At 72.9% G+C, this 230,686-nt stretch carries 176 protein-coding genes and 4 pseudogenes (2 of these 180 running past the window's edge); 90 read left to right on the forward strand and 90 right to left on the reverse strand.

The features are described from left to right. On the forward strand, positions 1 to 84 hold the end of the coding sequence (locus PV364_RS00495) for a carboxymuconolactone decarboxylase family protein (RefSeq protein WP_319657512.1). It extends 390 nt beyond the left edge of the window; the window shows 84 of its 474 coding nt (coding positions 391–474); the start codon falls outside the window, past its left edge; the stop codon is at positions 82 to 84. Positions 85 to 189: 105 nt separating this feature from the next. On the opposite strand, the gene PV364_RS00500 is transcribed toward PV364_RS00495, so the two are convergent. Genes PV364_RS00500 through PV364_RS00515 form a run of 4 tightly spaced genes read right to left on the reverse strand, consistent with a single transcriptional unit; the run spans position 190 to position 4,174 of the window. Beyond that, a complete protein-coding gene (locus tag PV364_RS00500; protein ID WP_319657513.1) occupies positions 190 to 1,218 on the reverse strand; it encodes a LacI family DNA-binding transcriptional regulator in 1,029 nt (342 codons plus the stop codon). Positions 1,219 to 1,266: 48 nt separating this feature from the next. Beyond that, complete coding sequence (locus PV364_RS00505; protein WP_319657514.1) at positions 1,267 to 2,175, reverse strand: ATP-binding cassette domain-containing protein; 909 nt, start codon at positions 2,173 to 2,175, stop codon at positions 1,267 to 1,269. Further along, complete coding sequence (locus tag PV364_RS00510; RefSeq protein WP_319657515.1) at positions 2,172 to 3,167, reverse strand: ABC transporter permease; 996 nt, start codon at positions 3,165 to 3,167, stop codon at positions 2,172 to 2,174. The genes PV364_RS00505 and PV364_RS00510 overlap by 4 nt, the downstream gene beginning before the upstream one ends. Positions 3,168 to 3,172: 5 nt before the next feature. Further along, complete coding sequence (locus PV364_RS00515; RefSeq protein WP_319657516.1) at positions 3,173 to 4,174, reverse strand: sugar ABC transporter substrate-binding protein; 1,002 nt, start codon at positions 4,172 to 4,174, stop codon at positions 3,173 to 3,175. A gap of 261 nt (positions 4,175 to 4,435) precedes the next feature. Here PV364_RS00515 and PV364_RS00520 point away from each other — a divergent pair, with 261 nt between their 5' ends. From PV364_RS00520 to PV364_RS00555, 8 genes are all read left to right on the forward strand, one after another. After that, a complete protein-coding gene (locus tag PV364_RS00520; protein WP_319657517.1) occupies positions 4,436 to 5,482 on the forward strand; it encodes a carbohydrate kinase in 1,047 nt (348 codons plus the stop codon). A gap of 101 nt (positions 5,483 to 5,583) precedes the next feature. Then, complete coding sequence (locus PV364_RS00525; RefSeq protein WP_319657518.1) at positions 5,584 to 8,043, forward strand: glycoside hydrolase family 32 protein; 2,460 nt, start codon at positions 5,584 to 5,586, stop codon at positions 8,041 to 8,043. Between the two features lie 484 nt (positions 8,044 to 8,527). Next, positions 8,528 to 11,749, forward strand: a complete 3,222-nt coding sequence (locus PV364_RS00530) for a LamG-like jellyroll fold domain-containing protein (protein ID WP_319657519.1) — start codon at positions 8,528 to 8,530, stop codon at positions 11,747 to 11,749. Positions 11,750 to 11,865: 116 nt separating this feature from the next. Next, the gene (locus PV364_RS00535; protein WP_319657520.1) at positions 11,866 to 12,954 is read left to right on the forward strand and encodes an ABC transporter substrate-binding protein; all 1,089 of its coding nucleotides are present in this window, start codon (positions 11,866 to 11,868) and stop codon (positions 12,952 to 12,954) included. Between the two features lie 86 nt (positions 12,955 to 13,040). After that, on the forward strand, positions 13,041 to 14,657 hold the full coding sequence (locus PV364_RS00540) for a sugar ABC transporter ATP-binding protein (protein WP_319657521.1): 1,617 nt from the start codon (positions 13,041 to 13,043) through the stop codon (positions 14,655 to 14,657). Beyond that, positions 14,650 to 15,618: an ABC transporter permease gene (locus tag PV364_RS00545; RefSeq protein WP_319657522.1), complete on the forward strand. Its 969-nt coding sequence runs from the start codon at positions 14,650 to 14,652 to the stop codon at positions 15,616 to 15,618. Before PV364_RS00540 ends, PV364_RS00545 begins: the two co-directional genes overlap by 8 nt. Further along, on the forward strand, positions 15,615 to 16,643 hold the full coding sequence (locus PV364_RS00550) for an ABC transporter permease (RefSeq protein ID WP_319657523.1): 1,029 nt from the start codon (positions 15,615 to 15,617) through the stop codon (positions 16,641 to 16,643). The genes PV364_RS00545 and PV364_RS00550 overlap by 4 nt, the downstream gene beginning before the upstream one ends. A 63-nt stretch (positions 16,644 to 16,706) precedes the next feature. Continuing rightward, positions 16,707 to 17,723, forward strand: coding sequence for a LacI family DNA-binding transcriptional regulator (locus tag PV364_RS00555; RefSeq protein ID WP_319657524.1), 1,017 nt, complete (start codon positions 16,707 to 16,709; stop codon positions 17,721 to 17,723). Positions 17,724 to 17,763: 40 nt separating this feature from the next. On the opposite strand, the gene PV364_RS00560 is transcribed toward PV364_RS00555, so the two are convergent. Continuing rightward, a complete protein-coding gene (locus tag PV364_RS00560) occupies positions 17,764 to 18,606 on the reverse strand; it encodes an SDR family NAD(P)-dependent oxidoreductase (protein WP_319657525.1) in 843 nt (280 codons plus the stop codon). A gap of 128 nt (positions 18,607 to 18,734) precedes the next feature. On the opposite strand from PV364_RS00560, the gene PV364_RS00565 reads away from it, so the two are divergent. Next, positions 18,735 to 19,244, forward strand: a complete 510-nt coding sequence (locus tag PV364_RS00565) for a helix-turn-helix domain-containing protein (RefSeq protein ID WP_319657526.1) — start codon at positions 18,735 to 18,737, stop codon at positions 19,242 to 19,244. A gap of 63 nt (positions 19,245 to 19,307) precedes the next feature. Here PV364_RS00565 and PV364_RS00570 read toward each other — a convergent pair whose 3' ends face one another. From PV364_RS00570 to PV364_RS00595, 6 genes are all read right to left on the reverse strand, one after another. Continuing rightward, positions 19,308 to 19,763 (reverse strand): GNAT family N-acetyltransferase, encoded by a 456-nt coding sequence (locus tag PV364_RS00570; RefSeq protein WP_319657527.1) that lies wholly within the window; start codon positions 19,761 to 19,763, stop codon positions 19,308 to 19,310. 143 nt (positions 19,764 to 19,906) lie between these two features. Further along, positions 19,907 to 20,335: a TIGR03668 family PPOX class F420-dependent oxidoreductase gene (locus tag PV364_RS00575; RefSeq protein WP_319657528.1), complete on the reverse strand. Its 429-nt coding sequence runs from the start codon at positions 20,333 to 20,335 to the stop codon at positions 19,907 to 19,909. A gap of 31 nt (positions 20,336 to 20,366) precedes the next feature. Continuing rightward, positions 20,367 to 21,191 carry an LLM class F420-dependent oxidoreductase gene (locus tag PV364_RS00580; protein ID WP_319657529.1) on the reverse strand — a complete coding sequence of 275 codons (825 nt, stop codon included), beginning with the start codon at positions 21,189 to 21,191 and terminating at the stop codon, positions 20,367 to 20,369. Between the two features lie 170 nt (positions 21,192 to 21,361). After that, positions 21,362 to 22,456: a PP2C family protein-serine/threonine phosphatase gene (locus PV364_RS00585; RefSeq protein ID WP_319657530.1), complete on the reverse strand. Its 1,095-nt coding sequence runs from the start codon at positions 22,454 to 22,456 to the stop codon at positions 21,362 to 21,364. Between the two features lie 129 nt (positions 22,457 to 22,585). Then, positions 22,586 to 23,605: an acetamidase/formamidase family protein gene (locus PV364_RS00590; RefSeq protein WP_319657531.1), complete on the reverse strand. Its 1,020-nt coding sequence runs from the start codon at positions 23,603 to 23,605 to the stop codon at positions 22,586 to 22,588. Then, positions 23,602 to 25,014, reverse strand: a complete 1,413-nt coding sequence (locus tag PV364_RS00595) for an APC family permease (RefSeq protein WP_319657532.1) — start codon at positions 25,012 to 25,014, stop codon at positions 23,602 to 23,604. Before PV364_RS00595 ends, PV364_RS00590 begins: the two co-directional genes overlap by 4 nt. Before the next feature lie 358 nt (positions 25,015 to 25,372). Here PV364_RS00595 and PV364_RS00600 point away from each other — a divergent pair, with 358 nt between their 5' ends. The 4 genes from PV364_RS00600 to PV364_RS00615 all read left to right on the forward strand — a co-directional run bounded on the left by PV364_RS00600 (position 25,373) and on the right by PV364_RS00615 (position 29,953). After that, positions 25,373 to 28,261 (forward strand): SpoIIE family protein phosphatase, encoded by a 2,889-nt coding sequence (locus PV364_RS00600; RefSeq protein WP_319657843.1) that lies wholly within the window; start codon positions 25,373 to 25,375, stop codon positions 28,259 to 28,261. Between the two features lie 71 nt (positions 28,262 to 28,332). Next, on the forward strand, positions 28,333 to 29,004 hold the full coding sequence (gene nthB, locus PV364_RS00605) for a nitrile hydratase subunit beta (RefSeq protein WP_319657533.1): 672 nt from the start codon (positions 28,333 to 28,335) through the stop codon (positions 29,002 to 29,004). Then, positions 29,001 to 29,597 (forward strand): nitrile hydratase subunit alpha, encoded by a 597-nt coding sequence (nthA, locus tag PV364_RS00610; protein ID WP_319657534.1) that lies wholly within the window; start codon positions 29,001 to 29,003, stop codon positions 29,595 to 29,597. Before nthB ends, nthA begins: the two co-directional genes overlap by 4 nt. Then, positions 29,594 to 29,953 carry a nitrile hydratase accessory protein gene (locus PV364_RS00615; protein WP_319657535.1) on the forward strand — a complete coding sequence of 120 codons (360 nt, stop codon included), beginning with the start codon at positions 29,594 to 29,596 and terminating at the stop codon, positions 29,951 to 29,953. Before nthA ends, PV364_RS00615 begins: the two co-directional genes overlap by 4 nt. Before the next feature lie 158 nt (positions 29,954 to 30,111). Here the strand turns inward: PV364_RS00615 and PV364_RS00620 are convergent, their stop codons facing one another. Continuing rightward, entirely contained in the window at positions 30,112 to 30,519 is a 408-nt protein-coding gene (locus PV364_RS00620; protein WP_319657536.1) for a helix-turn-helix domain-containing protein, read from the reverse strand. Between the two features lie 111 nt (positions 30,520 to 30,630). Between PV364_RS00620 and PV364_RS00625 the strand changes: the two genes are divergently transcribed. Next, positions 30,631 to 31,284, forward strand: coding sequence for an FMN-dependent NADH-azoreductase (locus tag PV364_RS00625; RefSeq protein WP_319657537.1), 654 nt, complete (start codon positions 30,631 to 30,633; stop codon positions 31,282 to 31,284). Between the two features lie 78 nt (positions 31,285 to 31,362). Next, positions 31,363 to 31,626 (forward strand): hypothetical protein, encoded by a 264-nt coding sequence (locus tag PV364_RS00630; protein ID WP_319657538.1) that lies wholly within the window; start codon positions 31,363 to 31,365, stop codon positions 31,624 to 31,626. Between the two features lie 88 nt (positions 31,627 to 31,714). On the opposite strand, the gene PV364_RS00635 is transcribed toward PV364_RS00630, so the two are convergent. Then, the gene (locus PV364_RS00635) at positions 31,715 to 33,022 is read right to left on the reverse strand and encodes an FAD-binding oxidoreductase (RefSeq protein WP_319657539.1); all 1,308 of its coding nucleotides are present in this window, start codon (positions 33,020 to 33,022) and stop codon (positions 31,715 to 31,717) included. After that, positions 33,019 to 33,915, reverse strand: a complete 897-nt coding sequence (locus tag PV364_RS00640) for an LLM class flavin-dependent oxidoreductase (protein ID WP_319657540.1) — start codon at positions 33,913 to 33,915, stop codon at positions 33,019 to 33,021. The genes PV364_RS00635 and PV364_RS00640 overlap by 4 nt, the downstream gene beginning before the upstream one ends. A gap of 228 nt (positions 33,916 to 34,143) precedes the next feature. Between PV364_RS00640 and PV364_RS00645 the strand changes: the two genes are divergently transcribed. Beyond that, positions 34,144 to 34,863: a hypothetical protein gene (locus PV364_RS00645; RefSeq protein ID WP_319657541.1), complete on the forward strand. Its 720-nt coding sequence runs from the start codon at positions 34,144 to 34,146 to the stop codon at positions 34,861 to 34,863. A gap of 110 nt (positions 34,864 to 34,973) precedes the next feature. Here the strand turns inward: PV364_RS00645 and PV364_RS00650 are convergent, their stop codons facing one another. The 3 genes from PV364_RS00650 to PV364_RS00660 form a co-directional block, all read right to left on the reverse strand. After that, entirely contained in the window at positions 34,974 to 35,462 is a 489-nt protein-coding gene (locus PV364_RS00650; RefSeq protein ID WP_319657542.1) for a TetR/AcrR family transcriptional regulator, read from the reverse strand. Between the two features lie 121 nt (positions 35,463 to 35,583). Beyond that, complete coding sequence (locus PV364_RS00655) at positions 35,584 to 35,934, reverse strand: helix-turn-helix domain-containing protein (protein WP_319657543.1); 351 nt, start codon at positions 35,932 to 35,934, stop codon at positions 35,584 to 35,586. A 34-nt stretch (positions 35,935 to 35,968) separates the two neighbouring features. Further along, positions 35,969 to 36,580 (reverse strand): MEKHLA domain-containing protein, encoded by a 612-nt coding sequence (locus PV364_RS00660; RefSeq protein WP_319657544.1) that lies wholly within the window; start codon positions 36,578 to 36,580, stop codon positions 35,969 to 35,971. Between the two features lie 349 nt (positions 36,581 to 36,929). Here PV364_RS00660 and PV364_RS00665 point away from each other — a divergent pair, with 349 nt between their 5' ends. Further along, positions 36,930 to 37,412, forward strand: coding sequence for a universal stress protein (locus PV364_RS00665; protein ID WP_319657545.1), 483 nt, complete (start codon positions 36,930 to 36,932; stop codon positions 37,410 to 37,412). Positions 37,413 to 37,595: 183 nt separating this feature from the next. On the opposite strand, the gene PV364_RS00670 is transcribed toward PV364_RS00665, so the two are convergent. The 15 genes from PV364_RS00670 to PV364_RS00740 all read right to left on the reverse strand — a co-directional run bounded on the left by PV364_RS00670 (position 37,596) and on the right by PV364_RS00740 (position 57,458). After that, positions 37,596 to 38,675, reverse strand: coding sequence for a sugar phosphate isomerase/epimerase (locus tag PV364_RS00670; protein WP_319657546.1), 1,080 nt, complete (start codon positions 38,673 to 38,675; stop codon positions 37,596 to 37,598). Positions 38,676 to 38,727: 52 nt separating this feature from the next. Next, positions 38,728 to 40,116: an alkaline phosphatase family protein gene (locus PV364_RS00675; protein ID WP_319657547.1), complete on the reverse strand. Its 1,389-nt coding sequence runs from the start codon at positions 40,114 to 40,116 to the stop codon at positions 38,728 to 38,730. After that, on the reverse strand, positions 40,113 to 41,282 hold the full coding sequence (eboE, locus tag PV364_RS00680) for a metabolite traffic protein EboE (protein ID WP_319657548.1): 1,170 nt from the start codon (positions 41,280 to 41,282) through the stop codon (positions 40,113 to 40,115). Before eboE ends, PV364_RS00675 begins: the two co-directional genes overlap by 4 nt. Positions 41,283 to 41,295: 13 nt before the next feature. Continuing rightward, positions 41,296 to 42,144: a TatD family hydrolase gene (locus PV364_RS00685; protein WP_319657549.1), complete on the reverse strand. Its 849-nt coding sequence runs from the start codon at positions 42,142 to 42,144 to the stop codon at positions 41,296 to 41,298. Continuing rightward, the gene (locus tag PV364_RS00690; RefSeq protein ID WP_319657550.1) at positions 42,144 to 42,776 is read right to left on the reverse strand and encodes an EboA domain-containing protein; all 633 of its coding nucleotides are present in this window, start codon (positions 42,774 to 42,776) and stop codon (positions 42,144 to 42,146) included. Before PV364_RS00690 ends, PV364_RS00685 begins: the two co-directional genes overlap by 1 nt. Further along, complete coding sequence (locus PV364_RS00695; RefSeq protein WP_319657551.1) at positions 42,773 to 43,630, reverse strand: sugar phosphate isomerase/epimerase family protein; 858 nt, start codon at positions 43,628 to 43,630, stop codon at positions 42,773 to 42,775. The genes PV364_RS00690 and PV364_RS00695 overlap by 4 nt, the downstream gene beginning before the upstream one ends. Next, a complete protein-coding gene (locus tag PV364_RS00700; protein WP_415924512.1) occupies positions 43,627 to 44,760 on the reverse strand; it encodes an SCO3242 family prenyltransferase in 1,134 nt (377 codons plus the stop codon). The genes PV364_RS00695 and PV364_RS00700 overlap by 4 nt, the downstream gene beginning before the upstream one ends. Continuing rightward, entirely contained in the window at positions 44,757 to 45,926 is a 1,170-nt protein-coding gene (locus tag PV364_RS00705; RefSeq protein WP_415924517.1) for an inositol-3-phosphate synthase, read from the reverse strand. The genes PV364_RS00700 and PV364_RS00705 overlap by 4 nt, the downstream gene beginning before the upstream one ends. Positions 45,927 to 46,001: 75 nt before the next feature. Then, positions 46,002 to 49,619 (reverse strand): ThuA domain-containing protein, encoded by a 3,618-nt coding sequence (locus tag PV364_RS00710; protein ID WP_415924513.1) that lies wholly within the window; start codon positions 49,617 to 49,619, stop codon positions 46,002 to 46,004. Between the two features lie 407 nt (positions 49,620 to 50,026). Further along, the gene (locus PV364_RS00715; protein ID WP_319657554.1) at positions 50,027 to 51,031 is read right to left on the reverse strand and encodes a sugar phosphate isomerase/epimerase family protein; all 1,005 of its coding nucleotides are present in this window, start codon (positions 51,029 to 51,031) and stop codon (positions 50,027 to 50,029) included. 30 nt (positions 51,032 to 51,061) lie between these two features. Continuing rightward, positions 51,062 to 52,279 carry a Gfo/Idh/MocA family oxidoreductase gene (locus PV364_RS00720; protein ID WP_319657555.1) on the reverse strand — a complete coding sequence of 406 codons (1,218 nt, stop codon included), beginning with the start codon at positions 52,277 to 52,279 and terminating at the stop codon, positions 51,062 to 51,064. A 48-nt stretch (positions 52,280 to 52,327) separates the two neighbouring features. Beyond that, positions 52,328 to 53,374 (reverse strand): substrate-binding domain-containing protein, encoded by a 1,047-nt coding sequence (locus PV364_RS00725; RefSeq protein WP_319657556.1) that lies wholly within the window; start codon positions 53,372 to 53,374, stop codon positions 52,328 to 52,330. 186 nt (positions 53,375 to 53,560) lie between these two features. Next, positions 53,561 to 54,595, reverse strand: coding sequence for an ABC transporter permease (locus PV364_RS00730; protein ID WP_319657557.1), 1,035 nt, complete (start codon positions 54,593 to 54,595; stop codon positions 53,561 to 53,563). After that, positions 54,595 to 56,136 (reverse strand): sugar ABC transporter ATP-binding protein, encoded by a 1,542-nt coding sequence (locus tag PV364_RS00735; protein ID WP_319657558.1) that lies wholly within the window; start codon positions 56,134 to 56,136, stop codon positions 54,595 to 54,597. The genes PV364_RS00730 and PV364_RS00735 overlap by 1 nt, the downstream gene beginning before the upstream one ends. 140 nt (positions 56,137 to 56,276) lie before the next feature. Beyond that, complete coding sequence (locus tag PV364_RS00740; protein WP_319657559.1) at positions 56,277 to 57,458, reverse strand: ROK family transcriptional regulator; 1,182 nt, start codon at positions 57,456 to 57,458, stop codon at positions 56,277 to 56,279. A 273-nt stretch (positions 57,459 to 57,731) separates the two neighbouring features. Here PV364_RS00740 and PV364_RS00745 point away from each other — a divergent pair, with 273 nt between their 5' ends. Then, positions 57,732 to 59,048: an acyltransferase gene (locus PV364_RS00745; RefSeq protein ID WP_319657560.1), complete on the forward strand. Its 1,317-nt coding sequence runs from the start codon at positions 57,732 to 57,734 to the stop codon at positions 59,046 to 59,048. Between the two features lie 151 nt (positions 59,049 to 59,199). On the opposite strand, the gene fabV is transcribed toward PV364_RS00745, so the two are convergent. From fabV to PV364_RS00760, 3 genes are all read right to left on the reverse strand, one after another. Continuing rightward, on the reverse strand, positions 59,200 to 60,459 hold the full coding sequence (fabV, locus tag PV364_RS00750; protein ID WP_319657561.1) for an enoyl-[acyl-carrier-protein] reductase FabV: 1,260 nt from the start codon (positions 60,457 to 60,459) through the stop codon (positions 59,200 to 59,202). 182 nt (positions 60,460 to 60,641) lie between these two features. After that, positions 60,642 to 61,538 (reverse strand): alpha/beta hydrolase, encoded by an 897-nt coding sequence (locus tag PV364_RS00755; protein WP_319657562.1) that lies wholly within the window; start codon positions 61,536 to 61,538, stop codon positions 60,642 to 60,644. A gap of 82 nt (positions 61,539 to 61,620) precedes the next feature. After that, a complete protein-coding gene (locus tag PV364_RS00760; RefSeq protein ID WP_319657563.1) occupies positions 61,621 to 61,890 on the reverse strand; it encodes a hypothetical protein in 270 nt (89 codons plus the stop codon). Between the two features lie 504 nt (positions 61,891 to 62,394). On the opposite strand from PV364_RS00760, the gene PV364_RS00765 reads away from it, so the two are divergent. Then, a complete protein-coding gene (locus PV364_RS00765; RefSeq protein ID WP_319657564.1) occupies positions 62,395 to 62,682 on the forward strand; it encodes a hypothetical protein in 288 nt (95 codons plus the stop codon). Between the two features lie 68 nt (positions 62,683 to 62,750). After that, complete coding sequence (locus tag PV364_RS00770) at positions 62,751 to 63,305, forward strand: GNAT family N-acetyltransferase (protein ID WP_319657565.1); 555 nt, start codon at positions 62,751 to 62,753, stop codon at positions 63,303 to 63,305. 51 nt (positions 63,306 to 63,356) lie between these two features. On the opposite strand, the gene PV364_RS00775 is transcribed toward PV364_RS00770, so the two are convergent. Then, the gene (locus tag PV364_RS00775) at positions 63,357 to 64,028 is read right to left on the reverse strand and encodes a hypothetical protein (RefSeq protein WP_319657566.1); all 672 of its coding nucleotides are present in this window, start codon (positions 64,026 to 64,028) and stop codon (positions 63,357 to 63,359) included. 173 nt (positions 64,029 to 64,201) lie between these two features. Here PV364_RS00775 and PV364_RS00780 point away from each other — a divergent pair, with 173 nt between their 5' ends. The 3 genes from PV364_RS00780 to PV364_RS00790 all read left to right on the forward strand — a co-directional run bounded on the left by PV364_RS00780 (position 64,202) and on the right by PV364_RS00790 (position 68,620). Then, complete coding sequence (locus PV364_RS00780; protein WP_319657567.1) at positions 64,202 to 65,410, forward strand: HupE/UreJ family protein; 1,209 nt, start codon at positions 64,202 to 64,204, stop codon at positions 65,408 to 65,410. A gap of 129 nt (positions 65,411 to 65,539) precedes the next feature. Continuing rightward, complete coding sequence (locus tag PV364_RS00785; RefSeq protein ID WP_319657568.1) at positions 65,540 to 67,465, forward strand: metallophosphoesterase family protein; 1,926 nt, start codon at positions 65,540 to 65,542, stop codon at positions 67,463 to 67,465. 75 nt (positions 67,466 to 67,540) lie between these two features. Further along, a complete protein-coding gene (locus PV364_RS00790; protein WP_319657570.1) occupies positions 67,541 to 68,620 on the forward strand; it encodes a WxL protein peptidoglycan domain-containing protein in 1,080 nt (359 codons plus the stop codon). Between the two features lie 237 nt (positions 68,621 to 68,857). Here the strand turns inward: PV364_RS00790 and PV364_RS00795 are convergent, their stop codons facing one another. After that, the gene (locus tag PV364_RS00795; RefSeq protein ID WP_319657571.1) at positions 68,858 to 69,787 is read right to left on the reverse strand and encodes an alpha/beta hydrolase; all 930 of its coding nucleotides are present in this window, start codon (positions 69,785 to 69,787) and stop codon (positions 68,858 to 68,860) included. A 155-nt stretch (positions 69,788 to 69,942) separates the two neighbouring features. On the opposite strand from PV364_RS00795, the gene PV364_RS00800 reads away from it, so the two are divergent. The 5 genes from PV364_RS00800 to PV364_RS00820 all read left to right on the forward strand — a co-directional run bounded on the left by PV364_RS00800 (position 69,943) and on the right by PV364_RS00820 (position 74,437). Further along, positions 69,943 to 70,743 carry a GNAT family N-acetyltransferase gene (locus PV364_RS00800; RefSeq protein WP_319657572.1) on the forward strand — a complete coding sequence of 267 codons (801 nt, stop codon included), beginning with the start codon at positions 69,943 to 69,945 and terminating at the stop codon, positions 70,741 to 70,743. 217 nt (positions 70,744 to 70,960) lie between these two features. Further along, a complete protein-coding gene (locus PV364_RS00805) occupies positions 70,961 to 71,563 on the forward strand; it encodes a TetR/AcrR family transcriptional regulator (protein WP_319657573.1) in 603 nt (200 codons plus the stop codon). Between the two features lie 293 nt (positions 71,564 to 71,856). Continuing rightward, a complete protein-coding gene (locus PV364_RS00810; RefSeq protein WP_319657574.1) occupies positions 71,857 to 72,606 on the forward strand; it encodes a glucose 1-dehydrogenase in 750 nt (249 codons plus the stop codon). A 90-nt stretch (positions 72,607 to 72,696) separates the two neighbouring features. Beyond that, positions 72,697 to 73,554, forward strand: a complete 858-nt coding sequence (locus PV364_RS00815) for a TIGR03620 family F420-dependent LLM class oxidoreductase (protein WP_319657575.1) — start codon at positions 72,697 to 72,699, stop codon at positions 73,552 to 73,554. A 130-nt stretch (positions 73,555 to 73,684) separates the two neighbouring features. Then, positions 73,685 to 74,437 carry a glucose 1-dehydrogenase gene (locus PV364_RS00820; RefSeq protein ID WP_319657576.1) on the forward strand — a complete coding sequence of 251 codons (753 nt, stop codon included), beginning with the start codon at positions 73,685 to 73,687 and terminating at the stop codon, positions 74,435 to 74,437. Positions 74,438 to 74,515: 78 nt separating this feature from the next. On the opposite strand, the gene PV364_RS00825 is transcribed toward PV364_RS00820, so the two are convergent. Together PV364_RS00825 and PV364_RS00830 are read right to left on the reverse strand one after the other, a co-directional pair. After that, positions 74,516 to 74,875, reverse strand: a complete 360-nt coding sequence (locus PV364_RS00825) for a DUF805 domain-containing protein (RefSeq protein WP_319657845.1) — start codon at positions 74,873 to 74,875, stop codon at positions 74,516 to 74,518. A 508-nt stretch (positions 74,876 to 75,383) separates the two neighbouring features. Next, the gene (locus PV364_RS00830; protein ID WP_319657577.1) at positions 75,384 to 77,906 is read right to left on the reverse strand and encodes a CehA/McbA family metallohydrolase; all 2,523 of its coding nucleotides are present in this window, start codon (positions 77,904 to 77,906) and stop codon (positions 75,384 to 75,386) included. Between the two features lie 619 nt (positions 77,907 to 78,525). On the opposite strand from PV364_RS00830, the gene mdlC reads away from it, so the two are divergent. Beyond that, a complete protein-coding gene (gene mdlC, locus PV364_RS00835; RefSeq protein WP_319657578.1) occupies positions 78,526 to 80,097 on the forward strand; it encodes a benzoylformate decarboxylase in 1,572 nt (523 codons plus the stop codon). 522 nt (positions 80,098 to 80,619) lie between these two features. Here the strand turns inward: mdlC and PV364_RS00840 are convergent. Together PV364_RS00840 and PV364_RS00845 are read right to left on the reverse strand one after the other, a co-directional pair. Then, positions 80,620 to 80,841, reverse strand: a pseudogene (locus tag PV364_RS00840) (hypothetical protein); the annotation flags it as partial. Further along, positions 80,816 to 82,132, reverse strand: coding sequence for an MFS transporter (locus tag PV364_RS00845; protein ID WP_319657579.1), 1,317 nt, complete (start codon positions 82,130 to 82,132; stop codon positions 80,816 to 80,818). The pseudogene PV364_RS00840 and the gene PV364_RS00845, both read right to left, overlap by 26 nt. 406 nt (positions 82,133 to 82,538) lie before the next feature. Here PV364_RS00845 and PV364_RS00850 point away from each other — a divergent pair. Together PV364_RS00850 and PV364_RS00855 are read left to right on the forward strand one after the other, a co-directional pair. Next, positions 82,539 to 83,132, forward strand: a pseudogene (locus PV364_RS00850) (DinB family protein). A gap of 152 nt (positions 83,133 to 83,284) precedes the next feature. Continuing rightward, positions 83,285 to 87,802, forward strand: coding sequence for a S8 family peptidase (locus PV364_RS00855; protein ID WP_319657580.1), 4,518 nt, complete (start codon positions 83,285 to 83,287; stop codon positions 87,800 to 87,802). 109 nt (positions 87,803 to 87,911) lie between these two features. Here PV364_RS00855 and PV364_RS00860 read toward each other — a convergent pair whose 3' ends face one another. After that, on the reverse strand, positions 87,912 to 89,126 hold the full coding sequence (locus tag PV364_RS00860) for a PP2C family protein-serine/threonine phosphatase (RefSeq protein ID WP_319657581.1): 1,215 nt from the start codon (positions 89,124 to 89,126) through the stop codon (positions 87,912 to 87,914). Positions 89,127 to 89,568: 442 nt separating this feature from the next. On the opposite strand from PV364_RS00860, the gene PV364_RS00865 reads away from it, so the two are divergent. From PV364_RS00865 to lexA, 4 genes and pseudogenes are all read left to right on the forward strand, one after another. Further along, positions 89,569 to 89,964 (forward strand): DUF2267 domain-containing protein, encoded by a 396-nt coding sequence (locus tag PV364_RS00865; protein ID WP_319657582.1) that lies wholly within the window; start codon positions 89,569 to 89,571, stop codon positions 89,962 to 89,964. A gap of 188 nt (positions 89,965 to 90,152) precedes the next feature. Beyond that, the gene (locus PV364_RS00870; protein WP_319657846.1) at positions 90,153 to 91,277 is read left to right on the forward strand and encodes an MFS transporter; all 1,125 of its coding nucleotides are present in this window, start codon (positions 90,153 to 90,155) and stop codon (positions 91,275 to 91,277) included. Positions 91,278 to 91,397: 120 nt separating this feature from the next. Then, positions 91,398 to 92,412, forward strand: a pseudogene (locus PV364_RS00875) (questin oxidase family protein). A gap of 166 nt (positions 92,413 to 92,578) precedes the next feature. Next, positions 92,579 to 93,262 (forward strand): transcriptional repressor LexA, encoded by a 684-nt coding sequence (gene lexA / locus PV364_RS00880; protein ID WP_319657583.1) that lies wholly within the window; start codon positions 92,579 to 92,581, stop codon positions 93,260 to 93,262. A gap of 13 nt (positions 93,263 to 93,275) precedes the next feature. On the opposite strand, the gene PV364_RS00885 is transcribed toward lexA, so the two are convergent. Next, entirely contained in the window at positions 93,276 to 94,079 is an 804-nt protein-coding gene (locus PV364_RS00885; RefSeq protein WP_319657584.1) for a DUF427 domain-containing protein, read from the reverse strand. A gap of 187 nt (positions 94,080 to 94,266) precedes the next feature. Between PV364_RS00885 and PV364_RS00890 the strand changes: the two genes are divergently transcribed. After that, a complete protein-coding gene (locus PV364_RS00890) occupies positions 94,267 to 95,094 on the forward strand; it encodes an aldo/keto reductase (RefSeq protein ID WP_319657585.1) in 828 nt (275 codons plus the stop codon). A gap of 479 nt (positions 95,095 to 95,573) precedes the next feature. On the opposite strand, the gene PV364_RS00895 is transcribed toward PV364_RS00890, so the two are convergent. Then, positions 95,574 to 96,320, reverse strand: coding sequence for a PP2C family protein-serine/threonine phosphatase (locus tag PV364_RS00895; RefSeq protein WP_319657586.1), 747 nt, complete (start codon positions 96,318 to 96,320; stop codon positions 95,574 to 95,576). 774 nt (positions 96,321 to 97,094) lie between these two features. Between PV364_RS00895 and PV364_RS00900 the strand changes: the two genes are divergently transcribed. Further along, complete coding sequence (locus tag PV364_RS00900) at positions 97,095 to 98,636, forward strand: GMC family oxidoreductase (protein ID WP_319657587.1); 1,542 nt, start codon at positions 97,095 to 97,097, stop codon at positions 98,634 to 98,636. Positions 98,637 to 98,691: 55 nt separating this feature from the next. Beyond that, complete coding sequence (aroQ, locus tag PV364_RS00905; protein ID WP_319657588.1) at positions 98,692 to 99,282, forward strand: gamma subclass chorismate mutase AroQ; 591 nt, start codon at positions 98,692 to 98,694, stop codon at positions 99,280 to 99,282. Positions 99,283 to 99,318: 36 nt separating this feature from the next. Here aroQ and PV364_RS00910 read toward each other — a convergent pair whose 3' ends face one another. Further along, the gene (locus tag PV364_RS00910) at positions 99,319 to 99,903 is read right to left on the reverse strand and encodes a TetR/AcrR family transcriptional regulator (protein ID WP_319657589.1); all 585 of its coding nucleotides are present in this window, start codon (positions 99,901 to 99,903) and stop codon (positions 99,319 to 99,321) included. 83 nt (positions 99,904 to 99,986) lie between these two features. Then, entirely contained in the window at positions 99,987 to 100,457 is a 471-nt protein-coding gene (locus PV364_RS00915) for a lipocalin-like domain-containing protein (RefSeq protein ID WP_319657590.1), read from the reverse strand. Positions 100,458 to 100,631: 174 nt separating this feature from the next. Here PV364_RS00915 and PV364_RS00920 point away from each other — a divergent pair, with 174 nt between their 5' ends. The 4 genes from PV364_RS00920 (at position 100,632) to PV364_RS00935 (ending at position 104,569) form a co-directional block, all read left to right on the forward strand. Beyond that, positions 100,632 to 101,270, forward strand: a complete 639-nt coding sequence (locus PV364_RS00920) for an isochorismatase family cysteine hydrolase (RefSeq protein WP_319657591.1) — start codon at positions 100,632 to 100,634, stop codon at positions 101,268 to 101,270. Then, a complete protein-coding gene (locus PV364_RS00925) occupies positions 101,263 to 102,849 on the forward strand; it encodes an aldehyde dehydrogenase (NADP(+)) (protein WP_319657592.1) in 1,587 nt (528 codons plus the stop codon). Before PV364_RS00920 ends, PV364_RS00925 begins: the two co-directional genes overlap by 8 nt. Before the next feature lie 98 nt (positions 102,850 to 102,947). Next, positions 102,948 to 103,712: a MerR family transcriptional regulator gene (locus tag PV364_RS00930; protein WP_319657593.1), complete on the forward strand. Its 765-nt coding sequence runs from the start codon at positions 102,948 to 102,950 to the stop codon at positions 103,710 to 103,712. Positions 103,713 to 103,825: 113 nt separating this feature from the next. After that, positions 103,826 to 104,569 carry a hypothetical protein gene (locus PV364_RS00935; protein WP_319657594.1) on the forward strand — a complete coding sequence of 248 codons (744 nt, stop codon included), beginning with the start codon at positions 103,826 to 103,828 and terminating at the stop codon, positions 104,567 to 104,569. On the opposite strand, the gene PV364_RS00940 is transcribed toward PV364_RS00935, so the two are convergent. The 5 genes from PV364_RS00940 to PV364_RS00960 form a co-directional block, all read right to left on the reverse strand. After that, positions 104,559 to 105,179 (reverse strand): hypothetical protein, encoded by a 621-nt coding sequence (locus PV364_RS00940; RefSeq protein WP_319657595.1) that lies wholly within the window; start codon positions 105,177 to 105,179, stop codon positions 104,559 to 104,561. The two genes, PV364_RS00935 and PV364_RS00940, sit on opposite strands and share 11 nt — an antisense overlap. Positions 105,180 to 105,283: 104 nt before the next feature. Continuing rightward, positions 105,284 to 105,475: a HEAT repeat domain-containing protein gene (locus tag PV364_RS00945; RefSeq protein WP_319657596.1), complete on the reverse strand. Its 192-nt coding sequence runs from the start codon at positions 105,473 to 105,475 to the stop codon at positions 105,284 to 105,286. Positions 105,476 to 105,692: 217 nt separating this feature from the next. After that, on the reverse strand, positions 105,693 to 106,085 hold the full coding sequence (locus tag PV364_RS00950) for a hypothetical protein (RefSeq protein WP_319657597.1): 393 nt from the start codon (positions 106,083 to 106,085) through the stop codon (positions 105,693 to 105,695). Positions 106,086 to 106,169: 84 nt separating this feature from the next. Continuing rightward, on the reverse strand, positions 106,170 to 106,763 hold the full coding sequence (locus PV364_RS00955; protein ID WP_319657598.1) for a DinB family protein: 594 nt from the start codon (positions 106,761 to 106,763) through the stop codon (positions 106,170 to 106,172). A 35-nt stretch (positions 106,764 to 106,798) separates the two neighbouring features. Next, positions 106,799 to 107,629: a helix-turn-helix transcriptional regulator gene (locus PV364_RS00960; protein WP_319657599.1), complete on the reverse strand. Its 831-nt coding sequence runs from the start codon at positions 107,627 to 107,629 to the stop codon at positions 106,799 to 106,801. Positions 107,630 to 107,914: 285 nt separating this feature from the next. Between PV364_RS00960 and PV364_RS00965 the strand changes: the two genes are divergently transcribed. Further along, positions 107,915 to 108,214, forward strand: coding sequence for a hypothetical protein (locus PV364_RS00965; protein ID WP_319657601.1), 300 nt, complete (start codon positions 107,915 to 107,917; stop codon positions 108,212 to 108,214). Positions 108,215 to 108,350: 136 nt separating this feature from the next. Beyond that, positions 108,351 to 109,097 (forward strand): SDR family oxidoreductase, encoded by a 747-nt coding sequence (locus PV364_RS00970; RefSeq protein WP_319657602.1) that lies wholly within the window; start codon positions 108,351 to 108,353, stop codon positions 109,095 to 109,097. Positions 109,098 to 109,104: 7 nt separating this feature from the next. Here PV364_RS00970 and PV364_RS00975 read toward each other — a convergent pair whose 3' ends face one another. Further along, entirely contained in the window at positions 109,105 to 109,713 is a 609-nt protein-coding gene (locus tag PV364_RS00975) for an HD domain-containing protein (protein ID WP_319657603.1), read from the reverse strand. 402 nt (positions 109,714 to 110,115) lie between these two features. Here PV364_RS00975 and PV364_RS00980 point away from each other — a divergent pair, with 402 nt between their 5' ends. Then, positions 110,116 to 111,864 carry a SpoIIE family protein phosphatase gene (locus PV364_RS00980; protein WP_319657604.1) on the forward strand — a complete coding sequence of 583 codons (1,749 nt, stop codon included), beginning with the start codon at positions 110,116 to 110,118 and terminating at the stop codon, positions 111,862 to 111,864. Positions 111,865 to 111,918: 54 nt separating this feature from the next. Here PV364_RS00980 and PV364_RS00985 read toward each other — a convergent pair whose 3' ends face one another. Continuing rightward, positions 111,919 to 113,541, reverse strand: coding sequence for a flavin monoamine oxidase family protein (locus PV364_RS00985; protein ID WP_319657605.1), 1,623 nt, complete (start codon positions 113,539 to 113,541; stop codon positions 111,919 to 111,921). A 474-nt stretch (positions 113,542 to 114,015) separates the two neighbouring features. After that, positions 114,016 to 114,396, reverse strand: a complete 381-nt coding sequence (locus PV364_RS00990) for a hypothetical protein (protein ID WP_319657606.1) — start codon at positions 114,394 to 114,396, stop codon at positions 114,016 to 114,018. A gap of 567 nt (positions 114,397 to 114,963) precedes the next feature. Between PV364_RS00990 and PV364_RS00995 the strand changes: the two genes are divergently transcribed. From PV364_RS00995 to PV364_RS01025, 7 genes and pseudogenes are all read left to right on the forward strand, one after another. After that, the gene (locus tag PV364_RS00995; protein ID WP_319657607.1) at positions 114,964 to 115,608 is read left to right on the forward strand and encodes a dihydrofolate reductase family protein; all 645 of its coding nucleotides are present in this window, start codon (positions 114,964 to 114,966) and stop codon (positions 115,606 to 115,608) included. Between the two features lie 95 nt (positions 115,609 to 115,703). Continuing rightward, complete coding sequence (locus tag PV364_RS01000) at positions 115,704 to 116,042, forward strand: hypothetical protein (protein ID WP_319657608.1); 339 nt, start codon at positions 115,704 to 115,706, stop codon at positions 116,040 to 116,042. Positions 116,043 to 116,073: 31 nt separating this feature from the next. Continuing rightward, a pseudogene (locus PV364_RS01005) lies at positions 116,074 to 116,409 on the forward strand (TetR-like C-terminal domain-containing protein); the annotation flags it as partial. 479 nt (positions 116,410 to 116,888) lie between these two features. Then, positions 116,889 to 118,382, forward strand: a complete 1,494-nt coding sequence (locus PV364_RS01010) for an IMP dehydrogenase (RefSeq protein ID WP_319657609.1) — start codon at positions 116,889 to 116,891, stop codon at positions 118,380 to 118,382. An 856-nt stretch (positions 118,383 to 119,238) separates the two neighbouring features. After that, positions 119,239 to 119,934 (forward strand): helix-turn-helix domain-containing protein, encoded by a 696-nt coding sequence (locus PV364_RS01015; RefSeq protein WP_319657610.1) that lies wholly within the window; start codon positions 119,239 to 119,241, stop codon positions 119,932 to 119,934. 57 nt (positions 119,935 to 119,991) lie between these two features. Next, the gene (locus tag PV364_RS01020) at positions 119,992 to 121,203 is read left to right on the forward strand and encodes a cytochrome P450 (RefSeq protein WP_319657611.1); all 1,212 of its coding nucleotides are present in this window, start codon (positions 119,992 to 119,994) and stop codon (positions 121,201 to 121,203) included. A 49-nt stretch (positions 121,204 to 121,252) separates the two neighbouring features. Further along, entirely contained in the window at positions 121,253 to 121,474 is a 222-nt protein-coding gene (locus PV364_RS01025) for a ferredoxin (RefSeq protein WP_319657612.1), read from the forward strand. Between the two features lie 142 nt (positions 121,475 to 121,616). Here PV364_RS01025 and PV364_RS01030 read toward each other — a convergent pair whose 3' ends face one another. The 6 genes from PV364_RS01030 to PV364_RS01055 form a co-directional block, all read right to left on the reverse strand. Continuing rightward, positions 121,617 to 122,135 carry an HAD domain-containing protein gene (locus PV364_RS01030; protein WP_319657613.1) on the reverse strand — a complete coding sequence of 173 codons (519 nt, stop codon included), beginning with the start codon at positions 122,133 to 122,135 and terminating at the stop codon, positions 121,617 to 121,619. An 85-nt stretch (positions 122,136 to 122,220) separates the two neighbouring features. Beyond that, positions 122,221 to 122,742, reverse strand: coding sequence for a hypothetical protein (locus PV364_RS01035; protein WP_319657614.1), 522 nt, complete (start codon positions 122,740 to 122,742; stop codon positions 122,221 to 122,223). Positions 122,743 to 122,872: 130 nt separating this feature from the next. Next, positions 122,873 to 123,169 (reverse strand): hypothetical protein, encoded by a 297-nt coding sequence (locus tag PV364_RS01040; protein WP_319657615.1) that lies wholly within the window; start codon positions 123,167 to 123,169, stop codon positions 122,873 to 122,875. A gap of 140 nt (positions 123,170 to 123,309) precedes the next feature. Next, positions 123,310 to 125,688: a SpoIIE family protein phosphatase gene (locus tag PV364_RS01045; RefSeq protein WP_319657847.1), complete on the reverse strand. Its 2,379-nt coding sequence runs from the start codon at positions 125,686 to 125,688 to the stop codon at positions 123,310 to 123,312. Between the two features lie 94 nt (positions 125,689 to 125,782). Then, a complete protein-coding gene (locus tag PV364_RS01050; protein ID WP_319657616.1) occupies positions 125,783 to 129,778 on the reverse strand; it encodes a HAMP domain-containing protein in 3,996 nt (1,331 codons plus the stop codon). A 256-nt stretch (positions 129,779 to 130,034) separates the two neighbouring features. After that, entirely contained in the window at positions 130,035 to 130,505 is a 471-nt protein-coding gene (locus PV364_RS01055) for an SPW repeat protein (RefSeq protein ID WP_319657617.1), read from the reverse strand. Positions 130,506 to 130,846: 341 nt separating this feature from the next. Here PV364_RS01055 and PV364_RS01060 point away from each other — a divergent pair, with 341 nt between their 5' ends. Next, complete coding sequence (locus PV364_RS01060) at positions 130,847 to 131,413, forward strand: DJ-1/PfpI/YhbO family deglycase/protease (RefSeq protein WP_319657849.1); 567 nt, start codon at positions 130,847 to 130,849, stop codon at positions 131,411 to 131,413. Positions 131,414 to 131,496: 83 nt separating this feature from the next. Continuing rightward, entirely contained in the window at positions 131,497 to 132,168 is a 672-nt protein-coding gene (locus tag PV364_RS01065; RefSeq protein ID WP_319657618.1) for a maltokinase N-terminal cap-like domain-containing protein, read from the forward strand. 167 nt (positions 132,169 to 132,335) lie between these two features. Here the strand turns inward: PV364_RS01065 and PV364_RS01070 are convergent, their stop codons facing one another. Then, on the reverse strand, positions 132,336 to 133,973 hold the full coding sequence (locus PV364_RS01070) for a carboxylesterase/lipase family protein (protein WP_319657619.1): 1,638 nt from the start codon (positions 133,971 to 133,973) through the stop codon (positions 132,336 to 132,338). A 200-nt stretch (positions 133,974 to 134,173) separates the two neighbouring features. Here PV364_RS01070 and PV364_RS01075 point away from each other — a divergent pair, with 200 nt between their 5' ends. The 14 genes from PV364_RS01075 to PV364_RS41185 all read left to right on the forward strand — a co-directional run bounded on the left by PV364_RS01075 (position 134,174) and on the right by PV364_RS41185 (position 147,188). Continuing rightward, positions 134,174 to 135,238, forward strand: coding sequence for a MerR family transcriptional regulator (locus tag PV364_RS01075; RefSeq protein ID WP_319657620.1), 1,065 nt, complete (start codon positions 134,174 to 134,176; stop codon positions 135,236 to 135,238). Positions 135,239 to 135,347: 109 nt separating this feature from the next. After that, the gene (locus tag PV364_RS01080; RefSeq protein ID WP_319657621.1) at positions 135,348 to 135,806 is read left to right on the forward strand and encodes a hypothetical protein; all 459 of its coding nucleotides are present in this window, start codon (positions 135,348 to 135,350) and stop codon (positions 135,804 to 135,806) included. 168 nt (positions 135,807 to 135,974) lie between these two features. Continuing rightward, positions 135,975 to 137,141: a glycogen synthase gene (gene glgA / locus PV364_RS01085; protein WP_319657622.1), complete on the forward strand. Its 1,167-nt coding sequence runs from the start codon at positions 135,975 to 135,977 to the stop codon at positions 137,139 to 137,141. Between the two features lie 53 nt (positions 137,142 to 137,194). Further along, the gene (gene glgC / locus PV364_RS01090) at positions 137,195 to 138,412 is read left to right on the forward strand and encodes a glucose-1-phosphate adenylyltransferase (protein ID WP_319657623.1); all 1,218 of its coding nucleotides are present in this window, start codon (positions 137,195 to 137,197) and stop codon (positions 138,410 to 138,412) included. Between the two features lie 128 nt (positions 138,413 to 138,540). Continuing rightward, positions 138,541 to 139,446, forward strand: coding sequence for a DMT family transporter (locus tag PV364_RS01095; RefSeq protein ID WP_319657624.1), 906 nt, complete (start codon positions 138,541 to 138,543; stop codon positions 139,444 to 139,446). Between the two features lie 95 nt (positions 139,447 to 139,541). Further along, positions 139,542 to 140,048: a hypothetical protein gene (locus tag PV364_RS01100; protein ID WP_319657625.1), complete on the forward strand. Its 507-nt coding sequence runs from the start codon at positions 139,542 to 139,544 to the stop codon at positions 140,046 to 140,048. Between the two features lie 153 nt (positions 140,049 to 140,201). Beyond that, positions 140,202 to 140,678 (forward strand): ATP-binding protein, encoded by a 477-nt coding sequence (locus PV364_RS01105; protein WP_319657626.1) that lies wholly within the window; start codon positions 140,202 to 140,204, stop codon positions 140,676 to 140,678. Between the two features lie 222 nt (positions 140,679 to 140,900). Further along, positions 140,901 to 143,006, forward strand: coding sequence for a SpoIIE family protein phosphatase (locus PV364_RS01110; RefSeq protein WP_319657627.1), 2,106 nt, complete (start codon positions 140,901 to 140,903; stop codon positions 143,004 to 143,006). Positions 143,007 to 143,179: 173 nt separating this feature from the next. Continuing rightward, entirely contained in the window at positions 143,180 to 143,554 is a 375-nt protein-coding gene (locus tag PV364_RS01115) for a hypothetical protein (protein WP_319657628.1), read from the forward strand. A gap of 416 nt (positions 143,555 to 143,970) precedes the next feature. Continuing rightward, complete coding sequence (locus PV364_RS01120) at positions 143,971 to 144,309, forward strand: STAS domain-containing protein (RefSeq protein WP_319657629.1); 339 nt, start codon at positions 143,971 to 143,973, stop codon at positions 144,307 to 144,309. Between the two features lie 83 nt (positions 144,310 to 144,392). Continuing rightward, entirely contained in the window at positions 144,393 to 144,785 is a 393-nt protein-coding gene (locus tag PV364_RS01125) for a hemerythrin domain-containing protein (RefSeq protein WP_319657630.1), read from the forward strand. 236 nt (positions 144,786 to 145,021) lie between these two features. Further along, a complete protein-coding gene (locus PV364_RS01130; RefSeq protein WP_401975895.1) occupies positions 145,022 to 145,642 on the forward strand; it encodes an HAD-IIIA family hydrolase in 621 nt (206 codons plus the stop codon). Positions 145,643 to 145,713: 71 nt separating this feature from the next. After that, the gene (locus tag PV364_RS01135; protein ID WP_319657631.1) at positions 145,714 to 146,958 is read left to right on the forward strand and encodes a glycosyltransferase; all 1,245 of its coding nucleotides are present in this window, start codon (positions 145,714 to 145,716) and stop codon (positions 146,956 to 146,958) included. Positions 146,959 to 147,041: 83 nt separating this feature from the next. Further along, the gene (locus tag PV364_RS41185) at positions 147,042 to 147,188 is read left to right on the forward strand and encodes a 4-hydroxyphenylacetate 3-hydroxylase C-terminal domain-containing protein (protein WP_415924518.1); all 147 of its coding nucleotides are present in this window, start codon (positions 147,042 to 147,044) and stop codon (positions 147,186 to 147,188) included. Positions 147,189 to 147,210: 22 nt separating this feature from the next. Here PV364_RS41185 and PV364_RS01140 read toward each other — a convergent pair whose 3' ends face one another. From PV364_RS01140 to PV364_RS01150, 3 genes are all read right to left on the reverse strand, one after another. Next, on the reverse strand, positions 147,211 to 148,083 hold the full coding sequence (locus tag PV364_RS01140) for an NAD(P)-dependent oxidoreductase (RefSeq protein ID WP_319657632.1): 873 nt from the start codon (positions 148,081 to 148,083) through the stop codon (positions 147,211 to 147,213). A 145-nt stretch (positions 148,084 to 148,228) separates the two neighbouring features. After that, positions 148,229 to 149,083, reverse strand: coding sequence for an MIP/aquaporin family protein (locus PV364_RS01145; RefSeq protein WP_319657633.1), 855 nt, complete (start codon positions 149,081 to 149,083; stop codon positions 148,229 to 148,231). A gap of 68 nt (positions 149,084 to 149,151) precedes the next feature. After that, a complete protein-coding gene (locus tag PV364_RS01150) occupies positions 149,152 to 149,652 on the reverse strand; it encodes a carboxymuconolactone decarboxylase family protein (protein WP_319657634.1) in 501 nt (166 codons plus the stop codon). Positions 149,653 to 149,723: 71 nt separating this feature from the next. Here PV364_RS01150 and PV364_RS01155 point away from each other — a divergent pair, with 71 nt between their 5' ends. Both PV364_RS01155 and PV364_RS01160 read left to right on the forward strand, forming a co-directional pair. Next, on the forward strand, positions 149,724 to 151,145 hold the full coding sequence (locus tag PV364_RS01155; RefSeq protein ID WP_319657851.1) for a PLP-dependent aminotransferase family protein: 1,422 nt from the start codon (positions 149,724 to 149,726) through the stop codon (positions 151,143 to 151,145). Between the two features lie 442 nt (positions 151,146 to 151,587). Further along, entirely contained in the window at positions 151,588 to 152,097 is a 510-nt protein-coding gene (locus PV364_RS01160) for a hypothetical protein (RefSeq protein ID WP_319657635.1), read from the forward strand. Positions 152,098 to 152,163: 66 nt separating this feature from the next. Here the strand turns inward: PV364_RS01160 and PV364_RS01165 are convergent, their stop codons facing one another. The 3 genes from PV364_RS01165 to PV364_RS01175 form a co-directional block, all read right to left on the reverse strand. Next, positions 152,164 to 152,715, reverse strand: coding sequence for a TIGR00730 family Rossman fold protein (locus PV364_RS01165; protein ID WP_319657852.1), 552 nt, complete (start codon positions 152,713 to 152,715; stop codon positions 152,164 to 152,166). Positions 152,716 to 152,887: 172 nt separating this feature from the next. Then, positions 152,888 to 156,640 (reverse strand): kelch repeat-containing protein, encoded by a 3,753-nt coding sequence (locus PV364_RS01170; RefSeq protein WP_319657636.1) that lies wholly within the window; start codon positions 156,638 to 156,640, stop codon positions 152,888 to 152,890. 204 nt (positions 156,641 to 156,844) lie between these two features. Next, positions 156,845 to 157,432, reverse strand: coding sequence for an RNA polymerase sigma factor (locus PV364_RS01175; protein WP_401975886.1), 588 nt, complete (start codon positions 157,430 to 157,432; stop codon positions 156,845 to 156,847). A gap of 9 nt (positions 157,433 to 157,441) precedes the next feature. On the opposite strand from PV364_RS01175, the gene PV364_RS01180 reads away from it, so the two are divergent. Both PV364_RS01180 and PV364_RS01185 read left to right on the forward strand, forming a co-directional pair. Then, entirely contained in the window at positions 157,442 to 158,839 is a 1,398-nt protein-coding gene (locus tag PV364_RS01180) for a serine/threonine-protein kinase (RefSeq protein ID WP_319657638.1), read from the forward strand. Between the two features lie 154 nt (positions 158,840 to 158,993). Then, positions 158,994 to 159,782 carry a DUF4232 domain-containing protein gene (locus PV364_RS01185; protein WP_319657639.1) on the forward strand — a complete coding sequence of 263 codons (789 nt, stop codon included), beginning with the start codon at positions 158,994 to 158,996 and terminating at the stop codon, positions 159,780 to 159,782. 37 nt (positions 159,783 to 159,819) lie between these two features. Here PV364_RS01185 and PV364_RS01190 read toward each other — a convergent pair whose 3' ends face one another. Continuing rightward, complete coding sequence (locus PV364_RS01190; RefSeq protein ID WP_319657640.1) at positions 159,820 to 160,287, reverse strand: SRPBCC domain-containing protein; 468 nt, start codon at positions 160,285 to 160,287, stop codon at positions 159,820 to 159,822. Between the two features lie 410 nt (positions 160,288 to 160,697). Between PV364_RS01190 and PV364_RS01195 the strand changes: the two genes are divergently transcribed. Next, the gene (locus PV364_RS01195; RefSeq protein ID WP_319657641.1) at positions 160,698 to 163,406 is read left to right on the forward strand and encodes a PQQ-binding-like beta-propeller repeat protein; all 2,709 of its coding nucleotides are present in this window, start codon (positions 160,698 to 160,700) and stop codon (positions 163,404 to 163,406) included. 108 nt (positions 163,407 to 163,514) lie between these two features. Here PV364_RS01195 and PV364_RS01200 read toward each other — a convergent pair whose 3' ends face one another. After that, positions 163,515 to 164,447 carry a helix-turn-helix domain-containing protein gene (locus PV364_RS01200; protein ID WP_319657642.1) on the reverse strand — a complete coding sequence of 311 codons (933 nt, stop codon included), beginning with the start codon at positions 164,445 to 164,447 and terminating at the stop codon, positions 163,515 to 163,517. Positions 164,448 to 164,867: 420 nt separating this feature from the next. On the opposite strand from PV364_RS01200, the gene PV364_RS01205 reads away from it, so the two are divergent. Then, positions 164,868 to 165,725 carry an LLM class flavin-dependent oxidoreductase gene (locus tag PV364_RS01205; protein WP_319657643.1) on the forward strand — a complete coding sequence of 286 codons (858 nt, stop codon included), beginning with the start codon at positions 164,868 to 164,870 and terminating at the stop codon, positions 165,723 to 165,725. A gap of 58 nt (positions 165,726 to 165,783) precedes the next feature. Here the strand turns inward: PV364_RS01205 and PV364_RS01210 are convergent, their stop codons facing one another. Together PV364_RS01210 and PV364_RS01215 are read right to left on the reverse strand one after the other, a co-directional pair. Further along, the gene (locus PV364_RS01210) at positions 165,784 to 166,203 is read right to left on the reverse strand and encodes a PPOX class F420-dependent oxidoreductase (protein WP_319657644.1); all 420 of its coding nucleotides are present in this window, start codon (positions 166,201 to 166,203) and stop codon (positions 165,784 to 165,786) included. Between the two features lie 131 nt (positions 166,204 to 166,334). Then, a complete protein-coding gene (locus tag PV364_RS01215; RefSeq protein ID WP_319657645.1) occupies positions 166,335 to 166,673 on the reverse strand; it encodes a hypothetical protein in 339 nt (112 codons plus the stop codon). A gap of 282 nt (positions 166,674 to 166,955) precedes the next feature. On the opposite strand from PV364_RS01215, the gene PV364_RS01220 reads away from it, so the two are divergent. After that, positions 166,956 to 169,091 carry a SpoIIE family protein phosphatase gene (locus PV364_RS01220; RefSeq protein WP_415924514.1) on the forward strand — a complete coding sequence of 712 codons (2,136 nt, stop codon included), beginning with the start codon at positions 166,956 to 166,958 and terminating at the stop codon, positions 169,089 to 169,091. Positions 169,092 to 169,167: 76 nt separating this feature from the next. Here PV364_RS01220 and PV364_RS01225 read toward each other — a convergent pair whose 3' ends face one another. Then, positions 169,168 to 170,544 carry a lysine N(6)-hydroxylase/L-ornithine N(5)-oxygenase family protein gene (locus PV364_RS01225; RefSeq protein ID WP_319657646.1) on the reverse strand — a complete coding sequence of 459 codons (1,377 nt, stop codon included), beginning with the start codon at positions 170,542 to 170,544 and terminating at the stop codon, positions 169,168 to 169,170. 53 nt (positions 170,545 to 170,597) lie between these two features. Here PV364_RS01225 and PV364_RS01230 point away from each other — a divergent pair, with 53 nt between their 5' ends. Together PV364_RS01230 and argB are read left to right on the forward strand one after the other, a co-directional pair. Next, a complete protein-coding gene (locus PV364_RS01230) occupies positions 170,598 to 171,545 on the forward strand; it encodes a methionyl-tRNA formyltransferase (RefSeq protein WP_319657647.1) in 948 nt (315 codons plus the stop codon). Beyond that, positions 171,542 to 172,552, forward strand: a complete 1,011-nt coding sequence (argB, locus tag PV364_RS01235; RefSeq protein ID WP_319657648.1) for an acetylglutamate kinase — start codon at positions 171,542 to 171,544, stop codon at positions 172,550 to 172,552. Before PV364_RS01230 ends, argB begins: the two co-directional genes overlap by 4 nt. Positions 172,553 to 173,138: 586 nt before the next feature. On the opposite strand, the gene PV364_RS01240 is transcribed toward argB, so the two are convergent. Genes PV364_RS01240 through PV364_RS01250 form a run of 3 tightly spaced genes read right to left on the reverse strand, consistent with a single transcriptional unit; the run spans position 173,139 to position 176,078 of the window. Then, positions 173,139 to 173,984: an ABC transporter ATP-binding protein gene (locus PV364_RS01240; RefSeq protein ID WP_319657649.1), complete on the reverse strand. Its 846-nt coding sequence runs from the start codon at positions 173,982 to 173,984 to the stop codon at positions 173,139 to 173,141. A 4-nt stretch (positions 173,985 to 173,988) separates the two neighbouring features. Then, a complete protein-coding gene (locus PV364_RS01245) occupies positions 173,989 to 175,050 on the reverse strand; it encodes a FecCD family ABC transporter permease (protein WP_319657650.1) in 1,062 nt (353 codons plus the stop codon). Between the two features lie 2 nt (positions 175,051 to 175,052). Continuing rightward, a complete protein-coding gene (locus PV364_RS01250) occupies positions 175,053 to 176,078 on the reverse strand; it encodes an iron ABC transporter permease (protein WP_319657651.1) in 1,026 nt (341 codons plus the stop codon). 177 nt (positions 176,079 to 176,255) lie between these two features. Here PV364_RS01250 and PV364_RS01255 point away from each other — a divergent pair, with 177 nt between their 5' ends. From PV364_RS01255 to PV364_RS01275, 5 genes are all read left to right on the forward strand, one after another. After that, complete coding sequence (locus PV364_RS01255) at positions 176,256 to 198,176, forward strand: non-ribosomal peptide synthase/polyketide synthase (RefSeq protein ID WP_319657652.1); 21,921 nt, start codon at positions 176,256 to 176,258, stop codon at positions 198,174 to 198,176. Further along, entirely contained in the window at positions 198,173 to 198,379 is a 207-nt protein-coding gene (locus tag PV364_RS01260; RefSeq protein WP_319657653.1) for an MbtH family protein, read from the forward strand. The genes PV364_RS01255 and PV364_RS01260 overlap by 4 nt, the downstream gene beginning before the upstream one ends. Before the next feature lie 130 nt (positions 198,380 to 198,509). Continuing rightward, positions 198,510 to 200,372, forward strand: a complete 1,863-nt coding sequence (locus tag PV364_RS01265) for a hypothetical protein (protein ID WP_319657654.1) — start codon at positions 198,510 to 198,512, stop codon at positions 200,370 to 200,372. Between the two features lie 126 nt (positions 200,373 to 200,498). After that, positions 200,499 to 201,020: a class I SAM-dependent methyltransferase gene (locus tag PV364_RS01270; RefSeq protein WP_319657655.1), complete on the forward strand. Its 522-nt coding sequence runs from the start codon at positions 200,499 to 200,501 to the stop codon at positions 201,018 to 201,020. 763 nt (positions 201,021 to 201,783) lie between these two features. Beyond that, positions 201,784 to 202,332, forward strand: a complete 549-nt coding sequence (locus PV364_RS01275; protein ID WP_319657656.1) for a DUF1062 domain-containing protein — start codon at positions 201,784 to 201,786, stop codon at positions 202,330 to 202,332. A 62-nt stretch (positions 202,333 to 202,394) separates the two neighbouring features. Here the strand turns inward: PV364_RS01275 and PV364_RS01280 are convergent, their stop codons facing one another. The 4 genes from PV364_RS01280 to PV364_RS01295 all read right to left on the reverse strand — a co-directional run bounded on the left by PV364_RS01280 (position 202,395) and on the right by PV364_RS01295 (position 208,232). Further along, a complete protein-coding gene (locus PV364_RS01280; protein WP_319657657.1) occupies positions 202,395 to 203,471 on the reverse strand; it encodes an ABC transporter substrate-binding protein in 1,077 nt (358 codons plus the stop codon). A gap of 103 nt (positions 203,472 to 203,574) precedes the next feature. Then, positions 203,575 to 205,353 (reverse strand): ABC transporter ATP-binding protein, encoded by a 1,779-nt coding sequence (locus PV364_RS01285; RefSeq protein WP_319657658.1) that lies wholly within the window; start codon positions 205,351 to 205,353, stop codon positions 203,575 to 203,577. Continuing rightward, on the reverse strand, positions 205,350 to 207,032 hold the full coding sequence (locus PV364_RS01290) for an ABC transporter ATP-binding protein (RefSeq protein ID WP_319657659.1): 1,683 nt from the start codon (positions 207,030 to 207,032) through the stop codon (positions 205,350 to 205,352). The genes PV364_RS01285 and PV364_RS01290 overlap by 4 nt, the downstream gene beginning before the upstream one ends. 135 nt (positions 207,033 to 207,167) lie before the next feature. Beyond that, positions 207,168 to 208,232: a biotin/lipoate A/B protein ligase family protein gene (locus PV364_RS01295; RefSeq protein WP_319657660.1), complete on the reverse strand. Its 1,065-nt coding sequence runs from the start codon at positions 208,230 to 208,232 to the stop codon at positions 207,168 to 207,170. A gap of 264 nt (positions 208,233 to 208,496) precedes the next feature. On the opposite strand from PV364_RS01295, the gene PV364_RS01300 reads away from it, so the two are divergent. Further along, positions 208,497 to 208,871 (forward strand): helix-turn-helix domain-containing protein, encoded by a 375-nt coding sequence (locus PV364_RS01300; protein ID WP_319657661.1) that lies wholly within the window; start codon positions 208,497 to 208,499, stop codon positions 208,869 to 208,871. 595 nt (positions 208,872 to 209,466) lie between these two features. Here PV364_RS01300 and PV364_RS01305 read toward each other — a convergent pair. Beyond that, positions 209,467 to 210,525: a helix-turn-helix transcriptional regulator gene (locus PV364_RS01305; protein ID WP_319657662.1), complete on the reverse strand. Its 1,059-nt coding sequence runs from the start codon at positions 210,523 to 210,525 to the stop codon at positions 209,467 to 209,469. Positions 210,526 to 210,775: 250 nt separating this feature from the next. On the opposite strand from PV364_RS01305, the gene PV364_RS01310 reads away from it, so the two are divergent. The 3 genes from PV364_RS01310 to PV364_RS01320 all read left to right on the forward strand — a co-directional run bounded on the left by PV364_RS01310 (position 210,776) and on the right by PV364_RS01320 (position 217,800). Then, a complete protein-coding gene (locus PV364_RS01310; RefSeq protein WP_319657663.1) occupies positions 210,776 to 214,738 on the forward strand; it encodes a S8 family serine peptidase in 3,963 nt (1,320 codons plus the stop codon). Positions 214,739 to 215,319: 581 nt separating this feature from the next. Next, positions 215,320 to 216,390 (forward strand): methyltransferase, encoded by a 1,071-nt coding sequence (locus PV364_RS01315; protein ID WP_319657664.1) that lies wholly within the window; start codon positions 215,320 to 215,322, stop codon positions 216,388 to 216,390. Positions 216,391 to 216,645: 255 nt separating this feature from the next. Continuing rightward, positions 216,646 to 217,800, forward strand: coding sequence for a lectin (locus PV364_RS01320; RefSeq protein ID WP_319657665.1), 1,155 nt, complete (start codon positions 216,646 to 216,648; stop codon positions 217,798 to 217,800). Between the two features lie 75 nt (positions 217,801 to 217,875). On the opposite strand, the gene PV364_RS01325 is transcribed toward PV364_RS01320, so the two are convergent. Together PV364_RS01325 and PV364_RS01330 are read right to left on the reverse strand one after the other, a co-directional pair. Next, complete coding sequence (locus tag PV364_RS01325; protein ID WP_319657666.1) at positions 217,876 to 218,904, reverse strand: LLM class flavin-dependent oxidoreductase; 1,029 nt, start codon at positions 218,902 to 218,904, stop codon at positions 217,876 to 217,878. A 93-nt stretch (positions 218,905 to 218,997) separates the two neighbouring features. Further along, a complete protein-coding gene (locus tag PV364_RS01330) occupies positions 218,998 to 219,504 on the reverse strand; it encodes a molybdenum cofactor biosysynthesis protein (protein ID WP_319657667.1) in 507 nt (168 codons plus the stop codon). A 163-nt stretch (positions 219,505 to 219,667) separates the two neighbouring features. Between PV364_RS01330 and PV364_RS01335 the strand changes: the two genes are divergently transcribed. Further along, complete coding sequence (locus PV364_RS01335; protein ID WP_319657668.1) at positions 219,668 to 220,429, forward strand: polysaccharide lyase family 7 protein; 762 nt, start codon at positions 219,668 to 219,670, stop codon at positions 220,427 to 220,429. A 43-nt stretch (positions 220,430 to 220,472) separates the two neighbouring features. Here PV364_RS01335 and PV364_RS01340 read toward each other — a convergent pair whose 3' ends face one another. The 3 genes from PV364_RS01340 to PV364_RS01355 all read right to left on the reverse strand — a co-directional run bounded on the left by PV364_RS01340 (position 220,473) and on the right by PV364_RS01355 (position 222,872). Continuing rightward, on the reverse strand, positions 220,473 to 221,141 hold the full coding sequence (locus PV364_RS01340) for a maleylpyruvate isomerase family mycothiol-dependent enzyme (RefSeq protein WP_319657669.1): 669 nt from the start codon (positions 221,139 to 221,141) through the stop codon (positions 220,473 to 220,475). 361 nt (positions 221,142 to 221,502) lie between these two features. Further along, positions 221,503 to 221,955: a MarR family transcriptional regulator gene (locus PV364_RS01345; protein ID WP_319657854.1), complete on the reverse strand. Its 453-nt coding sequence runs from the start codon at positions 221,953 to 221,955 to the stop codon at positions 221,503 to 221,505. Positions 221,956 to 222,410: 455 nt separating this feature from the next. After that, positions 222,411 to 222,872 carry a GNAT family N-acetyltransferase gene (locus tag PV364_RS01355; RefSeq protein WP_319657670.1) on the reverse strand — a complete coding sequence of 154 codons (462 nt, stop codon included), beginning with the start codon at positions 222,870 to 222,872 and terminating at the stop codon, positions 222,411 to 222,413. Positions 222,873 to 223,330: 458 nt separating this feature from the next. Between PV364_RS01355 and PV364_RS01360 the strand changes: the two genes are divergently transcribed. Continuing rightward, on the forward strand, positions 223,331 to 225,130 hold the full coding sequence (locus tag PV364_RS01360) for a hypothetical protein (RefSeq protein WP_319657671.1): 1,800 nt from the start codon (positions 223,331 to 223,333) through the stop codon (positions 225,128 to 225,130). A 78-nt stretch (positions 225,131 to 225,208) separates the two neighbouring features. On the opposite strand, the gene PV364_RS01365 is transcribed toward PV364_RS01360, so the two are convergent. Then, complete coding sequence (locus PV364_RS01365) at positions 225,209 to 225,829, reverse strand: TetR/AcrR family transcriptional regulator (protein ID WP_319657672.1); 621 nt, start codon at positions 225,827 to 225,829, stop codon at positions 225,209 to 225,211. A gap of 55 nt (positions 225,830 to 225,884) precedes the next feature. Next, positions 225,885 to 226,373 carry a carboxymuconolactone decarboxylase family protein gene (locus tag PV364_RS01370; protein ID WP_319657673.1) on the reverse strand — a complete coding sequence of 163 codons (489 nt, stop codon included), beginning with the start codon at positions 226,371 to 226,373 and terminating at the stop codon, positions 225,885 to 225,887. 91 nt (positions 226,374 to 226,464) lie between these two features. Between PV364_RS01370 and PV364_RS01375 the strand changes: the two genes are divergently transcribed. Beyond that, positions 226,465 to 227,460 carry a pirin family protein gene (locus tag PV364_RS01375; protein WP_319657674.1) on the forward strand — a complete coding sequence of 332 codons (996 nt, stop codon included), beginning with the start codon at positions 226,465 to 226,467 and terminating at the stop codon, positions 227,458 to 227,460. A 45-nt stretch (positions 227,461 to 227,505) separates the two neighbouring features. Here the strand turns inward: PV364_RS01375 and PV364_RS01380 are convergent, their stop codons facing one another. The 3 genes from PV364_RS01380 to PV364_RS01390 all read right to left on the reverse strand — a co-directional run. Next, entirely contained in the window at positions 227,506 to 228,717 is a 1,212-nt protein-coding gene (locus PV364_RS01380) for a (Fe-S)-binding protein (RefSeq protein ID WP_319657675.1), read from the reverse strand. After that, a complete protein-coding gene (locus tag PV364_RS01385) occupies positions 228,639 to 230,387 on the reverse strand; it encodes an FAD-linked oxidase C-terminal domain-containing protein (protein ID WP_319657676.1) in 1,749 nt (582 codons plus the stop codon). Before PV364_RS01385 ends, PV364_RS01380 begins: the two co-directional genes overlap by 79 nt. 61 nt (positions 230,388 to 230,448) lie before the next feature. Beyond that, positions 230,449 to 230,686 carry the final stretch of an anhydro-N-acetylmuramic acid kinase gene (locus tag PV364_RS01390; RefSeq protein WP_319657677.1) on the reverse strand. 947 nt of this gene lie beyond the right edge of the window, so 238 of the gene's 1,185 nt are visible here — the last part of the coding sequence; its start codon lies off the right edge, out of view — the gene reads right to left on this strand; its stop codon occupies positions 230,449 to 230,451.

A 230,686-nucleotide genomic window follows, 5' to 3' on the forward strand; every position in this document is an offset into this window, starting at 1 on the left:
ATCGCGGTCATCAACGCCTACAACCGCATCAACGTCATCAACCAGCAGCCCGCCGGGGACTACAAGCCCGGCATGTTCGGCTGATCACCCGGCTCCGCCCCGCGGGGCGGAACGTCCGTCTCCGGGCCATACCCCCGACTGTGGCCCGGAGACGGACGGACAACGAACCCTCCATGCGCGCGCCCGTGTTCACTCCGGGCGGCGCGGCGCGGGAAGCTCGCCGGAGCCGCGGGGCACGAGGCGGGTCTCGACCATGATCGTACGGGCGCGGGAGCGGTCGCCCTCCAGCCGCTCGACGGCGGTGGCACCCGCCACCTCCCCCATCGCCACGGGGTTCTGCGCGACGACGGTGAGCGCGGGTTCGAGGATCGCGGCCATGGGGACGTCGTCGAAGGCGACGACGGCGACGTCCTTGCGGCGGCTGCGCGAGAGCTCGACCATGACCCCGATGGTCATGACGTTGTTGCCGGACAGCAGCGCCGTGGGCGGATCGGGCAGCGCGAGCAGCCGGGCCGTCGCCTCGGCCGCGCCCGACGGGTCGTGGGCGTCGACGACCAGGGCACGGTCGTACGGCAGACCCGCTTCCATGAGCGCCGCGCGGTAACCGGCGAGCCGTTCGCGGCGGGTGTAGAGCCGGGCAGGCAGGTCGCCGATGAAGCCGATCCTGCGGTGGCCACGGGCGATCAGATGGGCCACTCCTCCCTGTGTGCCCGAGCGGTTGGAGCTGACGACCGTGTCGGCGGTGAGGCCGTTTCCGGGCCGGTCGAGGAAGACGATGGGCATGCCGCCGGACCGCTGCGCCTTGAGGTAGGCGTGGTCGGCACCGACGGCGGGAGCCACCATCAGTACGCTCACCCGGCGGGCCAGGAACGTCTGGACCAGGGCGAGTTCACGTTCCGGGTCGTCGTCGGAGGAGCCCATGAGCAGGGTCAGCCCACGGCTGTGCACGGCGTCCTCGATGCCGCCCGCCACCGCTCCGAAGAACGGGTTGCCGACGTCCGGCACCACCAGGCCCACCGTGGTGTCCGGACCGCCGACCCGGATGCTCCTGGCCATCAGGTTGGGCTGGAAACCGAGTTTGGCGACGGCCTCCAGTACCCGCTTCCTGGTCTCCGCGGAACTGGGGCCGTCCTCGTTGAGGACCCGGGAGACCGTCTTGGCGCTCACGCCCACCTCGCGGGCCACATCGGCGAGGGTCGGTCTGCGGGTCGCTGCCATAAACCACCTTCTTTGTGGACGTCGCTCCGGTGGATACCGGAACCGCGGTCAGCTCCCCCGCACCCCGGCTGCCGAGGCCGCGTCGCTGTCCGTCACGACCGTACCCCCGTCGGCCCGCACGCTCAGCGCCCCGGTCATGATGGCCACCACTTCGGCCATGGAGTAGTCGGCCGGCTTGATCACCGCCTCTCGCCTGCCGAGCCGGTGGACGTGGACGCGATCGGCGATCTCGAAGACGTGCGGGATGTTGTGGCTGATGAGGATCACCGGGATGCCCTTGTCCCGGACCCTGCGGATGAGGTCGAGGACCTGCCCCGACTCCTTCACGCCCAGGGCGGCGGTCGGCTCGTCCATCACCACCACGCTGCGGGCCCAGGCCGCCGCGCGCGCCACCGCCACGGCTTGCCGCTGACCCCCGGAGAGGGTCTCCACTGGCTGCGAGAGCGAGCCGACGCCCACCTTGAGGGCGGCCATGTGCGCCGCGGCCTCGCGGCGCATGGCCTTCTTGTCGAGCATGCGGAACACCGAGCCGAGCACGCCGGCGCGGCGGATCTCGCGGCCCAGGAACATGTTGGAGGCGATGTCCATGGACGCGGCGACGGCGAGGTCCTGGTACACGGTCTCGATGCCGTGGGTCCGCGCGTCCTGGGGGCCGCCGAACCTGATCGGCTCGCCGTGCAGCCGGATCTCGCCGGCGTCCGGCACCAGGGCACCGGTGAGTGCCTTGATCAGGCTGGTCTTTCCTGCGCCGTTGTCGCCGATGACGGCCAGGACCTCGCCGGGCATGAGGTCGAAGTCTGCGCCGTCGATCGCCGTGACGTGCCCGTAGCGCTTGACCAGTCCGCGTGCGCTGAGGACCGGCTCCGGACCGCCGCCGGGCGCGGGGTCGGCCGGCGGGGACCCGGCGGAGGCCGGTGCCGCCTGCGCCGGTTCGTGGGAGGGGGCCGGGCCGGTCATCGGGTGCCCTTTCGCGAGAGCTGGTCGACGGTCACCGCGAGGATGACGAGGACGCCGGTCACCAGCGTCTGGTAGACGGACGAGACGCCCATCAGCTGGAGGCCGTTGCGGAAGACACCGACGATCAGGACGCCCACGAAGGTGCCGAGCACCGTGCCGCGGCCGCCGAACAGGCTGGTCCCGCCGAGCACGACCGCGGTGATGCTGTCGAGGTTGTCGGTCTGGCCGGCCTGGGGGTCGCCGACACCGGTCCGCGACACCAGCAGCAGGGCCGCGATGCCGTAGACCAGGCCGGCCACCGCGTAGACGCCGACGGTGAGCCGGGAGACCCGGATGCCGCTCAGGCGGGCGCTCTCCGCGCTGTTGCCGAGGGCGTAGACGTGGCGGCCCCAGGCCGTGCTGCTCAGCGCGTAGGCGAAGCCGAGGAACAGGGCGACGGTGACCAGCGACCCGTAGGTGACGTCGGTCCGGCCGAGCGGGAAGGTCTTGCCGAGCACGGTCAGCGGGCCGGGCAGGCCCGTGACCGTCTGCTCGGCGGAGTAGATGTGGGTCAGGGCGAAGGCGACGTTCAGCATGCCGAGCGTCACGATGAACGGCGGCAGCGGCACGGCCCGGACCAGGAGTCCGTTGACGAGTCCGAAGACGCCGCAGGCCAGGATGCCGATCCCGATGGCGAGCACCGGCGGCAGCGGTCCCTGGACGGCCAGCTTGGCGATCAGGATGCCCCCGAAGGCCATCACGGCGCCGCAGGACAGGTCGATGCCGGCGGTGAGGATGATGAGCGTCTGCCCGATGGCGAGCGTGCCCACCACCATGACCTGCTGGAGGATCAGCGAGAAGTTGCCGCCGGACAGGAACTGGTCGGTCGAGATCGAGAAGAACACCGACGCGATGACGAGGGCCGCGAACGGGCCCGCCGCGGGCGCCGTGAGCAGCCGCCGCAGTGCGGTCGACTCGCCGGCGCCCACGGGCAGTGTGGTGGAGGTGGTCAACGTGCTCAGCCCCAGCAGTTCTCGAGGCCGAAGGCGGTGTCCTTGGCGTCCGCGCCGGCCTGCGGCTTGTCGGTGATCAGGGTGACACCGGTGTCGGTGTAACCGCTGGTCTTCTTCCCGTCCTTGGCGAAGGCCGAGATCGCCTTGACGCCGTCGGCGGCCATCTTCAGCGGGTACTGCTGCGAGGTGGCGGCGATCTTGCCGTCCTTGACCGCCTGGACGCCGGTGCAGCCGCCGTCGATCGCGACGATCATGACGTCCTTCTCACGGCCCTTGGCCTTGATGGCCGTGTACGCGCCGAGCGCGGCGGGCTCGTTGATCGCGTAGACGAGGTTGATGTCCGGCGCCTTCTGCAGGCAGTTCTCCATGGCGGTCTGGCCCTTGGCCTGGTCACCGCCGGTGTCCTGGGAGCAGACGATCGAGGGGTCGGAGGCGTCGATGCCGAAGCCCTTCACGAACCCCTCGTGGCGCTGCACGCCGACCGACACGCCGGGGGCGAGGTCCAAAGTGGCGATCTTCACCGGCTTGCCGGACATCGCGGCCTTGGCGTACGCGCCGATCAGTTCGCCGGCCTTCACGTTGTCGGTGGCGAACAGCGCGTCGGCGGCGTCCTGCGGCTCCGGCGGGGTGTCCAGCGCGATGACCAGGACGCCCTTGGCGCGCGCCTTGGCGATGGCGGGGACGATGGCCTTGGAGTCGTTGGGGGTGATGAGCACGCCCTTGACCCCGGCGGCGACCATGTTCTCCAGCGCGGTGACCTGGCTCGCGTTGTCGCCGTCGAACTTGCCGGCCGCGGTGGTCAGTTCGACGTTCTCGCTCTTGGCGGCCTGCTCGGCGCCCTGCTTCATCTTCACGAAGTACGGATTCGTGTCGGTCTTCGTGATCAGTCCGACCTTCACCTTGCCCCCGGACGGGGCGCTGCCGCCGGAACCGGACCCGCACGCCGCGAGGGACAGGGCGAGGCCGGCGGCGCCGATGACGAGAACCGGACGGGCTCTACGGGACATGTGTGACTCCTACGGGAAGCGTGAGCGGGGGACGTCCATGTGTGCCGGACGTCGGCGAAAAGCGACGCCGGGGCAGTGCCATCGTTGACATATGTCATCGTTGACACTGCCTGCGGAGGATGATGGACTCCCGGTCCGGCAACGTCAATGCCCTCTGCAGGACACGAGTTGGCAACAGTCGGACCGCAGCGACCGGAGACCGCCCGGCACTCAGGGGTGGCTCCGGTCGCCGGTTCCGCACCCCACCTGGAGGAATTCCGTATGCAGCCGCGTCAGGTCACCGTGCTGGGAGAGTGCGTCGCCGATGTCTTCGCGGACGCCCGGCCCGGGCCGCCGCCCACCGATGGGCGCGATCCCGCGGACGTCCCCACCCAGGGCCTGCACCTGCACGCCCTGCCCGGCGGCGGGCCGGCCAACACCGCGGTGGGGCTGGCCAGGCTCGGCACGCCCACCCGGCTGCTGGCGCGGCTGTCCGGCGACGTCTTCGGGCGCTTGTTCCGTTCCCATCTCCTGGACTCCGGCGTCGATCTGACGGACGCCCCGGCCGCCGCGGAGCCCAGCACGCTCGCGGTCGCCGACATCGACGCCGGCGGTCAGGCCGCGTACACCTTCCACGCCGAGGGCACCGCGGACTGGCAGTGGACGCGGAACGAACTGGACCGGGCCGGCCAGGGCGACCCGGCCTGCGTGCACACCGGCTCGCTCGCACTGGTCCGCGAACCCGGGGGCTCGCTGCTGGAGGAGTTCCTCAGCAGGGCTCGGCCGCGGGCCACGGTGAGCATCGATCCCAACGTCCGTCCCGCGCTGGTCGATCCGGCGGTCTACCGGCGCCGGTTGCCGAGCTGGTGCGCGGTGGCGGACATCCTGCGGCTGAGCGAGGACGACCTGCGCGTCCTGGTCCCGGGCACCGGGGTGGAGGCGGCGTGCGACGGTCTCCACGCGGCGGGGGTGCGGCTGGTGGTGATCACGCGTGGTGCGCACGGCGCCTTCGCGTCGCTCGACGGCCGGACCGTCTCCGTGCCCGGCGTGCCCACGCAGGTCGTCGACACCGTCGGGGCGGGAGACTCGTTCACCGCGGGACTGCTCCACCACCTCGGCGAGCAGGACCTCCTGGGCGGCCGGCTGGAGGGCCTGCGGCTGGCCGATGTCGCGGCGGCCTGTGCGTTCGCGGTCCGCGTAGCGGCGCTGACCTGCGCCGTAGCGGGTCCCAACCCGCCGTGGGCCCATCAGATCACGCTGCTCCAGGGCGAGAAGGACACGGCCGCCGCACGTGCCGGGGACCGCAACCTTTCTCGTCCGGGGCGTTGACGAGCCCCCACCCGGGGCCCATCATCTGTCATCGATCGGATGTCAGCGATGACATGTGTCAACGATGACACTCACAAGCGACGTCGAGAGAGCTGGTTCACATGCGTCGAAGAGTCGGGGCCCTGCTGGTCGCCCCGCTGGTCGCCCTGATCGCGGGCCTGGTCGCACTCCTGCCGAACACACCCGCGGTCGCCGGGACCGTCTCGGACTACCCCGAGTTCCCCTATCCGCCGACCACGTACAGCGAGCCCTTCCGCGGCCAGTTCCACTTCAGCTCGCAGTCGGGCTGGATGAACGACCCTAACGGCCTGGTGTACGCGAATGGCCTCTACCACTTCTTCTACCAGCACAATCCGCACGGTCTGGCCTGGGACACCATGCACTGGGGCCACGCCACCAGCCCCGACCTGGTCCACTGGACGCAGAAGCCGATCGCCCTGGAGCCCGGTGTGCACCCCGGAACGCTCTTCTCCGGGGGCGGCGTCGTCGACAAGGACAACACCTCGGGGCTGAAGACCGGCGCGCTCGACCCGATCGTGGTGTTCTCCAACACCGACGGCGTGAGCATCTTCTACAGCAACGACAACGGCCAGACCTTCCAGGCCTACGACAAGGGCCGCAAGCAGATCGAGATCCCCGACGAGAGCCGCGACCCGAAGGTGATCTGGGACGCGGCGCGCCACCGCTGGACCATGGTCGTCTGGTCCAACCAGGGCGGCAACGGCGTGAACATCTACACCTCGCCGAACCTCCTGAAGTGGACCCTGGCCAGCCGCTACCAGGCGCCCTGGCTCTTCGAGTGCCCCGACTTCTACCCGCTGCCGCTGGACGGCAAGAGCGACCAGCAGCGGTGGGTGATGACCTCCGCGTCCAGCCAGTACGTCGTCGGCAGCTTCGACGGCACGACCTTCCGCACCGACTGGAGCCAGCCGGCGCAGATGGACCTGGGCACCACGTACGCGGGCGGCTCCTTCTACGCCGCCGAGACGTTCACCAACACCCCCGACGGGCGCACGGTGCAGATGGCCTGGCAGGGCGGCAACCGCGGCAGCACGTGGACCGGCAACGCGACCTTCCCGGTGACCCTGGGCCTGGTCAGCACCCCGGACGGGCCCCGGATCACCCGTACACCGGTCACCGAGCTGTCCTCGCTCGCCTCGCAGACCGAGACCTGGAAGAACGACACGGTCAAGGCACCCAAGGAGCCCAAGCCGGGCAAGGAGCCCAAGGCCGCCGACAACCCCTTCGAGGACATCAAGGCCGACACCTACGAGATCACCGCCCAGTTCGACGTGAAGAACTCCACCGCGACCCGGTTCGGCTTCGACCTGCACAGCCGCAGTGACGGGACCGCCGACCGCAGCGTGGTCTACGACACCGAGAAGCAGACCCTGCAGGGCAAGCCGCTGAAGCCGAGGGACGGCAAGGTCACCATGCGGCTCCTGGTGGACCGGGGCCAGCTGGAGATCTTCGCCGACGGCGGCCTGTACTCGCTGTCCGACAACGTCGACTTCGACTCCGCGGCCGACAGCCAGGGCATCCGGCTCTTCGCCGTCGGCGGCAAGGCGAAACTGGACAACGCGACCTTCACCCGCCTGAACACCAGCTGGGGGACGGCCCAGTCCACCCTCCTGAGCAATCTGAAGGGCCCCTGGCACGCCGCGGGCGGCGCCTGGACCGACGTCAGCAGCGGCAAGCGGGTCTCCACCAGCGGTGACGGCTTCTACATGAGCGCGAGCGGCGGCGCCGACGCGGTCTACCAGGGCGACATCACCCTGGACACCGCACGCGCCGGCGGCCTGACCTTCCGCGCGAACGCCTCGGGCGCCGGGTACACGGCGACGCTCGACACCAGCGGTGTGGTGAAGCTGTGGCGCCCTGGCAAGGACATCGCCGTCCGCGCGCTGCCGGTCAGCGGGGGCCGCACCTACCACCTGAAGGTGCAGACGGACGGCGCCCGCATCCGCGTCTGGGTGGACAACGCCGCGGACCCCGTCATCGACGCCACCGACACCACCTACGCCTCCGGCCTGTTCGGGGTGAACACCTTCGACGGAACCGCGACGGTGCAGAACCTCACCACCGGACAGGGCGGTTTCTCCGCCTTCCCCACCGGGCGGTGGACACCGCGCGGCGGCACATGGACGGTCACCCCGGCCGGGCTGCGCGGCAGCGCGCCACAGAACGGCTTCTACCTCAGCGACCGCACGGGCGGCGACTTCACCTACGAGGGCGACCTGTCCGTCACCAACGGGCAGGCGACCGGCCTGACCTTCCGGGCCGGAAGTGACGGCGCCGGCTACACGGCGAACATCGACACCAGTGCCGGTGTGGTCAAACTGTGGCGCCCGGGCCGGGACATCGCGACCTACGCCACGGCGATCACCGAGGGCCGTACCTACCACCTGAAGGTGCGGACCGACGGCAACCGCATCCGCGTCTGGTTCGGGAACGGCGCCGATCCCGTCATCGACGCCACCGACGACGCCTACGCGAGCGGCCTGTTCGGGGTGAACTCCTTCGCGGCGAACACCCTCGCGCAGAACCTCACCGTGAGCTGACGGAGCATCACCCGTGCGAGGAATCCGGGGCCGGCCCGCGGGCCGGCCCCGGGTTCCTCCATGCCCGGCCCCGCGCGTGCGCGGATTTCCCACGTTGGAAAACGCTCCGCGCACAACCGGGCCCGCCCCGGTGCCGGCGCCGACCCACGCACTCCGATCTACGAATTCACCCCCATGGGGCGGGTGTTGGCCGCACCACGCGCCCCAGGAGATTCTCTGACACCACCTCGACGCGAGGTCTGGACACGGCGGCACGGCGCTGCTTTCATTCTCACCGCGTCCAGAATTTCCAACGTTGTACAAGCGCGCAACCGACCCGCATCCCTTCTTCGCACCAGGCGCCACACCCCCTTTGACCAGCACTTCCCTCCAGGCGTGGACGACGCCCCCCACGGAAGGTGCACGCGTGATTCCTGGCAGACGACGTACCACTCGGCTCGGGCGCTTTGCCGCCCTGCTTTCGCTCCTCCTCGGGGCGGCGCTGATGGCGCCGTCCCCCGCGACGGCCCGGCCGGCCGATTCGGTCGCCGCGCCCGCCGCCTCCGCCGACAACGGCCTGCGCGGCGACTACTACCGCATGTCCAACGGCACGGCGCTGGACTTCGCCCAGTACACGGGCACGCGGATCGACAGCTCGCTCCACGTCGACGACCTGCTGCCCGCCCTGCGGGCCTACGCGGGGACCACCACCAACGTCGCGGTGCGCTGGACGGGCCGGCTGGAAGTGCCGGCCGACGGCAGCTACACCTTCTACATCAAGGGCGACAACGGCTTCCGCCTCTCCCTCGACGGCGCGAGCGTGATCGACCACTGGACGACCGACTGGGACGTGCAGACCACCTCGGAGCCGATCACCCTCACCGCCGGCCTGCACGAGGTCGCGGTGGACTACAACCAGGGCAACGGCGGCGCCTACCTGCACACCGAGTGGTCCGGGCCGGGCTTCGACCGCCGGCCCGTGCCCGACACCGCCCTGCACCTGCCCGCGGACTTCGCTCCGGCCGACGCGGAGGCGTCCGTCGACAAGACCGGCCGCATCGCCTCCATCGACCTGGGCTCCCGTGTGACCGGTCTCCCCGCCGACGCCGCCTCGCACCTGGCGCTGCTGTCCGGCGGCACCCGGTGGTCGGCCACGGTGTCGAGGGACCCCAAGCACGCCTCGCGGCTGCTGCTGCGTCCGGGCACGTCCGACTCCCCGGTCGCCCTGAAGGCCGACGTACGGGTCAGCTACGACGGCAGGGGCGGTATCACCACCGCGGCCGGCGCCCCCGGCCCCTTCTCGGTCGCCGCGAGCAACGACTCCACCTGGTACTTCGCCACGAAGTGGGCCAAGGACGTCTCCCGGTCCCACCCCCTGCCGGACTACCCGCGGCCGCAGTTGACCCGCAAGGAGTGGAAGAACCTCAACGGGACCTGGCAGTTCCAGCCGACCGAGCAGGACGCGGCACTCCCCCAGGGCCCGCTGAGCGACAGCATCGTGGTCCCCTACCCCATGGAGTCGGGCCTGTCCGGCGTCGCCCGGCACCACGACTGGTCGCTGTACCAGCGCACCTTCACCGTGCCGGACGACTGGCGGGTCGGCTCGGGCAACCGGCTGAACCTCAATTTCGGCGCGGTGGACTACGAGGCCTGGGTGTACGTCAACGGCCACGAGGTGGCCCACCACACCGGCGGCTACCAGGCGTTCACCGCCGACGTCACCGACGCCCTGGCCGGGCGCGGGACGCAGGAGCTCACGGTCAAGGTCCGCGACACCACCGACGACCGCTACGCCCTCGGCAAGCAGTCCCGCGACCCCAGCGGCATCTGGTACACGCCGAGTTCGGGCATCTGGCAGACGGTCTGGATGGAGCCCGTCCCCGAGGCGGCCGTGGACTCGCTGGTGCTGACCCCGGACCTCGCGGACTCCTCGCTCTCGGTCACCGTACGGCCGGGTGCCGGCACCTCACCGGACGCCAAGGTCACCGCCACCGCCTACACCAGGAGCGGGCGCAAGGCCGGTACGGTCACCGGCCCGGCGGGCACCGCGCTGCGGCTGCCGGTCGAGCACGCCCGGCTGTGGAGCCCGGACGACCCGTACCTGTACGACCTCGACGTCACGCTCACCGACGGCCGGAGCAAGGACCGCGTCGGCTCCTACTTCGGGATGCGGTCGATCGAGGTGGCCCCGGCGGGCGGCACCAACCGGATCAAGCTCAACGGCAAGCCGGTCTTCGTGCTCGCCACCCTCGACCAGGGGTTCTGGCCGGACGGCCTCTACACCGCCCCGACCGACGAGGCGCTCAAGTACGACCTCAAGGAGCACAAGAAGCTCGGCTTCAACGCGGTCCGCAAGCACATCAAGGTCGAGCCCGCCCGCTGGTACTACTGGGCGGACCAGCTGGGCCTGATGGTCTGGCAGGACATGCCCAGCCGGGGCACGGCCGCGGCCGGCACCCCGGAGACCGCGGCCTTCGTCGACCAGGTGCACCAGATCGTCGACCAGCACATCAGCACTCCGTCCGTCGTGATGTGGACGCTGATGAACGAGGGCTGGGGCGAGTGGAGCAAGGAGGCCACCGGCGACCTCGCCGACTCGGTGAAGCGGCAGGACCCCTCACGCCTGGTCGACGCCCATTCCGGGGTCAACTGCTGTGCCTCCAGGGGCGATTCGGGTCGCGGTGATCTGATCGACTTCCACGACTACCACGGCCCGGCCACCCCGGCCCCGGACGCCGGCCGCGCCGCGGTCGACGGCGAGCACGGCGGCTACTCGTACCTGGTGCCCGGGCACATCCTGGGCGTCGCGGGCGGCCAGGACTACGGCGACGCCGCGCACAGCAAGGAGGAGCTGACCGCGACCTACGTGGAGAACACCCGCAAACTGCTCCGACCGGCCGCCTGCGGCCTGTCCGGATCGGTCTACACCGAGATCACCGACGTGGAGGGCGAGCTCAACGGCCTGATCACCTACGACCGGGCGGTGGTGAAGGTGGACCCGAAACAGGTGCGGGACATCAACCGCCAGGTCATCGCGGCCGGGGCCGCCGCCGGCGGGGTCGACGTCCCGCCGGGCACACCCGGGCAGCAGGGCGTCTCCTGGTGGCCGCTGCACGAGGGGTCCGGCACAGTGGCGAAGGACGCCGCCGGATCCCACGACGGGACGCTGAACGGCGGGACGAGCTGGACCACCGGCCCCAACGGGGGCGCCCTGCAACTGGACGGCCGTACCGGCTTCGTGGACACCGGCGCGCCGGTGCTGGACACCGACGGGGCCGACTACTCGGTCGCCGCCTGGGTCCGGCTGGACGACAAGGGGCACTTCAGCACCGCGGTCTCCCTCGACGGGACCTCCAACAGTGCCTTCTACCTGCAGTACTCGCAGGCCGACCGGCGGTTCGCGTTCAGCTTCGCGGGCAGCCGGGCGCTGGCGAACACCATCGGGGAGCCGGTGGCCGGCCGCTGGTACCACCTGGTCGGCAGCTACAGCCACGGTGACGGCCAGTTGCGGGTCTACGTCGACGGCAGTCAGGCCGGTTCGGCCCGGGCCTGCAACGCCGAGGGACCCTCGGGCCACCTGGTGATCGGCCGCGGCAAGTTCGGCGGCAACCTCGTCGACTACTGGGGCGGCGCGATCGCCGACGTGCACGCCTACGACCGCGCGCTGAGCGCGGCCGAGGTCGCGTCGCTGGCGGCCGGCGAACCCGCGGCGCCGACGAACCGCTGACCACCGGCGGCCCGCCCCGTTTCAACGGGGGCGGGGCGGGCCGCCTCCCGGGCTCCTGCGGAGCCCCGCACTCCCCTGATCAGGTCGCACACCGCTCTACGAGGAGTTGAACGTACATGAGCACCTCCCGTACCACCCGCATGCTCGCCGTCGCGTGCCTCACCGCCGCCGCCGCCCTGACCGCCACCTCGTGTGCCAAGCAGGAGGACTCCGGCGCCGCCTCCCCCAGCTCCTCCGAAGGCGCCCAGGTGGTGCAGTCGCCGACCGCGAGTGCCGCCGCCGGCGACGGCTGCACGCTGCAGTCCTACGGCGCCACCAAGCTCGACCTGAAGAACACGGTCGTCGGCTTCTCGCAGTCCGAGAAGGAGGCGAACCCGTTCCGCATCGCCGAGACGCAGTCCATCAAGGACGAGGCGGCCAAGCTCGGGGTGAAGAAGCTCCTCACCACCAACGCCCAGTCGCAGCTGCCCAAGCAGATCAGCGACATCCAGGACATGCTCGCCCAGGGCGCGCAGTTGCTGATCGTCGCCCCGCTGAACTCCGACGGCCTGGAGCCCGCGCTGCAGGCGGCGGCCGCCAAGCACGTCCCCGTGATCACCATCGACCGCAAGATCAACGCGACCGCGTGCAAGGACTACGTGGCCTTCCTCGGCTCGGACTTCGTGGAGCAGGGCAAGCGCGCCGCGGACCAGATGATCGACGTCACCGGCGGCAAGGGCAAGGTCGCCATCCTGCTCGGCGCCTCCGGCAACAACGTCACCACGGACCGCACCAAGGGCTTCGTCGACCAGCTGGCGGCCAAGGCTCCCGGACTGAAGATCGTGGCGCAGCAGACCGGCGAGTTCGCCCGTGACAAGGGCCAGCAGGTGATGGAGCAGCTGATCCAGTCCAACCCCGGCATCACCGCGGTGTACGCGGAGAACGACGAGATGGGCCTCGGCGCCGTCACCGCGCTCAAGGCGGCCGGGAAGAAGCCCGGCAAGGACGTCAAGATCGTTTCCATCGACGGCACCCGCAACGCGGTGCAGGCCCTGGCCAACGGGCAGTACAACGGCGTCATCGAGTCCAACCCGCGCTTCGGGCCGCTGGCCTTCGCCACCGCGCAGAAGTTCTTCGGCGGGGAGGCCATTCCGGAGGACGTGATCATCTCCGACCGGTCCTACGACGCCTCCAACGCGAAGGACTCGCTGGCCGGGGCGTACTGAGCCCGCGACCGGGGCCGCCCGGCCGGACACGGCAGGGCGGCCGCTCTTCCCCGACCCACCGCATCGCGAATCCTGGAAGGCCCCCTATGGCACCCCCCGAAGCGGCAGCCGCCGCACCGCCCCCGGAGCCGGGCAGTCCCACCGCCCCCGCGGTGCTGGAGGCGCTCGGTGTCGGCAAGCGCTTCCCCGGCGTCGTGGCGCTCGACGACGTGTCCCTCACCCTGCGCCGCGGCGAGATCCACGCGCTGGTCGGCGAGAACGGCGCCGGCAAGTCCACCCTGATCAAGGTCCTCACCGGAGTGCACCGCCCGGACAGCGGCGAACTGCGCCTGGACGGGCAGCCCGTCGCGTTCGCCCGGCCCGTCGACGCCCAGCGGGCCGGCGTCACCACGATCTACCAGGAGGTCAACCTCGTCCCGCTGATGAGCGTGGCGCGCAACATCTTCCTGGGCCGTGAGCCGAAGAACCCCTTCGGCCTGATCGACTTCCCGCGCATGCACCGGGAGGCCGCCGCGCTCATGGCGGGCTTCGGTGTCACCGCCGATGTCCGCCGGCCGCTCGACAGCCTCGGCGTCGGCACCCAGCAGATGGTGGCTCTGGCCCGCGCGGTGTCGGTGCGGGCCAAGGTCGTGGTGATGGACGAACCCACCTCCGCGCTCGAACCCCGCGAGGTGGAGACGCTCTTCCGGGTCGTCGAGGACCTGCACAGCCGCGACATCGCCATCCTCTACGTCAGCCACCGGATCGAGGAGCTGTACCGGATCTGCGACCGGGTCACCGTCCTGCGCGACGGACGTCTGGTGCACACCGGCGATCTGGCGGGCCTGGACCGGATGCAGTTGGTCGCCATGATGCTCGGCCGTGAGGTCGCCGAGGTGCGCCGGCACGGCCGGACCGGCTTCGGCGAGGCCCACCGCCCGGACCGCGAACCGGTGCTCACCGCCGAGGGACTGACCAGTCGTCACGTGCTGGACGACGTGTCCCTGGAGTTGCACCCCGGCGAGGTGCTGGGCCTGGGCGGACTGCTCGGCTCCGGGCGCAGCGAGACCGCCAAGGCACTGGCCGGGGCACTGCCGCTGGACTCCGGCTCCGTCACCGTGGCCGGCCGGCGGCTGGGGCGTCCCTCGCCCGCCGCCGCGATCCGCGCGGGCGTCAGCCTGCTGCCGGAGGACCGCAAGGCGGAGGGAGTGATCCCCGGCCTGTCGGTGCGGGAGAACATCGTGCTCGCCGCCATGCCGCGGCTGTCCCGGGCGGGGGTGGTGTCCCGGGCCCGGCAGGACCGCGTGGTCGACGTCTTCATGAAACGGCTGCGGATCAAGGCGTCGAGCCCCGAGCAGAAGGTGGGCGAGCTCTCCGGCGGCAATCAGCAGAAGGTGCTGCTGGCCCGGTGGCTGTGCCTGGAGCCGAAGGTGCTGCTGCTGGACGAGCCCACCCGGGGCATCGACGTCGGCGCCAAGGCCGAGGTGCAGGCGCTGGTCGACGAACTGGCGCAGGAAGGGCTCGCGGTACTGCTGATCTCCTCCGACATCGAGGAGCTGGTGGAGGGCGCCGACCGTCTGGTGGTGCTGCGCAGCGGCGCGGTGGCCGGGGAACTGACGGGCGAGCAGGTGGGCGAGGGAGAACTGCTGGAGGTGCTGGCGGCGCACGGCCCGGCCGCGAAGGACGCCTCCGGCACCGGTGACGAGGAGGAGCGCGATGACTGAGCTCTCCCCGGCCGTGCGGCGGGGCGCGCTCCGGCTCCCCACCCCGGCCTGGTTCCAGACGTACGGCGTGTACGCGGCGGTGGCGGTGCTCGTGCTGTTCAACGCCGTCTTCACCGACCACTTCCTGACCGCCGGCAATCTGCGGACCCAACTGGTTCAGGTGGCCCCGGTGGTGATCGTGGCGCTGGGCATGGCGCTCGTGATCGGGACCGAGGGCGTGGACCTGTCGGTGGGCTCGGTGATGGCCCTGGCCACAGCCCTGCTGCCGTTGTACCTGGGGTACGGACTGCTGCCGGCGCTGCTGGTGGCGCTGGCCGCCGGAGCCGCGGTGGGCGCGGTCAACGGCACGCTGGTGGCGGTGGTGGGGCTGCAGCCCATCGTCGCCACTCTGGCGCTCTTCGTGGGCGGCCGCGGGCTCGCCCTGGTCCTCGCCGACGGCCGGCTGAAGCAGATCGCCAACCCGGCCCTGCTGGGCCTCGGCACCGACGACGTGCTCGGCGTCCCCGTGGGGGTGCTGATCGCCGGTGTGCTGGCCGTGGTCGTCGCCGGCCTGGTGCACCGCACCACCTTCGGCCGCCAGCTGGTCGCCGTCGGCGGCAACCGGGCCGCCGCCGGGCTGGCCGGGCTGCCGGTCAAGCGGGTACTGATCGGTGTCTACGTCCTGTGCGGGACGCTGGCGGCGCTGGCCGGGGTGCTCGCCACCGCACGGCTGACGGCCAGTGACCCGTCCACGCTGGGCACCTTGATGGAGCTGTCCGCGATCACCGCGGTGGTGGTCGGCGGCACGCCGCTGACCGGCGGCTCGGTACGCGTCCTGGGCACTGTCTTCGGCGCCCTGCTGATGCAGCTGCTGCGCGCGACACTCGTCAAGCACGATCTGCCCGACTCCACCGCGCAGATGGCCCAGGCGGTCATCATCCTCGTCGCCGTCTACATCGCCCGGGAGCGTCGATCCCGATGAAGTCACTCACCACGCCCCGCTCCGCGCAGGCGTTCCCCGAACCGCCCGCGCCCGCGGCGGCCCGTTCCTTCGACCGGCGGCGGCTCGCCGTGCTCGTGCAGCGGCAGGGTGTCCTCGCCGTGCTGCTGGCCGTCGTCATCGTCTCCTCCTTCGTCTTCCCGTCGTTCGGCACGCGAGCCAACGCGCAGAACATCACCGTGCAGGCGTCGTTCCTCGCGGTGGTGGCGCTCGGCATGACACTGGTCATCATCACCGGCGGCATCGACCTGTCGGTGGGCTCGGTGTTCGCGCTCGGCGGCGTCCTGGCCGCCTGGGCTTCGCAGTACGGGCTGCTGCCGGCACTGCTGGTGCCGCTCGCGGTGTGCGGCCTGCTCGGCACGGTGCACGGCCTGCTGATCGCCCGGGCCGGCATGGCGCCGTTCATCGTCACGCTGGCCGGACTGCTGGCCGCGCGCGGGCTGCTGCTCGCCCTGACCGACGAGGGCGCCACCACCTATCTGGTGCCGCGCGACTCGGTCTTCGCCACGCTGGGACAGGGCACCGTCGGGGGCTTCGGCTACCCGGTGCTGATCGCGCTGGTGCTCTTCGCCGTCGGCGGACTGGTCCTCCAGCGCACCTCGTTCGGCCAGTCGCTGTTCGCCGTGGGCGGCAGCCCCGACGCGGCCACGCTGATGGGCCTGCCGGTGGCCAGGACCCGGGTGCTGGTCTACGCCGTCAGCGGGCTGCTGGCGGGCTTCGCCGGAGCGCTGAACGCCGCCCGCCTGTCGTCGGGGGTGACCATCATCGGCGTCGGCATGGAGCTGGACGCCATCGCGGCGGTGGTCATCGGCGGCACGCTGCTGATCGGCGGCTCGGGGTCGGTCAGTGGCACCCTGTGGGGTGTGCTCATGCTGGCCGTGATCCAGAACCTCATCAACCAGATCGGCTCCCTCAACTCGTCCTACCAATCGGTGGTCAGCGGCGGGTTCCTGATCGTGGTCGTCGTGGCCCAGCGGTACCTCGCGCGGGGACCGCGCACCACATGATCGCGCCGGTGCCGCGGGGCCGGACGCGGCCCGGCGGCACCGGCCCCAACCGGAGGGAACGCCGTGGGCGTCAGCCTCAAGGACGTCGCGCTGCGTGCGGGAGTGTCCATCAAGACCGTGTCCAACGTCGTGAACGGCTATGCCCACGTCACCCCCGCGATGCGGGCGCGGGTGCAGCAGGCGATCGACGAACTGGGATACCGGCCCAACCTCACCGCGCGACATCTCCGCAAGGGACGTACGGGCATCATCGCCCTGGCCCTTCCGGAACTCGGCAACCCGTACTTCGCCGAGCTGGCCGGCGCCGTCATCGACGCCGCAGCGCGCCACGACTACACCGTGCTGCTGGACCACACCTCCGGCGAGCGCAGGAAGGAGATCCTGGTCAGCCAGGGGTTCCGGGCCCATGTCATCGACGGCCTGATCCTCTCGCCGATCGAGCTGGAGGCCGCGGACCTGCTCGCCCGCACCGACAGCGCCCCCCTGGTGCTCCTCGGGGAACGGGAGTACGACGCCCCGCACGACCACATCGTCATCGACAACGTGGCCGCGGCCCGCAGCGCGGTGCGCCACCTGACCGGCATGGGCCGGCAGCGGATCGCCTTCCTCGGCGCCCGCCGCGAGAGCGCCAGGCAACCCGCCCACCTGCGGCTGCGCGGCTGGCGCGAGGAACTGGCCGACTCCGGGCTCCCGCACGGCGACGACCTGGTGGCCACCGCCTCCGGCTACGGCCGGGCCGACGGCGCGCAGGCCATGGCCGACCTGCTGGACCGCGGTTCGCGCCCTGACGCGGTCTTCGCGTACAACGACCTGCAGGCCATCGGCGCCCTGCGGGTGCTGACCACGCGGGGGTTGCGGGTGCCGGAGGACATCGCCCTCGTCGGCTTCGACGACATCGAGGAGGGCCGCTACAGCGGCGTCACCCTGACCACGATCTCCCCCGACAAGAAGGCCATCGCGCGCCAGGCCGTGGAATGCCTCGTCCAGCGCCTCACCGGGGCTCCGGACACCCCACCGCGCCGTGTGCGGGCCGGCTTCGACCTCGTCGTCCGCGAGTCCACCCTCGGCCACCGCCGCTGACGCCGGCGGCGACCGGTCGTGGCCGCACGCACCGGCCGGCTCACTGCCCGGGCGGGAAGTCCGCGCCGCGGGAGACGGCTTCATGGGCGCGCAACTCGTCGAGCATGCCCTCCAGCCGGGAGACCACGGCCTCGTAGCCGTCGGCTCCCAGGACCAGGCGGTGCGGGGGGGTGTCGGCCTCGAGCGCGGCGACGACGGCGCGCACCCCCCGGTAGGGGTCACCGGCCTGCCGGCCGTCCTGGCCGACCATGAACGTGCGCACCGACTCGATCACGGGGAGGTAGGCGTCCACCGTCTCCTCGACGGACTCGTCGGCGAACCCCGCGTAGGCGCGGGTGCGGAAGGCACCGGGTTCGACGGCGAGCACCTTGATGCCGAACGGGGCCACCTCCTCGCGCAGTACCTCGGTGAGTCCCTCGACGGCGAACTTGACGGCGCTGTAGTAACCGAATCCTGTCACGCCCCGCAGGCCCGCCACCGAGGACATGTTGACGACCGCCCCGCTGCGGCGGGCGCGCATGCCGGGCAGCACGGCACGCAGGACCTCGGCGACGGCGAAGAAGTTGAGCTCGAAGGTCTTCCTGACCTCCGCGTCCGCCATGCCCTCCACCGATCCGTACCAGCCCCGGCCCGCGTTGTTGACCAGGACGTCGATTCCCCCGAAGCGTTCCTCGGCGGCCGCGACGGCGGAGCGGATCTGCCCGGCGTCGGTGACGTCGAGCGGCAGGACGAGCACCTTGTCGCCGTGCTTGCGGGCCCACTCCTCCAGCAGCTCCGGGCGGCGGGCGGTGAGCACGACGTTGCCGCCGTCCTCCAGTGCGACGTCCGCGTAGGTCATGCCGAAGCCGCCGGGGGTACCGCCGGTGATGAACCAGGTCTTCACGGTTGTTCCTCTCACGCGGGGCGGCGGGGCTCGTCCCGCGCAGGGCGCAGCCCACCGCGCCCCAAGTCACTGCTAAAATGGAAGCACGTAACTTTCACTTTAGCAGTGACTTGGGAGGGTGTGTCGCCATGGCAAGCCGGATCCGGCTGGAGGACCGCGAGTGTCCGCTGTCGACGACGGTGCAGCACGTCGGGGAGTGGTGGACGCTGCTGATCCTCCACGACGCCTTCGACGGCTACACGCGCTTCGACCAGTTCCAGAAGAGCCTGAACATCTCCACCAGCATGCTCACCACCCGCCTGAAGACGCTGGTGACCGACGGTCTGCTGGAGCGGCGCCCGTACCAGACCAATCCCGTGCGCCACGAGTACGTGCTGACCGAGCGCGGCCGGACCCTGCGGCCCGTGGTCGTGGCGCTGGCCGCCTGGGGCAACCAGCACCTCGCGCCGGAGGAGCGCAGCATGATCCTGGTCGACGCGGAGACGGGCGAGGAGGCCGAGCCGGTGGTGGTGGACGCCAGGACCGGCCGCAGGCTCGACGACAGCGAGGCCTTCGTGTTCGCCGCCGGCCCGGCTGCCGGCGAGCTGATGCGCGCGCGGTACACCGAACTGGAGCGGCAGCGCCGGGCGGACTTCTGAGCGCGGCCAGGCAGGTCCGAGCCGCGGACCGGCCGGCGGGCGGGCGGGGTGGGGCGAATCGCGCTACGCAGGACGCCCGAGCAGGAGGTACTCGCCGTCCCGGCCCGTGGGCCGGTAGCCGCGGCTCTCGTACAGGTGGACGGCGGGATTGCCGTCGAAGACCCCGAGGGTCAGTACGTCGTGATCCGCCGCCCGCGCCTGCTCGGCGAAGGCGTCGAGCAGAAGGCCGCCGAACCCGCGACGCCGGTGCCCGGGCGCGACGTGTATGCCCACCAGGAGTGCGTCCGTACCCGAGGGCATCCACATCATGGAGCCGCAGGCCTCGCCGTCCACTTCCAGGATCAGGGTCCGTTCCAGGCAGGACAGCCACAGTTCCAAGTGGCGGTCGATGGCCTCCGTCCACTGCGCCTCGTTCGCGGGCTCGACGGAACGCATGTAGAGCCGTTCCCACAGGAAGATGCGCGGCAGATCCGACGGCCGGGCGCAGCGGGTACGAACGGACGCCGACCGATGGGTCACCGCTGGTACGGAACCGTCGTGCATGCGCAGCCGCCAACGCTCGGAAGTCGAATCACGCCAGCATACGACGCAGGCGCGGGCCCGCCCCCACACGGTCGGCCGGACCGCTCGGCGCATCGGACGGCCGTGCGCGTGACCGCATGTCACACGGCGCGCCAGCCCGTCCAGCGCCGCACCGAGACCACGACGACCGGCCCGCCGGGTGTGCGGCCTGCGTACTGGCCGTACCTGGCCGTCAGCAGGGCGACCCGGTGGGCCGCCTCCGGCGAGGCGTCGGGCGGTGGGAGGACCCGGGCCTCGCCGTCGGCGCGCACCCACCACAGCAGGTCCCAGTCCTCGTCGTAGTGGTCGACGAGCAGGCAGACCGCCGGGTTGACCGCGATGTTGGCAAGGCGCTTCAGCCGCGTCGTCCGCTTGGGCTTGTGGTCCACCGCCAAGGTCACCGAGTCACCGTCGACGGCGAACACCACCGGCACCAGGTGCGGACGGCCCGTCGCGTCGGCCGTCGCCAGGCGGGCCACGCGCGCCGCGGTGAACCGCTCTTGCGCCTGCGTACCCGTCAGGTCGGGCACCCCGTCCCCCTTCCGCCGGTTCCCCCGGCGCTCAGCGGTAGCGGCCCGCCAGCTCCGCGAGCCGGTCCAAGTACGCGAGCGTCTCCTGTTCGGGCATGGTGGGCAGGTAGAACAGCACCCGTTCCACACCCAGGCCGAGGTAGCCCTCGACCTGCGCGGGGTCGTCGGCAGCGGCGTACACCGTCACCGGTACCTCCCGCCCCGCGACGGAGCGCATGCGCTCGATGAGCGGACCGAGTTCGTCCGGTGGCATGCCGTCGGCGAGCCACGCGTCACCGAGTTCGGCGACACGGTGGAAGCCGCCCGGGCCACCGCCCACGTAGATCGGCGGAAAAGGGCGCTGGACGGGCTTGGGCCAGGCGTAGGAAGGGTCGAAGTCCACGAACTCGCCGTGGAACTCGGCCTTCTCCTGCGTCCACAACTCACGCATGGCGCGCAGTCGTTCGTCGGTGAGCCGGCCTCGCGTCGCGGGATCGGTGCCGTGGTCCCGCATCTCCTCGCGGTTCCATCCGACGCCGACGCCGAAGACCACCCTGCCGTCGGAGACCAGGTCCAGCGAGGCGACCTCCTTCGCCGTGTGGATGGGGTCGCGCTGCGGGATCAGCGCGATGCCGGTACCCAGCAGCAGCCGCTCGGTGACGGTCGCGATCACGGCGAGGGCGACGAAGGGGTCGAGCGTGCGGTAGTACATCTCCGGCAGTTCGCCGCCGTCCGGGTAGGGGGACTCGCGCTTCGCCGGGATGTGGCTGTGCTCGGCGATGAACAGCGAGTCGAACGCGCGGTCCTCCAGGGCGGTTCCCAGTGGGGCCGGCCGGACACCCCGATCGGTGATGAAGGTGGACACTCCGAATTTCACGACGGCTCCGTCCGATCGGGGCAGCACGGGTGGCGGTCACCACCGAACTGCTGACTACCCGCCCACGAGGACACCGTGCGCGCCGCCACCCGACAGGACCATCGTCGTTCGCCCACCCGGACGGCTGCCGCCCTGCCCGGCCCGGCCGATCCGGCGCCGGCCGGCGGTCGTCACCCGTCGGAGGTGACGGCGAGCATGGCCATGTCGTCGTCCCGCGGTCCGCCGGCGTGCCGGTGCACATCGGAGACCAGCACGCCCAGCAGTTCGGCCGGCCCGCTGAAGCCGACCCCGGCCAGGCGGGTCACCGGGTCGTACAGGCCGCCGTGGGTGTCGCGGGCCTCCGTGACGCCGTCCGTGCACAGCAGGAGGGTCGAGCCGGCCGGGAACGGCACCCGGTCGACCACCACGGGACCCCTCTCCAGTCCCACGCCCAAAGGCATCGCGTACCGCGAGGGATCGGTGGTCCGCACCGCGCCGGCCCTCAGGACGAGGGGAGCGGGATGGCCCAGGTTGACCAGCAGCACCTCCCCCGCGTCCCGGGGGAACTCGGCCAGCACGGCGGTGGCGAACCACTCCAGCACGTCCGCCTGCCCCCGCCGGCCGACCTCCCGGCACAGCGCGCGGTGCATCCGCGCGGCCACCGCCTCCAGCGTCGCCTCCTCGCCGGCGGCCATCCGGAACATTCCCAGCACCATCGTCGCGGCCTCGACCGCGTCCAGGCCCTTGCCGCGGACGTCACCGACGACGCAGCGCAGTCCGCGCGGGCCGTCCTGCACCGCGTAGAGGTCTCCCCCGATCCCGGCCTCCTGCTCCGCGGCCTCGTAGCGCGCGGCGATCCGCAGGGCGCCCGCGCGGGCGGGCGGTGCCGGCAGGACCGCCCGCTGCACGGTCGCGGCGATGGAACGGGCGGAGCTCAGCCGTGCCTCCCGCGCGTACAGCACGCGGTTGATCCACACCGCGACCACGGTGACCACCGCGACGGACAGCAACTCGCTCATCGCGGCGAGCGTGGCCAGGTAGCGGTAGCGGGCGACGATCGCCAGGTCCGCGGCGATCGCGCCCAGTCCCACCAGCATCGTCCCGTTCAGCGACAGCACCAGTGCGGCGAGCATCGGGGCGACGGAGTAGAACGCCGTACCGGTGTACTGGGCGGGGGTGAGGTAGTCCGTGACGCCGCCGAGGACCAGGAGCAGCACGGGGAGCGCGCGGATGTACCGGGGCACGTCCGCGCGGCTGTCGGGGCCCCACAGGTCCGGCCGCCCCACGCGTCCTCCCAGGGTCCGTCCCGCCGCTGTCACCCCAGATTCCCCGGCGGCCGCCCGGTCAGCCACCCCGGGCCGCCCCCGGGGTGAACCGCGCACTCCTCGGGGGAGACCGAGGGCCCTTCCGGGGGCTCAGCGCCGGCGGAGGTATTCCAGGCCCTTCTCGCGCAGGGCGCGGTGCAGGCCGTCATAGGCGGGCGCGCCGCCCAGGACGGTCTTGGGGAGCTTGGCCACCACGGTGTAGTTGGTGTCCACCACGTTGCCGATCGGCGCCAGTCCGGCCTGGCTGACCAACTGGTACGCGTCGAGCCGGTGCAGGCCGGTGAGCGAGGCCGTCCAGCCGATCAGGTCGTGCTGGCTGATCCGGTAGGCGTCCTCCAGCGGGCGCACCGAGCCGGTCGACATCAGGAAACGATCGTCCTCCAGCCGCGGCCAGGCGGGCGCCCCGCCCTTGATCAGGTCGATCACGACCACGGTGTGCATGGCGGCCTCCACGGCGGTGCCGCAGACCTCGCCCTCGCCCTGCCGGGCGTGGCCGTCGCCGATCGCCAGCTGCGCCCCGGGCACGTTGACGCCCAGGTAGAGCGTGGTGCCGGCGCGCATCTCCGGGGTGTCCATGTTCCCGCCGTGCGCGCCCGGGGTGATGCTCATGATGACCTCGCCGGCCGCCGGTGCGACCCCGACGGTGCCGTGCATCGGGTCCAGCGGCAGGTCGACGGTGTGCTCGGAGAAACGGGCCTGGAACCGGCAGCTGTTGCGATCGGGGTCGATGCCGTATCGCCAGACCACCTCGTCGAGCGGGTCGTGCAGCATGGCCGTGGAGTGGGTCGTGGTCAGCGCGCCGAAGTGCGGGAAGGTGGTGGACACCGCCCAGTCACGGGCGGGCGCGATGTCGACGAAGTGCACGGCCAGCGTGTCGCCGGGCTCGGCGCCCTCGACGTGGATGGGCCCCGTGACGGGGTTGAGGTACGGGAATTCGCACACCTCGCTCGGGAGGTCCTCCGTCCCGCGGACCCGGCCGCCGAAGCAGTCCTCGGTGAACAGCTCCACGATGGTCCCCGGACGGACCCGCAGCAGCGGCTCGCGGCCTCCGAAGGTGTAGGCGTACTGCTCGGGGGACGGGTGGAGTGTCACGACGTCGATGTCACTCATGCGTGTCCGGCCTCCTCGGCCGTGGAGTTCTCGTTGGGCAGTTCGGGGCGTCGGCCCGCGACCAGCAGGCCGATGAGCAGGACCACGCCGATCGCCAGCCAGAGGAAGCCGAGCCGCTGCGCGGCGACCTTGGCGTTGATCACGACGTAGGTGAGGATCGCGAAGCCGATCAGCGGTGCGATCAGATGGCGCCACCAGTCGCGGCTGCCGCCGCGGACGACGTAGTGGACGACAACGGAGACGTGGAGGACGAGGAAGGCCGTCATCGCCCCGAAGTTGACCAGAGAGCCGAGCAGAGTGATGCCGTCCGTGCGGGAGTTCATGTACAGGCCCAGCCCCAGCGATACCACCGCGACGAGGAAGGTGGCGTTGGCCGGGACCTTGCTGCGGGAGTCGATCCTGGCCAGGAAATGGGGCAGTTGCCGGTCGCGGGCCATCGCGAACAGCAGCCGTGAGGTGGCCGCCTGGGCCACCAGGGAGTTGGCGAAGCCCCAGGCGATGGCGGTGGCCAGCGCGCTCAGCGTCCCCAGCCACGCGCCTCCGGCGACGCGCGCGGCGTCGTAGAAGGCGGTGCCGTCCGGGTCGCCGTCGCTGATCAGCGTCTGCGGATGCGGCACGAGCATCGCCGCGAGCCACGTCTGCACGATGAACAGCACGCCGGCGAGCAGCAGCGCGGCGACCATCGAGCGGCCGATCGCCCTGGCGGAGTCGCGGTTCTCCTCGGCCAGGGTGGAGATCCCGTCGAAGCCCAGGAAGCTGAGTACGGCGATCGACACCGCCCCGAAAACCAGGGACCACGAGAAGGTGTGGGCGTCGTAGAAGGCGTGGAAGCTGAAGCCGTTGCCCTTGCCCTGGGCGACCGCGACGGCGCCCACGACCAGGAAGATCGCGAGGACGACCAGTTCGGCCGCGAGCATGATCTTGTTGATCCTGGCCGTCATCTCGATGCCGAGCCAGTTCACGACGGTGTTCAGGACCACGAAGCCGATCAGCCAGAGCCACACCGGCACCGAGGCGACCAGCGAGTTCATCGCCACGGCGGCGACCAGGTAGAGCAGCGCCGGCACCAGGATGTAGTCGAGCAGGATCATCCAGCCGGACAGGAAGCCGAACGGCGCGCCGATACCCCGCCCCGCGTAGGAGTACACCGACCCGGCCATCGGGAAGGCACGCGACATCTGCGCGTAGGAGTGCGCGGTGAACATCATCGCCAGCATACCGACGGCATAGGCGAGGGCGACCATGCCGCCCGCGCCCTGGAAGACCCCGCCGAAGATGCCGAACGGCGCGATCGGAACCATGAAGACCAGGCCGTAGACCACCAGGTCCCGAAAGCCCAGCGATCTCGCCAACTGCTGGGTGTAGCCGTACGTCTCGAGTCTTTCCCCACGCGGTGCGCTGTCGCTCACGTCGCCTCCCCGGCGGCCGCGGTCCCGTGACTGGCGGGGTGATCTTAGGGGGCGCGACGGGGACAGGGGAACGCCTGTGACACAGGATTCCCGGCGCCGTGGTGCGGCCCCGCAAGCGGAGTGCGGCGTGCCGCCGCCGGATCGGCCGGCCCGGTCGGCGGGCACGGCGTACGGCAACTGCGCCGCGAGCCATTCCTCCGTGTCGTCCCGGGACCAGCCGCGGTCGGCCACGGGGGCCGGCGCAGGTCCCGCGGGCGCTCACGGCCCGGATACGGCACAAGGCCCCGCGCACCTGGTCCGGCAGGCGGTGACCCCGCCCTCACCTGCCAGGCTTCCGCCACAAATGTACATTTACATGGTGGAAGACCGATTGGCACTGCTCTCCGCCGTGGAAAAGGGCATTACGGAAGGCGAGGTGCTCCGGCTCGCGATCCAGCAGGCGGTGGCCGGGCTGGACGGGCTGGGCGGAACGGTCCACCTGTGCGGACCCATGTCCGCGCTGCGCCTGGTCTCCACCGTCGGGCTGTCCCCGGCCCTCGTGCGGAACTGGGAGATCATCGATCAGGACAGCGCGGCCGTGCCGGCCCGCGTCCTGGACCGGGAGGGCGGTCTGTGGGTCCCGCACGGGACCGCCGGGAGCGCGCAGCCGCCGGGAACGAAGCCGTGGCCCGGCACGGGGCTGGCGGCCGTGCCCCTGTCGGACGGGGAGATCCCGGTCGGATCGCTCACCGTCGTCACCGGTGCCGAGGGGGAGCCCACCCGGGCGCAGTGGGATTTCCTGGCGGCGGTGGCAGCGTGGGCGCAGGAGCGCATGGGCCAGGCCCCGCCCCCTGCCCGCCCCACCCTCGAGGACCCCAACGGCACCGGGCTGCGCCAGGCGCTCAAGGCGGTCGAGGTAGGCACCTGGGACTGGAACATCCGCACCGGCGAACTGGGCTGGGACGACGCGGCCATGGCCGTCTACGGCACCGACCCCGCCGACTTCGTGCCCCGGGTCGAGAGCTGGATGAAGGTCGTCCACCCCGACGACCTGCCGTGGACGCTCGCCGCCGCCGAGACGGCCATCCGCAACCGGGCGGTGTTCGAGGCGGAGTATCGCGTACGACGTCCCGACGGGGGCTACGCGTGGACCGAGACCCGCGCCAAGGTGATCCTCGACGACGCCGGCGAGCCCTACCGGATGATCGGCACGGCGTGGGAGAGCAGCGACTCCCGCTCGGCCCGAGCCGCCCTCAGCCGCGCCCTGCGGCACATGAGCGACGGTTTCCTCTCGGTGGACGGCGACTGGCGCATCACGTTCGTCAACCTCAAGGCGGAGGAGATGCTGGGCTCCCCGGAGGAGGAGCTCTTCGACCGCGTGCTGTGGACACTGCCGTCGTTGCGCCAGATACCCGGCCTGGAGGCCTGCTGCCGGGAGGCGGCCGCCAAGGCGGTGCCCACGAGCTTCGACATGGGCATACCGGCCACGGGGTCGTGCCTCCACCTGCGGCTCGTGCCGGTGCCCGACGGCGTCACCCTGTACTTCACCGACGTCACCGACAACAGGCGGCGCGAAGCTGAGCGGGTCGCCTCCGAACAGGCCTCCGCCGAGCGCTCGGCCCGGATCGGGGAACTGACCGCGGCGCTCGCCGCGGCGACCACGTCGCGCGACGTGGTGGAAGCGGTGGCCCAGCGGGTGCTGCCGCCGTTCGGCGCCACCGGTCTGCTGGTCCAGGCGATCGAGGGCGACCGCGTCTACACCGTGGGCTCCGTCGGCTATCCGCAGGCCTTCCTCGACAGCATCGAGGCCCGCCCGCGGGCCGCGCAGGACCCGGGGTGGCAGTCGCTCTCCACCAACGAGCCGCTGTTCGTCTCCTCGGTCGAGGAGTACGCGGAGCGGTACCCCGACATGGCCGACCGGCCGCGCGTGATCGGGAAGCAGTCGTGGGCCTTCCTGCCGCTGATCGCCTCCGGGCAGACCTTCGGGATCTGCGTGGTCGCCTTCGACGGACCGCGCCGCCTCACGGACGAGGAGCGCACCCTGCTGAGCACCATCAGCGCCCTCGTGGCCCACGCCCTGGAACGCGCGCGGCTCTACGATGCCGAGCACACCCGGTCCCGGGAGCTGCAGAGCGCCCTGCTCCCCCAGCAGCTGCCCGCTCTGCCGTCGTGCTCGCTCGCCGCCCGCTACCTGCCGACTGAACAGGGCGTGGACGTCGGGGGCGACTGGTACGACGTCATCCCGCTCTCCGCCGGCCGGGTCGCGCTCGTGATCGGCGACGTGATGGGCCACGGTCTGTCCGAGGCCGTGACCATGGGCCGGCTGCGCACGGCCGTCCACACGCTCGCCGGACTCGAACTGCCTCCCGACGAGATCATGAACCATCTCAACGACATCGTCAGCGGGCTCGGCGAGGACTCGTACGCCACCTGCCTGTACGTCCTCTACGACTCCACCACCGGGACCTGCAGCGTCACCCGCGCCGGACATCCACCACCGGCCGTCGTCCATCCCGACGGCACGGTCTACTTCCCCAAGGCGGCCCCGAACCCTCCGCTGGGAGCGGCGGAGCCGCCGTTCGAGACCGTCGAGCTGGAGATCCCGCGGGAGAGTCTCCTGGTGCTGTTCACCGACGGTCTGGTCGAGTCGTCCGAGCGGGAGATCGACCAGGGCCTGTCCGACCTCGCCCACCTGCTGCGCAGCTCGGACGGCGAGGACCTGGACCGGCTGTGCGACACGGTCATCACGAACCTGCTCCCCGCCGGGCGGACCACCACCGACGACATCGCCCTCCTGATCGCGCGCATGCACGCCCTCCCGCCGGACCGGATGGCCTCCTGGCCGCTCCCCCAGGACCCGCAGGCGGCCGCGCTGGCCCGCGGCCTGGTGCGGGAGCAGCTGTCGGAGTGGGACCTCGACGAACTGACGGCCACGACGGAACTGCTCGCCAGCGAGCTGGTCGGCAACGTCGTCCGGCACGCGAAGGGGCCGATGCGGCTGCGGCTGCTGCGGGACACCGAGCTGATCTGCGAGGTCGCCGACGGCAGCCTGACCATGCCCCGGATCCGGCATCCGTCCGAGACGGACGAGGGCGGCCGGGGGCTGCAGCTCGTCGCGTCGCTCTCGCAGCGATGGGGCACCCGTTACACCGCGAACGGCAAGTGCATCTGGACGGCACAGCAGATGCCGGGCTCCGGCAGCCCCGCGTCGTCACCCCGGTCGCCCCTGGAGGAGTTCGACATGGACGCCGTGCCGCCCCTCGCCTGAGCGCCCGGGACGCCACAGAATAGATTTTGTACGCATATGTCTGTTGCTGCAGAGGCGCGAGAGGTGGTGCCATGGAAGGGATCGCCGACATGGGCGGCACTGACGGCTGGGGCCGTGTGCGTCCACCACGCGGCGACGAACCGGTCTTCGCGGAGCCCTGGCAGGCGCGTGCGTTCGCGCTGACGATCCTCTCCGGTCGGGTCGCATGGGGCGACACCAACACGGACGCCTTCCGGCACGCGCTCGAGCGCCTGGACCGGGCGGCCTACCTGGACGAGGGCTACTACGGGCGCTGGCTCAACGGCGCGGAGCTGATGCTCACCGACAGCGCCTTCCTCGCGCCGGGCGCGATCGACGCCCGTGCCCGCAATCTGCGCGGCGAGCACGTGGCGGAGCCGCCGATCCCGGAACCCGCCAGGCCCGACTACGCGCCGACCGCCGAGGGTTCGCTGCGCACCGTGGAGGCCGCACCGGCCTTCGCCGTCGGCGAGCAGGTCCGCGCCAAGGACATGTCGCCGCCCGGGCACACGAGGCTGCCGGGCTATGTGCGCGGACACACCGGCATCGTCGAGGTCGTCCAGCCCGCCGCGCTGCTGCCCGACACCAATGCCCACTTCAAGGGTGAGCATCCGCAGCACGTCTACTCGGTCCGTTTCGACTCCCGGGAGTTGTGGGGTGCCGGGTCCGAGCCCTTCGCGGTCACCGCGGAGTTGTACGAGAGCTACCTGGAGACACCTTCATGACCGACGGCGGACAGGGCGGGCGCCCACCCGCGGCGCTGCGCGCCGAGGCCCTCGAGCAACTCCTCACCGAGCGGGGCCTGATCGACCCCAAGGTGATGGACGGCCTCATCACCGACTACGAGACCAACATCGGCCCGCTGAACGGCGCCAAGGTCGTCGCCAGGGCGTGGACCGACCCGGAGTACCGGCGCCGGCTGCTCGACGACGGCACCGCCGCCATCAGGGAGCTGGGCTTCTCGGGCCGGCAGGGTGAGCACATCGTCGTGGTCGAGAACACCCCGACCACCCACAACGTCATCGTGTGCACGCTGTGTTCGTGCTACCCGTGGCCGGTGCTGGGCCTCCCGCCGAGCTGGTACAAGGACCCGGCCTATCGTGCGCGCGTGGTCAAGGAGCCGCGCGTGGTGCTGTCCGAGATGGGCCTCGACCTCGATGACGACGTGCGGATCACCGTGCGCGACTCCACCAGCGAGGTCCGCTGGCTGGTGCTGCCGGAACGCCCGGCCGGCACGGAGCACCTGACGGAGGAGCAGCTCGTGCCACTGGTGACCCGGGACGCCATGGTCGGCGTGGCCAAGGCGAGGACGCCGTGACCGCCCCGCTCGACGCCGAGGGCCCGGCGGCCCCGCCGCGCTCCAACGGGGAGCTGACGTTCGCCGAGCCATGGGAGAGCCGCGCCTTCGGCATGGCCGTCGCCCTCTACGAGGCGGGCGCCTTCACCTGGCCGCGTTTCCAGGCGGCGCTGATCACCCGGATCGCGGTCTGGGACGCCGGGCACGACCACGACGACGAACCGTGGAACTACTACCAGCACTGGCTGGGCGCCTTGGAGGACGTGCTCGCCGGGGAAGGCACCGTGTCCGCCGACGAGGTCACCGCCCGGGCCCAAGCCCTGGACCGGCGCCCGCCGGGCCACGACCACCGCGACGGGCACGACCACCCGCGCTGACCCTCACCCGGTCCGGTGAGCGCGGCGTGCGAGACCGCCGGACAGCGCCGTACCAGGGTTCGCACGCGGCGCGGGCGCGCGCCGCCGTGGCATCGGGGAACCTGGTCGCAGGAGCCCCCGCCAGGGTCCGCGTCGGGGCCGCGTCCATCGGCCGGCCGTCACCCGGCGCCGCCCGGCGGCACGCCGCGGCGCCGGACCGGCGCCTCGTCCACGCGGCCGAGGCGCCGGGCGCTCCACATGGCCAGGGGTTGCAGGGCCTCCACGAGCGTCCGGCCCTCCGGGGCGAGGGTGTAGCGGATCTGCACGGGCGTGGTCGGCACCACCGTGCGCTCGATCAGCCCCTCGGCCTCCAGCTCCTTCAGACGCTGCGCGAGCAGGCGGTCGGAGATGCCGCTGACCATGGCCCGGTACTCGCCGAAGCGCCGGGCCCCGTGCGACGCCGCCTCCAGGATCCCGCCCGTCCAGCGGCGCCCTACGAGTTCCAGGGCGCCCTGGAGGTTCGGGCAGCTGCTGTCGTTGATGCCGCGGACGTCGCGCGGCCGGGGTGACGGGGTACTCGCTTCCACTTACCCAAGATTAGCACCTAATCCTTCCTTTGTTCCGGGGTGAACCCCTGGCGGACCGTGGACCCACGACCGGTCGTGCAAGAACCGCCCCTCCACCCCCCGGAAGACACCATGGCAACCCTGCTCCACCTCGACTCCTCCCTCCACCCCGGCGCGGACTCCGCTTCCCGCACCGTGGCCCGCACCTTCCGCGACGCCTGGCGGGAGCAGCATCCCGACGGCACCGTGGTCCACCGCGACCTCGCCGCGGCCCCGCTCCCCCACCTCGACGTCCACGCGTTCACCGCGGCCCTGGTGGACGCCACATCCCGCACCCCCGACCAGGCGGCGGCTTTCGCCAGGCGCCTGGACCTGATCGAGGAACTGGAGCAAGCCGACGCCGTCCTCATCGGCGCCCCGATGTACAACTTCACGATCCCCTCGACGCTCAAGAGCTGGATCGACCATGTGCTCGTGGTCGGCCGCACGACGGGGGACGCCTCCAGCGTGAAGGACCTGCCGGTCACCGTCGTCGCCAGCCGCGGCGGCTCCTACGCACCGGGCACCCCCCGGGCCTCGTCCGAGTACGTGCAGAACTACCTGCGGGCCATCCTCGGCGAGTACATGGGCCTGGACGTCGACTTCATCGTCCCCGAACTGACCGCGGCGGCGTCCAACCCGGCCATGAGCGAACTCGTGCCCCTGGCCGAGGCCTCCTGGACCAGGGCCCTGGAGGACGCCGCGGCCAAGGGCAAGGACACCGCACGGCGCGTCGCCGCACGCTGACCCGACGCGGCCGCGCCCGGCACCCCACGGTGCCGGGCGCGGCCTGCTGCACACACGGGGCCCGAACGAAGGAGCACCATGACCGTCCACCGCACGATCCGCGACAGCGCCGGCCCCGTGAGCGCCCAGGACGCCGCCACCGAGGACCTGGCACGCCTCGTGGAGGCCATCGCACGTTCCACGGACACCGCACCGGACAAGGTCCTGGCCGGGATGTCGGACGACGTCCTGGCCGGCGTCTTCCTCGTGTTCCTCGTGCGTGCGCACCGCCTCCGCGACGCCCGGCCGGCCCGGCCGCGGAGGAGCGCGACCGCCCCGGAGGCGGACCCGCGACGGCCGTAGGGAGAGGACGCGACCGCAAGCGACGACGACGGCGCTTGTGTCCGGAACCGGTTCCGGACACAAGCGCCGTCGTCGTCGGCCGTCCCGGTCAGAGGGCCCGTGGGCGCAGGACGCCGTCGGGGTCGTAGCGCCGCCGCAGTTCGGTGACGCGCGCGCCGGTCCCTCCCGGGTAGGCGCGGGCGAAGGTCTCCTCGTCGGGACGGCTCTCGAAATTCACGTAGGCGCCGTCGGTGCGCGGAAGCAGCGGCTTCCACGCGGCCGACAGCGTCTCGCCGTCCCCGGGAGGAAAGGCCGTGGCGGTGACGAGGGTCCGCTGGTGGCGGTGCGGGTAGGCAGTCGCGGCAGGGTCCATGTCGTTGACCGCGCCGCCCAGCGACCGCATCTGGACCAGGACGGGCTCGGGGGCGGTGACCGCCGCGACGAGTGACCTGGCCGCCTCCGGGGTCATCCGTGTGAGCAGCCCGTTGGTGGTCACGACCGGCATCTGTCCGTTGTGCCCGTGCAGTTGCGCCGTGGAGAGCAACTGCGGGTACGGCAGGACGTACGCCTGGTGGAGGACGGTGTCCCCCAGGCCCGCGAGCGGTTCCAGGGCGCCCCGGATGACGGACTCGCTGTCGGAGGCGACGATCGCGGTGACGGAGGCGACCGCGAAGGATCCCTGGCCGGAGAGGTTCACGGCGGTCGACAGCTCCCTGGGCGCCGCGGCCATCAGGGCGGCCCAGCGGCGCAGGGCCGTGCCCGCGGAGTCCACCACGACGGTGGCCTCGGCGTACCCGATCATGCCGAGTTCGACCGCCTCGATCTCGAAGGCGGTCGCGATCGCGGTGCCCGATCCGGCTCCGCGCATGGCCCACAGCAGGTCGGGCTCGTGCTCGGCGTCGGCGCGGACCAGCGAGCCGTCGGCCAGCACCACCTCGACGGCGCGCACGTGGTCGATGGTCAGCCCGTAGGAGCGCACCAGCCAGCCGATGCCTCCGCCGGTGGCCAGCCCGCCCACGCCGACATTGCCGTGGTCGCCGGAGCTGATGGCGAGCCCGTGCGGAGCAAGCGCCCGCGCGACCTCCGCCCAGCGGGCACCGGCCTCCACCCGCACGAGGCGCGCCCCGCGGTCCAGGACCCGCACACCGCGCATCGCGCTCAGGTCGATGACCAGCCCCCCGTCGTTGGTGGCGGCGCCCGACAGGCCGTGACCACCGCTGCGGACCGAGACGCGCAACCGCTGGTCCGCGGCGAGGGCCAGGGCGCTCGCCACGTCGCTCGGGGATTCCGGCAACGCGACCAGGGCGGGGCTGCCCGCGCGGGTGTAGGTGGAGCGGAGCGCGCCGTAGCGGCGGTCCCCGGGTGTGACGAGCTTGCCCGCGAGCCCCGGGGGAACCGGGCGCGGGACGGCGGTCATCGGGCGCTCCGCAGACGTGCGACGCGCTCGCGCACCGCCGGGACCACCTCTTCGGCGAACACCGCGAGCTGGCTCTCCGGCTCGGCGGCGGGCCAGAAGACGAAGGTGTCGAAGCCCAGTCCGACCGCCCACTCGCTGAGGGTGTCCACCCAGCGCCGGGCGTCCCCGACGAGCCCCGGGCCAGGCTGCCGGCCGATCACCCCGATGACGTTGTAGACGCGGCGGATCGACGCCGGTGCGCGCCCCGCGGCCTCGGCCGCCTCGTCGATGAGACGCTGGGTGCCGGGCACCCGCTCGGGGGGCACGTAGATGTTCAGCGGGGAGATCCAGCCGTCGGCGGCCCGGCCGGTCAGCGCGAGCATCCTGGGCTTCTGCGCGCCGAGCCACACGCCGGCCGGCGCGGGGGGTACCGGTCCCGCCCGGTAGCCCTCGACGGTGTGATGCGCGCTGCGGAGCCGCACCGGCCCGCCGGCGAGTGCGCCGCGCAGCAGGCTCACGGCCCCCTCGGTGAAGTCGACCATCGCCGCGCCGCTGCGGGGCACACCGCCCATCGAGGCGATCGCCTCCGGGAAGGCTCCGCCGCCGACCCCGAGCTGCACGCGCCCGCCGGTGAGCACGCTCAGCGAGGCGGCGGCCTTGGCCAGCATGGTCGGCGGTCGCAGTTGGAGATCGGCGACATCGGTGAGGAAGGAGATCCGTTGTGTCATCCCGGACAGGTGGCCGATCAGGGTCCACGCATCGAGGTGGCCGGGCTGGTAGGGGTGGTCCTGGACGGCGAGGTAGTCAAGGCCCCGCGCCTCGGCCTGCTGGGCGAGTGCCCTCGTCCGGGTCGGCGTCGCGGCATCGGGGTCCAGGCTCAGCCCGAACGAGAGGGGGTGTCCGTAGTCATTCATGACTCCACGTTGCGGACCGTGCCCGCCCGGACAAAGTGGAAGGTGAGCTACTAATCCCCAGTAAGTGGCGACGGCCGCGGATGCGCGACGTTTTCGCTTTGTGGGCCTCACGCGGGCCTGGGAAAATCGACGGCAAGGCCCGTACCGGGCGGACGTCCGGATCGGCACCACCCCCACCCGGAACGACCCCGCCGGGGTCGGCAGGGACCGGCGAACGGACACCGTGCTGTGGACCAATTACTGGCACAGATCCTCCAGGCGCACGGCGGCAGCGATCGCTACGCGCAGTTCTCCGAGCTCCGCGCGACGATCGTCACCGGGGGCGGTCTGTGGGCGATCAAGGGCGTGCCGCAGGATCCGGACCCGCGGGAGATGACCGTGCGGCTCCACGAGGAATGGGCGTCGGTCCGGCCCTACGGCGCACCCGACCAGCGGACCGCGTTCTCCCCCGGCCGGGTGGCGATCGAGCGGAGCGACGGGACCGTGGTCACGGAACGCCTGGACCCGCGGGCGTCCTTCGAGGGACACGAGTTCACCACGCCCTGGGACGCCCTGCACAGGGCCTACTTCAACGGGTACGCGCTGTGGACCTATCTGACCACTCCCTTCCTGCTCGCCATGCCGGGAGTCACGGTCACCGCCGTCGCCGACGTGCACGAGAACGGCGAACGGTGGCGTGGCCTGCGGGCCACCTTCCCCGACGGCATCGCCGGCCACAGCCGGGAGCAGGAGTTCTACTTCGGGGACGACCTCCTGCTGCGCCGGCACGACTACCGCGTCGACGTGGCGGGCGGGTTCCCGGCGGCCCAGTACCTCCACGACTACATCGAGGCCCAGGGTCTGCGCATGCCGTCCAGGCGCCGCGCCTACCGCTGCGGGGACGACGGCAGTGCCCTGCCCGACGCGTTGATGGTCGCGATCGACATCAGCGACCTGAGGTACAGCTGACCCGGGGCCCTCGCCGCCTCAGCCGAGTACGGACAGGGCGGCCTCCGCGGCCGCCATCAGCGAGGCCCGGTCCGGGTTGACGCCACCCATCACTTTCAGGCCCTGCATCGTCACCAGGAGGAACCTGGCCAGGTCGCGGGGATCACGGGCCGAGGACAGCAGCCCGTCCTCCTGCGCCTCGGCGTGACGTCGCGCAGCGCGTCCTCCAGCGAGGTGGTCGTCGAGCGCACGTGCGCGGCCACGTCGGCGTCGTGGGATACCCGCTCGGTGGTGGCGCCGACGATCAGACAGGCCTGCCGGCCGCCGTCGCGCACGATCCCGTCCACGGTCGCCACCATGACCTCGCGCAACAGCTCCCGCGCAGGTGCGCCACCGTGCAGCAGCTCGACCAGCGGCAGGGCGTACCGCTCGCGGTAGCGGTCCATGGCGGCCAGGTAGAGGCCCTCCTTGCTGCCGAAGGCCGCGTACAACGAGCCCCGGCCCACGCCCGTGGCGTCGACCAGGTCCTGCACCGAGGTGCCTTCGTAGCCCTTGCGGCGGAAGGCGTTCATCGCGGCATCCACAGCCGTCTCGGTGTCGAACTCCCTCACACGTGCCATGCCGCGGAGCATACACCCGACAGGAACGATCGATACAGATTTCCCGCGCGATACGGGTTCACGCGGGCGAGGAGAAATTGACCCTTCGTTCCGGATAAGGCCCGCCGCCCGGCCGGATGCGCTACGTCCCGGGGTAGTGCTCGTCGGCCCAGCGGGCCAGCGCGGTCAGGGCGGGACGCAGGGCGGCGCCCGCTTCGGTCACCTCGTAGCGGACGCGCAGCGGGGGCCCGGGGTCGACGTCCCGGACCACGAGTCCGGCGTCCACCAGCTCGGCGAGACGCTCCGAGAGCATGCGTTCGCTGATCCCGGGGACGGCTCGGCGCAGCTGGGCGTAGTACGTCGGCGACTCGGTGAGTACGGCCAGGACGAGACCGGTCCACCGCTTGCCGAACAGCCCGAAGACGCGCGCCAGGGTGGCGTCCACCTCGCGGCACGGCTCGTCGGGGCCGTCCGGCTCCGGCACACCGCTCATCGCGGCACCGGGAATGCCGCGGCGGCCGTCTGCCTCACGTCCGCGCCCCGGAAGCGGCGTCCGCCGCGTCCCCGATGTCCGGGTCGGTCGCGGCCGGGGAGGCCGGCGACGCCGGCGACCACGAGCCGAAGACCGCGGCCTGACCGTGCCGCTCGCCGTCGGCGTCCACCAGGTTCCACATGCAGACGTCCTCGATCCAGAAGTTCCGGCCGTCCTTGTGGAGGCGCAGTCCCCGGTAACCGTCGGCGTAGCCGCGGTCGTCGACCGCCGCCAGGAAGGCGTCCCGGTCCTCCTGGTCGCCGGGGCCGGCCGACAGGCGCGACGGCAGGCCGACGAATTCCTCCCAGGAGTAGCCGAAGCAGCGCTGCGCCGTGCGATTGGCGTAGACGAACCGCGGGTCGGCCGAGGTGTCGTGCACGAGCAGCCCGAACGGCGCGTCCTCGTAGAGCCATGCGGCGGCCTCGGCTTCAGAGGACCAGACCGGCGGGCAGAGCCCGACACCCACCAGGCGGCGGTGGCTGTCCAGGAGCAGGGACGCGAACCGGGAGCTCCGCACCGGGTCGGTGGACGCCGGTCCGGCCGCGGGTGCGGGTACCGGGGAAAGCTCGGACACGTCGGTCCCCGCCCCGCTGTTCGGCTCGGTCACGGACATCCTCCACTGGGTTGGCGGCACGGCACGGGCACGCCATCGTGACAGGGCCCTCGGTGATTCTAGGTCGCGTGAACCCGGGGTGAGCAGGCACGCGGGGGTGGCAGGCTGTCCCCGTACCCCTGCCCGGTGCCGGCCGCTCCACGTTCACGCCGTCGTACCCGGGGCGTCATCCGCGCCGCGGCAAGGCGACCGGTGGCGGGTGGTGGAACGCCAAGACGCGGCACGGACCCCCCATCCCGTCAACCGGGGATTCCCGCGACGAGCGGTGGTGATAGATGTACTGGGCCGGTATTCGCATGAACGGCTGCTTTTTCCAGAAGCTCTGTACGGAGATGAAGACGCAATGTTCCAGCGCATCATGGTCGCCATCGACCCCACCGCCGCCCGCCACACCGCCCTGCGCACGGCCCACGGCCTCGCCCGGCTCTCCGGCGCCCGGGTCCACGTCCTGCACGTCGCCACCTCCGCTGTGGCGTACAACGCGGTCATGCCTCTGGAGGACGACGCCGAGGCCAAGGCGATCCTGGCCGAGGCGCTCGCCGAGGTCCGCAAGGACGGGGTCGAGGCCGACGGCGCGCTCGCGACCGGCCTGGTCCAGCAGGTCCCCGAGACCATCACCGAGGAGGCCGAGAAGTTCGGGGCCGACCTGCTCGTCCTCAGCCCCCACCACCGCGGTTCCCTCGCGGCGCTGTTCAACCCCCGTATCAGCGACGCGATCGCGCACCGCGTGGGCATAGCCGTGCTCCTCGCCCCCGAGGACCCCGAGGCGGCCGAGAGCACCGAGAACGGCGGGAGCGCCGGGGCTGCCGCGGGCGACGCCGGCTGATCGTGCGCGCAGGCCGGTCGGCGAACCGGTCGTGAGGGCGGCAGGCCCGTGGGCATGCGCAGGCGCACTCCCCCGGGTCCGCGGCTCTTCCGCCGGCGCCTGGCAGAAACGCCCGTGCCGCCGCGCCCCGGTCGACGGGGTGCGGCGGCACCGGCGTTTCGGCGAGTGCCCGCGGAAGGACCGTCAGCAGTCCTTCTCGCGCAGCGAGTGCAGGTACGCGCTCGACCGGCGGGCGAAGGACAGGGAGTCGGCCGGGGCGTCGTGCTCGGTCTGCCAGTGGTGGGACGGGCGGTCGCCGTGGGTGCGCGTCACGGCCGAGATGAACCGCTGGTAGTCGATGTCCCCGTCGCCGACGTCGACCATGCGGTAGCCGTCGCCGGAGGTGTCGTCGCGCTCGCCGTCCTTGACATGGAAGAGCGGGTAGCGGTCGGGCTGCTTGAGGACGTAGCGCAGCGGGTCGAAGGGGGCGGGGGTGCCGTCGGCGCGCTGGGAGAAGCGGTGCTGCCCGACGAACGCCCAGTAGATGTCCATCTCCAGGTACACCAGGCGCGGATCGGTCTCGGCGAGGAGCACGTCGTACAGCCGGACGTTCGGGCGGTCGGTGGCGAAGGAGAACTCGTCGGCGTGGTTGTGCTGGTAGAACTTCATGCCGCGGGCCCTGGCGGCGGCGCCGAACACGTTGAACTCCTCGGCGCAGCGCTTCCAGCCGTCGACGGTGCTGCCGTAGCGCCAGGGGCCGGATGCGGTGCCGATGTGCTTCAGGCCCAGGGCCTCGGCGTCGTCGAGGACCTTGGTGAGGTTCTGGGCGAAGGTGTACGCGCCGGGGTCGCCGTCGTCGTAGTAGCCGACGTGGCTGCCGATGGCCTTCAGTCCGTGGTCGCGGGCGAGCCCGCGCAGCTGGGCGAGGGTGATCGCGCCGGCCGAACCCTGGGTGTAGCCGGCGTACTCCACCTCGTCGTAGCCGTACTTCTCGAGCTCTGCGAAGACGGGGGCGAAGCCGAGGGCGGCGACCTTGTCGCGCAGCGAGTAGAGCTGGATGCCGAGGCGGCCGGGAGGCAGCACGGGACGTCCGTGGCCGCCCTCGCCGTGGTTCTTGTGGTGGTCCTGGTCATGGCCCCTGCCGTGGGCGGCGGCGGAGGGGGCGGTGGCGCCGAGGAGGGCGGCCGCGGAGGCGCCGGCGGCGACACCGAGCATGCCGCGTCTGCTGAGCTTGCGGCTGAGCTCCGGGTCAGGGGTGCTGTTTGTACGACTGTTGCCGCTCATTGTGGATAACTCCGAGTTGTCGGTGGGGTCTGGTTCAGTTGGATCAGTGAGGTCAGTGCAGTCCTGCCAACCGCAGGAGCAGGGACTTCACATCGGTGGCCGCGACGCGGCCGCTGAGGGCACGGGGGACGGAGCAGAGAATGAGGGGACCTTCGTCGTCGCTCGCCGGCAGGCGGCCATGGCTGCCGCGAATAGGCGAGGGATCGAGCGGTACGACCGCCATGCGGTAGCGCATGCCGAGCTTCTTGCGGGCGAGGGCCGTCGCCGCCTTGACACGGACGTAGGGGTCGGCGGGGTCCATGAACAGCTCGACGGGGTCGTAGCCGGGTTTGCGGTGGATCTCGACGAGCTGCGCGAAGTCCGGCGCGCGGTCGTCGTCGAGCCAGTAGTAGTACGTGAACCACGCGTCGGGGTCGGCGACGGCCACGAGTTCGCCGGAGCGGTGGTGGTCGAGACCGTGCCGCTTCTTGCCCTCGTCGTCGAGGAGTTCGGCGATCCCCGGCAACACGGCGAGGGTCGCACGGGTGGCCTCGAGGTCCTCGGGGCGGCGCACGTACACATGGGCGATCTGGTGGTCGGCGACCGCGAAGGCACGGGAGGCCATCGGGTCGAGGTACTCCATGCCGTCCTGCGTGTGGACCTCGAGCAGGCCGGCGCGGCGCAGCGCCCGGTTGATGTCGATGGGACGGCTCACCGGGGTGATGGCGTACTCGGACAGGACGATCACGGTGCGCCCTTCGCGCCGCGCGTCGTCGAGGAGCGGGGCCATCGCCGTGTCCAGGTCCGCGGCGGCCCGGCGGGAGCGGGGGTCGTCCGGTCCGTGGCGCTGCAGGTCGTAGTCGAGGTGCGGGAGGTAGCAGAGGGCGAGGTCGGGGGTGCGGGTGCGCAGGATGTGCCGGGTGGCGTCGACGATCCAGCGGCTGGAGACGATGTCGGCGCCCGGACCCCAGAAGTGGAAGAGGGGGAAGGTGCCGTACGCCTCGGTGAGTTCGTCGTGGAGCTCCGGCGGGCGGGTGTAGCAGTCGGGTTCCTTGCGGCCGTCGGCGTAGTAGACGGGGCGCGGGGTGACCGTGATGTCGGTGTCGGCGCCCATCGCGTACCACCAGCAGATGTTGGCGACGGTGTAGCCGGGGTGGGCGCGTCGGGCGGCGTCCCAGAGCTTGTCGCCGGCGACCAGCCAGTTGTGCTGGCGCCACAGCAGGACGTCGCCGAGCTCGCGGAAGTACCAGCCGTTGCCGACGATGCCGTGTTCGGAGGGAAGGGAGCCGGTGAGGAAGGTGGACTGCGCGGCGCAGGTGACGGCCGGGAGGACGGTGCCGAGCGGGGCCCGGGAGCCCCCGTCGGCGAATCGCCTCAGGTGCGGCATGTGCTCGAGCAGCCGCGGCGTGAGGCCGACGACGTCCAGGACCAGGAGCGGGGTCGGCCCGGGGGTGGCGTTCATGGCAGTTCCTTGAGGCCGAGGTCGTGAAGGAGGTCGCGGGCGAGGCCGAGTTCGGCCGCGATCCCGTCGGCGAGCTGGGCGCGGGTGCGCGGGCGCAGCTCGGCGGGGAGCGCCTGCCAGGTGTAGGTCTCGACCTCCAGGTGGTGGGTGAGCGGTACGGGACCGCCGACGAGGCGGCCGAGGGCGTCCTTCAGGACGCCGAGGGTGGAGGTGAGGGGTGGTGCCGGTGGCGCGTGCAGGGGCACGTGGAAGTGCGAGCGCCAGGGGGCGTCCGTGGGAAGGGCGTCCGGGGTGAGTGCCTCGTGGAGGTCGTCGGTGCTGTGGAGGCCGTCGTCGGTGCGGGTGCGGGTCTGGTGCAGGAAGCGGGGTTCGGCGAAGGCGGCCAGTGCGTCGCGTACGCCGGGGAGATCGGGGTGTTCGGCGTGCAGGGCGGCGGAGAGCTGGACCTTGGGGATGGCGATGCCGGCGGCGGTGAGCGCGTTCAGCGCCGCGACGGGTTCTTCGAAGGAGGTGGCGAGATGGCAGGTGTCGACGCAGATGCCGATGCGGGGGTGCGCGACGGCCGTCAGGGGTCCGATCGCGTCGGCGGTGGTCTCGATGGTGCAGCCCGGCTCGGGTTCCAGGGCGATCCTGATGGACTTCCCGGTGAGCTCGGCGAGGGCGTCGAGATGTTCGGCCAGGGTGGTGAGGGCGGTGCGGGCGGTCGCGGCGGCGCGCTCGTCGAACCGGGTGCGCCAGGCGAGCGGGAGGGTGGAGACGGACCCCTCCGTGACGTCGTCCGGGAGCAGGGCGGCGAGCAGGTCGGCGAGGACGCTGGTGTAGGCGAGGCGTTCGGGTTCGGTCCAGTCGGGCCGGTAGACGCGGTACTTGACCTCGTTCGCGCCGAACCCCTCGTACGGGAAGCCGTTGAGGGTGACGACCTCCAGACCGCGCCGGTCGAGGGCGGAGCGCAGTCCGCGCAGGGACGCCGGATCGGTGTGCAGGGCGCGCGCGGCGTCCTTGGCGAGCCACAGGCCGATGCCGAGGCGGTCGCGGCCCAGGCGCCTGCGGACGGGTTCGCAGTGGTCGCGGAGCTGGGCCAGGACCCCGTCGAGCGTCTCCGCGGGGTGCACGTTGGTGCAGTACGACAGGTGGACGACGGAACCGTCGGGATGGCGGAAGCGCATGGTTGCCGTCCCCTCATTCCCCGCCGCGGAGCACGGAGTTGCCCTCGTGCAGGGCCCCGGTGGCGGGGGCCTCCAGATGGAGCCTGCCGCTGCGGCCGTAGAAGGCCACGGGATTGCGCCACAGGACCTGGTCGACGTCGTCGTCGCCGAAGCCGGCGGCCAGCATCGCGTCGGCGGTGCGCCGGGTCTTGAGGGGGTCGCTCTTGCCCCAGTCGGCGGCGGAGTTGACGAGGATCTTCTCCGTGCCGTGGGCCTTCAGTACGGCGACCATGCGGTCCTCGTCCATCTTCGTGTCGGGGTAGACGGAGAACCCGAGCCAGCAGCCGCTGTCGGCGGCCTCCTTGACGGTGGTCTCGTTGAGGTGGTCCAGGAGGACGTGTTCGGGGTCGAGCGACGACTCGCGGACGACGTCGATGGTGCGGCGCATCCCGGCGAGCTTGTCCCGGTGCGGGGTGTGCACGAGGGCGGGCAGTCCGTGGTCCGCGGCGAGCTGGAGCTGGGCGGCCAACGCGGTGTCCTCGGCCGGCGTCATGGAGTCGTAGCCGATCTCCCCGACGGCGACGACGTTGTCCTTGACCAGGTAGCGGGGCAGGGCGTCCAGGACGGGAGTGCAGCGCGGGTCGTTGGCCTCCTTGGGGTTCAGGGCGATGGTGCAGTGGTGGGCGATGCCGTACTGCGCCGCGCGGAAGGGTTCCCAGCCGAGGAGGGAGTCGAAGTAGTCGAAGAACGACTCGGGCGAGGTACGGGGCTGTCCGAGCCAGAAGGAGGGTTCGACCAGGGCGCGCACACCGGCGTCGTGCATGGCCTGGTAGTCGTCGGTGGTGCGGGAGGTCATGTGGATGTGGGGGTCGAAGATGCGCATCAGGGCTGCTCCGTGGGGGAGGTCAGGGCGAGGAGGCGGTGGAGGTCGACGGGGACGGGCCGGCCCGCGGCGGTGCGCTCGGCGGCGTAGTCGCCGAGCATGCGGGCCAGTTCGGCGTCGCCTCGGGCGCGGTCCTCGAGCCGGTCTGCCGCGTCCACGGGGACGCCCGTGAACAGGCACTTCAGAAGGGCCTGCCGCCAGGCGTGCGGGTCGAGGTGCTCGGCGGCGTAGGGGCCGACGGCGGCGGCCACCAGCCGGGTGTCGTTGGTGCGCAGCGCGTCCTCGACGAGGGGCAGACCGTCCGCGGGCTCGGGTGTCAGGTGCGGAAGGACGAGGAGGACCGCGCGGCGTTCCGCGGCGGTGCCCTGCCGGTACAGCCGCGTCAGGGTGCGGGCGTCGGGGCGTGCCTCGCGGAGCAGAAGGACGCGCACGGCGTCGGCCTGGTCCTGCCCGCAGTGGCGGCCGGCGGAGGCGAAGCTCAGCTCCCAGGGGGCTACGGTGCGTCTGCGGCCCGGGGCGTCGTCCCGGGCCGCGGTGGCGCTGCGGGCGGCGTCGGCGAGGGCTGTGTCGAGCCAGGTGCGGGCGTCGTCGCCGAGCCGGTTGCGGAGGTCCTCACGGGTGGGTGGGGTCATGCCGTTGCTCCGATCGTGGGGGCGTGGGAGCGCAGGAAGTCGAGGGAGGTGCGCGCGAGTTCGGGTCCCGCGTGGGAGTGGCGGGGCAGTTCGACGACGGTCAGGCCCTGGTAGCCGGTGTCAGCGAGGGCCTGGAGCACGGGCGGGAAGTCGATCTCGCCGTCACCGAAGGGGAGGTGTTCGTGGACGCCGCGGCGCATGTCCTCGATCTGGACGTGCCGGAGCCAGGGTGCGGCCCGCGTGACGCACTCGGCCGGGGCGTCGGGTTCCAGGCATTGGCAGTGGCCGATGTCGAGCGTGAGGCCGAGCGGGCCGGGGTCGCCGAGGAGTGCGCGCAGGTGGTGGAAGTCCTCCAGGCGCGCGAGGAGATGGCCCGGTTCGGGTTCGACGGCGAGCGGGACGCCGGCGGTGGCGGCGGCGTCCAGGACGGGGGTGAGGGCGGACTGAAGGCGGTCCCAGGCGACGGCGGGCGAGGTGCCGTCGGGGGTGATGCCGCTGAAGCAGTGCACGGCGTGTGCGCCGAGGTCCGCGGCGACCTGCACGGCCCGCACCAGCAGCCCGGCGCGGCCGGCGCGGGCGTCGGGGTCCGGGTCGAGGAGGGAGGGGCCGTGCTTGCGCCGCGGGTCGAGGACGTAGCGGGCACCGGTCTCGACGGTGACCTGGAGGCCGAGCCGGTCCAGGCGCCCCGCGAGGCGCCGGGTGCGGCCGGCGAGATCGGGCGCGAGGGGGTCCAGATGCATGTGGTCGAGGGTGAGTCCGACGCCGTCGTAGCCGAGGTCGGCGAGGAGGGCGAGCGCGTCGTCGAGACGGAGGTCGGTGAGGCCGTTGGTTCCGTAGCCGAGGCGCAGGGTCATGTGGGGCTCACCTTCCGGGCCAGCCGCCGGGCCAGGGGGCCGAGCGCGAGGACCGCCAGCGCGGTGGTGCCGGCGCCGGAGCGGGCCGCCAGGGCCGCCTGCAGCGGGATCATGGCGCGGATTCCGGCGCCGACTCCCCGTTGGGTCAGCGGCGGTGAGGGATTGAGAGCGGCGTGCAGGAAAGGGGTGAGGGCGGTACGGGCGTAGGAGGCCGCCGCCAGGGCGGCGACGACCCGGGGCGGGTTCACCGGTCGCCGGGCCGCGCGTGCGCGGACCCCGGCGCGGCGGCCGGCGGACGCCGGGAGAGCCGCGTCACCCGGGGACCGCCGGGAGGCGCGGAGCGAGCGGAGTGCGTCGGCACCGCCGGCGGTGAGGGTGGCGATGCCCGCGGTCACGGCCACCGCCGCCAGCGGAGCCGCCGTGGAACGGCCCTGCGTCTCGTGCCGGGACACCGATGTCACGGCGTAGGTGTGCGCGCCGAGCACTCCCGCATGGGGCAGGGCTGCGGCGAATGCGCCTGGGCGGGTGGCCGTCGCGCCGAGGAGGAGGTCGAGCGCGCGGGCCGAGGCCATGGCCGCCGGCCCGGCCGAGGTGTGTTTCAGCGCCAGGTCGTAGGACCAGACCGTCGCCGCCAGGGCCGTGGCGGCGACCAGCGGGGCGCGCCCCGCGCGGCGGGCGAGCGCCAGCCCCGCCACGGTGAGCGCCCCGGCTGCCGTCAGGGCCGCCGCGGGGGTGATCCGGCCCGACGGGATGGGGCGGTGCGGGCGGTCGACGGCGTCCTCGTCACGGTCGGCGTAGTCATTGAGGGCCATGCCCGCGTGGTAGAGGCACAGTGACGTCCCGACGGCGAGGAACGTGCCGCGGTGCGGGCGCCTCCCGGCGGCCGCCGCGCCCGCGAGGGCGTCACCGGGCACAGTGAACAGGGCGGAGATGCGCAGCAGTTCGGCCCACGCCCAGAACCGCGCGGCCGGTACCGGCGCGTCGGGCGCCGGAGCGCCGTCCGCCTGCCGGGCGGCGCCGTCGCAGGCTCTCCCGTGCCGACCCGGGGCACACGGGCACGGCTCCCCCGCCGTCGGGACCCGGCCCTCCGCGGCGACGGCGGAGGTCTGCGGGACCGGTGGGGGCGTCACCGTGACTCCCCCAGCCTGGCGGCGAGGGTGAGCAACGCGGCGTACTGGTCGGCCAGCGAGGCGGGGGCACCCGGGTCGGGGTCCTTGAAGTAGAAGGCGAGCTCGGGCAGCGGGCCGGTCAGTCCGGCCTCGTGGGCGCGTGCGACCAGCCGGGCGAGGTCGAGGACGAGGGGCGCCGCCAGGGCGGAGTCGCACCCCTGCCATGTGGTCTGCAGGACCATGCGGGTGCCGAGGAAGCCGTCGAAGGCGATGTGGTCCCAGGCGGTCTTCCAGTCGCCGAGAGCCGGGACGTCGTCGATGTGCACCTCGCCCTCGGGTGCGCCGCCGAGGATGTCGGCGAGGACGCGCTCCTTCCCGGCGTTCTTGGCCGCGGCCGCCGCGGGGTCCGCGAGCGCCGCCCCGTCGCCGCCGCCGAGCAGGTTGCTGCCGGACCACGCCCGCACCGCCAGCGCGCGCTGCACGAACATCGGGGCGAGGACGGAGCGGAGCAGGGTCTGCCCGGTCTTCCCGTCCCGGCCGGCGTACGGCAGCCCTCGTGCGGCGGCCGCGTCGGCGAGGGCTGCGGTCCGTATCCCGGTGGACGGGGTGAAGTTCACGTAGGAGCAGCCCGCATCGACCGCCGCGGCGGCGTAGAGGGAGCTCGCCGGCAGGCGGGTGCTGCCGGGTTCCGGCACGGCTTCGGTGGAGGCGACGTTGACGACCACCGTCCGGCGCAGGGCGTGGCGCCGGGTGAAGGAGGTGATGTCCGCGGCGAACGCCGCGATCAGTTCCTCGTCGCCGCGGGTGTCGCCCGGAAGGGGGCCGCCGGTGCGGATCTCCTGGTCGGCGGCGGCGAGTTCGGTGTGCAGCGCGGACGGCAGGCCGTGCGGCAGGACGCCGCCCTCCGCGAGGAGTTCGGCCCGCTTGCCCAGGGGGCAGGCAGCCGTGTCGTGTCCGCCGAAGACCAGGGACGACAGCGCCGGAAGACCGGCCTCGGCGAAGGGCGGGGTCTCGGTCACCATGCCTGTCGCCGGGCGGAGCCCGGCGGTGACCGCCGCGCATCCGGCGACGGCCGTGGTGGCGACAGAGCCGCGGGCTCCGATGAGCCACACTCCGGTGCGGTCGGGCGACGGGCGGTCTGGTTCCTGGGCGTGCGGATGCGTCACGGCTGCCTCTCCCTGCTCCATGGGGGTGGGGGCGGCGGGCGGGGGCACGGCGTCTCCCCGCCCGCCGCCGGCTCGTGGGTGCCGGCAGGGACTGCCCTACGAGGAGGGCAGCTCCTTGATCTGGACGTTGCGGAAGGACACCTGGTCGTCGGCCCCGTGGTTCTGCAGGCCGATGTAGCCGTCCTTCAGGCTGCGGGCGGGGTCGGTGTTGGTGAAGTCGTTGATCTTGACTCCGTTGAGGAAGACCTGGAGCCGCTCGCCTTGGACCTTGATCTCGTAGCTGTTCCACTGGCCCGGAGGCCGCAGCACCTGGTCGCGGGCCTTGAGGTTGGCCGACTTGAAGGTGTAGACGGCGCCGGTGGTGCGGTCCGGGGCGTCGGTGGCGTCGATCTGGACCTCGTAGCCCTTGTCCACCGCGGACCAGGGATCGTCGGAGGCCGGGAAGCCCACGAAGACACCGGAGTTGTCGTCGCCGTCCATCTTCCAGTCGAGCTTCAGCGAGTACGAGCCGAACTGCTTGGCCTGGTACCACAGCAGGCCCATACCGCCCTCGGTGCGCAGTTCACCGTCGACGACGTTGAACGTACCGGGGCCCGCCTGCTTCCAGCCCTCCAGGGTGTGCCCGTTGAACAGGTCCCGGTAGCCCGTCTGCGGCTTGCAGTCGGCCTTGGCCTGCCCGACGGCGTAGCGCAGACCGCCCAGGAGGTGCTGGCGGAAGGCCGGCTCGGCGTAGGACTCCTTGGTGTGCCCGAGACCGGTGTAGAAGGAGCGGCCGGACTCATAGGTCTGGCACCACGCGATCGGGTGGTCGCCCTTCATCGTGCCGCCCTGGTAGGTGGTCTCGTCCAGGGTGGCGAGGACGTGAACCTGGCCGCGCGGGTTGGTGCGGTAGTTGTACAGCTCGTCGGTGTGCTCCCAGCCGGCCTCGTCGAGGTGCGCGGTGGCCGGGTGGACGTGGTCCTCGGTGCGGACGGTGGCCTTCTGGATCTGCGGGTGCCCTTGGAAGTAGGCACCGACGAGGCCGCCGTAGAAGGGCCAGTCGTACTCGGTGTCGGCGGCGGCGTGGACGCCCATGTAGCCGCCCCCGCCCTTGACGTAGTTCTCGAACGCCTGCTGCTGCTCGGCGTTGAGCACGTCACCGGTGGTCGACAGGAACACCACGGCGTCGTAGCGGGCCAGGTTGTTCGTGGTGAACTGCTTCGGCTCCTCGGTCGAGTCGACGGTGATGTTGGCGGAGGCTCCGAGCTCCTTCAGCGCGGCGATGCCGGTCGGGATGGCGTCGTGGCGGAAGCCGGCGGTCCTGGAGAAGACCAGGACGCGCTTGGCGGCGCGGTCGGCCGGAACGTCGGAGAGCTCGAAGTCGTCCAGGTCGTACAGCGCCCCGGAGCCGCCCTTGAAGACCAGGAAGAGCTCGGTGGTCTTCTTCGGCACGGCCCGCAGCGGCACGTCGATCTCCTGGAAGGTCTCCCAACTGCCGGTGACCGGGACGGGCGCGGAGCCCAGGATCGGGCCGGTGGCCGAGCCGGTGCGCACCTCGAGGAAGCCGCCGGAGCCGCCGGAGGAGACCCGGGCGGTCAGCCGGACGGAGCCGGCGAGGTTGTACGGCTTGAAGGAGATCCAGTCGCTGTCGTCGATGTTGCCGACGGTGCGGCCGCCGTGGGCCTCGGCCTTGTCGAAGAGGTCGACGCCGGACGAGGAGGTGAAGTGCTCGGCCTGCCGGTGGCGCGGCTGGAGCTGCGCCTGGTCGTGGCCGGCGAGCGCCTCCTGGCCGCCGCCCCCGCCGTCGGTGTACTCGGCGTCGATGACGCCGAAGATGTTGGCGTTGGGGTCGTGGCCGCCGTCGGCGGAGGTCTTGATGGTGCCGGAGCAGCCGTTGACGGAGGTCACCGGGTGGCCGTGGCTGTCGTGGCCGAGGATGTAGGTGACCTTGACCTTGGAGCAGTCGACGGTCCCGTCCTCGGGGTCGGTGACGGTCACATCGAAGGGGATCTCGTCGCCGAAGCTGAACAGGGCGCCTTCGGCGGGCAGGTTCAGGGTCACCTTGGGCGCGGTGTTGCCGACCACCACCTGGACGCTCGCGGACGCGGTGCGGCCGGTCGGGTCCTTGACGGTGAGGTTGGCGGTGTACGTGCCGTTCGTGCGGTAGGTGTGCGCGGGGTCGGCCGCGGTGGAGGTGCCGCCGTCACCGAAGTCCCAGGCGTAGGTGAGGGCGTCGCCGTCGGGGTCGGTGGTGCCGGCCGAGGAGAAGGTCACCTTCAGCGGGGCGGTGCCGGAGGTCTTGTTCGCGGAGGCCTCGGCACTCGGGGAGCGGCCGTCGGTGGCGTTCTCGATCCGGTACAGGGCGGAGTGCTCGTCGCCGCCGAACCAGGCGGTGCCGTAGTCGAGGACGTAGAGCGCGCCGTCCGGGCCGAAGGCCATGTCCATGATCTGCGTCCCGGTCCAGGGAACGTCGTTGATGGACTGGACGGTGCCGTTGTCGTCCTGGTCGATGCGCTTGATCCAGCGGCGCCCGAACTCACCGGCGAAGAAGTCGCCGTCGTACGCCTCGGGGAACTTCACCGGGGAGTCCAGTTCGGGGTCGTACCGGTAGACCGGGCCGCCCATCGGGGACTCCGAGCCGCTGCCGAACTCCGGCACGGAACCGCCGTCGTAGGGGATCCACGCCGCCTGCGCGGGCGGCAGGTCGGTCAGGCCGGTGTTGTACGGCGAGTCGTTCTTCGGCGCGGCGCAGTCGAAGGTCGCTCCGGACTGCCCGGTCGCGAAGTCGTAGTCGACGTAGGGGTCGTTCTTCCCGGTGCAGAAGGGCCAGCCGAAGTTGCCGGCCTTCGTCACCCGGGCGAATTCGACCTGGCCGCCGGGACCGCGACTGGGGTCGGCCGCGCCGGCGTCCGGCCCGTAGTCGCCGACGTAGGCGATGCCGGTCTTCTTGTCCACGCTGAAGCGGAACGGGTTGCGGAAGCCCATGGCGTAGATCTCGGGCCGGGTCTTGTCGGTTCCCGGGGCGAAGAGGTTGCCCTCGGGGATCGTGTACGACCCGTCGGCCGCGACCTTGATGCGCAGCAGCTTGCCGCGCAGGTCGTTGGTGTTGCCCGAGGTCCGCCGGGCGTCGTAGGCGGGGTTGCGGCCCGGCCGGTCGTCGATGGGTGCGAATCCGTCGGAGGCGAACGGGTTGGAGTCGTCGCCGGTCGACAGGTACAGGTTGCCCTGGGCGTCGAAGTCGATGTCGCCGCCGACGTGGCAGCAGATGCCGCGGGTCGTCGCGACGTCGAGGACCTTCTTCTCGCTGGCGTTGTCGAGGGTCCAGTCCGCCTTGAGGGTGAAGCGCGAGAGCCGGTTGACGCCGTCGAACTTCGCGAAGTCGGCCGCCGTGCCCTGGTCGGGCGCGTCGCCGGCGGGGGTGTCGAGCGGGGGCGCGTAGTAGAGGTAGATCGCCCGGTTCTGGCTGAAGGCCGGGTCGATGCCGACGCCCTGAAGGCCCTCCTCGTCGTGGGTGTAGACGGGGACGGTGCCGATCACCGTGGTGGTGCCGGCGGCGTCGGTCCTGCGCAGCTCGCCGTCGCGCGAGGTGTGCAGCACGCTGCGGTCGGGCAGGACCGCGAGCGACATGGGCTCGCCGGTCTCGGTCTCCCCCTTGGCGAGGGTGACCTGCTGGAACTGCTCGGCCGCCGCCGCGGCGGCGGGCTCCGTGTCGAGCGGGCTGGCCGATGCCCCCATCGGGGCCGCGACGACGAGGGAGGTCGCCGCGAGGAGGCTGCCGGTGAGGAGCGCTAATCCCTGTCGGATACGGGAACGGTGTGCTCCGGGCCGTTGTCTGTGCACGTGTGTCCTCCGGAGGAACGGTCGTACGGGCGGATGGTGCTGCCGTGCGGTATTTCCCGGGGACCGGCGTGCGCCGTCACGCTGGTCGGGTCACTCGAGCAGGACCGGCCTCATGTTTCAGGCCCATGTCCTGTACACCTCAGGGACGGTAGCCGGGTTCGTCCGGGACCGAAAGCCCTTGAGTGGCAGATAAGTTGAACTTTCTCCCGCGTCAGGACAAAGCCGTGCCCGGGCAGCCCGACAGGCCCGGCGGCACTGCCGCCGGGCTGCGGGCTGCTGACTTCCTGACCTGGGGAAAGCGTCTAGTCGCTGCCTCCGAAGGCCGCGTCGAAGGACGCCGACGGCGGGTCGAAGTCGTACCGCTTCAGCAGGGAGAGCGCCTCCGGGGCGCCGGCGAGGCGGTCCATCCCGGCGTCCTCCCACTCCACCGAGACCGGGCCGTCGTATCCGATCGAGCGGAGCATCCGGAACACGTCCTCCCACGGCACGTCGCCGTGCCCGGCCGACACGAAGTCCCAGCCGCGCCGCGGGTCGCCCCACGGCAGATGGGAGCCGAGCCGTCCGTTGCGGCCGTCGAGCCGCTTGCGGGCCTCCTTGCAGTCGACGTGGTAGATGCGGTCCTTGAAGTCCCACAGGAACCCGACCGGGTCGAGGTCCTGCCACACGAAGTGGCTCGGGTCGAAGTTCAGCCCGAACGCCGGCCGGTGGCCGACCGCCTCCATCGCGCGGTGCGTGGTCCAGTAGTCGTAGGCGATCTCGGCGGGGTGGACCTCGTGGGCGAAGCGGACCCCTTCGGCGTCGAAGACGTCCAGGATCGGATTCCACCGCTCGGCGAAGTCCTCGTAGCCGCGCTCGATCATCCGCTCGGGAACCGGCGGGAACATGGCGACCAGGTGCCAGATCGACGAGCCGGTGAAACCGATGACGGTCCGCACGCCGAAGGCCGCCGCGGCGCGCGCGGTGTCGGCCAGCTCGCGGGCCGCCCGCTGCCGGACGCCCTCGGGCTCACCGTCGCCCCAGATCCTGGCGGGCAGGATCGCCTGGTGGCGCTCGTCGATCGGGTTGTCGCAGACGGCCTGGCCGACCAGATGGTTGGAGACCGCCCAGCACTTGAGTCCGTACTTGTCGAGCAGCGCCCGCCGCCCGTCCAGGTACCCGGGGTCGGCGAGGGCCTTGTCGACTTCGAAATGGTCGCCCCAGCAGGCGAGTTCGAGCCCGTCGTAACCGAAGTCGCGAGCGAGCCGGCAGACCTCCTCCAGGGGCAGGTCGGCCCATTGGCCGGTGAAGAGGGTGAAGGGACGTGGCACGGCGAGGACCTCCTCGAAACGGTGGTGCGGTCAGGCGGGGACAGGGGTGTACACGGAGTTCTTCTCGGCGCTCTCCTCCACGGCCGCCAGCACCCGCTGCACCTGCAGCCCGTCGGCGAACGTCGGCTGGGGCGTCGTGCCCTCCGCCACGGCCAGCACCAGGTCGCGCGCCTGGTGCGTGAAGGTGTGCTCGTAGCCCAGGGCGTGGCCCGGCGGCCACCACGCCTCCAGGTACGGATGGTCCGGCTCGGTCACCAGGATCCGGCGGAAGCCGGACGTGGAGGCGGGCTCGGTGTGGTCGTGGAAGAACAGCTCGTTCAGGCGCTCCAGGTCGAAGGCGAGCGAACCCCGTTCGCCGTTGATCTCCAGCCGCAGGGCGTTCTTGCGGCCCGAGGCCATCCGCGTGGCCTCGAAGTTGGCGAGCGCCCCGGAGGCGAGGCGCCCGGTGAACAGTGCGGCGTCGTCGACGGTGACCGGCCCCCGCTCGGAGCCGCCGCCGGAGCCCGACAGGCCCGACGACGTCCCGGCGAGCAGCGGCCGATCCCGCACGAAGGTCTCGGTGAGCGCCGAGACACCGACCAGCGGCTCGCCCACGAGGTACTGCGCGAGGTCCACGGCGTGCGCGCCGAGGTCGCCGAGGGCGCCGGAGCCGGCGTACTCCCGCTTGAGCCGCCACGTCAGCGGGAAGTCCGGGTCGACGAGCCAGTCCTGCAGGTAGGTGACCCGCACATGGCGGATCGTGCCGAGCCGGCCCTCGGCGACCAGCCGGCGGGCGTACGCCGCCGCCGGCAGGCGCCGGTAGTTGAAGCCGACCATGGCCACCTGGCCGCGCCCGGCCGCCCGGTCGGCCGCCGCGACCATCGCCTCGGCCTCCGCCACCGAATTGGCGAGCGGCTTCTCGCACAGCACGTGCTTGCCCGCCTCCAGCGCCGCGATGGCGATCTCGGCGTGGCTGTCCCCCGGGGTGCACACGTCCACGAGCTGGACGTCGTCCCGGGTGATCAGGTCACGCCAGTCCGTCTCCGCGGCGGCCCAGCCGTGCCGGGCCGCCGCGGCCCGTACCGCCGCCGCGTCCCGGCCGCCGATGGCGGCCAGGACCGGCCGCACCGGCAGGTCGAAGACGCGGCCCACGGTGCGCCACGCCTGGGAATGGGCAGCGCCCATGAACGCGTAGCCGACCATCCCGATGCCGAGGGCCGGCGCAGCGCCCTCCGCTCCACGGGTCTCGTTATCGGCCGTACCAGCCATGCCTTGCTCCTCGTCGGTTGCTCGGTTCGGACGGGCGGGCGCTGCCTGTCAGTTGAAGCCCGTCGGCAGGTACTGGTCGACGTTCGCCTTGGTGACCACGGCCGAGTAGAGGGTGATCGAGGCGGGGATCTCCAGTTCGGCGAGCCCGCCGATGCCCTTCTTCTGGCCGAGGGTGCGGGCCAGGTCGATGGCGGAGGCGGCCATCGTCGGCGGGTAGAGCACGGTGGCCTTCAGCACGCCGTTGTCGGCCTTGATGGCGTCCATGGCCGACTTGGCGCCCGCACCGCCGACCATGAGGAAGTCGTCGCGACCGGCCTGCGCGATGGCGCGCAGGGCGCCGACGCCCTGGTCGTCGTCGTGGTTCCACACCGCGTCGAACTGCTTCTGCGCCTGGAGCAGCTGGGCCATCTTGGCCTGGCCGGACTCCACCGTGAACTCGGCCGCCTGCCGGGCGACCTTCCTGATGTTGGGGTAGTTCTTCAGGGCGTCGTCGAAGCCCTGGGTGCGCTGGCGGGTCAGTTCCAGGTTGTCCAGTCCGGCGAGCTCGATCACCTTGGCGTCGGACTTGTCCTTGAGCTGCTCGCCGATGTAGTTGCCGGCGTTGAGGCCCATGCCGTAGTTGTCGCCGCCGATCCAGCAGCGGTACGCCTGCGGGGAGGCGAAGATCCGGTCCAGGTTGATCACCGGGATACCGGCCTTCATGGCCTGCAGCCCCACCTGGGTCAGGGCCTTGCCGTCGGCCGGCAGGATCACCAGCACGTCGACCTTCTTGTTGATCAGCGTCTGCACCTGGCCGATCTGGGCGGCGGTGTCGTTGGAGCCCTCGGTGATCTCCAGCGTCACGTCCGAGTACGTCGCCGCGCGGTCCTTGGCGTTCTGGTTGATGGCGTTGAGCCAGCCGTGGTCGGCCTGGGGGCCGGCGAAGCCGATGGTGACGGGCGTGCCGGGCTGGTCGCCGGAGGAGGGCACGTTGGTCGCGGCCGTCTCCTGCTTCTTCGGCTCGTTGCTGGTGCAGGCGGTGAGGGCGGCGCCGACGGAGACGGCGGCGGCACCGAAGAGCAGGCCTCTGCGGCTGGTGAGCGGGTTTTCTGGCATGGCGGTGAAACCCTCCTGGGTTGGTGCGCACGGGGCGGGTGCGTTGCGGTGAGGTGAGGTGACGTGAGGTGAGTGGGGTGAGGTGCAGTGGGCCGGGACGGGAGACGGGACGGCTGCGGGAGCCGGCGCGACGATCGGTACCGGTGGGGGTGGCGGGTACGTGGGGAGGTGGCGGGTTCGCCCGCGTCAGCTGTCGCCGCCGCGCGCGGTGCCGCGCTGGACCAGGACGGCGGCCACGATGATCGCTCCCTTGGCGATCTCCTGGACGGCGCTCTCCAGGTTGTTCAGGGCGAAGATGTTGGTGATGGTGGTGAAGACCAGGACGCCCAGGACGGATCCGACGATGGTGCCGCGGCCGCCGCTGAGCAGCGTGCCGCCGATGATCGCGGCGGCGATGGCGTCGAGTTCGTAGAGGTTGCCGTTGGTGTTCTGACCCGACCCGGCCAGGATGATCAGCAGGAAGGCGGCGATCCCGCAGCACAGCCCGGACAGCAGGTAGAGGTACAGCCGCTGCCGGCGGACGTCGATGCCGGCGAGCCGGGCGGCCTCGGCGTTGCCGCCGACGGCGACGGTGCGGCGCCCGAAGGTGGTGCGGTTCAGCACCAGCCAGCCGATGACGGTGACCGCCGCGAAGACCAGCACCAGCGGCGGGATACCGAGGATGTAGGAGTCGGGAACGCCCAGGTCGAGCACCGACTTCTCGGTGACGATCTGCGTCTTGCCGTCCGTGAGCTGGAGGGCCAGTCCGCGGGCCGACGCCAGCATCGCCAGGGTCGCGATGAACGGGACCATCCCGCCGTACGCGATGAGGACGCCGTTGACCAGCCCGCAGCCGAGGCCCACGAGCACCGCGGTGAAGAGGATGCCCGCGAAGCCGTACTCCTGGGTGGCGACCGTCGTCGCCCACACCGAGGCCAGGGCGACGATGGCGCCGACGGACAGGTCGATGCCGCCGCTGGTGATGACGAAGGTCATGCCGACGGTGACCACACCGATGACGGACGCCTGGGTCAGCACCAGTTGGAGGTTGGAGACGTCGAGGAACGCGTCGGGCTGCGTGATGCCGCCGACGGCGACGAGCACGGCGAGGACGCCGAGCAGGGAGAGGTTGCGCACGTCGGCACGGAGTCCGAGCGCCGGACGCCGGCCGCCCTTGACGGCGGAGGGCGCCTCCGCGGACGGCAGCGGTGCCTGCGGGGCCTGGGAAGCGGGCTGCGTCATCAGCTCGGGCTCCCTTCCATGACGAGGTCGAGTACACGGTGTTCGTCCAGCTCCTGCGCGGGCGCCGTGTGCACGACGCGCCCCTCGCGGAGCACCAGTACGCGGTCGGCGAGGCCCAGCACCTCGGGCACCTCGCTGGAGACGAGGAGAACGGCGAGCCCTTCGTCGGCGAGCCGGCGGATGACCGCGTAGAGCTCCGCGCGGGCGCCCACGTCCACGCCGCGGGTCGGCTCGTCGAGCAGCAGGACGCGGCAGCCGCGCAGCAGCCAGCGCGCGAGCACGGCCTTCTGCTGGTTGCCGCCGGACAGGGTGCGGATCCGGGCGTCCGGGTTGTCGGGGCGCAGCGACAGCGACCGGGTGGCCTTCTGCGCGGCCAGGCGCTCCTCGCGACGGTCCAGCCAGCCGCCGCGCGAGAAGCGGGAGAGCGAGGACACCGACACATTGCGGGTGACCGACTCCAGCATGAGCAGGGCCTGGGCCTTGCGCTCCTCGGGGGCCATGCCCAGTCCCGCCCGGACCGCCGAGCGGACGCTGCCGGGCTTGAGCGGGCGGCCGTCGACGGTGACGCGGCCCGCGGTGGGCCTGCGCGCGCCGTAGACGGTCTCCAGGATCTCCGAGCGCCCGGAGCCGACGAGGCCGGCGAGACCGACGATCTCGCCGGGCCGGATGTCGAGGTCGACGGGGGCGAACTCCCCGTCGCGGGCGAGCCCTTCGACGCGCAGCACCGGTGCGCCCTCGCGCGGGCCCGCCGGGCGTTCGGGGAAGACGTACTCCACGTCGCGGCCCGTCATGAGGGCCACGATGTCCCTGGTCGGCATCGACTTGGCGGGCAGTCCGCCGGCGACCGCCCGGCCGTCCTTGAGGACGGTGACGCGGTCGCCGATGCGGCGGATCTCCTCCAGCCGGTGGGAGATGTAGACGACGGCGACGCCCTCGGCGGTGAGTTGGGCGACGATGCGGAGCAGGTTGTCGGTCTCCTCCGGGTCCAGTGCGGCGGACGGCTCGTCCATCACGATGAGCCGCACGTCGTGGGAGAGCGCCCGGGCCATCGAGACGATCTGCTGCTGGGCGGCCGACAGGTCGCCGACCTGCCGGGCGGGGTCGATCTCGGGGTGGCCCAGGCGGCGGAGCAGGACCTCGGCCTCGCGACGGGCCTGACGGCCGCGCACCACGAACCCGGCGGTGGTGGGTTCGTGGCCGAGGAAGACGTTCTCGGCGACGGACAGGCCCTCCACCAGGTCGAGTTCCTGGTAGATGGTGGCGATGCCGAGGCGCATGGCGGCGATGGGCGACCTCAGCGAGACGGGTTCGCCACGCCAGATGATCTCCCCGTCGTCGGGCTGGTGGGCGCCGGCGAGCACCTTGATGAGCGTGGACTTCCCGGCGCCGTTCTGGCCCAGGAGGCAGTGCACCTCGCCGGCCTGGACGTCCAGGTCGACGCCGTCGAGGGCGCGGACGCCGGGGAAGGACTTGGTGATGCCGGACATCGTGAGCAACGAGGCCGCGGACGGCGGTGGCGGGGCCGGTGGTACTGGTGCCATGACGGATCCCCTCGGCGGGTGCGGGTACACGTGCGCGTGCGGAGCGTGCGAGTGGAGCCAGTGGTGCCGTGGTGCCGATGTTCAGTGGTGCCGGTGGAACCTGTGGTGCGGGTCGTCGTGCCGGGCGGCCGGTGGGTCGGTCAGGCCGGCGAGAAGACGTGGTCGCTGATGAGCCGGGCCGCGCCGATCACACCGGCGGTGGGGCCCAGTTCGCCCAGGACGATGGGCAGGTTGCCGGTCGCCAGGGGCAGCGACTGGCGGTAGACCTGGCTGCGGATGCTGGCCAGCAGGGTGTGGCCGAGCCCGGTGACGCCGCCGCCGATCACGACGAGTCCGGGGTTGAAGAAGCTGACGAGTCCCGCGATGACCTGCCCGACGCGGTTGCCGCCCTCGCGGATGAGTTCCAGCGCGGTCGCGTCACCGGTCGAGGCCGCGACGGCGACGTCGGCCGCGGACAGCCGACCGGCTGCCTCCAACCGGGCCGCGAGCGCCGGTGAACGCCCCGAGGTGGCGGCCTCCTTGGCGTCCAGGACGAGTGCGGCCCCGCTGAAGTGGGCCTCCAGGCAGCCGGTGTTCCCGCAGGCGCAGGGTCGCCCGCCGTCCACGACCTGGATGTGGCCGATGTCGCCGGCGCTGCCCGTCGCCCCGCGGTAGACCTCGCCGCCCACGACGATGCCGCAGCCGATGCCCGTACCGATCTTGACGCAGAGGAAGTCCGCGGCGGAACGGGCGACTCCCGCGTGCTGCTCCCCCATGGCCATCAGGTTCACGTCGTTGTCGACCATGACGGGGCAGCCCAGTTCCTGGCTGAGCGCCTCGCGGACCGGGAAGCCGTCCCATCCGGGCATGATGGGCGGCGCGACCGGGACGCCCTCGGGATAGCGGACCGGGCCCGGCACTCCGATGCCCGCGCCGTCGAATCCCTCGGCGAGACCGGCGGCCTGGAGTTTGGCGGCCATCGCGAGGATCCGCTCGAAGACGGCGACCGGGCCCTCGCGGACGTCCATGGGATGGTTGAGGTGGCCGAGTACCTCCAGTTCGGCGTTGGTCACCGCGACGTCGACGGAGGTGGCGCCGATGTCGACGCCAAGGAAGCGCAGGCTCGGGGCGAGCCGTACGTTGTGCGAGCGCCGGCCGCCGCGCGAGGCGGCGAGACCGTCGGAGACCACCAGGCCCGTCTCCAGCAGCCGGTCGACCTCGACCGCCAGCTTGGAGCGCGACAACCCGATCAGGTCCCCCATCTGGGCGCGGGAGCTGGGCCCGCCGTCACGGAGCAACCGCAGAAGCCGCACCTGGTGCGCATTGGCGGGTCGAGCCGTCATACGTCTCACGCGCCCCTCCCCTCCCCTGCCCCGTGGCGCGGGGATGTGCGGCCGGCGACCGGCCGGCCCTGTCCGTGTGGCTTTCGAGGGGAACGTAGCAGCGGCTGCCCGAAGGGGGAAGAAGTTGCGCAGGAATCCGCTCTCTCTTTTTCCGATCCCGGGACAAAGTCCGGTCGCGGTACCGGCGGCGGTGATGTCGCGCCGGGCACGGATTGGTTGCGGCATGGGTTCCCCGTACTCGATCCACCAGCGGCGGGGGCAGCATGACGGAGCATGAGCAGAGACCGTTACGTCGACTTCCTGCGTGCGTGGGCGATCGTCCTCGTGGTGCTCGGCCACTGGCTGATCACCGGACTGGTCCGGGAACCCGACGGAGCCATCACCGCACCGGAACTGCTGGCGGTCGTTCCCTGGACCCAGTGGCTGACGCTCGGCTTCCAGATCATGCCCCTGTTCTTCCTCGCCGGGGGCCGGTCGGCGGGCGACTCGTGGTCGCGCGCCCGCGCCGCGGGAGGTACGGCCGCCGGGTGGACGGGACGGCGCGCCCTGCGGCTGCTGCTCCCGACGGCCGTCTACAGCGGTCTGGTGCTCGTCGCCGTGGGGATCTGCGCGGCGGCCGGCGTGGACTCCGGCACGCTCGCCCTGGTGGGCTGGGCGATGGGCATGCAGTTCTGGTTCCTCCCCGTGTACCTGGTCCTCGGCGCCCTGACACCCGCGCTGTACGCGGCCCATCGGCGCTGGGGACTGCGCGCCCCGCTGGCCATGGCGGCGGCCGCCACCGTGGCCGACGTCCTGGTGGTGGCCGCCCACGCGCCGTATCTGGGCCTGCTCGACTACGTCCTGGTGTGGGGCGTCGCCTATCAACTCGGCTTCTGCTGGCGGGACGGGCTGCTGACCCGGCACCGCGCGACTCCCTTCGCGCTGGCCGCGGGCGGCACGGTGGCCTTCGCCGCACTGGTCGGGCCCGGGCCGTTCCCGGTCAGCCTGATCCTGGTGACCGGGCAGACCCCCAGCAACACCGACCCCCCGTCGGTGGCCATGCTGGCCTGGGCCGTGGCCCAGGTGGGTCTGTGCGTGCTCGTCGCCCCCGTGGTGCGGCGGTGGCTGGAGCGCGACAGGGTCTGGCGGCTGGTGCGTCCCCTCGGCGGTGCCAGCATGACCCTCTACCTCTGGCACATGGTGCCCGTGCTGGTCGTCGCCGCCGCGTTCTACCTCACGGGGCTGGCCCCGGAGCCCGCCTTCGGCTCGGCGCCGTGGTGGGCGCTGCGCGTGCCGTGGCTGCTGGTGCTCGGCCTCGTGCTGACCGGCGTGGTCCGGCTGCTGCGGCCGGTGGACCGCGGGCTGGCGGCGCTGTTCGAGCGGACCCGTCCCGACGCCGCCCCGCGCCATGGGTGGCTGCTGTGGCTCGGGCCGGCCGCCGCCGTCCCCGCGCTCGCCCGCTTCGCGGTGGAGGGCTTCGCGCCCGACGGCCGCCTCCCCGTCCTGCCGGCGGTGGGCCTGGCCCTGGGCACCGCCCTCGTCGTGCTCCCGCGGGTCGTGACCCGTCGCGGCACACCGGAACCCAAGGACGCCCTCGAACAAGCGGCCTGACGAGCCCTCACCCTGACGCCGGGTCCGTCCGGCCCCGCTCCGCCCTCGCCCGGCCTGCCCGCCTCGGCGGATCACGGCAGGCCGGGGAGGGGAGTCCGCCCGGTCGTCCTCGCGCGCCGACCGGGCGGAGCCGTCGGCAGCGGAGCCCCGCCTACGTGGTGACCGTCGCGGCCGGGGCGTGGACACCGCCCCCGGGGCCGGCGGGGTCCGGCCAGTCGACGGCGGTCTCGACGGGACGGTCGTAGTCGACACCGTCCACATCGAAGCCGTACAGGCGGCGCACTTCGGCGCCGAACCAGTCGAGGTCGGCGAGAGCGGCGATGCCGGCGGTGGTGGCCCTGTCCCAGCGGTCGGCGACGGCGGCCTGGACGTCGTCACCGAGTTCCCAGGTGTCCAGGCGTACGCGGCCCTCGTCGTCGAGGCGCAGTCCGGCGGCCCCGGTGAGACCGTCCCACAACTCGGTGAGCTGCGCGGCCGGAGGGACCACGCGGTCGCCGAGGACGCCCCGCAGCAGACCCACGTACAAGGCGATACCGGGGATGGCGGTCGAGGACTGCGTGACGGCGGCGCCGTTGACGGACGTGAGGGCGCGGCCGCCGACGGACGCGCCCAGGCGCTCGTCGAGGCGTCGGGCGGTGGCCTCCAAGTGGGCCTTGGCCGCGCCGATGGTGCCCTGCCGGTAGATCGCGGCGGTGAGCGGGGACCCGATGTACGACAGCGCGACGGTGGTGAAGCCGCCGGCCAGGAGGCCGCGGCCCGCGAGCCGTTCGATCCATCGTTCCCAGTCCGCACCGCCCATGACGGCGACGGTCTGCTCGATGTCGTCGCCCTCGGCGGGCCCGGTCTCGACCTCGCGGATCTCGGGTGTGCCGTCGGCGCCGAAGACCAGGGTCTTGGTGCGGTGGGGCGCGCCGATCGGCTTGAGCACCGACGCGAAGGTGGTTCCGCTGTCGGGGTCGGTGCGCCGAGGCGCGGCCACCGAGTAGATCAGGTGGTCGAGACGCCCGCCGAACCGCTCCGTGAGCAGGTGGGCGACCTGGTCCTTCATCGCGTCACCGAAGGCGTCGCCGTTGAGGAACACCATGTCGCTGCCGGCTTCGCGGGCGAGGCGTGCGGTGGCGGCGGTGCGGTACCAGCCGGCTGTCGCGGTGCGCCGCTCGGTCGGGCCCTTCTCGAAGCAGACTCCGATGCCCCGGATACCGGCCCGCTTGAGCCCGGCGACGGTGGCGGCGAGCCCGTATCCGGCGGACGAGCCGATCACGAGCGCCACCGGCCGGTCCCCGGCCGATGCGGCCTCCGGGGCACCGGCGACGGACGACCACATGTCCTCGACGGCTCGTTCGCATCCGGCGGGGTGCGCGTCGAGGAAGAGGAAGCCGCGGCTGCGAGGGGTGATGGTGCGCTGGGTCACGTGAGGTCCCTTTCGAAGGGTGGCTGCCGGGAACGGCGAGGGCGGGCCGGCGGCACGTGCTGTCAGTCTCCGGTTCCGAGGCCCCGGATCCGGCTCTCACTGCGTACAACAATCGCCGGACGATCTTGGAGCGTTCCCACGGTGTCGGACGGGGCGGGACCCGCAGGAACGACCTCGCCGTACTACGCCAGGAACCCGGCGACGGCCGTCACGAACCGCTCGCCGTCGTCGAGCCACGGGTGGTGCCCGGCCCGGGGCTGGACCACGAGCCCGGCCGCGGGGAACAGCCCGGCGAACTCGGCCACGGTTCGGGGCGGAGCCCCCGGGTCGACCTCGCCGGCCAGCAGGAGCACCGGTGGCGCGAAGCGGCCGAGCGCGGCACGCGTGGCGTCCGGGTCGAAGGCGCCGCCGGCGCCGAAGGCGGCCATGACCTCCTGGTCCACCCGCTCCTCCGCGGCGGCGTGATGGGCGCGAGCGGGTTCGTCCCAGCGGCCGTAGGAGAACGGTGCGACGGCCCGCCACTGGTCCTCGCCGCCGCGGCCCGCCGCGATGGCCTCCAACGCCGCGAACGCGGCGGGGAACCAGGGCTCGTCACGCCGGAGCCGCGCGGTGGCGAGCCGCAGGTCCCCGGCGATCGGGATGCCGACGGCCCTGACGCTGGGGGTGACCAGCACCAGCCTGCGGACGCGTTCGGGCCGGCGGACGGCGTACTGGACGGCCAGGTTCGCCCCGGCGCAGTGGGCGAGCAGGTCCGGGCGTTCGAGCCCGAGGTGCTCGCGCAGGGCTTCCACGTCCTCGACGAGCCGGTCGCACCGGCAGGAGGCGAGGTCCTCCGGAACCTGCGACCGGCCGGTGCCCCGCAGGTCGAGCCTGATCAGGCGGCGGTGAGCGGACAGACCGCCGAGGTCGCCGAGGTACGCGGAGTCCGTCGGCCCTCCGGGCAGGCAGATCACGGGATCGCCGTCGCCGGCGACGTGGTAGGCGAGCCGGGTCCCGTCGTACGCGGAGAAGGAGAACTCGGAGAACTCCGAGGGCACTGAGGGCACTGAGGGCACTGAGGGCACTGAGGGCACAGCCATGGCAGAGATCCTTTCGGTGGATGCTCAGAACAAGTGCCGCCCCCGCGGGGCGGCTTGGGCAGATGCGGATCAGCCGGGCACATCAGCCGCGCGCATGCGGGGCGCCGGAACCGGGGGCGGGTCGCCGCGGGAAGAACCGCTGCGAGTTCTCCGGCACGCGCAGTTCGTGCCTTCCGCTCCGGGGGCGGGCCCCACGTCCGGGCGCGTCGAGCACGGCCACGGAGGAACCGCGGGCGGTCACGAGGCGGCGGGACCGGTGCACCGTGCCGGGCGCTTTCCGCTGCCGGCCGCCGTTGCGGCCGAAGAGCCGTTCCGTGACGCCGTGGGAGGTGGTGCCTGCGGTGAAACGCATGAAGGGATGGCCTTTCGGGATGCCTACGGGCACTCCCAGGGCCGCCTACATCAGGCGAACCGCACAGCCACGCGGGAGGAGAGCACCCAGCCTGCAACAGCGTTGATGGGTCTCACCTCCTTGGTCCGTGGCGAACGCGGTGACGTTATCAGGTGCGGCCGCCCGCCGGGGCGGATCGCCGGAGGGCCGCCGGCAGCCGCGCACGGTGCCCTTGACGCTCAGGATGTTCAGCATCATCCTGGAGCGAACGGCGACAGTGCAGCGATTCATCACGCATACCCATTCAACGACCACCCGGCGTGACAGCCCTTCGGCGCGGGAACGTGGGCAGGCCCACAGCTATCGTCACTGTCTTGACTGGTGATGCAGTCTGTGCGAGCGTCGACACCGAGCACGACCGGTCCACCGCGCCCCTGGTGGTCGGGGCAGGGTCGCCCTCGCTTGTGGCTGCGTTGCCGCAGGTCGCAGATCGCCGAATCGGCCCGGAAGAAAGGGATGCGGCTCATGTCGAAGACCGCCCGGAAACTCACCAAGGCGCGCGAAGCCACGACTGCCACTGCCATTGACACTGCCGCCGCCACCCCCGCGGTCGCCGCGATCCCGCCGGTCACCGTCGTCACCACGGCTGTCACGGCTGCCGATGCCGACGCGGCAGCCCGCCGTGCCAGGTTCGGGGCGCTCCCCGAGCGCGTGCGGCCCGAGGAGACGACCGAGGTGATCCCCCTCATAGCGAAGTACCCGTCGCAGGACCACTACGACCACGAGAAGTGGCTCACCTGCCGGTGGGTGTAGGCAGCGGTCCCGCTCCGGGGGGCACATATTCGATCGACCCCCGCGCCCGGCACGGCTAGGTTGGCGCGATGGCCGAGTTGCACACCGATCGTCTCCTGCTCCGCGAATGGCGGGACTCCGACCGCGCCCCCTGGGCCGCGTTGAATGCCGATCCGCGGGTGCGCGAGTACTTTCCCGGGGTGCTCACGCGGGAGCAGAGCGACGCGTCCGCGGCCCGCTTCCAGGCCGACCTCGAACGGCGCGGCTGGGGATGGTGGGCGGTCGAGGTCAGGGCCACCGGCGACTTCATCGGATTCACGGGGCTCGATCCGGTGGACGAGGGAATGCCGTTCACCGGGGTGGAGGCCGGCTGGCGCCTGGCCCGCCCGGCGTGGGGACATGGTTACGCCACCGAAGCGGCTCTGGCCGTGGTGGCCTTCGGCTTCGAGCACGTCGGCCTCGACGAGATCCTCGCGGTCACGACCGCGACCAATCTCCCTTCGCAGGCCGTGATGCGCCGCATCGGCATGACCCGTGACCCGGCCGACGACTTCGACGACCCCGAGGTGCCGGACGGCCCCCTGCGCCGCAGCGTGGTGTACCGCCTCCGAGCCCATGACGTCGCCGGAGCGTCGCGCCCCTGACGCGGCCCTGCGCCCGCACGACGGTTCGCGGCCGCTCGGGAAGCGGGTCGGTCAGACCTTGTCCAGCCAGAGCACGATGCCGGTCGTGCCACGCAGCACCGCCGCGGCACCCGCCCTGATGGCGGCCTCACAGCGCGCGGTGGTGAACGATGCGGGGTCGTAGGTGGAGGACATGCCGAGCCCCTCACCGCGGAACGAGGCACCGGACCAGTCGACCGCGGTCACGTTGTGCGTGGGCTCGGCCAGTTCCGCACCCACGACGAGGAACTGCTGCGACAAGTGGTTCGGGGTGACCATCGCCAGGGGGTCGATCAGATCGTTGCCCGCGCTGACGATGAGGTCGGCGCCCGCCTTCAGGGCCCTGACGGCCGCCGGGACATAGTCCGACGGGCCGTCGGCGGTCACCGTCCTCAGGTCCACGTGCTCCGCCTCGGCCCACTCCTGGACCGCCTTCACCAGCGACTTGGTCGGAGCGTCGTCGCCGGCGGTGAGCAGGACGACGCGGTAGCCCCGCGACGGGTGGACCCCGTTCCACGAGCCGGGCCGCGGGGTCGCGGTGGCCTCCGGAGCCGGCGGGTGTGCGGGGTCGACGAACCCGGGACCGGGCGTGCCGACGGCGGTCGGCTCGGGGTGCGGCCGAGACCAGTCGTCGCCGGAGCCGCATCCGGTGACCAGCGCGACGGCCACGGCGAGCGTGGCGAGGGCGCGAAACGGGGCGCGCAAGGTGATCGTCCTCCGAGTGGTGAAGGGTGGTGCGCCCCCCATCCTGCTATCCCGTTCCCGGCCGTGGTCCTTCGCGGACGTCGTTCTCGATGTTGTTGTTCGACGGTTCGCCGACAGGGCGCATCCCGTTCACCTGCGGCATGCACCGTGCACTGGCAACCTGAAGGAGCCACATGTCACAACGTGTCCGCCGCGCCATCGTCGGGATCACCGCGGCGGTGATCGCTGTCCTGGGCCTCGCGCAACCGGCGCTGGCCCACGGGTTCTCGTCGACCGTGTACGTCAACGTCGCCTCGGGCGACGAGGGTCGGATACGCACGACGCTGCAACTCGAGTACGACCTCTTCGTCGTCTCCACCGCCGACTACGAGAAGGACGACTCCCTCTTCAAGGCGGGAACCGCCGCGTTCGACGCCGGCGACAAGGACGCGCAGGAGGCGGCGCTCGACGCCCACAAGGCGTCGGCCGTGAGCTATGTCACCAAGCGCTTCTCCGTCGCCTCCGGAGGCAAGGCCTGCAGCCCGGCGCAGGTCGGCGCCTTCGCGATGACGCAGCGGGAGGGTGTGCCGTACGCCGGTCTGACGCTCGACTGGACGTGCGCCGAGGGGGACGACGACCACACGGTGCGCGGCGGGCTCTTCCCCGACGCGGAGGGATACGTCAAGGGCACCAAGACCATCGTCACCTACGACGTCGACGGCCGCTCGGGCAGCGCAGCGCTCGACGCGGAGCACCCGTCCTTCTCGATCAGCCAGACCTGGTACGAGCGGTTCTGGGAGTTCTTCCGCCTGGGCGCCGAACACCTGCTGACCGGCATCGACCACATCCTGTTCCTGCTCGCACTGATCGCCGGGTCCCGGCGGCCGCGCGAGATCGTGCTCGCGGCCACGAGCTTCACCCTCGCCCACTCGGTGACGTTCATGCTCGCCGCGCTCGGCGTGGTCGACGTGCCGTCACGGGTCGTGGAGCCCGTCATCGCGCTGTCGATCGCCGTGGTGGCGGGCTGGTACCTGTGGCGGATCTGGCGGCGCCGCGGTCACGCGACCGACATCGAAACGTCGGGGGACAGCCACTTCAGCCTCGACCGCGCCGGGTGGACGCGCCTGGGCGTGGTGTTCTGCTTCGGCCTGGTCCACGGTCTGGGCTTCGCGGGCGCTTTGGGGATCGACGCGGCATGGTCGTGGACCCTGCTGTGGTCGCTGCTGGTGTTCAACGTGGGTATCGAGGCTGTACAACTGGCCATCATCGCCCTCGTCTTCCCCTTGCTCATCGTGCTCCGCCGCCGCTCTCCGGCGGCCGGACTGTGGGCGACGGGCGCGATCTCCGCGGGTGTGGCCGCGATGGGAATGGTGTGGTTCGTGCAGCGGGCGTTCGGACTCTGAGACCAGCACAAGTCTCGCATGTTGTTCAGACAACTCAAAGATCGCATTTATCTTCCCTTTACCTGCGGCAGAGAGTTTGTTGATCTCCATTCCATGCACACACATCGTGCACAAGAGGAACGAAAACTCATGAGATCGAGCAACTCCTCGCAGGCCTCCGGGCCTGTGCGGCGTCGTGTGGCCACTGGCGCCACCGCGGCATTTCTCGGCCTGTCCGTGGCCCTCGGCAGTGGCCTGGCGACCCCCGCCAACGCCGCCGACACCTCCACGATCACCGGCATCGTCCTCGGCGTGGGCTCGAACGAGTCGCAGCGCACCGTCACGTGGTACTCCTCCGCGGACACGGCCCAGAAGGTCCAGGTCGTCCCGACCGCGCAGCTCGTGAACGGCGAGTTCCCGGCCGACGCGGCCACCTTCGACGCCATCGGCGCGGCGAACATCGCGACCAGCGGCGGCTTCAACCGCCACGCGACGATCACCGGCCTGAAGGAGAACACGGCGTACTCCTACCGTGTCGGCACCGAGGGCAGCTGGTCCACGGCGTACTCCTTCAAGACGCAGGACTTCGAGGGCGACTACGACTTCCTGTTCTACGGCGACCCGCAGATCGGTTCGTCCGGCAACCTGGCGAGCGACCAGGCCGGCTGGCAGGACACGGTCGACGTCTCGCTGAGGGCCAACCCCAACGCCGAGCTCCTGGTGTCGGGCGGTGACCAGGTCGAGTCGGCCAACAACGAGTCCCATTGGAACTCCTTCCTCGCGCCGGACCAGCTGCGCCAGTACCCGTGGGCCGCCACCATCGGCAACCACGACGTCGGCGGCAAGGCCTACGAGCAGCACTTCACCACCCCGAACACCGACCGCTCGGCCCCGTACTACGACAACGGGAACCCGGCGGGCACCAAGTCGGGCGGTGACTACTGGTACATCTACAAGGACGTGCTGTTCATCGACCTGAACAGCAACAGCTACAACTCCGCCAACGGCGGCGGCGACGCGGCGCACGTCAGCTACGTCACCGACGTCATCAACAAGCACGGCAACGAGGCCAAGTGGAAGGTCCTCGTCTACCACCACTCCATCTACTCGCCCGCTGACCACGCCAAGGACAGCGACAACAAGGCGCGTCGTGTGGACTTCCCGACGACGTTCTCCAAGCTCGGCGTCGACCTGGTCCTCCAGGGCCACGACCACAGCTACTCGCGCAGCTACCTGATCAAGAACGGCGAGAAGGAGAACCCGGCCGAGAAGCCGGGTGCCGCCGACGTGTACCCGGGTCCCGGCGGCGTCCTCTACGTGACGGCCAACTCCGCCTCGGGCTCGAAGTACTACGACATCACCAAGCCCGACAGCAGTGGCACGAGCGGCGCCGGCAACGGCGCGGACCCGCTCAACCCGAACAACTACTGGTACAACTCGGTTCAGAACCAGGAGCACGTCCGGACCTACGTCAAGGTCCAGGTGCGCAACGACAAGCTCGTGGTCGAGAACATCCGCAGCGCCGCCAACGGCGCCGACCAGCCGGTCGGTTCGCACGTGGACGACGTCACGGTGCACCCGTACCACGGTGACAGCCAGGACCTCCAGGTCAACGTCCCGAACCCGGCTCCGGGCGAGTTCGGCTGGACGATCGACGGCTACAACGGCCTGGTGGACCTCGGCACCGCCGAGGAGAAGAACGGCGACCACTTCGAGGCGGACGGCCGGCTCAACCCGATCGTCGTCTCGGACAGCCGCCGCTCGCTCGCCCCGTGGTCGATCTCGGCCAGCGTGAGCGCGTTCAAGGACGCCGACAAGACGTTCGCCAGCTCCTTCCTCGGCTGGACGCCGCGCGTCCTGGTCGCCGGCGCGGGTGCCACGGCCAACGCGTCGGTGGCCTCGGGCTACGACGACCAGGGCCAGGGCCTCGCGATCTCGCGCGGCCTCGCCTCGGCCGAGCAGGGCCACGCCCGCGGTTCGGCCAAGGTGGGCGCCGACCTGGATCTGAAGATCCCGGACAGCGTCCAGAAGGGTGACTACCGCGCCACCCTGACGATCACCGCACTCAGCAGCTGATCGGACCCGTTCCACCTGGCGGGGCGGGCACCGTCCGGTGCCCGCCCCGCCTCCCCGTTCCAGGAGAATCCAGAGATGCACGTACCCGTAACGCGCCGGACGGCCACCGTCCTCGCGCTCGTCCGCCCCGCCGCCCTGACCCTGCTCCTGGCCTTCGCGATCACCGGCCTGAGCGGCGGCCCCGCGCGGGCAGCCGGCGGCGACGTCACCTGGACGGTCAGGACGGCCGCGAACGGGTACGGCGACGACCGCTCCAGCTACAGCTACGACGTGAACCCCGGCAACCAGGTCAAGGACGCCATGGTCGTCGCCAACCACGGCAAGTCCCCGCTCCGGCTGGCGCTCTACGCCGCCGACGGCTACACCACCGAGACCGGCCAGCTCGACCTGCTCACCAAGGGCCAGAAGTCCGTCGGGATCGGCGCCTGGGTCCACGCCGACCGCGACAGCGTCGTGATCGAGCCCGGCAAGACCGCGCAGATCCCCTTCACCGTCTCCGTCCCGTCCAACGCGACACCCGGCGACCACGTGGGCGGCATCCTCACGTCCCTGAAGCAGTCGGACGACGCCGCGGGCATCAACGTGGACCGGCGCCTCGGCATCCGCGTCTCGCTGCGGGTCAGCGGCGCGCTCAAGCCGCGGTTCGCGATCGAGGACCTGAAGGTCGGCTACTCCGGTTCGGGCAACCCGTTCGCCAAGGGCGACGCCACCGTCAGCTACACCGTGCACAACACCGGCAACGCCACCTTGTCGGGAAGCCAGGCGGTCTCCGTCACCGGCCCGTTCGGCTGGCTGCGCACCGAGGCCGGCCGCATCGCCGCCCCGCCGCAACTGCTCCCCGGAGAGAGCTGGAAGGTCAAGGTGCTCGTCCGCGGCGTCGCCCCCGCCGTCAACCTGGCCGCGAACGTGACCCTCACCCCGCTCCTCACCGACGCCTCGGGCACCACCACCCCGCTCCAGCCGGTCCGGGCCACGGCCCACGGATGGGCCGTCCCGTGGACGCTGCTCGTGCTGGTGGTCGTGGTGATCGCGGCCGTCGTCGGCGGGCTGCTCCTCGCGCGCCGCGCCCGCGCACGCCGCAAGACGCAAGAGGACGCCCGCGTCCAGAGCGCCGTCGAGAAGGCGCTGCGCGACCGCACGACGCGGGAGAGCTGAGCGGCCGAAGCGCGGCGCGCGTCCCCGGCCCCGGCGGCCAGGAGGGCGTGCGCCGCGCGGGCGTGACGTGGGGGATTGCCGTCGGGGCGGGAGCAAGGATGCGCGGCGCGGGCGGAATTACCCCAGGGAGATCACCACATCCACCCGCGCCTCCACCGAAACCCTCTGCCCCGGTGGTGCTTTGCACCCCAAACCAGGACGTTCCGGCAGACTCACCCGGTGTCCAGGACACTCAGGTCATCGTGACGTGTCGTAGGTGTCGTAGGCGGCCACGACGAACGCGACGACGTCGCGCTCCAACGCGCCGCCGCGGGGCCCGCGCCGGATCATGTCCGTCCCGTGGTAGCCGCTCCGGTCGATGACGAGCCGCTTCTGCGTCGCCGCCGACGCCGCGTAGACCTCGCGGACCTGCTTCTCCACCGCGCCGTTCATGTCCCCCGGCGACACGGCGAACAGGGACGGGGCGTCGATCTTCCGTACCGCCGCGACCGCGTCCGCACCGCCGCAACGGGCGGGTGAGGACATCATGAGCAGCCCCACCAGCGGGAGTTCGCCGTCGGCCCCGGCGACGGCCGCCGTCGTGCCGCCGCACGAGGCACCGCCGAGGAAGACCCGCTCGGCGCCGAGGCGCTCGAGCTCGGCGAGCCCCGCCCGCGCGTCGCGGTCGATGTGCTCGTTGTCCGCGACGTGCTCTGAGGCACCGTGGTTGCGGTATTCCGGGATCACCACGCGGTAGCCGCGCGAGGCGAGTTGCTTCCCGATGTCGATGAACGAGCAGATGTTGTATCCCTGTTCGTGGTCGAGGAGCACACCGTCGGGGCCGTCCCCCAGTTCGAGGGCGGACAGATGGACGCCGTCACTGGTGGTCAGCGTCGTGACCCTGTCACGGAGCGAGGCGGGCACGCAGGTGTCGACGAGGTACCCGGCCTTGGTGCGGGCGGTCCGGTCGGGCCAACTGGGGGTGTAGTCCACGGGCGGATGCGGGCTGGGCCGGTTCGCGCCGGGCGGGTTCGTACGGGGCCGCTGCGCGGGCGCGCCGGCCGACGGAAGCCGCACCGACGCCCTGGTGGGCTCCGGCGCGCCGGCCGCCCCGGGGGCGGAGGAGCAGGCCGACAGCCCCCAGAGGCACAGCAGCGCGACCGGGAGCGCCGAGCGAAGTGTTGTCACGTTCGTCCTTGTGTGTGGGTGCCTGGGAGCGCCGGTGCGACGGTCCCTTCGCTCTGACAGACGCGCGACTCCTGCGCGCGTTGCGGGTGGCTCCCGAGTTCCTGGCGGCAGGGCCGGAAGCCGCACGTGTCACACGGTTGTCTACGATCGGTGGCATGAACCCACGCACCAACGCCGCTTTCCACGCGGACGGCGCCGCGCGAGCCTGGGGCGCGGCGTTCCGGTGTATCGCCGGCGCAGAGCCCGGTATGAGGCAGCACGCCGGCCGGGACGAGACCCACATGATCTTCACCGGCAGCGAGGCCCCCAGCGTCAACGGCGTGTACTCCTTCGCGCCCACACCATCGGCGGAGCAGATCGAATCGCTCGCCTCCCTTGCGGCGCAGACCGCCGGGGAATTCCCGCGGCCGGTCCCGTGGTGCATCCAAGTACGGTCGCGCCCGGGCGAGTCGGTGCTGCGCACGGCCGCGCGGTACGGCCTGACCCAGCAGTCCTGGGAACCTCTCATGGTGCGGGACCTGAGCACTCCTCCGGGCATCCCCGGGGCCGCGCCGGACCTTCGGGTGCGCGCAATCTCGGGAGCCGAGTCCGGGCGTTATGCCACCGCCATGGGTGCGGGTTTCCAGGCACCCACGGAGATCTTCGCGGCCCTGGCCACCCCGGCGGTGCTGGACGCGCCGGCCATCACGGCCTATGTGGGCGAGGCCGACGGCGAGGTGGTCGCCACGGCCATGGGCATCGTCACCGACGGGCATGTCGGGGTCTTCAACGTCTCGACGGTCCCCGCACACCGCAAGCGCGGTTACGGGCGGCGGCTGACCGAGCACGTCGTGGCCGAGGGCCACCGGCACGGCGCACGGACCGCCTATCTGCGTGCCAGTGACATGGGGCTGTCGCTCTACACGTCCCTCGGCTTCGAGGTCGCCGAGCACTGGACGTATCTGACCGCTCCCTGAGACTGCCTCGATCGACAGGGCCCGTCGTGCCGGGACCGGACCGGGGACCGCAGACGGGGCGACCGGCGCCGCCGTCGCGAGCGCGTCATGGGCCACCAGGAATCGACAGGCACCATGGAGGCGCCGACCGCGTGCGCGGCGCTCGCCGCGTCCGGTCCCGGTGCGGGCGCAGTATCTTAGCAGTGACTAAAATTCCCGTCCCGGACCGGAGGCGACCATGGCTGGGGGCCGACCGCGCACCTTCGACAGCGACACGGCCCTCGACCGCGCGCTGGAGGTGTTCTGGCGCCAGGGCTACGAGGGCACCGGGATCTCCGACCTCACCAAGGCGATGGGCATCAACAACGCGCCCAGCCTCTACAACGCCTTCGGGAACAAGGAACAGCTGTTCCGCAAGGTGCTGGACCGGTACGCCGACGGCCCCGCCCGCTACATCCGCGAGGCGTTCGCGGAGCCCACGGCCCGTGCGGCAGTGGAAGCCCTCCTGCACGGCGCCGCCGACGCGACGACCGATCCCGGCCATCCGCGCGGCTGCATCACGGTGCAGGCCGCCCTGGCGTGCTCGCCGGGCGCGGAGGCCGCACGCGACGAGCTGACGGCGCGCAGGGCCGCCGGCGAGGCGGCCCTGCGGGAACGGCTCCAGCAGGCGGCCAGGAACGGCGAACTCCCGGAGGACAGCGATCCGGAGGGCCTCGCGCGCTACTTCTCCACCATCTACCAAGGCGTGGCAGTCCAGGCGGCCGGTGGCGCCACCCGGGAGCAACTCCACCAGATCGTGGACATGGCCATGACTGTCTGGCCGCCGCGGCCGGGCGCCTGACGCGCGGACTCCGCCGCCTGCGTGCGGCGGGGCGCGGTCACCTCCGCGCGGGGCCGGCGCGGCGCAGCGCCATTCTCTGACCCCACGACCCCACGCCCCAGGCACCCGCCGCCGTCCGGCATGCCGTCGCGGCCGCGTGATCCCCCCTTCGATTGACACGCGCTCCCGGCCGGTCTAGTTTTTTAGTACTCGCTAAAAAATGCTGGGCGCACACGCCGCGGCCCGACCGCCGCTCTCCAGGGAGGGGCCCTGCCGTACCGCGTGTGCGCCCACGGACATCAAGGAGCACCACCATGGGACAACTCGACGGCAAGACGGCCATCGTGACCGGCGGCACCAGCGGAATCGGCCTGGCCACCGCGGAGCGCTTCGCGGCGGAGGGCGCGCACGTCTTCGTCACGGGCCGCCGCCAGGACGCGCTGGACGCGGCCGTGGCCAGGATCGGCCACCACGCGACCGGCGTCCGGGGCGACGTCGCCGATCTGGCCGACCTCGACCGCCTCTATGCGGCCGTCGCCGAGCATAACCGGCGCATCGACGTGCTCTACGCCAACGCGGGCGGCGGCGAGTTCGCCACCTTGGAACAGGTCACGGAGAAGCACTTCGACCAGACCTTCGGCATCAACGCCAAGGGCATGCTCTTCACCGTCCAGAAGGCACTGCCGCTGCTGAACGAAGGCGCCTCTATCATCCTGACGTCCTCCAACGCCGGCACCCTCGGGAACGAGGCGTTCGGCGTCTACGCGGCTTCCAAGGCCGCGGTGCGGTCCTTCGCCCGTACCTGGGCCGCCGAACTCAAGGGCCGCTCGATCCGCGTCAACACCGTCAGCCCCGGCACGATCGACACCCCCGGCATCGACGGCCTCGCTCCCGACCAGGAGCAGGCGGACCAGCTCAAGTCCTTCATGGCCGGCACGATCCCGATGGGCCGCATCGGCCGTCCCGAGGAGGTGGCGGCCGCTGTCCTCTTCCTCGCCTCGGACCAGAGCAGCTTCGTCACCGGTATCGAGCTCTTCGTCGACGGCGGCCGCAACCAGATCTAGCACCGGCACCGGTCACGGGCCCGGCCGCAGGCGCGGGCCGCCCGGCGAACTGCTCCGCCGGACCGTACTTCCACAGAGGGGACAGAAGACATGCGATGGGGTCCGACAGGGATCTGGAGTATCGAATTGCGGGCGGCCGATCCGCGTGAGATCGCCGACGCCGCCGCCGAACTCGACGAACTGGGCTGGGACGCCTTGTGGATACCGGGTCTGGGGGGCGGCGACGTCCTCGGCGACTCGGAGCGCCTGCTGCGGGCCACCCGCAGGGCGAAAGTGGCTGTCGGGGTCGCGAGCATCTGGCGGCACCAGCCGGCCGAGACGGCGGCGGGACACGCGCGCCTTCAGAACGCCTACGGCCGGCGGCACCTGCTGGGCCTCGGTGTCAGCGACCCGGCGGCCGCCCGGAGCGCGGGACACCCGTACCGGCCCGTCGCGGACATGGCCGCCTATCTGGACAGGCTCGAGCAGGCACCCGCACCGGTGCCCGCGGCCGAGCGCGTCATGGCGGCACTCGGCCCCAGGATGACGGAGCTGGCCGGTCGACGCACCGCCGGTGTGCATCCGTTCATGGTCACCCCCGAGTACTCGGCCGCGGCACGGGAGCAGTTGGGCGAAGGGCCTCTCATCGCGCCGTACCAGGCCGTCGTCCTCGAGGAGGATCCCGGTAAGGCCCGCAACGCGGCACGCGAGTTCCTGGGCGCGTTCCTCGGCATGGACCACTACGCGCGGAGCCTTCTCCGACAGGGGTTCACCGAGGAGGACCTCGCCCGCGGCGGCAGCGACCGACTCATCGACAGCGTCGTGGCCTGGGGAGACGTGGAAGCCATCGGTACGCGGGTCCGCGCTCATCGTCAGGCGGGCGCCGACCATGTCTGCCTGCACGTCGTGGGCGCGGGCCCCGCGATGCCCCTGCCCCAGTGGCGGGAGCTGGCACCGCTCGCCTCCTGAGGGCCGCGCGGCCATCTGCGGTCCGCGCATGCGCCGGTCCGGGGCCTCCCCAGGGTTTGGACTTGCGGGTCCAATTTCTGCGACGCAAGGTGGACCGCGTTCCGTCCGCACCCAGAGGGGCAGCACGATCATGTCCGCACGCCTGCAGCACAAGACCGCCCTGGTCACCGGGGCCACCAGCAACATCGGCCGGGCCATCGCCGTGGCCTTCGCCGCGGAGGGGGCACACGTGGCCGTCTCGGGGCGCAGCAAGGAGCGCGGGGAGGAGGTGGTGGCGGAGATCCGCGCCCTGGGCGGGACCGCCACATTCGTTCCCGCGGACCTGGACGGCAGCGCAGCCGCCTCCCGGCAGCTGGCGGAGGAGGCCGGCCGCGCACTGGGCGGCCGCATCGACATCCTGGTGAACAACGCGGGCATCTACCCGAGCCCCACGACTCCCGACACCGACGAGGAGACCTTCGACCGTGTGGTCGCCGTCAACATGAAGGCGCCCTTCTTCCTCACGGCCGCCGTCGCACCGGCCATGGCCTCCTCCGGAGGCGGCGCGATCATCAACCTCGGGTCGTGGATCGCCCGGCTGGGCATATCGCGAGGCGCGCTCTACAGCTCCACCAAGGGCGCGGTGGAGACGTTCACTCGGGCCTGGGCCGCCGAGTTCGGGCCGGGCGGGGTGAGGGTCAACGCCATCTCCCCCGGAGTGGTCCAGGTCCCCGGCCACGCTTCCGAGGCCATGATGGCGGGCACCCCCGCGGGAACCGTGGGCTCCCCCGAGGACATCGCCCAGGCCGCGGTGTACCTCGCCTCGGACGAGGCGCGGTTCGTCCACGGAATCACCCTCGACGTGGACGGTGGCCGCACGACCGCGGCCGTGATCGCCGCCTGACGCGCGGGGAGCGCCGTACAGCGGGGCGGTCCCGGACGCCGTCGTCCGGGACCGCTCCGCTGTACGGCGTCGGGAACGTCAGACGGCCGGACCGGCGACGAGCTTCGGGTTCGGGCCGTGCTCGTTGTCGCCGGGCTGGCTGTCGCCGATCCAGAAGACCAGCAGGACGATCCAGCCGATGCACGGGATCAGCCAGAGCAGGGTCAGCCAGCCGGTACGGCCCGTGTCGTGCAGGCGACGGGCGGAGACAGCGATCGTGGGCAGGAGGACCGCGAGCGAGTACAGGGACGACAGCAGCGGGAAGCCGATCACGCGCCCGATGAAGTACACCACAAAGGAGGCGATCAGGTTGAACAGTGTGAACATCCAGAATTCGGTGCGCCGCGCGCGCCCGTTGAAGACCGCGTACTTCTTGAGCACGTCGAGGTACCAGTTCATTGCGATTGCCCCCAAGGCCATGGTGTGAGGCTCGTCTTGAAAAGATCGAGCACGCGGAAGTTATGAGCCTTGTACTGCGCAGGTCAAGACACGTTTCGATAACCGGCTCCGCGCACGGCGCGCACACCCGCGCGGCACGTCTTTTCGGGCGCCATCGACTGCGCGCACACGCGCGTTCGCCCGCCCGACGCCGTACGGCAATCCCCGCGCCACCGGCCTCCGTTTCGATGCGGACAAGGCATCAGCCGGCCCTTTTGGACAACCCCAGGAATTTCCGTGCTCCGCGATCTCGTCGTCCGCTCCGTCCTCGGCGTGCTCAAGGCGGTGGGCTGTGCGTACTGGTATCTCTGGCGCCGGCGCACCTACGTCCCGTACCACGACGTGCGGAACATCGAGTACCACGGTGTGACTCGACACGGCGAGACACCGCAGGGCACACCGCTGCCGCGGCCGTCCGGCCCCGGTGACGGCGGTCGCCGTACGCCTCCGGAGCCGGACGGGGACGGGCTCAGGCCAGCCGGGTCCGGTAGATCTGCTGGGTGACGTCCCGTTGGGTGCGGGTCGCACCGCGGTCGGTGGTGAACACGACCGTGCCGCCGTGCAGGGCGGGCCAGGTGTTGTTGCCGAGCGTGGTGACCTGCCGGGCGTCCGACCAGGTGCCGGTGGCGTCGAGGGTGGCGGTGAGGACCTTCCAACGCCAGTCGGCGGACCGGGAGTCGTACCAGACCGCGCGTATGCGGCCGTCGGGGTCCTGGGCGACCCGGGCGCGCTGGCTCATCGCGTCCGGGTCGTGGGCGACCTGCCGGTACGGGCTCCAGGTGGCGCCGCCGTCGGTGGAAGTGCTCGTCCGCACCTGGAGGTTGGCGCCCGAGCTCTGCAGGGCGCCGGACTCCCAGATCGCCACGAGCGTGCCGTGCGCGTCGACCGCGACGCTCGGGTGCCGGTCGGCGCGGTCGGTGACCGCGCTCACCGCGACCGGGGTGCCCCAGGACCGGCCCGGTGCGGTCCGGACCGCTGCGAGGATCTGCCAGCTGTCGGGATCGGTGCCGCCGCCGGCCGGCTGACCGGCCGGCGGGGTGTGCCCGGTCCACAGCGGGTCCGGGTCGTTCCGGTCGTCCTGCCAGGTCACGACGGCGTGCTTGCCGCCGGTGACGGTGACGGCCGGGAAGAGCGAGGCGGGGTAGCGCGGTGACCGGGCGTCGGCGGGAGTGCCGGGGCTGGTGGCCTTGCCCGCCGCGGAGATGTTCACCGCCGCCTTGTCGACACCGACGATCTGCGCGTACACGTCGAAGGCGCCGCCGCTGTTGTCGGACCAGACGACCAGCGGGTGCTTGTCCTCGATCAGGGCCAGCGCGGGGTTGACGGCCCTGCCCTTGCCCTTGCTGACCTTCTGCGGGGACTTGAAGGAGGAACCGCCGTTGCCGCTGGTCGCCATGAGGACCGCCGGCCGGTGCGGCTGCTCCTTGCCGCGTTCGTCCTGCCACACCACCCACACGTCGTCGCCGTGGGCGGCGATCCGCGGGAAGCGGGCGGTCGTCGAATCACCGGACAGGGTACGGGCCTTGCCGGGCCTGCCCTTGCGGTCCAGCCGGACGTGGACGATCCGGGTCGCCTGGCCCTCGTGCACTTCGGCGACGACGTGGGTGACGTCTCCGGCCACCGCCACGTCGGCGAAGCCGGTGAAACCGCCCTGCTCGCCGATGACCAGGGCCCCGTGGTCGGCGGTGGTGTCGGCGTCCGGCAGCGGGATCTCCGACAGCGGTTCGGCGGGCGCTCCCACGGACAGGAAGACCGGCGAGGTCGCGGCGCGCAGCTGGTCCGGGAGGGTCGGGTCGGCCTCCGAGCCCGACGCGCTGCCGGGCGAGCGGACCTCGACCCGGTACCAGGTGTGGTCGCCGCCCTTCATGTCGAGCGGCAGATCGTACGTCTCGTTGCCCGTACGCGGCACGAACGTCGCGACCGGCCCGGCGGAGCGGCCCGGTGCGGCGTACACGTGCACGGTGGTGCCCTTGCCGGACCGCACCTTCACCCGCAGGCCCGCCTTCCGGGGGAGCTTGCGTCCGGTGACCACGACCTCGTCGCCGCCGATCGCCTCGTAGACGCCGTCGCCGTCCGCGTCGGCCTCCAGGGTGACGAAGGGACCGGTGATGTTCTGCGACACAGTGGTGCGGCCGGCCCGGAAGCCGTCGAGGATGCCGCGGACCGAACGCTCCGCGGCGAAGACCCGGGTGGTGGGCTCACCGGGGCTGTCGACGTCCCACAGCTCGCGGAAGTGGCAGTCGCTGGCGGCAGCCACGCCGAAGCGGAAGCCGCGGTTCCAGCGGTTCTCGGCGTACTCCATCTCCACGTCGGGGTCGCTCGCGACGTTCAGCACCTCGACCAGGTCGCTGCCCAGCACGCTGGCGTTGGCGTTGACGCCGCCGGCCCGGGTGTACTCGCCGTCGTCGGGGTGGGCCTGCGACCACACGGCGTTCTGGGCGTGGACGTCCCACACCGACTGCTGGACGTGCCGGTAGGCCGCCGAGCCGGGCGGGTTGGCCCCGTCCACCACCACGTCGACGTTGCCGAGCACGATGGCGTGCGGCGAGCCGTTGGCCTCCTCACCGGGCAGGAGGAGCAGCTTCGAGGACGTCCACTGCGGGTCCCACACCTGGTCGTAGGTGCGGTGGTCGGTCAGCGGCATGAAGTCCAGGCCGACCTTCTCCCCCTGGGCGATCTGGTCGCCGACCGGGAGGTTGCCCGGGAGGGTCTGCTTCGAGGTCTGGCGCGGACCGCTGCCGTCGGAGGAGTGGTCGTCGTGCACATGAGTGTCGCCCGCAAGCCACCGGCCCTTGGGGGCCTTCGCTCGCCTGGCGGGCACGGCCGCCGGGGCGGGCCGCCCGGGGCGGCCGGTGACCGTCGCGGCGTCGGCGACGCCTGCGCCTATGGTCGCGGCCGCGACCGCCGCACCTGCCGCGACCAGCAGCTTCCTTCGGGGCAGGTGGCCGCCCAGCGGCTGGTTCGGGACGCCTGTTCGTGTCGGGGCATGCATCGGGGCAACCGCCTTTCAGTCCACTGCGCCGGGGAAGGGGCAGTACGCTCACGACGCTAGAAAGATGCATGCGCAAATACATGAATTCGCCGCGACGCGACCCTTCCGGTCAGCGGAACACCACGGGCGACGGCGGCGAGAGCCGCCGCCTCGCGGTCGACGCCGGATGTGCCACGGCTCGCGGGCCGCGCCCGATCTCCCGCGTCAGGCCGTTCGCTTCGCCGGCGGCGCTGCCGGCCCCGTGGCCGGGCGTCTCGAACGAGGTCCGCACCCGCCCGTCTCGGACCGGAGGAAGCGGTCGCGGACCCGGCCGTTGAAGGACCCGCGCCGGCGGACGTACCCCTCCGTGAAGTCCCCGTGCGTCCGCGTCGGTTCACCCAGCCCGGCACACCTCCCCCGCGGCTCGGCGCTCACCGGGCGGAGCACCTCCTGCGGCGGGACCCCCCGCACCGCCCCCGATGGGTCGGCGTTCGCCGGGGCGCCGGGACCACCCGGCCCGCGCGCCGCACCCGCCCGTCGCATCGATCACCGGAGAAGGGAAACGCACCGATTTGCCGCTGCCGGTCGGCGCTCCTACGGTCGTGGGACGGGCTCGATCACTCTGGGCAAGGGGCCGCTCATGGCGACCGTCAGCGATGCCTTCTACCGCGTCCTGCGCCATCACGGCGTGAGCGCCGTCTTCGGCAATCCCGGGTCCAACGAGCTGTCGTTCCTCACCGGCCTGCCCGAGGACATCCCCTACTACCTGGTCCTCCAGGAGGGCGCCGCCATCGCCATGGCGGACGGCTACGCCCAGGCCACGGACACCACGGGGTTCTTGAACCTGCACGCCGCGTCCGGCACCGGCAACGCGATGGGCTGCCTGACCAACACCGCCGCCTGCCACACGCCGATGGTCGTCATGGCGGGTCAGCAGGCGCGCCGCTACGTCCCGGTGGGGGCGATGCTCACCAACGTCGACCCGACCAAGCTGTGCGACCCGCTGGTGAAGTGGTCCGGAGAGCCGTTGCGCCCGCAGGACGGGCCCGCGCTGGTCTCCAAGGCCCTGATGCTCGCCGACTCCGCGCCCCGCGGCGTGGCCTACCTGTCGGTCCCACTGGACGACTGGACCGAGCCCGCTGAGCAGAGCGCCCTGACCCACCTCCTGGAGCGGGTGGTGGACGGCGCCCCGGTACTGGCCCCGCCAACGCTCACCATGCTGGTCGAGGCCCTGGACCGGGCGACGTCACCGGCGCTGGTCCTGGGGCCCGGCGCCGACACCGAGGCGGGATACCGGGCCGCGGTTGCCCTCGCCGAGCGGGCCCGCCTGCCGGTGTGGGTGGCACCCAGCCCGCCACGGGCCCCGTTCCCGACCCGGCACCGCTGCTACCAGGGCCAGCTGCCGTCCGCCGTCGGCGCGGTCGCCGACACCCTCGCCGGGTACGACGTGGTCCTCTGCGTCGGAGCACCGGTCTTCCGCTACCACGCGCCCAGCGGCAGTGACTTCCTGCCGCCGGGCGTCCGCCTGTACGGGGTCACCGACGACCCCGACGAAGCCGCGCGTGCCCCGGTCGGGCGCATCGGCGTCGGTGATCCGTCCGACGCGCTGGTCCGCCTCGCCGACGCCGTCGCGCCGAGCGACCGGCCCTGGCCCCCTGAGCGGACCCTCCCCGAGGCGGACACCACCGGGCCGGCGTTCACCGCGGAGGCCATCCTCGACGCGATCGACGCCGGGAAGAACGACGACACCGTCGTCGCGCTGGAGTGGACCTCGGCGGACATGATCCGCGACCGGCTCACCCTCACCCGGCCCAAGTCGCTGTTCTACCCGGCCGCCGGCGGCCTCGGCTGGGGCCTGCCCGCCGCGATCGGGCTGCGACTGGGCCGCCCCGAGCGCCCCGTCGTCGCCCTGATCGGCGACGGCGCGACGCAGTACACCACCTCCGCCCTGTGGAGTGCCGCCCGCTACCGGGTGCCGGTGACATACGTGGTCTGCACCAACCACCGATACCGGGCCCTGGAGGAATTCTCCGAGATCCTGCACGTCCCCAAGGGCGACTACCTCGACATCTCCGGGATCGACGTCCTGGACCTCGCCCGCGGCTACGGCCTGGAGACGCACCGCGCGGAGTCCCTCGCGGACCTCACGGACTTCGTGCGCCAGGGCATGACGTCCGAGGTCCCCCGCCTGGTCGAGATCCTCCAGCGCTGAGACGCGGCGCGCCCTCCCGGTCCCCGCGCGGGCCCTACTCGGGGGGTGTCCGGACTCCGGCGCCTGTGCGGCGAGGGCCGCGTCGAGGAGCGCGGCGGCGGCCGCCTTGGCCGCGGCCGCCGCCTCGGCGTCACCGTCCATCCGGACGGACACCGCGGCCCCGTCGTAGAGCAGCTGCAGTCTGCGCCCGAGCGCCTCGGCGTCCGCGACGCCCGCCTGCCGGGCGAGGTCCGTCAGCAATCCCCGCACCCACGCCCGGTAGTCGGCCGACGCCTGTTCCGTGCCGCTGCCGGACTTGGCCTCCGCGCCCGCCGCGATGAACGCACACCCCCGGTAGCCGGGACCCGCGAACGCCTCCGTCTGGGCGTCGAAGAATCCGAGCAGCCGGTCGCGCGGGGTCTCGTGGCGGTCGACCGCGGCACGGACGCGACGGGCGGTGGCGGCGTGCCTCGCCTGCAGGTAGGCATGGACCAACTCGTCCTTGCTGCCGAAGGTGTTGTAGAGGGACGCCTTCGCCACACCGGCCCGTTCGATGACCCGGTCGATGCCGACGGTCTGCACACCCTCGGCGTAGAAGAGCTCATTGGCCGCGGTCAGCAGGCGTTCGCGCGCGGAAGGCCTGGCCGCGTGGCGCTCGGCGGGTGAACCGGTGGTCTTGGCTGCCATCGCCGCTCCCTCCCCTTCCGTGTATTTTGCGGACTGCCGGCCCGCATCCACCCTAGTGCCGGACAGCGGCGCCGACATCGCGCTTCTCCGTCACCAGTCCGACCAGCGCCAGCAGGGCGAGGACGATGATCGCGGCCCCGTACTCCTTCGCCGTGGTGATCAGACCGCCCGCATGGACCACCAGGTATCCGGCGATGACCGCCGGCAGACCCATGCCCAGGTAGGACACGACGTACAGCAGGGACAGCACGCCGGACCGCTCGTGCGCCGCGGTCAGCGGCATCACGCTGCGGATACCGCCCTGGAAGCCGCTGCCGAAGCCGACACCGGCGATGGCGCTGCCGACGAAGAAGAACGAGGGCGAGCCGGCCTGGATGGCGACCAGTGTCAGGGCGACACCGGCGACGAGGGTGCCGATGCCGGTGAACATGACGCCGCGCGGCGGGGCGGTGCGCAGGACGAGGGTCGCCACGGCGGCCACTCCTGCCAGGACGAAGAGGGCCAGTCCGCCGTAGACCATGGACGTGGAGTGGGTGAGCGTCCGCACCAGCGCAGGGCCCAGCGAACCGTAGAAGCCGGCGAGCGCCCAGACGGCTATCAGGACCGGGGCGGCGTTGAGGACGGCGCGCCGCACCGTACGCGGCAGCTTGATGTCCGGGACCAGGGTGCCCAGCGCACCGGGGGTGGGGGTCAGCGTCTCCCGCATGAGGTACACGCCCACGGCCTGCACGGCGAAGACCGCCACCAGCGCCAGGTAGACCAGGTGCGTCGGCGCCGGCAGGAACTGGACGAGGAAGGCGGAGATCAGGGAGCCGCTCGCGGTGCCGAGTCCGGGGGCGAAGGAGTTGGCGACGGTGCCCCGCCGCTTGTCGATGTCCAGCATTCCGGCGCCGACGGCGCCGAGCGCGGCACCGGTGGACAGTCCCTGGATCACCCGGCCGATCATCAGCTCCGGCACGCCGTGCGCCGTCGCGAAGACGACCATCGCGGCCGCCTGCGCGGCGAGCGCCACCAGCAGGACCGGTCGCCTGCCCAGATGGTCCGACAGGCGTCCCAGGGTGAGGAGCGACACGAGCACCGCGATCGCGTACACGCCGAAGACCAGGGTGGTCGTGACCGGGGAGAATCCCCACTCCTGCTGGTAGACCGCGTACAGGGGGGTCGGCGCACTGGATGCGGCCAGGAACGACACGATGATCGAGGCCAGCAGGTAGAGCGCCGCCCGCTGAGGCAGCACCCCCGCGGCGGATCGGCTCCGCGACGCGGAGGGGACGGCGGGAGCCGCCACGCCCACGTCTTCCGCGACGCCTGCCTCCGCCGTCAGCGTGGCGGTCACGCTGTGGTCGTGTGAGGTGCACTGCTCGGGCATGCCACCGTCCTGTGGGTGAGGAGATCGGTCGTTCTCCTGTTGAGTAGACCGGTCTGTCTAACCAGGGCAGATCGGGATTGCTTCCCGCTCCGCGAAAAAAAGTGGAAGGCATTCGTCCGGGGGCCCCGAACGGAGTGCGGCGGGCGTACCGCGACAGGGAGGGCAAGCCGGCGGCATCGCGTCCCGCCACGGGAAGGCGGGCACGACGGTCCGGGACGAGGTGGCTGCCGTCCGCCGCACTCGCCCGCACCCGGCTCGGCCGGTCGGCGGCGAGAAGGAGTTCTTCGAGCCGGCACTCCCCCTGCGTTCGCCGTCCCGGTTGCCGTCGGCCGCCTGAAGCGGCCCCGGCGGGTCGCGGCCGGGGGGAGGTCGACCGGGCCCGCGGGCCGGGTGGCAGACTCCCGGAATGATCGAATCGAAGCAGAAGGCGGACCTCGCCCGTTACCTGCAGTCGGCGCGCGACGCCCTCCTCTGGAAGCTCGACGGGCTCTCGGAGTACGACATACGCCGCCCGCTGACGCCGACCGGCACCAATCTCCTCGGCCTGGTGAAGCACGCCGCCGGTGTGGAGGCGGGGTACTTCGGCGACACCTTCGGGCGCCCCCTCGGCGAGGCGCTGCCGTGGCTCACCGAGGACGCCGAACCCAACGCGGACCTGTGGGCCACCGCGAACGAGTCGCGCGAGCAGATCGTCACCCTGTACCGGAGGGTGTGGCAGCACGCGGACGCCACGATCACCGACCTCGCCCTGGACGCGGCCGGCCGCGTGCCGTGGTGGGGCGAGGGCCGGTAGGAAGTGACACTGCATCAGATCCTGGTGCACGTGACCGCCGAGACGCACCGGCACGCGGGCCATGCCGACATCGTCCGGGAACTCGTGGACGGCGCGGTGGGGATGGGTCAGGGCAACGACAACATGCCCGAGGGGGACCGGTCGTGGTGGAAGAGCCACCGGGACCGCCTGGAGCGCGCGGCACGGGAGGCCGCCCGGCGCCACTGAATACGGCGTCCGGCTGGCCCCTTGTGGCCACTGTCCGGTATCGGAAACACCAACTCTTGGTCATCGGTGGATCATCCCGCTAGAACTTGTGTGCGCCCGCACGGCGTTCTCTACGCCGGGATGCCCGGCCATCCACCGAAGAAGGAGTCCTGGTGGCCCCTGCACCTCCGCCTGCCCGTCCCCCGGTAAAGCGGCGGTCCGTCGCCGCCGCCGCCGTCGCGGTCGCCGGCCTGCTGTTCCCCCTGGCCGTGGCCCAGTCCCCCGCCGTCGCGGCCCCGCCCCCGGCGTCGTCGCCGGCCGGCGCGCGCTCCGCGACGGGGCAGCCACCCACCGGTGGGCGGTACATCGTCACCCTGCGGGAGCCCGCCGCCGCGACGTACACCGGCGGTGTGGCGGGCAGGGAGCGCACCGCGCCACGCGCAGGCGAGGGCCTGAAGAGCGACTCCGCTCCGGTCCGCGCCTACCGCGACCATCTGCGGAAGGGCCAGCGGGACGCGGCCACTGCGGTCGGCGCGCGGGTCATCTCGTCGTACTCCGCAGCGCTCAACGGCTTCACGGCCGAACTCGATCCGGAGCAGGTCGAGCGGCTGCGCACCGACCCGACGGTGGTGTCGGTGGTCAAGGACGACCTGCGCAAGCCGCTGGCCGCCACGACCTCCACGGACTACCTCGGCCTGAGCGGCGACCACGGCGTGTGGGCCGCCAACGGCGGCGTCGGGAAGGCCGGCCAGGGCATCGTGGTCGGCGTCGTCGACACGGGCATCGCCCCAGAGAACCCGTCGTTCGCCGGCGCCCCGCTCGGCAGGGAGCCGGGCCAGGAGCCCTACCTCGACGGCACGGCCATCAGGTACCGCAAGGCCGACGGCGGTACGTTCAGCGGCGTGTGCACGCCTGGTGTGCAGTTCACGGCAGCGGACTGCACCACCAAGCTCGTGTCGGCACGGTACTTCGTCGACAACTTCGGCGCCGGGCACATCGGCGGCACCGCGATCGGCGAGTACCTGTCGCCGCGCGACGGCGAGGCACACGGTTCGCACACGGCCAGTACGGCGGCAGGCGACAACGGTGTCGACGCCGACCTCGGCGGTGTCCCGGTGGGCAAGATCTCCGGTGTCTCACCGGCCGCCAAGATCGCCGCCTACAAGGCCTGCTGGAGCGGGCCCGACGCCAGCAGCCCCGAGGACGACGGGTGCGCCACCGGCGACCTGCTCGCCGCGATCGACGCGGCCGTGGCCGACAACGTCGACGTGATCAACTACTCGATCGGTTCGGCGGGCGGCGCCCAGAGCACCGACTCGGTCGTCGACGAGGCGTTCCGCAACGCGGCCGCGAGCGGCATCTTCGTCGCCACCGCCGGCGGCAACGCGGGCCCCGACGCCAGTACGGTCGACAACGCCTCGCCCTGGATCACGACCGCCGCGGCGAGCACCATCCCGGCCCGCGAGGCCACGGCCGAACTGGGCGACGGGGTGAACCTGCTCGGCGCCTCGGTGACGATGCCGGCGGGCGGCCGCACCGTCACCGGTCCGCTGGTGGCGGCGTCCGCCGCCGGTACCGACGTCGCCACGCAGTCCAAGCTCTGCGGACCGCAGACCCTGGACCCCGCCAAGGTGACCGGCAGGATCGTCCTGTGCGAGCGGGGCACCGTCGACCGGGTGGCCAAGTCCGCCGAGGTGAAGCGCGCGGGCGGGATCGGGATGATCCTGGTGAACCCGTCGCCCGACTCGGTGGACCTCGACGCGCACACCGTCCCCACCGTTCACATCGACGCCGACGGCTACGACACGCTCCTCGCGTACGCCGCCACCGAGGCACCGACGGTCACGCTGGTCGACGGCAATCCGCACCACCTGGCGTCCGCCGCCGCCCCTCAGATCGCCGGGTTCTCCTCCCGGGGACCCCTGACGGCCGACGGCGGCGACCTGATCAAGCCCGACCTCGCGGCGCCCGGCGTCGGCATCCTGGCCGACGGCGCCAACGCGGCGGGCGGGCGGCCCGGGTTCACCTTCATGTCGGGCACCTCGATGGCGTCCCCGCACGTGGCCGGTCTCGCCGCGCTGTACCTGGGAGTCCATCCGCAGGCGACCCCCGCGGAGATCAAGTCCGCCCTGATGACCACCACTTCCCCCACCGTCACGGCTGACGGGAAGGCGTCCGGGGACGTGTTCGCGCAGGGCAACGGCCAGATCGACCCGACCCGGTACCTGCACCCCGGTCTGCTCTACCTCAACGGTCCGGCCGACTGGGCGCAGTACGTCGCGGGCCTGGGTGGCGACCCCTCCGCGCCCGCCGCGTCCGATCTCAACCTGGCCTCGATCGGCGTCGGTTCGCTCGCCGGTCGGCAGACCGTGACCCGGACGGTGACCTCGACCGCGGCCGGGACCTTCACCGCCGACGCGGTGCGCATACCGGGCGTGGAGACCGTCGTCGAGCCGGCGACGCTGACGTTCACGGCGCCTGGCCAGTCCAAGAGCTTCCGGGTGACCTTCACCCGGACCACCGCGCCGCTGGACGAGTACGCCACCGGCTACCTGACCTGGCGCAACGGCGACCAGAGTGTGCGCAGCGCGCTCGCGGTGCGCCCGGTGGCCCTGGTCGCGCCGGCGGAGCTCGCGGCCTCGGGTAGTTCGGGCCGTGCCACCGCGACCCTGCGCGGCGGTGACGTCCGCGAGGTGCCGGTGACGGTGAGCGGCCTGTCCCGGGGCCTGCGGGTCCAGGGCTCCGGGACCGTCGGCAGCCCGGCGCAGTCCCACATCGTGCAGGTCCCGGCCGGCACGACCCACGCGCGGTTCGAACTCGACGCCGCCGACAACTCCGCCGACCTCGACCTGTCGGTCTACCGGCTGAACGACTACGGCGACAAAACGCTGTTCGCCCGTGCGGCCACCGACTCCGCCGACGAACACCTCGACGTGGACGACCTGCCCGCCGGCCTTTACCAGGTCGAGGTCGACTTCTTCGCCGGGACCGGACCCCTCGGGTTCACCGTGACCAGCTTCGTCCTGAACGCCAAGGGAGCCGAGGGCACCTTCACCGCCCGTCCCACCACGGCGAGCCTGACGGTCGGCAGCGCCACCGCGGTCACCCTGGCCTGGAACGGCCTGCGCGACGGCGGGGTCTACCTGGGCCGGGTCACGTACGGCGACACCGGCCGGAGCACCTACGTCACCATCGCGAGCGATCCCCGTACCGGCCCGCCGACCGGCACGCCCGGAGCCCGGCCGGTGGTCACCGTCAAGCCCGACTACGCCGTGCCGGGCCAGTCCGTGATCGTCGTGGCGACCGGCCTGACCCCGGCCGTGGACTTCCAGATCCGGATCAAGGGCTCGGGGCAGGTGCTGGCGAGCGGACGCACCAGCGACGACGGCGGCGTGGCCCGCTCGGTCACCCTGCCGGCCGGTCTCGCAGCCGGGCAGCGGACCATGGAGGTCCGGTACGCCGGGCGGACCGCCGGTGACTCCTTCACCGTCAGCCCCCTGGTCCTGCGCGACATCGACCACGTCGACCAACAGGCTTTCGACGGGAACCCCTTGGTCGCGCTGGAAGGCGGGGTCCAGGGCAAGGGCAAGGTGCACGTCGTCATCCGGGGCACCTGGAGCGTCTACCTGGACCGGATCGTCCCGGTCGACTCCACCGGCTGGCCCTGGCTCAGCTGGAAGTCGGACCTGGTCGAGACCAGGGCGGAGAAGCTGACGGCGACCCTCTCCGTGGTCCAGGGCAACGGCCGCACCGGGCAGAGCAAGTCGGTGACCTGGAAGGCGGCCGCGTCGTCCCCGAGCTCCGCGTCGCTGGCCAAGGACCCGAAGTCCGCGCACGCCGCGAAGCTGACCTACACCAACCGCACGGACCGCACCGCCTTCCCGACCCTGCGTTACAAGCTGACCGGCGGGGACGTGATCTTCACGACTCTGATGATCGACCCCGGCGTCACGTTCACCCGCTCCTACGACACGACCGGCGTCGACCATCTCGACCTGGTGCTCGACGGAGCGGCCGTCGCGACCTACCGGAATGGGCAGCAGAGCAGGCTGACCGGCCGTCCGGCCATGGTGGAGCCCTTCTACGCGACGTTCCAGCGCGGAAAGGCGCGGCGCGAGGGCGATCCCGTGGCGATGACCCTCACCAACCGGCCCGCGGCGTACAGCGCCGAGTTCTTCCTCACGGCCGGTGAGGGCACCGAGGTCTACGCGGGAACGAGCTTCTTCCACAACGAGAAGATCCCCGTCCCCCGCAGCACGCAGGAAGGAGCGCCGGTCTCCCGGACCCTCTCCGTGGCCTCCGGCCGGCCGCTGTGGGCGACGGCGGGCTTCGAGGTCCACAGCCCGATCCTCTCGTACGTCGCGGACCGCTATCTGCTGATGACGCCGATGAGCGCGGCCGACCTCCAACCGGTGCCGGCACGGCACTCCGGCACGCCGTTCGTGGTCGGCGTCTCGCCGCGGCAGGCGGCCGAGGACACGACCGTGTCGGTGACGGCGGCCGGCCTGGCCGCGCGCGAGGCCTATGTCGTGCGGCTCGGCGGCCGGGTCGTCGGGACCGGCAAGGCCACCGCGGCGGGCTTCGTCCACGCCTTCGTACGGGTCCCGTCCGGTCACGGACGGACCGTGCCGGTCCGGGTCACGGGCAGCCGGCCGGACCGGTCCGGCGGGACGGAACTGACACGGGGGTGAGCCGGTAGCCCACCGCCGCGGGACCGCCGGCCGACATCGCGTCGGCCGGCGGTCCCGCACTCGGTCGCCGCACCACCGGGATCGCCCGCCGCCACGTCGCGGGACGGGCTCAGAGACGGACGACGACCACGGCGGTGTCGTCGGTGGAGGCGCTGAGGGTCATGAGCCCGTCCGCGAGGTCCTCGACGTCGTCTTCGTGGTGGCGGGTCAGGCGCTCGGAGAGCCGGGCGAGGCCCTGGTCGATGTCCTCGCCACGGCGCTCGACGAGTCCGTCGGTGTAGAGGACGAGAACGGCGCCCTCGGGGTAGGCGCGTGTCGCCTGCGGACGGAGGGTGTGCTCGGGCGCGGCCCCCAGGGGCGGGTCGGTGGCCCGGTCCAGGAAGTCCACGGTCCCGTCCGGATCGACCAGCGCCGGAGGCGGATGGCCGGCGCTGCTGTAGACGAGGCGGCGCTCGGCCCATTCCACGACGATCTGCACCGCGGTCGTGGACACCGCGCCCTCGACGCAGCGCGCGTACAGGTCGAGGCCGTCCAGCGCCGCCGCGGGCCCGTCCACGACACGGACCGCGGCGCTCAGCGCGCTGCGCAACTGCCCCATGACACCGGCCGCCGTCAGGCCGTGGCCGACGACGTCACCGACCGCGAGGGCGTACTTCCCGCCCGGCAGCCGTGCCACGTCGTACCAGTCGCCGCAGACGTTGAGGCTGTTCTCCGCCGGACGGTAGCGCACGGCGAAGGCGTGCCGGCCGAGCGGCTGGAGCGCCGGCATCATCGCCTGCTGGAGGGCGAGCGCCACGTGCCGCTCCTGGGCGTTGGCGCGCCGCAGCCGTTCGTTGACCTGCTGCAACTGGCGGGAACGGGAGTACAGCTCCAGTTCGATCTGCCGGTGGCGCTCGTCCGTGGCGGGGCCGCCGTCACGGATCAGATCGGTGATCTCCGCCAGGCGGTGCACGATCAGCGCCACCTCGCCGTCCGCGTCCAGGACGGGGGCGTTGACCGGGCTCCAGTACCGCTGTGTGTACACACCAGGGCGGTCGGGTTCCTCCACGTCGTGGCGGTAGGGGCCGGCGACGTCCTGCGCGCCGGTCTCCAGCACCCGCCGCAGCGACGCGCGCAGGGCCTTGAGCCCGCCTCCTTCCGGATCGCCGGGGTTGTCGGGGTAGACGTCGAAGACGTACCTGCCGACCAGCTGGTCCCGGCCGCGGCCGAGCAGGTCCCGGTACGCCGCGTTCGCGTCCAGGATCACGAGCCCCGGGGTGAGCAGCAGCAGCGCGCTGGGCGACGCCTCGAAGACGGCCGCGTAGTCGGTGTCCACGGCACTCACCCGGCCTCCCGCGCACGACACGGTGGCCGGGGATCCTTCCCGGCCCCGCTTTCTCAGTATGCGCGCCCGGCCCCGGGACGCCCCGTGGGTGGACGGCGCCGGCCCCGTCGTAGTCCGTTCGGGTGAACTGTGCCGAGGGCCAGGAGACACCCGCCGATACGGCAATTGCCAAGGGCGCGGACGCCGGTGCCGCCCGTGTCGGCTGACATCCCGCCGTTCGACACCGGTTTGTAACGCGGCGTTACCCGCCCGTGCCGTGTGCGGGGAACGATGGGGGGACGAGGCCGTCGCGTGACGTTTTTCCACCGAATGCGGCAAGGCCGTCATACTCGCCGGGATCGGGGGTAGACGCGCGCCGGACGGCCGGACACCGGCCCACGATCGACCGCCGCGGAGGTTCCTGATGTTCCCCCAGCCTCAAACGGGACGGCCCGCTGTGGCCATGACGTTCCACCAGATGCTGGAACGGGTGCGCTACGACGGCGCCCACCCCACGCTGGACCGGGCAGAGGACGCCGTACGCACCGTGCTCGCCGCGCTCGGCCGGCAGGTGACCGGTGAAGAACGCGTCGACCTGGCCGCCTGCCTGCCCGTCGAGGCCGCCCTCGTCCTCACCGCCGAGATCCCCGCGACCGTTCCGCTCCCCGGGGACGGCTTCGTCCGCGACCTGGCGGAACGCACCGGCGGCACGCCCGCGACCGCGCGGTGGAACGCCTGCACCGTGCTCGCCGTCGTCGCCCGGCTGGCCGGGGCCGCCCTGGTCACCCGCATCCTCGAACAGCTCCCCGACGGCTACGCCTTGCTGTTCGGCCGGACCGAGCTCGCCCCGGCGGCCTGACCGCGCTCGCCGGCGCCGCGTCCCGCGACGTCGCCGCCGCCCCGCCCGGCACGACGACCGGCGCGCCCGCGGCCCACGGGCGGCCGGGCGGGGCGCGCGGCTAGATTGGTGGCGTGATCACGCAAGTCGCCGGGGCACGTCGTGGGCGGGGCTCGTACGTCGCGGCCGCGGGGGTGTTCGCGGTCGGCATGGCGGGGACCACGCTGCCCACGCCGCTGTACGGGCTCTACCGGGAGCGGATCGGGTTCTCCGAGCTGGTCGTCACGGTGGTCTTCGCGGTCTACGCCATCGGCGTCATCGCCGCGCTCCTGATCGCCGGCGACTTCTCGGACATCCTGGGCCGGCGGCCCGTGCTGCTGTCCGCGCTGGGGCTGTCGCTGCTGAGCGCGGTGTGCTTCCTGTTCCAGAACGGGCTGCCGCTGCTGTTCGCCGGACGGCTGCTCTCGGGATTCTCCGCCGGGCTGCTCAGTGGCTGCGCCACGGCCGCCGTCCTGGAGTTGGCGCCTCCCGCCCGGCGGGCCCGCGCGGCCTTCGCGGCCACCGCCGCGAACATGGGCGGCCTGGGGTGCGGGCCGCTCCTGTCGGGGATCCTCGCCGAGTACGCGCCGTGGCCGCTCCGGCTGCCCTTCCTCGTGCACATCGCCCTCCTGCTGGCCGCCTTGGCCGTCACGAGCGCGCTGCCCGAGACAGTGGCGCGTCGCACTCCGCGACCCCGGCTGCGCCCGCAGGGCATGGTCGTTCCGCCGCAGGCGCGTGCGGCATTCGTACCGGCCGCGCTGGCCGCGTTCGCGGGCTTCTCCATGCTCGGACTGTTCACCGCGGTGGCGCCGAGCTTCCTGGAGCAGACGCTGGGCGAGCACAACCTGGCCGTCATCGCGGCGGTCGTCTTCTCCGTGTTCGGCGCCTCCACCGCCGGGCAACTGCTGACGGGCCTGTGGGGCGCGCGGCGCACGCTGCCTGCGGGATGCCTGGTGCTGACCGCGGGGATGGCCGTCGTGGCGTCCTCGCTGTGGACCGAGTCCCTGCCGGTGCTCGTGGTCGGCGCCATGGTGGCCGGCCTGGGCCAGGGCATGTCCTTCCGGGCCGGCCTCGCCGGGGTGAGCGCGGCCGCTCCGGACGAGCACCGGGGCGCGACGATCTCGGCCTTCTTCGTGGTGGCCTATGTCGGAATCTCGGTGCCCGTGGTCGGAGTCGGCGCCCTCGCCGTCGCTCTGGGTCTGCGGGACGCGGGCATGCTCTTCTCGCTGTACGTGGTCCTGATGTCGGCCGCCGTGGGCCTCTTCCTGCTGCGCAGGTCGTCGCGCAGCGCCTGACGAGGCCACAACGCCGCCCGGCCGCCGTCCACTTGTGCGGCGGCCCCTCGGGGCGGGGTCCTCGGACCTAGGACCTGCGCCGGTTACGCCGCGCGGGCGCACGCCGTAGCGTCTCCGTCCGTGGACGGGACAGGAATACTCGACGAAGCACTCGAACGGCTGCACCGCACCGGGCCCGAGCGCCTGGGACGGCTCAGCAACCACGCGCCGATGGCGGTCGAGGCACTGGCCGCGCACGGACAGGCGGGCGGTGTGCACCGCTGGCTCGACCGGTACTCCGCGAAGTTGGAGGAATTCCCCTCCGGGACGGCACCCGTGACGGCCGCCGACTGGCGGGAGGCCCTGGGCGACCCGCACCGGCTGGCCGACTGGATCGCCTTCTTCGGGCGGGAGGTCGCCGAACGCCCGTGGCGGGACGTGCTCGGCCAGTGGTGGCCGCGCCTGCTGCCCGGGATGTACGGCGGGTCGACGCATCCGGTGATCCGGGTCGGGCACGCCGTGCGGACGCTGCTCGGAGGGGTGGAGACCGCGCCGCGGCTCGGCGAACTCGCCCACGGCCTGGGCTACTGGGCCGCACGCCACCGGCCCGTCACGGGTCTCGGAGTGCTGCCCGTCCGGGCGGACACCGCGGACGGCGCGAACAGCGCCGACACCGCCCACACGGCCCTGGACGCGGTGCTTCCCCGACCGGCTGGCCCGCGTGACGGCCGTGCCCGTGTGGGCCGACGACGTCCGCGACCCGCACGTCGCGCGGCAGCGGCTCGCCGAACTCGTGCGCGCCGCCACCCACCGGTACGCCACCCACGGGCACGGCGAGGAGACGATGCTCGTCCACGCGGCCACCGCGCCCAACGCCGTCCTGCGGACCCTGCCCGCGCTGCCCGCGACCCTGTGGCTGCCGAGCCTGCGCGCCGCCTGGGTGGCCTCGGCGGCGGTGACCGCGATGTACGCGCCCGACGCACCCGTCCCGTGGTCCCCGCCCGGCGGCATCGCGCCGCAGGAGATCGTGCGGCTGGCCCTGGTCCACGGGGACGAGCACGTCATCAAGCTCACCGACACCGCGATGGACGTCGGCGACGAGCGGGCCATGGCGGCCGCCCTGCGCTGCGTCGAGCTGAGGGAGCCGCTGTCGTGACCCCGGTGCCGGACCCCGTGGCGGGCCGTACCGGGCCGTGTGCGGCCGTGTCGTGGCGTCCCGTGCCGCCGCCCGGGGGCAAATCCCCGCACCCCGTTCCGTCCCGGCAGGTCAGCGGGGTACGGTGGCACAACGGTCAAGATCGGCACACGTGGGAGGAACCGGCATGGACGCGACCAGCGGAGCGGGGCCTGGCCGCCCGCCCGGCGACAGAGTGCGCCCGGACGGCCTGACCACCCGCCAGGCCCGCATCGTCGAGGCCGTCCTTCAGTCGGTGGCCCAGCGCGGCTACCCGCCGTCGATGCGGGAGATCGGCCAGGCCGTGGGGCTCGCGAGCACCTCGTCCGTCGCCCACCAGGTGGGCGCGCTGCAGCGCAAGGGCGTGCTGGAGCAGGACCCGCACCGCCCGCGGGCGTACCGGGTGCGGTCCGCCTCCCCCGAGGTACGCGACGGCACGGAACCCGCGGAGCTGCCCGAGGCGGCGTACGTGCCGGTGGTCGGGCGGATCGCCGCGGGCGCGCCGATCCTGGCCGAGGAGGTCGTCGAGGACGTCTTCGCCCTGCCGCGGGAAGTGGTCGGCGAGGGCGAGCTGTTCGCGCTGGAGGTGGCGGGCGACTCGATGCTCGGCGCCGCGATCTGCGACGGCGACTGGGTGACCGTACGGCGGCAGCCGACCGCGGAGAACGGCGACATCGTCGCCGCGATGCTCGACGGCGAGGCGACCGTCAAACGCCTCAAGCAGGAGGGCGGCCATGTCTGGCTGCTCCCCGAGAATCCCGCGTACGAGCCGATCCCCGGGGAGGACGCGACGATCCTGGGCAAGGTCGTCGCCGTGCTGCGGACCTTGTGAAGCGCCCGCCCGTTCAAGCCTCGTGGGCGCGCTTCCAGGCGTCGCGCGAGACCGGGACGGGCCGCGGCACGAGGGAGCCGTCGACGTAGAGGTCGACGTGCTCGTTGTAGAAGGCGACCATCCCGGCGATCGACGCCACCTGCGGCGTGGGGAAGTCGTAGGCCCAGGCGACGTCGGTGTGGGTGGCGGTCGGCGAGGTGAACGACCAGTACCCCGTGGTCGTGCCCTTGTAGGGGCAGGCCGTCACGGTGGCCGTGGGGCGCAGCCCGGTCCAGTCGACGTAGGGGCGTTCCACGTAGTAGCGGGTCGGCAGGCCGGTCTCGAACAGGAGCACCGCGTGCGGCGCGTCCGCCAGGACCACGCCGTCGACCTCCACGCGGACGCTGCTGGAGGACCGCAGGGCGTCGACGCGGGTGTAGGGGCTGCGCGGGTGCACGAAGACCTGCTCGTCCTCCTCGTACCAGGCGTCGATCGCGTCCCAGCGGAAGCGGGCGGTGCCGAGCAGCCGTTCGGGGGCTCCCTCCTCCCACACCCACGCGGCCCCTTCGCGGACCTGTGCCCCGGCGCGGAGCGCGTGCCGTCGCGCGGGCCCGGGGCTGAGCTTTCCGGTGCGGCCCTCGTCGGTCAGGGCGCCCTCGGTGACGTCCCGCAACGGGATGCTGTACTGCGGGTAGCCGGGCCACTCCCACACGTACAGCGCACGCGTGGTGTCGAGGACCGTCCGGCCGTCGACCGTGCCGCGGATGCGCCGCGGGACCGGCTCCACGTGTCCGACCGGGACGATGAGCCCCGGGTGGTTCGCTCGCGCTTCCGACATGGACGTCCTCCTCGGCCGGTCGTGCCTCTCTCCCAGCATGGGCCGCGGACCGCGATGCCGCCGCACGCGCCCCGGCGTCGAGTTGCATCAGCCCGTCGGCGGTGGTGGCCTGAGGGTGGCAGGGCGCGCACGGGCGGGGCGCCGGCGGCCGGTGTGCCGTACTCGACGCGGGAACGGGGGCAGGGACATGCGGACCGTTCGGTTCCCCTGCCGGGACGTCCCGGCGCTCGGGCAGGGCACCTGGTACCTGGGGGACGACCCGGACCGCCGGGACGAGGAGATCGCCGCACTGCGGCTGGGCCTGGACCTGGGCATGACGCTGGTGGACACGGCGGAGATGTACGGCGACGGCGCCGCCGAGGAACTGGTCGGGCAGGCCATCGCCGGACGCCGCGAGGAGGTCTTCCTGGTCGGCAAGGTGCTGCCCTCCCACGCCGACCGCCGCGGCACCGTCGCGGCCTGCGAGGCGAGTCTGCGCCGGCTCGGCACGGACGTCCTGGACCTGTACCTGCTGCACTGGCGCGGCCGCCGTCCCCTGGCCGAGACCGTCGCCGGCTTCGCCGACCTGATGTCCGCGGGCAAGATCCGCTCCTGGGGCGTGAGCAACCTCGGCGTCGGCGACATGACCGAACTGGCCGAACTGCCCGGCGGCGACGCGGTCTCGGCCGACCAGGTGCTCTACAACCTCGCGCGCCGCGGTATCGAAGCGGACCTGCTCCCTTGGTGCCGGCGCGGCGGAGTGGCCGTCATGGCCTACTCCCCGCTCGAGCAGGGCCGGTTGCTGCGGTCCGCGCCGCTGCGCGCCGTCGCCCGTGAACTGGGCGCCACACCCGCCCAGGTGGCGCTGGCCTGGCTGCTGGAACAGGACGTCGCGGTCATTCCCCGAACCGGCCGTCCGGCACACGTCCGGGACAACCGGGCCGCCGCGGACCTGCGGCTGCCCGAGGACGTGCTCGCCCTGCTGGACGAGGCGTTCCCGCCGCCGAGCGGGCCCGTACCGCTGGAAGTCCTCTGAGGCCGCGGCCGCAACCCCCGCGGGGAGCGGGCCCGTTCGCCACGGCGGTGGTCGGCCGGTGTCGCCGCCGGTCAGGGACGGGCAGGGGGATCGGCCGCGAGAGTCCTGCCGCCCGCCCCGGCACGCGGAACACCGCCGACCGCCACCACGCGGATGCCGAAGACGCGGTCGTGACCGGTCCATCCGTCGGCGTGGCCGCGACCATTGCTGATCTGCACGCGCTTCCCGGCCGGGTCGAGGACACCACGCGGTGCAGGTACAGCGTCCCCGCGACCCGGGCGAGGACGAAGTCCCCGACCTCCGCTTCGTCGGGTCGACCGGAGCCACGACGCCTGCTGACGACTGCGGGTCAACGGCCCCGGCGAGGAGCCTCCGGGCCGGAACTCCACGGTGGCCCCACCGGCGACCGCGCGGGCAAACCGCGTTCGATGCACCCATGGGACGATCGTGTCGCCTCCGGCCGGGCGACCGGTACCGGTTCACGTACCCCCGGCGGGGGATGGGGCCGCACGTGTGTCACCGGGGATCGGGACACCGGCCGCTGCGGCGGCGAGGTCCTGCCGGTCCGGGGAGGCGCCGAGCCATTCGCAGAACAACACCGTTGCGTCGTCGCGCAGTTCGCCCGCCTGGTGGTCCGCGACGCCGTGCATGAGACGGCACAGGGTCTCCGGGACGGGCAGACGGTCGGCATGGCGCCGGACGAGGAGGTCGACGAGTCCGGTGAGGCCGAACTCGTCCCCCGCGGCCGACCGGGCCTCGGTGATGCCGTCGGTGTACAGCACCAGGCGGTCGCCGGGCTCCAGCCGGGCCCGGCACGCGTCGGGCGCCACGCCCAGGCCCGTGCCCATGGGGTCACCCGGAGCGCAGGCGAGTTCCGCCGCCCAGCGGCCGCCCCTGATGAGCACCGGCGGGTGGTGGCCGCGGTTGACCCACTCCAGGACTCCGGTGCGGGTGTCCGGGCACGCCAGGATGCCCGTGGCGTAACGCGCTCCGTCGAACTGCTCGATGAGCGCCCTCTCGATCTCCTCGGTCGCCCGGACCAGGCCCGCCTGCCGGCGGCGGGCGTTGCGGCCAGCGCCCATCGCGAGTCCCGCGGTCACGCCGGCCGCGGTGTCGTGCCCCATCGCGTCGAAGATCGACAGGTGGACGAGGGGGCCGTCCAGGGCGTAGTCGAAGGCGTCCCCGCCGACCCGGTAGGCCGGCTCCAGCGCCGCGGCGATGACCACCCGGGCCGTCCGCGTACGAGCGCGGCGGCAGTCGCCACTGCATCTCGGCAGCCACGTTCATCGTGTCCGTGCGCACGCGACGGGCGTGCAGATCGCTGGAGTCGCGCTTGGCGACCACGATGAGCGCCACCGCGTCGGCGAGCATCTGCACGTCCTCACGCGTCCGCTCGTCGCCGGCCTCCGTGGTGGCGCGCAGCAGGCCCAGCCGCTCCGTGCCGCCGAGCAGGGGCACCCACCACCGGAATCCGCCGCCGGGGCACGCGGAGGCGGCCGACAGGAGCCTGCCGTACTGGTAGGCCCGGCCGGGGACACTGCCCTCGATCCGCATCTCGGCGCTGGGGTTCCGGTTCCCGGGGCAACCCCGGCCGGTGTCGGCGAGGTTGCGCAGCACGTGCCGCTGGAGGTCGGCGAGATGGACCGCCACGTGGGCGAGCCCCGCGGCCTCCGCGTACTCGGCCGCCTTGGCGGGCAGTTGCTCGAGGGCCATCAAGTGGCTGTCGGCCAGCAGGCCTGCCACCATCCGGCAGGCGCGCCGGTCCCTGTCCTGGAGCCGGTCCCTGTCCGCGGCTGTCACCCCTGCCCCTCACGGCCCGCCCGCGCCGCTCGGCATCGCAGCCTGCCCGCTTTTCTCATGCTACGTGGCCCCTGCGACGCGACCGCGTGCCACAGGAAGGGCACGCACGGTGGTGAGGACGTGCCCTCGGGCAGGTCCGGACCAGGCGACCGGGTTTCGTCCTGGTTCCGACCCGTATACGGTGACGTGGGAGGTCTGCGATGACGGAATACGACCACATCGTCGTCGGCGGGGGAACCGCCGGATGCGTCCTGGCGGCCCGGTTGTCCGAGAACCCCCACGCCCGAGTGCTGCTCCTCGAGGCCGGTCCCGCGCAGGGGCCCGACGCCGTCGCGGAACCCGCGCACTGGATGCACCTGATCGGCGGCGACGTGGACTGGGGACACTCCACCACCCTCGTGGGCCACGACGGCGAACGGACCGTGATCCCCTACCCCCGCGGGAAGACGCTCGGGGGGTCGAGCAGCATCAACGGGATGATCCACCTGCGCGGGCACCCGGCCGGCTACGACGCCTGGGAGGAGGCGGGCGCCACCGGCTGGAACCACCGGAGCCTGCTGCCGTACCTGCGGCGCAGCGAACGCACCGAGGGCCGCGATCCGGAGTACCGCGGCACCCAGGGCCCCATGCGCGTGGCTCCGGCACCCCTCGCGCACCCCCTCTCCGCCGCCTGCCTCGGCGCACTCCAGTCCGCCGGCCACCTCCTCACGACCGACATCAACGGCCGCCATCAACTGGGCGGCGGATGGCTGGACCTCAACATCGTCGACGGCGTACGGCAGAGCGCCGCGGACGGCTACCTGCGGCCCGTGCTGGACCGGGCCAACCTGACCGTGCGCGCCGAGGCGCTCGTCCGCAGGCTCCTGTTCGACCGGGGACGCTGCACGGGTGTCGAGTACGACCGGGAGGGCCGCACCCGACGGGCGTCCGCCGGCGAGGTCGTGCTCGCCGCGGGGGCCGTCGGCTCCCCCCAGTTGCTCATGCTGTCCGGGGTCGGACCGGCCGACGACCTGCGGCGCCTGGGCATCGACGTCACGGCGGACTCCCCGGGGGTGGGGGCGAACCTGCACGACCACCCCATCAGCGTCGTCAACTTCCGTGCGGCAAGGACGCTCTCCGCGCCCACCGGCCCCGCTTTCGACGCCGCCGCGACCCTGTGCAGCGACCGCTCGTCGACCGTCCCCGACCTGCAGATCCTCTTCTTCAGCCGGTCGTACGCGCCTCCCCCGCTGACCGCGGCGGAAGGCGGCTTCAGCTTCGTCGTGGGCCTGATGGCACCCGACAGCCGCGGATCGGTACGGCTCTCGGGTCCCGACCCCCGCGACGCCCCCGTCGTCGACCCCGGCCTCCTGACCGAGCGCCCGGACGTCGACCGGCTGGCCGAGGGCATCGAGCTGGCGCGGGACATCGGGCGGCAGCGGTCCCTGGACGCCTGGCGCGGGGAGGAGGCCCTGCCCGGCGGCGACGTGCGGGACCAGGCCGGGCGGCGCGCGTACGTGCGGCACAGTGTGGGCAGCTACTACCACCCCGTGGGCACCTGCCGCATGGGCTCCGACGACCACGCCGTCACCGACCCGCAGCTGAGGGTCCGCGGCGTCGACGGTCTGCGCGTCGCCGACGCCTCCGTCATGCCGTCCATCGTGTCCGCCAATCCCCATGCGACCGTGCTGGCCGTGGCGGAACGGGCGGCCAACCTCATCCGGAACCCGCAACCGCGCGAAGGAGGGACCACCGGGCCATGAGTCCGTTCCTCCGGGAAGGCACCGCCATGACCCGCACCCTCTGGAGCGGGCGTCCGTGAGCGCGCGTGTCGCGGCCCTGGGCCCCGCCGTGGTGGCGGGACTGGTCCTGGCCCTCGTCGCGCCCGGCTCCCCCGACGCGGCCGCGGCCCCGCCCGCCTGGCCCGGGACACTCGTGCGGCTCTACGCCGAGCGGCTGGCGGCGGCGGACACCGTGGCGGCGGCCAAGTGGGGCACGGACCAGCCCGTCGACGATCCGGCCCGCGAGCGCCGGATCCTCGCCGGGGCGGCGGAACGGGCCAGGGCCCTCGGCGTGAGCCCGGCGCTCGCCATGCGGGTCCTCGCCGATCAGATCGAGGCGGGCAAGCTGGTGCAGCGCGGTCTGTACGGGTTCTGGGCACGCCATCCCGCGCAGCGCCCCCGCACGCGGCCCGATCTGGCCCGGACGGTCCGGCCGCGACTGGACCGCGTCGACGCCGAACTGCTGCGCGCTTTCGTGACCGCCGGACCCGGTCCCGCCGGTGAGCGGTGCGCGACCCTGATGGCCCGCGCCGCTGCCGCCCGGGCGGCAGCGGACCGGCTGGACGCGCTGCACCGGCTGGGCCTGGCGCGCGCCTGGGAGCACACCTGCGCGGGCGCCGCCGGCTGACCGTGCGGCCCGGCCCGGGCGGGATGCCCGGGTCGGTCAGACCGCCGTCGCGGCCGGGTGCTTGAGCCGCTCCGCGACCGTCCTCAGGAGTTCGTCGGAGAACTGCGGGTCCGCGACCGCCCGCGACATCAGGATGGCGCCGACCATGGCGCTCAGCGTGAGCATCGCGTCGGCCCGGGTCTCCTCGGGGTCGTCGCCCTGCGCGGCCTCGCCGATCAGCTCCAGGTAGCCGTGCACCTGCTTCTCGTACGCCTCCTTCATCTCCACCACGCCGCGGCCCGCCGCGGCGCCGAGGGTCACCAGGGCGCAGCCTGTACCGGGGGCGTCACGGTGGCGGGTGCTGAGATAGGCGTCGATCAGGCCGGTGCGCGGCTCCTCGGGGTCGCGGCGCGCGGCATCGGCCATTTTGGCCTCGCCGTCCTCCAGGGCCAGGGTCGCGGCCTGGACCATCAGTTCGTCGCGGGACGCGAAGTGCTTGTAGAACCCGCCGTGGGTGAGACCTGCCTCTTTCATCAGGTCCGCGACACCCGGGGCGGTCATGCCCTCCTCGCGGATACGACGGGCGGCGATCCGGAGGACGCGCTCGCGCGATTCCGCCTTGGCTGCCTGGGAGTGACCCATCTGAAGACCTCCCGTATGTCGTTCAGGCTGCACCGGTCAAGCGTGGATGATGGGCATCATACACCCCGGGTGCGGGCCGGGGCTCAGGCAGGGGCGCCGCCGCTGCCCGGCACGCGCTCCCAGACGAGGACGCCGTCGCGCAGCGCACCCCAGATGGGAGCGGGCTCACGCAGCGCCAGACGGAGCCTCGGACCCTCCCAGCCGACGGCCCTGACCTGGGGGACGCCCACCCAGTTGGGGAAGAGACTGAGCTCCACGTGATGGACCACGACATCGTCCTCGGGCACGTCATAGGTCCCTCCGTAGGCCAGGTAGCCGAGGGCCGCCGCCGACAGCTCCTCGGGCCGGCCCCGCTCCAGGCGCCCCTCGCGAAAGGCGGGGCGGCCCGGGCGCATGATCTGGGCCGACATGTGACCGCTGGGGGTGTACACGATCAGCCCTTGGGGCCGGGACCCGAAGGGCTCGACGACGTCGCCGTCGTCGACCGCGGTCGCCTTGTAGGACACCAGGCGCCATGCGCCGATCAGGGCCTTGCGCAGTTCCTCGGGATTCATGTCGTTCCTCCTCGGTCGGCCGACCCGCTCGGCCCTCGGGCGACTCGGGTGCAATGTGGATGATGGACATCATACAGAATTGCGCTCCCGGCACCCCGAGCTTGACGATCTGGATGACGCGAGTAATCCTGACTGTGGATGACAGAGATCCTCCACAATTTTGGAGTCACGCCCATGACCACCCCGTACGCCCCCACCCGCACCGCCGTCCTCCTCGTCGACCCCTACAACGACTTCCTCGCCGACGGCGGCAAGGTCTGGCCCCTCCTGGAACCCGTGGCCACCGAGGTCGGCCTGCTGGACAACCTCCGCGCCGTCGTCGCCGCCGGCCGCCGGGCGGAGCTTCCGGTCTTCTTCGTCCCGCACCGCCGCTGGCAGGAGGGCGACTACGAGGACTGGGACCACCCCAACCCCACCCAGCGGATCGTGCAGGAACGCCGCACCTTCGCGCTGGGGACCTGGGGCGGGGAGTTCCACCCTGACTTCCGGCCCGCGGAAGGTGACGTCGTCGTCCAGGAGCACTGGGCGCAGAGCGGCTTCGCCAACACCGATCTGGACTTCCGGCTCAAGCAGCGCGGTATCACCCATGTCGTCGTGATCGGCCTGCTCGCCAACACCTGCATCGAGTCCACGGGCCGCTACGCCATGGAACTCGGCTACCACGTCACCCTCGTCCGCGACGCCACCGCGGCCTTCCTGCCGGAGATGATGCACGCCGCCCACGAGCTGAACGGCCCCACGTTCGCCCACTCCATCACCACCACCCAGGACCTGGTCCTGGCCCTCGAGGACGGAGCCCACCGACATGGCTGACATGGCACTGACCGGAGACATGCTGATCGGCTCGTCCTCCGTGCCGGCGACCGGCGCGACGATGCGGGCGCTGAACCCCGCGACAGGGCGTGAGATCGAGCCCCCCTTCGCGCTCGGCGGCGCGGCGGAGGTGGACCGTGCCGCGCGGCTGGCCGACGAGGCCTTCGACAGCTACAACCGCACCGGCCTGCGCGAGCGCGCCGCGTTCCTGGAGCTGATCGCGGACCGGCTGGACGCCGTCAACGCCGAACTGGCCGGGCGGACCGCACTGGAGACCGGCCTGCCCGCCGCGCAGCTCTCCGCGGAGGCGACCAAGGCCGCCGGGCAGTTCCGGCAGTTCGCCGAGGTCGTGCGGCAGGGCCGCTTCCGGCACGCCACGGTCGACCCGGCGCAGCCCGACCGGCAGCCGCGGCCGCGCGCGGACCACCGCATGCAGAAGATCGCGATCGGCCCGGTCGCCGTCTTCGGCGCGAGCAACTTCCCCATCTCGTACTCCGTCGCCGGCGGTGACACCGCCTCCGCGCTGGCCGCGGGCGCCCCGGTGATCCTCAAGGCCCACAACGCGCACCCGGGCTCCTCCGAGATCCAGGCCCGTGCCATCCGCGGCGCCGTCGCCGACAGCGGACTGCACGAAGGCGTCTTCTCCATGGTCCGCGGCGCGGGCAACGAGATCGGTGAGGCCCTGGTGGACCACCCGCTGATCAAGGCGGTCACCTTCACCGGCTCCGAGGCCGGCGGCATGGCGCTGTACCGGCGGGCCCAGCTGCGCCCCGAACCGATCCCGGTCTTCGCGGAGATGACCAGCGTCAACCCGACCTTCGTCCTGCCGTCGGCACTCGCCGCCCGCGGCGCCGAGGTCGGCGACGGCTTCGCCGAGCGCATGCTCGTCAACGTCGGCCAGGCGTGCCTGAAGCCGGCCCTCCTGCTCGCGATCGACGGCCCGGGCTACGCCGCGATGCGCGACGCCGCCGTCGCGCGCGTGGGCGCGATGCACGCGCGCACCATGCTGACGCCGGGCATCCACGACGCCTACGAGCGGGGCGGCCGGCGGCTGCGCGACGCCGGTGCCACGACGCTGGTGGAGGGCCCGGAGCCGCAGGGCGCCTGGGAGGGCCGCTCCCAGTTGCTCGAGGTCGACGGCGACCGCTTCCTCGCCGAATCCGGTCTGGCCGAAGAGGTCTTCGGGCCGTCGGCGCTGGTGGTCCGGCTGACGGGCATGGACCAGCTCCTGGAGGTGGCCCGGAGCCTGCGCGGCCAGCTCTCGGCGGCGATGCACATCGACGAGCCCGACCACGCGGCCGCCGCGCGCCTGCTGCCGGTCCTCGAGCGGCGCACCGGCCGGATCGTCGTGAACGCCTTCGCCCATCCGCAGGAGGTCGCTCACGCCACCGTCCACGGCGGCCCGTTCCCGGCCACGACCGACAGCCGCTTCACCTCGGTCGGCATGACCGCGATCGACCGCTTCCTGCGGCCGGTCACCTACCAGGGCTTCCCGGACGCCCTGCTGCCCGAGGCGCTGGGCGCCGGCAACCCCCTGGGCCTGTGGCGGCTGACCGACGGGCAACTGGCCCGCGGCTGACCCCACGACCCTGCGGCGGGGCCCTCCTCCGGGAGGGCCCCGCGGTCGTGTCCCGAGGGCTTGCCCCTCCCGTGGCGGGAGGTCGTAGCGTTGCGGACGTGATCGGGAACGACACCACCGGACTCCGGTGGAGCATCGGCGAGCTGGCCAGGGCCGGCGGCGTCACCGTGCGGACGCTGCACCACTACGACGAGATCGGCCTGGTGCGGGCGAGCGAGCGCACCGCCTCGGGGCACCGCCGCTACACCGAGGGCGACCTGCACCGCCTGTACCGCGTAAGGGCGCTGCGGACGTTGGGCCTGTCCCTGGAGGAGATCGGGGACGTGGTGGACGGCGCGCCGGACGACCTCCCGGCGATGCGCGCGGTGCTGGGCGCCCAGTTGGAGGAGCTGCGACGGCAGGGCGAGCGGATCGGCCGGATCACCCAGCAGGTCCGCGGCCTTCTGCGGCAGTTCGACGGGGAGTCGATTCCCGATCCGGACCAGTTCATGACGACCTTGGAGATGATCTCTGTGCTGGACGGGTACTTCACGCAGGAGCAGCAGGACCAACTGGCGCGGCGCCGGGCGGAGCTCGGCCCGCAGGCCGTCGACGCGGCGCGGACCCGGTGGTCCGGCCTCGTCGAGGAACTGCTCGCCCACGTCGACGCCGGCACCGCGCTGGACGACCCTGGGGTGCGGCGGCTCGTCAGGGAATGGGACGAGCTGGGGTCCGCCTTCCACACCGGCGGGCAGGGCACCGAGGAGGCCGCGCGGCGGATGTGGCAGGACCACGGCACCGACCTCGGCCGGGGGCTGCCCTGGTCCGCGGAGCGGATGGCCGGGCTGGTCGGCTACCTGGAGCGGGCCCGGCGGGCGCACTGAACGGCGATGCCGCGTGTCCGCACGTCGTCGCACGTCGTCGCACGTCGCGGGCGTCCGCCGGCTCCAGGGGTGTCCGCCGCGGCTTTCCGTCGTGACGGGCCCACACTGGCTCCGTGAACGATGAGTTGAGGGCCGTGCACGAGCGGCTGGCGCGGATCGAGGAACTGCTCACGAATGCCCCGGAGGGGACCGCCGGCGAGCCGGCCTGGCGCCGCCGCACGCGAGTGGAGGGGCGGGGGGCGGTGTCGGTTGCCGTACTGGTCGCCATCGTCCTCCAGTTGGTGCTGCCGGACCGCCTGGCCATCCATCCGCGGTGGCTCCTGCCCGGGCTCGAGCTCCTGCTGCTGGTGGCCCTGTTGCCGGCCACCCCGTCCCGCGCCCGGGAGATGGGCCCGCTCCTGCGTGCCGGGGGGCTGTCCCTGGCCTGCGCGGTCAGCGTGGCCAACGGCTGGTCGGCGGTGCGGCTGATCCAGCACCTGGTGCGCGGGACCGAGGAGAGCGACGCGCAAGCGCTGCTGCTGGGCGCGGCGTCCATCTGGATCACCAACATCATCGTCTTCGCGCTGTGGTACTGGGAGTGGGACCGCGGCGGACCGGTCGCCCGTGCCGCGGGAGCCAGCGACACCCCGGACTTCCTCTTCCCGCAGATGCAGAGCCCGGATCCGGTGCACCACGAGTGGGAGCCGGCCTTCGCCGACTACCTGTACGTGTCGTTCACCGACGCGACCGCCTTCAGCCCCACCGACACGATGCCGATGACCCGTTGGGCCAAGCTGCTGATGGCTTTTCAGTCGATCGTGTCGCTGCTGACCCTGGCCCTGGTGGTCGCCCGGTCGGTGAACATCCTCAAGGCGTGAACCGCAGGCGTACGGCTTCGCACCACCGTCGCGGGCCGTGCGCCGCGGCGGGACGGGCGGCGGGAGCAAGGCCCTTGAGGACCGCGGTGGCGACCAGTGCGTACGCGACGTGCGGGACGATGTCGGCGGCCCAGTCCGACGCGGACCAGGTGCGGGGGTCGGTCACGCGCAGCACGGTCATGGGGCCGTTGGTGCCGATCAGGCACAGGACTCCCGCCGTCGCGGTGAGTACGGCGGTGCCCGGCCGCCAGCCGGCGGCGGTGGCCAGTCCCAGCGTGGCGCCCATTCCGACGCCTGCGGCGATACCGGTGAGCGGGCCCAGGCCGGCGATGCGGTTCTCCCGGACGTCGGGCGTCCCGGGGACCGGGACGTGCACCACCTGCGAGAGCCGCTCGACCGTCACCGCAGGGGTGCTGCTGGCGCCCCGGCCCCGTACGACCATGTCCAGGTAGCCGACCGTGTCCAGGGCCGTGCACCCGGCGGCCCCCGCGGCCGCTCCCCGCAGCACGCCGCGCAGGAGCCCGACGGCGGCCGGGACCGCGGCCGCGCCCTGCCGCCCGCACGATCCGTACGTGCGGCGGACGAGGAACAGGGGGCAGGTGACACGCATGTCATCCAGTAGGGCACCGAACGGTGGCGTACGCCACCGGAACCGGGCGGGGGCCGTGGACGTTCCGCACCCGGCCCTCGACCGGGACGGGAGCCGTCCGCGGCTCAATCGTCGTCCGTGACCCCCTCCACGGCCTCGCGGACCTCCGGGTCCGGGTCGTCCGCGAGAGCGCCCAGCAGCTCGGCGACCCCGGGGGTGGTCCAGTGGGCGACCGCCCGCACCAGGTCCTGCCGCACACCGGGGTCGGGGTGCGCGGCAAGTCGGCGCACCTGGGCGAGCGGACCCCGCCGGCGCATCCCGAACCAGTGCAGCGCTTCCCGGAGGACGACCGGGTCACCGGGGTCTCCGGCCGCCGCGACCCGGGCCGGCAGGACAGGGACCGGCGGCGCCGGGCCGTCCAGCGGATGCGGAGCCGTTCCGGCAGGTGCCGCGACCCGTACTCGCCGCGCACCCGGCAGCCGGAACAGGTGCAGGGGCGTGTCCCGTGCGCGCCGGGCCGGTAGCGCCGGCCCGTCACCTGGGGCGCGGTGCGCGTGCGGTGCACTTCGCGCGGGTGGACCGCCCGCGGCACGAACACCTCCAGCCCCGCGGGTCCGGCAGCGCGGCGACCCGCCGCACCGCCTCCACCGCGGTGACGGAGTCCTCCGCACCCCGCGCCCGGTCCGCGGAGTGCCCGACGAGCACCGGCTGGTCGTCGGGCAGGCGGACGTGGACGGCCTCCATTCCTCCCCGGGTCCCGAACCGGGCCGGTCCCCGCAGCCATTGATGGGCGAGGGTGCAGGAGGTCAGCACCGGGAAGCAGTGGACCCCGCGCGCACCACCCCGGCCGCCGCCGCTCGCGCGGATCCCGGACCGGCGGATGCGGGGCGCGTACGCCGCCGAGGTCAGATGCACGAACATCGCCATGCCGGGCAGGGCAGTGCGCCGCGCACGACGACCACGGTGCGGGGCGCCGCCGGAACCGGGCGACGGCCCGCGCCCGTGCACCGGCTACGCCGTGCCCGATGCCTGCCGGGCGATCCGCTCCAGCCGGGCGCGGTGGTCCCGCCACCACTGCTCGTCGCCCTGGGCCATGCTGTCGTTGCCCTCGTTCATTCCCACGGCGCCGTCGATGAGTTCCCGGACGATGTCGGCGTGCCCGGCGTGCCGGTGGGTGTCGGCGATCACCCGCACCAGGACGTGGAGCAGCGTCACCTCGTCGCGGCCCGGCGGCCACCACGGCACCCTGCCGGTCGCGTCCAGGGCCAGCGCGTCCACGGTGGCGTCGGCGTGCGCCCACGCCCGGCGGTAGCCCTCGACGATCCGCTCACGGGACTCGTCGGCGCCGGCCCACATGTCCGCGTTGGCCTCGGCGTCCTCCTCCAGCCACGGCGCGGGCCCGCCGGACGGCCGCCCGAAGGTGTCGCCGAGATAGCCCCGCTCGATGGCGGTCACGTGCTTGACCAGGCCGAGGAGATTGGTGCCGGTCGGTGTCAGCGGCCTGCGGATGTCGTACTCGGAGAGCCCTTCCAGCTTCCACAGCAGGGCGTCACGGGCGAGTTGCAGGTACAGGCGGAGGTCAGCCTTGGGATCCGACGTGGTCATCGCACCAGTCTGCCGTTCCCGCGCCGCCGCGCCGGTCAGTCGGCGCCGGTCATGGAGGCGAGGTACGCGAGGGCCTGCGCACTGCGGCTGCCCGGTTCGGGGCTCCCGACGAGCAGTTGCTGGCCCGGGGCGTCGCGGACGTCGAAGGTCTGGTAGGTGAGTTCCACGCGGCCCGCGTCGGGATGGACGAACACCTTGTAGGCACGGGTGAGGCCCGCGGCCATCTGGTCGTTCCACAGCGCCGCGAACTCCTCCGAGCGGACGAGGAGTTCCGAGACGAGGTCGCCGATGTCGGCGTCGTGCGGGAAGCGGGCGGCGTTCAGGCGCAGCGCGTGCACGGTCGCTCCGGCGACCAGCGGCCATTCCACGAACACCGTGCGGGCCGCGGGGTGGGTGAACAGGATCCTGGGCATGTTGGTCTCCGCCCCGAAGGGGGCCAGGAGTGCGCGGGCGAGCGTGTTCGCGGCCAGGACGTCGAAGGCGGGGCCCAGCACGTAGGCGGCGGCCGAGGGAAAGGAGTCGAGCAGGCGCAGCAGGTCCGGGTGGACCCGGTGCCGGGTGCGGTCGGCGGGATGGCCGGGAACGAGCCCGGCGAGAAGGAAGAGGTGGCCGCGGGCGTCCGGGTTCAGCCGCAGGGCACGCCCGAGGGCCTCGATCACCTGGGCGGAGGGGCGGCGTTCACGGCCCTGCTCCAGACGTGTGTAGTAGTCCGCGCTCACGCCCGTCAGGACGGCGACCTCCTCGCGGCGCAGTCCGGCGACCCGGCGGCGTCCGCCGCCGGCCGGCAGGCCCACGTCGGACGGCTCCAGACGGGACCGCGCGGCCCGCAGAAAGGCGCCCAGGTCGTTGTCGGACGGATCGGGCATACGGCTCATGCTACCGCCGCCGCGATCAACGGCCGGGGGACGGGCCGGGGCGTACGGGTCCATGGCTCTCCTCGGCGGAAGGGCGCGGCGGGCGCCGGCGATGTTCCAGTCTGCCGGGGCGACGGCGTCCGGTGCAGGCCGCCGTGGTCCTGGGTGTGCCGCACCCAGGTACCCCGCACCCGGCCCGGCACGGCCTTCCCGCGTCGCTCCCGCGGGCCGAGCATGACGGGGCGGCGCCGCGTCCGCACCCGCCGCACCCACCCCCTCGCCGAAAGGACCTCCGCCTTGGACCACGTACTGGAGATCACGACCTTCGCCCCGGCGCCCGGCCGCACGGCCGCCGACTTCGTGGCCGCCGGTCAGGACATCGACGCCTACCTGGCCCGCCGGCCGGGGTTCCGGGGGCGGACCGTCGCGGTCCGCGAGGACGGCACCGTCGTCGACATCGTGGCCTGCGACACCACCGGGCAGGCGATGGCCTCGGCCCGCGGGATCACCACGGAGATGGGCGGCTCCCCCGTCCACGCCACCATCGACCAGCGGACCGTCTACTGGCAGGTGGCCCGGGTGGCGCACACGACCTGAGCGCCGCCGATCGGACGGTCAGCCGGTCGACGGACCGCGGCCCCGGCGGGCCGGCCCCGGTCCGCCCCCCGTCTTCCTTCTTCCTCGCCTCCTTCCTGCCTTGCCTCCCTTTCCTTCCATCCGTTCGGAGACCGTCGTGCAGCACCCCACCCCTTCCCCTCGCCCCAAGACCGTCCTGGTGACCGGCGCGTCCAGCGGCATCGGCGAGGCCACCGCCCGCCATCTGGCCGCGGCCGGCCACCACGTCGTCCTCGGTGCCCGGCGTGTGGACCGCCTGGCCCGGCTGGTCGCGGAGCTGACCGCCGCCGGCCACAGCGCCGAGTACACGGAACTGGACGTCACCGACGCGGACAGCGTCAACGCCTTCGTCACCGGCGCGCTCACCCGTCACGGACGCGTGGACGTCCTCGTGAACAACGCGGGCGTGATGGCCCTCTCCCCCGTCGCGGCCCTGCGCGTCGACGAGTGGGACCGGATGATCGACGTCAACCTGCGCGGTGTGCTGCACGGCGTCGCCGCCGTCCTGCCCTCCATGCGCGAGGCCCGGTCGGGGCACGTCATCACCGTCGCCTCGACCGCCGCGCTCCGCGTGGACGCGACCGCCGCCGTGTACTGCGCGACGAAGTACGCGGTACGGGCCCTGTCGGAAGGGTTGCGGCAGGAGAACTCCGACATCCGCGTCACGGTCGTCAGCCCCGGCTTCACCCGTTCCGAACTCACCCTCACCGGTGGTGACCCCGAGGCACAGGGCGCGGCCCGGGCCGCCACGGAGATGATCGGCCTCCCGGCGTCCGCCGTCGCGGAGGCCGTCGGTTACGCGATCGCCCAGCCGGCCGGGGTCGACGTCAACGAGATCGTCGTACGTCCCACCGCGCAGAACTGACGGAGCATCAACTCTGCTCCACCCAGGTGTCTCCGTGGGCCGACGCGAGCGCGCCGAGATCGGGTTCGCCGAACTCGGCGCGCAGGGCGTGGAAGGCGGCGACCTTGTCCTCACCGAACCGGCCGGCCTGTTCCGCGTAGGCGGGGAAGGAGAGGAAGCGCGGCGGCGACGCCTTGGTGTGGAACTTGTCCGCGTACATCACCAGCCTCTCCTCGCGCGTCACCGGCACGTAGTCGGCCGGGGGCAGCGGCAGACCCTGTCGCAGCACGTCGGCCGCGGTGAGGCCGACGCCGGTGTGGCAGGAGCAGAACCGGCACAGCGCCTCGGAAAAGCCCTCGGCGGCGAGGAGTTCGTGGCCGAGGAGGCCGTGGCGCACGTATTTCGCGTGGTCCAGACCGCCGCCGTCGTCGAAGAGCCGGTAGACGCCGATGTCGTGCAGGAGGCATCCCGCGCGCACCAGCTCCTCGTCGACGGCACCGACGCCCGACGCGGGCATCAGCTGTTCGGCGATGCTCCACACGATCTCGCAGTGCGTGAACACCAGGTCGAAGGCTTCGGCGCTGGGCGCGTACTTCTCGTGCAGCGCACGGATCCGCGCCGTGGTGGGGATCGGCATTCCCGGAAGCCTAGGCCCTGTCGTCGCCTTCCCTCCCCCGGCCGTCGGCCCGGGGGAGTCGCCGAACCGTCCGGGTGGCCCCCTGCAAGGACGACTCTCCGCCGGGCGGTCCACCGCACCTGGGGCACTCATCGGCGGCCCGCGGGGCCCGCCCTCCGGGCGGCCGCCCATGTGACGACCGGGCCTGTCTACCCGCCGGCCGGTCGTGAGCCCGGCGGGCCCGCGACCGGCCGGGCAGCCGGGCCAACGGGCGCCGGTGCGGTCGGAGTCGGTCCTGCGACCGGGATCACCGGACCTCGCGGGTGGCGGGAAATCGCCGTTCGCGGTGGGCCCGCCGTGCGGGCGCGTGTGATGCTGGTGAGGCAGGTACGACACGGATTTGCGACCGGACCGAGGAAGGGCATGGCAGCCGCAGCATCCCCGGCAGATGTCCCGCCCGTGATCGGGCCGCACACGCCAGGCGGTACCCCGGCCACGGCGCCGGGCGCCGCCCCGGCCCTCGACCTCGAGAGCGTCCGGGCGTCCGCCCTCGTGGTCGACGACGAGGGGCGGATCGTCGCGGCCAACGCCGGGGCCCGGCGGTTGTTCCGGACGTCCGCGGAGGAACTCGCCGGCCAGGACGCCCACGACCTGCTGCACCGGGACAGCGACGGGCATCCCCTTCCCCGCTCCCGCTGCCGGATGAGGGAAGCGCTCCTCACCGAGACCACCGCGCAGAGCGACCTGGGGTGGTTCGCCCGCGGCGACGGCACGCTGCTCGGCTTGTCCTGGCTCATCACGCCCTGCGCGCTCACGCCGGGGACCACCGGGGCGCTGGTCCTGCTGCACGAGGTACGGCAGCCGGCCACCATGCCACCCGGCGCCGGGACCGCACCCCCGCCGCTGTCCGAACTCGATCGCCTCACGCTGCTGGCGGAGACGACCACCGGGCTCACCTCGACCCTCGACGTCGACGAGGCCCTACGACGGCTGGCGGCGCTCACCGTGCCCCGCCTCGCGGACTGGGCCGTCGTGGACCTGCTGACGGAGGGCGACGAGGTGCGGCGCGCACTGGTCGTGCAGCACGACAACGGCGTGCTCATCGAGCGCACCGATCTGCAGGGGCCCATGCCGCCCGTCCCGCAGGAATCGCCGATGCCGCTGTCGCGCGCGCTGCGCGGCGTCGCGTCGGCCCTGGCGGGCCCCTCGACCTACCAGGGCCCGCCGGATTCCGGTATCGCGGTCGAGCAGCAGCGGCTGTTCACCGCGACGGGCATGCACTCGGCGGCCATCGCGCCCGTCCGCGGGCTCCGGGACGTGCTCGGCGCCCTGACGCTGGGGCGCTCACTGCGACCGGACGCCTTCACCGCGGCCGACCTCCCCCTGCTGGAGGACCTGACCCGCCGGGCCGGTCTGGCCCTGGACAATGCCCGCCTGTACCAGCGGCAGCGCAAGGTGGCCGAGACCATGCAGCGCCATCTGCTGCCGCAGATGCCGACCGTGCCGGGGCTGGAGATGAAGGCGCGCTACGTGCCCGCTCCGGACGCCTCGCAGGTGGGTGGCGACTGGTACGACGCGTTCCCGCTCGCCGACGGGGCGACGGCCCTGGCCATCGGCGACGTCGTCGGTCACGACCTGGAGGCCGCCGGCGGCATGGCACAGCTGCGCAACATGCTGCGTGCTTTCGCCTGGTCGCGACCGGAGAGCCCCAGCGGCGTCGTCACCCAGCTCGACCAGGCCGTCATGCACATCGCCGAGGTCCCCATGGCCACGCTGCTGCTCGCCCGGCTGACCTGCGAGGACGGACTGTGGCGGCTGCACTGGACGAATGCGGGCCACCCGCCGCCCCTGCTGATCACCCACGACGGCCGGACCCGCTACCTCACCGACGCGCACGGCATCCTCCTCGGCACCGGCAGCACCAAGCCGCGCCTCGACGCCGTCGTCACACTGCCGCCCCGGTCCACGCTGATGCTCTACACCGACGGACTCATCGAATCCCCCAGCCATTCGCTGGACCACGGTCTGGACCTGCTCGGCAAACACGCCGCTGCGCTGGCCCGCCGTCCCCTGGACTCCTTCAGCGACACGCTCCTGGAACAGGTCCGCCCCGCGGACAACGACGACGACGTCGCCTTCCTCGCCGTCCGCACGCCCGACGCGGCCCGATGACCGGGCGTGGTGCGAGGGCGATCGAGGCGCCCCCGCACCGCGGACGTCGGAGCGTCAGGCCTTCAGGGCCCGGCTGTGGAGCGCCGTCACGGCCTTGCGTGCCGAGAGGATGGCGCCGTGCTGCCAGGCGTCCATGTAGGACAGCCAGTCGCCGGCGAACAGCACCCGCCCGGCGGGCTCGTTGAGCGGCTTGTAGACGGCGGCGTCCGGGCCGCCGGGGATGCTGTGCCAGGCACCCTCCAGGTGGCGCACGCGCTTCCATGCGATGGAGAAGGAACTGGCCAGTTCGGTCCGGTACTTCTCACCATGGATCTTCACCCCCTGCAGGACGGCACGGGCCTCGCGCTCGGCGGGGGCAAGGGCCGCGTAGGCGTCGGCATTGGCACCGGTGTTGTAGTAGCCGACGATGACGCCGCGTCGGCCGTGGTGGCCGTAGGACGGGTACCAGATGTGGGAGAGGTCCAGATCGGTCTCGGTGATGCCGCCGTAGATCCGGTGATCGGTCTCCCACCACCTGCTGCGGTACTCCAGGCCGATCTTGCCGGCCGAGGAGGGGCGGATCGTGGTGAGCGCGGTCTGCACGTCGGGGCCGAGGTTGTGCGGCAGCTTGGCGAGCAGGTGCGGCGGCATGGCCGCGACGCAGTAGTCCGCCTCCACTTGCCGCGGGCGGCCGTGCGGGTCCGTGTAGCCGACGGTCACGCCCTTCGCCGACTGCACGAGCGAGGTGGCCTGGCACCCGTACCGGAACCGGTGCGATCCGATGGCCCGGGCGAAGGCCTCGGGTATCTGGTCCATGCCTCCCACCGGCTGGAACATCAGCATCGCCTGGTCGAACTCGAACTCGAAGGCGAAGTGCCGTCCGACGCCGGAAGCGAAGACGTCCGAGGCGCTGGGCAGGTCGCCGAGCAGGGCTCCGGGAGTGCCGGCGGCGCCGGGCCAGGTGGTGTAGCCGCGGTTGGCGCCCCCGGCGTACGCCCAGCCCTCGCTCCGGCCGCCGATCTCGCCGAAGCCCTCCAGGAAGGACAGCAGCCGCTCCTTGTCGTCGGCGGTGAGCTCCTTGTCGAGCGCGCCCTGATCGGTGGCCTTGGCGAGCAGTTCGCTGACGTATCCGTAGGTGTCCGCCTTGGCGGTGCGGTAGCGCACCGGCCGGCCCGGCTGCATGCCGGCCGACTCGTGGTAGATGTACGCGTCGGCATTGGCGTTGGTGAAGACCTCGATGGGAACGCCGAGTTCACGGCAGTAGTCGAGGGTGATCATCCACTGGGCCAGCCGGGCCGGGCCGGCGTTGAGGTACTGGCCCTCGGAGAAGCGCGCCGTCTGGGTACGGCCGTCGAGGTCGGTGTGGGAGTCCCCGCCGCGCACCGTGTAGTTCCGCCCGCCGGGCCGGTCGCGCGGCTCGAGGATCGTACAGTCGTACCCGGCCTTGCCCAGCTCGTACGCGGTCGTCAGACCGGCCAGTCCCCCACCCAGGACGACTACCTTGCCCGCGGAACGTCCGGTGAGGTGGAAGTCGGAGGCGCGCGGCGCCCTGAAGTCGGTGCCGCGGCCCGCCGCCTCCGCGGTGGGCGCCAGCCCCATCGCGCCCATGGTGGCGAACATCGCGCCCGCCCCGCCGGTGATGCCGACGGCACGCAGAAATCCCCTGCGGTCGAGTCCTGTTGGCTGCCCCTGCGTCATGAGTCGCCCTCTCTCGATCTGCCGGTGTGCATGCCGATCTTTGAGGCAGCCTGTTACGGGCGTCGTGGCCGAGGCGTCACGGGGCGATTTCGGCGGCCGTGCGCGTGTGAACGGGCGGAAAACGCCTTGCCGTGGCACGAGTTGAGGCGGGACGAACCGGTCCGACGTGGCAAACCCACACGGAGCACGGGCACGGCCGGCTCCGGCACCTCGGGCACCTTGGGCACCTCTTCGAGATCCGACCAGGCGATCAGGCCCGGCTCGGTCGCTCAGGGGGCCGGCCTGCTCGTCGTGCCACAGGTAGAACGTCGCCACGGCATCGAAGCCCGTCTCGCGGACGCGCGGCCGTATCCCTTCGGCGGTCCGCTCGAAGGCTCCGACCACCCGGGACGCGCGATCCACGTGAACAGCGTCCCGGAAGCTTCGCCGCCTGACGCGGACACAGAACCGCCACAGGAAGCGACGTCCGGGACCTCAGGCGTCGAAGCGGTGGGCGAACGGGAGCCCGGGGCACGTACGGCACTCGAAGAAGTACACGCCGCCCAGGTCGCCGAGCACCAGGCCGGGCCCCTCCGATCGGACACCGCGGTCCTCGACCGGAGTCCACGCCTGCCGGGAATCGGACTCCTCCGCGCTCTCCACCGTCAGCAGGTGATCCATAGGCGTCCCGCAGTCCCGGCAGTCCGGCCACCGCGGATCCTGGCACCAGCCGGGGTAGCCGCCCAGCTTGATGCCCGGCGCGGTGGACAGGTGGTCCTGGTACTCCCAGCCCGTCTCTTTCCCGACCTGTTCGAAGCGTGCGTCCAGGGCTTCCCAGAGCTCGTCCGGCAGATCCCAACTCGGGTACTCCGCCACCCGCTCCGGATGCACGACACACGGCCGCGGCACGCGCCCGTACGCGGCCTCCGTCGGTGGCGGCGGCGCTTGCCGCACCGCCTCCCCCACCGCCCCGGCAGACCAGCGGGACGACCCACTGGTGCTCGTGACGCCGCGGACACCAGAGCACCTGGAGGAGATCGCACCCGTCCGGGAAGGGCACGATGTCCGGTACGTCGCGGCGGTGGACCTGGACGACCGGCACCATCGGCGACCCCGGATGCTCGGAGCACTGGGGCCAGGACTCCCGCGCCGGCCACAGCAGCGGACCGCCCACCGAACTGTCGCGGCATGTCGGCTCGCCCGCACGCGGATGCAGCCGCACGGCGTCCCTGCGGAAGGGGACGACCTCCGGAAACAGTGCTTCGACGTTCAGGGGGCGCGACGGGGTTCGACGGGTCACCCGCGGACGCTATCCCTGACCACGGCCCCGGCGCACCGGGGATTCGGCCGACGCCCGGAGCCGGATGCCGTCGCGGCGATGAGTCCCACCGCGCTCACAGGTCTACCTGCCGAGCGGAACAACCAATGCACCGGGAGCACGGCATGGGACTCATCCACATCGAACTGTTCACGACCCTCGACCTCGTCGGGCAGGCGCCCGGCGGCCCCGACGAGGACCCGGTCGGCTTCCCGTTCGGGGGCTGGCAGGCGCCGCTGATGGACGAGGTCGCCGGGGCGCAGGTCGGTGCCGCGTACGAGGGCACGGACGCCCTCCTGCTCGGCCGGCGGACGTACGACATCTTCGCCGCGTACTGGCCGCACCAGAAGGACGGCGAGGACAGCGGGATCGCCACGCTCTTCAACAGCGTCCCGAAGTACGTGGCGTCCCGCGGCAGGCCCGACCTGTCCTGGGCCGGGTCCACGCGGATCGGCCCGGATCTGGCATCCGAGGTGCGCGCGATCCGTGACCGGCACGAGCACGTGAAGGTCGTCGGAAGCCTGAACCTGGTGCAGACCCTCCTGCGCGAGAAGCTCTTCGACCGTCTCGACCTGTGGGTGCACCCGATCATGCTCGGCGTCGGCAAGAAGGTGTTCGACGGTGGCGTGGTGCCCACGAACATCACACTCCTCGAACCGCCGGTGGCCGGCGGGAAGGGCACCGTGTACCTGCGCTACGGGCTCGCCGGCGGTACGCCGGGAACAGGAGACATGAGCGCACCCGATCGCGGGCTCGGGCACGACGACTGAGGCCGCGGGACCGGGCCGAACGCGGTTGTCCACCCGTGCCGGGTCGTGGAAGGGTCAGGGGTCGAGAACCTGGGGCAAGCGGGACGGAGGAAACGGTGAAGACCCGCAACTGGGCCGTCGCGGCGGGGATATCCCTCCTCCTCGCAACTCTGACCTGGGGATACGGCGCCTGGCACATGGTCGCGCTGGACATGGAGGAGTCCTGCACGCTGATCCACCACCAGCGTTACGACCCGGACTACGCCCTCGGCAGCGAGCAGATCTTCCCGCTCACGCAGAAGTGCAACGCGTCGTACGACATGGTGCCCGGCTTCGTGAATCCGTCCATCGTCCTCTTCCTGGGACTGACGGTCCTGTGCGCCGGGGCCGGCGTCGGCGCGGCCGTACGGTGCCGGTGCCGGCGCCGGGCGGCGGGAACCGGCGCGGTCCGCTGATCGTCCTGCGGGCGTGCCCACCGCTCTCATCCTCGGGTACGCGGGCCGCGACGCCCTGGCGGCCGCGGCGCGCTCCTTCCGCGCCTTCGTCCTGGAACATCCCGGCCGGTACGGCGCGACGATCGGCCTGGAACCGGCCGGCCCGGACGATCCGCCGGCCGGCGCGGGTCAGCGGTCGCTCGGCCCGTTCAGAGCGGTCCTGCGCGGCTACGACATCGCGGAGCCCGACGTGGACCACGCCCTGCGCATGCTCCGCAGCCTCTTCCACGGCTTCGCGACGTTGCAGGCGTCCAACAGCTTCCAGTGGAGCGCCGACATCGACGAGAGCTTCGAGTGGCTGATCACCTTCACCGACCGGGGCCTGCGCGCCACGGCGGAAAGTAAAGGGGCGTCAGGTCGTCACTGGAACCCGGCAGAGCGGGACGTCCCAGCCGGTGGGCGGCCACGCGGACGCCCACCCGTGCGCACCGATCAGCACGGCGCCGGTCGCCCCGACCTCGCGGCGCGGCGCCGTACGAGGGCCGGGGAGGCCCCGCCCCCCGCGATCCCCGGGCCCCACCTCAACGCGCCAGGCCGAGCTGGGGAAACGCCGGACGCGCGATGCGATACGGTGCGTCATGGCGTGATGGAAGTCAGCGCCTGTGCAGCACCGCGCGGACTCGGGCCTGCGTGTTCGTTGCCGATCCGGCCGCGCGTGCGAGCACCGCTCCGCCGGGCGCGCCCGCTCTGAGGATGTCAGAGCGTGTTCTTCCGACAGTGCGCGACCGGCCGGCGTCGATCCGCACTGCCCGTACGAGCCTCGCCGATCCGTCATCGACCGGGCGCAGGCCTCTTGTTGGAGACGACATGAAAATTCTCCCCGAGATCTCCCGCACGCTGAGTGAGTTCCTGCTCATTCCGGGCCTGACCACGGAGGACTGCACCCCCGACGCGGTCGATCTCGGGGCGCCCCTGGTGCGCCACCGGGTCGGTGAGGAACCGGGGATCCGGGTGGCCACCCCGATGGTGAGCGCCATCATGCAGGCGGTGTCGTCCCCGACGCTGGCGGTGGCGCTGGCGCAGGTCGGCGGCCTGGCGTTCATCCACCAGAACCAGCGGATCGAGGACCAGGCCGCGGACGTGCTGAAGGTGAAGCGGCACAAGGCCGGTTTCCGGACCGGCGACGTCACCGTGGCTCCGCAGACGCCGCTCGGTGAGGTGGCCCGGCAACTGGCGGGCACCGAGCAGGGCGTGGCCGTGGTCACGGAGAGCGGGGACCCGGACGGCGAGTTCCTGGGGATCATCGGCCTCGACGACTTCCATCTGGAACGTCACGGCGCGTCAGAGGCCGCCGGCAACCGGATGCGGGCCCGGGACGGGCTGGTCACCGCGCCGGCCTCGGTGTCGCTGTCCGAGGCGAACGAGCTGATCTGGCGCCACCACGTGGACGTTCTGCCGGTGCTGGAGGACGGGCGGCTCGCCTCCCTGGTCCTCAGGAGCGACTATCAGGCCCACAAGACGTACCACCGTGCGAGTGTCGACGCCGACAAGCGTCTGCGTGTGGGCGCCGGCCTCAATTCCCGTGACTTCAAGGACCGTATCCCGGCACTGGTGGAGGCCGGTGCGGACGTGCTGTGTCTGGACTCCTCCGACGGCTACTCCGTGTACCAGGCCAGGACCCTCGAATTCGCCCGGGACGCGTACGGCGACGACGTTCTCGTCGGTGCGGGGAATGTCGTCGACGGCCGGGCCTTCCGCTATCTGGCCGACGCGGGCGCGGCGTTCGTGAAGATCGGGATCGGCGGCGGGGCGATCTGCACCACCCGGGCGCAGAAGGGCATCGGCCGAGGGCAGGCCTCCGCGCTGCTCGATGTGGTCGAGGCGCGCGACGCCTATGCCCAGGAGACCGGCGTGTACGTGCCGTTGTGCTGCGACGGGGGCCTGCTCAACGACTCGCACATGGCGATGGCGCTGGCGATGGGTGCGGACTTCATCATGCTCGGCCGCTACTTCGCCCGGCTCGACGAGAGCCCGTCGCGGAAGATCCAGATCGGCGGCCAGTGGTACAAGGAGTACTGGGGTGAGGGTTCGCTGCGCGCGCAGAACGAGGCCCGCTACGGTCAGCGCGGCCGGATGGCCTTCGAGGAGGGCGTCGACGGCTACGTGCCCTACGCCGGGAGCCTGTACGACAACGTGGAGCGGACCCGGGCCAAGCTCATCTCCACGATGATCAGTTGCGGGTCGACGAACCTGCGGGACTTCCACCGCGACGCGGTGATCGTTCCGGTCTCCGCGGAGTCGTTCAAGCAGAACGGCGCCGAGGTGCAGTTGCGCAGGCCCGCCATCGACTCCGCGGAGTGAACTGGCCGCTCCGTGTCCCGATCCCCACCGGGGTCGGGACACGGGGCGCGAAGCCGGTTGCGCACGGGGCCGCCAGGCCTGCTGCCGGCGACGGGACGTGCGGACGAACCGCATTGCGTCACCGGACAGGTGCGGGCTCAATCCGGTCGTGGTGCCCGGAGAACACTTGGACGCCCGTTCGTCGGGCGGTCGAGACGGAGGACGCGGAGTGCGGACCCGGAGTCGGCGTATCCCGCCGGGCACACGCCGGCTCGCACTGGGCGAGTACCACGGCCGCGGACCCGCGAATCGGCGCCGCAGGCGTCGACGGCTCGCTCGCACCGGCACCGGCACCCGCACCGGCACCGGTGGCGATCCGAGCGGCGGCGGCCACCTCCCAGGGCGGCCGAGAGGGCCGCCCGGTCATCCCGGGTGCGGACCAGGGGAGCGCGCCGCTCGTGGCCGCGCGAGCGGGGATCCCCATGCCCGGCACGACGGGCGCTGTTGCTCACGCGGGAGAGCCCGGCGCCCGGGGAGGCGTCCGCAGCACGGCATGTCGAGGCGGAAGGCCTTGACGACGGCCGTAGACGTAGGCCTCGGGGGTCGTCCGCCGCGCCCCAGCTGCGGGAGGAGCGGACGGGCCATGGGCAGCGCGGCCCGGTGGATCGCGCGGCGGCGCCCGCGTCGGAGGCCTGCCCGGGGGCCCTGGAAGGCGTGGCCGACCGCCTGGGTCACGTCCGGCGGACGCGCGGCGCGGCTCGCAGTCCCGGCGCCTGCCGTCGCGCTCGGCGAGGCCTTGGGCAGCGGGCCCTCGGAGTGGTCCTCGATCGGAGCTGCACAAAATGTCAAGACTTGCGGCATTTTGTAGGCTTGTCCCATGGAGCGCCGCAAGCAGGCCGCCGCCCGGTCCACGACCGCCCTGGACACAGCGCGTCCGGCCGGCCGCGGACCACGGGCGAGCCTGCGCCAGCAGCAGCGGGACCTCACCCGCAACCGGGTGCTGGACGGGGCGGTCGCCGTCTTCGGCAGGACGTCGTTCGTGCACGCCACGATGGAGGACATCGCCGCGGCGAGCGGCGTCACCAGGGCCACGGTGTACGCGCACTTCGGCGGCAAGGCCGCGATCATCGCCGCGCTGTCCGACCGGGTGTACGACGTCGCCGACGCGCTGTACGCGGATCTCGCCGCCGTCCCGGAGTGGACCCGTGGCGCCGTCCGCGCGTGGCTGGACCGCGCGGCGGCGGACTGGCGGACGCTGGCCCCGACGATCCGGGTGCTCTTCGCCGCCACGCCGTCGGCGGCCGGTGACGACAGCAGCGTCCGGGACCGCTATGTGGCCGCGCACGAACGCTACGTGGATCTGCTGACGCACGACGCCCGGCGCTGGCGGGGCGTCTCCCCCGAGGAAGCCCGGCAGCGGGCGCTGATGGCCGCCCTCCAGACGGGGTCGTTCCTGACCACATGGATCGCGGGCGGTCTGCCGCTGCGCACCGCCGACCCGCTGGACCTGCTCGCCGACGACCTCTGCCACCTGCTCGGGCCCGCGCTGCACCCGCTGCCCGGGCCGCCGTGAGGGCGCCGCAGCACGCCCGCCGAACCCCTCAGCCGTACCGCCTCCGCAGGAGTCTCCATGGCCGTCACCGAACCGAGGACCTTCCCCTTCACCGCAGCCGACCGGCTGACCGTGGACCCGGTGTTCGCCGAACTGCGCGACAACGAGCCGATGTGCCGGGTGCGCTTTCCCTACGGCGAGACCGCCTGGCTCGTCACGCGGTACGAGGACGTCAAGACCGTCCTCGGTGATCCGCGGTTCAGCCGGGCCGAGGCCGCCCGCCGCGACGAACCTCGTCTGCGGCCCGGCCGGGGTCTCCCCGGCAGCATCCTGGAGCTCGACCCTCCCGACCACACCCGGGTGCGCCGGGTCGTCGCGAAGGCGTTCACCGCTCGCCGCATCGAACAGCTGCGGCCCCGCACCGAGCAGATCGCCGCCGGGCTCCTCGACGCGATGGTCGCCAAGGGCGCTCCGGCCGACCTCGTGGCGGACTTCGCCCTGCCGCTGCCGGTCACCGTCATCTGCGAACTGCTGGGGGTGCCCTACGAGGACCGCGCCGCGTTCCGGAGGTGGTCGGACGCGCTGCTGTCCACGACCAAGTTCACCGCCGAGCAGGTCGAGGACTGCACGCGGCAGCTCGTGGAGTACATGGCCGGTCTGATCGACCAGCGCCGCGGCGCGCCCGCACCCGCGGACGACCTGCTCAGCTCGCTCGTCGCGGCCCGGGACGAGGAGGACCGGCTCTCGGAGCAGGAGTTGGTGGTCCTGGCCATCGCGCTGCTCGTCGCGGGCCACGAGACGACGGCCACGCAGATCCCCAACTTTGTCTACACCCTCCTGACCCACCCCCGGGAACTGGAGGCGCTGCGCGCGGATCCCGGCCTGGTGCCGCAGGCCGTCGACGAGCTGATGCGCTTCGTCCCCCTGGGCAACGGCGCCGGCATGCCGCGTTACGCGACGGAGGACGTCGAGTTGAGCGGCGGCACCGTGCGGGCCGGGGAAGCGGTCGTGGCCGCCGCGGCCGCCGCCAACCGCGACCCGTCGGTGTACACCGACCCCGACCGGCTCGACCTCCGGCGCGAGGAGGCCTCGCACGTCGGCTTCGGGCACGGGCCCCACCATTGCCTCGGCGCCCAACTGGCCCGGATGGAACTGCAGGTGGCCCTGACGTCCCTGCTGGGGCGGCTGCCGGGTCTGCGGTTCGCGGACGGGGAGGAGTCCGTCGTGTGGAAGTCGGGCGTGGCCCTGCGCGGTCCGGAGCGCATGCCCGTCACCTGGGACGGTCCCTGACCCGCCCCCATCCTGCCGCCCTCACCCCGTACCGACCGAGGACACCACCATGACCTGGCAGATCAACGTGGACGAACACACCTGCATGGGCACCGGTGCCTGCGCCGGCATCGCCCCCGAGCACTTCGAGCTCCGCAACGGGGTCTCGCACCCCCGGCACGCGCAGGCCGAACCGGCGGATGTCCTCGTCGACGCGGCCGAGTCCTGCCCCGTCGAGGCGATCATGATCCGGGACGCCGGCACGGGCGAGGTCGTCGCGCCCGAGGAGTAGCGGCTCACGCTGTCCCCCTGGCCGGCGTACGGGAGACTGCCGGCACGACGACGACCGGGCCGGGCGCGAGGCCGACACGGGGGCGGCGACGTGCCCGAACCGCTGGGGCCGTCGATCACATGACCGCCCTCGGTCCGAGCGCTCATGGGATCGACGGCGCCGCTCCTGACAGCCAGGCGGCCAGCACCGCGAAGTCCCGTTCCGTGAGGCCCTGCCGCGGGTCGACGCCGTGCAGCAGGGCGAGTGCGCCCTGGGCGGCGACCCAGTCGCGGTCGGCGCCGGTGGTCTCGTCGTCGACCCAGGCGAAGGGGCGCCCGGCCGCTCGGCGCAGCAGCGTCCGCGTCTTCCAGTGCAGGCCCGCCCGCTCGTCGCGCGCGTCGTCCGCGGAAGGTTCCGGCCAGGTCACCGCCGGCAGGGCCGGGAGGCCGAGTCGGGGTGCCACCGATGCGTTGGCGTCCTCTGCCGTCCAGGACGTCGCCCAGACCAGTTCGCAGGGCAGCGCCGCCAACGTCGGGCCGAGCGCGGGATCGATCCGGTCCAGCAGCGGGTTCGCGAGCCGCCCCGGGGACGGACGTACCGCGGGGAACGCGGGCCGGCCGGCCGGGGAGCCGAAGGGGATCAGGGGTCCGTCGATGTCGAGGAAGAGCAGCGGGCGGGGCATCCGGGCAGGGTAGCGTTGGCTCCCCGGCCTGTCCGCCCGTCGGCCCGTCGCCCGTCGGCCCGTCGCGGGTCAGCCCGTCAGCCCGTCATGAGCACCCGGTCCCGAGTGGGGTGATGGTGAGCCGGTCGCCCCTGTCGGTGTTCGTGGCGGTGTCGTACGTGGCCGCGTCCACCCGGTACCAGACGTCGTCGAGGCGTACGCACCAGCGCTCGGCGCGCACGACGCGCTGGTACGTCTCGGTGCCGCGCCGCACCTTGCGGCAGTCCTGGTAGTGCTCGGTGGTGTACCGGCTCCGGGTGGTCGTGCGCTTGCCGGAGTGACGGGAGGACGTGTGCCGCACGCGGCGTGTGCGGTCGGTGCACGCGTCGGCCATGCGGGGCCGCGTCGCGGGGACCGTCTTCGGGGGGTCGTGGCGGTAGGTGCCGAGTACGCCGGCGACGGTGTCGTCCGGTGCCTTCGCGGTTTCGCCGGAGCCGCCACGGGCGGCCACCGGACCGGAGGAGACCGGGGCGCCGGATCCCGAGGGAGTACCGGCGCACGCGCTCAGCAGGGCGGCCAGGAGGAGGGCCGCCACGGCGGTGGCGGCGGGTCGGAGACGTCCGTGCACGGGTGTTCGCGTGTCCTCTGCGTGATGGGTGCCGCCCGGCTCGGGCGGCACCGTCATCTGTACACCCTGTGCGGATCACTACCTGCACCGGCCGGGCGGTGACGGGACGTCACCGCGGTGGAGGAGGCGGTCAGTGGTCGTCCCAGTGCCCCTCGTGGGCCGCGTGGCGGTGGCCGTCGTGGACGAAGTCCGTGTGGTCGCCGTGCCGTACGGCGGCGTGGCCGCAGTCTTCGCCGTGTTGGTGGGCGTGTTCCCCGTGCACGACGTGGGCGGTCGCGTCGCACTCGTCGACGTGGTCCTCGTGGGAGCGGTGGACGTGCCCGTCGTGGGCGTAGTCGGTGTGGTCGCCGTGCGGGAAGGCGACGTGGCCGCAGTTCTCGCCGTGGACGTGCTCGTGGCTGTCGTGGGGCTGGTGCGGGCTGACCATGGGGGGGCTCCTGACTCCTCGTTGCCGTCCGCCGGCCGGGCGGCGGACCGCGATCCGGCGGCGACATTAACGTGTCCGACTTCATGCCGTTATGTCCGACACGGCCTCCGTGCCGACCGGATGGCACGCCGGACGGCCCGTCAGATCACACGGATGCCGATGACGCAGGCGTCGTCGTCGGTGTCGGAGCGACTGCCGGCGAGGAGCCGGTCGAGGCGGTGCTCCAGGGAGGACGGGGCGGCGTCGCGAGCGGTCGCCAACAGGTGGGCCACCGAGTCGGTCATGGAACTGTCCCGGCGCTCGACCAGGCCGTCGGTGTACATCAGCAGCGTGTCCCCGGGCCGCAGGCCGACCTCCTGTTCCTCGTACGCGGTCTCGGGAACCGCGCCGAGCAGCATGCCCTGCCCCGGCGGCAGGGTGGTCGCCTCCTCCCCCCGCAACAGGGCCGGAGGAAGGTGGCCGGCCCTCGCCCAGCGGAGGGTGCGCGTCGCGGGGAGGTAGAGGCCGCAGACGACGGTGGCCGTGAGGCGGTCGGTCAGGTGGTACGCCACGACGTTGAGCCAGGACAGCAGCTGCCCGGGATCCGCGCCGGTGACGGCGAGCCCGCGCAGGGCGTTGCGCAGGACGACCATGCTCGTCGCGGCCTCGATCCCGTGCCCCGCCACATCGCCGACGCACAGCAGGACGTGGCCCGACGGCAGCACGACGGCGTCGTACCAGTCCCCTCCGACCAGGGACTCCGTCTCCGCCGGCCGGTACCGGACGGCCACCTCCAGGCCGGGGGCGTCCAGCGGCCCGTGTGTGGGGGGCATGATGGCGTGCTGCAACTGCAGGGCCAGCCGGTCGCGTTCGGCGGCCTGCTCCTCGGAGTGGGCGAGCCGGTCCTGTGTCGCGGCGAGCGCCACCTCCGTCCAGTGCTGGGAGGAGACGTCCTGGTAGGCCCCGCGTACGGCGAGCAGCCGGCCGTCGGCGTCCAGCACCGGTTCGGCGACGACGCGGATGTGCCGGGTGACCCCGTCGGGGCGCCGCAGCCGGAAGGCCACGGAGGCGGGCCGGTGGTGGCGCGAGACGGTGCGCAGGAAGCGGCCGATGGCCGCGGAGTCGTCGGCGTGCGCGTGCAGGCGCAGATCCTCCAGGGGCACCGGGGCGGAGTGCTCGTTCCTGCCGTAGAGGGCGAACAGCTCGCTGTTCCAGGTGATGTCGCCGGTGCGCACGTTCTCCTCGAAGCCGCCCAGCCCGCCGAGGCGCTGGGCGTGCTGCAGAAGGCCGGCCAGCCGGGCCGTCTCGTCCTCGACACGCCAGATCAGCAGCAGGTGCGGGCCGTGCCGACTGATGCCGACCTCGGCGACGACGGTCAGCGCGACGTGCTCGACGAGCGAGCCCAAGGCCATCTGCTCGGCGTGGAAGGGTTCGCCGGTCGCGTGGACCCGCACGGCCTTGTCGAAGAGGTGTCCGTCGCCCGCGGCGGAGGGGTAGGCCTCCAGGAGGGTCGCTCCGGTGACGGCGCCTCGGGGGCGTCCGGCGGGGTCCACGAAGTGCCCGTTGGTGTGACGGATGCGGAAGTCGGTCACGCGGCCGTCGGCGCCGGTGAGCGGCGTCAGGACCAGCGCGGGGTCGTGGATGGCGTCGCAGATGTCGATGAGTTCGTCGACGGGCAGCGGGCCCTGCGCCGCAGGGGCGGCGACCAGGGTGTGGACGCAGAGTTCGGCCAGGGCGTCGAGCTGGCGCAGCAACGCCGGGGACAGTGCGGGCGGCTGCTCCGGCCAGCAGATCTCCAGGACGACGTCGACACGCCCGCCCGCGCCCGCGGGCACCGCGATGCGGCCGCCCGCGCCGCACTCCGGCCGGATCGAGGGCACGTCCCCTTCCGGAGCCGGGGCAGCCGCGGCAGCCCGGTCAACCGGGGCAGCGGAGGATGCGGGGAAGGAGCGCGCCCCGCGCTCGTCCACGGCCCGCCGGGCGACGGTCGCCACGGTGGGCGGCACATACCGCCAGCGCCGCGCCTCGGCCTCGGTGTAGCCGGCGTGGCCGGCCAGCGTGAGGGAGGCGTCGGGTCCGGCCGCCCAGATCGCCACCGCGCAGGCGCCGAGCGGCGCCAGGGCGTGCTCCAGCAGTGATGCCGCGACGCTCTGGCTGTCCGTGGCGGCCAGGGCGCCGCTCTCCGCGGTGCGCAGGCGGACCCCGGGCGGGGACCCGCCGCTGTCCGCCGCGTCCGCGTCCGGATCGCGCGCCGCGACGTCGCCGACGGCGTCGGTGATGCCGTCGTGCGCAGCGTCGTTGACCACCTCCGCCGCCAGCTCCAGGCGTGAGACGCCTGCCGCGTCGGCGAGCCGGGCCAGTTGCCGGGCCGCCTCGGCGGGGCCGCAGCCCAGCCGTGCCACGAGCACTCCTTTGGCCAGTTCGACCAGGGCGCGGCCGTCGGCCTCGGCCTGCGCCTCCTGGAGTTGCTGCCGCAGGCGCTCCACGGTGACGGCGAGCCGCCCGGCGGCGGCCGCGGACGGTGTCGCGTCCGGCGGCATGCTCGGCGGCGTGGTCGGTGGGTCCTGGCGGGCCGGCTCCGGGGTGTCGGGGGCGGTCACGGCGGCGGGGGTCCCTCGGACGGTGCGGACGGTGTCATGGGGTCAGCCAGTAGCGCACCCGGGCGATCAGGTCGTCGGCGTCGAAGGGTTTGGTGACGTAGTCACTGGCCCCGGCGGCCAGGTTCTTCTCGCGGTCGCCCGGCATCGCCTTGGCGGTGACCGCGATGATGGGCAGTCCGGCGTACTCGGGCCTGCCGCGGATCGCGGCGGTGGCCGCGTAGCCGTCCATCTCCGGCATCATCACGTCCATCAGCACGAGGTCGACCTCGGGGTGCGCGAGGAGCGTCTCGATGCCGCTGCGCCCGTTGTCCGCGCGCAGGACGTGGATGCCCTGCAGTTCCAGGATGCCGGTGATGGCGAACATGTTGCGGGCGTCGTCGTCCACCACCAGGACCGTCCGCCCGGCCAGGGAGGGCGGGGCGGGTTCGTCGCTCTCCGCCTGCCGCGGCGAGTCCTGCGGCCGGGGCGCGCGCGTCGCGTCCTGCGGCCGCCGGGCGGCCAGGTGCCCGGCGATGCGTTCGCGCAGGGCGTCCAGACCGGTCAGCAGCTCCACCCGCTGTGCGCCGGCCCGGGCCCGCACCACCTCGTCCGGCTCGGCGTCGCCCGCGCCGGCGCGGTAGGCCAGCACGGGAACGGACGCCAGCGCGGCGTCCTGCCGCAGGTCCCGCACGACGCGGGCGGCCTCGCCGTGCGGCAGTCCGAGGTCGAGCACGACGCACTCGACGAGCCCGGCGGGTTGGGCCTTGAGCACGGCGGCCGCCTCCGGCGCGCCCACGGCCGTGACGATGCCGACGGCCTCCTCGGGCCGCGGCGCACCGGGGCCGGTGACCAGGTCGGCGAGGGCGCTCTCGGCGACCAGCGACAGCAGACCGCGGGGGCGCGCCTCGACCACCAGGAGCAGGCGTCCGAACCGTGTCGTCGCGGCTTCTTCGACCGGGCCGCCGGTGGCGTCGGCGGTCGCGCCGTCGTCGCAGCAGGGCTCCATGGCGGCGGCACGGCCGAGGGCCGGCTCCGGTTCCGGTTCCCGCACGGCGCGCGCCGTGCGGGTGACGGGCAGGTAGAGGGTGAAGGTGCTGCCGCTGCCGAGGGTGCTCCGGGCCGTGACGGCGCCGCCCAGCAGATGGGCGATCTCACGGCTGATGGACAGCCCGAGGCCGGTGCCGCCGTACTTGCGGCTGGTGGTGCCGTCGGCCTGCTGGAAGGCGCCGAAGATCGTCTCCAACTGCCGGTCGGCGATGCCGATGCCGGTGTCCGTGACGCGGAACGCGATGGCCCCGTCCCGGGCGTCCACGTCGGGGGGCAGTTCACCGGCCGTCGCCTGTTCCACACGCAGCCGCACCTGCCCCTCCTCGGTGAACTTGACCGCGTTGGAGAGCAGGTTGCGCAGGACCTGGCGCAGCCGGGCCTCGTCGGTACTGAGCTCGCCCGGGACGCCGGACCCCGCGACGACGTCGAACCCGAGTCCCTTCTCGGTGGTCATCGGCCGGAAGGTCGCCTCGATGTACTCCACGATCCGCCGCAGCGGGATCGGTTCGACGTTGACGTCCATCTTCCCGGCCTCGATCTTGGACAGGTCGAGGATGTCGTTGATCAGCTGGAGCAGGTCCGAGCCGGCCGAGTGGATGATGCCGGCGTACTCGACCTGTTTGGGCGTGAGGTTGCGGGTCGCGTTCTGCGCCAGCAACTGGGCGAGGACCAGGAGGCTGTTGAGCGGCGTGCGCAGCTCGTGGCTCATGTTGGCCAGGAACTCCGACTTGTACGTCGAGGCGAGGTCCAGCTCGCGGGCCCGGGTCTCCAGTTCCTGGCGCGCCTGCTCGATCTCCAGGTTCTTGGTCTCGATGTCGCGGTTCTGGGCGGCCAGGAGCGTGGCCTTCTCCTCCAGCTCGGCGTTGGAGCGCTGCAACTCGTCCTGCTGCACCTGCAGTTCCTCGGAGCGGGCGCGCAGTTCCCCGGCGAGCCGCTGGGACTCCTCCAGCAGTTCGTCGGTGCGGGCGTTGGCCAGGATGGTGCTGACGTTGACGCCGATGGTCTCCCTCAGCCGCTCCAGGAAGTCGCGGTGCACGGCCGTGAAGCCCGAGAAGGAGGCCAGCTCGATCACGCTGAGCACCTGCTCCTCGACCACGACCGGCAGCACGATGAGCCCGGCGGGGGTCGCCGCCCCCAGACCCGAGGAGATGACGTAGCCCGCCGGGACCTGGTCGACGGCGATCGTGCGGCGGCTGCGCGCGACCTGGCCGACCAGGGACTCGCCCCGTGCGAAGCGCTCCCCCGCGCGGGACCCGGCGGGCGGTCCGTAGGAGCCCACCAGCCGCAGGACGGTGCCGTCCTCGGTCTCCTCGGCGAGGTAGAAGGCGCCGTACTGGGCGTTGACGAGGGGGGTCAGCTCGTCCATGACGAGTTCCGCCACCACGTCCAGTTCCCGGTGGCCCTGGAGCAGACCGGAGATACGGGCCAGGTTCGACTTCAGCCAGTCCTGCTCGCGGTTGGCGCGGGTGCTCTCGCGTAGGGAGCCGACCATGGCGTTGATGTTGTCCTTGAGCTCCGCGACCTCCCCGGAGGCGTCCACGGTGATCGAGCGGGTGAGGTCGCCCTCGGCGACCGCACTGGCGACCTCGGCGATCGCCCGGACCTGCCGGGTCAGGTTGCCCGCGAGTTCGTTGACGTTCTCGGTGAGGCGCTTCCATGTGCCGGACACGCCCTCCACCTCGGCCTGGCCGCCGAGCCGGCCCTCGCTGCCGACCTCGCGGGCGACCCGGGTGACCTCCGCGGCGAAGGCGGAGAGCTGGTCGACCATGGTGTTGATGGTGGTCTTGAGCTCCAGGATCTCGCCGCGGGCGTCGACATCGATCTTCCGCGACAGGTCGCCGCCCGCGACCGCGGTGGTGACCTGGGCGATGTTCCGCACCTGACCGGTCAGGTTGTTGGCCATGGAGTTGACGTTGTCGGTGAGGTCCTTCCAGGTGCCGGCCACGTTGGGCACGCGGGCCTGGCCGCCGAGCCGGCCCTCGGTCCCGACCTCGCGGGCCACGCGGGTCACCTCGCCGGCGAACGCGGAGAGCGTGTCGACCATGGTGTTGATGACCCCGGCCAGCGCGGCCACCTCGCCCTTCGCCTCGACCGTGATCTTCTGCGAGAGGTCGCCGCGGGCCACCGCGGTGGCCACCTGGGCAATGGAGCGGACCTGACCGGTCAGGTTGGAGGCCATCACGTTGACGTTGTCGGTGAGGTCCTTCCACGTGCCGGACACGCCGCGCACGGTGGCCTGCCCGCCGAGGTTGCCCTCGGTGCCGACCTCCCGGGCCACGCGGGTCACCTCGTCCGCGAAGGCCGACAACTGGTCGACCATCGTGTTGACCGTCTCCTTCAGCTCCAGGATCTCGCCCCGCGCGTCCACTCTGATCTTCTGGGACAGATCGCCCCCGGCGACCGCGGTGGCGACCTGGGCGATGTTCCTGACCTGGGCGGTCAGATTGCCCGCCATGGAGTTCACGGAGTCCGTCAAGTCCCGCCAGGTACCGGACACGCCCTGTACGTCGGCCTGGCCGCCGAGGTTGCCCTCGGTCCCGACCTCCCGGGCCATCCGCGTCACCTCGTCCGCGAACGAGGAGAGCTGGTCGACCATCGTGTTGACGGTCTCCTTCAGCTCCAGGATCTCGCCGCGCGCGTCGACGTCGATCTTCTGGGAGAGGTCGCCCCTGGCGACCGCGGTGGTGACCTGCGCGATGTTCCTGACCTGGGCGGTCAGATTGCCGGCCATCGCGTTGACGGAGTCCGTCAGGTCCGCCCACGTCCCCGACACGGCGGGCACGTCCGCCTGGCCGCCGAGGGCGCCTTCGGTGCCGACCTCCCGGGCCACACGGGTCACCTCGGAGGTGAAGAGCGACAGCTGGTCGACCATGCCGTTGAACACGGTGGCGATCTCGGCCAGCAGGCCGTCCCCGCCGCCGGGCAGGCGGGTGCCGAAGTCGCCGTCGCGCACCGCGGTCAGACCCGCGAGCAATTGCCGCAGTTCCGGCTCCTCCACCGACATGCCGCCCTCGTTCCCGTCGCCTGCTGGGTGCGTGTGGCACATGAGTGGCTCTCGAGGTCGCCGCCCCGCCCGGTCGGTGCGGGGCGGACGTCGGCGAGGCCACTTCCCAGTAGACCGCCGGGAGGGCGCGAGTGCTACGTCAGTCCCGGAGAGAGGCGACAACGCGGAGGGCGGCACCGACGAGCGGTGCCGCCCTCCGCCGTTCCCCGTCCCGGTGGTCCAGAAAACCGCCGGTGGAGGTTGCGCGGGGTGCCGCTCAGACGCGCCGGCCCGGTGTGGGGTTGTCGGGCATCTCGCGCCGCATGCGGCTTGCGCCGGGGCGCATCGTCGCCGCCGCCAGCGCGAGAACGAGCATGATGACGCCGACGACCACGTTGTTGATGATCGTACGAGTCGTGGCGACGTCTCCCGCGATGCACCACGGCGAGATGATCGTCCACAGACCGATGATCGCCGCCGCCCACGCCATGGAGTGCGTGCGCTCGAACGCCCGCCCCACGCCGCCCATCAGCATGGCGTACGCGACACCGGCGATCAGATTGGCGACCGCTATCGTCGACAGGCCGTTGAAGCCGACGATCCATGGAGACGCGGCCAGGTAGGTGCCTGTGACCAGGCCCATGGCCTCGATCGCCTGCCCCCGGTTGGTCGCCGTCGTCCGCTCGTACTCGGCGCGGAGCTCAAGAAGGTCCGGGTGCTCCTCGATGCTCGGTCGCGTGTAGGCCATCGAAACCATCTCCGCTCATTTCGGGCTTTTCGACCATCAAATACCCCTGTTGGGGCAATTGAGTCGTCCGAATCGACACGGATTGGCGTGGGCACGGCGGCGCGCGGCCAAGCGGGGGTCAACGATCACGAGGCATGGGGACGCGGTCACGCACGGTGACGGATCCCGGCGCGGACGGCGCGGACGGCGCGGACGTCGGCCGCACCCCGAGGCGGCCCGGCATATGCCAATGAATGGCACATTCATCGCAAAGGGTTCATCATGCACGTTTCCGGTACGGAGGGTCGGGCATGCGCCGTCTGTCCAGCAGCCGCACCGCGGCACTCGTGAAAGGCAGCACCATGGCCGACAAGCCACTCAGCGGTCACCGCGTCCTGGCGATCGCCACCAACTACGGAGTGGAGCAGGACGAACTCGTCGTCCCCACCGAGCACGTACGCGACGAAGGCGCCGACGTCGCCATCGCCGCGGCCGCCGACGAGCCCATCGTGACCCTGGTCGGGGACAAGGACCCGGGCAGGACGGTGCGGCCGACCACCACCTTCGACAAGGTGGACCCGACCGACTTCGACCTGCTCCTCATCCCCGGCGGCACGATCAACGCCGACGCGCTCCGCCAGAACGAGGACGCGATCGGCATCGTCCGGTCGTTCGTCTCCTCCGGCCGGCCCGTCGCCGCGATCTGCCACGGTCCCTGGGCGCTGGTGGAGGCAGACGCCGTACGGGGCAAGACCCTCACCTCGTACGCCTCCCTGCGGACAGACATCGGCAACGCGGGCGCCGCGTCCTGGGTGGACGAGCCGGTGGTCAGCGACAGGACGGGCGGCTGGACCCTCGTCACCTCCCGCACGCCGGACGACCTCGACGCCTTCGTCACCGAGGTCGACAAGGCGCTCACCGGCGGCTGAACCGGCGACCTTCCCTCTCCGGCCCTCGGCACGGATGACACGATGGGCGCACCGCGTCCGCCGAGGGGAAGGCTTCACAGGCGATGTCCTTGATTCACCGCACCACGCTGTCGCCCACCAAACTGGAACTGCTCACCGAGTGGCTCCCCCGGCAGCCGTGGTACGCGGGCGCGGGCGGGCGGCCGGAACTGACCAAGGCGGGCGGCTTCCGTCTGGACGACCCCCAGGGCGAGGTCGGCCTGGAGTTCATGGTGGTCACCGACGCGGACGCGGCGGCCTACCACGTGCCCCTCACCTACCGCGCGGCCCCTCTGGCCGCGGCCGAACACGCCCTGATCGGCACGACGGAGCACGGCGTGCTGGGCACGCGCTGGGTGTACGACGGCACCCACGACCCGGTGCTCGTGGGCCAGTTGGCGGCCTTCGTCCGCGGTGAGGCACAGGCGCAGGCGCAGAGTGTGAGCGACACCCCCGATCCCACCGTCGGCCGCTCCTGGACCGGGCCCGCGCAGGCCCCGGCCCCCGGCTCCGGCACCGTGGCGGACGGCCCCGACGGCACCACGGACGTCGTCCTGGGCTCCGGCCCGGCGGAGCGGCTGGTCCTGCGGGTGGTCCGCGCCCTGCGCCCCGGCGCGGGCACCGACGCGCCGGGCGGCGGTCGGCTCGGGCACGTCGACGCCCGCTGGCAGCTGCCCGACGGCGCCGAGGCGCGCGCCGTCTTCGTCACCGTCCACGACGGGACGCCGGGCGCCTGACACTCCGGCCGGGAAGGTCCGCCGGGTCGCCGGCTGGGGGGTCGGCCTCGGTGACCGCCTCGACTTCGGCGGCGCCGTCGTCAGGACCGGCGTGGCGGGCGTCGCCGTCGCCGACGGGACCGATCGGCCTCTGCGCCGTGGCGCCCGGGTCCGCTGGGCGCGGAGGCTCACCGGGGCAGGCGGTCCCAGAGCGAGCAGTGGTGGGCGGAATGCGCATCGACGGGGTGGATTCCGCCTGGTCCGGGAGCCAACGACTGCACCGACTGCGCGAGAGGTGACGAAGGGCGCAGGACAGGCCAGCGCGGGGCGCCGGGGGTGTCCGGAGTGCCGGTGTGCGCGAAGTTCGCCCAGTAGTCGACCATCCGGTCCGACAGGGAGCGCTGGGCGCCGGTCAGCGGTTGTTCGGTGGGGAAGGAGGAGAACAGGAACGGCATCTCGAAGCCGTGCGCCGCACCGTAGGGGAAGCCCGGGTTCGCCGGCAGACCGGTGAGGACAGGCGCGTCCGGATCGCTGAACTCATAGCCGTAGAGAGGGAGGCCGGGAGCATGAGCGGCGATGGCCCGGCCGGCGGCCAGTGTGGTGCAGGTGAGGGATCGATCGGTCAGCACCGCGGCCCAGGCAAGTGCGGGCGTGGGGTGCTGTGCGAGCGGATACTCCGCCTCGACGGCCGGGGCCGCAAGCCCGAAGGTGTCCACCAGACGGGCTCGGTAGTCGCTCTCGGTGCGGATCGGGAACGCGGCGAGCGACAGGCCGACGAACATCCGCATCTCGTCATGGTTGGTGCCCTGCATGACCGGCACTCGGTGGAAGCGTCCCGACACCAACGCCCTGTCCGGCGCCACGGGCAGCAGCCCGTTACCGAAGGCGGGCCGGTTGAAGGCCTGCATCAGCTGCGCCGTGGCGAGGCGGTCCGTGCTCTGTGCCCGCAGGCACGCCAGCGCCTCGTCCCCGCCACCCGCTGAGCAGCCCAGTTGCCGTGCGGCTTCCGCACCCGCCGTCTGGACATCGCGCTGTGAGGCAAACGGCTCGTACGCCGGTGTCCCGGGTCCGAGAGCGCCGCGTGGGAAGGACATCAGGCAGGAACCGCTCTGGAGTACAGCCCGCTGGAAGAGTCCGGCGGCCGTCGGCGAAGTGAGGTGCGCACAGATGCCGAGGGCGCCCGCGGACTCACCGAACAGCGTGACCCTGCCCGGATCGCCGCCGAAGCGCTCGGCGTTCGCCTGCACCCAGCGCAGGGCGGCCTGCTGGTCCGCCAGGCCGAACGGTGGGGCGGAGCCCAACCCGGGGTGGCCGAAGTAACCGAAGATCCCCAACCGGTAGTTGACCGTGACGACGACCGTGTCGCCCCGGACCGCCAGTTGTGCGGTGTCGTAGTCGCTGCCGGAACCGCCCAGGAACGCACCGCCGTGCATCCATACCAGCACGGGCCGCTTCTGCCCGGCCGGCTCTGCCGTCGGCACCGTGACGTTGAGGTAGAGGCAGTCCTCGGACCCGAGAACCCCGCCCGCACCTGGTGCCGGCATCTGCACACAGCGTTGGGCCGCCGTCGTCGCGTCCCGGACACCGTGCCACGTGGCGGCGGCCACCGGGGCGTGCCAACGCAGGGGTCCGGTCGGCGGCGCGGCGTAGGGAACTCCGTCGAAGGTGGTGTGCGAGCCGTGCGACACCCCGCGTACCAGGCCGTGGTCGGTCCGTACGACGGTGCCGCTCGGCCCCGCGGAGTGCTGGGAACGGGGTGGTGCGCCGGTCGCCGGCACGGCGGTGCCCGCGAGGAGTGCCACCGCGCAGAGCAGGGGGAAGAGCACCGCACGGAGCTTGTCTCTTCGGCCTGGACGCGGTGCTGTCATGGTCGGGGACATACGTGTCCACCCTTCGTGGTCGTACGGGATCGGGCGGGATCGGACGGGACCGACGGAACCGACGGAACCGTCGGCCGAGGACGCACCAGGCAGGTCGGGCAGGCCGCAACGAGGCCTGAGCAGTGGGGAAAACGGCGCGGACCGGCGTGGCCGGCGATCTGTACGCTAGGACCTCCCGTGCACTGGAGGTTCAAGAGCCTGTGACGCAGGACACGTGGAGCATCGGTGAGCTCGCGGCCGGAACGGGGGTCCCGGTGAAGACCCTCCGCTACTACTCCGACAGCGGTCTGCTGCCCGTGGCCGGCCGTAGCGCCGGTGGTCATCGGCGGTACGGTCCTGAGGCGTGGGAACGGATCCGTCTCATCAGACGCTTACGGGCGCTGAACACTCCGATCGCGACCATCACGCGGGTGGTCACCGGTGAGCGCTCCCTCGGCGAACTGGTGGCAACCGAGCTCGAAGCGGTGCAGGAGCGACTGACCGAACTGCGGTGGCGCCAGGCCACACTCAAGTCCCTGGACGAGGCCCCGAGCGAGGAACGGCTCCGGCGTCTGGAGATCCTCTCCCGCGTGCAGCGGCTCCCGCAGGCGCATCGCACCCTCACCGACCACTGGTATCGCGAGCTGTCCGCGGCCATGCCCAAGCGACGGCTCGACATCATGATCGCCATGCTCTGCCCGGACCCGCCGCAGGACCCCGATCCCGCGACGGTCCTGGCCTACGCCGAGCTTCATCTGCTCATCTCCACACCCAGTTTTACCCGCTGGACCCAGGACCACGACGAAGAGATGAGGGACGGCCCGGCCTTCTACGGGGAGATCGACGAGGCCGCCGCCGCGACGGCCGCCGCTTTGGCCGAGGGCCTGCCGCCCGGCGCCGGGGATGCGGTGAACGCCTTCGTGTCCGCCCACGCGCGAGCCAGGCGGGAGTCGGACACCCCCGCCTTCCGCGCACACCTGCACGGGCTGGTGTCGAGGTCGTCGGGCTTCGACCCCCGCCTGGAACGCTACTGGGCTCTGGTCGGCACCGTCACCGGCGGGCGGGTGCTGAACATGACGGTGGCTCACAGGTGGCTGACCGAGGGGCTGTCGATCTCGATCGCCGACGGTGCGCGTTCGGCCTCGGCCGGCCCGGCCGCCGGAAAAGCCGCGAACGGCACGGAAACCGAGGAACACGGTACTGAACGGCACCCTTGGCGCGTCACGCCGTGACCACAGGAGCCGATCCCACCTGGTTCCCACCGAACCTACGCCTCCCACGCCGGCCAGAGTGTCGGCCCACCCCACCGGGAGGTCGGCGAGCGCGCGGCATCCGACGCGGGTGACCGAGACCGGCCGGCCGAAGACCTCGGCCGCCTCCAGGCAGGTGCGTCTGCCGCTGTGCGAGAGGTCAACCGACGTCGTGTTCTGCTGCACCGCTGCCACCGGCCCGGTCGTGCGCCGCGCGCGGCTCGCGCCCGGCACGCACGTCAGCTCCGTCGGCGGCTCCCACGGCCCGGAACTCGACGCCGACACCGTGCGGGAGGGGACGCCCTTCGCCGAGCGGCCCGCCGCCGCCTCCCCTCCCCCGGCCGGCGCCCACGAGTTGCGGCACCTCCCGCCCGGCCGCCCCGTGGTCCTGCTCGGCTCCGTCCTGTCCGGCGGCCACCCCGGGCGCGGCGACAGTGCCGGCCTGACCGTCCTCAAGTCCACCGGCCACGCCGCCCTCGACGTCGCGGCGGCCGACGTCGTCCACGCCGTGGCGCGCCGCGAGGGACGGGGCACGACCGTGGACCTGTGATCCGCGGCCGGCGGTCCGGCACGGTTTCCGCGGACGACGGCGGGCCGCACGGCGGCCGAAGTGGGTGCGGCCCCTCCACAGATCGACGGCGGCGGCGCACAATGCGGGTCGAACGACGTTCCGCGGGGCAGGGATGTCCCGACACGGCGACGCAATTGGGAGGCGCCCGTGAAGGTGGCCCTGCTCACTCGTGAATACCCGCCGGACGTCTACGGCGGTGCCGGCGTCCATGTCGAGTTCCTCGCCCGTGAGCTACGGGCCCTGACGGATCTTCAGGTCCACTGCTGGGCCGGTGCGGAGGCGGACGACCCGGCAGGGGTGTTCCGGCACGCCGCGGACGGCGGCCTCACCGGGGCCAACGAGGCGCTGCGGAGCCTGTCGGTCGACCTGTCCATGGCCGCCGCCCTCACGGGGCGCGACCTGGTCCACTCGCACACCTGGTACGCCAATCTCGGCGGCCATCTGGGCAAGCTCCTGCACGGCATCCCCCACGTGATGACCGCCCACTCGCTCGAACCCCTGCGCCCCTGGAAGGCCGAGCAACTGGGCGGCGGCTACGCCCTGTCCGGCTGGGCGGAACGCACCGCGATCGAGGCGGCCGACGCCGTCGTCGCCGTCTCGCACGGCATGCGCGCCGACATCCTCGAGTCCTACCCGGACCTGGACCCGTCCCGCGTGCACGTGGTGCACAACGGCATCGACACGCGGCTGTACCGGCCCGACCCGGACGACTCCGTCCTGCACGCGCAGGGCATCGACCCCGGCCGCCCCTACGCCCTGTTCGTCGGGCGGATCACCCGGCAGAAGGGCGTCCCCCATCTGCTGCGCGCCGCCCGCCGTCTGCACCCCGACATCCAGCTCGTCCTGGCCGCAGGGGCCCCGGACACACCCGCGATCGACGCGGAGTTCCGCGACCTGGTGGAACAACTGGGTCAGGCGCGCAGCGGCGTGATCTGGATCCCCGGCATGCTGCCCCGCCCGGAAGTGGTGCAACTCCTCACCCACGCGGCGGTGTTCGTGTGCCCGTCGGTGTACGAGCCGCTGGGCATCGTCAACCTGGAGGCGATGGCGTGCGGCACCGCGGTCGTCGCCTCGGCCGTCGGCGGCATCCCCGAGGTGGTGAGGGACGGCGTCACCGGGGTACTCGTGCCGTACGAGGAGAAGGACCCGGCCGCCTTCGAGGAGGGCCTGGCGGCCGCCGTCAACGCCGTTGTGGGCGACCCCGCAACGGCCGCCCGCATGGGTGCGGCGGGCCGGGAGCGCGCGGTGGCCGAGTTCGGGTGGGACGCGGTGGCCCGCCGCACAGTGGACGTGTACGAGCGGACTCTCGGGTGAGCGGTTGCGCGAAGGACCCGGGAACAGCGACGGACCAGGGGTAGGGGGAAGCGATGCGCGGCGGACCTTCAGTGCTCGGAATCGTTCTCGCGGGCGGGGAGGGGAAGCGGCTCATGCCGCTCACCGCCGACCGCGCCAAACCGGCCGTGCCCTTCGGCGGTGCCTACCGGCTGGTGGACTTCGTCCTGTCCAATCTCGTCAACGGCGACATCATGCGCATCTGCGTGCTGACGCAGTACAAGTCGCACTCCCTGGACCGGCACATCACCACCACCTGGCGGATGTCCAATCTGCTGGGCAACTACGTCACCCCGGTCCCGGCGCAGCAGCGCCTGGGCCCGCGGTGGTTCCTCGGCAGCGCGGACGCCATCTTCCAGTCGCTGAACCTCGTGTACGACGAGCAGCCGGACTACATCGTCGTGTTCGGCGCCGACCACGTGTACCGGATGGATCCACGTCAGATGCTGCGCCAGCACATCGAGAACGGCGCCGGCGCCACCGTCGCGGGGATACGCGTCCCGCGCGACCAGGCGTCGTCCTTCGGCATCATCACCCCGGCCGCGGATGGTATCCGCGTCGAGGCGTTCCTGGAGAAGCCGGCCGACCCGCCCGGCCTGCCGGGCGACCCCGACCACGTCTACGCCTCCATGGGCAACTACGTCTTCACCACGAAGGTGCTGCTGGACGCCCTCCACCAGGACGCCGAGGACGACGACTCGGTCCACGACATGGGCGGCAGCATCATTCCCCTGCTCACCGGGAAGGGCCAGGTCCAGGTCTACGACTTCGACGACAACCACGTCCCCGGCGAGACGGCCCGCGACCACGGCTACTGGCGGGACGTCGGGACCCTGGACGCCTACTACGACTCCCATCTGGACCTGATCTCGATCAACCCGGTCTTCAACCTCTACAACGACCAGTGGCCGCTGTACACGCACTCCCTGCGCCTGCCGCCCGCCAAGTTCGTGGCCGGGGGCATCGCCAGTGAGTCCATGGTCAGCCCAGGCTGCATCATCTCCGGCCAGGTCACCCAGTCCGTGCTGTCGCCGGGCGTCGTGGTCGAGGAGGGCGCCGTCGTGCAGGGGTCGGTCCTGCACAACAACGTCCGCATAGGCCGCGGCGCGGTCGTGCGCCGGGCCATCCTGGACAAGAACATCACCGTCCCGCCGGGGGCCACCATCGGTGTCAACCCCGACCGGGACCGCGAGCTCTACCACGCCTCGGCCAACGGCATCATCGCCCTCGGCAAGGGCCAGCGCGTGTTCTGACCGTGCTCCGGCCGGATCCGGCCGTGCCCGGATCCGCGTGCGGCGGCCGACGCGTCGCGCGCGTGCCGAACGGACGTCACCGATTAGTTTGGGATCAACGTGGGAGGTGAGGCAAAGGAGATCCCCCGGTGCAGACCATCCTTGCCGTGCTGTTCGCCCTCCTCGCGGCGCTCAGCAACGCGCTGGCCACCGTACTGCAGCGCTACGCCGCCCGTACGGTGCCGCTCTCGGAGGGGCTGCGGCTCGCCCTCATCGGGGAACTGCTGCGCAAGCCCGTGTGGCTCGTCGGCTTCGGTGCGGTGATCGCCGCGGCCGCCTTCCAGGCGCTGGCCCTGCTCAACGGCGAGCTGACCCTTGTCCAGCCGCTCTTCGTCCTGGAACTGCCGTTCGCGCTGTTCCTCGCCGGAGTCGTACTGCACCGGCGGCTGCCGCCGCGCGGGTGGACCGCCGTCGGCTGCATGGTCGTCGGGCTGGGCATGGGGCTGTGGGCCGCGTCGCCCAGCGGCGGGGTGAACAGGCCGCATGCGGCCCTGTGGGCCGCGGCCCTGCCGGCCTGCGCCGCCGCCGTCCTGCTCCTCATCGCGGTCGCCGTCCGCCGTCCGGCGGGGCGGGTGCGCGCCGGCTGTTTCGGGGCCGGCGCGGCCATCTGCTACGCGCTGACCGCGGGGTTGCTGAAGGACGCAACGCAGGCCTGGAACGACGACGGCGCCGCGGCGTTCTTCACCGCCTGGCAGACCTACGGCTTCGCCCTGGTCGGCGTCGCCGCGGTCTTCCTGCTGGAGAACGCCATGCAGTCGGGGCCCCTGGTCGCCTCGCAGCCCGCGCTCACCCTCGGGGACGCGACGGTGAGCCTCGCGCTGGGCGTCACCGTCTTCGAGGAACGGCTGCGGGGCGGCTGGTACATCGTGCCGATGCTGCTCGGCGCGCTGCTCGTGGTGTGCGGCGCGCTGGTCCTCGTCCGCGTCCCGCTCATCCACACGCTCGTCGGACCGGAGGCGGCGGACGGCGCGGAGGACAGCGCGGGCGCCCGCTGACAGCCGACAGGACGTTCCGGTCACGGTGCACGAAAATGGGACAGACGCCCATACCCCCGCCGGTCGCCCCCGGGCGGCGCGCAGGAGGGAGCACCATGTCCGTGGCGAACCGTCCCCCGGTCCGGCCCCTGGTGGAGCCGCACTACGACGCATCGATGATCGACATCCGCGACTCGCTGCTCACCGTGCCACTGCTGCTGATCGGCGGATGGCTCTTCGCGGCGGGCTGGCCCCTGGCCTACCCCAACACACCCATCGCCAACGGCGCGCGCATGGTGGATCTGGTCTTCGCCACCGTCGTGATCCTCAACGGCTGCTCCCGCGTGACGAGGACACGCAGCGAGGCCAGCGACATCCTGACCGTCTTCTGCGGCGCCTGCCTGGTCGCCGCACCCTTCGCGTTCGGGTACTTCGGCGAGGACTCGGGAGCCGGGCTCGCGTATCTGAGCCAGATCGTGACCGGCGTCGCCCTCATGATCCTCGGCCTCGCCAGCATGGCCCTCTTCCGGCGCGGCAAGGCCGTGGCCCGGCGCGCCGCGGCGGACGCGGCGGACACGGCGCGCACCGGCGACCGGCCCGTGGCCCGGACCCGGACCCGCTGAGACCTGACCGTCCGTGAACCAGCCGTGACCAGGGCAGGTGACCGCCGGGCGGGTCCCGGAACGGCACCGGACATCGCGAGGTGTGATCCTGCCCTGTCGGGGGCACACGCATCGGAGCAGGTGTGGAAGCGGCACGAAGGCAAGGCGGACTGGATGTACGAGGCTGTACGAGGTGGGGACCGGACGTATCCGGACACGCGACCGATTGCGGTGACCGCCGCATACGAGGGCAGCGAGCAGATCGCCGAGGCCCGCGACCTCGCGCGCGACTTCCTCGCCGATGTGCAGGCGGTGCACGGTCTGCCGGTCTCGGACCGGGTGATGGTCACGGTGCAACTGGTGGTCAGCGAGCTGGTGACCAACGCCCGCAAGTACGCCCCCGGGCCGTGCCTGCTGACACTGCAGATCAGCGACGGCACGGTGGAGGTCACCGTGTGGGACAGCGACACGACGCTTCCGGTGGCCCGGGCCGCGGACGCCGACCGGGTCGGCCAGCACGGCCTGGAGATCATCATGGCCGTCTGCCAGAGCTTCGAGGTCCACCGGCAGCCGGTCGGCAAGCGCATCACCGCCCGCGTCGTCCTGGCCGACGACCCTGACGGCGACGTGGCGGGCCGCCACCCCGCCTGAGGACCGGGAGGCTCGGCGCCCACCGGGGACGGAACGCCTCCGGCGCGTAAATGACTCAGCCGGACGGCCCGCGGGTAGGCGAGCCGGAGAGGTCATCGGCAGGTACGCCGCCGCGCACCCCGGATCGGGGCGCATCCCCGCGGGGCGGCGGGCGGCCGCCGGATGACAGCTGACTGCGGCCTGCGGCCACCGCTCCGGGTGGGGCTGAAAGGAGAGCCCGCGATGAGCGAAGTGGATCACCAGCCACTCGACGCGGGCCGGCCCGAGGGCATGGCGCCGGGGCCGAGCGGGCTGATGGACATCCTCGGTGTCGCGGCCGTCCTGCTGGATGCCGACGGCCGCATCGACATGTGGAGCCCGCAGGCCGAGGAGCTGTTCGGCTACCCGGCGGATGAGGCCGTCGGCCAGTACGCCGCCGTGCTGCTCGTGGACTCCGCGCACCTGGATGCGGCGATCCGGCTGTTCGATGACGTGATGACGACCGGCAGGAGCTGGGCCGGCGCCTTCCCGATCCGGTGCAAGGACGGCCGCACGCGCCTGGTGGAGTTCCGCAACGTACGGCTGACGGACAGCCTCGGCGGCTGTCACGCGCTCGGGCTGGCCACCGACCGGTCGCGGCTGCAGACGATGGAGCGGGGCCTGGCGCTGGCCTACCAATTGGTCGCGCAGTCGCCGATCGGCCTGGCGGTCATGGACACCAACCTGCGGTACCTGTCCGTGAACCCGGCGCTGGCCCGGATGCACGGCCTCCCGGAGGACGACCACATCGGCCGCCCGTTCCGCGAGGTGCTGCCGCGGCCCGAGTTCCGCCAGGCGGAGGAGACGCTGTGGGAGGTCCTGGGCACCGGCGTCCCCGTCGTCGACCGGTACGTCGTCGGCCGCACCGCCGCGGACCCGGACAGCGACCACGCCTGGGCGGTCTCGTTCTACCGGCTGGAGGACCAGAACGGAGTCGTGCTGGGCGTGGCGTGCTCCGTGGTCGACGTCACCGACCGGCACAGCGCCTCACTGGAGGCGGACCGGGCCCGCCGGCGCCTGGCCCTGATCGCGGACGGCTCAGCCCGTCTCGGTACCTCCCTGGACGTGGAGCGGACCGCGCGGGAACTGGCGGACGTCGTCGTACCGGAACCGGCCGACATGGCCGCGGTGGACGTCCTCGACGACGTGCTGGAGGAGGACGGCACCGAGCCCGCGGAGGACACCGCCGTCTTCCGGGCCCTGGCCTGCAAGACCACCCACCCCACGCGGGCGGCGCGGGTGGCCACCGGACCGGAGGTCGTCGTGGCGTATCCGCCCGGCCACCTGGCGGCACTCTGCGTGCGCACCGGCCGTCCGCAGTTGATCGCGCACGCCGGTACCCCGGACCTGCTGCGCATCGCCCGCGACGCGGACGCGGCGGCGGACCTCGCCGAGGCCGGGGTGCACACCGCGATGGCGGTGCCGCTCATCGCCCGCGGCCGCATCCTCGGAGTCCTCGGGCTCGGCCGGGCGCGCGACCCCCAGCCCTTCGACGAGGACGACGTGACCGTCGCCTGGGAGCTGGCCTCCCGCGCCGCGGTGTGCATCGACAACGCCCGCCTGCACCAGCGCCTGCGCAGCACCGCGGAGACCCTGCAGCGCAGCCTCCTCCCGCAGCTGCGCCCCTGCCACCCCTGTCTGGAAGTCGCCGCCCGCTACCGTCCGGCGCAGTCCAGCAGTGAGGTCGGCGGCGACTGGTACGACGTCATCGCGCTGGACGACGGGAAGGCGGTCCTTGTCGTGGGGGACGTCATGGGCAGCGGGGTCCCGGCGGCCACGACGATGGGCAGGCTCCGGACCGCGGCCTCGACCCTCGCCGCCCTCAACCTCGAACCGGCGCAGATCCTGGGCGAGTTGGACAAGATCATCCAGGGCCGGGAACACGCCGACCACTCCATCGCCACCTGTGTCCTGGCGGTCTACGACCCGGATCGCGGCGAGTGCCGCGTCGCCAACGCCGGCCACCTCCCGCCGATCGTCGTACGCGGCGGCGAACGGCCCGAACTCCTCGACCTGCCGACCGGCACTCCCCTGGGCGTGGGTGGTGTGCCGTTCCAGAACACCGTGGTCCGTCTGGGCCTCGGCGACGCGCTCGTCCTGTACACCGACGGGCTCGTCGAGACGCGCGACCAGCCCATCGACGAACGCCTCGCCGTGCTGGTCGACCTCCTGCACGCCCAGGACCGCTCGGTGGAGGAGACCTGCGACCGTCTGCTGACCGCACTGCGCCTGCCCGGCTGCCGCGACGACGTCGCCCTGCTCATCGCGCGCTCCCGGCCCCGCCTGCTGACCGCGACGCAGACGGGCTGAGGACGGCGCCGCGGGCCGGACGACCGGGGCCGGGAAACGGGGGACGGGGCGGCCCGCTGACGGCGTGATCCGGTCAATCGCGCCGCCGGCCCGTTCACCGGGCGGTCCCGGGGTAGGAGCGAGCCGGGTGGCCGGACGGCCCGGACCCCGTTGCACCCGCCGTGGAGGCGTCGATGCGGGAGGACTGCGCGCTCAGCGTCGAGGAAGTCCGCGCACTGAACGGGATCGAGGGCCTGCTGCGGCGCGACCGCGCACTCGCCCGGCGGCTGCGGACGATGCGGCCGTACAGCCTGCGGCGGGACGCGGCGGCGCGCTTCGCCCGCTGGCCGCGCGCTCTTCTCGTGTCCTTCCTGGGCGGGTGCAGTCTCGCCCTGCTCCTGGCGGCCGCGATGACCAAGGACGGTCCGCTCCTGTGGGCCTTCGCCGTCGCGTGGGGGGCCACCCTGCTCTCCGCGGCGTGGCCTGCCACCGCCTGGTGGCGCCGGTGGGCGCGGCCGCGTGCGTCGCGTCAGCCGTACGGGATGCGGGGCGGGATACGGCGCGCCTGACGGTCCGCGCACCGGGATCCCGGAGTCCGTCGCCGGCCGACCGACCCGAGTTGCGGGCACGGCGTGGTGGGAACGTGCGGGACATGTGCCCATTGGCCGGAGCAGGCGCGACGTCCGGCGCCCCCTGCTGCCGGTGAACCCGCAGGCGGGGGGTGTGCGGGCGGGCCGTCCCCGGGCGTGGGGCCGGCGGTTCGCGAGGATCGCGGCCCTGGCCTGCGCGTTCCCGTTGTGGGACGGTGAGTGGACATCAGCCTGGTTTGGTACACGTTCCGCGCCGTCCTCCCGGCCGCCCCGCGGCCGGCGGAAAGGTACGGGCCACTTACTGGACTCCGCGTGCGCAGGTATGCGCGCGGATGGCGGCAGTCGACCCCGACAGATGCCGCGATGGGCTCCGGCTCCCCGAAGGAGCAGGAACCATGACCACTGCCCTGACCGTGGCACCCGAGCGTCACGCCGATCGCCTCACCCTCAGCCTGACCGGCGAGATGGACATCGACAACTGCTCGCGCGTCAACGAAGCACTCGACCTCGACGGCTGCACGTCCGTCGTCCTGGATCTGGCCGGACTGACCTTCATGGACTCCTCCGGCGTCAACCTCGTCCTCCGTCTGCGGCACCGGCTCGCGCCCGAGGGCGTCCACCTGGCCCTCCACGGCGTCCAGGGCCAACCGCGCCGCGTCGTGACCCTCGTCGGCCTGCAGGACGTCGTCGAGGTCGACCCCCCGCCCCTGCCCGCTCCCACCGCGACGCGCTAGACCTCCCTCCGGCTGCCGCGATCCCAGGGCCGGGGCGTGCGCACTCCAGGACCGGGCAGCCGTCCGTGTACGGATCATCGGCCGTGTACCCGGCCGTCCGCGAGCACGTGCCCGGCGGGCACACGCCGGACGACAAGGAGATCCAGGAGCACGCGGAGATGGAGCGCGACCTCGAGAAACGGGAGAACGCCGAGGTCGGCAGCCCCCGCTTCGACCACCTCACGCGGAAGCCGATCGCCGATGTCACCGAGCACGTGCGGGAGGAGGAGCAGCGGTTGTTCCCCGCCCTCGCGCAGGCGTGCACCCCCGATGGGCTGTTCGCGCTCGGTGAGAAGGTCCGCCGGGCCGAGCATGTCGCGCCGGCGCGTCCGCACCCGCGCGCTCCGGACACTGCTCCGGCCGACAGGATCCTGGACCCCGGCCTCGGCCTCGTGGACCGCGTCCGCGACTTCGTCACCGGTCGCGGGCGGTCCTGAGGCGCGGAGCCGCTGCCCGGGGCCACCGCCGATGACGTTCACCCGATCGGCGTACGCGGAGGTGCCCCCGGGCGGGACGGACCGGATCGTGTGGAGAGGCTTCCGCCACGTGTGACCGGTATCCGCCCGACGGGAGGAGATCGAATGACACGCCCTTCCCCGTTCCCCGGCGACCACGCTCCCGTCGCGCCGGGCGCCGATGGTCTCGCCCCTCCCCGTCCGCGGACGGTCCGCCCGTGACCAGCCGCTTCGGCCCGTGGAACACCCAGGGACCGCCGCTCCCCTGTCCGGGGCCGTGGCTGTTCCCCGGGGTCGTGCCCGCGGAACCGCCCATGGGCTTCCCGCAGGCGGTGCTCTTCGACCGTGACGGCACGCTCGTCGTGGACGTTCCCTACAACGGCGACCCGGCCCGGGTGGTCCCCATGCCGTCCGCCCGGGAGGCCGTGGAGGCCGTACGCGCCCAGGGGATACCGGTGGGCGTGGTGAGCGACCAGTCCGGGGTGGGGCGCGGCGTACTGACGTGGCGTCAGGTCGTCGCGGTGCAGCGGCGGGTGGAGGATCTGCTCGGACCGTTCGCGCTGTGGGCGGTCTGCCCGCACTGGGACGAGGTCTGCGACTGCCGCAAGCCCGCGCCGGGTCTGGTGCTCGCCGCATGCGACTGGCTCGGCGTGGCCCCCACGCAGGCCGCGGTCATCGGCGACATCGGCGCCGACACCGCCGCCGCCCGCGCCGCCGGCGCGAGCGCGGTGCTGGTCCCCACCCCGGTCACCCTGCCCGAGGAGGTCCGGGAGGCCGAGGTCCTCGCCTCCGACCTGCTGGAGGCGGTTCGCCTGGTGCTGCCGGAGCCCGCGCGGTGAGCCCGCCCGGACACCACGGGCCCGAACGCTTCCCGCACGACCGGGGGCGCCCGACGACGGGAGGTGCGCCGATGAGCCGCCGCAGCACAGCCGACTCCATGGCGATCGCGCTCGTCTCCGAGCACGCGAGCCCCCTGACACCGCCGGGCGGACCGGACGGCGACGGACCCCATGTCCACGTCGTGCGGCTGGCCGTCGCGCTGGCCGAACGGGGCCACCGGGTGACCGTCCACATCCGGCGCGACGCACCCGGTCTGCCGGACGTGGTACCGCTGTGCGAAGGCGTGGAGGTCCACCACGTAGCCGCCGGGCCGGCGTGCCCACTGACGGACGAGGAACTGCTGCCCCACATGCCGGAGTTCGGGCGGCACCTGACGCGGGTCTGGCGCATCCGGCAACCGGACATCGTGCACACGCACTTCTGGATGACGGGTCTGGCCTCCCTGCGTGCCGCCGGTCTCCTGGGGATTCCGCTGGTGCACACCTTCCACGTACTCGGCACGGTCACCCGGCGGTACGAGGCGACGTTCGGCGGCCGTCCGGCCGACCGCGTCGTCCGGGAGACCGAAGTGGCCCTGGCCTGCGACCGGGTGATCGCCGTCTGCCGTGACGAGGTCGGGGAACTGGCGCTGATGGGCGTTCCGGCACACAAGATCAGCGTCGTCCCCCGGGGCGTGGACACCGAGCGGTTCACCCCGCTCGGCCTCGCCGCGCAGCGCGGCCCGGCACCGTACCGGCTGCTCCAGGTGGGCGCGATGGCACCGCGCAAGGGCATCGCGGTCTCGGTCGCCGCGCTGACCCGGCTGCCCGACACGGAACTCGTCGTCGTGGGCGGTCCGGCGGCGAGCCGCCTCGGGGACGACCCGGAAGTGCGCCGACTGCTCGACCTCGCGCGGGACATGGGAGTCGCCGACCGCGTCCGGTTCACCGGAGCGGTGCCCGGTGCCGCGGTGGCACCGCTGATCCGCAGCGCGGACGTCGTGGTGGCTCCCGCCGACTACGAGCCGTTCGGCAGTGTGCCGTTGGAGGCCATGGCCTGCGGCAGGCCCGTGGTGGCCAGCGCGGTGGGCGGGCACCTGGACACGGTGGCCGACCCCGGTACGGGGCGCCTGGTCGCGCCGCACTCCCACGCCGCCCTCGCCCACGCGGTCGGCGGGCTGCTCGCCGCCCCCGGCACCCGCAGGGTCTGCGGGATCAACGGGCGCCGCCGCGCGCTGACCCGCTTCGCCTGGCCCCGCGTGGCGGCGATGACCGAGCAGGTCTACCAGGGCGTCCTGGTCCCCGACGAGGTGGCACTGGCCGTGACCCTCGTCTGAACGGCGGGGACCGGCACCACCGGTCCCCGCACGGACAGAGCGGGCGCTCTGTCCGTGGGGGGCCGCCACTCGGCAGCGGACCGATCCACCTCGCCTCGCAGGCGGCCGAGTTCGGGAACCCCGGCGTCCGCACCCGCCTCGACCGCTACCTGCACGGCTCTAAGGGCCGCGGCGCCAGGAACCGAGCCAAGGACATGAAGCTGCTGCGGGACGCCGTCGGTGGCGCCTGATCCCCGGGCACCGGGCGCGCGGTCAGGCGTCCTGAGCCGCGAAGCCGGTGCGCCATGTCGCGTACTCCGGCCGCCACCCACGGGCGCGGGCCAGCCGGTTGGAGGCGCCCCGCGCCCAGCCCTCCCGCCCGGAACCGGCCTTCGGCGCGGGCACGCCGAGGGCGGTGGCCAGGACCGGCAGCCACTCGCGGGCCTGCGCGGGCTCGTCGTCCACGATGTTGACCGGCCCGGCCGGCCATCCGAGAGCGGCGACGGCGGCCCGCGCGGCATCGGCGACGTGGAGGAACGAACTCACCGACAGATCGGCCTCGATGCTCCCCAGGAACCGCGCGGACGGGTCGCCGGACAGGGCCGCGGCGACGGCGCCTCCCGGCGCGTACCAGGTACCGGGGCCGTACAGGACGCCGTACCGCAGCACTACCGCCGTGTCCATCTCGGCCGCCGTGTCCTCCAGTGCCCGCAGCCCGTCGACCAGCGCTCCGCGCGGCTGCGCCGCCCCGATGTCGAGCGGCACGGACTCGTCGGCCGGTCCCTCTCCGGGCTCGTAGGCCCAGGAGATCGACTGGGCCACCATCCTCGTGACGCCCGCGGCCCTGGCCGCGTCCACCAGATGGCGCGTGCCCTCCCGGCGGAGCCGATTGGTCGCCTCCCCGTCCGCGCCGGACAGGTCGGTGAGCTGATGGACCACCACGTCGGGTGCGGCCGCCGAGACGACCTCCATCAGGCCGTCCCGGTCGAACACATCGGCCCGAACGGCCGACGCGCCTTGGCGCCGTACGCGCTCGGCTCCTTCCGGCGTGCGGGAGATCCCGGTGACCTGGTGCCCCGCGTCCAGCAGCAGCGGTACGAGCAGCCGGCCCACCGCGCCGGTGGCACCCGCGACGAAGACATGCATGGCGGATCAGTCCTTCGCGCGTCGAGGGAGTCCGCCTTGTGACGGACAGGGGCGAGGGTAGCAGGACATGGTACAAACCTCTCCAAACTGGTCTTAATGACGCTACGGACACGCGACCGTGCCGGCCGCGTGGCGCGGCCTGTTGTCACTGCCGGACGAGCGGGTCGTGCGGCACCTCGGCCGCGAGCGTCTCTGACGGGGTCCCCGCCGGGCCGGGCGGGCCGGCCGGCCGGCGCGTGCGGAGCCGCCGGACGAACAGGCGGTGGACCCGGGCCCCGAGTGCCGCTCCGAGCACCGGCGCCACCAGGTAGATCCACAGATCGGTGGTCTGCCCGGAGAGTGCGGCGGGGCCGAACTGGCGGGCGGGGTTGATCGAGCCCCCGCTGCGGGGACCGAGCAGGGCGATCACCAGCGCGACGGACAGTCCGATGGCACAGGGCACCGCGCGGACACGGCTGGGACGGGCCATGAAGAATCCGACGACGAGGATCAGGACGGCCATGCTGCCCGCCTCGGCGAGGAAGACCTCCGCCGGGTGCCACGCCGGGGCGGGCCTGATCGCGGCGTGGGCGACCGAGGGGAACGACACCGCACGCCCCCAGACCAGGCGCGCGAGGCCGGTCCCCACCGCGGAGCCGGCGAGCTGGGCGAGCGCGTAGGGCAGGACGCCGCGCCCGGGGAACGCGTCCATCAACCACAGCGCGACCGTCACCGCCGGATTGGTGTGTCCCCCGCTGCGCCGGCCGGGCGGGCTGAGGATCAGTCCGGTGAGGATGATCCCGCTGACGGCGCCGATCACGGCGAGCGCGACGTCCAGGTCGGCGATGTACAGGGCCGAGCCCGGATCGCGCAGCCACCGGACGACGGTCACCGCGAGGAACAGCAGGGCGGTGGTGAGCGCGAACTCGTCGGCGGCCCGCGCCAGGGGCAGCCGGCGGGGCGGGACACAGGCAGTGGTCGGTGTGGTCGGTGTGGTCGGTGTGGTCGGTGTGGTCACCATGGTCTCCTGGGGTCGGCCGGGCGGAGGGGGCCGGTCGCCGTCCCCGCCTCCGCCCGGATCACCGGGTCTCAGACGCCGGGCGTGTAGTGACCGGGGACCAGCCGGGTGGAGACCCCGAAGCGGTTCCACGCGTTGATCGTGGTGATCGCGACGATGAGGCGCGCCAGCTCGGTCTCGTCGAAGGCGTTCGCGGCCCTGGCGTACACCTCGTCCGGGACGGACCCGTCGGTGAGCACGGTGATCGCCTCGGTCAGCTCGAGCGCGGCGACCTCCTTCGCCGTGTAGAAGTGCTTCGACTCCCTCCACGCGTCGAGCTGGATGACGCGCTCCGCCGACTCGCCGGCCGCGAGCGCGTCCTTGCTGTGCATGTCCAGGCAGAAGGCGCAGTGGTTGACCTGGGACGCGCGGATCTTGACCAGGTTGAGCAGGGCCGGCTCGACGCCCTGCCGCGCGGCGGTGTCGAGACGGATCATGGCCTTGTAGGCCTCGGGGGCCAGCTTCGCCCAGTCCATGCGGGGTGCGTGCTCGGGAAGACGTGCGTCGGTCGTGTGTGCGTCGGTCGTTGTCATACCTGCCACGCTACGTACGCAGTGGTACTGGAGTACGGTCCATTTCCATGACGGATCACCGGACCAATTCCATGGCCGAGACGCCTTCCGCGGTCGGTGCGGACCTGCACCTGGAGCTGCGCGGACCCGGACTGCGCGCCGGGCTGGCGGACGCTCTGCGGGAGGCCGTCCGCACGGGGCGGCTGGCGCCCGGAAGCCGGTTGCCGGCATCGCGCTCGCTCGCCGCGGACCTCGGCGTCTCCCGCAACACGGTGACCGAGGCGTACGCCGAGCTGGTCGCCGAGGGCTGGCTGACCGCCCGGCAGGGCTCCGGGACCCGGGTGGCCGACCGGCCCGAGCAGCCCCCCGCCGCCGGCGCGACGCCGAGCCGGGCCCGACCACGTGCCCGTCCCCGGTACGGCCTGCTGCCCGGGGCCCCGAACCTGGCGGACTTTCCCCGTGCGCAGTGGCTCGCCGCGGCCCGCCGTGCGCTGTCCGCGGCGCCCTACGACGCCCTCGGCTACGGCGACGCCCGCGGCCGGGTGGAGCTGCGGACCGCCCTGGCGGACTATCTGGCGCGGGCCCGCGGCGTGTACGCCGAGCCGGAGCGAATCGTCATCTGTTCCGGCTTCCATCACGGCCTGATGCTGATGGCGCGGGCGCTCCGGACCCGAGGGGTGTCGGCGGTGGCCGTCGAGGCGTACGGTCTCGACCTCTATCGCGATCTGCTGACCGACGCCGGACTGCGCACCCCGCCGCTGTGCGTCGACGAACACGGCGCGCGCACGGACGACTTGGCGGGCCTGCGCGGCGTCGGCGCGGTGCTGATGACACCGGCGCACCAGTACCCGACGGGAGTCGCCCTGCGCCCGGACCGGCGCACGGCGGCCGTCGACTGGGCGCGGGCCACCGGCGGGCTGATCCTGGAGGACGACTACGACGGGGAGTTCCGGTACGACCGTCAGCCGGTCGGCGCCCTCCAGGGCCTCGATCCCGAGCGGGTCGTGTACTTCGGCTCGGCGAGCAAGTCCCTGGCGCCGGGGGTGCGGATCGGCTGGATGGTGCTGCCGGCGGGGCTGGTCCCGGAGATCGTCACGGCCAAGGGGTACGGCGACTACATGTCGAGCGCGCTGGAGCAGCTGACGTTCGCCGAGTTCATCTCCTCGGGCGCCTACGACCGCCATGTGCGCGCCATGCGGCTGCTCTACCGGCGCCGTCGCGACCAGTTGGTCGCGGCGCTGGCGCGCAGGGCCCCGGCCGTCCGCGTGACGGGCATGGCCGCCGGGTTGCAGGCGGTCCTCGAACTCCCTCGCGGGACGGAGCGTCCGGTCGTCCAGGCCGCGGCGCGGCAGGGCCTGGCGGTCAGCGGGCTGACGGAGTTCCGCTACGAGGTCGCCGATTCGCCGGTGCGGTCGCCCGCGCGGGACGGACTGGTCGTCAACTACGCGGCGCCTCCGGAGAGCGCGTGGGCGGGTGCGCTGGACGCGCTCTGCGCGGTGCTGCCTCAGAGATGATCTGATCCGGCCGGGCAGGCCGTCGACCGCGACACGGGCTGCTGAGCGGCTGTGCCGGACGAGCCGTGGGAGCGTCGTGGCGCCCCTGGGCCGCGGATGGCAGCGGCTGCCCCGGGAGGCCTCGACCGGCCCCGTTGCGCACGTCGGTGAACATCCTGGTTCTGGGAAGGGCCTGACAGGTCCGGATCCTGGCGCCACGTCACAGCCGCGAGCCGTTGCGGGCAGGGCGCGCCCCGGACGCCCGCCGGCCGGCTCGGGACGGGGTCGTCGCCGACGCCCGGGGGCAGCCCCGCCCGCCCCGGGCCGGCGGACGTCCGCGCCGCGCCTGGCCTGGTTGCGAAATGCCTTCGATTCCGCCGTTCCCGTTCCGCGGGGACCCCGGGGTGGGCACGCTGAAGTGGTCCGGGGTCCAAACCGGGTTCGGCGTCGGGACGGGGGCGCGATGACGCGGAAGTGGTGTGTCTTCCTGGGAGGGTTCGGCATCGCCGTGCTCGCGGCGTTGACCGGCTGCTCCCCGCTGGGCGTCGGGGTCACGGGCATCACGGTGGCCGAGGACGGGACGCCGGTCGGGGTGATGCTCGTCTGCCACGATCACATCGACGGCGCTTCGCTCTACGACGTGGACGCCGACGAAGCGGACGAAATCGGCTCATGGAGCCGTCGCAAGCCGGCCACGGGATTCAGCGTCTGGTCACTGAGGACCGGCGGCAGGGGCTGGCGGGCCGGCACGCCCCTGGCCGCCCTCGACCCGCACCACACGTACACCCTGCGCGGGTGGACCGACAACCACTCCGCGATGACGTTCGAGGTGACCTTCACCGCGGCGCAGCTCGCACGCCTCGAACCCGGCCAGGTCCGCTACCTGAAAGGCGAGGGGCCGGGTACCGACCGGGACGGCTACGCGACCGTGTCGATGGACGCCTTCCGTGCGGACGCGTGCCGTGACGTGTGACGGGACCGACGCGCACCCTCCTCGACCGGTATGCGGGCTCCGCGTCCACCGGCGTGGGCCGGCAGGTCACGCCACGGCCCGGAGCCCGGCGCCGAGGCGTTCCAGGTGGGCGAGCGCGCCGGCGGCGTCGTCGGTGAGCAGGACCAGCTCGGCCAGGGGCATCGGCAGGAACCCCTCCTCCTCCATCCGCCGCAGCTGGAGGGTCAGCCCGTCGTAGAAGCCGCCCGTGTTCAGCAGGACCACCGGCTTGCCGTGCAGTCCGTGCTTCCTCAGCTCCAGGACCTCGGACACCTCGTCCAGCGTTCCCAGGCCGCCGGGCAGCACCACCACCGCGTCCGACCGGGCGAGCAGCAGCGCCTTCCGTTCGGCGAGATCCGCGGCGATCACCATCTCGTCGGCGTCCTTCCTGGCCCACTGGCGGAGGAGGCCGACCGAGATCCCGACGAGCCGGCCCCCGGACTCGCGCACCGCGTCGGCGACGGCCTTCATCAGCCCGGTGTCGGACCCTCCCCACACCAGCGTGTGGCCGCCCCTGCCGAGCAGTTCAGCGAACTCACGGGCCGGCCGGGTCCATCGCTCGTCGAGGTCGGCGGCGGACAGGAAGACACAGATGTTCAGGGCGGGGGGAACGGTCGACGTCATGGTGCCGACCGTACGGGCGCGGCGGCGCGCCGATGCGGTCCATTTCCGCGACGGAGGACCGGACCAATTCGCCCACCCCGGAACGGCGGGGCCCCTCGGGCAGGTCGGGTGACCTGCCCGAGGGGCCCGGTGCCGCGGGACGACCGCGTCAGTGGCCGGACTTCCTGACGTGCAGGGCGACCGGGATCGGCGGGACCCAGTACGGCGTGCCGGTGCGCAGGATCACCGACGCCGTCCAGTCGCCCGGAGTCCGGAGGCCGCGGGCGTCGAGCGTGACCGTGAACGTCGCGCTCGCGCCCGGGCGCAGCGTCAGGCGCCCGGGGTTCTCCGACAGCCAGGACACGTCGGTCTCCGTCTGGTCCCAGCCCGGCAGCTGCCGGGCGGTGGCCACCGGGACCGGGAAGCGGCTCTGGTTGCTGCCGCCGACCTGGTACATCCCCGGGGCCCCGCCGCCGCGGTAGAGCGCGGTGGGGGCGTCCGGCAGCCGGGTCCAGGTGTCGGTGCCCGGGTCGTAGGCGTAACCCTCAGGGGTGAGGACGCGGTTGACGCCGACCCGCTTGAAGCCGCCGGAGACCAGGAGCCGTCCGTTGGCCGCGGCGTACGACGCGGTCGCCAGGCCCGTGGGCATGGCGGCGACGGGCTGCCAGCTGTCGGAGGCGGGGTCGTAGACGTAGGCGTCGCCCGTCTCGACGTACTCGTGGATGCCTCCGGCGCAGTACAGCTTGCCGTTGATCGCGCCGCACGACTCCCAGCTGACGGTCCGCGGGTAGTCGGCCGCCCGGGACCACGTGCCGGTGGCCGGGTCCAGCACGGACACGGTGCTGGAGCAGTCGGTGTCGGTGCATCCGCCGACGACGTAGAGGCGGCCGCCGAGCACGGCCCCCGCGGCGCCGTAGCGGCCCTCGGGAATGTCCGGGCCCTTCGACCACGTGTTCCGCGCCGCGTCGTAGACCTGGGTGGTCGCGCTGACCTGCTCGCCGGGTCCCCAGCCGCCCACGGTCCACAGGCGGTCGCCGATGAAGCCGTGCGCGGTGGCCTGGCGGGGTTCGGGCGCGCTCGCGCCGCGGTTCCAGGTGCCCGCCGCGGGGTCGAGGACGTAGAGGTCGCCGGTCGGGGTGTCGCCGTCACCGGTGCCCAGTGCGGAGTACAGCCGTCCGGCGTGGCTCTCCACCGCGTTGTCCATCACCGCGACCGGCAGGTCCGGCAGGGAGCGCCAGCCGGTGCCGGGAGCGGCGGAGTCCGGTCCGGTGCCGGTGCGCTCGCCGAGCCGGAGCGTGAGCGGAGCGGTGCCCGTGTTGCGGACGGTGACCTTCCGGGTGACCTTGCCGCCGGGCCTCGTGGTCGCGTCGATGCCCGTGACGTGTGTGGACAGGCGCCCCGCCTTCAGCGCGAACGAGGCCTGCGACGTCCGGTCGGCGGGAACCGCGACCGTACGGGAGGCCGTGCTGTAGGAGGGCTTGCCGGCGGCCACCTTGTGGTTGCCGTTGCCGGGGACGAACAGGCGGTACAGGCCGTCGCCGACCCGCGGGTCGCCCGCGGTGGCCAGGGTGGGAGCCACCGGGCCGTCGCCGGAACCGGACCGCACCTGGGCGCCGATCAGCCCGCGCCGGGTGTTGGCGTCGGTGACGAGACCGGTGAGCATCCCGCCCCGGACCGGGGTCAGGACGCGCTCGGCGACCGTCACGTCGTCGACGGCCCACAGCTGGCCGGGACCGGTGAAGTGGAAGCGCACCTGCACCGCGCGCTCGCCGGCCCACTCGGTCAGCGGGATCTCCACCCGTCCGCTGCCCCACCCCTGGTCCTGGTGCCACACCGTGGTCCAGTTCCTGCCGCCGTCGGCGGTGACCTCGACGTCACCGCTCTGCTCGGCGGAACCCTCGTAGTCGGTGCTGAAGGCCAGTTCCGGGTCGCCGGCGCGGCCGAAGTCCCAGACCGGGCCGGTCAGTACGGTGTCCATGGCCACGTCCCAGCCGGCGTGGTCGTTGTCCGCGACGGCGAACCCTCCCGAGCCGCCGGTGGTGTTGCCCCGGCCGCCCGGGTCGTCGAACGACCAGCCGTGCCCGGTGCCCGCGAGGTCGGTCACGCTCCAGCCCTTGGGCGCGCCGGACGTGGAGTCGAAAGGCTCGGTGCCCAGGGTGTCCACACGCAGCCGGTACGCCGGATTGCCGGTGGCCCAGGTGTCGGCGGGCAGCCCCAGCCCCATCTTCAGGTCCGTCCGGCGCACGTCCACCGTGCGGGTCAGGGACAGGTAGTCGGGGTCGTCGCCGACCACGTGCAGGGTGTACGTGTGGTTCTCGGGCAGGTCGAGCCGGTAGGCGCCGGTGGCCGCGTCGGACCACACGGGGGCGCCCGGAACGCCGTCGACGGTGATCTTCGCGTGCAGCGGCCAGCCGTGCCCGGAGGCGTCGGTCACGGTGCCCGACACACGGTGGGTGGCGAGCTTGCGCAGCGCGAGGTCCCGGGTCGCCGCGGTGCCGTCGGCGACGTCGACCCACGTGGCCGTGCCCGGCGCGTAGCCGTAGGCGGTGACGGCGAGTTCGTGGCGGCCGACGGGCAGCGCGAGGGTGTAGTGGCCCGCGCTGTCCGTGGTCGTGGAGAACAGGCCCGTGCTCACCGTCGCCGCGGCGACGGGTGCGTGCGAGGACCGGTCGGTGACGGTGCCGGAGAGCGTGCCGTGCGGCCCCATGCGGAAGGCGTCCAGGCCGTTCGGGGTGCCGAGGCCGGTGGGGCCGTCGTAGCCGGGGCCGGCGGTGCACAGGTAGGCGGGCGCGCAGCGGCCGTTGCCGCCCTCGGTGACGTCGTTCAGGCCGCCCGCGGCGTACGGGTAGACGTTGGGGTGGGTACCGGCGACCGGGGCGCCGGCGTTCGCGTACACACCGGCGATGATCGGGGCTGAGGCGCTGGTACCGCCGGCCACGCCCCAGCCGCCGGAGCCGTAGCTGTCGTACACCGCGACACCCGTGGCGGGGTCGGCCACGGCCGAGACGTCGGCGACGGTGCGCCCGGCGCATCCGGTGTCCTGCTGGAAGGCGGGCTTGGGCTCGTGGAGGGAGCAGCCGGAGCCGGTGCCGCCGCCGTCGTGGTCCCACACCGACTCGGTCCAGCCGCGGGACGTACCGGCGTCCTTGGTGAGTGAAGTGCCGCCGACGGCCGTGACGTACGGGGAGGCCGCGGGGTAGGCGACGCCGTAGCGGGAGTCGCCGGACGAGGCGATCATCGCGACGCCCGGGTGGTCGTAGTGGACGTCCAGGGCGGACTCGGCCGGGTCCTCCGGGTAGAAGGCGTAGTTGGAACCGTAGGAGTTGGAGACGTACTGCGCACCGAGCGCCACGGCCTGGTCCACGGCGGCGCCGAGGTCGTCGCTGGTCGGCGTGTCGGCCTCGACCAGCACGATGCGGGCGTTCGGGGCGATCGCGGAGACCATGTCGAGGTCGAGGGAGATCTCGGTGGCCCAGCCCGGATCGGGGTCGGGGTAGGCGGTGCCGCCGCGCTGGTCGGCCTTGGTGAAGCAGCCGTTGGCGGTGGTGCAGGCGGGCAGGCCGTACTGGGCGCGGTAGACGGCCAGGTCGGCCTCGGCGCTGGGGTTGTCGTAGGCGTCGACGATGGCGATCGTGCGTCCCGCGCCGCCGTTCGCGGGCAGGGCGTAGGCGCTGAGCAGATCGGCCGGCCCGAAGCCGGCGGGGGCCTGTCCGGCCGTCCGGAACCCCTTCCGCGCCGGGACGTCGGTGCGCCGCAGGCCGAAACAGGTGAATTCATGGGGTTTTGCCGGTCCGCAGAGCGGCTCGACATGGCCCGGCTGGGTACGGGCGGACGCCTTCGGGGCCGGAAGGGCGGTGTCCGCGGCGGCCGCCGGAGCCGGTCCCGCGGCGCCCAGCGCAGTGAGCGCGGCGAGCACCGCCACGCCCGCCGTCCCCGCGCGGAGGGGCGACCGTCTCCCCCGTCGTGGCGCAATCCAGTTCAATATGGACAAATCACAACTCCTGTGAACATCCTGTGCGGCGGCAGACACCGCCCCTGGATCAATGAGTTGCGCGGCGGACCGGAAAAGTTCGCGGAACTCTCGAAGTTTCTTCGGGAATTTCTCTCCGGACGCCGCCGGACCCGCTCAGCCGGGGTCCACCAGCCAGCCCCGCACCTGGCGCCGCGCGTTGTGCAGGCGGGACTTCACCGTGCCCATGGGGATGCCGAGCTGCTCCTCGATCTCCCGGTACTCCATCTGACAGATGTCGCGGTACACCAGCGGCGCGACGAGCTCCGGACTGACGCTCTCCAGGCGCTCCAGCGCCTCCAGCAGGTCGATGCGCGTGCCGGCGATCACGCTCGTCCGGCGCGGATCGGGCGTGTCGGTGTCCGTCGCGGACAGCGACTGCTCACCCCGCCGGCGCTTGAGTTCGCGGTACTTCTGCCGGCAGCAGTTGGCGACCACCGTGTAGAGCCAGGTGTGGAACCGGCTGCGGCCCTCGAAGGTGCCGATCTTTCGGGCGACTTGGAACAGGACGTCCTGTGCCGCCTCCTCGGCGTCCTCCCGGTGCACCAGGAAGCGGCCGCATCGCCGCAGCACCTCCGGCCGGATCCGCCCGAGCAGCAGGTCCAGGGCCGCGGAGTCGCCGGCCGCCGCGCGCGCCGCGAGTTCCTCTGTCCCCTGGTCGGACGTCACGGGGGTCCTCCTCGGGTCGGTGGGCGCCCGGTGCATGATATGCCTATGCCCCCACTTGATCAGATCGGCCGTTATCGGCTTGTGCGGCCGCTCGGAGCAGGGGCGTTCGCGATGGTGTGGCTCGCGCACGACGACACCCTGGAAGCCCCCGTCGCGGTCAAGGTGATGGCGGAGAACTGGGCGTACCGCCTGGATCTGCGCGAGCGCTTCCTCGCCGAGGCCCGGCTGCTGCGCAAGGCCGCCTCCAGCCGCCTGGTGCAGGTCTTCGACATGGGCGAACTTCCCGATGAACGCCCCTATTTCGTGATGGAGTACGCGGACCGGGGCACACTGGAGGATCTGCTGGCCGACGGCCCGCTCCCCCTCCACGACGCGCTGCGGCTGACCGCGGAGGCCGCCCGCGGTGTGGCGGCCCTGCACGAGGCAGGCGTGGTGCACCGGGACATCAAGCCGTCCAACGTCCTGATCGGCACCGCACGGGACGGCACGCAGCGTGTCCTGGTGGCCGATCTGGGTCTGGCCAAGGCGCTCGCCCAGGCGTCGGGCCTGACGATGGTCGCCGGGTCGGCCGGCTACATGGCGCCGGAGCAGGCGACCCCCGGCGGGGGCGTGGACGTGCGGGCCGACGTCTACGGGCTCGGGGCCGTCCTCTACCACCTGCTGACCGGGACGGTGCCCGGCCCTGCGGGGCGGATCACCCGGCCCGACCGGCTCCGCCCGGGCCTGCCGGCCGAGGTGCGGCGGGCGGTGCTGCGCGCTCTGCGGACCGACCGCAGGAAGCGCTGGCCGGACGCCGGGCGCTTCGCGGCCGAACTGGAGGCACTGGCCGCACGTCATGGCCGTCCCGTCGCCGGCGGGGCACTGCGGCGGCTCAGGGAGCGCCGGCGCGCTTCGGTGCTCGCGCTGTGCGCCGTGCTGGCGGCAGCGGCGACCGGCGCGGGCCTGCTCGCCACCCGTACCGCTCCGCCGCGGACCCCGGCGACGGTCGCGGTGAGCGACGCCACCGGGCGTATCACGGTGACGGTGCCCGCGTCGTGGAGCCGCGAACTGGTCGGGGGCGGGTGGAGCCCGAAGGCGCTGGGGCTGCCCGGTGCCCAGGAGCCCGGGCTCGTCATCGCCGCGGACGCCTCCCGCTGGCCGGACCTGGCGGCGCGGGTCGACGGCGTCTTCGTCGGACTGAGCGAGCACGGCGACCTCGCCGGCCGCGTCGGCGCCATCCGGCACGACCTCTGCCGCCGCCAGGAGTCCCGCGGTTACCACGGCACCAGGTGGCGCGGCCGGGTCCGGCACTGGACCGGGTGCGGCACCGCCGGGGGGTCGATCGACGAGATCAGCCTGGGTCGTGACGGCGCAGCCCAGCCCCAGGTGTACGTCCAGGTCAGGCAGGACGGTGGTGCCGACATGACCGACACCGTCCTCGGCGGCCTCGACGTCGATTCCTGATCATCACCGATCAGCACCGATCATCACCCGGAAAGACCGTGAACTTCTGCCGGGCCGGTGGCATCCCACTATGAGGAGGGTCGCCCTCCACTCCGAGGCCCGCCGACCGCGCGAGGCGTCGCGGCCGCACCACAGGACGGAAAGAGGAAAAGACGTGGCGAACCAGCACCACGACGTATCCCCGGCGCAGCACCATCGAGGCCGGCCGGCGCTCCCCGGCCGCCGCGCGCGCCGGGTCGGTGTCCCCGTCCTCCTGGGCGCGGCCCTCGCGACGGCGATCCTGACCGGTTGCGGGAAGGGCGGCGGCAGCGGCAACGTGAGCGCCCCGCAGACGCTCCCCGGCTCGGCGAGCCCGGCGAGCGGCGATGCGACGGACTCCGCCCCGGCGGACACGTCCTCCGCCGCGGCGCCGGGCACCACCACCTCCACCGCAACCGGCCCCACCGGCACGACCGGTACGACCGGCACGACGGCCACCGCGAACGGCGGCAGCGGCGGCACTGGGGCGACAGCGGCCGGCACCGGCCGCTGCCACACCGCGGACCTGCGCGCCTCCATCGGCCCGAACGACCCGGGCGCGGGCCAGGAGAACTTCCCGGTGGTCCTCACCAACCGGTCCTCCCGCACCTGCACCGTCTACGGGTTCCCGGGCCTGGCGTTCGTCAACGGCGCGGGACAGCAGGTGACGGTGGACCCCGAGCGGAACACCGGCCTGCCGAAGCAGCGGGTCACCCTGGCGCCGGGCGCGAGCGCCTGGTCGCCGATGTCGTTCAGCAACCCGGACATCACCGGGGTGACCACCGTGGTCCCGGCGGCCGTACTCGTCACGCCGCCGGACGAACGCACGTCCCTGCGCGTGCCGTGGAACGGCGGCAAGGTCTCCAACACCGGCAAGGCCTCGGTGCCGCGGCTCGGCCCCCTCCAGGCGGGCACGGGCGCCTGATCCCGCCGGGCCGCGCACGACGGCCCGGCGGCCCCCGTCACTCTCCCCCGGCGCCCTCGACCAGCCGGGCGAGGTGGTCCAGGGCCATCCGCGTACCCGTCTCGTTGTCCTCGCGGGGCACGACGTCGGGGATGCCCTCGTGCACGACGACGACGTCGGTCCCGCCGTCCACCGCGGTGAGCGACGTCGTCATCGTCATCGTGCCGCGCAGTGCGGCGTCGTCGGACTCGAACTCGACGACCTCGACGACCAGTTCGTCCGGGACCAGGCGCGCGAAGTGCCCGTGGTAGGTGTCCGTGTGCGCGTCGGACTTCCCCTCGGCCTGTTGCCCGTCGTACACGAGGGACACCCGGAATCGGCCGCCCTCGCGGGCCTCGAAGGCGTGGACGTGACCGCTCATACCGTCCGGGACGCGCCACCGTGCCACCGCCCGCGGGTCGAGGAGCGCCCGGTACACGGCGGCGGGGGTCGCCCGCACGCGGCGCGAGACCTGTGTGGAGTACATGCGGGCCACCCTAGAGGCCGGTCCGGCCGGAGCGCGCGTCCCATCGGGGCGAGGGGCGTGCCGGGCCGCTGCCGGCGCACTGGAAGGACAGTGCCAGACGCATGAACTTCCGTGCCACGCTCGGCAGGAGCCCGGGGGGACCATGGATGCCGCCACGCGCCTCGGCCGCGTACCGCGTCGCGACTCACGATCGATGGGGTCACCGGAACAGAATCCCTGGTCAGCGAGGAAGAGCCCGGCACCGAACCGACGAACCGTCAGCGAGGCCCTTCGGGAGGCAGACCCCCACCCGTCCCGCTTTCCGATGCGCCGAAGGCCGTGTTCCGTGCCCGGAAGGCGGCCTTCCGGTCCCGCAGGGCGTCCTTATGCTCTCGGTCGCAAGATCAGCAAGGATCGGGAGGTGCTTCTTCATGTCCATACCCCGCATGCCCGCCGCACGGCGAAAGCGGGTGCGTGCTCGTGTGGCCGGGATGGTGATGGCCGGACTCACGCTGGCCCTGCCCGCCACCGCCGCGACGGCGGCCTCCGCACCGTCCGCGGTCGCCACGGCCCCGGTCGCGCCGACGGCCGCCGCGGCCGACTGGCCGTACGCGGGAGGCGACCTCGGCGACACCCACAACGCGGCCGCCGAGCGTGCCGTCGGCACGGGCAACGTGGCCGGCCTGAAGCCCAAGTGGACCTTCACCACAGGGGACAGCGTCTCGGCGACGCCGACCGTGGTGGGCGGCTACGTGTACGCGCCGGACTGGGCAGGCAACCTCTACAAGGTGCAGGCGACGACCGGTCAGAAGATCTGGAGCCACCAGATCAGCGAGTACACCGGGATCGCCGGCGACATCTCGCGGCTCAGCCCCGCGTACTGGAAGGGCGAGCTCGTCACGGGCTCGGGCGAGCAGCGCGGCAACAGCACGGACGGCGCGTTCCTCTTCGGTGTCGACGCCCTGACCGGCACCAGGCTCTGGAAGACCCAGGTCGACGCGGACCCGGCCGCCATCGTGACGTCGTCGCCCGTCGTGGCCGACGGTGTCGTCTACGTCGGCGTGTCGTCCAAGGCCGAGAAATTCGCTCCGCCGTACACGTTCCGCGGCAGTGTCGTCGCCCTGGACGCCGTCACCGGCGAGAAGCTGTGGAAGACCTACGTGGTGCCCCAGGGCTACACCGGCGGTGCCGTGTGGGGCAGCAACCCGGTGGTCGACGAGAAGACCGGGCTGGTGTACGTCGGAACCGGCAACAACTACACCGTACCGTCCGGCGTCTGCACCTCCCCCGACGAGACCGACTGCGATCCCGGGGCGGCCGACAACTACCAGGACTCCATCGTCGCCTTCGACCTGCACACCGGCGAGATCGCCTGGGCCACCAAGACCCTGACCGCCGACACCTGGACGGTCGGCCAGCGGTTCGGTGACGACTTCGACTTCGGCTCCGCGCCCAACCTCTTCACCGCCACGGTCAACGGCAAGGCCACCGACCTGCTCGGCATCGGCCAGAAGAGCGGCGTCTACTGGACGCTCGACCCGGCCACCGGAAAGATCGTCTGGGCAACGGCGGTCGGCCCCGGCGGCAACCTCGGCGGCCTCCAGTGGGGCTCGGCGGCCGACGGCAAGCGCATATACGTCGCCAACACCAACACCAATCACCTGTCCGTCACCCTGACGTCCGCGACCGGGGAGAAGTCGACCACCACGGGCGGCTTCTGGGCCGCCCTCGACCCGGCCACCGGAAACATCCTGTGGGAGACCGCGACACCCGGCTCGGCGTCCCCCATGTCCTTCGTGTCCAGCGCGAACGGCGTCGTCTACGGCGGATCCACGAATCCGACCGGCACCAACATGTACGCCCTCGACGCCGCCACCGGCGCCGTCAAGTGGGGCTTCCCCAGCGGGGGCGCGGTCCTCGGCGGCGCGTCGATCGTGGACGGCTCGGTGTACTGGGGCTCCGGCTACCACACCCAGAACATGGGCCCGTTCTTCCCGGCCAAGGGTGACAACAACAAGCTCTACGCGTTCTCCCTGCCGCAGACCCTTCCGCAGACGGTCTACGTCTCGCCGACCGCCGTCGCCTCCGCGGCGGACACCAGTTGCAGCACTCCCGCCTTCAACTCGATCAACACGGCTGTCAAGGCGGTGGCCGCCGGCGGCCGGGTCGTCGTCTGCAACGGCACGTTCCACGAGGACGTCGCGGTCACCAAACCGCTCGCCCTCGAAGCCCGTTCGAACGTCACCATCGACGCCACCGGCCTGATCAACGGCATCGAGATCAGCGCGCCCGACGTCACGGTGACCGGGTTCACGGTGAAGAACGCCGTCGGTGAGGGAATCCTCGTCAACAGTGTGAAGAACGCGACCATCGCGAACACCATCGTCTCGGGCAACAACACCGGCACGGGCCCGAACGCCGTCGCCAACTCCTACGCCCTGTGCCAGGGGACGGCCGGTGAGCCCGGCGACTGCGGCGGAGGCATCCACCTGCTCGGCAGCTCCAACGCCACCGTGCTGGCGAGCACCGTCAGCGGCAATGGCTCCGGGATCGTCATCAGCGACGAGACCGGTCCCGCGTCGGGCAGCACGTTCAGCGGCAACTCCGTGCACGGCAACGCGTCGGGATCAGGCTTCACCCTGGTCTCCCGCAACGGCTCGGCGGCTCCCGGAGGTGTCCGCGCCCCCGGCGCCGCAGGCGTCTTCGGCAACACCATCACCGGCAACAACGTCTTCGACAACGGACTTGAGGCGGGCGGAGGCGGGGTCACCCTCGCGTCGGCCGTGGCCGGCGGCGGGGTCTACGGCAACACCGTGCAGAGCAACGTCATGACCGGCAACGGCTGGGCGGCCGTGACCGTGCACGGCACCGCGTCCGGGCAGGACCTCGGCGGCAACGTCGTCAGCACCAACCAGATCGGCACCAACAACATTGTCGGCGACACCGACACCGGCGCCACCGACGACCTGCGGACCACGGGTCTCCTTGTGAGCACGGTGGACCCGATGTCCGTCCAGATCACCGGAAACACCATCTCCAACAACGTCCTCGGCATCTGGACGCACGGCCCGGTCACGGCGGCCGACGCCGCCGGCGCCAACAACTACAGCAACGTCACCACCCCGGTGTCGGCCCACTAGAACCACCTGGGCCCACCGCGCGCCGCGTCCTGCCGATGACTGATCCGGGCAGGACGCGGCGGGCGTCCGCCCGCGTCCCGGAGCGGGAGGCACCGCTCCTTCGCCCCACTACTGAGCGAACGAACTCGGATTCTCGCCGAACTGGCGCTTGAAGGAGCGGCTGAAGTGACTCACATCGGCGAAGTGCCAGCGAGCCGCCACCGCCGAGACGGTGTACCTCCCGTCCATGGCGACGAGTTCCTCGCGTGCGCGCTCCAAACGGCGGCGTCGCACATAGGCCATCAGGGATTCGTCCGCCTCGGCGAACGCCCGGTGCAATGTGCGCACGGAGACGGACAGGGTCCTCGCTATCTCGGCGGGAGACAGGTGAGGGTCCAGAAGGCGGGCTTCGACGCAGTCGCGGGCAGCCGCGCGGAGCGAGGGCCGGAAGGCCGAGTCGGCGGAAACCCCACGGGCCATGATGGCGCCGGCCAGCAATTGCAGTACGGACTGCTGGGCGGCCCGGACGCCCGCCGGACTCAAGTCACCCCGGGTCCGGCGGATCAGATGCAGCTGCCCCGTCAGCAGCCGCGCCTCGGGGGCGTTCTGGGAGATGAGCGTGAGTGACGGCAACTGATCGAGCCCGGTGTCGGCCAGTGCTTCGGACGGCAGCAGCAGCACGCGCGCCCGTGAACCGGGCCGGTAGGCGAACTCCCGGGGGACCTGCGCGTCCCGTACGCACAGCGTGCCCGGTGGGACGTGAACGGTACGGCCTGCCTCGGTCAGGCTCAGTCCGCCGCTGTTCATGATGTGAACCACCGTGCGGCGCTCCGTGGCTCGTTTCATTCCTATGACGCCTTCCACAGCGTCGCCGTATTGTTCGCTGACCGCGATATCTCCGATCGCGGAGGATTCCACCCAGCACCGGTAATGGCCTGTCGTGTACTGCTTGGGGACTCGCAACGAGTGCACATGCCAAGGTCGGGCGTCGTTCAGGATCCGCCAGCGCTGTCTCAGCAATTCGTCGCGCCGCGCATCCGTCAGGGCGACCTCGATGCGCATTCGAGGTGAACTGGAATGAGACGGCGGGTCGACGCACGAGGTGCCTGACATATTCACGTCGAAATTCTATCCGACCGCCTGTCCGCGATGACGAACCGGGAAGACAGCGGCGTCCACGCCCCTGTCATCCCGTGCCTCGAATTACGGACGACGAACTGTTCACGCCTCGTGGAGGCTGTTTTCGGACAGCCTCCCCGCGCAGCGGGCGGCTGCGGCACGTTCGGCCGCGACACGGGGCAGACGCCGGTGTCCGGTCGAATTCGGTGCCCCGAAGCGGCTGACCCGCGGGCGCACGGTCCTTCGCTCGCCGGCCCGCGCGGCTCCCCGCCCTCACCCTCCCGGCCGCTCCCCGGTCGCGGCGGGGCCCGGCGTGCCGCAATGTGCCGTACGGCCTCGCACCGCACCCTGGAGGGATCGCACATGAAGATCGGCATCGGGCTGCCCAACCACGTGCGCGACGTGCCGCCCGACCTGGTGCCCGCCTGGGCCGCGCGTGCCGAGCAGGCGGGCTTCGCCTCCCTCGGATCGGTGGGCCGGATCAGCTATCCGGGCGTCATGGACACCGTCGCCCTGGCCGCGGCCGCCGGGGCGACCGGCACGATCGAGCTCATCAGCACCATCCTGATCGGTCCGGTCTGGCCCCCGGACCTGCTGGCCAAGGAGGTCGCCGGCATCGACGGCGTCTCGGGCGGCAGGTTCACGCTCGGGCTCGGCCTCGGCGGCCGGCTCGACGACTTCCTCGCCGAGGGCCCCGGCGCGCACGGCCGGGCCGCGCGCATGGAGCGCGACATCGAGGAGTACCGCAGGATCTGGCGCGGCGGGACGCCACCGGGGGCCGCCAACCCCCTCGTGCCCGCAGGCACGCGCGGGGACATCCCGGTCCTGCTCGGCGGCCTCACCCCGAAGGCGTACCGGCGGGCCGCACTGATCGCCGACGGCTTCATCGGCGCCTCGATGGCGCCCGCGGTGGTGGCCCCCCCGTTCGAGGCGGTCAGGAAGGCCTGGCGGGAGGCCGGCCGCGCGGGCTCGCCCCGGCTCGTGGCCCTCGCGTACTTCGTACTCGGGGACCCGGAGGCGGGACGCGCCCATGTGCGGGACTACTACCGGTCCGGGGGCGAGGAGATGGCCTCGGCGATCACCGCGGGCGTCAGTTGCGGGGCCGACGCGGTCAGGGCGGCTGTGCGGGCCTTCGCCGACATCGGCGCTGACGAGCTGGTCCTCAACCCCACCGTGGCCGATCCGGACGAGATCGCGCGCCTCGCGGACTCCGTGCTCTGAACGGCCGGGGCCCCCGCGCACCGGGGCCCGCTGCAGGGCGGACCCCGGTGGGCGGCGGTCAGCCGATCTGGTCGTTGTCCTTCTGGGCGCCCCAGCCGTGCCAGCGGTCGATCTCGACCAGGGCGCTGTACCGCAGGCGGTCCCGGATCGGGTAGGGCTTGCCCAGGTACTGCCGGGCCAGCCGGTCGATGTCGGCCAGGTCCTTGTCCTCCAGCAACTCGGCGACACGGCCGATGATCGTGACGTGGGTGTACCAGTCGTCCTTGTCCAGCACGGTCAGCGTGACGCGGGGATCGTTGCGGAGGTGGTCGAGCCGCTTGCGGCCCTCGTCCATGTTGAGCAGGATCCGGCCCTCGTCCCACAGGTACCAGGTGGCGGTGGACACCGGCTGGCCGTCGGCACGCAGCGTCGCGAGCACCGCCGGATTGGGCTTCCTCAGCAGGGCGATCGCGGCTTCGGGAAGCGGTGGCTTGGACACGGGGGGCTCCTCTTCGGTGATGCGCCGGTCTGTCCGCCCACCGTGCCACACGCCGGGCCGCCGCACCGCTCGGCAGCCGCTGTGTCGCACCGGGCGGGCGCGCACCCGCGGCGCCGGCCCGTCCACGGCGGTCAGCCGGCCGTCCAGCCTTCGTCCAGGCAGGCCTTGGCGAAGGCGTCGGCGCCCATCTGCCACGTCTGCGCGTCGTTGGTGGCGCCCTGGACGAGGGTGCCGGACATGTTCCGGACCGACTCGACCGCGGACGTCTTCGCGGCCTCGCGCACCCGTGCGGCCAGCTTCGACCGGGCGTCGACCGTCCCGGTCTCCTTGTAGCCGTGCGCGAACAGGTCGCAGGCCCGCTGGCCGGGCCCGTCCAGGCGGTGCGGGGGGTCGGCGGTGTCGTCGCCGCACGCGGGGACGGCAAGGAGTGCGGCGGCGGCCAGGACGGTGGCCGCGGTGCGTGTACGCATTCGGGCATGATGACGCCAGAAAGGCGCGGGCCGTCGGATGTGCGTGTTCCGCGACGCGTCGGAGCGCCGTGCGGCGCGGTGCACCGCCGTGGGCCCGTCGGGGTGCCGTCCTCCCGGGGCGGACATAAGGTCCGAATGTGAGTCATGGCCGGTGCGAGGGGTGCGGCGCCTCAGGACCGGACTCCGCTTCGCGGGGCCGCCGGTGCTGCCGCGCCGCGCCTCCGCACGCGGCGCCCCGGGTACGGCTGATGCCCCTGCCCGCCGCCGGGAGCGGGTGACGACGTGGAGGCCGCGCATGGCTGCGGGGAGTCCGCGGATCGCGGCCCGGACGCGGTCGTCCCCGACTTGATCGCGGTCGTACGGGAGACCCGGGCGTCCGTGGGCGCGGTGTACCTGCTCGAGCAGGGTGAGTGCGTGCTGCGCCTGGCGGCGCTCACCGGGCTGTCCTGGCGGATCGCGGCGCCGTGGGCGAGGGTCGCGCTGACGGACCGTGCCCCGGTGGCCGACGCCGTGCGCGAGCGGCGCGGGGTGTGGCTGGGCAGCCCGGAGGAACTGGCACGTCATTACCCGAGGCTCGCGCTGATCCTGCCGCACCGCTTCCTGCTCGCGGCCGCCCCGATCGCCTCCGGCGCCACCGCGTGGGGCGGGCTGGTCCTCCAGTGGCCCGGCACCCACCCGCCGCGGTTGAGCGCGCACGAGACCGAGGCGATGCACCGCGCCTGCGACTCCCTGACCGCGCTGCTGCGCCACGCCGCCGCGGACGGCCACCCGGTACGGGCCGGGGCCCGGCCGCGGCTGCTGCCGCCCCCGCGGCCGCGGACGGTCTGGCCCGCCGAGGCGCAAGCCGCGGCCGACTTCGCGGAGCGGCTGCCCGGCGGCTGCTGCACGCTGGACGTGGACGGGCGCATCGCCTTCGTCACCACAGCCGCGGCCGAACTGCTCGGCGCCGGCGTCCCCGAACTGCTGGGCGCCCGGCTCTGGCAGGCGCTGCCGTGGCTGGACGCCGCGGCGGTCGAGGGCCACTACCGCGGCGCGCTGATCAGCCGGCAGGCCACGTCCTTCACGGCGCTGCGCCCACCGGACCGGTGGCTGGCCTTCCACCTGTACGCGGACGGCTGGGGCGTCAGCGTCCGGCTCGTGCCCGCCGACGACGCCGCGGACCCGTCCGGCGTGCTGCGGCCCGCGCCCCCGGCCGAGCCCGGACGGGGCACCGGGCTCTACCAGTTGATGCACCTGGCCGCCACGCTGACCGAGGCCGTCGGGGTGCAGGACGTGGTGGAGCAGACCGCCGACCAGTTGCTGCCCGCCCTGGGGGCGCAGGCGCTCGCGCTGATGACCGCGGAGGAGGGCAGGCTCCGGATCATGGGCTACCGCGGCTACCCCGCCGAGTTGATGGACCGCTTCGACGGCGCGCCGCTGGCCTCGTCCACGCCCGCCGCGCGGGTCCTGGCCACCGGCATCGCCTCCTTCTTCGCCGACTGGGCGGAGCTGAAGCAGGCACACCCGCCGGCGGACATCGACGACCGCATGAGCGCATGGGCCTTCCTGCCGCTGATCACGTCCGGCCGCCCCGTGGGCTCGCTGGTGCTCGGCTACGACCGGCCCCGTCCCTTCACCGTGGAGGAGCGGACCCTGCTGACCTCGGTGGCCGGCCTGGTCGCCCAGGCGCTGGACCGCGCACGCCTCTACGACTCCAAGGACCGCCTCGCCCACGCCCTGCAGGCCGGGCTGCTGCCTCAGGTACTGCCCCGGATCGCGGGGCTGGACATCGCCGCGCGCTATCTGCCGGCCGGGCGCGGCATGGGGATCGGCGGCGACTTCTACGACCTCATCCGCCTGGAGGGCCACTGCGCCGCCGCGGCGATCGGCGACGTCCAGGGCCACAACGTGAACGCCGCGGTGCTGATGGGGCAGGTCCGCACCGCCGTCCACGCCACGGCGGGGGCGCCGCCCGGCGAGGTCCTGGCCCGCACCAACCGGGTCCTGACCGATCTGGACTCCGGACTGTTCACCAGTTGCCTGTACGTCCACCTGGACCTGGTCCGGCACCGGGCGCGCCTGGCGACGGCGGGCCACCTGCCCCCGCTGCTGCGCCACCCCTGCGGCCGGACCGAGGTGCTCGACCTGCCGCCGGGACTGCTGCTCGGCATCGACCCGGCGGCCGAATACCCGTCCACCGAGATCCCGTTGCCGCCCGGGGCGGTGCTGGCGCTGTACACCGACGGCCTGGTGGAGTCGCCCGGCGTGGACCTCGGGCAGGCCATCGCCGCGCTCGGCGACCGGCTGGCGGACGCGGGGGACGCCGCCGGCCGGGGCATCGAGCTCCTCGCGGACACGCTCGTCCGGCGGGCGGAGCAGTCCACCGCCCGCAGTGACGACGTCGCCCTGCTGCTCATCCACCCGCACCGGGACGGCTGAACGGCGGTGCCACGGAGCCCGGTGTCCCGGCGCGGGGGCGCTGCCCGGGTCCTGCCGGCTCTCCCGGACGGCGCGGTCAGGCGCCGTGCCGTCCGGCCGGCACGGCGCCGCCGCGGCGGCGGGCGACCAGCGAGTCCAGGATCTCGCCGGCCCGAACGGCCGTGGTGGACAGCAGGGTCGAGGCCAGCCCGTGCGTGTGCTCGGTACCGCCCTGCAGGTAGATCCCCGCGGTGACCTCGGGCGCGACCTCGACGCGGTGGTCCCGGCCGACCCGGACGGCGTCGCCGTCGTCGCGCAGGCAGATCTTCGCCGACTCGCCGAGGAGGACGGAGATGTCCTTGGACCGGTAGCCGGTGGCGTGGACGAGGATGTCGGCAGGCAGGGTGCTGCGCTCCCCCGTCGGCAGGAACTCCACGCTGATGTCGAGGCGGTCGTCGAGCACGTCGACCGCGCGGATGCGGGAGACGTTCAGGAAGCGGAGCCGTTCGCGGCCCTGGACCTTCTCGCGGTAGGAGGTCGCGTACAGGGCCTCGATGAGGTCCATGTCGACCACCGAGTAGTTGGTACTGCGGTGGTAGTCGAAGAGCGACTGCTTCACCTCGGAGGGGGCGTCGTAGTAGACGTCGACCGCCTCGGGGTCGAAGATCCGGTTGGCGAAGGGGCTGTCGTCGGCGGGCGTGTAACCGTACTTGGCGAAGACCGCGCAGACCTCCGCGTCGGGGAAGGTGCGGTGCAGGTAGTCGACCGCCTCGGCGGCGCTCTGGCCGGCGCCGAGGACGACGGCGCGTCGCACCGGCTCCCCGCTCGCGGCGAGTCCGGCGACGCGGGGCAGCAACTGGCTGTTGTGCCAGATCCGCTCGGACAGCTCGGTTCCCGGGGGCAGGTGCGGTTCGAGGCCGACGGCCACGCTGATGTTGCGGGCCCGGTGGATGACGGTGCGCCCGGGGTCCCGGGGGTCCTGGCACACCACGTCGAGGTGGTCGATCCCGCCGTCGTCACCGCGGACCGGCGTGATCGACAGCACCTCGGAGGAGTAGTCGACCAGGTGGGCCAGGCGTGCGGCGGCCCACTCGAAGTACTCGTGGAACTCCACCCGGAGCGGGAAGAGCGTCTTCTGGTTCAGGAAGTCGACCAGCCTGCCCTGCTCGCGCAGGTAGCACAGGAAGCTGAAGTCACTCGTCGGGTTCCGCATGGTGACCAGGTCCTTGAGGAAGGACACCTGCATCGTCGCGTCGTCGATCAGCATGCCGCGGTGCCATCCGAAGCGGGGCTGCCGTTCCAGGAAGCCGGCCTCGATCCGCTCGGAAGCGGGACGTTGGGCGTTGTACTCCTCGATGGCTATGGCCAGAGCCAGATTTGACGGCCCGAAACCGATTCCCAGGACGTCGTGGATGATGTCCGGCTCACTGCGCGGTGGTGTCACCGTTGCATCGCCTCCCTCAGCGCGCCACATAATAGATAAGGTAAGGCTAACCTTGCAATATTGCTCCGTCGAAGGGGAGACACATGCGGGTCGTCATGTTCGGCTATCAGACCTGGGGACACCGGACGCTGCAGGCCTTGCTGGAGTCGGATCACGAGGTCGTCCTCGTCGTGACCCACCCCAGGAGCGAGCACGCGTACGAGAAGATCTGGGACGACTCGGTGGCCGAACTGGCCGAGAAGCACGGCGTGCCCGTGCTGCTCCGCAACCGTCCGGACGACCCCGAACTGCTGGAGGCGGTCCGGGCCGCGGCGCCGGACATCATCGTCGCCAACAACTGGCGCACCTGGCTGCCGCCGGAGATCTTCGACCTGCCGCCGCACGGCACGCTCAACGTGCACGACTCGCTGCTCCCCGCCTACGCGGGCTTCTCCCCGATCATCTGGGCGCTCATCAACGGCGAGGACCGCGTCGGCGTCACCGCGCACCGGATGGACGCCGAACTGGACGCCGGCGACATTCTGTTGCAGCGCTCGACACCGGTGGGCCCGCGGGACACCGCCACCGACCTCTTCCACCGCACCGTGGACATGATCTCCCCGCTCGTGCGCGAGTCCCTGGACCTGATAGCGTCCGGCACCGCCCAGTGGCAGCCGCAGGACCGCTCCCGCGCGAGCTTCTTCCACAAGCGGTCGGTCGAGGACGGCCGGATCGACTGGAACTGGCCGGCCGAGGACCTGGAACGCCTGGTACGGGCCCAGTCGGACCCGTACCCGAACGCCTTCACGTACCACCGCGGCGAGCGCATCAGGATCGTGTCCGCGGCCGTCTCCCGGGCCCGCTACGGCGGGACGCCCGGCCGTGTCTTCATCCGGGAGGGCGACGGGGTCGTGGTCGTCGCCGGCGCGGACGCGCGCGGCGGGCACCGCCCGGGACTGCTGGTCCGCACGGTCCGCACCGACGACGGGACCGAACACCCGGCCGGCGACTGGTTCCGCTCCATGGGCGGCTACCTGACGTCCCGTCCGTGACGACGGCTCTCGCGGGCCCCGGTCCGCACGCGGGGCTCCGCGGCCTCCGGGGGCGCACGGTCGTCGTGAAGGTCGGCGGCAACGCCATGGGCGAGGACACCCCGCTGCGCACCGTCGCGCAGGACGTCGTCCGCCTGCGGCGGACCGGGGTGCGGGTCGTGGTGGTGCACGGCGGCGGGCCGCAGATCAGCGCCCAACTGGACCTGGCGGGCATCGAGGCACGCTTCGTGGGCGGGCTGCGGGTCACCACCCCCGAGGTCCTGGACGTCGTGCGGATGGTCCTGGCCGGAAAGGTGCAGCGCGACCTCGTCGGGCTGCTCAACGAGCACGGCCCGTACGCGGTCGGTCTCACCGGCGAGGACGCGCACACGCTGACCGCGGTGCGGCGCTACGCGGACGTCGACGGCGAGAACGTCGACATCGGCCTGGTCGGCGAGGTGACGGAGGTCAACACGGCGGCCGTGGACGTGCTCATGGACCACGGCCACATCCCCGTGGTGTCCTCGCTCGGCAGGGGCGCGGACGGCCAGGTCTACAACGTCAACGCGGACGCGGCCGCCGGGGCGCTGGCCGCCGCGCTCGACGCCGAGGCCCTGGTCGTCCTCACGGACGTGCCGGGGCTGTACGCGGACTGGCCGCGCCGGGAACGGGTCCTGGACCGGCTCACCGCGGCCGAGTTGGAGTCGATGCTGCCCGCGCTCGGCGGCGGCATGGTGCCGAAGATGGAGAGCTGCCTGCGGGCGGTGCGGGCGGGTGTCCGCTCCGCCCGGGTCCTGGACGGCCGCGCCCCGCACGCCCTGCTGCGGGCGCTGGTCGGCGACCGCGGGACCGGCGGGACGACCGTCCTGCCGGACCAGGGCCCGCCGTCACCTTCCCTGGGAGGTGCCCCCACCCCGCGGCGCCTGGCACGGCACTCCGCCTGGCGATCCACCGCGCCTGGGGACATCTCCCGGCGGCAGCCGGGGGAACCGCGGGGCCGGCCCTCCGGGCGGCCGGCGCCCATGTGACGACCGGGCCGAGCGCGCTGACCTCACGGCTGCGCCGGGGCGGCCGGACCGCGGTCGACCGCGACCGTCCGCCCCGGCGGCTGCCCTTCCGGATGCGGCACCGGCCGCCGGGCGGAGGCGCCGTCGGCGAGCCACTCGGGCACCGATGCCGACCGCCGGTCAGCCGGCCGGCCTCTGCGATCCCGTCGCCCTCGTCTCCCGGCTCTGGGAGGATGCGACCTCCCTCGGCGGCGAACCGGGCCGGGCCGGCCTCGACGACCACCAGGAGGTGGGACTCGGGAACGTCCTCGGCCGGCTGGGTCACTTCCGTGTCCGCGTGGCTGCCCGTGCGGTCGCCTCGATCAGCAGGGGATGCGAGGGAGCCGCGTCCGCGAAGACGCCGTCCTCCGGCTCTTCGGCGAACGTCACGTGCACGAAGGAGGTCGGCGCCCCGGTGATCGACGAGTGGGGACGCGTGCTCTCCGCTGCCTGCCGACTCGGCCTTCTGCCGGGCCGGGACCGTTTCTGCGGGGCGACCACGTCGCAGGCAGGCATGGACGGCTCCGGACCCGGCGCGAACCCCGTACCCGCACCGTCGGTCGCCGGGTCACTCCGCGGCGACGCGGACCGCGTCGTGGTGCCTTCCCATGGGGATCACCAGCGGGGTCCCGCTCACCGGGTCGGTCGTGATCCGGCAGCGCAGGTCGAAGACGTCCTCGACCGTGGCGGCGGTGACCACCTCGGCCGGCGGCCCCTCGGCGGCGATCCGCCCGGACTTCATGGCGATGACGTGGTCGGCGTACCGGCAGGCCTGGTTGAGGTCGTGCAGGACCATGACCACGGTGCGGCCCTCACGGCGGTTGAGGTCCGTGATGAGGTCGAGGACGTCGATCTGGTGGGCCAGGTCGAGGTAGGTGGTGGGCTCGTCCAGGAGCAGCACGGGGGTCCCCTGGGCGACGGCCATGGCGATCCAGGCGCGCTGGCGCTGGCCGCCGGACAGCTCGTCGACCGCACGGTCGGCCAGGTCGGCCATGCGGGTCGCCGCCAGGGCCTCGTGGACGGCGAGTTCGTCCGCCTTCGACCACTGCCGCCACCAGTTCTGGTGGGGTGAACGGCCGCGGCTGACCAGGTCGAAGACGGTCAGCCCCTCGGGCGCGACCGGAGTCTGCGGCAGGATGCCGAGGCGCTGGGCCAGTTCGCGGGTGGGCAGCGAGCGCAGCGCGCGGCCGTCGAGTTCCACGGTGCCCTGGCGGGGGGCCAGCAGGCGTGCCAGGGCACGCAGCAGGGTGGACTTGCCGCAGGCGTTGGCCCCGACGATCGCGGTGATGCGGCCGGAGGGTACGACGAGGTCGAGGTCCTCGACGACGAGCCGCTGATCGTAGGCCAGGTGCAGCCCGCGGGCCCGCAGTTCGGGCTGCGCGGCCGGGGCCGGGGCGGAGTCGGTGGTCGCCATGTGTTCAGCCTCCTGAGCCCGCGCGGTTGGCGCGGATGAGCAGCCAGAGCAGGACCGGCGCGCCGATGACGCCGGTGACGATCCCGACCGGGAGTTCCGTGCCGGGGATCGCTTCACGCGCGATGAGGTCGGAGCCCAGCACGACCAGGGCTCCGGTCAGCCCGGAGGCGACCAGGGGCGGCCACGCCGTGCCGGCCATCCGCTGGGCGATCTGCGGGGCGGCCAGCGCGACGAACGCGACCGGGCCCGCCGCGGCGGTGCCGAAGGCGATCAGCCCGACGCCGACGAGCAGCAGGGCGAGCCGCACCGGCTGCACGGGGGTGCCGAGTCCCGCGGCGACGTCGTCGCCGAGTTGGAGGGTGCGCATCCAGCGGCCCATGCCGAGGGCGAGCGGCACGAGGACGGCCGTCGCGACGGCGAGCAGGTCGACCTGGTCCCACGTGCGGCCGTTGAGGTTGCCGACCAGCCAGCCGAGGGCGGCCTGGGCCTCGAACCGCTCGCCGCGGGCGACGAGGTAGTCGGTGGCACTGGTGCAGATCCAGGAGACGCCGATGCCGACGAGGATGATGCGGTACCCGGTGGCACCGCCCTTCCAGGCCAGCGCGTACACCAGCAGCGCGGTCACCAGCGCGCCCAGCAGACCGAGGCCCTGCGTGCCGAGCCCGCCGTCCCAGCCGAGCACGATGCCGGCCACCACGGCGGTGCCGGCCCCCTCGGTGAGGCCGATCATGTCGGGGCTGGCCAGCGGATTGCGGGTCATGGTCTGGTACAGCGCACCGGAGATGCCGAAGGCGATGCCGACGAGCAGCCCGGTCAGCGCGCGCGGCAGCCGCAACTCCCGGACGACCAGGACCGTTCCGGGGTCGCCGGCGCCGGTGAGGGCCTCGACGACGTCGCCGAGCCCGATCGGGTAGTCACCGAGGGAAACCCCCCAGCAGAAGAGCAGGAACACCGCGACGGCCAGGGCGGCGCACAGGACGACGAGCCGGGGCCGCAGCACGCCGGAGACCGGCGGGGCCGTGAGCCGGTAGGGCCTGCGGCCCCGGAGGAGGGCGAGGGCGGTCACGTTCAGACCTCCGCGAGTTTGCGCCGGCGGATCAGGGCGATGAAGAACGGGCCGCCGATGAAGGCGACGAGCACCCCGGCCTGGATCTCGGTGGGCCGTGCCACGACCCGGCCGAGGATGTCGGCGGTGAGCAGCAGGACCGGCGCGAGCGCGGCCGAAAGCGGCAGCAGCCAGCGGTGGTCGGGGCCGACGCCCGCGTACTGGGCGAGCACCCGGGCGACATGCGGCACCACCAGGCCGAGGAAGACCACTGGGCCGATCACCGCGACCGCGGCGCCGGTCAGCAGCATGACGGCGGTGAGGCCCTGAAGTCTCACCAGGCCGAGCCTGCGGCCGAGGGAGGCCGCGACGTCGTCGCCGAGCGCCAGGCTGTTGAGCGCGGGGGCGGCGGCGAGCGCGAGCACCGCCCCGATCACCAGGAACGGCACGATGGCACGGACGACGCCCCCGTCCTGGTCGGCGAGGGTGCCGGCGGACCAGAAGCGGTAGCGGTCCAGGGCGTCGGGGTCGGTGAGGACGATCGCGTTGGTGAGCGAGAACAGCAGGAAGGTGACGGCCACTCCGGCCAGGGCCAGCTTCACCGGGGTCGCGCCGGACCGTCCCGTCCTGCCGAGCAGGAAGACCAGGACACTGGTGGCGAGGGCGCCCGCGAAGGCGAACCAGATGTGGCCGTACAGCGATCCGGCGCCGAACAGGGCGATGGCGACGACGATCCCGAAGGACGCGCCGGCGCTGACGCCGAGGATTCCGGGGTCGGCGAGCGGGTTGCGGGTGAGGGCCTGCATGAGCGCGCCGGACAGGCCGAGCGCGGCGCCCGCGGTCAGGCCGAGAACGGTGCGCGGGACGCGGACCGTCCAGACGATGTTGTCGACAAGCCGGCTCGGGGGGTGGCCGAACAGTGACCGGACCACCTGGTCCGGCGGGATGTCCACGGCCCCGAGTCCGATCGACAGCAGGCACAGCCCGGTCAGTACGGCGACGAGCAGGACGACGAGCAGGACGGGACGCAGTCCTCTGCGCGCGGTCACCGGCCAGGCTCCACAGCCACCATCCTTAGGTTAGGCAGGCCTTAACTGTACCCCTGCGAGCTGTGCGGATCCCGCCATACGGTGGGGCTATCAAGTTAGGTAATGCTTACCTTAATATGGCGACCGGTCACGACTCGGCCGAGTCGGTTCCGCAGGTAAGGGGAGGCACGGGCAGCTGTGTCGGGTAACGAAGAACTGACGGCGACGGCAAGGGAATTCTGGCGGGGGAGGCTGGTTCCGCTCGCACAGGAGACCGTTCTCCCCGTCGATGTCCCGTATCCGCAGCGGCCCTGCGGCCCCGCCCTGGTCCGCTCCCGCGCCCTGCCCGGCCCCGTACCGGGCGAGGCGGCACTGCTCGCCGCGTACGCCGCTCTCCTGCACCACTACGGCAGCGGCGCCGGGGATGTCGTCCTCGCCCACGACGGGCTGCCGCTGCGTGTCGCCGTCACCGCCGACACCACCTTCGCCGGGCTCACCGCCCAGGTCGCCGGCGCCGTGGAACAGGGCCGCGCCCACCGGGCGCCCGTCCCCGCCCTCGCCGGCGAACTGGGTGCCCCGGCGACCCGCGGCGGCGGCCGGATCTGCAACACCGGCTTCGCCGCGGGCGGCTGGGCCGGCGGCCCGCTCGACCTGGAACTGCGCGTCACGCCCGGCGAGGTCCACGCCGTGTACCGGCCCGACCTCTTCGGGGCCGCCACCGTCGACCGGATCCTCGGCCACTACACGACGCTGCTCGCGGACGCCGGCGCGCACCCGGACCGCGCGGTCGGAGAGCTGGAGCTGCTGGACGAGGCCGAGCGCCACCGCGTCCTGCACGAGTGGAACGCCACCGCCCACGACGTGCCGCTCGCGACCTGGCCGGCGATGTTCGCCGAGCAGGTCCGCGCCCGTCCCGACGAGACCGCCCTGGTCTTCGAGGACGTCCGGCTGACCTACGCCGAACTCGACGCGCGCGCCAACCGCCTGGCCCACGCCCTGATCGCCCGGGGCGCCGGGCCCGAGGCCGTGGTGGCGCTGGCCGTGCCGCGCTCGGCGGAGCTGATCGTCGCCGAGGTGGCGGTGCTCAAGGCGGGGGCCGCCTACCTGCCGGTCGACACCGACTACCCCGCCGACCGCGTCGCCTACATGCTCGCCGACGCCGCGCCGGTCTGCCTCGTCACCACCTCCGAGGTGGCCGGTGAACTGCCCGACGGGGTACCCGCACTGGTGCTGGACGACCCGGCCACCGAGGCCGAACTCGACGCCCTGCCCACGACCGGCCCCGACCTCGGCGGGCGGCTGACCGTCGCGAGCGCGGCGTACGTCATCTACACCTCCGGCTCCACGGGCCGCCCCAAGGGCGTCGTGCTCTCGCACGCGGGCGTCGCCAAGCTCGTCGCCACTCAGAGCGAGCGCTTCGGCATCGGCCCGCACAGCCGGGTGCTGCAGTTCGCCTCCCCCAGCTTCGACGTGGCCTTCTGGGACCTGTGCCTCGGCCTGCTCTCCGGCGGGCGGTTGGTCGTCGTACCGTCGCACCGGCGCGTGCCGGGCGCGCCACTGGCCGACTACGCGAACGCCCACGGCATCACCTTCATGATCCTGCCGCCGGCGCTGCTCGCGGCCATGCCGGAGGACGTGCGCCTCCCGGCGGAGGCGACGCTGCTCGCCGGCACCGAGCGGGTCTCGCCGGAGCTGGTCGGCCGCTACGCGCGCGGCCGGATGATGTTCAACGCCTACGGCCCGACGGAGGCGACCACCAACTCCACGCTGGGGCTGTGCGACCCGGACACCCCGCCCGGCACCATCGTGCCCATCGGCGTGCCCGACCCGGGCACCCGGGCGTACGTGCTCGACGGCCGGCTGCGGCCCGTTCCGGCAGGTGTCGCGGGAGAGCTCTACCTCGGCGGCGCCGGACTCGCCCGCGGATACCTCGGACGTCCCGACCTGACGGCGGAGCGCTTCGTCGCCGACCCCTTCGGCGAGCCGGGCGAACGGCTCTACCGCACCGGTGACCTGGTGCGCTGGAAGGCCGACGGGCGGCTGGAGTTCCTCGGCCGCGTCGACAGCCAGGTCAAGATCCGCGGTTTCCGCATCGAGCCGGGCGAGATCGAGTCCGTGCTGCGCTCCCACCCCGCCGTCGCACAGGCCGCCGTCGTCGTCCGCGAGGACCGGCCCGGCGACCGGCGCCTGGCCGCCTACGTCGTGCCCTCGCTCGACGGCGACGCCGAGGTCGCGAAGTGGAAGGACCTGCACGAACTGCTCTACGCCGCCGCGGGCTCCGAGGGCTTCCAGGAGAACTTCGCGGGCTGGAACAGCATGTACGACGGACTGCCGATCCCTCTCGCCGACATGCGCGAGTGGCGTGCGGCCACCGTCGAGCGGATCGCCGCGCTCGAGCCGCGCCGGGTCCTGGAGATCGGCGTCGGCAGCGGCCTGCTGCTGTCCCGGCTGGCACCGGACTGCGAGGCGTACTGGGGCACCGACGTCTCCGAGGAGGCCGTCGCCGCCCTGCGCGAGCAGATCCACGGCGTGCCGGGGCTCGCCGGGCGCGTCGAGCTGTCGGCGCGCCCGGCGCACGACACCGCCGGGCTGCCCGAGGGGTGGTTCGACACCGTCGTCATCAACTCGGTCGCCCAGTACTTCCCGGGCGCGGACTACCTGGAGGACGTGCTCCGCAAGGCCGCGACACTGCTCGCGCCCGGCGGCGCCCTCTTCCTGGGCGACGTCCGCAACCTGCGGCTGCTGCGCACGCTGCGTGCCGCGGTGGAGAGCCGGCGCGGTCCCGGCGACGGGACCGCCGGCTCCGACTCCGGCTCCGACTCCGGCTCCGGCTCCGGCGACAAGGAGGCGCTGCGCGCGGCCGTGGACCGGTCGGTGGCGTGGGAGGGCGAACTCCTCGTCGACCCGGACTGGTTCGCGGGCCTCGACGGCTTCGCCGCCGACGTGCGGATCAAGCGGGGCACCCACCACAACGAGCTGACCCGCTACCGCTACGACGTCGTGCTCCGCCCGGCCGGCACCACGGCGGACCCGGACACGGGTGTCGAGATCGCGTGGGCCGCGCTCGGCACGCTCGACGCGCTGGACGGCCGGCTCGCCGCGCGTCCGGAGCGGCTGCGGGTCACCTCGGTGCCCAACGCCCGGCTGGCCGAGGACCTCGACGCGCTCGCCGTCCTGGAGGACAGCAGCCGCCCCGGCGCCGACGGTGCCGAGGGGGTCGATCCCGAGTCGCTGCACGAACTCGCCGCGCGGCACGGCCTGTCGGCGGCCCTCACCTGGTCCGGCGACGCCGACGACGGCAGCCTCGACGCCGTCTTCACCTCCGGTGACGCGTCCCCGGGGCCGCTCTACCGGCCCGGCGGCGGCCGGCCGGCCGCGAACCGCCCGGCTCCGTTCCGCGACGTCTCCGCGCTGATGCGGACGCTGCGCGCGCACGCCGCCGAGTTCCTGCCGGAGTACATGGTCCCCGCGGCCCTCGTACCGCTCGACCGGCTCCCGGTGACGCCGAGCGGCAAGCTCGACGGCGCCGCCCTGCCGGTGCCCGACTACGCCGCGCTCAGCTCGGGCCGTGCCCCGCGCGACGCCCGCGAGGAACTGCTGTGCGCCCTGTACGCACAGGCCCTCGGCGTGCGCGCGGTCACCGTCGACGACGACTTCTTCGCCCTGGGCGGCGACAGCATCGTGGCGATCCGGTTGCTCGTGCTGGCCCGTGGCGCGGGCCTGCGGCTCACTTCTCGGGACGTGTTCCGGCACCGTACGGTGGCCGAGCTCGCGCCGGTCGCTCAGGACACCGACCGGGACGGCGTCGAGCAGGACGCTCCTCTGGTGGAGCCGACGGGGGCCGAACTCGCCGCCCTGCGCGGCGGCCTGCGGACCGCGGTCGAGGAGGTGCTGCCGCTCGGCCCGCTGCAGGAGGGCTTCTTCTTCCACGCGCTCGCCGACGGCGCCGATCACGACGCCTACGTCGTCCAGCAGGCCGTCGAGCTGTCCGGGCCCGTCGACGGCCCGGCACTGCGCCGCGCCATGGAGCGGCTGCTGGAGCGGCACGCGCCGCTGCGGGCCTGCTTCCGGCAGCTCGGCGACGGGCGCCCGGTCCAGGTCGTCGTCCAGGACCCCGCACTGCCGTGGCGCGAGGTGGACCTGTCCGCGCAGGAGGAAGGCGTGCGCCGGGGCCTCGCGGACGCCGTCGCCGCCGACGAGCGGGGCCGCCCCTTCGACCTCGGCCGGCCGCCGCTGCTGCGCTGCGCGCTGGTCCGGCTCGAAGAGGGCCGCAGCCGACTGCTGCTGACGTTCCATCACATCGTCGCGGACGGCTGGTCGCTGCCGGTGCTGCACCGCGAGCTCATGGCCCTGTACGCGCCCGATCCCGCCCCGCTCCCCGAGGTCCCCGCCTACCGGACCTACCTGCGCCGCATCGCCGCCGCGGACCGGGACGCCGCCCGCGCCGCGTGGCGCTCGGCCCTGGCCGGTCTGGACGGGCCGACGCGCCTGGTGGACGTGCCCGCCGACGGCGGTGCGATCGATCCCGCGCAGATCCGGGTGGAACTGTCCGAGCGGGTCACCGCCCGCCTCTCCGCCCGCGCGCGCGAACTCGGGGTCACCCTGGGCACCGTCCTTCAGGGCGCCTGGGGCCTGCTGTTGGGCCGGCTGACCGGGCAGCAGGACGTCGTCTTCGGCACCACCGTCTCGGGACGCGACGTCGCCGTCGACGGGATCGACTCCATGGTCGGCCTGTTCATCAACACCCTGCCGACCCGGCTGGCCTGGGACCCGTCCGTGAGCCTCGGCGCGCTGCTGCGCCGTCTGCAGGACGAACAGAGCACCCTGCTGGACCATCAGCACCTGGGGCTCGCCGAGATCCAGCGGGCCGCGGGGGTCCCGGGCGGCGGCGAACTCTTCGACACGCTCGTCGTGTTCGAGAACTACCCGGCCGGGGCCGGGCCGGCCGACCCCTCGGGCACGGTGCGTGTCACCGGCCACGCCTTCCACGACACCGTCCACTATCCGCTCGCGCTCATCGTGAAGCCGGGCCGCCGTATGGACCTGCGGCTCAAGCACCACGCGCGGCGCATCGACGCGGACGCCGTGCGGGCCGTCGCCGACCGGCTCACCCTGCTGCTGGAGGCCATCGCCGACGGCCCCGGACGCCCCGTGGGCTCCGTCGACCTGCTCACCCCGCGCGAGCGGGACGCCGCCCGTCTCGAAGGCGACCCCCACGAGGTCCCCGCCACCACGCTGCCCGCCGTCATCGCGGCGCAGGCCGCCCGCACCCCCGGCGCCACCGCCGTCGTGCACGACGCGACGACCCTGACGTACGCCGAACTCGACGCGCGCGCCGAGGCGCTGGCCGCCCGGCTGCGCGCACGGGGCGCCGGGCCGGAGCGCTTCGTCGCCGTCGCCGTCCCGCGTTCCGCGGAGCTGATGGTCGCGCTGCTCGGCGTCCTGAAGTCCGGCGCCGCCTATCTGCCCGTCGACCTGGACTACCCGGCCGGGCGCGTCGCCCACATGCTCGCCGATTCCGGCGCCACCACCGTCGTCACCACGGCGGCCGACGCCCCGCGGCTGCCCGCCGTGGAGGGCCTGACGCCGCTGCTGGTCGACGCCCCTGCCGAAGCCGTCCCGGGGCTCGGGGCGGGCGCGAAGGCCCGGCCCGACGACCCGGCGTACCTGATCTACACCTCCGGCTCCACCGGCCGGCCCAAGGGCGTCGTCGTCACCCACCGGGCGATCGTCAACCGCCTGGCCTGGATGCAGGGCGAGTACGGCCTGACGGCCGACGACCGCGTCCTGCAGAAGACCCCGTCCAGCTTCGACGTCAGCGTGTGGGAGTTCTTCTGGCCGCTGTGCGAGGGCGCCGCAGTGGTCCTCGCCCGTCCGGACGGCCACCGCGACCCGGCCTACCTCGCGCGGCTCGTCCGCGAACAGGGCGTCACCACCGTGCACTTCGTGCCGTCCATGCTGGAGGCGTTCCTGAGCGTGCCGGAGGTGACCGGCGACCCGTCGTGGGCGGGGACCCTGCGCCGCGCCCTCAGCAGCGGCGAGGCCCTGCCCGGCGCGGCCGCCGCGCGCTGGCAGGCGCTCACCGGTGTGCCGCTGCACAACCTCTACGGGCCCACCGAGGCCGCCGTCGACGTGACGCACCACCTCTTCGACGGCTCCCCCGGCACCACCGTGCCCATCGGGCGGCCGGTGTGGAACACGGGACTTCGCGTGCTGGACGCCGGTCTGCGCCCCGTACCGGACGGCGTTCCGGGTGAGCTGTACCTCACCGGAGTGCAGCTCGCCCGCGGCTACCACGGCCGGGGCGCGCTGACCGCCGAGCGGTTCGTGGCCGATCCGTACGGCGCCCCCGGCGAGCGCATGTACCGCACCGGCGACCTCGTGCGCCGCCGCGCGGATCACGTGGTGGAGTACCTGGGCCGCACCGACCGTCAGGTCAAGCTGCGCGGCAACCGCATCGAGCCGGGCGAGACCGAGGCCGCCCTCGTGCGGCTGCCGGGCATCGCCCAGGCCGCGGTGACGGTGCGCGAGCAGCGCCTCGTCGCGTACGTGGTACCCGCGGGCGGCAGCGGCCGCCCGGACACCGCCGCCGTACGCGCCGCCCTGGCCGCGACGCTGCCCGCGCCCCTGGTCCCCGACGCCTACGTGGTGCTGGACGCGCTGCCCCTGACCCCCAGCGGCAAGCTCGACCGGGCCGCGCTGCCCGCGCCCGAGGTGGAGCGTGCCGCCGCTCGCGCCCCGCGCACCCACCGGGAGCGGACGCTGACCGAGGTCTTCGCGGCCGTGCTGGGCCTGGAGGACGCCGGTCCTGACGACGACTTCTTCCTCCTCGGAGGCGACAGCATCAGCTCGATCGGCGTGGCCGGCCGCGCCCGCGCGGCCGGCCTGGAGCTGAGCCCGCGCGACGTGTTCGAGCACCGCACCCCCGCGGCGCTCGCGCTGGCCGCCCGCACCGGAGCCGTGGCCGCGGAGCGCACCGGGCCCGCCCGCCCCGAGCTGACGCCCGAGGAGACCGCGCGCCTGCACGGGCTCGCCGGCGGGGCGCCGGCCGAGATCTGGCCGCTCGCGCCGTTGCAGGAAGGCCTGTTCTTCCACTCCGCGTACGACGACGGCGCCCTGGACGTCTACACCGTCCACGAGTCCTTCGACTTCGCCGAGCGCCTGGACGAGGACCGGCTGCGCGCCGCGGCCCGCACGCTGCTCGCCCGCAACCCCGGGCTGCGCGCCGGGTTCACCAGCGACGGGCTGCGCCAGCCGGTGCAGTTCATCGTGGAGGCGCCCGAGGTGCCGTTGGAGACGGTGGACCTGTCCGTGCTGCCGGAGGCCGAGCAGGAGACGCGGCTGCGCGCGCTCATGGACGCGGAGCGGACCCGCCGCTTCGACCTGTCGGCACCGCCCCTGTTCCGCATGCTGCTCGTCCGCCGGGGCGCGGAACGCGGCGACCGCCTCGTCATCGGCCGTCACCTCATCCTGTGGGACGGCTGGTCGGCGTGGCTCTTCCTCGACCAGCTCTTCGCCCTGTACGCGACGGGCGGCGACGACGCCGGCCTGCCGCGCCCCGGCTCCTACGGCGACTACCTCGCCTGGCTGGGCACCCAGGACGACGCGGCGGCCACCGCCGCCTGGCGCGCCGCCCTGGCGGGGCTGGACGAGCCCACTTTGCTGGCCCCGGCCGTCGCCGGCGCGGGACTCGAACCCGTCATCCCCGAGCAGCTCGACGCGCTGCTCCCGGCGGAGCTCGGCGACGCGCTGCGCGAGCGGGCCCGGGCGCACGGCCTGACCCTCAACACGGTGCTCAACGCCGCCTGGGGGCTGACCCTGGCCTCCGCGACCGGCCGCACCGACGTGGTGTTCGGCACCACCGTCGCGGGCCGGCCGGCCGAAGTGCCGGACGTGGAGAACGTCATCGGCACGTTCCTCAACACCGTGCCCGCCCGCATCGCCCTCGACCCGGCGGAGCCGGTCCTCGACCTGCTGCGGCGCATCCAGCGCGAACGCCTGGAACTGATGCCGTACGAGTACCTGGGCCTCGGTGTGCTCCAGTCCGGGACCGGGCACCGCCGGCTGTTCGACACGCTCTTCGTGCTGCGCAACAACGACACCGAGGAACGCCTGGAACGGCTGCGCACCGAGCACGGCGCCACCGCCGTCGCCAACGTGGACGCCACCCACTACCCCGTCAACCTCGTCGTCACCCCGGGGCAGCGCGTCCTCGTCACCCTCGCGCACCGGCCCGACGTCGTCCCGCACGCGGCCGCCCGCGCGCTGCTGGACCGCTTCGCCGTGCTGCTGGAGCGCATGGCCGAGGACCTGTCCGCGCCCGTCGGCCGGCTCGATCCGCTGCTGCCCGCCGAACACGCCGCGCTGGAGCGGGAGTGGGCCGGCAGCCGGGTGCCGGAGCCCACCGAGACGATCGCCGACCTGCTCGCCGCGCAGGCCGCCCGCACCCCGGACACCACCGCGCTGGTCTTCGGCGACCGCACGCTCGGCTACGCCGAGCTGGACGCCGCCGTGAACCGCACGGCGCGCCTGCTGCTCGCCCGCGGCGCGGGGCCGGAGAAGGTCGTGGCGCTGGGTCTGCCGCGCTCCCTGGACATGGTCGTGGCCCTGTTCGCGGTGCTGCGCACCGGTGCCGCCTACCTGCCGCTGGAGCTGGACCACCCGGCCGACCGGCTGTCCCTGATGCTGGAGGACGCCCGGCCGCTCCTGCTGCTCAGCAACGCCGCGGTCTCGGCCACCCTGAACGCGGACACCCCGCGGGTGCTCCTCGACGACCCCGCCGTCGCCGCGGAACTGGCGGAGCTGTCCGACGCCCCGGTGACCGTGCGCTTCAGCCTGGAGCACCCCGCGTACGTCATCTACACCTCGGGCTCCACCGGCCGCCCCAAGGGCGTCGTCACCCCTTACCGGGGCCTGACGAACATGCAGCTCAACCATCAGAGGGAGATCTTCGCACCGGCGATCGCGTCGGCGGGCGGGCGGCGGCTGCGCGTCGCGCACACCGTCTCCTTCGCCTTCGACATGTCGTGGGAGGAGCTGCTGTGGCTGGTCGAGGGTCATGAAGTGCACATCTGCGACGAGGAGTTGCGGCGTGATGCGCACGCCCTGACCGCCTACTGCGAGCGGCACCGCATCGACGTCGTCAACGTCACCCCGACCTACGCCCGCCTCCTCATCGAGGAGGGGCTGCTGGAAGGGCACGTGCCGCCGCTGGTGCTGCTCGGCGGCGAGGCCGTCCCCGAGACGGTCTGGACGCGACTGCGCGACACCGACGGGAGTTACGGCTACAACCTGTACGGCCCGACCGAGTACACCATCAACACCCTCGGCGGCGGCACCCAGGACAGTGCCACGCCCACCGTCGGCCGCCCCATCCGCGGTACCCGCGCGCACATCCTCGACGCCTGGCTGCGCCCGGTGCCCGACGGCGTGCCCGGCGAGCTGTACATCGCGGGTGTCGGCCTGGCCCGCGGCTACCTGGACCGGCCGGGCCTGACCGCCGAGCGGTTCGTGGCCGACCCCTTCGGCGAACCCGGCGAGCGGATGTACCGCACCGGTGACCTGGTGCGGCGTGACCCGGGGGGGAACCTCGATTTCCTCGGGCGCACCGACGACCAGGTCAAGATCCGCGGCTACCGCGTCGAGCCGGGCGAGGTCGAGACCGCCCTCAGCCGCCACCCGCGCGTCGCGCAGGCCGCCGTCGTCGTCCGCGACGACCGGCTCGTCGGCTACGTCGTCCCCGCCCCCGCCGGCGCCGCCGAGCGGGAGTCCACCGAGCGCGCCCAGGTCGGCGAGTGGCAGGAGATCTACTCCGACGAGTACGAGGAGATCTCCACCGCCGTCTTCACCGAGGAGTACGCGGGCTGGGACAGCTCCTACGACGGGCGGCCCATCCCCTTCGAGGACATGCACGAGTGGCGCGAGGCCACCCTCGCCCGCATCCGCGAACTGCGGCCCCGCCGGATCCTGGAGATCGGCGTCGGCTCCGGCCTGCTGCTGTCCCGGCTGGCTCCGGACGCCGAGGCGTACTGGGCCACCGACTTCGCGGCCCCCGTCATCCGCAAGATCGGCGAGGAGCTGCGACGGGACCCTGAGCGGGCGGCCAGGGTGGAGTTGCGCTGCCGGCGCGCCGACGACCTGGAGGGGCTGCCCACCGGGTACTTCGACACCGTCGTCATCAACTCGGTGATCCAGTACTTCCCGAGCGCGGCCTACCTGGAGTCGGTCGTGCGCGGCGCCATGGAGCTGCTCGTCCCCGGCGGCGCGCTCTTCGTCGGCGACGTCCGCAACCTGCGGCTCGCCCGCACCTTCCACGCCGAGATCCAGCACGCCCGCGGCACGGCCGGAGCGCAGTTCGAGCGGGCCGTGGACCGCGCCCTGCGGCTGGAGAAGGAACTCCTGGTCGACCCCGACTTCTTCGCCGGGCTGGGCTACGGGCTCGACCTGCGCACCAAGCGCGGCCTGCACCACAACGAGCTGACCCGGCACCGCTACGACGCCGTGCTGTACCGGGGCGAGCCCGCGGTGCGGCTGGGCGACGAGCCGCGTACGGTGTGGTCGCGGGACCTCGCCGAGCGCCTGCGTGAGCAGCGCCCCGAGCGGCTGCGCGTCACCGCGATCCCGGACGGCCGTGTCACGCCGGGCGGCGTGGACCCCGAGACCCTGCACGACCTGGGCGCAGGGCTCGGCTACCGCGTGCTCACCACGTGGGCGGCGGAGGCGGGCACCTATGAGGCCGTGTTCGTCCCCGGCGACACCACCGGCACCACCGCCGGGCTGTACCGGCCGGGCGGCGGCGCCGCCCCCTACGCCAACGACCCGGCGGCGGGCCGCGACACGAGCGCCCTGGTGCGGGTGCTGCGCGAGGACCTGAAGCGCGAACTGCCCGAGTACATGGTCCCGGCGGCCTTCGTCACCCTCGACCGGCTGCCGATGAACGCCAACGGCAAGCTGGACGTGCGGGCGCTGCCCGACGCCGAACCGGCCGTGGCCCTGGGTGGCGGACGCGGTCCGCGCACCCTGCACGAAGAGGTGCTGTGCCGGCTCTTCGCCGAGGTGCTGAGCCTGCCGTCGGTGGGCGCCGAGGACAACTTCTTCGACCTCGGCGGCCATTCGCTGCTGGCCACCCGCCTGGTGGGCCGGGCCCGCACGGAGCTCGGCGCCGAACTGGCCATCCGCGACCTCTTCGAGGCCCCTACGCCCGCGCAGCTCGCGGGCCGGGCGGACGCCGGCCGGCCCGCGCGCCCCGCGCTCGCCGCGGCGCCCCGGCGCCCCGAGCGCGTCCCGCTGTCCGCCGCGCAGCGCCGCCTCTGGCTGGTGGAACGCCTCACCGGCGGCGGTGCCGCGTACAACTTCCCGCTCGTCTTCCGGCTGCGCGGCGCCCTGGACACGGACGCGCTGCGGCACGCCCTGCACGACGTGGCGGCGCGGCACGAGGCGCTGCGCACGCTCGTCGGTGAGCAGGGGGGCGAGCCGTACCAGCGGATCGTGCCCGCGGACGAGGCCCTGCCCGGGTTCTCGGTCACCGGATGCGCCGGGTCCGACCTCCCCGGGCTGATCGAGGCGGCCCAACGCCGCCCCTTCGACCTGGGGACGGAACTGCCGCTGCGCTGCGAGGTGTTCCGGGTCGGCGCCGACGACCACGTGGTGGCCGTCGTACTGCACCACATCACCACCGACGAATGGTCCGACCGCCCCTTCATGGCGGACCTCACCGCCGCCTACACCGCCCGCGCCGCCGGCTCCGCCCCGGCCTGGCAGCCGCTGCCCGTCCAGTACGCGGACTACACCCTCTGGCAGGAGCGCCTGCTCGGCACCGTCGGCGACACGCAGCTCGGCTACTGGACGGAGCGGCTGCGCGACCTGCCCGAGGAGCTGGCGCTGCCGCTCGACCGGCCGCGTCCTGCCGCGCCCACCGGCGCCGGCGCGATCGTGCGCCGCGAGGTGCCCGCCGACCTCGGCCGGGAGCTGCGGGAGCTGTCCGCCGCCACGGGCACCAGCATGTTCATGCTCTTCCAGGCCGCCACCGCCGCGCTGCTGCACCGGCTCGGCGCGGGCGAGGACATCCCGCTCGGCGCGCCCATCGCGGGCCGCACCGACAGCGGTCTCGACGACCTCGTCGGCTTCTTCGTCAACACGCTCGTCCTGCGTACGGAACTGTCCGGCGACGACCTGACGTTCCGTCAGCTACTTGTCCGGGTGCGCGAGTCCGCCCTGGAGGCCTTCGAGCACCAGGACGTGCCCTTCGACCGGGTCGTGGAAGCGGTGAACCCCCCGCGCGCGGCGGGCCGCAACCCGCTGTTCCAGGTGATGCTGGGCTACCACCACCGGCCGGACGGCGACCCCGACGTCTTCGGGCTGCCCACCGAGTGGTTCGACATGGACACCGGCACCGCCAAGTTCGACCTCGACTTCACCTTCGTCGACCACGGCGAGGCGCACCCGCTGGCGCTGCTGCTGGAGTACGCCTCCGACCTGGCCGACGAGGACACCGCCGCGCTGCTCGTCGAGCGGCTGGTGATGCTGCTGCGGCAGGCCGCCGCCCACCCCGACCTCCCGCTGGCCGAGTTCGACCTGCTGACGTCCGGCGAGCGCGAGGCCGCCGCCGGCGTCTGGAACGACACCGCGCACCCCGCCGAGACCCGTGCCGTCCCCGAGATCCTCGCCGACACCGTCCGGGCCCACCCGCGGCGGACGGCGCTGGTCACCGCCGAGGGCGCCCTGACCTTCGCCGAACTGGGCGCCCGCGTCGACACCATCGCCGCCCTGCTGCGCGGACACGGCGCGGCCGAGGGCACCGTCGTCGGCCTCGCGCTGCCGCGGCACGCCATGGTTCCCGCGATCCTCGGCGTGCTCGCCTGCGGCGCCGCCTACCTGCCGCTCGACCCCGCCCTGCCCGCCGACCGGCTGGAGTTCATGCTCCGCGACGCAGGCCCGGTCTGCCTGCTGACCACCGCCGATCTCGCCGAACGCCTCCCGGCCGCGCCGGGCGTGGCGCGGCTGCCGCTCGACGGGCCGCTGCCCGAGGCCGAGTTCGTCCGCCCGGCGGCCGGGTACCCGGCGCTGGGCGCCGCGTACACGATCTACACCTCCGGCTCCACCGGCACCCCCAAGGGCGTCGTCGGCACCCACCGGGGCCTGTCCAACCTCTACGGCGCACACCTGCGCGACATGATCGAACCGGCGGTCCGGGCCACCGGCCACGAGGTCCTGAAGGCCGCGCACACCGCCTCGTTCAGCTTCGACGCCTCCTGGGACCCGCTGCTGTGGCTCCTCGCGGGCCATGAGCTGCACGTCGTGGACGAGACGACGATGACGGACCCGGTCGCGCTGCTCGCGCACCTGGCGGAGACGGGCGCCGACTACGTCGACCTGACCCCGACCTACCTGGGCGAGCTGACCCACCACGGCTTCCTCGCCCCGGGCGGCTACGCGCCCGCCGTCCTCGCCGTCGGCGGAGAGGCCACCCCGCCCGCCCTGTGGCAGCGGCTGTCCGGGCTCCCCGGCACCCAGGTGCACGACCTGTACGGGCCCACCGAATCCTCGGTCGACGCCTACGGACGCCACAGCGGGGCCCCGGAGTGGGCGGCGCCGCTGGACAACACCCGCGCGTACGTCCTCGACGAGCGGCTGCGCCCGGTACCGGTCGGCGTGCCCGGCGAGCTCTACCTCGCCGGCGCGGGCCTCGCCCGCGGCTACCTGGGCCGCCCGGACCTGACGGCCGAGCGGTTCGTCGCCGACCCCTTCGGGGCGCCGGGCGAGCGCATGTACCGCACGGGCGACCTGGCCCGTCGCCGGTGGGGGTCCCCCCGGCCGGAGGCTGGGGGAGGCTCGCTGGAGTACCTGGGCCGCGCCGACGACCAGGTCAAGATCCGCGGCTTCCGTGTGGAGCCCGGCGAGATCGAGTCCGTCCTCACCGCGGACCCGCGCGTCTCGGCGGCCGCCGTCGTCGTCCGCGAGGACGCCCCCGGCGTGCCGCGCCTCGTCGGGTACGTCGTCCCCGCCCCGGGACAGGACACCGACCCGGCCGCGCTGCGTGCCCGCGTCGCCGCCGCGTTGCCCGAGCCCATGGTGCCCGCGGCGTTCGTCGAGCTCGCGGCCCTGCCGCGCACCGCCAACGGCAAGCTGGACCGGGCCGCGCTGCCCGCGCCCGACCTGTCCGCGGCCGTGGGCGGGCGACCGCCCCGCACCCCGCGCGAAGAGGTGCTGTGCGAGCAGTTCGCCGCCGTGCTCGGACTGGGACGGGTGGGCGTCGACGACGACTTCTTCGTCCTCGGCGGCCACTCGCTGCTCGCGATGCGCCTGATCAGCCGCATCCGTGCGGTGTTGGGCGCCGAGGTGTCGCTGCGCGCCGTCTTCGACGCGCCGACCGTCGCCGGGCTCGCGGGCCTGCTCGACGGACCGCGCGCCGCGGACCGTCCGGCGCTGACCGCCGGCCGTGCCGTCCCGGAGCGGCTGCCGCTGTCCTCGGCCCAGCGGCGGCTCTGGCTGCTGCACCAGGTGGACTCCGCCGACCCCTCCTACAACCTCCCGGCCGCCTGGCGCCTCACCGGCGCCCTGGACCGTGCCGCGCTGGAGGCGGCACTGAACGACGTCGTCACCCGCCACACCACCCTGCGCACGGTCTTCCCGGCCGTGGACGGCGTGCCGTACCAGCACGTGCTGGAGCCGGAGCGGGCACGCGTGACGCTCGGCACCGCCGCCCAGGACGAACTGCCCGGGATCGCCGCCCTCCCGTTCGACCTGGAGCGCGAACTCCCGCTGCGCGCCGCCCTGTCCGCGACCGGTCCTGACGAGCATGTGCTGCTGCTCGTGCTCCACCACGTCGCGACCGACGAGTGGTCGGACCGGGCGCTGCTCGCCGACCTCGGCACCGCCTACGCGGCGCGCGCCGCCGGCCGTGCCCCCGACTGGGCGCCGCTGCCGGTCGGGTACGCCGACTACACCCTGTGGCAGCGGGAGCTCCTGGAGCACTCCGGCGACGACCTTCTCGCGTACTGGACCGCGACCCTGCGCGGCCTCCCCGAGGAGCTGGCGCTGCCCACCGACCGGCCACGTCCGCAGGAGTCCTCGCACGCCGGCGGCACCGTCGGCTTCACGATCAGGCCCGAGCTGGAACGGTCACTGCGCGCGCTGGCCCGCCGCGAGGGCGCCAGCATGTTCATGGTCTCCCAGGCCGCCGTCGCCGCCCTGCTGCACCGGCTCGGCGCGGGCGAGGACATCCCGCTCGGCGCGCCCGTCTCCGGCCGCGCGGACGAGCGGCTGGAGGACCTGGTCGGCTTCTTCGTCAACTCCCTTGTGCTGCGCACCGATCTGTCCGGCGACCCGGACTTCGCGGAGCTGCTGCGCCGGGTCAGGGAGACCGACCTGGCCGCGTACGAGCACCAGGACCTGCCCTTCGAGCGACTGGTGGAGGCCCTCAACCCGGCCCGCTCCCTCGCCCGGCACCCGCTCTTCCAGGTCATGGTCGTCCACCTCGCCGAGCGCGGCGGCACGCCCGTGCTGCCGGGCCTCACGGTCCGCCGGGAGCCGGCCGGCCAGGACACCGCCAAGTTCGACCTCAGCTTCGACTTCGTCGAGCAGGGCGAGGGCAACGGCATCCAGGGCTGGATCGAGTACAGCGCCGACCTCTTCGACCGTCCGACCGCCGAGCGGCTGGCCCGGCGCATGGAACGGCTGCTGGAGCAGGTCGCGGCCGAGCCCGGGCGGCCTGTCGGCCGCATCGACGTCCTGGACGGGGAGGAACGCGGCCGGGTGCTGGAGGAGTGGAACGCCACCGGGCGCGCCGTGCCGGAGCCCACCCTCCCCGAGCTGTTCCGCGCCCAGGCCGCGGCCACCCCGTCCGCGACCGCGCTGCTGTTCGAGGACACCGCGGTGGGCTACGCGGAGCTGGACGCGCGCGTCGAACGCCTGGCCCACGCCCTCGCGGGCGCAGGCGTGGGACCGGAGTCGACGGTCGCCGTCGCACTGCCGCGTTCGGCCGCCCTCGTCGTCACCCTGCTCGCGGTGCACCGCGCGGGCGGCGCCTACCTGCCGCTCGACACCGACTACCCGGCGGAGCGGCTGGCGTTCATGCTGTCCGACGCCCGCCCGGTGTGCGTGGTGACGGCGGACGGCGTGGCCCTGCCGGACACCGACGCGCCGCGCCTGCTGGTCGACGCCGACGGCACCCCCGCGCCGCAGGCCGCCACCGGCCCGCTGCCGCGGGCCTACGACCCGCGCCGGCCGGCGTACGTCATCTACACCTCCGGCTCGACCGGCCGTCCCAAGGGCGTCGTCGTGCCGCAGGAGGGCATCGTCAACCGACTGCTGTGGATGCAGGACGCGTACGGCCTCACCCCGGACGACCGCGTGCTGCAGAAGACGCCGTCGAGCTTCGACGTCTCCGTCTGGGAGTTCTTCTGGCCGCTGATCACCGGCGCGGCACTCGTCGTGGCCCGGCCCGAGGGCCACAAGGACCCGGCGTACCTGGCCGGCCTGATCCGGCGGCGCGGCGTCACGACGGCGCACTTCGTGCCGTCCATGCTGCGGGCCTTCCTCGACGAGCCCGCCGCGGCGGCCTGCACCGCCCTGCGCCGCGTGCTGTGCAGCGGCGAGGCACTGCCCGCCCCGCTCGCGGCCCGCTTCCACGAGGTGCTGGGCGCGGCCGGGTTGCACAACCTCTACGGCCCCACGGAGGCGTCGGTGGACGTCACGGCCCACGAGGTTCCCGCCGGCGCGGAAGCCGTGCCGATCGGCCGGCCGGTGTGGAACACCCGTACCTACGTGCTGGACGCGGCGTTGCGCCCGGTGCCGCCCGGCGTGCCCGGGGAGCTCCACCTCGCCGGCGTCCAGTTGGCGCGCGGCTACCTCGGCCGGGCCGGGCTGACCGCGGAGCGGTTCGTCGCCGACCCGTTCGGTCCGAGGGGGAGCCGCATGTACCGCACGGGCGACCTGGCCCGCTGGACGGGCGGCGGGGAGCTGCAGTACCTGGGCCGCGTCGACGACCAGGTCAAGCTGCGCGGCTTCCGCGTCGAACCCGGCGAGATCGAGAACGTGCTGGCCCGGCATCCCGGGGTCGCCTCCGCCACCGTCCTGCTGCGCGACGAGCGGCTGGTGGCGTACGTCGTCCCCGCCCCCGTCCCGGGACGGGACGCGGACACGGCGGCCCTGCGCGCCCACGCGGCCGCCGCGCTGCCCGAGCACATGGTGCCCGCCGCCTTCGTGGTCCTGGACGCCCTGCCGCTCACGCCCAACGGCAAGCTGGACCGGGCGGCGCTGCCCGCCCCGGACTTCGCCGCCGAGGTCACCGCGACCGCGCCGCGCACCCCGCGCGAGGCACGGATGTGCGACCTCGTCGCCGCCGTCCTCGGTCTCGAACGGGTCGGTCCCGACGACGACTTCTTCCGGCTGGGCGGCGACAGCATCATCGCGATGCAGCTCGTCGTCCGGGTCCGCGCCGCGGGCCTGACGATCACCCCGCGCGACGTCTTCCGGCACAGGACACCGGCCGGTCTGGCCGCCGCCGCAGTGGACACCGTCCGCCAGGACACGGAAGAGGACGCCGCGCTGCTGCCGGATCTCACCGACGCCGAGCGCGCCGAACTGGCGGACACCGGCGCGGCGGAACCGCTGCCGCTCACCCCGCTCCAGGCCGGGCTGCTCTTCCACGCCTCCTTCGACAGCGGCGACCAGGGCCCCGACGTCTACACCGTCCAGGTGTCGTACGACCTCGAGGGCACCGTCGACGCCGAGCGGCTGCGTGCCGCCGGACAGGCGCTGCTCGACCGGCACGAGAGCCTGCGCGCGGGCTTCCGCTACCTCTCCTCGGGCCGTCCCGTGGCCGTGGCGCCGCGCTCGGTGCCGCTGCCGTGGCGCCAGGTGAACGTGCCGGACGGGGACGCGGAGTGGGAGCGCCTGCTGCTCCAGGAGCGGCGCCGCTTCGACCCGGCGGAACCGCCGCTGCTGCGCATGCTGCTGGCCCGGACGCACGACGGCCGCCACCGCCTGGTGCTCTCGCACCAGCACCTGCTGCTGGACGGCTGGTCGGTGCCCCGCATGATGGCGGAGCTGACCGCCCTCTACGACGGGACCGCCCCGCCCGCCCCCGCCCCCTACCGCGACTACCTGCGCTGGCTGTCCCGGCAGGACACAGCGGCCTCCGCCGCCGCCTGGGCCGTGGCCCTGGACGGGCTGGAGGAGCCCACCCACCTGGTGCCCGCCGACGCCAACCGGACGCCGGTCGTGCCCCGCACCCACACCGTCGAGGCCGACGAGCGGCTGACGGAGGCGCTCGGCACGCTCGCCCGCCGCCGCGGTCTGACCGTGAACACCCTGGTGCAGGCCGCCTGGGCGATCGTGCTGTCCCGGCTGACCGGACGCGACGACGTGGTGTTCGGCGCGACGGTGGCCGGCCGGCCGCCGGAGCTGGACGGCGTGGAGTCGATGATCGGCCTGTTCATCAACACCGTGCCGGTCCGTGTCCGGCTGCGCCCGCAGGAGCCGGTCGGCGCCCTCCTGGACCGCCTGCAGGACGAGCAGTCGCGGCTCCTCCCCCACCAGCACCTGGGGCTTGCCGACATCCAGCGCGACGCCGGGCTCGGCGACCTCTTCGACACGCTGATGGTCTTCGAGTCCTACCCGGTCGCGGACGAGCCGGCGGACACCGACCCGGCGGCCCTGCGCCTGTCGGTCCGCGACCACGAGGACTCGACGCACTACCCGTTCGCCTGGGCGGTCGAACCGGAGGCACGTCTGCGCCTGACGGCCGAGTTCCGTCCCGACCTGTTCGCCCCGGCCGCGGCCGGGCGGATCGCGTCGGCCATGGTCACCGTCCTGGAGGCGATGGCCGGCGACCCGGACACCGCCGTCGGACGCCTCGACATCATCGGCGACGCCGACCGGCGCCTGCTGCTGGGGACCTGGAACGACACGGACCTGTTCGCGCAGGCGGCGGGCGCCACCGTCCCCGCCCTGTTCGCCGCACAGGCCGGGGAGTCCCCGGACGCGGTCGCCGTCACCGACACGACCGTGACGTGGACCTTCGCCGAACTCGCCGCCCGCACCGACCGGCTGGCCCGCGTCCTGGCCGGCGCGGGCGCGGGACCCGAGGAAATCGTGGCGCTGGCGCTCCCGCGCACCGCCGACCACATCGCGTCGATCCTGGCCGTGATGACGGCGGGCGCCGCCTATCTGCCCGTCGACCCCGACCTGCCCGCCGACCGCGTGCTCGCCATGCTGGCCGATGCCCGTCCTCGGCTGATCCTCACCACGCGGGAACTCGCCGCGTCCCTGCCAGACACCGACGTCCCGGTGCTGTACGTGGACGCCCTCGACGGGCTGCCGGAGGCGGCGCCGCAGGCCCCGGCAGCCGGCCACCCGGCGTACGTCATCTACACCTCGGGCTCGACGGGCCGCCCCAAGGGCGTCGTCGTCACCCAGCGCAGTCTGGCCAACCTCTTCCACAGCCACCGCCACGACCTCCACGACCGGGCGAAGGCACTGACCGGCCGCCGCCACCTGCGGGTCGGCCACGCCTGGTCCTTCTCCTTCGACGCCTCCTGGCAGCCGCAGCTGTGGCTGCTCGACGGGCACGCGCTGCACATCGTCGACGACGAGACGCGCCGCGACGCCGAGCTCCTCGCCACCCTGATCCGCGACGAGGGCCTGGACTTCATCGAGGTGACCCCGTCGCTGCTGGCGCAGATGGCCGACGCGGGCCTGATCCGCGACGACCAGTGCCCGCTGTCGGTCGTGGGCGTCGGCGGCGAGGCCGTGCCGGACGCCCTCTGGTCGCGCCTGGCCGCGCTGGAGGCGACGGAGGCGTTCAACCTCTACGGGCCCACCGAGGCCACCGTCGACGCCCTCGTCGGCCGGGTGGCGGACAGCGACCGCCCGGTCGTCGGCCGCGCCGTGCACAACACGCGGGCGTACGTCCTGGACGCCTCGCTGCGCCTGGTGCCGCCCGGCGTCACCGGCGAGCTGTACCTGTCCGGCGCGGGGCTCGCGCGGGGCTACCTGGGCCGCCCCGACTTGACCGCCGAGCGCTTCGTCGCCGACCCGTACGGTCCGCCCGGCGCCCGGATGTACCGTACGGGCGACCTCGCGCGGTGGACGGAGGAGGGCCGGCTCGCATACGCCGGACGCTCCGACGAGCAGGTCAAGATCCGCGGCTACCGGGTCGAACTCGCGGAGGTCGAGGGCGCGCTGGCCCGACACGAGTCGGTCGCCCAGGTCGTGGTCGCCGTCCGCGAGGACCGCCCGCGCGTCCGGCAGCTCGTCGGCTACGTCGTCCCCGCCGAGGGCCACGACGCCGATCCCGCCGCCCTGCGCGCCCACGTGGCGGCGACGCTGCCCGAGTACATGGTCCCGGCCGCCGTGGTCGTCCTGGACCGGCTGCCGCTGCTGTCCAACGGCAAGCTGAACCGCAAGGCGCTGCCCGCCCCGGACTTCACCACCGGAGCGGGTGGCCGCGAGCCGGCGAACGACACCGAGCGGACTCTGTGCGGGATCGTCGCCGAGGTGCTGGGCCTGCCCGCCGGGGCCGTCGGCACGGACGACGACTTCTTCGCCCTGGGCGGCGACAGCATCGTCGCCATGCAGTTCGTCAGCCGGGCGCGAGCGGCCGGACTGCGGATCACCCCGCGCCAGGTGTTCCAGCTCCGTGACGCGGCCTCGCTCGCCGAAGCCGCGGTCCCGCTCGCGGGCGACGAGTTGATCCGCCCGCACGACGACGGCACCGGCCTGGTCCCGCTCACCCCGATCATGCACGCCCTGCGTGAGCGCGGCGGCCCGATCCGGGGCTACCACCAGGCCGCCCTGCTGCAGACCCCGGCGGACCTGGACGAGAAGGCGCTGCTGGCCGTCCTGCGGGCCGTCGCCGACCGGCACGACATGCTGCGGGCCCGCCTGGAGCGCACACGGACCGGACCGTGCTCCACCGCTGATGCCGGCGAGCAGTGGGCGCTGCGCGTGCCCGCCCCCGGCACCGTGGACGTGGCGTCCTGGCTCGCCCGCGCCGACGTCGCCGGTGCGGACGACGCGGGGCTGCGCGAGGCGATCGCCGCGCACGCGGTCACCGCCCGCGCCGGACTCGACCCGGACACCGGTGACATGGTGCGCGCGGTCTGGTTCGACGCGGGGCCGGGCAGGCCGGGCCGCCTGCTGCTGCTCGTCCACCACCTCGTGGTCGACGGCGTGACCTGGCGCATCCTGCTGCCCGACCTCGCGGCGGCCCGGGAGGCCGTCGCGGCGGGCCGCACCCCAGAGCTGCCGCCGGTGGACATCTCGTTCCGCCGCTGGTCCGAGCTGCTGACCGCCCGCGCCCAGGACCCGTCGCGCGAGGACGAACTGCCCTGGTGGACCTCGGTCCTCGCGGACGGCGCGGGCCTGCCCCTGGCCCGGCCGCTCGACACGGAACGCGACACGGTCGAGAGCACCCGCCACCTGTCCCTGACCCTGCCCGCCGAGATCACCGAACCCCTGCTCGGCCGGGTCCCGGCCGCGTACGGGGCGAGCGTCAACGACGTCCTGCTGACCGCCTTCGCTCAGGCCGTCGCGGAGTGGCGGACCCGCGTGCTGGGCGCGCGGCCCGGCAGCGCGGTCCTGGTCGACCTCGAGGGCCACGGCCGTGAGGAGGAACTGGCCGGCAACGCCGACCTGTCCCGCACCATCGGCTGGTTCACCAGCGTCGTCCCGGTCCGCCTCGACCCGGGCGCGGCCGGACTCGATCCGGAGGAGGCCGTCGGCCGCGTCCGCGAGCACCTGACCGCCCTTCCGGCGTCGGGCGCCGGCCACGGGCTGCTCCGCCACCTCAACCCGGTGACGGGACCCGAGCTGGCCCGACTGGCCGAACCACAGATCGAGTTCAACTACATGGGCCGCTTCGACGTTCCCGAGTCGGCCGACTGGTCGTACGCGCCCGAGGGCGACGCCGCCGACCTCGACGCCGACCCCGGGATGCCCATGTCCCACGCCCTCACCCTCAACGCCCTGACCGAGGACCGCCCCGGCGGCCCCGAGCTGGGCGCCCACTGGGCCTACGCCGGCGAACTCCTCACCGAGGAGGCCGTCCGGGATCTGGCACAGACCTGGTTCCGGGCCCTTGAGGCCCTGGTCACACGGAAGGAATCCACCCGATGAGCAGCAACCCCTTCGAGAACCCCGACGGCGTCTACTCCGTCCTGGTCAACGCCGAGGGCCAGCACAGCCTGTGGCCCGACTTCGTCGACGTCCCCGCGGGCTGGACCGTCGCGCACGGCCCGGCCGGCCGCCAGGAGTGCCTGGAGTACGTCGAGACCCACTGGACGGACCTCCGCCCGAAGAGCCTCGTCGAGGGAGCCTGACGCACCGCGCGGGCGGGCCCTTCCCTTGCGTGCCCGCCCGCGCGGTGTTTCGCCCAATTCCTTCGACAGCACGTGGACCGGCCTGACAGGCTGCGCCCATGACCTACGGAATCGAGTCCCACCCCAGCCGGTGAACCCTGAGGAAGGGCGTGCCGCGCCCGCCCTCCCCCTCGCTCTGTACGACCGCGCCCTGAGCCTGTTGCACCAATCCCCCGACGGGCTCCCGCCCCGGCGCGGTCACTCCCTCGCCGAGAGACGGGAACCGGGCGACCCCCAGCTGCCCTGGGACGAGGCGAGGAAGGCCATTCGCGCAGCGCTGGATCCACTGCCGGATGACTCTGCGACCCTGCATCGCCGCTTTGCCCGGCTCGGCGTCCGGGACCGGCACCGCCATCTGGTCCACTCGACGGTCGCGGGCCTGGCCCTGCCGGCCGGCCAGTGGACCGCGGCACGCTCCCTGGGCAGGGCGCTGACCCGGACCGGTACGACCGTGTCGGCCGTCGCCTCCGGAATCGCCCTGCTCGTCCGCCTCGGTGAGCCCGAGGACATCCCGTATCTGTTCACGCTCGGTCTGCTCCGGGAGTTCACCGGCCCTGCCGTCGAGGCCCTGGAAAGGTTGGACCGGCAAGCAGCCGGTGTCGTGTCGCTCGCCGCCCGCCCCCACGACGAGCTACGGCCGCTCGTGCGCGCCCTGTGTGCGCGAGACCAGCGCGCCGTACAGGAAGAGTTGACTGCCTTCCCCGTCTCGTCGGGCCGGGTCGGCGCGGCGGACGCGCGCCGGGTCGTGGAGGCCGTACGGCTGCCGCGACTGCTCGACCGGCATCCCTCCGACACGGCTCTGCTGGCCCGGGCGAGCAGGCTGCTCGTGTGGATGGGACGCTCTCACGACGACCCGACCGACCTCCTCGCCTACCGCGACGCGCCCGAGCTGTACGAAAGGGTCGTCACCCGCGCCGGTCTTCTGCCGCCGAGCCTCGACAACCACGCCGCCTTGCTGTCGCTCGCGCTGGATCTGAGCAGCGGCACCGGCGTCCTGCTCGACTGGCCTCCCGGCCGGCGCACCGCGCTGCTGGAATCGCTCGGGAGGCTGCTCGCCGAACCTCGATGGGCCTCGACCGCGGACATCGCCGGAGGCGACGCGGACGATGGGGTGCGCGCACGGTGGATACGTTGCACCGGACGGCGGCCGTTCGCCCTCCCCGCCACGGCCGGCAGGCTGCACGTCGAGATGGTGGCGGGCGACCCCGCTCACTCGAAGCAGGTGGAGGCCCGCATCCTCATCGACGGACGCCCGATCGTCCCGGCCGTGTTCACCCATGGTCCCGTCAACGGCCCCGACCTCCTCCTGGAGGACGGGCACCTTCGCGCCGGTCCCGAGCCCCGTGAAGTGCAGCTCGCGGAGGCCCGCTGTACCGAGGGGTGCTGCGGCGCGCTGTACGTCACGATCCGGCGGGACGGCGACCAGGTGGTGTGGGAGAACTGGCGTCGGTCGATGTCCGGTTCACGGGAAACCCCGCCCGAGGTGCTTCCCCACCGGTTCGACGCCGCGGCCTACGACGCGGAGATCGCCCGCGCCGAGACCGACCGCTCCTGGTCCTGGCGTGCCCGCGCCGTGGCCCGCCTCATCAAAGCCGGGCTGATCGAGACGCCGGATCTGCTGAGCAGATGGGACGCGAGCCGGGGCTGGATCAGCAGTGGCCTGGAAGATCCGGACGTCACCGTGGTGACCTTCTGGTATGTGCCCGGACTCGCCTCCGGCACCCCGGACGGGGCCGACAGCCCCCTCCAGTTCCGCTGGGACATCCCGGACGACGGCACCCCACCCGAGACCCAGGCCGCCGCTGCACTGCGCCGCCTCGCCGACGAGGACCCGAGAACCTACGGCCGCGTGTGCGGTGGAACCCGCAAGCGCGCCCAAGAACTCGGTTTCCCCTGGCCGCCGCAAGCCGTGGGAGGGCGGCGACGACAACCGCCGGAACCGCGCCCACGGTGACCCCGCCCTGCTGCTTCCACGCCGAAGACCGGCGGGGGAAGCAGCAGGCAGGCTTCCTCCCCTCGATCGTGCTCATCGCCATGGACCGTGTGAACCATGCAAAGCGCACGCGTCAGGGTCGCGAGCATGGATGACGATGCCCTCTTGAAAGAGCAGATCGCCTACTACCGGCCCCACGCGAGCGGGTACGACCGGCCCTGTGCGCAGCGCGAGGATCTGCGCGGGTTACTGGGCTCGGTCGGCGAACTCCCCATCGTGGAAGACGTGTTGGAGCTGGTCTGCGGAACGGGTCAGTGGACCGGGGCGCTGGCCGCCCGGGCGCGCTCGGCGACCGCCGTCGACGTGGCGGAGGAGACGCCGGGTATCGCGCGTGGTCGAGTGGCCTCCCCCAACGTGCGGTTCGTCCAGGCCGACCTGTTCGCCTGGCAGCCGCCGCGCCGCTACGACACCGTGTTCTTCGCCTCCCGGCTGTCACACGTTCCGCCGTCCCGCCTGCCGGGCTTCTGGAGCACCGTCGCCGCCGCACTCGCACCCCACGGCAAAGCGGTCTTCATCGACGTCGGCCCCCGCGGGGCCGAACGCGCGCAGTCCCTCGCTACGCAGCCCACCCCTACGGTTCGCCGCCGGATCGACGACGGCAGCGCGTAGCGCATCGTGAAGGCCTTCCACGACGCGGACGAGCTCACCGGCTCACCGCGCTGGGGTGGTCGGCCGAGGTCCGGCCCGTGGGCGACAGCTTCGTCGTCGGCATCGCGGAGCCGCCGGCAGATCCCGACTGACAGGGTGGGACGGCTGCCGCCCTCACCACATGCCGGGTGCCACGTAGCCTGGCCGTGTGCTCAATCGGCTGGACGTCGGCGTGCTGCCACCGGGTCCCCGGTGGGGCTGCTCGGCTACGGATCCGGGTCGACGGCGAGGACGTCGTGGCGCGGGCCGTCGGCGAAGGAGGGCGCGGTCCGTTCGCCGAGGAGGCGTTGTCCGCCGACAGCCACCGTCCGCTCCGGGCGACTGCCGAGAGGCGCCGGGTAGTGCTGGGGGAACCCGCGTGCACGGGCGGGTGCTGCGGCTACCTGTCGGTCTCTGCACAGCGTCATGGTGGGCTGGTCGGGTGATCCGACTGGCAGGTGCCTGTCGATCAGGTGCGCCGCCGGTGTTCCTCTTCGGCGCCGATCGGTACGACGCCGAGGTGAGGCGTCGCTGACGCCACGTCAGGCACTCGATTCCCCCGCCGAAAACCAGTGGAACGGCGCCGCCGTACGCCGCTACCGTGCTGCCGAACCGAGTCGCCGAGGCAAGGACGTCCCGTTGTACACCGTGTGAGACCTCCCGAGTGCTGATCTGTCGCGCGCCGCACCTGTGCGTCGCGCTGCTTCCTGCTGCGGACTTCTCACACTGAAACCGGTGTACTTCTGTGCTCACCATCTGGGCGGTCGTGCCCACCTGCATGCCCCTCGTCCTCCGCCGTTGCCACACGTGCGCGTCCGAGCGCTTCCGGGCGAACGGCAAGTTCCGGGTCAACGCGAACCACAAGCTGCTCGACGCCTGGCTCCTCGTGCTCTGCACCGCCTGCGGGGACACGGCGAAGCTCTCGATCCTGGAGCGGGTGAACGTGCGCTCCCTCCGGCCCGAGCTGCTGGACCGGCTGCACGACAACGACGCCTCCCTGGCAGCCGAGTTGCTCCAGGATCCCGCCGTGCAGCGCCGTAATCGCATCGCCCTCGACTGGGACGGCGCCTGGCGCCTCGACACCGGCGGATCCGGTCACCTCGACGACGAGGTGATCGACGTCTCGGTCCGCTTCGCGGCGCGGATCCCCGTCCGGCCGGTGCGGCTGATCGCCGAAGGGTTCGGTCTCCCCCGGGCCGAGGTCGAGCGGCTGATCACCGAGGGGAACCTCGTTTCGGCGGTCCGGCTCAGCGGCAGACTCTCCGGCGACTTCACCTTCACGCTCAAGCGCTGAGCCCACTCAGCCCACCGGGGCCTGTCCGGCGCGTGCGCCGGACAGGCCCCGGTGATACGAGTTCAGGAGGCGGGCTGCTCCACCTTCGTGGCCGGGTCGCCGTCCACCGCGGCCGCGAGCTGCGGCACCAGGCGGTCGAGGACGTAGGGGATGCTGAGCACGGTGGAGAGGGACACGGCGTTGCCGTAGTCGCCGGTCTCCTTCACGAAGACCTCGCGGCCCTGCTGGACCACCTTCAGGTCGGCGTACAGCTTGTCCTGGTGCAGCTTGGTGACGGCCGTGGTGGTGTCGGGCACGATCCAGACGGCGACGCCCTGGTCGAGGAGGTCGGTGCGCTCCTTGCTGATGTTGGCGCCGAACTGGTCGCCGATCACCTTGTCCAGGTCGGCGGGGAGCTTCAGACCGAGGTCGGAAAGCAGGCGGGAGCGGGCGTCCTGGCTGCCGTAGACGAAGGTGCCCTCGTACGGCGTGGCCATCACGGCCGTGGACGTGGCGAAGGCGGGGTTGGCCTTCTTGGCCGCGGCGAACTCGGCCTCGACGCCGTCGACGAGCGTCTTCGCCTCGTCGGGCTTGCCGAGGGCCTTGCCCACGGTCTCGGTCTGCTGCTGCCACGGAATGCCGTAGTCGTTGTACTCCTTGGGCTGGGCCACGACCGGCGCGAACTTCGACAGCGCGTCGTACTGGGCCTTGGTCAGCCCGGAGTACAGCGCGAGGATCAGGTCGGGCTTCAGGGCGGCGATCTTCTCGACCTGCGGCCCGGTACCGGTGTCCTTCAGCACCGTCGGCGCGGCGGCGGAGCCGAGCTTGTCCTGCGCCCAGGGGCCGACGGCCCCCTTGTAGCCGCCGATCCACTCGGTGGTGCCGACGGGCACGGTGCCGAGGGCGAGGACGGCGTCCTGGTCGGTGAGGCCGACGGTGACCACGCGCTCGGGCTCGGCCTTGATCGTGGTGCTGCCGTACTTGTGGGCGATGGTGACGGGGAAGGCGGTGCTCGCCGACGCCTCGGCGGAGCCGGAGGAGCCCGACTTCGGGGAGTCGGAGGCCGAGTCGGCGGAGCCGCAGGCGGCTACCGCGCCGAGGAGCATCAGCACGGAGGCGAGCAGTCCGGCGAACCGGGTGGCTCTGGGGGCGCGGGGCATCGCGTGATCCTTATGTTCGTTCGGTTCTGGACGGGATGGGTCTGTCACGGGTCGGGTCTGTCACGGACGGGTCTGTCGCGGGTCGGCGGAAGCCCGCGGCCGGCTACGGCCGGGCGCTGCTGCGGTTCTCCGCCCACGCCCGCCACAGGGCGGCGTACGGCCCCCCGGCGGCGAGCAGTTCGTCATGGGTGCCGCTCTCGGCGATGCGGCCGTCCTCCATCACCACGACCCGGTCGGCCGAGGCGGCCTGGCTGAGCCGGTGCGCGACGACCAGGGCGGTGCGCCCCTCCAGGGCGCGATCGGCGGCCTCCTCCAGCCGCCCGGCGCCGGCGCTGCCGGCCTCCGCGGTGGCCTCGTCGAGGACGGCGACCGGTGGGTCGGCCAGTACCAGCCGGGCGAGGGCGAGTTGCTGCGAGCGGTCCGCGGTCAGCCGGTGACCGCCCTCACCGACGACCGTGCCGAGGCCTTCGGGAAGCGCCTCCGCCCAGCCGAGGGCTCCGACCCGCCGCAGGGCCTCGCGCAGTTCCTCGTCGGTGGCGTCCGGCCGTGCCAGGCGTAGGTCCTCGGTGAGCGGGCCGGAGAAGACGTGCACCTCCTGCGTGACCAGGGCCACGGCGCCTGCGCCCTCGGCGGGTTCGGTGCCGCCGATGTCGACCCGGCCGGACGACGGCCGGTGGATGCCGGCCACGATCTTGGCCAGGGTGGTCTTGCCCGCGCCACTGGCACCGACGAGGGCGACCTTCTCCTTGGGACGCAGGACCAGGTCCACGCCGCTCAGCACCGGCCGGCCCGGGACGTACGCGTGGCCGACGCCGTCCACCGCGACGGTGGGGACACCCGCGAAGTCCGCGGGCCGTCGCCGCTCCGCGGCCGCGGGCGCCGGCTCGTCGACGACGCCGACCAGCCGGGCGAGGCCCGCGGTGGCCGACTGGGCGTCGTCCAGCAGGACGAGCGCGGTGTTCACCGGGCCGAAGAGGCTGTGGAAGTACAGGGCCGCGGCGGTGGCCGTGCCGATCGACACGGAACCGCCGCGCACCAGCAGGAATCCGGTCACCAGCACGGCGGCGAGCCCGGTGTACTCGGCCACGTGCAGCCGGCTGTAGAAGCGCAGCACCAGCCGCACCCCGCGCAGCGTCAGGTCGACGGCCGCTTGGGAGCGTTCGGTGACGCGCGCGGTGTGCCCAGCCTCGGCCCGGTAGGCGCGCACGGTGGCCGCGCCGCCGATCGTGTCGAGCAACTGCTGCTGCTGGGCGCCGGTGGCGATGCGCTCGTCGGCGTACAGCGGGCCGGCGTTGCGGACGTACCAGCGCGCGGTGTACGCCTGCACGGGCACCGCCAGCAGCGCCGCCGACAGGAACCGCCAGTCCAGCACGGCCAGCGCGGCCAGGGTCAGCACGATCGTCAGGCCGGAACGGGCCAGTTCGGGCAGCGCCGTGCGGATCGCGTCGGCCACCCGCGACACGTCGCGCGTGACGCGGGCGGTGAGGTCGCCGGAGCCGGCCCGCTCCAGGCGGTCCAGCGGCAGCGACAGCGCCCGTTCGACGAAGCGTTCCCGCAGTTCGGCCAGCACGGTCTCGCCGAGCCGTGACACCAGCGACATGCCCAAGGCGGTGGCCACGCCCTGCGCCACCGCGACGAGCACCAGCAGGACCACGGGCAGCGTCAGCGCGCCCGCTGGTCTCCGGTCGGTGACCAGGTCGACGATGTACCCCAGCAGCGGCTGCGTCAGCAGGCCCGTCGCCGTGGCCGCCACCATCACCAGGGCCCCGCCCGCGGCCAGTGCCCGGTGCGGGCGCACCAGTTCGCGCAGGGCGGCACGGGTCCTGGCCGGCGTAGCCGTGGGCAGCAGTTCGCGCTCCGCGGATCGCGGTGCCGTCGTCATGCCAGTACCGCCGTCCGGTAGGTCGCGTCGTCGTGCACGAGGTCGCCGTGCGCGCCGTCGGCCGCGACCCGGCCGCCGTCGAGGAGCACGACGCGGTCCGTGACGGACAGCAGCGCGGGGCTGTTGGTGACCACGACCGTCGTGCGGCCGCGGCGGTGCTCGCGCAGCCCGGCGGCGATGCGGGCCTCGGTGACGGTGTCGACGGCCGTCGTGGGGTCGTGGACGACGAGCACCGGCCGTTCGGCGGCGAGAGCGCGGGCGAGGACGACGCGCTGGCGCTGCCCGCCGGAGAGCGAACGGCCGCCTTCGGTGATCTCGGAGGCCGTGCCCTGCGGGAGGGCGCGGGCGACCTCGTCGGCGCAGGCGGCGGCGAGCGCACGCCGGGTGTTCCCGGTGCCGCCGAGGTTGTCGTCGAGGGAGCCCTCGAAGAGGTCGGCGTCGTGGGCCGCGACGAGGACGACGGTGCGCAGCCGGGCCGGGTCGAGGTCCGGCAGGGGCACGCCGTCCAGTTCGACGACGCCGGCTTCGGGGTCCGCGGTGCGGCCGAGGCAGTCGAGCAGTGCCTGGACGGCAGCGGGGTCGGTGCTGGCGACGCCGAGGAGTTCGCCGGGCCGGACGTCGAGGTCGGCCTCGCGGAGCGCGCCGAGGCTGACGCCGCGCAGCCGCAGCCCGCCGCGGACCGGGTCCGCCGGGGCCGCCGTGCCGGTCGGTACGCCGGGCTCGGCGGCCAGCACGGACGCGATGCGCGCCGCGGAGGCCCGGCCCTGGGCGAACTCGGCGTTGACCCAGGCGAACACCTCCAGTGGCCCGAGCAGGAAGAGCGCCAGCCCGACGGCGGAGACGAGCTGACCCAGCGTGATGTCACCGGTCAGGGCGAGCCGTCCGCCGATCAGGGCGACCACCGCGATGAAGACTCCGGTGAGCGTGAGCACCACCCCGCCCTGCCACGCCTCGGCGCGTGCCGCGCGCACCGTGGCGCCCAGCGAGGCGCGGCTGGTGCGCCGGTACCGTTCGACGGCGGGGGCCTGGGCGCCGATGCCCTTGAGCACCCGCAGCCCCGTCACCAGGTCCGCGGCGACTCCGGAGGCGTGCGCGGCCTGTTCCTGTTCGGCCTCGCTGCGCCGCTCCAGGGGCTTGCTCAGCAGGTGTCCGAGCCAGAGCAGCAGCGGTGTGCCGAGCAGGACGACCAGCCCGAGCGGGACCGAGATGCGCAGCAGGGCCACGGCGCTCACGAGGAGTCCGGTGAGCGCCGAGATGCCGGTCATCACGGCCATGTTGACGGCGCCGACCCGCTTGGCGTCCTCGGTCGCGATGTTCGCGAGTTCGCCGGGCAGTTGACCCCGCTCCGCGCCGCCGACGGGGTCGAGGATACGCCGTACGAGGGCGATCCGGAGGTCGTGCGCGGCCTGTTCCGCGGCCCGTTCGCCGGCGCGGGCGCCGAAGCGGAAGCTGAAGGAGAGTCCGACGTACACCACGGCCAGCACGGCCAGCCATGTCAACAGCGCGCCGCCGTCGCCCCCGGCCACGGCCCGGTCGACGACCAGGCCGATGAGGACCGGGACCAGCGCCTCACCGAACTGGTGCCCGGCCCCGAGCAGGGCGCCGGTGGCGACGTCCCGCCCGCGGCTTCTGACTGTCCGCAGCAGGACGTCGCGCCCCGGCGGCACCTTCGTTCGCACTCCGTGCACCCCTCCGGACACCCGGCCGTCCCCCGACCGGCCACCCAACAATGTTAGGTAAGGCTAGTCTAACTACGAGGGTCCGGGTCAAGGGCGGCCGGGGCCCCCGGCGGTGCGGGGACCGGTGCGGAACGGTTACGGCACGCGCGCGGTCCACTCCGGGGTACCGAACTTCGTCGCGGCGAGCTCCTCGGCGCGCGCCAGTTCGTCCGCCGTGACCTGACCGGCCGTGAGGCCGTAGCGGGTGCGGAAGGAGTCGACCATGCGGTCGATGACGGCCTGGCGGGGCAGGCCGGTCTGCCGACGCAGTGGATCGACGCGCTTCTTGGCGCTGGCGGTGCCCTTGTCGGAGAGCTTCTCCCGGCCGATGCGCAGCACTTCGAGCATCTTGTCGGCGTCGATGTCGTAGGACATCGTCACGTGGTGCAGCACCGCGCCGGCGCCGCCGTCGGGCCCTACCACGCGCTTCTGCGCGGCGCCGGCGATCTTGCCGGCCTCCGTGGCGATGTCGTTCAGCGGCTGGTACCACGCCTTGATGCCCATGTCGCCCAGCGCCTCCAGCACCCAGTCGTCCAGGTAGGCGTAGGAGTCGGCGAAGGACAGCCCCGACACCAGCGACGCGGGCACCGAAAGGGAGTACGTGATGGTGTTGCCCGGTTCCACGAACATCGCGCCGCCGCCCGAGATGCGCCGCACCACGGTGATGCCGTGACGCTCCGCGCCCTCCGGGTCGACCTCGTTGCGCAGCGACTGGAAGCTGCCGATGATGACCGCCGGGGCGCCCCACTCCCAGACGCGCAGCGTCGGCGGACGCCGCCCGGCGGCGACCTCGGCGGTGATGACCTCGTCCAGCGCCATGTGGAGCTCCGGGGACTGAGGGGCCTCCCGAATCAGCTGCCAGTCGTAGTCGGTCCAGTCCGTCGCCTGCGCGACCGCCCGGCGCACCGCGACGGCGATGCCCTCGGCCGTGAGCCCGTACATCACCGTGCCCTCGGGCAGCGCGGCTTCGACGCGCGCCGCGATCCCCGCGGCGTCGGTGCTCACCGGCGTCCCCTCCAGGGCCCGGTCGATCGCCAGGATCGCCTCGTCGGGCTCGAGGAAGAAGTCCCCCGCGACCCGCACGTCCCTCAGGACCCCGTCCCGCTCGTCGAGGTCGACCACCACCAGCTTGCCACCGGGCACCTTGTACTCGCCGTGCATGACGTTCCGCCTTGATCGTCCGTAGTCCGTTGTCACGGTACCGCCCACGCGAACCGCCCCCCTGCTGACCGGCAACGCGTCCGGCGCCGGGGCGATTCCTGGCCCACCGTGCCCGGTGCCCGTCAAAGACCCGGCTCGGCCCGATCGCCACAGCCAGCCCCTGTCGGAGACCATGTAAGGACAGGAACCCAGGATTCCCGTAGGGGCAAGGTGGAGAATCATGCCCATGGCTCAAGAAGGATCGGCGACAGCGTCCCGGCGCCGATGGACGTCCTCGACGCGCGCTGCCCGAGCCGAGACGTGTTCGTGGACCTGGCGGACAAGTGGGTGCTGCTCATGCTGGTGAGCCTCCGGGAGGGCGGCGACCAGCGCTACAGCGAATTGCAGCGGTCCCTGGGCGGCATCAGCCGGAAGATGCTGTCCCCGACCTTGCGGACCATGGCGCGCGACGGGCTCGTCCTGCGCAGCGTCAACCCCGAGGCGTCTCCGCCGCTGGTCATGTACGGACTGACCACGCTCGGCAGGGAGATCGCCGAGGAGACGCGGGCACTGTGCACGTGGACCGAGAAGCGGGCCACCACCGTGAACGAGGCGCGCGCCGCCTACGACCGCCGTCACGCGGTCACCCAGGAGGCCTGAACCCGCGGCGGGCGCCGCGCCCGCGCCGAGAACCCCGCAGAACACCCGAAGATCCCGCGGACCGCGCCGATCCCCGTCGGCCGAGAGCCGTCCAGCCGCCCACATCAGTGGGCGGCTTCTTTCGCGGACCCGGGCGTCGATCGCCTCCGCGCGCCGAGGTCACCACGCGGCTGAAGCAGGCGCCGCAAGCGCCCGCGGCGCTCTCAGGTCGCCTCTCCCGCACGCGGGATCCGCTGCGGGGCGCGGGCTCCGAGGATGCCGAGGACCTCGTTCAGGGCCGGGCCATGGAGTTCCCGGAAGAACGCCGGGTCGGATCCTGCCCTCCCGGGCCCGGATCCCGGCGAGCGACTCGGCGCACAGCTGAGCCAGGACGCTCGCGAACCGCTCCCTCCGCAGGAGCTTGACGATCTCCTCGTCGAACCATGCACCCGAGTGGGACTCCAGGTCCATGGCGGCGTCGAGCTGGTCCCCCTCGGGGACGTCGCAGTCGTTGAGGACGGCGATCAACCGGACCGCCGCGGTGCCGTCCGGCTGACCTGGTCAACGCAACTCCCCGTTTCCGGGGCGATCCCCCACTCCGCGCCGATGACCGGGCTCAGGCCCGGGCCACCGACTCGCCCGGACTCGAGCCCTGTTCGAGCCAGCCGCGCTCCGCGGCCAGCAGGGCGATCTGGAAGCGGGTCCGGGCGCCGAGAGCCGTGCCGGCCTCGCTGACGTGCTTCTGGACGGTGCGGCGGCTGACGCCCAGCACGCGCGCGATGGCGTCGTCCTTCATTCCGGTGGCCATGAGGTGCAGGATCTCGCGGGTGCGCTCGTCGATGTCCGCCTCCCGCGCCTGACGCGCGAGCGGCCAGTCCTGACGGCTCTCCAGCGACATCGGCACCGCCCGCTCCCACAGGCCCTCGAACAGCGCGACGAGCACCGCGACCAGGGCCGGGGCGTGGATGACGAGCGACCCGGCTGAGGGCTGGTCGCTGTCGACCGGCAGCAGGGCGGTCGTGCGGTCGAAGACCACCAGCTTGACCGGGAGGCCGGAGCTGAGCCGGAGTTCGCCGCCGCCCGCCGTGCCCCGCAGCGCGGTGTCGAGCGACATCTCGTCGGTGAAGCCCTCGGTGTCGTAGACGGAGCGCAGCCGCACGCCGTCGTGGACGGCGGTCTCCCCCGCGGACCGTTCCCGGCCCTCCCCGTAGGCGGTCTCCGTGCCGGTCACGTACGGCGGCTTCGCCAGGTGCAGCACCTCGCGCCGGCTGGCCTTGAGCAGGTGGGCGTAGCGCGCCGCGACCTCCTCGGCCCGTTCCAGGACCTCGACGAGATGCGGCGCGTGCGGGCCCGAGACGGAACGGTAGACCTCGTGGAGCTGCTCCATGTACAACTCCGCCTGGGCGAGCTCGCTGCGCCTGCGGGCGAGCAGCGACCCCAGGGACGAGCGCGGCGGGCCGGCCCGCCAGCGCGTCGGCCGGCCCGCGATGCGGATGACGAGCAGTTCGTCCTCCAGCGTCCGCAGTGCCCGCCCGGCCTCCTCGGCCGGTACGCCGGCGGCCTCCGCCACCGCGTCGGCGTCGGCCGCGGGGTGGCCCACCAGGAACTCCAGGACGCGGCCGCTCAGCGGGTCCAGGCCGGTGCCGGTCCACGGGCCGCCGGAAGTGACATCCATCTGGCCTGCCCATCTGTCGATCGGGAAACGCAGGTTGATCGTACGCCCCGCCGGTTTCCACGGATCGTCCGCCGGTCGTCCACGCGTCGCCCGCCCGTCGCCCACGGTTCGGCACGACGCGCATGTGCGCAACTGCACGAACCCGCTTCCGCGGGAGCTTGTCCGTGCTGACGGAGCACCGCCAAGGTGATCTCCACCCCGCCAGTCCCGACGACGCAGCTGGCCCTGCACACACCCAGAAGGGCGTTGCATGTCCTCACGCTCCAGACGCACCCGGTTGACGGCGCTCGCCGCTGTCCTCCTCACCCTGACCGCGGCCCCGCTCGCCCACGCCGCCCCCGACACCCCGGCGTCCCCACCGGATGCCGCTCCGGCCGCGCACTCCCTGACCCTCGCCGACGGCTCGGTGGTGCACTGGTCCGACGACGGGACGGGAACCCTGACCCGGAAGGACGGCACCACCCGGGCCTTCCCGGTGCCGCAGCCGCAGGGCCGCACCGGGCTCGGCGAGCCGCTCTCCCCGTCCGCCACGGTCCTCCAACGCCGGGCGGACGCGGCCGCGTTGACCCCCTACACCCTGGGGGCCGCTTCCGGGGGTGCCCGCTCGGCGGTCCGGCCGCAGACCATGAACTCCGGTGCCGTCACGCTCCCGGACTCCGTCCGCGACTCGATCGACGGCCTCGGTTCCCGCCGCGGCGCCCGCTCCGCGGCGCCGGCGGCCTCCGGCGGCGTGCCCGCCAACGAGGGGCTGACGACGTCCTTCCAGTCCTACCTCAACTCCGGTGGCGTGAACGTCGTCGGGGCCTTCCAGGACTCCGCGGACCTCCTGCACGCGCTGCCCGGCGCGGGCCAGATCGTCACCAACGTCTCGCTGGGCGACCTGACCGACCAGTCCATGGCGGACGCGGGCGACGAGTACGTGCGCGGCTACGGGCCCACCACCGTGGTCAAGGACGGCCAGCGCTACCTGGACTACCCCTCCCTGCCGCTCATCCCGACCTACACCAGCGACAAGGCGGGCCGGCTCGACCCGACCGGTTCCATCGAGGGCCAGGACCCCAATCTCGGCGAGGTCCTGCTCGACTTCTCGATGATGGCGCCGCTGCCGCACGACCGGCAGCGCCCGGAGGCCACCGGCAGCGGGGCCACCGACCTGCTGGGCATCGCCCCGGGGGCGCAGTACCGGCTCGTCGTGCCCGAGGAGCCCTCCGCCGAGGGCATCGCGACGGCACTGCGCGCCGCCGCCGCGCAGAAGCCGCGTCCGACCGTGATCACCGCCAGCCTCGGCTTCGGCACCGACGGGTCGATCGGCTTCCCGTCGCGGTGGCTGGAGGACGACCCGGCGATCCGGGACACGCTGCGTTCCATCGTGGACTCGGGCATCGTGGTGGTCGTCTCCTCCAACGACGGCACGCGGCTCGGCCTGCCGGTGTCCGTCGGCCCGGACGGCGGCAGCACCCCGACCGACCTCACGTCGAGCACCCACGCGCAGACGAGCATCGACGACGTCGCCCCGACCACGACCCCGTCGCTGGTGCGTGACACCGGGGTGATCGGCGCGGGCGGCACCACCGTCGACGACACCCTCAGCTCGGACGACGTCCGTACCGCCGTCTACCCGACGACCCGCTACAACGGTTCGGCCGGATACTCGTCGGGCTTCGGCACCCGGATCGACCTGGCCGCACCCGGCGACAACCTGCCCTCGCTGTTCCACACCTCGGACGGCCCGCAGGTGGTGCTCAACGGCGGCACCTCCGCTTCGGCACCGATGATCGCCGCCGCGGCGGCCGACGTCCTGGCGGCGGCGAAGGCCACCGGGCAGACGCTGACCCCGCGCAAGGTGCGTGACCTGCTGGTCGCCACCGGGCGGCCGATCGCCCAGCCCCCGCAGGCGGACCAGGAACTGCACATGGGCACGCAGCTGGACGTGACCGCCGCCGTGGAGAAGGTCCTCGCCAAGCGCCACGACCTCGCCCCGTCGGCGGTGCGCCTGTCCGTCGCCCAGCGCCAGGTCGTGTCCGTCACGCCCGGCGTCTCGTTCGTCGAGGCCACCGACCCGTCCGCCATCGACCTGGCCGGGCCGGCCGGCGGCTGGGACGACGTGCCGACCGGCGAGAACGCGTTCGCCCCGCTCACCTTCGGCCTCGACCTCACCGGTGCGCACAAGGACCTCACGTACCGTCTGCGGGTGGGCGACCACGGCGTGATCCCCTCCTCGGGGCCGAGCCTGCGGGTCCTGCCCAGCGAGCTGCTGGGGGCCGCGGGCCTGCCGCTCGTGTCGTCCGAAGCACGCAGCCTCCAGGTGACGTTCGAGGCGCTCGACGGCGGCAAGGTCGTCGCCTCGGCCGCCCGCAAGCTCACCCTGAGCGCGACCGACGGCACCCACTTCCAGCCGCAGGCACCCACCGCGCCCGGCGTGAGCCCGCTCGGGAAGCCGGTGACCGTGCACTACGACCTGACAGGTCTGCGCGACACCACGGACCCGGAGCTGGTGCTGTCCTCGGTCGGTCACTGGACGCCGTTCACCGCGAGCGACAAGTGGCGTGCCCAGTGGCGCACTCCGCTCACCGGCACGAAGGGCTCGGTGACGATCCCGGCCTCCGCCTTCGCGGCGGGCGGCGCGGGTCTGTACGGCGTCGGTATCACCCTCTACGACGGCCAGGTCTTCGGTGACTTCCGGGCGCTGCGGGTCGGCCCCGGCGCCGATCAGCGGCCGGAAGCACCCCTGCTGAGCCACGGAACGACCGAGAAGGCGCACTCCGTCGAACTCGCCCGCTCCGACGCCAAGCTGACGGTGAACTGGGACGCCTCGGCGACCGACGACGCCGACGGCGCCGCGATCGAGTTCCTGACCCCGGCGCCGACGCTGTACGGCGCGCTCAACACCGCCACGAACCAGAACGGCAGCGGCCGGGACGACAACGGCGTCGACCACGCGTCCACGCTGTTCCGCCCCCTGCCCTCGGTCAAGGGCAAGACGGTGCTGGACCTGAAGGCGCTCGGCCTGCCGACCGGGCTGCAGTACCCGGTCCGGATCATCGCCACCCATGACGGCAAGCCCGTCGGGCAGGCCTCGCCCACCTCGTTCGTCGAGTACCTCGACGGCGAGACGATCTCGGGCACCCTGGAGAACTTCGAGGTCAGCGGCGATACCGCGCTGCTGTCCACGGACGACTTCGTGGACGGGGACGACGGCTGGATCCACCTGCGCGACTCGGCGACGACCGCGTACTCCCTGAGCGACGGCACCCTCGGGACCGTCGTGGCGCACGACACCGGCAAGGGCATGATGTCCGAGGTCGTGGGGGCCGACCAGAAGACGGGCCGCACCCTGATCGGCTACCAGCCCTTCGACGGCGGCACCATCCCGGAGGTCGCCCTGCGGGACACCGCCACCGGCGCCGAGGTGCGGACGACGGTGCTGGACCCGGAGGGCGACTCCACGTCGATCTCCTTCATGGGCGGGGCCGTCGACACGGCCCGGCACCGGGCGGCCGTGGTGACGTACGACGGGGTGTCCGGGGTCGACAGCCTCTGGACGGTCGACATGACCACCGGCCGCGTCTCCGACCCGCTGCCGCTCAACGCCTCCCAGCCGGGGCGGGCGCTGGGCAATGTCACGGTGGACTCCTCGACGGGCATCTTCTTCGTGGCCACCTCCGGCACGATGGGGCCCTGCCTGTCCGGGCGCGTCCCGTACTACGCGGTCTCGGTCGACGTCACCGCGCGTACCGTGTCGCCCCTGGCCACGTTGCCCGCATGCGTCGCCGGTCTGCTGCCGGACGGCAAGGGCGACAAGGTGTACGTCGCCGCCGGGCCCGTCACGCCCAACTACAACAGCGGCGACTTCCCGACCAGCACCTGGCGCTCCGCGTCCCAGTCCACCCTGGCCACCTCGGCGCCCGCCGACCTCGGGACGAGGGGCGTCATGTGGCCGACCCTCGACACGCAGCACGGCGTCGCCCTCGTGGCGCACCTCTACGAGGAAGCCACCACCGGGGACAACAACGCCCTGAGCGAGATCACCGTCCTCGACCCGGACACCGGGAAGGTCCTCGCCCGGCATCCTGTCGCCAATCTCGTCAGCTCCACGATCTCCACGTCCAACTTCGACTTCACCGGCCGCCGCGGCCTGTTCCTCGACCCCGCCCACCGCACCGCGTACCTGGTGAACCCGTGGGCGAACGGTCTGGAGCGGATCACCTACTGACCCCGATCACGTGAAGAGCCCCCGCCGGGTCCGGCGGGGGCTCTTCACGTGCCGGGCCCCATGGGCAGTCCCGCCCACCGCCGCCGGCCACGGGGCCGAGCCGTGGGCTGCGGTTCACGGCGCGATGCGACGAGGTCGCAGCGACGTTCCGGGACGACAGTGAGCACGGCGTCCAGCCGTCCGTGACCGCGCGTTGGTGCGAGAGGCCGAGCGCATGCCCGGTGTGACTGCCGTCGACGTTGCCCGGTCTTCCGCGGGCTCAGAACGGGGGCATCGTTGCCGCTGAACACGATGTGTTCCCCACCCGTCGGCCGACGTCGTGGAGCGCAGACTACGGAGTTCGTTCCGGCGGCCGACTTCCGCTCGTTCGTCGAGGGCCTTGCTTCGGGCGGCTCACGCCGTGACGACTCTGTTCATGACCCGGGGGACATCAGAGGCGGCGACGCAATTCACCAGGACGACGAGGGACCGTCCGGTGAATCTTCGCGGAAGTTCCGAAAACGCCCCGCGGAATTGGGCAGGCCGGGATTTCACTCCCTGAAAGCAGGGGCCACGCGGTCCTGAACTGAGGTTATGGTCAGTTGACCATTAAACCAGTTTTGATTGGTGTGTGCTTGTCAATGACCGCGAATCGCCAGGACGCATCTTCCGAAGCCGCGCATGCCGCCATCCTGCTGCAGATGCTCAGCGGTTACTGGGTGACTCAAATCGTTCGTGCCGCCGTCGACCTCTCCCTCCCGGATCATCTGGCCGACGGCCCCCTGAGCGCGGAGGAGATAGCCGAACGGGAATCCAGCGACCCCGCGACCACCTACCGGCTGCTGCGCGCTTGCGCTGCGCTCGGCCTGGTGGCCCACGACGGCGGGCGCCGCTTCTCGGGCACCCCCCTGAGCGGCCTGCTGCGCACCGGCGCGCCGAACACCCTGCGGGAGGTGGCCCTCACCTGGGCGGGGCCCTCTCACTGGCGGGCCTGGGAGCGGTTCCCGGAGGCCGTCCGCAAGGGGGGCACTCAGATCGAAAGCGCGCTGGGCACGGACTTCTTCAGCTACCTCGGCGACAACCCGGCCGAGGCGGAGCTCTTCTCGGTCGCCATGTCCGGCATGTCGGAGCAGTTGAATCGCGACCTCGCCCGGGCGCTCGACACCACCGGCACCAGCGTCGCGGTCGATGTCGGTGGCGGCACCGGAGCGCTCGTGCAGGGGCTGCTGCTGGCGAACCCGGACCTTCGCGGGCAGAGCCTGGACCTGCCGCACGCCTCTGCCGGAGCGCGGGCCTCGGCCGAGAAGCAGGGACTGGCCGACCGGTTCACCGCGGTCACCGGAGACTTCTTCGAGTCCGTCCCGCCGGCCGATCTGTACCTGCTCAAGATGGTCCTGCACGACTGGAACGACGCCGATTGCATCCGCATCCTGCGAAATTGCCGCGCCGCCGCACGGCCGGGCGCGCGCGTCGTGGTGGTGGAGAACGTGATCGGGGAGATCGGAGCGCCCGGCTTCGAGCCTCTGGCCGACATGCACATGCTGGCGATGCTGCCGGGCCAGGAACGCGAGCTTCCCGAGTTCGACGCGCTCTTCGCCGCGTCGGGATGGCGGCGCACGGCCGTCACCCCGACAGGATTCCAGTTCAAGATCATCGAGTTGGGGACGATCTAGCACTCGGGCCGGACCGGCGTGATCCGATGGAGGGCGGGCCGGCAGCCACACGGCTGCCGGGCCGCCCTTCGGTGTTCCCGCGGTGCAACCGCCCGCACCCGCCGCCCCGTTCGCATGGTTGACGTGGACCCGTCACCCTGTCATGGTCTAGACCTGATAGGGCGCCGTGCCCGGACCGGTCCGGGCACGGCGCCCTCCGCCACAGCTCCCTCCCCCACCGCTACGGCCGCGAGCCGTGTAAGGAGCGATGCCCCGATGTCGTTGTCCACCAGACATGCCAGACGCTTCTCCTTCCGGCGGGCCGCCGTGGGACGTTCCCTGGTCACGGCCGTTCTCACCGCGGTCCTCTCCGCACTGTTCGTGGCCGCGCCCCCCGCGCACGCGGCCGACGGCCAGATCTCCGGACTGGCCGGCAAGTGCGTCGACGTGGCGGCCGCCAACAGCGCCAACGGCACGGCCGTACAGCTCTACGACTGCAACGGCACCAACGCGCAGCGCTGGTCGAACTCCGGCGACGGCACCCTGCGGGCGCTCGGGAAGTGCCTGGACGTCGTGGACCGCAGCACCGCCGACGGCGCGGCGGTCCAGCTGTGGGACTGCTCCGGCGGCGCCAACCAGCAGTGGGTGGTGACCGCGGCCCACGACATCGTGAACCCCGCGGCCAACAAGTGCCTGGACGTCCGCGAGAACAACTCCGCCAACGGCACCCGGCTGCAGATCTGGACCTGCACCGGCGGCGCCAACCAGAAGTGGAACGCCCCGGCGGGCGGCGGCAACCCGGGCAACCCGTCCGGATTCGTGGTCAGCGAGGGCCAGTTCAACCAGATGTTCCCGAACAGGAACGGCTTCTACACCTACAGCGGCCTGGTCGCGGCCCTGTCGGCCTACCCCGGCTTCGCCAACAGCGGCAGTGACACGGTGAAGAAGCAGGAGGCCGCGGCCTTCCTCGCGAACGTCAATCACGAGACCGGCGGCCTGGTCTACGTGGTGGAGCAGAACACCGCCAACTACTCGCACTACTGCGACTGGGGCCAGCCCTACGGCTGCCCGGCCGGCCAGTCCGCGTACTACGGCCGCGGCCCGATCCAGCTCAGCTGGAACTTCAACTACAAGGCCGCGGGCGACGCCCTCGGCATCGACCTGCTGGGCAACCCCTGGCGCGTCGAGCAGGATTCGGCCGTCGCCTGGAAGACCGGCCTGTGGTACTGGAACACGCAGAGCGGCCCGGGCACCATGACGCCGCACAACGCGATGGTCAACCAGGCGGGCTTCGGCCAGACGATCCGCTCCATCAACGGTTCACTGGAGTGCGACGGCCGCAATCCCGCACAGGTGCAGAGCCGGGTGAGCGCCTACCAGCAGTTCACGGGGATCCTCGGGGTCAGCCCGGGGAACAACCTCTACTGCTGAGCGACGCCGTAGCCTTCCGCCCGTGGGCGGCCCGGTGGATCCGGGCCGCCCACGGGCGCAGTCATGCGGCCGCAGTCATACGGCGGAGGGCCGGCCCAGTGCCGGCCCGAGGCGGGTGGCGATGTCGGTGAGGATCTGGACGTAGTCCTCGTGCTCGAAATGGAACGGCAGGGCGAACGCCACCTCGTCCACCTCGCGGAAGGCGGCGTGCGCCGTCAGCCGCTCGGCGATCTCGTCGGAGCTGCCCACCAGGTCCGGGGCGAACATCAGGCGCGCCGGCCCCTGCGGCGCGGCCGTGCGCGGCAACCGCGCCGCGGCGTAGGCGGCGTACTTGGCCCGCTGCTCCGGCGTCGCGCTGTCGGTGGGCACCACGACGAGTCCCTGCGAGACGCGGGCGTTCTCGCCGTCGGGGTGACGGTCCCGGAAGGCGCGGATGTGCGAGAGCTGGACCGCCGCGAAGTCCGCCGACGCCCCCGGCCCCTCGGCCTTCACCACGCTGCTGGTCAGGAAGTTCATGCCGTGCTCACCGGCCCACTGGGCCGACCGCAGGCTCCCGCCGCCGTACCACATACGCCGCCCCAGCCCCGGGGAGTGCGGCTGGACGCGGTCGGAGAAGACCTCGATGCCCTCGACACCGCTGAAGTCGGTGGCCGGCTTGCCGCGGACGAAGTCCAGCAGGCGCTCCACGCGGGTGTAGCCGAAGTCCTCCTGGTCGGCCGTGTCGGGGTACAGCGCGTTCTTGACCTCGTCGTAGTGCATCGGCGGTCCCACGCTGACGCCCGGGTTGAGACGGCCGCCGGACAGCAGGTCCACCGTCGCCAGGTCCTCGGCCAGCCGCAGCGGGTTCTCCCAGCCGAGCGGGATGACGGCGGTGCCCAGTTCGATGCGGCTGGTCCGCTGGGAGGCCGCCGCGAGGACGGCGACGGGAGAGGAGATGCCGTACTGGAGGTGGCGGTGGCGCACCCAGGCGCTGTCGAAGCCCAGCCGCTCCCCCAGCTCGATGATCTCCAGCGTGGACTGGTGGCCGCGACGAGGATCGGCCTCGTCGAACAGCCCGATGGTCAGGAAGCCCAGCTTGCGCAGCGGCCTCGACGTCGACGACACGGCGTATCCTCCCTCGTCAGCGGCGCCCGCGGCGCCCGTGCCCGCGGTCCCGCGGTCCCGCGATTGTCCCAGGCGCCCGGCGCGCACCGGCGGTCACCCCAGTGCGGACGACGGCACGACCGCGAACTCTGCGGGCCCGACGGTGAGTACCCCGTCCGTCAGCGGTGTGCAGCGGACACCGCCCTTGCCGCGCAGGGCGCGTTGCGCGCCCGGGCCGATGACGGCGTCCATCCACGCGCACGGCCGGGCGGGGCGCCGTACGGCCAGCAGGACCGGTCCGTCGCCGGTGTCGAGCGAGACGGTCTCGCCGACGAGAGCGTCGATGTCGACACCGCGCAGCAGGACGTTGCGGCGCGCGTGGCGCAGGTCGACGTCCGGGTCGACGTCCGACGGGAGGTTCTCCGCGGCCATGAGTGTGACCGCGGCATCGCGGTGTGCGGGCCTCGCGAAGTAGCGGTCCCCCACGAGGCCGAGATTCGCCCGCACCTCGGCGCGCAGCACGAGTTCGCCGTCGTGCGCCGGGGACGGCCCGTCGGACGGCCGCCCCATGTACCGGTGCACGGGCGAGACCAGGAGCTGGACGACTTCCACCGCGGGCATGATGGCCACCAGCCTACGGCCCGCCGGGCGCGGAGGGGGCGGCAATTGGTACAGACCTTGACGCGAGCACGCCACAGCCTTACCGTCTCGACCCAACCTGGCGTTCACGTTCACATACGTCGTTCAGATACGCGAACGCCCCGAGCTCGCAGGAGGTCCCCCCATGCGCGTGCGTACGCTCCTCGCCTCCCTGGCCGTCGCGACCGTCGCCCTCGGCAGCGGCCCCGCCTTCGCCGCCGACCCCGACGTAGCCCCCGGCGGCAACTTCGACCTCTCGGTCTGGCAGCTCCAGGAGCCGGTCGGCTCCCCGGGCTCGCCGACCACCATCTCCTCGTCCCGGCTCCAGGGGGCGAACGGCTACCAGGACTCGTACTTCTACACCGACACCCGCGACGGCGCGATGACCTTCTGGGCGCCGGAGAAGGGCGTCACCACGCCCAACTCCAACTACGCCCGCTCCGAGCTGCGCGAGATGAACCGCAGCGGCAGCGCCGCGGACTGGCCGCTCAGCGGCACCCACCGCATGAACGCCACGCTGCGCGTGGTCTCGGTGACCTCCAACGTCTGCGTCGGTCAGATCCACCTCGGGTCGGGCGGCTCGTCCACCAAGCCGCTGCTGGAGCTCTACTACCGCTCCAGCGGCGACATCGTGCTGGGCACCGAGAACTCACCCTCCGGCGGCCAGACGCTGCACACCGTCGGCCATGTGTCCGTCGGCAAGACATGGACGTACACCATCGGCGTCTCCGGCGGCCACACGATCGACCTGACCGTCAACGGGAGCACCACGCACTACGCGATCCCGTCGTCCTTCAACCCGTACAAGCAGTACTTCAAGGCCGGCTCGTACAACCAGTCGTCCTCGGACAGCACCACCAGGGGCGCCCGCGTCGCCTTCTACGGCCTCACGGTCTCGCACAGCTGAGTTCCCCCTCCCGCCGCGGGCGCCGCGCCCGCGGCGGGGCCGGTCACGTCCCCGCGCAGCGCTCGCGCAGGACCGCGACCCCGTCGCCCGTCAGGTCGTCGCAGTACGCCGCGCGGCCGGTCATGGCCATCACGAGGGAGAGCGTCGGGCCGGACACCAGGGCCCCGGAACCGCTGGTGAAGGGTCCGTCGTCCGCGACGAGCCGCAGGCCGCCGATACGGCCCTTGGCGAGCACCACCATGTCCGAGCCCTGGTAGTAACCGGCGACGTGGGTGAGCGTCCCGATCGGGTGGTCGCGGCGCAGCCCCAGGGGGCGCCGGATGTCCTCCCCGTGCACGATCACCTCGCCGAGCAGGGCCACGACGGGCAGCGGGGGCTTGGTCCTGCTCGGCACCGCCCGCCGGAACCGCTCCAGTGTCTCGGCCGGCGTCGCGCCCAGGTGCTCCGCGAGCCGCATGGCCACCATCCGGTCGAAGTCGAAGCGGCAGCGGATCACCCCGGACATCCACCGCGCGGGCGAGAGCCGCGCCGAGGCGGTGATGTGCGCCAGCACCTCGCGAACCGTCAGCCCGTCGCACAGGGAAGGCGTCGCCCACCCCTCGTCGTCCAGTCCCGCCAGATCGGCCGCCAGCGCAGCCCGCTCCGCCTCGACCAGGGGCCACAGCCCGGCGCCGCCCTTCGCCCGGTCCACGATCACGTCCTCGTCGGTCATCGTTCGCAGGTCTCCTGTCGGCCCGTGGCTCGCCCTGACCGGTCGGACGCCGATCCCCGTACGAGCGGACCGCAGGCCCGGGTCGAACCCATCGCGTCGCGGAGCACGATACGACGCGAGGCCCGTCGGTCGCCACACGGGCAGGCGGCCTGCCCACCCGCCGCTCGGGCCGAGGTCCGCGTGGTGCTGGTCGGCCGCGGCATTCCGTCCTTTCCCCGGCGCGAACGCCGGGTGGAGCTCTTTTCGTTCGCCCGCTGGGGTGAACGCCGCGCACGCTGCCCTCGGGGGCACCGGGGGAGGCGGTGCCGCCTCCCCCGCGGACGTGCGGCGTGAACCGTTCCGGCGTCAGCCGGTCAGCCGGTCAGCCGGTCAGCGCCGCGAGCTCCGCGTTGGCGCGCTCGGTGACAAGGGCGAGGACGCGGCCCGCGGCGGCCAGGTCCTCGGCGGGTATGCCGCCCCAGATACGGGCGGAGACGGGTGCGGTCTCCGCGCCGACGATGGCGAACAGCTCGCGTCCCGCGTCCGTGGGGCGAAGGTGCGCACCGTCGGAACCGAGCAGCCCCTTGGCCAGCAGCTCGTCGAGCGTGGCGCGGAGGTCGGCCGGATCCGCTTTCAGGGACTGCTGGACCTGGGCGGTGAGTTCGTCCGGCGTCTGCGCGACGTCGGAGGCGACGGCGGCGCGCAGGGCGACCTGCTGTTGGAACGTGACGCCGTGCCGGGCGAGCACGTGCTCCAGGACGCCGCGGGCGGCGTAGTGGGCCAGGGCGAGGCGACGGGCGTCGGCGACGGGCGTGGTGGATGCGGCGGTGGTCATGGTGGTGTCCCCTTGATTGCTCTCGTCGTTCGGTACGGATGGAGCCGGAGGTGCGTCGAGCAGGGTCGTCAACTCCTCGGCGAGCGCGCGCGTCCGCCGGGCGGCGAGGCCGGCGAGCGGCTCCAGCGACTGCTGAAGCGGCCCCTCGACCCCCGCGACGGCCTGCCCCGTGCCGGCCGGCTCCAGGGCACGCGCCGGCTGCGAGACGTACAGCCCGGCGGAGCCGCCGCGCCGTCGACCGCGACCCGCCACGTGTCGGCGAGCCGCCCTACCAGGAAGCCGGGCGTGGGGCCCGGGGACACCTTGCCCGTGCCAAATAGAGTACATGGAAACTATGTCCACGGCTACTATTTCCGGGGCGGACGCCGCGCCGCCCGGCCCCTCGCTCCGTCAGGCCGGAGCCCGCCCAACCGGTCGCCCCTGCCGGACCGTTCGCGTCGCGGGCCGGCACCCGGTCACTTCGGCAGCGCGGCGACGTCGGCCGTCATCCAGATCAGGCGCTCGCCGTTGTGCTCGAAGTCGTGCCGGGTGACCATGCCCATCCGCTGGTAGAAGCCCTCGGCACGGGGCTCCGCGCCGACGCCGAGCAGGTGCGCGCCGAGCGCGACGGCGCGCCGGACCAGGTCGTCCCAGAGCAGGCGCCCGACGCCGGTGCCGATGCACGGGCGGTCGACGAAGAACAGCCCGATCCCGAGGTAGTCCGCGTGCTCGTTGAGCGTGTAGAAGCCCACGGGCACGCCGCCCCTCTCGGCGACCGTGGCATGCCGGGACGTGATGTCCGCCGCCGTGAGCTCCGGCGTCACGGCGGGTACGTCCTCCGCGCGGCCCCCGGTCCAGTGCGACTTCGACCGCAGCACCAACGCGTCGAGCGACGGGAGTTCCTCCGGCCGGGCCGGGCGGATGGAGACACCTTCCATGCCACGAGGGTGGCACTCACAGGTCGTGACGTCACCCCGGCGCAGCCCGCGCCAACGTCCGCGGATCGCGGGAATCTCGGGCTGCGCGAACGTAGCGGATTGACAGGTTCACACAGTAGAACGTTCACGCAACGCATGACTTGCTGCGCTCAAGGGCAATCGGGGCACTTCAGCTGCCCGCGATGCCCGGTCGGCGCCCCCGAGGAGGCGGACAGATGACCCTTGGTGAGTCGTCCACGCCGAGAGAGCGCTCTCTCAGCCCAGGAAGCACGTCCCGCCCAGCACCGTCCTCGTGCGAGGCCGGAAACCTTCCCACTTACTCAGCTCCGCGCCCAGCGGAAAGGACAATCCCTATGCCGACCCTGCCTCCTGGCACTGCGGGGCACCCGTCCGAGCGCCGCACCCGCCGCAGATTCGGTCGGGTCCTCGCGCTCGGCGTCATCTTGGCGACGTGTGTCATGACGACCGGAACGGCGGCCATCGCCGACTCGCCGGACCCCGGCACGACCGGCCTCGGCACGACAGGACTCGGGGCCGACGTCACCGTCTTCGATCCGAGCATGCCGGTCGCCGACATCCAGGCGACCCTCGACGCCGCGAACGCCGCCCAGGTCGACAACGAGATGGGCACGACGCGCCACGCCTACCTCTTCAAGCCCGGAACGTACGGCACCGCGCAGCACCCGCTCCAGGTCAAGGTCGGCTACTACACCGAGATCGCCGGCCTGGGCGCCTCACCCACCGATGTCGTCATCAACGGCAAGGTCGAGGTCTACAACCGCTGCCTGGAGGGCGGCGGGACGAGCAACTGCCTGGCGCTGGTGAACTTCTGGCGGACCCTGTCCAATCTTTCCATCAAGATCAACGCGACCGGCCAGGGCGGCTGCCAGGCATCGGCCGACTTCTGGGCCGTCTCCCAGGCCGTGTCCATGCGACGTCTGGACATCAGCGGCGGCAACCTCTCGCTGATGGACTACTGCAGCGCCGGTCCGCAGTACGCCAGCGGCGGCTTCATCGCCGATTCCAAGTTGCCTTCCGTCACGAGCGGGTCGCAGCAGCAGTGGCTCACCCGCAACTCCGAGGTCGCCGGCTGGTCCAACGGCGTGTGGAACCAGGTCTTCTCGGGTGTCGTCGGCGCCCCGGCGGAAACCGGCTTCCCGAACCCGCCCTACACCACGCTCGACACCACTCCGGTGAGCCGCGAGAAGCCGTACCTGTTCGTCGGCCCGGACGGGACGTACAACGTCCGCGTGCCGTCCGCCCAGAAGAACAGCCGGGGCGTCTCGTGGGCCGGCGGCATCACTCCGGGTCGCACCGTACCGATCGGCGACTTCTTCGTCGCGACCCCGTCGGACTCGGTGCACGACATGAACAAGGCGCTGTCACAGGGCAAGAACCTGCTGCTCACCCCCGGCGTGTACGACATCGCGTCGACCATCCGGATCAAGCGCGCCGACACGGTGGTGCTCGGTATCGGACACGCGACGCTCACCGCCGTGGGCGGCTCGACCCCGATCGAGGTCTCCGACGTCCCCGGAACCGTCATCGCCGGTGTCACCATCGACGCGGGCCCGAAGGAGTCGCCGGTCCTGCTGCAGGTGGGCAAGAAGCCCGGCAACAACCACAAGAGCTCGCCGGACGACCCGACGACCCTGTCCGACGTGTACTTCCGCGTCGGCGGACCGCACGTCGGCAAGGCCGACGTCGCGCTCCAGGTCAACAGCGACGACGTGATCATCGATCACACCTGGGTGTGGCGGGCCGACCACGGAGTGGACGGCCTGACCGACACCGAGCGCTGGAACACCAACACCGGCCGCAACGGCGTCGTCGTCAACGGTGACCACGTGACCGCGACGGGCCTTTTCGTGGAGCACTTCCAGCAGTACAACACCGTGTGGAACGGCGACGACGGTACGACGATCCTCTACCAGAACGAGTTGCCGTACGACCCGCCGACGCAGGCCGACTGGATGAACGGCCCGGTCAAGGGCTGGGCGGCCTACAAGGTCGACGACGACGTGAAGACGCACCGCCTCTACGGCGGCGGCGCCTACGTGTTCAACCAGAACAACCCGGCCATCCACACCGAGAACGGCTTCGAGGTCCCCCTGTCCCCCGGGGTCAGGCTGCACCACATCATGACCGTCAACCTCGGGGCCGGAACGCTCGACCACGTCGTCAACGGCGTGGGCGGTCCGGCGGACACGACGAGAATCGGTTCGCCGGTGTTCCTGGCGGACTATCCGGCCCCGTAGCGCACGGCGGCACGTGAGCACAGCGGCACGGCGACTGCCCGGTCCGGTGTCACCGGACCGGGCAGTCCCCTTGTGCGCTCACGTCCCGCACGGGACGGATGACGACGCTTCGGTGCGGAGCTGGGCGATCCCCATGTCGAGCGCGGCTTCGAGGTGCGTCAGCGAACCCGTCGCCATGAGAATGGAGACCCCGCCCTGGATACCGGCGAGCAGAGCGGCTCCGGCCCTGCCGGCGTCCAGCGAGGCCGGGATCTCGCCCTGCTCCTGCATGCTGCGGATGCCGGCGGTGATGTCGGACTCCCACGCCGCCAGCAGTTCCCGGGTCACGGCCTGGGCGCCTGGGGTGGTGCGGCTGAGCTCGGACGTGAGCACGCCCAGCGGGCAGCGCGGCCCCTGCTCGCGGTAGCGGTCGACGACGGCCTCGCGCCACCGCTCCCACGCCTGCCACGAGTCGAGCTCGCCCAGGTAGGGCTGCTGGTCGGACAGCACCCGCGCCGCCTCGTGGGACGCCACCGCGAGCAGCAGCTCCTCCCTGCCGCCGGGGAAGTAGTGGAAGAGCTGGCTCTTGCTCGTCGCGGTGTGGCCGCGGATGTCGTCCAGGGTGGTCTCGCCCGGGCCCCGCTCACGGATCACCGTCGCCGCGCCCTCGATGATCCGCTGGCGGGTGGCGGCCCCCTTGGCCGTGAGTCGCGAGGTCATGCCGACATTCTCCGCCCCGGGTTCCGGACACGCCAGTCCGATTCCTGGCCCGGGATCACTGCCCGGGCAGCGGCCGTACCGGGTGCTTGCTCATGATGGACACGCGGTTGAACGCGTTGATGGTGATGGCCACCCAGATCACCGCGGAGATCTCGTCGTCGGACAGGACCTCGCGGGCCCCGGCGTAGGCCTCGTCCGCGGCGGCGGTGTCCGCCGGGGTGGTGGTCGCCTCGGCCAGCGCGAGCGCGGCACGCTCGCGCAAGGTGAAGACCTCGGTGTCCCGCCAGGCGGGCAGCACTCCCAGCCGCTGCGGGTCCTCGCCGGCGCGCAGTGCGGCCCTGGTGTGGACGTGCAGGCAGTAGGCGCAGGCGTTGATCTGGGAGACGCGCAGGTTGACCAGTTCCACGAGCACGCGGTCGAGCCCGGCGTCCGCCGCCGCGCCCCGGATCGTCTCCGCGGCGTCGCGCATGGCCCCGTAGGACTGCGGGGTCTGCTTGTCGATGAATATCCGCCGGCTCGTGGTGGCCTGCGTCACCTCGCTCACCTGGGCTCCTTCGGCATGCCGTGTGCGTTGTCCCCTACGATCGAGGATGATAGTTGAACATGGAACATAACGCTGAGAGGGGCGTCACACGATGAGCACCACCGAGGTCGACCCCACCGAGCCGCACGGAGAATCCGGCGCGGAGGGGAACGGCCGGCGCACGTCGCCGGTCGACGTCTTCACCCCCAGGGACGTCCCCCTCGGCGGCCCGCGCGCGATGACCGTCCGCCGTACCCTCCCGCAGCGGGCGCGGTCCCTGATCGGTGCCTGGTGCTTCGCCGACCACTACGGCCCCGACGACGTCGCCGACAGCGGCGGGATGGACGTGGCGCCGCACCCCCACACCGGGCTGCAGACGGTGAGCTGGCTCTTCACCGGCGAGATCGAGCACCGCGACAGCCTGGGCACCCTGGCCTACGTGCGCCCGGGCGAGCTCAACCTGATGACCGGCGGGCACGGGATCTGCCACTCCGAGGTCTCCACCCCCGGGACGACCGTCCTGCACGGCGTCCAGCTGTGGGTGGCGCTGCCCGAGGCCCACCGGAACGCGCCCAGCGCCTTCCAGCACCACGTCCCGCGTCCCGTCGCCCTCGACGGCGGCGAGGTACGGGTCTTCCTCGGTTCCCTGGCCGGCGACACCTCGCCCGTGCCCACCCACACCCCGCTGCTCGGCGCCGAACTCACGCTCCGGCCGCACGCGACCGTCACCCTCGCGATCGACCCCGCCTTCGAGCACGGCCTGCTCGTGGACACCGGCGAGGTACGGATGGCCGGGACGGCGCTGCGCCACGCCGAACTCGGTTACCTGGAGCCCGGGAACGCCACGCTGACGGTCACCAACACCACTGACGCCCCGGCCCGGACGGTCCTGCTCGGCGGGACGCCGTTCGGCGAGCAGATCGTGATGTGGTGGAACTTCATCGGCCGTTCCCACGAGGACATCGTCCAGGCCCGTGCGGCCTGGCAGAGCGCGACCAGCCGTTTCGGCGCCGTCGAGGGCTACCCCGGGGAGCGCCTCCCGGCCCCCGAGCTCCCCAACGCCACCCTCGCCCCGCGCGGCAACCCGACCCGCCCGCACCGCGCCTGATCCGCCGTCCCGCGACGCCGGCCGCCGGCGGCAGGTGCGGGGGCCTCAGGCGGTGGCCTCGTCGAGGAGCTCCAGCACGTGCCGGTACGGGCGGCCGGTCGCCCGGCTCATGCCCATCTCGCAGGTGCGGTTGCAGGAGGCGTACGCGTCGTACGTGCCCGCGGTGATCTCGGCGGCCTGGGCGGCGGTCGCCGACGCGGTGATCTCCGGGTGGAGCAGACCGCGGTCGCCCGCGAAGGCGCAGCAGCCCCAGTTGTCCGGCACGGTGACCTCTTCGCTCACGGCCGCCGCGACGGTGCGCAGGGCGCCGTCGATGCCCAGATGTGCGGTGGAGCAGGTCGGGTGCAGGGCGAGGGTGCCCAGGCGCCGGGGCTCGGGCAGGGCGGGGAGCAGGTGCTCGGCGGTGAAGGCCACGCTGTCCACGAAGCGCAGCGCGGCGAAGCGGGCGCGGTCCGACTCCGGCAGGGCGCCGGGCAGTTGCTCCAGGCCGTGAGTGCAGGAGGAGGCGTCGCTGACCACGGGCAGCCGGCCGTGGTCGCTGGCCTCCCAGAGCACGTCCAGGGTGCGGGCGGCCATGGTGCGGTGCCCGTCGGTGTAGCCCTTGGACTGCCAGGGGGTGCCGCAGCACAGGCCGGCCAGCCGGTCGGGGACGGTCACGGCGACGCCCGCGCGCTCGCACAACCGCAGGAAGGCGGCGGCCGATCCCGGCGACCCGTCGGAGGCACCCTCCGGGGCGAAGACGCTGCCGATGCAGGCGGCGAAGAACACCGCACGGGCGTCTTCGGGCCGCCGTGCCGCGGGGCGGGCCGGTCCGCCCCGCGGGATGTCGTCGGCCCAGGTGGGGACGAGTTCCGCCGCGCCGAGTCGCCGGATCGCGCCGGTGGCGGCGCGCAGGGCCGGGGCCGGCAGGACGTGCGCGGTGTTCAGCGCCGCCCGTACGCCCTTGACCGCGGTTCCCCAGTGCCGGGCCGTGGCCTCCCCGGCCCGCTGCGCCGTGGGGCTGTGGCGTTCGGCGCGCAGGCGCTTCATGACCGCGCCGGTGTCGATGGTCACGGGGCACGCCGTGACGCAGAGGCTGTCGGCGGCGCAGCTGTCGACGGCCGCGTAGCCGTAGTCGGCCTCCAGGGCGCGACGGCGTTCCTCGTCACCGGCGGCGGTGGCGAGCGCGATCTCCCGGCTCAGCGCGATGCGTTGGCGCGGCGTCGTGGTCGCGTCGGCGGTCGGGCAGACGGGCAGACGGGCTCGCAGTAGCCGCACTCCACACAGGCGTCCACGGCGGGGTCGACCTGCGGGACGCTTTTGAGGTTGCGCAGGTGCGCGGCCGCGTCGTCCTCCAGGAGCACGCCCGGGTTGAGCACGTGGTGCGGGTCGCACAGCCTCTTGAGTTCGCGCATGACGTCGTAGAGTTCGTCGCCGTACTGGCGGCGGACGAAGGGGGCCATGGCGCGGCCGGTGCCGTGCTCGGCCTTCAGGGTGCCGCCGGCGTCCAGGACCAGGTCGACCATGGCGTCGGTGAACCGGGCGTAGCGCTCGACCTCCGGGGCCGAGTCGAAGTCCTGGGTGAGCATGAAGTGCAGGTTGCCGTCGCGCGCGTGGCCGAAGATCACCGCGTCCTGGTAGCCGTGCCGGTCGAACAGGCCGATCAGGCCCTCGCAGGTGCCGGTCAGCCGCTCCATGGGCACCGCGATGTCCTCCAGCAGCGCCGTGGTGCCCGGGCGGCGCGCGCCGGCGACGGCGGTGTAGAGGCCCTTGCGCAGGTGCCAGAGCCGGGCCCGTACCCGCGCGTCGCGCACCAGCGAGGTCCCGGTGACGGCGGGCAGCCGGTCCAGGACCGGCTGCGCGGCAGCGACCCGTTCCTCCAGCAGTTCGGCGCTGTCCTCGGCGAACTCGACCAGCAGGGCGGCGTGGCGTTCCACGCGCAGTCCGCGCAGTTCGTCCACCGGGTCCGGAGCCTGCTGGGCCACGCGCAGCGACGCCGCGTCGAGGAGTTCCGCGGTGCGGGCGCCGACGGCCAGCAGGGCGGGCAGGGCGTCGGTGGCCTCGGCGAGGCCGGGCAGCACGAGCAGGCCGGTGGCGGTGTGCGGCAGGAGCGGGACGGTGCGGAAGACGGCCTCGCCGACGAAGCCGAGGGTGCCCTCGCTGCCGATCATGAGGTGGGCGAGGATGTCGGCCGGGCCGGAGTGGTCGAGGAACGAGTTGAGCCCGTAGCCCATGGTGTTCTTCATCGCGAACAGCCGCTCGATCGTGGCGCGCGATCCGGCCGAGGCGCGGACCCGGTCGCGCAACCGGAGCAGCCCCGCGTGGAGTTCGGGCTCGCGGGCGCGCAGCGCCGCGTCCGCGTCGGGGGCCGCGGTGTCGACGACGGTGCCGGACGGCAGCACGAACTGCAGGGACTCCATGGTGCGGTAGGCGTTGTCCTGCGTACCGCAGTTCATGCCGCTGGAGTTGTTGGCGACGAGTCCGCCGATGGTGCACGCGCTCTCGCTGGCCGGGTCGGGGCCGAGCCGGCGCCCGTACCGGGCGAGCCGCGCATTGGCCTGACGTACCGTCAGTCCAGGCTGCAGCCGGATGCGCCGCCCCTCGTCCAGCACCTCGGCGGCACGCCAGTGGCTGCGGACGTCCACCAGGATCCCGTCGCCGCCCGCCTGTCCCGCCAGGCTGGTGCCGCCCGAGCGCAGGGTCAGCGGCAGGCCCGCCGCCCGCGCCCCGGCCATCAGTGCGCCCACCTCTGCGGCGGACGCCGCCCGGACGACGGCGTGCGGGGTGAACAGGTACGGCGACGCATCGTGGGCGGCCGCGACCCTGCGGGGCACGTCGGTGGTGACCCTGGCAGGGTCGCTCACACACGAGGCCAGGAGCCCGGCCAGGTCGGGGGCCCGGTCCTCGGCGGGCGACGCGGTGGGGGATGTGGCGGCGGAGCGGCTCATGGGTCTCGGTCCTCGGGTCCTCGGGTACTGCGACGGACGCGGTGGGTGCGCGGCGGGGCGGTCAGCCGGCGGGGCCGGTGATGCGCAGCAGGCGGGGCACGCGTTCGGCGGGTTCGGGCAGGCGCAGCGGCGACAGCCCGGGGGTGATGCTGCCGAGCAGGGTGGCACGGCGGGCGCCGGTGCCCGAGGGCAGCGCGCCGGGCAGGCCGTGGACGGTGAGGAAGCCCAGCACAGCGAAGGCCAGGGCCTCCTTGGCGTCCGAGGGCAGCCCCAGGTCGTCGCTGGGGCGCAGGGGCACG

Source organism: Streptomyces sp. MI02-7b, assembly GCF_033793585.1.
Taxonomy (GTDB): domain Bacteria; phylum Actinomycetota; class Actinomycetes; order Streptomycetales; family Streptomycetaceae; genus Actinacidiphila.

Coding starts and splice junctions, on each gene's coding strand:
- PV364_RS01285 (WP_319657658.1), bottom strand. CDS start 205,353: ATGACGACGGCACCGCGATCCGCGGAGCGCGAACTGCTGCCCACGGCT.
- PV364_RS01135 (WP_319657631.1), top strand. CDS start 145,714: ATGAGCCGCCGCAGCACAGCCGACTCCATGGCGATCGCGCTCGTCTCC.
- PV364_RS01385 (WP_319657676.1), bottom strand. CDS start 230,387: ATGAGCCGCTCCGCCGCCACATCCCCCACCGCGTCGCCCGCCGAGGAC.
- PV364_RS01270 (WP_319657655.1), top strand. CDS start 200,499: ATGGATGACGATGCCCTCTTGAAAGAGCAGATCGCCTACTACCGGCCC.
- PV364_RS00500 (WP_319657513.1), bottom strand. CDS start 1,218: ATGGCAGCGACCCGCAGACCGACCCTCGCCGATGTGGCCCGCGAGGTG.
- PV364_RS00815 (WP_319657575.1), top strand. CDS start 72,697: ATGCGATGGGGTCCGACAGGGATCTGGAGTATCGAATTGCGGGCGGCC.
- PV364_RS01320 (WP_319657665.1), top strand. CDS start 216,646: ATGTCGTTGTCCACCAGACATGCCAGACGCTTCTCCTTCCGGCGGGCC.
- PV364_RS00975 (WP_319657603.1), bottom strand. CDS start 109,713: ATGCCGATCCCCACCACGGCGCGGATCCGTGCGCTGCACGAGAAGTAC.
- PV364_RS01230 (WP_319657647.1), top strand. CDS start 170,598: ATGCGGGTCGTCATGTTCGGCTATCAGACCTGGGGACACCGGACGCTG.
- PV364_RS01175 (WP_401975886.1), bottom strand. CDS start 157,432: ATGCACCGGGCGCCCACCGACCCGAGGAGGACCCCCGTGACGTCCGAC.
- PV364_RS00725 (WP_319657556.1), bottom strand. CDS start 53,374: ATGCCAGAAAACCCGCTCACCAGCCGCAGAGGCCTGCTCTTCGGTGCC.
- PV364_RS01345 (WP_319657854.1), bottom strand. CDS start 221,955: ATGACCACCGCCGCATCCACCACGCCCGTCGCCGACGCCCGTCGCCTC.
- PV364_RS01240 (WP_319657649.1), bottom strand. CDS start 173,984: ATGGCGACCACCGACTCCGCCCCGGCCCCGGCCGCGCAGCCCGAACTG.
- PV364_RS01060 (WP_319657849.1), top strand. CDS start 130,847: ATGGCCGACAAGCCACTCAGCGGTCACCGCGTCCTGGCGATCGCCACC.
- PV364_RS00590 (WP_319657531.1), bottom strand. CDS start 23,605: ATGAGTGACATCGACGTCGTGACACTCCACCCGTCCCCCGAGCAGTAC.
- PV364_RS00890 (WP_319657585.1), top strand. CDS start 94,267: ATGCGGACCGTTCGGTTCCCCTGCCGGGACGTCCCGGCGCTCGGGCAG.
- PV364_RS00735 (WP_319657558.1), bottom strand. CDS start 56,136: ATGGCACCAGTACCACCGGCCCCGCCACCGCCGTCCGCGGCCTCGTTG.
- PV364_RS01160 (WP_319657635.1), top strand. CDS start 151,588: ATGACGCGGAAGTGGTGTGTCTTCCTGGGAGGGTTCGGCATCGCCGTG.
- PV364_RS01120 (WP_319657629.1), top strand. CDS start 143,971: ATGACCACTGCCCTGACCGTGGCACCCGAGCGTCACGCCGATCGCCTC.
- PV364_RS01300 (WP_319657661.1), top strand. CDS start 208,497: ATGGACGTCCTCGACGCGCGCTGCCCGAGCCGAGACGTGTTCGTGGAC.
- PV364_RS00830 (WP_319657577.1), bottom strand. CDS start 77,906: ATGCATGCCCCGACACGAACAGGCGTCCCGAACCAGCCGCTGGGCGGC.
- PV364_RS00670 (WP_319657546.1), bottom strand. CDS start 38,675: ATGAGCGGCAACAGTCGTACAAACAGCACCCCTGACCCGGAGCTCAGC.
- PV364_RS01280 (WP_319657657.1), bottom strand. CDS start 203,471: ATGCCCCGCGCCCCCAGAGCCACCCGGTTCGCCGGACTGCTCGCCTCC.
- PV364_RS00565 (WP_319657526.1), top strand. CDS start 18,735: ATGGCAAGCCGGATCCGGCTGGAGGACCGCGAGTGTCCGCTGTCGACG.
- PV364_RS00635 (WP_319657539.1), bottom strand. CDS start 33,022: ATGACCGCCGTCCCGCGCCCGGTTCCCCCGGGGCTCGCGGGCAAGCTC.
- PV364_RS01050 (WP_319657616.1), bottom strand. CDS start 129,778: ATGTCGGTGGAGGAGCCGGAACTGCGGCAATTGCTCGCGGGTCTGACC.
- nthB (WP_319657533.1), top strand. CDS start 28,333: ATGGAAGGGATCGCCGACATGGGCGGCACTGACGGCTGGGGCCGTGTG.
- PV364_RS01200 (WP_319657642.1), bottom strand. CDS start 164,447: ATGCGCATCGAGGTCGCCCTGACGGATGCGCGGCGCGACGAATTGCTG.
- PV364_RS00550 (WP_319657523.1), top strand. CDS start 15,615: ATGAAGTCACTCACCACGCCCCGCTCCGCGCAGGCGTTCCCCGAACCG.
- PV364_RS01105 (WP_319657626.1), top strand. CDS start 140,202: ATGTACGAGGCTGTACGAGGTGGGGACCGGACGTATCCGGACACGCGA.
- PV364_RS00925 (WP_319657592.1), top strand. CDS start 101,263: ATGGCTGACATGGCACTGACCGGAGACATGCTGATCGGCTCGTCCTCC.
- eboE (WP_319657548.1), bottom strand. CDS start 41,282: ATGCGCTTCCGCCATCCCGACGGTTCCGTCGTCCACCTGTCGTACTGC.
- PV364_RS00785 (WP_319657568.1), top strand. CDS start 65,540: ATGAGATCGAGCAACTCCTCGCAGGCCTCCGGGCCTGTGCGGCGTCGT.
- PV364_RS01195 (WP_319657641.1), top strand. CDS start 160,698: ATGTCCATACCCCGCATGCCCGCCGCACGGCGAAAGCGGGTGCGTGCT.
- PV364_RS00515 (WP_319657516.1), bottom strand. CDS start 4,174: ATGTCCCGTAGAGCCCGTCCGGTTCTCGTCATCGGCGCCGCCGGCCTC.
- PV364_RS00675 (WP_319657547.1), bottom strand. CDS start 40,116: ATGAACGCCACCCCCGGGCCGACCCCGCTCCTGGTCCTGGACGTCGTC.
- PV364_RS00690 (WP_319657550.1), bottom strand. CDS start 42,776: ATGACCCCACCCACCCGTGAGGACCTCCGCAACCGGCTCGGCGACGAC.
- PV364_RS01115 (WP_319657628.1), top strand. CDS start 143,180: ATGCGGGAGGACTGCGCGCTCAGCGTCGAGGAAGTCCGCGCACTGAAC.
- PV364_RS00770 (WP_319657565.1), top strand. CDS start 62,751: ATGGCCGAGTTGCACACCGATCGTCTCCTGCTCCGCGAATGGCGGGAC.
- PV364_RS00740 (WP_319657559.1), bottom strand. CDS start 57,458: ATGACGGCTCGACCCGCCAATGCGCACCAGGTGCGGCTTCTGCGGTTG.
- PV364_RS00685 (WP_319657549.1), bottom strand. CDS start 42,144: ATGCGCATCTTCGACCCCCACATCCACATGACCTCCCGCACCACCGAC.
- PV364_RS00800 (WP_319657572.1), top strand. CDS start 69,943: ATGAACCCACGCACCAACGCCGCTTTCCACGCGGACGGCGCCGCGCGA.
- PV364_RS00870 (WP_319657846.1), top strand. CDS start 90,153: ATGGCGGGGACCACGCTGCCCACGCCGCTGTACGGGCTCTACCGGGAG.
- PV364_RS00520 (WP_319657517.1), top strand. CDS start 4,436: ATGCAGCCGCGTCAGGTCACCGTGCTGGGAGAGTGCGTCGCCGATGTC.
- PV364_RS01330 (WP_319657667.1), bottom strand. CDS start 219,504: ATGCCCGCGGTGGAAGTCGTCCAGCTCCTGGTCTCGCCCGTGCACCGG.
- lexA (WP_319657583.1), top strand. CDS start 92,579: ATGGACGCGACCAGCGGAGCGGGGCCTGGCCGCCCGCCCGGCGACAGA.
- PV364_RS00755 (WP_319657562.1), bottom strand. CDS start 61,538: ATGGCTGTGCCCTCAGTGCCCTCAGTGCCCTCAGTGCCCTCAGTGCCC.
- PV364_RS01205 (WP_319657643.1), top strand. CDS start 164,868: ATGAAGATCGGCATCGGGCTGCCCAACCACGTGCGCGACGTGCCGCCC.
- PV364_RS01225 (WP_319657646.1), bottom strand. CDS start 170,544: ATGTGGCGCGCTGAGGGAGGCGATGCAACGGTGACACCACCGCGCAGT.
- PV364_RS00820 (WP_319657576.1), top strand. CDS start 73,685: ATGTCCGCACGCCTGCAGCACAAGACCGCCCTGGTCACCGGGGCCACC.
- PV364_RS00530 (WP_319657519.1), top strand. CDS start 8,528: ATGGCGCCGTCCCCCGCGACGGCCCGGCCGGCCGATTCGGTCGCCGCG.
- PV364_RS00805 (WP_319657573.1), top strand. CDS start 70,961: ATGGCTGGGGGCCGACCGCGCACCTTCGACAGCGACACGGCCCTCGAC.
- PV364_RS00995 (WP_319657607.1), top strand. CDS start 114,964: ATGGGACTCATCCACATCGAACTGTTCACGACCCTCGACCTCGTCGGG.
- PV364_RS00865 (WP_319657582.1), top strand. CDS start 89,569: ATGACGTTCCACCAGATGCTGGAACGGGTGCGCTACGACGGCGCCCAC.
- PV364_RS01150 (WP_319657634.1), bottom strand. CDS start 149,652: ATGACAACGACCGACGCACACACGACCGACGCACGTCTTCCCGAGCAC.
- PV364_RS00695 (WP_319657551.1), bottom strand. CDS start 43,630: ATGACCCTGCGCCTCGGCTACGGAACCAACGGCCTCACCGACCTCCGT.
- PV364_RS01365 (WP_319657672.1), bottom strand. CDS start 225,829: ATGACCTCGCGACTCACGGCCAAGGGGGCCGCCACCCGCCAGCGGATC.
- PV364_RS00960 (WP_319657599.1), bottom strand. CDS start 107,629: ATGCCCGATCCGTCCGACAACGACCTGGGCGCCTTTCTGCGGGCCGCG.
- PV364_RS00640 (WP_319657540.1), bottom strand. CDS start 33,915: ATGAATGACTACGGACACCCCCTCTCGTTCGGGCTGAGCCTGGACCCC.
- PV364_RS01295 (WP_319657660.1), bottom strand. CDS start 208,232: ATGCACGGCGAGTACAAGGTGCCCGGTGGCAAGCTGGTGGTGGTCGAC.
- PV364_RS00980 (WP_319657604.1), top strand. CDS start 110,116: ATGGCAGCCGCAGCATCCCCGGCAGATGTCCCGCCCGTGATCGGGCCG.
- PV364_RS00655 (WP_319657543.1), bottom strand. CDS start 35,934: ATGAGCGGTGTGCCGGAGCCGGACGGCCCCGACGAGCCGTGCCGCGAG.
- PV364_RS00540 (WP_319657521.1), top strand. CDS start 13,041: ATGGCACCCCCCGAAGCGGCAGCCGCCGCACCGCCCCCGGAGCCGGGC.
- PV364_RS01055 (WP_319657617.1), bottom strand. CDS start 130,505: ATGGCCTACACGCGACCGAGCATCGAGGAGCACCCGGACCTTCTTGAG.
- PV364_RS01145 (WP_319657633.1), bottom strand. CDS start 149,083: ATGGTGACCACACCGACCACACCGACCACACCGACCACACCGACCACT.
- PV364_RS00730 (WP_319657557.1), bottom strand. CDS start 54,595: ATGACGCAGCCCGCTTCCCAGGCCCCGCAGGCACCGCTGCCGTCCGCG.
- PV364_RS01015 (WP_319657610.1), top strand. CDS start 119,239: ATGGAGCGCCGCAAGCAGGCCGCCGCCCGGTCCACGACCGCCCTGGAC.
- PV364_RS00760 (WP_319657563.1), bottom strand. CDS start 61,890: ATGCGTTTCACCGCAGGCACCACCTCCCACGGCGTCACGGAACGGCTC.
- PV364_RS00920 (WP_319657591.1), top strand. CDS start 100,632: ATGACCACCCCGTACGCCCCCACCCGCACCGCCGTCCTCCTCGTCGAC.
- PV364_RS00810 (WP_319657574.1), top strand. CDS start 71,857: ATGGGACAACTCGACGGCAAGACGGCCATCGTGACCGGCGGCACCAGC.
- PV364_RS01065 (WP_319657618.1), top strand. CDS start 131,497: ATGTCCTTGATTCACCGCACCACGCTGTCGCCCACCAAACTGGAACTG.
- PV364_RS00790 (WP_319657570.1), top strand. CDS start 67,541: ATGCACGTACCCGTAACGCGCCGGACGGCCACCGTCCTCGCGCTCGTC.
- PV364_RS00765 (WP_319657564.1), top strand. CDS start 62,395: ATGTCGAAGACCGCCCGGAAACTCACCAAGGCGCGCGAAGCCACGACT.
- PV364_RS00625 (WP_319657537.1), top strand. CDS start 30,631: ATGGCAACCCTGCTCCACCTCGACTCCTCCCTCCACCCCGGCGCGGAC.
- PV364_RS00665 (WP_319657545.1), top strand. CDS start 36,930: ATGTTCCAGCGCATCATGGTCGCCATCGACCCCACCGCCGCCCGCCAC.
- PV364_RS01010 (WP_319657609.1), top strand. CDS start 116,889: ATGAAAATTCTCCCCGAGATCTCCCGCACGCTGAGTGAGTTCCTGCTC.
- PV364_RS00745 (WP_319657560.1), top strand. CDS start 57,732: ATGAGCAGAGACCGTTACGTCGACTTCCTGCGTGCGTGGGCGATCGTC.
- PV364_RS01020 (WP_319657611.1), top strand. CDS start 119,992: ATGGCCGTCACCGAACCGAGGACCTTCCCCTTCACCGCAGCCGACCGG.
- PV364_RS00885 (WP_319657584.1), bottom strand. CDS start 94,079: ATGTCGGAAGCGCGAGCGAACCACCCGGGGCTCATCGTCCCGGTCGGA.
- PV364_RS01215 (WP_319657645.1), bottom strand. CDS start 166,673: ATGCGTACACGCACCGCGGCCACCGTCCTGGCCGCCGCCGCACTCCTT.
- PV364_RS01025 (WP_319657612.1), top strand. CDS start 121,253: ATGACCTGGCAGATCAACGTGGACGAACACACCTGCATGGGCACCGGT.
- PV364_RS00525 (WP_319657518.1), top strand. CDS start 5,584: ATGCGTCGAAGAGTCGGGGCCCTGCTGGTCGCCCCGCTGGTCGCCCTG.
- PV364_RS00650 (WP_319657542.1), bottom strand. CDS start 35,462: ATGGCACGTGTGAGGGAGTTCGACACCGAGACGGCTGTGGATGCCGCG.
- PV364_RS00945 (WP_319657596.1), bottom strand. CDS start 105,475: ATGCGCCGGCGGGGTCCGCTCGCCCAGGTGCGCCGACTTGCCGCGCAC.
- PV364_RS01190 (WP_319657640.1), bottom strand. CDS start 160,287: ATGTACTCCACACAGGTCTCGCGCCGCGTGCGGGCGACCCCCGCCGCC.
- PV364_RS00900 (WP_319657587.1), top strand. CDS start 97,095: ATGACGGAATACGACCACATCGTCGTCGGCGGGGGAACCGCCGGATGC.
- nthA (WP_319657534.1), top strand. CDS start 29,001: ATGACCGACGGCGGACAGGGCGGGCGCCCACCCGCGGCGCTGCGCGCC.
- PV364_RS01340 (WP_319657669.1), bottom strand. CDS start 221,141: ATGACCGACGAGGACGTGATCGTGGACCGGGCGAAGGGCGGCGCCGGG.
- PV364_RS01335 (WP_319657668.1), top strand. CDS start 219,668: ATGCGCGTGCGTACGCTCCTCGCCTCCCTGGCCGTCGCGACCGTCGCC.
- PV364_RS00955 (WP_319657598.1), bottom strand. CDS start 106,763: ATGACCACGTCGGATCCCAAGGCTGACCTCCGCCTGTACCTGCAACTC.
- PV364_RS00985 (WP_319657605.1), bottom strand. CDS start 113,541: ATGACGCAGGGGCAGCCAACAGGACTCGACCGCAGGGGATTTCTGCGT.
- PV364_RS00915 (WP_319657590.1), bottom strand. CDS start 100,457: ATGAATCCCGAGGAACTGCGCAAGGCCCTGATCGGCGCATGGCGCCTG.
- PV364_RS01180 (WP_319657638.1), top strand. CDS start 157,442: ATGCCCCCACTTGATCAGATCGGCCGTTATCGGCTTGTGCGGCCGCTC.
- PV364_RS01360 (WP_319657671.1), top strand. CDS start 223,331: ATGACGACCGGAACGGCGGCCATCGCCGACTCGCCGGACCCCGGCACG.
- PV364_RS01045 (WP_319657847.1), bottom strand. CDS start 125,688: ATGCCGCCGGACGCGACACCGTCCGCGGCCGCCGCCGGGCGGCTCGCC.
- PV364_RS00910 (WP_319657589.1), bottom strand. CDS start 99,903: ATGGGTCACTCCCAGGCAGCCAAGGCGGAATCGCGCGAGCGCGTCCTC.
- PV364_RS00780 (WP_319657567.1), top strand. CDS start 64,202: ATGTCACAACGTGTCCGCCGCGCCATCGTCGGGATCACCGCGGCGGTG.
- PV364_RS00950 (WP_319657597.1), bottom strand. CDS start 106,085: ATGGCGATGTTCGTGCATCTGACCTCGGCGGCGTACGCGCCCCGCATC.
- PV364_RS00825 (WP_319657845.1), bottom strand. CDS start 74,875: ATGAACTGGTACCTCGACGTGCTCAAGAAGTACGCGGTCTTCAACGGG.
- PV364_RS01260 (WP_319657653.1), top strand. CDS start 198,173: ATGAGCAGCAACCCCTTCGAGAACCCCGACGGCGTCTACTCCGTCCTG.
- PV364_RS00710 (WP_415924513.1), bottom strand. CDS start 49,619: ATGGGGGCATCGGCCAGCCCGCTCGACACGGAGCCCGCCGCCGCGGCG.
- PV364_RS01155 (WP_319657851.1), top strand. CDS start 149,724: ATGGCCGAGACGCCTTCCGCGGTCGGTGCGGACCTGCACCTGGAGCTG.
- PV364_RS00845 (WP_319657579.1), bottom strand. CDS start 82,132: ATGCCCGAGCAGTGCACCTCACACGACCACAGCGTGACCGCCACGCTG.
- PV364_RS01100 (WP_319657625.1), top strand. CDS start 139,542: ATGTCCGTGGCGAACCGTCCCCCGGTCCGGCCCCTGGTGGAGCCGCAC.
- PV364_RS01030 (WP_319657613.1), bottom strand. CDS start 122,135: ATGCCCCGCCCGCTGCTCTTCCTCGACATCGACGGACCCCTGATCCCC.
- PV364_RS01040 (WP_319657615.1), bottom strand. CDS start 123,169: ATGGTCAGCCCGCACCAGCCCCACGACAGCCACGAGCACGTCCACGGC.
- mdlC (WP_319657578.1), top strand. CDS start 78,526: ATGGCGACCGTCAGCGATGCCTTCTACCGCGTCCTGCGCCATCACGGC.
- glgC (WP_319657623.1), top strand. CDS start 137,195: ATGCGCGGCGGACCTTCAGTGCTCGGAATCGTTCTCGCGGGCGGGGAG.
- PV364_RS00505 (WP_319657514.1), bottom strand. CDS start 2,175: ATGACCGGCCCGGCCCCCTCCCACGAACCGGCGCAGGCGGCACCGGCC.
- PV364_RS00535 (WP_319657520.1), top strand. CDS start 11,866: ATGAGCACCTCCCGTACCACCCGCATGCTCGCCGTCGCGTGCCTCACC.
- PV364_RS00545 (WP_319657522.1), top strand. CDS start 14,650: ATGACTGAGCTCTCCCCGGCCGTGCGGCGGGGCGCGCTCCGGCTCCCC.
- PV364_RS01110 (WP_319657627.1), top strand. CDS start 140,901: ATGAGCGAAGTGGATCACCAGCCACTCGACGCGGGCCGGCCCGAGGGC.
- PV364_RS00705 (WP_415924517.1), bottom strand. CDS start 45,926: ATGGAGCAGGGAGAGGCAGCCGTGACGCATCCGCACGCCCAGGAACCA.
- PV364_RS01375 (WP_319657674.1), top strand. CDS start 226,465: ATGAGCACCACCGAGGTCGACCCCACCGAGCCGCACGGAGAATCCGGC.
- PV364_RS01140 (WP_319657632.1), bottom strand. CDS start 148,083: ATGCATGTCTTCGTCGCGGGTGCCACCGGCGCGGTGGGCCGGCTGCTC.
- PV364_RS00720 (WP_319657555.1), bottom strand. CDS start 52,279: ATGGCTGGTACGGCCGATAACGAGACCCGTGGAGCGGAGGGCGCTGCG.
- PV364_RS01305 (WP_319657662.1), bottom strand. CDS start 210,525: ATGGATGTCACTTCCGGCGGCCCGTGGACCGGCACCGGCCTGGACCCG.
- PV364_RS01355 (WP_319657670.1), bottom strand. CDS start 222,872: ATGGAAGGTGTCTCCATCCGCCCGGCCCGGCCGGAGGAACTCCCGTCG.
- PV364_RS01310 (WP_319657663.1), top strand. CDS start 210,776: ATGTCCTCACGCTCCAGACGCACCCGGTTGACGGCGCTCGCCGCTGTC.
- PV364_RS00940 (WP_319657595.1), bottom strand. CDS start 105,179: ATGCGTGTCACCTGCCCCCTGTTCCTCGTCCGCCGCACGTACGGATCG.
- PV364_RS00630 (WP_319657538.1), top strand. CDS start 31,363: ATGACCGTCCACCGCACGATCCGCGACAGCGCCGGCCCCGTGAGCGCC.